Below are 230,686 nucleotides of genomic sequence, written 5' to 3' on the forward strand. Positions count from 1 at the left end.
CAGAAAAAAGTCCAGCGCCAGTTGCTGGAGAATGCGGGGGGCATCATCTTTTCTGCCATCGTCATGATGGTCATGTATGTGCTGCTGCTCAAGCGCATCGTGCTCGACCCCGTGGCCCGCCTCACCGCGCTGACGGGCGCCATCCGCGCCGACCGGGACTACTCCCGCCGCGCCCCTGTGCGCCGGCTGGATGAAATCGGCTGCCTGTCCATGAGCGTCAATGCCATGCTCTCGGAAATCGAGGCCAGGGATATCACACTGCAAACCCACGCCCGGCAACTTGAGGAGCAGGTGGCCCAACGCACTGTGGCCCTGACGGACGCCAACACCCGCCTGCAGGCCAGTGTGGCTGCCCTGGAGCAGGCCGACAGCGCCAAGCGCGAGTTCCTGGCCAACATGAGCCACGAAATCCGCACCCCCATGAACGCCATCATCGGCATGAGCGATCTGCTCACCGGCACCGGGCTTACCTCCCGCCAGCGGGAGTATGTGCACTCCCTGCGCTCCTCAGCCCAGTCCCTGCTGGGGCTTCTGAACGACATCCTCGACTTTTCCAAGATCGAGGCAGGGATGCTGACCATTGAGCAGGCGCCCTTCCACTTGCGCGGCCTGCTGGATGACCTGGCGGACCTGTTCCGTGACCGCGTGGCGCATTCCAATGTGGAATTCGTCATTGATGTGCCGCTGGCCACCCCGGCCATGCTGGTGGGAGATGCCTTGCGCCTCAGGCAGGTCCTGACCAATCTGCTTTCCAACGCCTTCAAGTTCACCCAGAAGGGCGAAGTGCGCCTCACCGTGCGCTCGCAACCCCTGTTGGGCAACAAGGCCCAGCTGACCTTCATGGTGTCGGACACCGGCATTGGCATCGACCCCGCCAAGGTGGGCAGTCTCTTTGAGGCCTTTACCCAGGCGGACGGCTCCACCCAGCGCAAATACGGTGGCACAGGCCTGGGGCTGGCCATCTGCCGCAAGCTGGTGCAGCTCCTGGGCGGGGAGGATATCCGGGTGCAGACCTCGCCCGGCCAGGGGGCGACGTTTGCCTTTGATCTCACCCTGCCCCTGAGCCAGCAGGAAGTGTTGAACGCCTGGCATCTGCCCCAGTCCATGCAGGGCATGCGCGTGCTGCTGGTGGAAGACAACCCCCACAGCGCGCTGATGGTCGAGCGCATGCTTTCGCACCTGGGCATGCAGTCCGTCACCGTGGGCAGCGGCGAAGAGGCCCTGGAGCGCCTGCGCCCTGCCGGGCAGGACCGCCCTCCTGACCACTTCGGGGCCATCATCGTGGACTGGAAACTGCCCGGCATGGATGGCATCGAGACCATCCATCGCCTGCGGACCATCCCGGGCCTGCGCGATATCCCAGTGGTCATGGTCAGCGCCTTTGGCCGGGACCGGGAGGTCCGGCAGGCTCGCGAAGCCGGGGTGAACGGCTTTCTGTTCAAGCCGGTCAAGCAGTCCTCTCTCTACGAAACCCTGCTCTCCTTTTTTGGCGATGCCGAGCTGTACCCCTCCCGCACGCCATCCCAGCCCTTCGCGCCACCGCTTCCTGGCCGGGTGGTGCTGCTGGCAGAGGACAACCCCACCAACCAGCAGGTGGCCGTGGAGATGCTGGAACGGCTTGGCGCGCGGGTGGACGTGGCGGCCAATGGGCTGGAGGCTGTGCAAAGGGTGCAGGCCTACCACTATGACGCCGTGCTCATGGATGTGCAGATGCCCGTCATGGACGGCTACAGTGCCACCACGGCCATCCGGGAGTATCTGGCCGGAGCCCCCCTGCCCATCATCGCCATGACCGCCCACGCCATGCAGGGAGACCGGGAAAAATGCCTGGCCGCCGGGATGGATGACTACGTCACCAAACCTATCGATCAGGCCAGACTGGCCGATGTGCTGCACCGTTGGCTGCCATCGGATGACACGGCTGCCGCCTGGCCGGGAAATCTCCCGCCTGGCAGTTCCCCGCCGGACCGGGGAATGCCGGACGCCCGCCGGACCAGCCCTGCCGGCGCTGGAGAGGCACTGCCGCCACCAGCAGTTGGCACAGCCAGCCAGGTGGCCCCCACATTGTCTGACGATGGCCCGGCGCTGCCGGATCTGCCCGGTATTCAGTGCCAGGACGCGCTGGAGCGTCTGCAGTGCGGCTTGCAGGACTGGTTGCGCATGCTGCAGAATTTCTTTGCGGATAATGCCACCCTGCCCGCCACCCTGCGGGAGATGACAGACACCGCCTCACGCAGTGCCATGGCCGACATCGGACACTCCCTGGCAGGCGCGACCGGCAGCCTGGGCCTCACCTCCCTGGCCAAGGCCGCAAAAACCCTGGAGCACAGCGCGGAAGAAAAACCGCCGGCCAGTCCCGTGCAGGCGGACCTCGCGCTGGCCGGGCCGGTGGAGGACGTGCTGCAGGCTTTCGACGTTGCCAGGGAATCCTTCACCATCCTGCACGCCCGCCACGGCGCCAGCCCGGCCGCGCCAGTCCAGCCCCCAGCGCCATCCGAGTGCCCGCGCACGACACTCTGTTCCCTGGAAGACGCCGGACGCATGTGCCAGGCCCTGGAGGCCCTGGTGGAGGCAACCCTGGCCTTCGATCCCATCCGCGCCGCCGCAGCCATGGAGCGCATGCCCCATCTGGAGCTGGAAACCGGGCTCCGCTCACGTCTGCAGGCGCTTGGCAGGCATGTTGCTGCCTATGATTTTGACGCAGCCCGACAGCTCGCAACCGGCCTGCTGCAGGAGTTGCGCCCTGTGTCGCAACTTCAGCACGCCACGCCGGATTAACCGCAGGACAACACGGCCATGGAAGATCTTTCCCAATGCAGACTGCTGTTGGTGGACGACACCAAGACCAACATCGACCTGCTTGTGGCTGCGCTCATGGGAGAATACACGCTCTCCGTGGCCCTCAACGGGCCAAGCGCTCTGAACATTGCCAAAAAGCTCACCCCTGACCTCATCCTGCTGGACGTGATGATGCCGGAGATGGACGGCTTCACCGTCTGCCAGCAGCTCAAGGCCGATACAGCCACCAGCGATATCCCGGTGATCTTCCTCACGGCCATGGATGATCCGGACATGAAGACCCGCGGCTTTCAGTTCGGCGCGGTGGATTATATCACCAAGCCGTTTCACGCAGCCGAGGTCAAGGCGCGGGTACGCAACCACCTCTCCCTGCTGCTGGCCCGCCGCGCGCTTTCCCGGCAGAATTCCGAGCTGGAGCACCGCGTGCGGGAACGCACCAGGGAGCTGGAGCACAACTACCGCGATACCCTGCTCCGTCTGGGCATGGCCGCGGAATACCGGGATAACGACACGGGCCAGCACATCCGGCGCATCCGGGAGTTCACGTCCCTGCTGGCGCGCAAAAGCGGCTGCTCGCCCAAGGAAGCCGAGGACATGGGCCTGGCCGCCACCATGCATGACATCGGCAAGATCGGCATCCCGGACGCCATCCTCCTCAAACCGGGCAAACTTGATGCAGCAGAGTGGAAAATCATGCAAACCCACTCCCGCATCGGCGCGGACATTCTGGCCAGCAGCAACTCCCCGTTGCTGAACCTGTCGCCCACCATTGCCCTGACCCACCATGAACGCTGGGACGGTACGGGCTACCCGCAGGGACTGGCCGGCGAGTCCATCCCCCTGGCCGGGCGCATCGTGGGCCTGGTGGACGTGTTCGACGCGCTCACCTCGAACCGCCCCTACAAAGCAGCCTGGAGCGTGACCGAGGCAGCAGCCGCCATCCGCAAGGAACGCGGTTCCCACTTTGACCCGGCCCTGGTGGATCTGTTTGTGGAGCATTTCCAGGAAGTGCTGGAAATTTTCGAGCGCCTGCGCGAAGGCGCGCCGGAGAACGGTTGCCGGGGAGTGGACTGCGAACTGCTTGATGCATTCCGCGCCCGCATGAACTCCGAAGACGCCTGATCCCCCCTGGAACGCACCCGGAGGTTACGACGGCCTGCGGGAACGGACCCGTTGCAACACCTCCGCAAAAAGCTCCCAATCCACGGGCTTGGCGATGTAGTCGTCCATCCCCGCGTCCAGGAACCGCTCCCGGTCTCCCAACATGGCGTATGCGGTCATGGCGATGATCGGAATACGGGTTTTTTCGCCCAGCCCCGGATGCTGGCGGATGGCTTTGGTGGCCGCCAGGCCATTCATCACCGGCATCTGGATGTCCATGAGCACCACGTCGAACTCGTGCGCCTCCACCATGCGCACGGCCTGCGCGCCATCGGGCACTTCCATCACCTCGTACCCCATGCGCTCCAGCATCATCCTGGTGGCCATGCGGTTCACCTCGTCGTCCTCCACCAGCAGAAAGCGCAGCCGCCCCGCCCCCTGCCGCCCCAGCCGCAATGGCCCGGCAGGGGATAGTGCGGCTGCTGGCAGCATGGTTTCCTGCGGCGTGGCTCCAGGTGTGTCCAGTGGTGTGTCCAGTGGTGTGTCCAGTGGTGTGTCCAGTGGTGTGTCCAGTGGCGTGACCGCAATCAGCGGCACGCTCAAATAGGCCGTGGTGCCCACGCCCTTCTCGCTTTCCAGGGCCAGCTCCCCCCCCAGCAGGCGCACCAGCTTGCGCGCAATGGACAAGCCCAGCCCCGCCCCCTGGAATCTGCGCGAGTATGAGCCCTCCCCCTGCACAAAGGGCTCGAAAATCACCTTGAACTGCGCATCGCTGATGCCAATGCCCGTATCCCGCACCATGAACAGAAGCCGGAGTCGTTCCTCCCTGGCGTAGGGCAGGAGGGAGACATCCAGCCGGACCCAGCCCTGGTCCGTAAACTTCATGGCATTGCCCACCAGATTGATGAGGATCTGCATCAAATGCGGCTCATCCCCCAGCAGCACCGCGGGGATGCGTGGGTCAAAGGTGCATTCGAAGTGGATGGATTTCTCCCTGGCTGCGGGACCAAACAAATCCTGCAGGGCCTCCTGCATGTTGACCACGCTGAATTCCGTTACCGTCAGCTGCTCCTTGCCGGCCTCAATGCGCGAGAGGTCCAGCAGATCGGCCAGCAACCGCAGCAGCCGCCGGGCGGCCTTGAGTGCGGCGCTCTGGTACTGCCGCTGCTCCTGCGTCAGCGAGGTGGTGGCCAGCAGCTGCAGCATGCCCATGACGCCATTGAGCGGGGTGCGAATCTCATGACTCATGTTGGCCAGAAACTGACTTTTGGCCAGGTTCGCCGCCTCTGCAGCTTCCTTGGCATGCCGCAGCTCCAACTCCGCAAGCTTGCGGTCGGTGATGTCCTGCATGGCCCCGCGCACCAGGATGCACCGCCCATCCTCGAATACCGGTGCGCCGATGGTCCGCACCCATTTGCGGGCCCCTTTGTCCGAATGGAGCTCCAGTTCCAGGTCATACGTTCTGCCATGGCTGACCGCCTCGCGTATTGCGTTATTGATGCGCGCCAGGTGCTCCCCCTGATAGCAGGACAAGCCCAGTTCCATGTTTGGAGCAAGGGCCGGGTCCAGATCGTGGATGTGGGCCACTTCCTCGGTCCAGAAGCCCTGGCCGGTGGCCGGGTCGAACTCCCACCCGCCCAGCCTGGCCATGCGGCCCATCTCTGCCAGCATGTTTTCCTGCCGGCGCAAGGTCCGCTCGGTGCGCTTGATGGCCGTAATGTCCTCGCTGAAGATGACCACCCCACCCACCTCGGCGGCGGTTTTGTACCAGGGACGCACTTCCCAGCGCAGCCACTGCGTACGGCCCCCCTGGCGCTCGAACGCATCCTCATTGGAGCGGATCACCTCGCCGGCCATGGCGCGGCGGTGCACCTCCTTCCAGCGGGCCGGCATCTCGGGAAAGATTTCGTAATGGCTTTTGCCGATGATGGGAGTATCACCCAGGCCGTAATCCGCCAGCCACCGGTCGCTCACGGCCAGATAGCGCATCTGCGTATCAAACAGGGCAATGGCCGCCGGCGCATGCTGCCGGAACAGCCGCAGCACGTTTTCCTGCTCGTGCAGGGCGGCCTCGGCCCGTTTGCGCTCGGTGATGTCCGTGACAATGGCCGAACGACCCACCACCTGCCCCCGGCTGTCCCGCAAGGGTGTGAAGGACGCCAGAATGTCGATACGTTCGCCGGTTTTGGTCTGGCGCACGGTTTCGTAATGGCGGATCCGCTCTCCCCGGCTCAGGCGCGCCACCACCTCCCTGTCGGCTTCCTGGATATCCGGCGGGATGAGCCGATTGATGGATTGGCCGAGCATTTCCTCGGCCGTGTAGCCAAACATCCGCTCCGCGCCAGGGTTCCAGGAGGTGACGATTCCCTCCTGCGTGGCGCCCACGATGGCGTCATCCGTGGTGGTCACAATCTCCATCATGCGCGCCTGGGCCTCACGGGCCTTGAACACCTCTTCAATCACCGCCTCCACGCGGGCCAGGAGTTCGCCCATGGAGAAGGGCTTGGTCAGAATGTCGCGCACCCCCTCGCGCAGCAGGCGTTCGCGCAGGGAGTCGTCCCCTCGGGCGGTCAGCATGAGCACGGGCACGTTGGCCGTGTCCTGATGCTGGCGCAGGCGCCGGACCATTTCGTCGCCAGCCAGGCCTGGCATCATCAGGTCGGAAATGATGAAGTCCGGCCGGAGCTCCAGCGCCATGGCCAGCCCCTGCTCGCCGTCCAGGGCCGAGGCCACCCGGCAGCGTCCTTCCAGGGCCGAGACGAGAAAAGCGTTCATGTCCCGGTTGTCTTCCACCACCAGGGCCAGGGGCGCATCCGCCGGCGGCACTGCCCTGGCCTGGCCGATAGCCGGCGCGGGCGCCAACTCCGACGGGGTGTTTGGCAACCAGCAGTCAAGATCCTGGGGGTGCGCGGAAGAGGGCGCTGCACAGGGCGTTCCCGGAGGGGCGGCCAGCGGGAGCGTCACCCGGAACAGCGCCCCGCCACCCGCCGGTTCCAGCAACCGGACATCGCCGCCATGCAATCTGGCAAATTCCCTGACAATGGCCAGGCCCAACCCCGTGCCGCCCTGCCGGCGGTCCGCCGGATCCAAATGCTGCCGGAATGGCTCAAACACGGCCTCGCGCAGAGTCTCGGGCACGCCGGGGCCGTTGTCCTGCACCGTGATCACGACCATGGCCTCTTCCTGCTCCAGACGGAGCGCCACCGTCCCGCCTTCGGGAGTGAATTTGAAGGCGTTGGACAGCAGATTCAGCAGGATGCGCTCCACTTTCTCCGCATCCACCTGCGCTGGCAGATATTCCGGAGAATGCACGGAAAAGACGAGCTGCCGCCCCTCGGCGTACGATTCGAAATGCGCGGCCAGCAGCCGGATCATCTCGGCCAGATCCTGCTGTGAATACCGCAAGGACATCTCCATGGCTTCCAGCTTGGAGACGTCCAGCAGATCGGTGACATGCCGCTGCAACAGCCGGGCGTTGCGCTCCACCAGCCTGAGCGCCCGCCGTGTGGCGGGGTCCAGCGCGTTCGAGGCCAGACAGGCCCGGACCGGCCCCAGGATGAGCGTGAGCGGCGTGCGCAGCTCATGGCTCACGGTGGCGAAGAAATGCGTCTTGAGGGAATCCAGCTCTTTGGACTGTTCATAGAGCCGGGAAATGACTTCGTTGGCTTTGCGGCTCTCCTCCAGCGCCAGAGCCTGGGCCTGCCGGGCCTTGTCCAGCCGATCCTGAAAGCTGGAAAGCACACACCCCATGGCGGCAAACAGCAAGGCGGAATACAGGCTGGACAGGTTCTCCAGCCGGAAGGATCCTTCCTCCGGCACAAAGTAATAGAGGCACAGCAAAATCGAGGTGGCTGTGGCTCCCAGCCCGCCCCAGAGCCCGCCTATGCGGGCGCTGATCAACACGGATGGATAGAACAACAGCCAGGCGAAAGGGCGCAGCTGGTCCCATACCAACGACTGGATCACCCCGGTCAGCACAGGCAATACCAGCATAGCAGCAAGCTGCTTGCCCAGGCCGATATTCGCCCTCGCCATATCCGTGTGCCCTCCCCCTGCAATGAACACGTCAAGCGCTGCCCCAGGCAATCCCCCTCAGACTGCAATAAAGGCAATACCCTGCATAGGCTCTGCAGAATACGTTATCTTTCCCTACTTGACCCGTCAACAGTTGATGGAATCATATTCTGGCCACCGCCAGAAACGTTGCGTGCAGCCCCACCACCAGCACCAGAAACAGCCGCCTCACCCAGGCGCCGGACAGGCCAGCATACCGGTATTCCATGGCCTCATGCCGGCAACCGGCAACGCAATCCCCGCACAGCGTGCAGGAAAGCCCGGGCCGGCCCTGGGCAATATCCAGGGGGGTGAGCGCGCCGTACCGGCAATGCCGGGCGCATCGGCCGCAGCGGGTGCAGTCCGCCGTCATGCGCACGCGCCAGGGGGTCAGGCGGCCCAGCAGATTGCCCACCAGCCCCATGGGGCAGACCGCCGTGCAGTGTACCATGCTTCCCAGCCGGGAGGACACCGCCAGCATGATCCCCACCCCGAACAACCCAAACCCGGCCGCCGCCCAGATGGCCCTTCCCCCTGGCACGCCCAAGGCCCGCAAGCCCAGCGCCCCACCCACCGTGAGGGCCAGGGCCAGACTCCGGCCCAGCCAGATCCAGCGGCCGGCGTTGCCCCGCGGGGCGCGTTGCCGGCGCGTGGCCAGATCGTCCCAGGCGCCAACATAACACAGATGGCTGCACCAGGCCGGCCCCACCAAGGCCACCGTGGCCAGAAAAAGCATGAGCATGAACAGCCCCTCGCCCCTGAAGAGCGGGCCGCCCAGAATCAGTGCCGGCACGGGCAGGTGCAGCGCGCCGGTCATCAAAAATGTGGTCCAGCCGGCCAGCCCCAGGAGCAACTGCCCGAAAAACACCGCTGAAAAGCCCGCCCAGAGCCAGGGCCGCGCGGCCTTGTGCCGTGCCGGATCAGCCAGCACCCCGGCCAGCCACCCGGCATAGCCGGCCATGGCCGCGAGCTGCGCCCAGCCCCAGCCAGGGAAAAACCGATCCACCAGCAGAACCGGGAACGGTGCCTTGGCCCTGGCGATGGCCAGCAGCACGGCCGTCAGCAAGGCTGCCCCGGCATGCAGGAACGCCGCCCCCTGCCCCTGCGCGTACCGCCGGCGTCCGGCCGGGCTGTGCAGCAGCGCCACCGCCAGGATCGACACAAATGTCACCCCGGCCATGATGGCCGCCAGCCGCTCCCACGGCCCGCCCATATGCAGGCGCAGGGCCACAAGCTGCGTCCCCGTCTGCGCCTGGACCACGGCGCTCCAGCCCAGCACCGCCGTGAGCACCCATCGCGCCCAGGCCCGCCGGCTCCAGGCCGGAACAAGGCACGCAAGCAGCGCCAGCGTCAGGCCGATCTCACCCATTCTGAGCGCATGCGCCGCAAACAACACCAGGGCCAGGGACGCGAGAAGAGGGATGATGGTCTGCATGGAGGGAGCATACACCCTGAACGGCAGCAGGTCTTTGATGTGCATCAACCCCCTGCCTCTGGCATCTCCCGAAAAACGCGCCTGACCCGGCTTCCTGTTTTTTCGTTCCCATGGCATGATTCCTGGCCACGCCAGCGCAAGGAGTCCGCATGCCCATCACCCAGCATCCCGGCATCTGCCGCAACTGCCACGGCGGCTGCGCCGTGACCCTGCACGTGCAGGGCGGACGTCTGCTGCGCGTCACGCCGCGCAAGGACTCGCCCTTCAACTGCGGCCGCATGTGCATCAAGGGCGTGGCCACGCCGGAGCTGGTGCATCACCCGGACCGCTTGCGCAGCCCCCTGCGCCGTATCGGACCGCGCGGCTCCGGGGTGTACGAACCCATCTCCTGGGACGAGGCCCTGGACGAAACCGCCGCCCGTCTGACGGCTTTGCGCGCCGCGCACGGCCCCGAGGCCCTGGCTGTGGCCCAGGGCACGGGCCGATACTACTATTTGCACGTCATGCGCTTTGCCAACAGCTTCGGCACACCCAACTGGTTCGAACCGGGCCTGGCCAACTGCTTCATTCCGCGCATCACCGTGTCCAACCTGACCTATGGCGGCTTTGTCACCGGGGACTATTATGGGGACATCCCGCCCCGGACCATCCTCTTCTGGGGGCACAATCCGTTGGTATCCGGGCCGGATGGGGAACTTTCCTTCCCCGTGGAGCGGGCCCTTGCCCAAGGAGCGTACGGGATTGCCGTGGATCCGCGCCGTTCGGAGACGGCCCGGCGCTGCCAGCTCTGGCTGCCCATCCACCCTGGCACCGACGCCGCCCTGGCCCTGGCCATGTGCCGGGAGATCATCGAGGCAAACATCTACGACGCTGACTTCGTGGCCCAGTGGACCCAGGGCTTCGACGCCCTGCGCGAACGCGTGGCTCCCTGCACCCTGGCCTGGGCCGAGCGGACCTGCGGCGTGCCCGCGGCGGACATCCGCGCTGCAGCCCACCGCTACGCCACGGCCAAACCCGGCATCCTCGACTGGGGCGTGGCCCTGGAGCAGACCCCGCACACCCTGCAGACCGTCCGGGCCATCGCCTGCCTGCGCGGGCTGACAGGCAATCTGGATACCCCCGGCGCGGACATCCTGGGCCTGCGGCTTATCAAACCCTACCCCGTCCGCAAGCAGGATCTCCCCGAAGGCGCGCTGGACAAACGCCTGGGAGCCAAGCAGTTCAGACTGTTGGGTGGCTTTCATGCCTTCATGCCCTCGGCCCACATCCCGGCCGTGGTCTCGGCCATGGAAACGGGAGAGCCCTACCCTGTGCGCGGCATGCTCATGATTGGCACCAACCCCCTGACCACCATCGCCAATCCACGCCGTCTGCGCCAGGCCATGCTCGGGCTGGACACGATCATTTCGGTGGAACTGTTCATGACCCCCTCCGCCGCCCTGGCCGACATCATCCTGCCCGGGGCCATGTGGCCGGAAATCGACCAGCTGGTGGAGCTGCCGTTTGTGGCCGGCAATGCCGTCTTTGCCCAGCGCCGGGCATTGCAGATCCCGGACTGCCGGCAGGTGGAGCAGATTCTCATCGATCTGGCCCGTCGCCTGGATCTTCCTGGCGCGGAAGAGGAGTTGGAATGCCTCTTTGACCAGCAACTTGCGCCAACCGGCCTCAGTTTTGAGGCCCTGGCCCGGCAATTCGCCCTGCGGCCGCCCTTCCTCTATGAGAAATATAAGGAAAAAGGGTTCCGCACCCGCTCGCGCAAGGTGGAATTTTCCTGCCAGACCCTGGCCCGCCTGGGCTATGACCCTCTGCCCTTCCCCGCCGAACCGCCGGAGAGCCCGGCTTCCCGGCCCGATCTGGCCGCCGGGTTCCCCTACCGGCTCATCACCGGCGCGCGCCGGCGGGAGTTTTTCTGCAGCGAGCAGCGTCAGTCCCCGCTGCTGCGGGGCCGGCGGCCGCATCCGCAGGCCGAACTGCATCCCGAGATCGCCTCCCGCGAAGGCATCGCCGACGGGGACTGGATCGAGGTCTGCTCCCCGCGGGGTACTGCCCGGTTCAAGGCCAAAGTCACGCCTGATATCCGTTCGGACGTGGTCAGCGTGGACCACGGCTGGTGGTTCCCCGAGCGCACCGAACCGGACCGCGGCGTCTTCGAAAGCAACGCCAACTGCCTGACCAGCGATGCCCCGCCCTACGATCCGGCCTTCGGCTCCTACCAGCTGCGCGGCCTGCTTTGCGCCGTGCGCCCGGCGAAAAACACCCCGGCAGCCCCCTGAACACCTTCAGTCCGGCTTAATTTTTCTTCAGCTTCATTTTCCCTTGGAATCATACTCTATTTCCCCTCCAATGCTGTTTGAGGAGCCGTCATTTTTTTCCCAGGCCCTTGCACCAACGCCCAAGGTATGGTGAGTAGAAAACGCTGTCCTGCGGCATCCGTCCGGGCCTTCGATACCGGGCGGGTTGGGGAGGCAAGACGCAAGCAAGGGAGGTGGGACCATGCTTGGCCGGGTGTACCAAGGCTTGGGGGTTTCGGGCGAAGGCGGACGGTGGCGGACTCATGCGATACGCTGGCTGCCCATTGCGGGAATCTTGCTGGGAGTGCTGGCGCTGAGCGCCTGTGGCGCCATGCAGCGGCACCACGCCTTGCGACAGCAACGCAATAATGTTGCTGCCGGGACAGCAGGTTCCGCGGGCGCGGCGGCGTCCAGCCCTCTGCTCGCCTCCAGTCTGGCCCCCATCAAGGATGCCGATCTCGACGGCATCGCCGACACCATGGACCGTTGCCCCAACACCCCCAAGGGCCTGGCCGTGGACAGCCAGGGCTGCACCGTGCCGGTGTTCATCAAACTTACCTTCCAGTACGGTGACAACGAAACCACCCTGCCTGCCGCGGGCGAAGAGCGTCTGGCGGCCATTGCCGAACTGCTGCGCAGCAACCCGGACGCCCGCCTGCGGGTGGATGCCCATACTGACAACCGTGGCACTGACGAAAGCAATCTGGCCCTGTCCCAAGCACGGGCCCAGGCCATCCGGGAGGTACTGGAAGGCACCTACCGTGTCCCCGCCGGCCGCATCGTGGCCGAGGGACACGGCGCGTTCCAGCCGCTGGTCTCCAATGCCGCGCCCCAGGGGCAGGCCCGCAACCGCCGGGCGGAACTCGTCCTGACCGGCTCCTGGCACGCCTATGCCGGCGATGACCTGCCCGGCAGCATGCTGGCCCTGAAGTTCTCCGCCAACGGCGATGTGCTCACCCCGCAATCGCGCAAGTCCCTGGAGGCCATCGGCCGGTATCTGCGCAAGCATCCCGACGTCCAGGCCCGAGTTACGGCCAGACACGGCGACGAGGCCTCCCGGGCCGGGGCGCCCGCGCAACGCCTGGGCAAGCCCCAAGGCCAGGATCCTGTCCAGGCCCGCGCGGAAACCATCCAGGCCTATCTGGCCAGGCTCTACGGCGTGCCTCGCGATCAGCTGGCGGTGGAGTTTCTTGATCTGCCAGCCACCGCCACGCCCCGTACCCCCGCCGCATCCGTGCCAGCCGTAACTGGAACAGCAGCGACTGGGGCCTCCGCTTCGCCTGGCTCGCCGGCGTTCAAGGCCATCTGCTTCGAGACCTTGCAAACCGATGTGCAAGCCAATGTCCAGGCTGGCGGGCAGGCTGGGGCGCCCGGCGGCAACGAGGCTCTCAAGGCCATGGATTCCCTGGGGCGGATGCTTTCCGCCTCGCCGCATTTGCGCTGCATCCTGGCCGGCCACACCGATGACGTTGGCCCCGAAGAAGCCAACCTGCGCATCGCCCGCGAACGGGCCGAGAGCGTGCGCCAATACCTGCTCACCCATTATCAGCTTGCACCGGAACAACTGGAAGTACGCGCTTTTGGTGAATCCTCACCCCTGGCTTCCAACGAGACGGAAGAAGGCCGCCGCCAGAACCGGCGGGTGGAGTTTCAGGTGCTTGGCGGGCAGCCGGCGGCGGCGGAATAGTTCGAAAAAGAGATGGGCCGCAGGGGAGGAACACCTGCGGCCCAGAAGCACCTTTGGGGAAGGGGGAGCGGCAGAGAAGGATTCGTTTTTCCTGGATCCTCCTCTCGCTTCCTGGCAGGGTATGCGACGCGCTGGTGCGCACAGCCCTGTTTTCAACGGGCTGTTAAAAGATCTGCTTCAGCAGTTCCTCTTCACGGCGCGGGCTCTGGGCTCCAGGGGCACCGGGGGTCGTGTCATCGTAGCCGTTCTCGCGGCCGTAGAGCTCGTCATAGTACATGGCGGTTTCGGCGTCGTAGCTGGCGCCGCCGTGCTCCTGCCCGGCAATGAAGGCCAGATCGTACGTGCGGCCTGAGTGCTCGCCAACATCATACACCGTGCGGGTGACGATGCCTTCGGGCACAGGAAAGTCCTGGACGGGATAGTCCTCTTCCACCTGCTTGCGATAGTCGATCCAGATGGGCAGGGCCGCGGCCGCGCCGGTTTCCTGCTTGCCCATGGGCGAAAAGTCGTCATAGCCCACGTACACCCCGCTCACCAGATAGGGCGCGAAGCCCATGAACCAGGCGTCGCGCTCTTCGTTGGTGGTGCCGGTCTTGCCGGCCAGGGGACGGTTGAGCACGCGGGCCTTGGTGGCCGTGCCGCGCAGCACCACATGCTTGAGCATGCTGGCCATGATAAAGGCGTTTTGGGGGGAGATGGCCTGGTGGCCCTGGGGTTCATACACCTTGAGCTGCTTGCCCTGGTTGTCGGCCAGGGAGGTCACGAGCCGCGGCGTGGAGAGGGTGCCGTTGTTGGCAAAGGCGGTGTAGGCCTGGACGAGATTGAGGGGCGTGACCACCTGCGAGCCCAGCGCCACGGAGAGATAGGCCGGGAACTCTCCCAGGCCCAGGTCCCGGGCCCGGGCCACGACCTTGTCCATGCCGATGCGGTCAGCCACCTGGATGGTCACCAGATTGCGCGAAAGGGCCAGACCGGTGGTCAGCAGCGTGGGACCATAGAATTTATTGGAATAATTCTTGGGTTCCCAGAGTTTTTTGGAGCCGGCGTCCCAGATGGAGATGGGCCGGTCGTACAGCACCGTGGCCGGCGTGAAGCCGTTGTCCATGGCGGCGGAGTAGACGATGGGCTTGAAGCTGGAACCGGGCTGGCGCTGGGCCTGGGTGGCCCGGTTGAAGGAGCTTTCGTGAAAGTCATACCCGCCCACCAGGGCCACCACATCGCCCTGCTTGGGTTCAATGGACACCAGCGCGCCCTGGATCTTCACATTGGGCTGCAGGGTGCAGGCCACGCGGGGCACGGTGGGATCAATGAACTGCTCCGGCGCATCCAGGCTGACCCAGACTACATCCCCGGCCACAAGGGGCCGGTTCTTGCGCACCCAGGTGGTGGACGCCGCGGGGATGAATCCCTTCTTGGCGCCCAGCTGCACTTCTGCGCCCTCGGGCGAGACGCGGGTGATCAGGGCCTGGACATGCCCCTGGGGGATGCGCCCTGCGGGCAGGGCGCCGTCGCCGGCCAGAAATTCCTTGTACTGGTCCTGGGCGAGGTTTTTGATGGGGCCTTTCCAGCCGGCGCGGCGGGTGGCGCTTTCCAGGCCCCTGCGCAGGGCATCCTCGGCGGCCGTCTGGTGCTGCATGTCCATGCTGGTGAAGACCTGCAACCCCAGGGTATAGAGCGCCTCCTCGCCGGTGGCGTTGGTATCGAAGCCCAGGCCCTTCACGGTTTCGGGAGTCAGGTCGGCAATGAGCTTGCGGCGAACCTCTTCCAGGTAATACGCGCCGCGGCCAAAGGTAGGGTCTTCCATGGACTTGTAGTCCAGGGGCGCGGCCAGGGCGGCGTCGTAGTCGGCCTGGGAGATCCAGGCCAGCTCCAGCATGCGGCCCAGGACATACTGCTGCCGCTCCTTGGCCACCTTGGGATCATGGTAGGGATTGTAGGTGGTGGGGGCTTTGGGCAGGCCGGCCAGGAGCGCGCCTTCGGCCAGGGTCAGGTCGGTGACGTGCTTGCTGAAGTACACGCGCGCCGCAGCTTCCACGCCATACGCCCCGGCGCCCAGGAAGATGTCATTCAGATAGATACTGAGGATTTCATTCTTGCTCAGCCGGCGCTCCAGGCGGTAGGAGAGAATGGCCTCCTTGGCCTTGCGGATGTAGCTTTTTTGCGAGGTAAGCAGCAGCCGCTTGACCACCTGCTGAGTGATGGTGGACGCCCCCTGGACGATCCCCCCGGCGGCGACGTTCTTGCTGAAGGCCCGGAAGATGGCCTGCAGGTCAATGCCCTCATGCTCGTAAAAGGACGAATCCTCTGCCGCCAGGAAGGCGTTGACCACGTGCTGTGGAATCTGGGAAAGGGGCGCCAGGAAACGTTTTTCCCTGCCGAACATGCCCATGAGCTCGCCGTCGCGGGCGTAGACCATGGTCACCAGGGCAGGCTGGTAGTTCATGACCTTGTCGAACTCGGGCAGGCGAGTCTGCCGGCTCAGATCCATGGCCTGCTGGTGGGCCTGGGCCGGAGACGCTTGCGGAAGGGCCGGGGACGGTGTCTGCAAGGCCGCAGGCGGTCCGGCCTGCTGGGCGCGCGCCTCCCGCGGGGGCACAGCGCTCGTCAGCACGGCCAGAAGCAGCGCAACGGGCAAAAAGAGCGTGAAGTGCATGCCGGGCCTGGTGCTCCCTGATGCTAGCGGATGTTGAAGGTGAAGAGCCCGAGCAACTCGGAAATCTTCTTGATGGGATTGATCTTGGCCATGGTCAGCGGCTGCTTGAGGGTCACGTCCATGGAAAAACCGGCCGGGTTCTGCAGGTAGCGCAGGAGAGCTTGCAAGGACGAGACCGCTGCCGCATCCTGCTTCTGGCTGGCCAGGGCCACTTCTTCCTGCAGCCAGTCCTCCACATAGCGCAGCAGCTCCTTTTCCTCCTCGCCGGCGGCCAGGAGCACGCCGCGCAGGATGGTCTTGTCCTTGTATTCCACAGACAAAGACTTCAACGTCAACTCGTCAAAGCGCTGCTGCTTCAGCCCTTCCACGGAAAAATTCTCCAGGGCAAAGGCCATGCGGAAGGAGCCGCCCTCGGCAATGTCCACATCAAATTCCGATACAGTCAACCGGTTGGCCTCGGGCTCGTAGCGGTAGTCCACGGCCATGTCCACCACAATGGCCGGCAGCCCCAGTTCCTGGGCTGCTGGCAGATTCTCCTGAAAATTCCTGGCATCCACGGGGATGGTCAGGTCCTGCATTTCCAGGGTCAGGTAATGCGGCGGCTTGGTGTGTTTGCGGTCCACATTCCTGACCACCAGAGAGCCGATGGTGGCGTGGCGGCCGTCCTTGAGCTGAATGGCCACATCAGCCAGGGTCACGGACTGGCGCAGCAAATTGACGTGCAGGTCGCGGTACTGGACGCGGGCCGTGTCGCCGGCGCGGCGCAGCACATCCTGCAGCTTCTGATCCACCAGCCGGTCGGCGGCGATCTGCGCGGCAAAATACCCGCCGCCCAGGAGCACGGCCAGGACGACGCCGAGAATCGCAAACAGGCGTTTTTTCATGAGTTGGTCTGCATGGTGAAGGAATAAGGTGCGCACGAGGAAGGGATGCCTTCCGACATCTTACAGGATAGACCAGATTCCGCGGCGGCGCAATCAGCATTTTGCCGGCCGGATGGCGGAAACCAAGGCCCTGCAGGCCTCAGTAGTCGTGCTTCCACTGCAGGCCCACGCCCTCCTGGCCACGATCGTCCACGGTGCCGTGGAGCATCAGGTCGTTGGTGATGTCCACCTCCACGGCAATCTCATTGCTCTGCTCGCCCACGGGCTGGCGCACATCCAGACGCATGGAGTTCCAGGCCCGGTCCAGGAATTTGCTGGCGGCCGAGGGTTCGCCGCCCTCGCCGTCCCCGCTGTCCTTGCTTCCCTTGCCAAACGTCAGTCCGGGCAGCAGCTCGTCGTTGCTGCCCAGCATGTCCCAGGTGCCGGAACTGGTCAGCAGCATGCGGCCGGCCTTGGCCAGCTGCAGGGCCTGCAGGGCCGAGAGATTCTGCATCTCGCGGCCAAAAAGGATGCGCGAGAGCACCTCTTCCCGCGGCAGGACCGGGTCCGAACTCAGGGTCAGGTCCAGGGTGTCCGCATGGCCTTGCAGCTTGAGGATACCCGTCACATCGCCGGCGTCGGTGGTGGCTTCCACAGACACCAGCGGATCCGGCGGCCAGTCCCCGCCAAAGCCCACCTCGCCCTTGGACAGGGTGAAACGCTTGCCCAGAAAATCCACCCCCCCACGCGAGACGGCCACCACGCCCGTAAGCATGGGTTGTGCCGCCTGGCCGGCGATGGTCAGGTCGCCGTTCCACTGCGATTCCAGGCCAAGCCCGTGAATACGCAGGGAATTGGGGATAAGGATGCGGATATCCAGTTCCATGGGCCAGGCCGAACCGGCGTTTTTGGTCCGGCGGGCCTTCTGCACCTGGGCGACCGAGGCGTTGCCGTGCACGATGTCCAACTGATCCACCGGGGCCACGTCCGGGGGCAGGCGCGTGGGCAGAGTCACGGTGGCTGGCTTGATGGTCAGCACGCCGGCGGCCTTGCCGCCCTTGCCTGCGCCGCTCAGCCGGCCACCCACGGCCACGTCGCCGCTGACCTTGCCCGTACCCAGCTTGTGCCGCGCCGGGGTGAAGTCCTTGAAGGCGAATTTGCCCTCAAAGGGCATGTCGCCATCCAGCCGCAAGGAGCCCGTGGCCAGCAGCCGGCCGCCGGAACGGTCGCGGATATCCAAAGATGTCAAGGTAATGGCCGTATTACTGCCGCGGACATCCATGGTCACGGGGTCGAGCACTGTGCCCGTGCCCAGGGCCTCCACAAAGCCTTGTTCGAGTTTGATCCCGCCGCGTACCTGCGGGTTGGCCGGTGAGCCGGACACGGCCAGATCCAGGGTGAGCAGGCCCCTGCAGCGCGCATCAAAATGCTCCAGCATGGTGGAGAAGCGGGCCAGATTCACCCCGCCCGTGAGTGCGGCGTTCATGGCACCATCCTTGGGCGAGAAGGCAAACGGCTCAAGGGTGAAGGTGGCCGGCAGGCTGGCCGTGAGCGTCACAGGCTGGCCGCTGCCCTTGCCGCTTCCTTCCAGTCCGGTGATGCGGAGGGTGGCCTTGAGGCCGTCGCGCACCGCGGTGGCGTCCACATCCAGGCCCAGGGCCGGCAGCTCGGCCAGCAAGGGGTCACCGGCCATGCGCAGGCCCGTGCCGGTGGCGGCCAGGGTCACCTTGGGATTGCCCGGCGAGCCGGCAAGGCCGACCTTGGCCTGTACCTGTCCGCGAAGCCCCTTGAACCCTTCGGCCTCGTTCAGGCCCGGCAACTCGGCCAGACGGGCCAGATCCAGGGCGGCCACGGCGACTTCGCCATTCAGTTTGTCGGGGGATTTGACCAGGGAGGCCGTCAGTCGGGTCGGGCCGGCCTGCAGGGAAAGGCCCTTGACCTCCAGGGACTCGCCGCGCTGGCTGACCTTGAGCGGCGCCAGGAGTTTGGCCGGCAGGCCGGCATAGGCCGCATTCAGACGAGAAAGGGTCAGGTCCAGGCCGGACTGGCTGCCCTGCAGCAGGGTCACGTCCCCGGCCAGATCAGCCGAGACGGCCGCGCCGCCCACGTCACCATCCTTGGCCGCCACGGTGAAGGCGATCTTCCCGCCATCCCCCCTGGCCGTGACCGTGGCCGAGCCCACCCTGGCCCCGCCGGCCTGCAGTGCCGAGACCTGCAGGGAGAGCGAGCCCTGGGGCGCCTGGAGCACATTCCTGAGGGAGCCGGCCAGCCTGAGCCGGCCCAGGGAAAGATCCGCAGCCTGCAGCCTGCTGGAATCAAGCGTCAGTTCCACATCCTGCCGGCCGTGTGCGGCGGACAGGTTCGTTGAAAGCTGGAGATTGCCCGCCAGGGACTGCCCCAGGGTCTTGCCCAGGGGCGCAAGGTCCGTGACGCCGCCCTTGAGGGAGCCGTTAACCAGGGTGTTGGCCAGGTCCACATCCAGGGAACCGGCCAGGGAGGCACCGGGCCCGCGCAGGGCCAGATCCTGCAGCTGCAGGGCCTGACCAGTCAGACGATACCGCGTGGCCAGGGCGAAATCACCCTGCTCGCCGGACAGGGCCAGGGAAACCGAGCCCGCCGGCGCGGCGAACTGCGGGTCCCCGCCCTGCATGTCTGCACGCAGCACGACCTTTTTCAGGGCCATGGCCGGCGCGGAAAGGTGGCGGGCTTCCAGGGCCAGGGAGGCTGTGGGCGCGGCCAGGGCGCCGGTGGCGTTGAGGTCGAGCACACATTCCCCGCGCAGGGGCTGCCCGGCCCAGGGGGCCCAGGGCTCCAGGGGCGCAAGATCCGGCACGTGCATCCGCATCCCGGCGTTGAGCGTGCCGGCGGCCAGATCCACGCCGCCGGCAGCCTCCAGCCCGATACCCGTGCCGGCGAAGGCCAGGGAATCCAGGTCGATGGTCTGATTCCGCATCCTGGCGGCCAGGGTCAGGGTGGGCGATGCGCCCAGGAGCCTGGCTGCAGGCTCCAGATCAGGCCCCCGGGCAGCCAGGGCCTGCAGGCCAAGGGTCGCGTTGAGGGCGATATCCTGCCGGGCCAGATCCCCCGTGGCCCTGGCGCTGAGCACGACATTGCCGGCCAGGGGCAGTTCGGGCAGGCGTTCGCGCAGGCTCAGGCCCTCCAGCCCCAGGGCCAGATCCATCCTGCCGGCCGGGTTGATGGGGCCCGAGGCCGAGAGCACGGTGGTCCCGTCGCGCACGGCGAACGTGCGCACCTGCATGCCGCCGCCAGGGTCGGCCTCCACCTGCCATTCCGCATCAAGATCCGGGCCGATGTTCGCGGGCACTCCTTCAAGACGCAGGCCCGTGGCGTTGCAATACCCCACGGCCAGCACGCCGGTGAAGGGGCTGTCCAGCGGGGCCAGGGGGGCCAGCTGCGTATTGATATTCAGGGCCTCCACTTCCAGGCCCGGCGCGGAGGCCTGCTTCAGCTGGCTGTAGAGGGTCAGCACCGGTCTGGTTGGCGTGCCCGAAAGCTGCACGGCGGCGTAGAACTCCCCGGCCAGCACCTGCCCGGCCACCAGCCCCAGGGGGGCGAGGTCACGCGCGGCCACGGTGGTGTCCAGGGCCAGGGAATCGCTGGTCAGATTGCCATCGCTGCGCAGGGTCACGGGGCCGGCGTCCAGGAACAATTCATGGATCCTGATGCGGCTCAGGTCCGAGGCCGCCTCCACAGATGCCGTCAGCTGCACGGCCTTGCCCAGGGTGCGGATGGCCGCTCGGGCCTGTGCCGGGGCATCGGCAGGCAGGAGATGTTCCAGGGGAAGCACGGTCAGGGTCAGATTGGCCCGGGCGTCTTGATCCTGACGCTCGGGGACGGCCAGACGGACCTCGCCTTCCAGGAGCGTTTCCTGATCAGCCGAGGCGGCCAGGACGCCGCGCCAGTCCTGTAACGGCCCTTCGCCAGTCAGGGCTCCGCCCAGGGCCATGTGGCCGGGAAGGCTGACCAGGGAGGCCACCAGTCCGCCCGGCGCCTCCTGCAGGCGGGCGTCCAGCCCCAGGGTCCAGGCGGCGAGGTCTGCCGTGGCCTGCAGGTTCAGGGTGGAATTATGGCCGTCGATGCGCGGAATATCCAGCCGGGCGGTCACACGATCGCCGTCGCTGGTGGCCTCGCCAAGGACGCGAAATGCCGCGGCCTGGCCCAGCACGGTCTCGCCAAACTCCAGCCGCTCCACCTGCAGGGAATCCAGGAAGATTTCCGGAAGCGAGAGCCGTGGCAGGGGCCACAGGGGCGAGGGCGGCTCCTCCGATGCCTCGGCTTTGAGTTCGGGCGGCGGGAGATGGTCCAGACGAATCCGCTCGGCAGAGACCGCGGCCACGCGGACCCGATTGCGCAACAGAGCCAGAGGGCTCCAGTCCAGGGAGAGCCCGTCGATCTCCAGCCAGGGGCCTTTGGCATCGGACAGGGCAAAACGCTCCAGCCGCAGGGTGAAGGGCAGCCGGCCGGAGAGGCCGCGGACCTCGGCCGTGCCGTTCTCGCTGGCCAGGGTGGTCGCCAGGAGCGAGGCCAGCTGCCGGTGCACGGGCGAGGTCTGCAATGCCAGCAGCACCAGGAGCGCGAAGACCACCGGCGTGGCGGTCAGGCCGCCCAGCAGCCAGAACATTTGCCGACGAGTGATACGCATGGCCATGCTCAGAACGCCTGCCCGACGCTGACGTACACCTGGAAGGTATCGTCGCTGCTGCGGGGGTCAAAGGGGAAGGCCACATCCAGACGCAGGGGGCCAATGGGCGTGGCATAGCGCAGGCCCAGGCCGCCGGCCCAGAGCAGGCCGTCGTTCAGGTCGTCCCAGGAATCAAATACATTGCCGCCGTCGACAAAGGGCACAAACCCGAGCTCCTCGGTAATGCGCAGGCGCATTTCCATCGAAACTTCAGTCAGATAACTGCCCCCCAAGGGATTGTCGCCGCGCATGGGCCCGGCAGTCTGGTACTTGTAGCCGCGCACGGAACCGCCGCCGCCGGTGTAATAGCGCAGCACCGGGGGCAGTTCCTCGCCGGGCAGGCCCAGGTAGCCGCCCAGGGTGCCCCGGCCGGCCAGGATGAGCCGTGGTTTTTCCAGCAGCATCAAAAAGCCGCGGGCCTGGCCTTCCAGCTTCAGGAAGGCATCACTGCTCATGGTGGATTCGCCCACGCTGTAGAACGGCTCGGCCAGAAAGCTCGCCAGCACGCCGCGGGTGGGGTCCAGCACAGAGTCCCGCGAATCGAAGGAAAGGGTCATGGGCGCGGAAACCAGCGAATATTTCAGTTCGTCCTGCTCGGGCCGGGCCTCGTCGCGCAGCACGTCAGCCTCGCGAAAGGCCAGCCCGGCCGCGGCCTTCCAGCGCGGACTCAGCTGTCGCTCCACCATGGCCTTGGCCGTCAGGCTGTCGGCTTCATAGGCGGAGGTGTCTTCGGTTTTGACTTCCAGGGAGGTGCGCAGGGCCTGATCCGGCCGCAGGAATTTGGGTTTGTCAAACTCGACCACGGCCTTGGATTCCAGCAAGGCCGCCTCCAGGGTGATGGCCACCCGCTCCCCCGCGCCCATGAGGTTGCGGTGCTCCCAGCCCAGGGAGATGCTCGGGCCCACGTCGGTCTTGTAGGCCGCGCCGGCCTTGATGGTCCGGTGTTTGCGCTCGCCCAGGGTGACGATGATGTCCACGGAGCCGTCCGCGTTGGGCGTGTCTGCCGGCAGCGCTCCGACAGCGCCGAAGAGGTTCAGCCGGGCCAGACGGGTTTCCAGTTCCCGCAGGAGGTCGTGGTTGTACGGGTCGCCGGGCTTCCAGAGGGGTTCGTCCTCCAGAAAGGAGGTCTTGACCGTGGTCAGCCCCTCAAAGCGGGTGGCTCCGAAGGTGGCCTTGGGTCCGGCGGTGAGGGAATAGACCACCCGCACCGTGGGGGCCTCGGTGGAAGCCATGACCAGGGGTTTGGCCGCCGTGGCGTAGGGGTAGCCGGTGCGTTTGAGGTGCGCGACCAGCTTGCCCTGCACATCCAGCACGGCCTTGGCCTGGAACGGGCCGCCCACGGCCAGCCCCAGCTCGGCAAAGGGCGGGAAGGCGCTGGTCGCGTTCGTGCCTGCCAAATTGGCGGGCTGGTCGGCCAGCTCCACCTCGGCCTTGGTGAGGATATACACCGGCCCCGGCGCGATCTGAAAACGCAGCACGGGCGGCTGGGCCTCGGCCAGCACAGTCACTTCCACGGTGGCGTTCAGATGCCCGCGGGCGATGAGGGCCTTTTTGAAGGTCTCGGCGTCATCCTCGCCGCGCTTGCGCAGCAGGCCCTGGGAGGCCACGGGCGAGTTCTTCTGGGTTTCGGTCTGGGACAGGGAAGTCAGGAACTGAGCCAGTTCCGGGCCCACGCCCTCCAGCTGCACGGCATAGCGGGTTATGGCCGGGGCGTCTTCCGGATCAATGGCCTTGCCAGCCTGCTGCGCACCAGTGTCGATGAGGTCGGCAGACAAGGCCGGCGAGGCTCCGCACAGCATGCAGCCTGCGAAAATCATGACCAGAATTCGTGCAACCGCAATGGCTGGCAGTGTGCGCATAGGCGAATTCCCGATTTCAGTAGTGCGAATTGTTCTTTTCAACCGTCCTTTTTGTGGCGTTTTTGTCCAAGGGGGTCAAGAAAATATTCCGCAAAAGTCGTGAAACCGTCTGTCGGCCAGCATCCCCGTCAGGAGCGGGACCAAACCGCGATCAGGCCGTCCGCCCGGGGAGCAGGGCCAGCCAGCGGGCGACGAGTTCCTTGCAGAACCGCTCGCTGGCATCGGCCAAGGCCGGCAATTCCGCGGCCAGGGTGTCAAAGTAGGCGGCATCAAACACATTTTTATACCGCGCATAGGTCCCCTCCCGGCCCTCGCGGAGCACGGCGGCCCAGGCGGCCACGGTCACGGCGTCCACCTCCAGATGGAACTGAAAGCCGTAGGAAACCTTGCCGACGCGGAAGGCCTGATTGACGCACCCCTCCCCCCGGATCAGCAGCTCGCCGCCGGGCGGGAGGTCAAAGGAGTCCTGATGGAACTCCATGAGCCGTGGCAGAGTCAGCCCTTGCCCGACCAGGGGATCGCCCTCCCCGGCTGGCGTCACGGCATGCTGGAGGAAGCCGAATTCCAGGCTGTCCATGGTGTAGCAGCGCGCGCCATGGGCCCGGGCCAGCAGCTGGGCGCCCAGGCACACGCCCATTACGGGCCGGGCCTGGGCGTCGAACTCCCGCATCAGCCGCATCAGGGGCTGAAAATGCGGGCAGTCGGCGTCGTCCCAGGCATGCTGCGGGCCGCCAAAGGCGACCATGGCGTCAAAGCCCTCCGGCGTTTCGGGCAGGGGCTCGCCTTCGAAGGTCCGGACCTTGTGCAGCCGGCAGCCCTGCTGCTCCAGATGGGTCAGCATCACCCCGCCCAGGGAGTGCGGCCCATGCTGGACAATGAGGATGTTCCGGCCCGTGCTGCCGCCCTTGCTGGCAGAGCCGGGCGCGGGGCGCAGATCAACCGTGGCTTCGTAATATGGCGTGCCATTGCCCACCCGGCTGACCATATCTTTGATGAGCCGGTTCAGGTCGTGCCCGGCCCGGATCCAGCCGCCGCGCTCGGCCACCAGGATATCGGAACGCATGCCAGGGACAATCCGCAGTCTGGCCCGGGCCGCGCCGAAGGGGCTTGTGACCAGCACGGGCTGGCCATTTCCCAGACCGCGGGCGGCGGCCACCTCGGCGCTGCATTGGACCTCGGGCAGGGGCTCGTGGTCAGCCATGGTCCGCTCGGAGCAGATGTGGCGGTGCGGGGCGATGGTCAGCAGACGCAGGGGATAGTCTGGATCCACTGGGGCTTGCGGCGGCAGGAGCGCGGGATCCATTTCCTCAATGAGCCGGAACCGGCCCGAGGGTGTGGGAAAGACGCCATCGGCAAAGGGCACCATGGGCGCGTTCAGGCGGAAGGCCCCCTGCCGGAGCTGCTCCAGGGAACAGCCCTGGCCGGTGATGGGGGTGCAGATCGTCTCCAGCCAGTCGCGCTCACTGCGGCAAAATTGATCTGCAAAATCAAAGCGTTTGGCCAACTCGTAAAACATGCGGAATTCTGATTTGCACTGCCCCACGGGCGCGATGGCCGGGGTGACGGGACCGACGTAATTGTGCCCATAACTGGCGGTGACATCTTCTTCTTCCAGAAAGGTTGTGGCCGGGAGGAACACATGGGCCAGGGCGGCGGTGTCGTCCAGAAAGTGCCCGGAATAGACCACGAATTCCGTCGTGCGGAAGGCCTCGGCCACCTTGTCCGAACGTGGCGCGGTGCAGACGGGATTGGCCGCGGTGACGTAAATCATGCGCACCGGTGGATTTGTGGCGGCGAGGATCTCCTCGCCCACCCTGGGCATGAGCAGGGTCCGGCGCGGGGGGCGGATGGAGTCGCCCCAGTAGAAGGGATCGTAGGGGCCGTATTCCTCAAAGCCCTGGCTGACGCCACCGCCAGCCACGCCGATGTTGCCGCTCACCGCGCCCAGGGCGTCGATGGCCCGGATGGCCAGATGGGCCTGCTCGTGACGGTGCAGGCCCCAGCCAAGGAGGATGGACGTGGGTTTCTGGGTCATGAGGGTTTCGGCCAGATAATCGGCCTCGGCCACACTGACGCCGGCCCGGGCGCAGAGTTCCTCCACGCTCCAGCGGCGCACCAGCTGCAGGTACCCCTCCAGGCCCTCGGCATGCTGCTCCAGAAACGTCCGATCCTCCAGCCCGGCGTCCAGGATGCGCCGGGCCAGGGCCAGGGCCAGGAAGGCGTCGGCGCCGGGCCGGGGGGCGATGTGCCGGGTGACGGCGGCGGCGGTCCTGGTGGGCGCGGGGTCGATGAGGATCACCCGACCGCCACGGCCCATGATCTCCCGGGCGATGGGCATGAGGCTGATGTTCGTGCTCACGGGGTTGCGGGCCCAGAGGATCATGGAGGCGCTGTGGTAATGATCCAGCGGATCATGGGACACACGCTCGCCATAGTCCAGATTCTGGGAGGCCTGGCCCGTGCCGCCGCAGAGCGTGCCGCGCAGAAAGGTCACTCCACCAAAGAGATTGAAAAAATATCTGTTGAGCAGCTTCAGGGCCGTGCGCTCGCCAAAACCCTGATAATACAGGATGGATTCATGGCCGGACTCGTCGCGGTATCGGCGCAGGCGTTCGGCGATGAGATCCAGGGCCGTGTCCCAGCTGACGAGCTCCCAGCGGTCCCCACGCCGGAGCATGGGCCGGGTGACCCGCTCGGGACTGTAGACCCGGCTGACGTACCGCGAGGTCTTGTGGCAGGCCTTGCCCCTGGTCAGCGGGTGGGCCGGGTCCCCGCTCAGGCGCACGAGACGGCCCTCCTCCACGGTGGCCAGCAGTCCGCAGGTATTGGGGCAGTCTCTGGTGCAGCTGGTGGTGACGATGTGTGTGCGCATGCAAATCACTCCTCCGGGCTGTTGGCCGCCCCGCCTTCAGTCGTGGCCCGCAGCAGGGCCAGACAACCGCCCTGGCAGCGCCGCATGAATTCCTGGCACCCCGCGCAACCCGTCGGGGCCTGGCCGGTGCGTAGGGGGCGCACGGCCTGGGCAAAGTGGCGCATGAGGGCCGGGGCATCGGGAAAGGCGGTCACGTCCGGCACCTGCACATCCTGCATGGGCAGGCAGTAGGAGGCGGACAAATCCGGATGCACGTCCATGGACGGGTGGCAGATGCCCCTGAACTTCATGGAGACCTGTTCCAGATAGCGCCGGTCCTCGGGGTCCAGGTCGCACAGACGGACGCTGCAATCAAGCCCCGTGCGCACACCCCGGGCCTCGCAGGCCCGGACAAAAGCCACCACCTCCCGCAGCAAAGCCCTGGCAGCTTCGGGCCGGCAGAATTCGTTACTCCCGCCGGCCGCGGGACGGGAGATGTCGTAGCGCACGGCCGTGACGCCATACCGCTCGATACCTTCCAGCAGATACTCCCAGTCGCACTGCTGAGGGGAAAAATTCTTGGAAAAGGTAATCCGCGCCCCCACATCCTGCAATTCGGCCAGGGATTCATGCAGGGCCTGCTGCTGGCTGCGGGAATAGCCGGCCGGATCATTGTAATTGATCACAAAGTTGGACACCCGCGGGACAAGGCGGGGGATGAGCCGGCGGGCCTGCTCGCGGGAAAGCAGCCCATTGCTGAAGAGCACGGCGGCGATGCCGGCGTCGGTGGTGGCCTCGATCATCTCCGCCAGGCGAGGATGCAGGGTAGGCTCCCCGCCCAGAAAAGCCACGGCCGGCACCCCGGCCCGGCTGGCCCAGTCCAGAAACGCTCCGAACGCCTGGGCGCTCATGTGTTCGGGATGCTGCGCCGCCAGGGGGCGGGCAAAGCAGTATGGGCAGGCGAGATTGCAACGATAGGTAACAAAGAGATTGATCATGCCCGGCGCCTCTGCCCCTGTCCCCTAGGCGTTCGCGGGCGCAAGGCGCAGCCCCGTGTGTGCGTCAAAAGCCAGCAGTCCTTCCGGGTGCAGCAGGGCCACACCCGTCACGCTGCCCACAGCCAGGCCACGGCGGGCCAGCAGCGCCGTTTCCACCAGCAGCCGCAGCTCGGCTGTCCCGTTGCGCACGGTGAGCACGGACTTGAGCCCCAGGGGTTCCACGTCCGCCACCTCGCCGCGGATGGGCGCGGTTTCGGGGTCCGCCGGCGTGGCGGCTTCCGGCCGCAGGCCCAGCTCAAAGTCCACCTGGGCCTTGCCAAAAGCATCCCGGAAACACCGGGGCGCCGGGATGACCCCGCCGGCAACCTCCACCACGGCAGACTGCGGCAGATACCGCGCCGGCAGGCAGTTGATCTGCGGCGCGCCCACGAACTGCGCGGCCTCCTTGTCCACGGGCAGGTCGTACAGCACCTGCGGGGGGGCAGTCTGCACTACCCGGCCCTGGCGCAACAGGGCCACGGTATCCGCAATGGCCAGGGCCTCGGTATAATCCGGGGTGGCCATCAGGAAGGTCGCTCCGCCGTGGCGCTGCAGCCGCCGCAACTCGGCCCGCAGCTCGATGCGCAGCATGGCGTCCAGGCTGGAGAGCGGCTCATCCAGCAGAAACAGCCGCGGCGTGCGGATCAACGCCCGGCCCAGGGCAATGCGCTGGCGCTCCCCGCCGCTCATGGTCTTGGGCAGACGATCCAGGATGTGTAGCACCTTCAGCGTCTTGGCCAGGGCTTCGACCTTTTCCCTGATACTCTCGGACTTCTCCCCGCGAATCTTCAAGGGGCTGGCCATGTTCTGGTAGCCGGTCTTGTTCGGGTACAGGGCCAGATTGTCGAAGATCATGGCCACATCCCGGTCCTTGGGTTCCCAGCCCTGCATGTCCCGCCCGGCCAGGAGCACGCGGCCGGCGTCGGGCTGGTCCAGGCCGGCGATGAGGCGCAAGGTGGTGGTCTTGCCCGCGCCGGCCGGGCCCAGAAGCACGGTGAAGGAGCCCTCGGGCACGTGCAGGCTCACATCGGCCAGAGCCTGCACGCTGCGGAAGGATTTGTGCACGCCGTCCAGGGCAAGCACGGGCGGGCACTGGCAGGCGCCGGACGGGGAATCGGTCAATGCGGACATGTCAGAACAGCTCCATGCGGTGGCTGGTATCGTTGCTGAAGAAGACCAGGGAGGCGGGATCAAAGGCCAGCGTCACCGGCGCGCCCTCCTCGGGCCGGCCCTGGGAAGGGACGATGGCCTTCACGGTCACACCGGCCACCCCCACCGTGAGCACCACCTCCGGCCCGCGCGGCTCGGCCAGCTGCACCCTGCCAGCCAGGGTGATCCGGTCCTGCCCGGGCTGGCTCGTCATGGCAGCCGCATCGACTACCTGCAGCGTTTCCGGCCTGAGACCCAGGGTGATGCTGCGCGGCAGGCGCACCTCCGGCACCGGCGCGGGCAGGTCCAGCTCGAAGTGCCCAAGCGCAAAGCGCAATCCCCCGCCCTGCCGCAGCAGATCCCCGCGCAGCAGATTCATGGGCGGCGAGCCCAAAAACCCGGCCACAAAGAGATGGTCCGGCGTGTCGTAAATGGTGGTGGTTTTTTCCACCTGCAGAATCCTGCCCGCGCGCATGACGGCGATGCGGTCCGCCAGGGACAGGGCCTCGATCTGGTCATGCGTCACATAAATGATGGTCAGGCCGATTTCCTGCTGCAGGCGCCGGAGTTCCCGGCGCATGGCCAGGCGGGCGGCATATTCCAGGTTGGAGAGGGGCTCGTCCAGGAGCAGCAGGGCCGGCCGGGTGGCCAGGGTGCGGCCGATGGCCACGCGCTGCAGCTCGGAGCCGCCCATGTCCCGCACCGGGGCGTCGAGCTTGTCGGTCATGTCCAGCAGCTCGGCCACCTCCCGCACGGTCTTGTCGATCTCACTCTTGGATTGTTTGCGGATCTCCAGGCCAAAGGCCAGATTCTTGCGCACGGTCATGGAGGTGAACACCGCATAATCCTGAAAGACCATGCCCACATTGCGCTTGCCGGCCGGCACGCCGACGATGGAGCGGCCATCGATCTGGATATCGCCCGAGGACGGTTCCTCCAGGCCCACAATCATGTTCAGGGTGGTGGACTTGCCGCAGCCCGAGGGGCCAAGTAGGGCCAGCGTCTCCCCGGGGGCCACGGCCAGATCGATGCCGTCCACGGCCGGGACATCGCCGCCCTCATATTCCTTTTTGAGGGCCACCAGTTCCAGTTTGGGCTTGCTCATTGCTTGATCGCTCCAAAGGTCATGCCCCGGGCCAGATGGGACTGAATCAAATAGCCAAAGAGCATCAGCGGCACCATGGCCAGCACGGCCAGGGCGGCCTGCACGCCGTAGAGCGTTCCGGCCGTGGCCGTGACATAGCGGGCCAGCTGCACGGGGATGGTGCTGATCTCCGTGTAGGAAAGCACCAGGGAGAACATGAATTCCGACCAGTTGAGAATGAAGATGAACAGGGTGGTGGAAAAGATCCCGCCCTTGATAAGCGGGATGGTCACGGTCAGGTGGGCCATAAGCCGGGAGCGGCCGTCAATCATGGCCGCCTCTTCCACTTCCCGCGGCAGATCCTCCACAAAGCTTTTGAGCATCCAGGTGGAAAAAGGCAGCGTGGCTGCGGCGTAAATGGCAATCAATCCCGTATAGCTGTCCGTCAGCCCCACATTGGAAAAAATGATCACAAAGGGCACGGCAATGGCCGCCGGCGGGAACATGCGGCCGGAGAGGATGATCAGCGGCGTGGCCTTGCTGCCATTGCCATACCGGGTGATGCCGATGGCTGAGAGCAGCCCAATGCCCACGGAGAGCACCGTGGCGATGATGGAAGCCCGCACCGACCCCCAGACGGCCTTGGTGGCCGGCTGGCTGACCCCGCCCACGCCGTAGGCCCGCAGGGCTTCGGGGTCGAACAGGGTCAGGAAATTCACGTGGGTGGGCTCGGCCGGGATCCAGATGGCCGGCGAGGCGTTCCAGTCCGTAGGCGGCTTGATGGCCGTCATGACGATCCAGAAGACCGGAAAGAGTGTCAGCGCCAGGGCCGCGCCCATGACCAGGGCCAGCAGCGGGGAGAGTTTCTTGCCCTGCATCAGCGTCCCCCTTTCAAGAGCTGGTCGCGCACCGGGGCCAGCAGCAGATGAATGAGCACCAGGCAGCCCAGGAGCACCAGAAAGGCCGCCGCTGCGCCATAGGCCAGCTGAAAATCGTTGAAGGCCAGCTTGTAGATATACAGGCTGATGGTTTCCGTGGCCGAGCCCGGGCCGCCGCGGGTGAGCATGTACACTTCATCGAACAACTTGATGATTTCCATGGTCCGGATGACGAAGGCCACCACGATGACCGGTTTGAGCATGGGCATGACCACCCGCCAGAAAACCTGCCGGGGAGACGCCCCCAGGATGACCGCCGCGCGCACCGGGTTCTCGGGCACGGCGTTCAGGCCGGACAGCAGGATGAGGAAAAAGAGCGGCGTCCAGTGCCAGACCTCGGTGATGATGACCGCCAGCACGGCCAGGGGCGCGTTGCGGAACCATTCCGGGCTCGACCCCGCGCCGAAAAGAAGTTCAATAATCTGATTGATGGGGCCATTGGACTGAAAGAGCATCCAGAAGGTGTAGCCCACCACCACAGGCAGGATCATCATAGGCGACAAAAACGCGGAAAACAGCAGGGACTTGCCCCGGAACTCCCGCAAAAACAGCACGGCCAGGGCCAGCCCCAGGGAGAACTCCAGCCCCAGGCACACGGCCGAGATGCACAGGGTTCGCAGCACGGCGTACACGAAGCGCGTGTCGTAGACGATGAGTTCGCTGTAGTTGTCCAGGCCCACGAAGCTGGCATCAAAAAAGGAGCTGCGCGTGGGCGACCAGTCCGTAAAGCTCATGTACAGGGCCACCAGCAACGGCGTCACCAGCACTGCCATGGAGACGATGGTCCCCGGCAGGGTCAGCAGCCTGACCACCGCTCCCCGGCTCAGGCCGCCTGGGCGCGGCCCTGGGGTACCGCCTGTCACCTGTATTGTATTCTCAGCCACATGCAACTCCTGCCCTGTTTTTCGATGTCGCCCAGTACGGCCCAATGTGTCCCCCCGTCAAAAGTCTTTGGGGAGGGGGCCATGTTCGGCAGGGGGAACCCCTTTCTCCAGAAAGAGGTTCCCCCGATTGCCGTTTCTTACGTCCCTAGCTCCACTTGTCCGCGCCGCTGGCCTTGCGGATGGGCTCGGCCAGGTTCTTGGCCAGGGCCAGCCAGGACTTCTTGACCTTGTCCTTGCCGATGCGGCGGGTGATGCGTTCGAAGGCCTTGGCGGCGTCGTCCAGGGCTTCCTTGGGCTTTTTGTCGCCGGTCATGCAGGCATGAACCTGCTTGTCCAGGGCGTCCTGGTATTCGAAGCCACCGGGAATGCAGAAGTCCGGCACGGTGTTGACCATATTGTCGTACAGAGTCTGCAGGTATTCGGGCGAGTAGGTGTCGATGAGCCGCTGGGTGGGCTTGAGCATGTGGTTGATGCGGTAGGGGTCCGAGTAGCCGCCGAGGTAGGGGATGGCGTCCGCGCCGATGGTGGGGGAGGTCATCCACTGGGCGTAGGCGTAGGCCAGTTCTGGGTTGGCGGAGTACCTGGAGACGGCGTAGCCATAGCCCCAGCAGAAGAGGCCGGCGTACAGCTTGGTGCCATCCTTGAGGATATCCGCGGGCATGACCGTGGCGGCGATCTTGCCGGTGGTGGCCGGGCCGGTGGAGGGGGCCTTGGAATACTTGAAGCCCGAGGGCCAGACGATGTTCATGAAGCCTTCGCCACGGCCAAAGGCGTTGTAGTTGGAGGACCAGGTGAAGCTGAAGGCGTCCGGATGGAGGAACTTGTTCATCTTCAGCATGTCTTCCAGGGCGGCCACGCCTTCGTCGGAATTGAAGGTCGGGTTCATGTCGCCATCAAAGTACAGCCGGCCCTTGGAGACGAGGCGCTGCATGAACATCCACTTGACGTAATACGGCGAGCGGTATTCCAGGCTGCCGTAGAACTTGTTGTCGGGATCATGCATGAATTCAGCGAGATTGTAATACTCGCCCCAGGTGGAGGGCACGGCCAGGGGGTAGCCGTACTTGTCGGCAAAGGCCTTCTGCTTGTCGGGATTCTTCAGGTAGTCGTCGCGGCAGAGCAGCGTGATCTGGTCGCCGTCGTTGAGCAGACCGGCCACGCGGCCGTTGTACAGCTGGGCGTGGTGGCTGGCGGGGAAGACCACGCCCCATTCCTTGTGGAACAGGTCGGGCTGGTGTTTTTCGGTCCAGTCGGTCAGGTCGTAGATGACGCCGGAGTCGATCCAGTCCGGGTAGCTCATGGCCGTGGGCATCATGACGTCGTAGCGACCGGTCTTGGCCACGGCTTCCTGCATGCCCTTGGTGTGCACCACCTCATCTGGTTCTTCGATGAATTCCAGGGTGATGCCCAGCTCGTTCTTCCATTTGTCCACATAGGGCGTCATGTTGCCGATGGAGCCGGTGGGGATGAGCAGGGTCAGGGTCTTCTTGGTCGCCTTGGCCGCGGCGGCCTTGGCCAGTTCCCAGGCGCGTTCCTCGGCGCCGACAATCTGGGCAAAGGCCTTGCTGGCGCCCAGGGAGGAGAGGCTCACGCTGTTGGCCACGGCGGCGGCCACGCCAAGCACGGCCATCTTTTTCAGAAAGCTGCGCCGATCCATGCCTCCGGCATCGAATTCGGCACACAGGGATTCAATCTGCGCTCTGTTGGACTGCATGCTGCACCTCTTGCACTGTCTCGTTGTATCGGTTGCGGACGGGCGGGACTGTTGTGGCGTTGAAAAACGTTCTGACCATCACTGGGATGGCCTGGGGTGCTAGAGTTGGTAGCGCTGATACTCGCCCTGGCAGGGGTTGCCGACGCAGAGATCCAGCCAGCCGGCCGCCGGATCCATGACCACGGCGAAGACCGTGTGAAAAGCCGTGATGTCGGCCTCGCCCTCAAAGCCATGGGCGCAGATGCAGCGCGGGTGATTGACGTGATTGCGGCTCAGTTCCTTGAGCAGATCCGGGGTCAGCGCGCCGCGGTGCCGGTTCAGGAAATCCTGAGCCACCTGCCGGCGGACCATGGACCCGCCGTGGCTGAGCCAGTTGGCCGTCTCAAAGCGGCGCATGTGCTGGCTGAGGTAATGGTTGGTGTGGGCGATGGAGCCGTCAATCTCCAAGAGCTCATAGGCCGAAGCCGAGACTTCGGCGCAAAAGGCCACGCCCATGCCGGCCAGCTGGTAGTTCATGCCCGTGGCCCGGGGGGAGAAGACCACCGCGCCCAGGGCATCGCCAATGCGCCGGGCGGCCAGGGCGCGGCGCATGATGCAGGGATAGAGCACGCCGGGCCGGGCGTCCGTGGCCACGACCTTGTTGATGACTGCGGCTACCCCGGCAGAGTTGACGCCGTTCAGTCCGAGGATGCCGGCAAAGGTCACCACCAGCTGGGCCGGGGCAGGAGTTGCGCCAGGAGCTGCGTCGGAATCGGGTTGAATGCGCAGCAGCACCACGAACTTTTCGTAGTAGCGCTCCATGTCGTAGGTCTGGCCGAGCAGGGCCTGCCCGCCAGCAGCGGCAGCGGCGGTCACGTTGTAGGTGGTGCAGCCCCAGAGGGCATCGGGCAGGGCCTTGCCGCCCAAGCCGGGCGCGCGCAGGTCTTCCAGCTCCAGGAAGGCATTGAGATACAGGATATCCGCAAAGGGCAAGCCCGCGCCATCGGCAATGCCCTGCATCTCTTCCACAAGCTCGGGGCACCACTTCTGCAAAAAGCCCACATTGCGCAGGCAATACCCTGTCAGCTGGCTGTGTTCGGCCTTGAGCAGACTGTTGTTGGCCTGATGGACCTGAATGACCGACTCCACGAACTCATGAATCAGACCGCGGCAGGTTTCTCCATGAATACGTCCGCGTTCGTAAGGCGTGCCGGAAAGTTCCAGGACGTGAGGCATAAGGGAAATGTTTGCTGCCATGCACCGCCCCGCCTAGATCAGTTCCATGTAGTAATCCCATTCCCAGGGATCCACACGGTTGTTGAAGGATGGAGTACCGTAGTCCGGAAACTGGGCCTTGGCTGTTTCCACTTCGAACTTCTTGACGGCCAGCACCAGCTTGACGAATTCAGGATCAAGCACCGCATGCAAGGCCGTATCCTGCTCGAATTCCTGGATAGCTTCTTCCAGGCTGTGGGGCAGCACGGGCACGTCGTCGCGGGTGTAGGCAATGTCCAGGATCGGGTCCGGCAGGGGCGGGTCGGACTGCAGCCCTTCCAGCCCGGCGGCCAGGGTGCTCACGGCCATGAGATAGGGGTTGGCCCCGGCGCAGGCCAGGCGGTTTTCAAAGTGCGTGCTCTGGCCGCGGCATCCCTTCAGCCGGATACCCACGGTGCGATTCTCCATGCCCCAGGTGGCACTGTGCGGGGCAAAGGAGTTGATGCGGTAGCGTTTGTAGCAATTGATGGTCGGCGCGGTGAACACGGTATTGGCCCGGGCGTGCTTGAGCAGGCCGGCCAGGAACCGGCGGGCCAGATCGGTCAGGCCACAAGCGCCGTCGGGATCATTGAACACGTTCAACCCGGTCTTCTTGTCGATGAGGCTGACGTGAAAGTGCGAGCCCGAGCCGCTGGAGTTGATGAAGGGCTTGGTCATCCAGGTGGCCAGGTAGCCGTGCTGGAGAGAGATTTCCTTGGCCCCCATCTTGAAGAGCATGGCCGTGTCCGCGGCGGGCAGGCCGTCCTTGTAATAGAGGTTGATTTCCTGCTGCCCCGGCCCGTGCTCGGAGTTCTGGGTGATGATCCGCACCCCGGCCTGCTCCATCTTGCGCATCAGGTCGTAGGTGTAGGCCATGTCAAAATTGTTCTTGAGGGTGACGAAGATGGGCTGGCCGCCGTAGGCCGGCTCACGGGTTTCCTTGTTGAGCACGTAGAATTCGAACTCGTAGCCCAGGCGGCAGATGTAGCCCAGGTCGTCATAGGCCTGGAGGAGCTTCTTGAGCAGCAGCCGGGGCGAGGCCATGGCCGGCGTGCCGTCGTACCAGTAGGGGTCCACGATGATGTTGGCCGTGTTGGGAGCCCAGGGCAACACCGTGAAGGTGGAGAGATCCGGCACGGTGCAGTGGTCGGCAAAGGCCACTTCCTCGGCATAGCCCGTGCCCGAGGGGACCATGGACTGAATGTCCAACCCCAGCAGGCCGCCATAGAAGTTCAGGCCATTGTCCACATAGTCCATGAAGCTGTTGAGGGGCACGGTCTTGCTGCGGGAGACGCCGTAAAGATCGGCCTGCTCGAACCGGATGAACTGGATATCGTGGTCGCGGATGGTTTTCTTGATGCTGTCGAGCTGCGTGGTCCGTTCCTGAAACATGGTCATGCCTTCACCCTTTCTGCCGCGGCGGCCCGCGGGCGGGACTGGTGCCGTTTAACAAAATTGCGGAGTTGCCCATGGAATAACAAGAGGCGTGCCAGCGAAGACCATGCTCAAAATTTCTCGTAATCATAGATAGATATGCCATGACTCTCCGATGCTATGACCAGAAAATACCACGTCGATTTTGTTTCAATTCTTATAATCGAGAATCACCTACAAGAATTTTGCGGCTGCGACTCAGGGGATTTCTAAAATCATCTGTTTTTACAGTATGATATATTTTCTGCTTTGATTTGCCATTTTCCCGGTTCCAGGCTAGAGCAAGGTTGCCGAGGTGACATAATTGCAACAAAAGTCGCCAACCTGCGTACGCCGCAGCCGTTGCCCCGGCCGGGATGCCTATGCCCTGCAGCCTCATCCGGTTTGCCCAGCGGTGCTCCAGTCCCATGGCCGCTTTTGACGCGGCCGACCGCCTGGCTTTCGCCAATCCGGCCTTTGACGCCACCTTTCTCGGTGGTGATGCCGACGCCCTGGGCCGTAGCCTGGGCGACCTCGGCCTGCCCCCGTCCCTGGCCTCGGACCTGGCCCTGCACCTGCAGTTTGCGCGCGAGAGCCTGCAGGAGCAGGGCTTTATCTGGGATCCCTGCCCGGACTGGTACCTGGACGCCGGCCAGCAGCCTTTCCGCTGCCGCTGCATCCCCCCAGACCCCGGCCAGCCCAGCGCTGACGAGCGCATGGTGCTGGTGGAATTCCGCGAAGTGCCCGACGCAGAACGACTCAAGAAAGCACTCCTGGCCGAACGCCAGGTGCGCCGCGAAGCCGAACGGCTGAAAGAGCGCGGGCGGGAGCTTTTTTACAATGTCTTCGATGAGGTCCCCATCTTCGTGTACATGCAGCGCCGCGACTACACCGTGGCCTACGCCAATCGCAAAACCCGCGACCTGTACGGCCCCACGGAAGGCCGGCTGTGCTACGAGGTCTTCAGCGGCCGGACCACGCCCTGCCCGGTCTGCCCCACCTTCCGGGTCTTCGAGACCGGCAGGACCGAGAGCTGGCAGTTCACCGACCGCCAGGGCCGGACCTTCCACGTGTATGACTATCCCTTTGAGGATGAGCACGGCCGGCCCCTGGTCATGGAGCTGGGCATTGACGTCACGGAACTCAAGCGGGTGGAGCGCGAGCTGTATCAGGCCCAGAAGATGCGGGCCATCGGCGTGCTGGCCGGCGGCATCGCCCACGACCTGAACAACAACCTCGTACCCATCATCTTCAATATTGACTATGCCTTGGGCAAGGCCGCCGACGAGCAGGCCCGCGCGCCTCTGGCCGAGGCTCTGCGCGCGGCCTACCGGGCCGCGGATCTGGTGGAACAGGTTCTGGAATTCAGCCGGCGGCAAAACGTCAGCCGGGAGCCCCTGCGGCTGGGGCCGCTGCTCCGGGAGCATCTGGCCCTGTTCCGGGCCTCATTGGGTGAGGATATCCGACTGGATGTGCATTGCATGGAGCAGGATGACTGTGTCCTGGCCAACCCGGCCCAGGTGCAGCAGCTGCTCTACAATCTGTGCCGCAACGCCGTGCAGGCCATGCCCGATGGCGGCCGCCTGGGCGTGCGCCTGCTGGCCAGCCGGGTCCGGCCCGACTCCTCCCACACCCCGCCCGGCCTGGAGCCGGGAGAGTACGTCGTCCTGCGCGTCGAAGATACAGGCCAGGGCATCGAAGCCGACAGGCTGGAGCGGATCTTCGAACCCTTCTACACCACCAAAAAGACCGCCGGTGGCACGGGCATGGGGCTGGCTGTGGTTCACTCCATCGTCACGCATGCCGGTGGGGGCATTGCTGTGCGCAGCCGCCCGGGCCTGGGCACGGTGTTTGACGTCTACCTGCCCCGCTGCGATGCGCCGGCGGCCGGTGCCATCGTCAACGCCGCCGCTCCCCAGACCGACGTGGGCGGAGCCACCGTCCTGGCCACGCGCCCAGGCCACCCAAGAGACCGCGGCCATCCCCCCGACGCCCCGCGCCTGTTGCTGGTGGACGACGACCAGTCCGCTCTGCTGGCCATGGAGCGGGTACTGCGCGAGGCCGGCTTCCGCGTGGTCACCGCCGGCAGCGGCTCGGAAGGCCTGCACCTGTTCCGCAACGCCCCGGCCGGTTTCGCCCTGGTCCTGGCCGATCACTTCATGCCCGACATGAACGGCCTGGATATGGCCGCCCGCATGCTGGACCTGGACGGCGCCGCCAGCATCGTCATGTGCACCGGGCACGTGGAGCCGGATCTGGAGCGCCGGGCCGCGGCTGCCGGCGTGGTTGGCTTTCTGATGAAGCCCATGACCCCGCGCACCCTCATCGACTGCGTGACCCGTCACTGCCGTCACTGCCGCTGAACGGGAGAACATGCATGGCCACGGTCCTGATCATCGATGATGACGACTTCATCCGCGCCAGCCTGGCCCGCTGTTTTGCGGATCTCGGCCACGAGACGCTCCTGGCCCCCACCCTGCGCGAGGGCCTGAGCCTGGCCCGCAGCGGGGTGGACGTCATTTACCTCGATCTCGGCCTGCCCGACGGCGACGGCAAACAAGCCATCGACCAGCTGGCCGCCACGCCCTCGACCCCGGAAATCATCGTCATCACCGGCCTGGGCGACAACTACGGCGCCCGCGAGGCCCTGGCCTGCGGAGCCTGGGACTACCTGCGCAAGCCGGCCTCGCCCCATGTGGTCAAGGCCTCCCTCTCCAGCGCCCTGCACTACCGCGCCTCCCGTCTGCAGGCCACCCGGCAAGAGGACACCCCGCGAACCTTCAACGCCTGCGGCATCCTTGGCGAATCCCCGCCCATGGTCCGGGTCAAGCAACTCCTGGGCCGCGCCGCGCAGAGCGAGGCCAATGTGCTCATCTGCGGCGAAACCGGCGTGGGCAAGGAGCTGGCCGCCAAGGCCGTGCATGCCAACAGCCCCCGCAGCGGCGGGCCGTTCGTGGTGGTGGATTGCTCCAACATCTCAAAACAATTGGTAGAAAGTCAGCTGTATGGCCATGTCCGCGGCTCCTTTACCGGAGCCCACGCCGACCACCCCGGCTTGGTGGCCGCCGCCCACGGCGGCGTGCTCTTTCTGGATGAGGTGGGCGAACTGCCCCTGGGCCTGCAGAAATCCTTCCTGCGCGTGCTGCAGGAGCGGCGCTACCGGCCCGTGGGCTCCACGCGGGAGCAAGTCAGCGACTTCCGTCTGGTGGCGGCCACCAACCGGGATCTGGAGGCCATGACCGCCCAGGGGTTGTTTCGCGGGGATCTGCTCTTTCGCCTGCGGACCATGGAGGTCACCCTGCCGGCCCTGCGCGAGCGCGGCGAGGATCTGACCCTCCTGGCCCGGCACTTTGCGGCCAAGGCCTGCTCCCGCTACGGGCTGGCGCAAAAATCCCTCTCCCCGCAGCTCCTGCGCGCCTTGCGCGAGTACGGCTGGCCGGGCAATGTTCGCGAGCTGGGCAACGTACTGGAAGCCACGGTCATTGAGGCTGGAGCCGATCCCGTACTGTACCCAAAACACCTGCCGCATCTGGTGCGGCTCTCTTCCCTGACCGAAAACGAGGCGGACGCAGAGGCCGAACGGCCCGTTCGCGCCGTGCCAGGCGCCGTGCCAGGCGCTCTGCCCTCCTATGAGGCCTTCAAGCTGGAGCAGGACCGGGTGTACTTTCGGCAGCTCCTTGACGCCGCCGGCCGGGACATGCGCCGGGCCAGCCAGCTTTCCGGCCTGAGCGTGCCCAGCATCTACCGCCGGCTCAACCAGATCGGCCTGCCCACGCCGGGCAAGCACCGGGACTGACCCCGGGGCCAGGAGAATCAGGCTGCAAAGGTCGTCAACACCAGCCAGGACATGTACGCAACATAGCAGCACAACAGCACAAAGCCTTCCGGCCGGGTGATGGCCCCGGGCCGGCGCAGGCCGTACCCCAGAAAAAAGAGCGAGATGGTCAGCCCGGCCATGACCGGCATGTCCCGCCACAACACATCGCGGGTGACCTCCATGGGATGAATGCTGCCGGCAATGCCCACCACCACCAGGGTGTTGAACAGATTGGAGCCGATGATGTTGCCCAGGGCGATGTCGTCCTCCCCCTTGCGCGCCGCTGCCACGGACGAAGCCAGTTCCGGCAGGGAGGTGCCCAGGGCCACGATGGTCAGGCCAATGATCAGATCGCTCACCCCGAAGGCCTGGGCAATCTCCACAGCCCCCCAGACGAGCATCCGCGAGCTGACGAGCAGCAGGACCAGCCCCACGGCCACCCACAGCAGCGCCCGTTTCAGGGGCATGGGCTCGCCGGCGAACTCCTGCTCCATGTCGGTTTCCAGGGTGTCGGCCTCCTCCACTGCCCCAGCCCCGTTGGCGCAGCGCTCGCGCAGGCCCTGGCGGATGGTCCAGACCATCAGCCCGGCAAACACCAGCAACAGCATGGTGGCGTCCAGGCGGGAAAGCCAGCCGCCCGCCAGTTGCAGGATGGCCAGAATCGTCACCCCGGTCAGGATGGGCAGTTCCTTGCGCAGAATTTGCGATTGCACGGCAATGGGTTGGATCATGGCCGTGATGCCGATAATGCAGGCGATGTTGGTGATGTTGGAGCCATAGGCATTGCCGAGGGCAATGCCGGGCGAGCCCTGCCAGGACGCCAGGGCCGAAACGACCATCTCCGGTGCAGACGTGCCGAATCCAACAATAACCATGCCGATGAGCAGGGGCGGCATGCCGAAATGCCGGGCCGAGGCCGCAGATCCATCCACAAACTTATCCGCGCTCCAGACCAGCAGCCCCAGGCCGCAGACCATCGCCAACAACGCCAGGACCATGATCACGTCTCCAGGTGCGGCGTGCCGCACCGATGCTTTCAGGGAATTGTTCGAAAAATCAACAGGACGGCTATGCAGTGCCACGGGCGGCAGGGCTTGTCAAAGCGGGCCTGCAACAAAAGGCGGCGGGCAGGAGCCTGCTCCCGTCCGCCGCCGCAAGATCACTCATTTCGCAGAGTGCGTTAGTAGATCATTTCCTCTTCCTTGATCTGGAAGCTGAACTTCTTGAACACCCAGGCCTGGTAGGCAATGACCGCCGGGACCATCACCAGGGCCACGCCCAGCATGATGGACAGGGTCAGGGTGCTGGAGGCGGCGTTGTGAATGGTCACGGCATGTTCCACGCCAATGCTCGAAGGCAGCAGCGCCGGGTAGATGCCGGCCACGCCAAAAGCCGTGGTGCCGAAGATGGTCAGGCCGGAAAAGGCCCAGCTTTGCCACAGGTTGCGCTTGCCCAGGGCCACGCGGGTCACCACCAGGCTGGCCACGGGCAGGATGAGCAGCACCATCAGGTACGGGTATTTCAGGTAGTTGGCATACAGATCCGTGGCCAGGGCCGAGGCGGCCAGGAAAATCACCGCCAGCAGCACCAGGGCGGGCCAGATTTCCTCGGCCGTGCGGATGGCCCGCTGCCGCATCTCGTCGGGGGCCTTGATGGCCAGCCACACCGCGCCATGGTAGCAGAAGGCAGCCACAAAGAGCAGCCCGCCAGCCAGGGCGTACGGGTTCAACAGGCCGAAGAAGGTGCCCTGGCTCACGCCATCCTTCAGGGGCAGGCCCATGAAGATATTCGAGAAGGCCACGCCCAGGAGCAGCGCCGGCAGAAAGCTGCCGGCCACATGAAACACGTCCATGAGTTTCTTCAGGGCCGGGCTTTCGCTGATGTGCCGCAGCTCAAAGGTCACGCCCCGGAAAATCAGGGCAAAGAGCAGCAGATACAGCGGGGTGTACAGCTGCGAGAACATCACCGCATACGCGCCGGGGAAGGCCGCAAAGGTTACCCCGCCGGCGGTGATCAGCCAGACTTCGTTGCCGTCCCAGAAGGGGCCCTGGGCGTTATACATGATGCGTCGGTCAGTCTCGTTCTTGGCCAGGAAGGGCATGAGCGTGCCGATGCCGAAATCGAAGCCGTCCAGCACAAAGTACACGCCCCACAACACGCCCCAGAGGATGAACCAGATGGTCTCCAACATGGCTTATGTCTCCTTAGGCGGCTTTGGGTTCAGGGGTGCTGGCCTTTTCCGGACCCTTCACCGCGTACTTGCGCAGCAGGAAGAAGTCGATGGCCCCGAGCAGGGAATACACCAGGAAGAACGCTCCCAGGGAGACAGCCACCTGGCTTGCGCTTACGCCCACGGAATGGGCTTCTTCCGTGCGCATCAGCCCCCAGACGATCCAGGGCTGCCGGCCAATTTCCGCCACGGCCCAGCCGAATTCCAGCGCCAGATACGGCAGCGGAATGGCATACACCAGCACGCGCAGGAGCAGCCGCTTGCTTTCAATCTTGTTGCGCCACAGCCAGGCCAGACCGCCCAGGATGATGAACAGCGTGCCCAGGCCGACCATGGCCCGGAAGCTCAGGAAGGTCAACGTCACGGGCGGGCGGTCTTCCTTGGGGAATTCCTTCAGGCCCTTGACCTCGGCCATGGGGTCGTTGAAGGCCAGGATGGAAAGCACATAGGGAATCTTGATGAATTCAATGAGGTTGCGCTCATTTTTTTCATCGGGAACCACCAGCAGGGACATGCCGGCCGGCTTTTCCGTTTCCCAGAGCGATTCCATGGCCGCCAGCTTGGTGGGCTGCAGCCGGGCCACCTGATTGCCGTGATGGTGCCCCTGCACAGCCACGACCAGGGCGAACACGATGCCGAACAGTGCACCCAGCCGGAAGGATTTCTTGAAGAAATCCGTTTCATTATTCCGCAGCAGATGCCATGCGGAAATGCCCATCACAAAAAAGCCGGCGAGCATCCAGGAGCCGGAGACGGTATGGAAGAACTGGCTCCACCCGAAACCATTGGTGACGACCTCGAAGAAGTTGTCCAGCTCCGCCCGACCGTTGCGGATTACGTAGCCCACGGGATTCTGCATGAAGCCGTTGGCCAGGAGGATCCACAAGGCCGAGGTGTTGGTGGCAATGGCCACGATCCAGATGGCCGCATTGTGCATTTTCTTGGACAGGCGGTCCCAGCCGAAAACCCAGACCGCGATGAAGGTGGATTCCAGGAAGAACGCCACCGTGGCTTCCACAGCCAGGAGCGAGCCAAAGATATCGCCCACAAAGGTGGAGTACGTGGCCCAGTTGGTGCCAAACTGGAACTCCAGGGTGATGCCGGTCACCACGCCCAGGGCAAAGTTGATCAAAAACAGCCGGCCCCAGAACTTGGCCATGCGTTTGTAGGTTTCGTCGCCGGAGCGAACGTACTTCGTCTCCATAATGGCGACCAGGATGGACAGCCCCAGCGTGAGCGGGACAAACAAGAAGTGAAAAAATGACGCAACGGCAAATTGCCATCGCGACAACAACAAGGCGTCCATGGGAAACTCCTTGCGGTGTGTTAAAAGGTCATATAGTTGTGTATATCAACCAGACTATTTTCATCTGGCTTGATTGCCATTCGCCTCGTTTCCTTGAGGCTGCCATTTTTTTATAGGAGACTGAAAAAAATGCAACAAGAAGGGCAGGTTTACAGGATTTTTTTGTGCCCATCCTCTTCCGAAGCCAGCTATTCCATTAACATCCCATGAATTTTTTGCAACCAGCCGCCAATAAGATCCTCGCGGGGTAACGGTGCCGGCACCGTGCGCCCGCCATGCCCTCCGGTGCGGTAAGGTTCGCAACGGGTGCGTTGTCCTTCGGTCACAAAGAGGCTAGTGAAGAGACTGCACCGTTAGTCCAAGGAGAAAGGCATGCTTTGTCGTGTGTTCGTCGTGCTGTCCCTGGCCCTCTGCCTGGCCGCCTCTGCCATTGTCCCGGCCGCGGCCCAGCACCTGCTGCCTGCGGACGGGTTCAATAAGGTTCCCTGGGGCGCGCGTCTGGATCAGAAGGAAGGCTTTCATGCGCTGGTCGCCGACGGGCCCGTGGCCATTTATGCCCAGGAGCAGAACAGCTACACCTTTGGCGGCTTCGGTGTGGTGAAAATATACTATGCGGCCAAGGACGGCGTGTTTTTTGCCGCCTTCATGCCCATGCGCAACGAGGAGATGTACCGCCAGGTGTTCAACAGCCTGCGCCTGGAATTCGGCCAGCCAGAGCGCGAGGGCGACACCACCTTCGAAACCGCCCGCTGGACCCGCAACGGTATCCAGGCCATTCTTCAACATAGTAAAATCAATAATAGTTCACAGCTTTGCTATGTTTCGCAGGCATATGGCGATGCCGAGGTCCTGCAGCGGGCCCAGACGCTGTTCGGGACCATCAACACCTCGACCCTGGAACGCGATAGCTGGAACAACCCCAAACGGTTTGACCTGGACCTCTTCATCAAGAAGTAATCCTCATGCTCCTGCGCTGGAAGCTGTTCATCCTCCTGCTTTTCTTTGCCGCGGCCCCCATGCTGGCCGGCCGGCTCTACAACGCCAGCGCCTTCATGGAAATGCGCGGCGACCTTGTACGCCAGACCAACGCCACACTGGTGGAACGCGCCAGACAGGCTGTGTCCATGCAGGTGCTGGACCATGCCCGCCATGTCCGCCTGCAGGAGGAACTGCTTGAACTGGCCGTGCAGATGCAGGCCACCGGCCTGGCCTGGGGTGAGAACGACAGCACCGTCGCACCCGGCGCATCAGCCCGCAATGCCCCTGCACACCGCATGCGCGGCCCGGGTGGGATGCTCCTCAGGCCCGGGATGTTGTATCACCCGCCCGGGGCGGCGCCCTCGCCCGCAAACGGGCGTGACGAGAATGCCTCGCGTCTGGAGCCGGTCTTCGAGGCCGTGGCTGCCCGCTTTGGGGAACGCTTGTTGTGGCAGGCGGCCTGTCTGCCCGGCGCCAGTTTTGTGGTCTTTCCCCCGCCGGCCAATGCCCATGACGACAGCGCCCTGCTGGCCTTGCTGAACACCCTGCCAGCCAGCGACCAGCCGTTCTGGTCCGATCCCTTTGTGGATCCGCGCACCGGGCAGCTGGCCCTGGCTGTCTCCATGGGCAACGCCACGGCCGGGTTTGCCGTCTGCGCCGTGAACGGCCCCACCCTGTTGCACGGCGGCGGGCATCTGGACAATCTGTCCCCGCGTCTGGAAACCATGCTGGTGCGGCCTGCGGCCGAAGGCCAGGGCATTACCGTGCTGGCAGTGCAGGATCGGGCCGCGCCCTCTGCCGTTATCGCCGATGGCCCTGCCGGCGGCTGGAGGCAGCGTACCAAGGTGCTTGATGGTGCCGGGTTGCTGGAGGATATCCAGGCCGAACGCGCAGGCACGGCCATTTTGCAGCATGGTGACGAACCAGACGCCCCTGCCCTGCTCTGGGCCTATGCCCCCCTGGGGCGCGAGCGGCTCAGCCTGCTGGCCAGCCTGCCCCTGGATGATGTCACGTCCGAGACCAAGGCCCTGAAAGCGTTCATCGATCATCGTCTGGCAGACTTGCGCACCTTCAGCGCCAGTTCGTACGCCTTGCTTATGGTGCTGGCCTTTTTCTGCTCCCTGATCGTTTCCCGGCGCATGCAACTGCGGGTGGTGCGCCTGCTGCAGGGTTTTGCGCAGGTGGCGCAAGGCAACTTCGGCGTCCGTCTGGATGTCCGCTCCCGGGACGAGCTCGGCCAGCTGGCCCGGTCCTTCAACGCCATGGTCCCGGCCCTGGAAGAGCGCCTGCAGATCATGGAAGCCCTGGACCTGGCCCACACCATGCAGCAACGCCTGCTGCCGCTCACTCCCCCCAATGTGCCAGGGCTGGAGCTGGCCGGCGCCTGCCTGTACTGCGAGGCCACGGGCGGCGACTTTTATGATTATCTGACGCCTTCTGGCCGGGCTCTTGATGTGGTGGTGGGCGATGTGAGCGGCCATGGCCTCTCCGCCGCCCTGCTCATGGCCACCACCCGGGCCTGCCTGCGTCAGCGGGCCGCTCTGCGCTCCATGTGCTGCGGCGAGGTCCGGCTGGCCTGCAACGTGAACGACGTCAACCGCCAGTTGTGCCGCGATTTGTCTTTGTCCGGCAATTTCGTCACCCTGGCGTGCCTGCGCATCGTTCCCCGCACCGGGGAGATGACTTGGATCCGCGCCGGCCACGACCCTGCCCTGCTCTATGATCCTGTATCCGGCGCCATGGCCGAACTTTGCGGCGCAGGCATTCCCCTGGGCGTGGAAGAAAGCTGGCGGTACGAGGAACAGACCATGCAACTGCCCGTGGGACACATCCTGGCCATCGGCACCGATGGGATCTGGGAGGCCCAGAACCCGGCCGGCGAACGATATGGCAAGGCCCGCTTCCGCGAGGCCTTCCAGCGGCTGGCCACCTCCGCGGCGAGCCTGCAGCACGTGCTCGACGGCCTCCTGCTGGATCTGGAGGTCTTCCGCCAGGGAGCGCGGCAGGAGGACGATGTGACCTTGGTCCTGCTGCGTCGCAAGTCTCTGGACCTTGCAGGCCTGGGCCCAGAGCCTGATCCGGAACCGGAACCGGATTGCCCTGATCATCCCGACAACACCACATGCTCCGGAGGATGCGTTTCGTGACCGCGCCTGCTTCCCGTCTGGCGGCCCTGTTTTCCACTCTCGACGTTGGCCGGCTCACGCCTGACGCCCCCCTGGCCGGGCGCTGCACCTGGCGGATTGGAGGACCGGCCGATCTGCTGGTGGAGCCGGCCAGCACGGCCCAGCTCTCCAGGGCTCTGCGCACCTGCGCCGAGCATGGCCTGCCCTGTGTGGTCATCGGCGAGGGGTCCAACCTGCTTTTTGACGATGCCGGCCTGCGCGGCGTGGTCATCCGCCTGGGCCCGGCCTTTGCCGGCTTGCGTATCGAAGGAACCCGCGTCATGGCCGACGCCGGGGTGCAGGTGGCCGATCTCGCCTGGGCCGCCCAACGCGAAGGGCTGGCCGGCCTGGAGCACATCGTCGGTATCCCCGGTGCGCTGGGCGGGCTCATCGCCATGAACGGCGGCAGCCGCCGCCAGGCCATCGGCGATGTCATCGTCAGCGTCACGGCCATGACCCGCACCGGCGAGCCCCTGGACTTCCCCTGCGCGGCCTGCGGGTTTGGCTACCGGACCAGCATCTTTCAACAGAATGCCTGCATCGTCACCGGCGCGGTGCTGGAGCTGCCTTCAGCCGACCCCGCGGTCATCAAGGCCGCCATGGACGCCGATCTGGCCGAGCGGGAGGCCAAGTTCCCCCTGGATCTGCCCAGCTGCGGCTCGGTCTTTAAAAATTCCGACGCCATGTACGCGGCCTATGGCCCGCCAGGAAAGGTCATTGAAGACACGCAGCTCAAGGGACTGACGGTGGGCAACTGTCAGGTTTCCCACAAGCACGCCAATTTTTTCGTCAACCTTGGGGGATCCACCTCGAAGGACATGCTGGCCCTCATTCATGAGGTCCGAAGGCAGGTGCTCGAACGCACCGGCCTGCCCTTTGAATGCGAAGTCCGCTACGTCTCGCCCCAGGGGCGTATCATGCCTGCCCATGAAGCCGCTGCCCTCGCTGCGGACCACTGAGCACGCCGCAGCAGGCAGCATGCTCCCTGCCTGAAGAGAAAAACGCGCGGCGCCCGGCGGAACAGTATGACCGTTCCGCCGGGCGCCGTTTTGTTCATTTCGGGCGTTGCCCGCTAGCTGCCCACCATACCGCGCTGCGGCGGCGTTCAGCAAATCTCGTCGTACATCATCCGGTCTTTGTACTCGGCCTTTTTGCCCTTGTTCCACTGGCTCACGGGCCGGTAGTAGCCCACGATGCGGGTGAAGACCTCAGCCTCCTCGCCGCATACGGGGCAGGCGTGGTGCTCGCCGCGGATGTAGCCATGTTCCTTGCACACCGAGAAGGTGGGGGTGATGGAGAGGTAAGGAATCTTCGTTTCAGAGAAGGCCTTGACGATGAAGCGCTGCAAGGCCTTGGTATCGGCCACGGCCTCGCCAAGGAAGGTGTGGAACACCGTGCCTCCGGTGTAGAGGGGCTGCAGCTTGTTCTGGTGTTCCAGGGCAAAGACCACGTCTTCGGTCAGGCCCACGGGCAGGGTGGTGGAGTTGGTGTAGTACGGCGTACCGTTGCCCGAGGCCTGGATTTCCGAGTACAGGCCCTTGTCGATCTTGGCCAGACGGTAGCTGGTGCCTTCGGCCGGGGTGGCTTCCAGGTTGTACAGGTTGCCGGTGGTTTCCTGGTAGCCCACGGTCAGCTCGCGAAGATGATTGAGCACGCGCTGCATCAGGCGGATGCCGGCGTCGGTCTCAATGCCTTTGCCCAGCAGGTTCATGCAGGCCTCATGCCCGCCCACCAGCCCGATGGTGGAAAAGTGGCCGGCGTAGCCGTTCTTGAGGTAGCGGCGCGTCCAGGGGAAGAGGCCCTTGTCCAGGTTGTTCTGGATCAGCTTGCGTTTGAACTCCAGGGCGTCCCGGGCCAGGCCGGCGTATTCCGAGAGCAGGTCCAGAAAATCTTCCTCCCCCTGAGCCAGATAGGCCAGCTTGGGCAGGTTGAGCGTCACCACGCCGATGGAGCCGGTCAGGTCGCCGGCGCCAAAGAGCCCGCCGGTCTTCTTGCGCAGCTCGCGCAGGTCCATCTGCAGACGGCAACACATGGACCGCACGTCTTCGGGGTTCAGGTCCGAGGAGATGAAGTTCTGGAAGTACGGCGCACCGTACTTGGCCGTGAGCTGCAGCAGCATCTCGCCCAGGTCGCTTTCCCAGGGGAAGTCCTTGGTGATGTTGTACGTGGGGATGGGAAAGGAGAAGATGCGGCCGTGGTAGTCGCCCTCGTTCATCACTTCCAGGAAGGCGCGGTTGATCATGTCCATTTCGACGCGGTAGTCGCCGTAGGGGGTGTCGGTGATCTGGCCGCCGATGATGGCCCCTTCCCTGGCGATGTGCGAGGGGGGCACGAGGTCGAAGGACAGGTTGGTGAAGGGCGACTGGCCGCCCCAGCGCGAAGTGGTGTTCAGGTTGAACACAAACTTCTGCATGGCCTGCTTGACCTGGGTGTAGGAAAGGCCATCGTGCCGGATGAAGGGCGCGAGGTAGGTATCCACGTTGTTGAAGGCCTGGGCGCCGGCCCATTCGTTCTGCAGCGTCCCCAGGAAGTTGACCATCTGCCCGAGAATGGAGTCGAAGTGCCGGGCCGGGCCGGCGGAGGAACGGCCGTCCAGGTTGAAGCCTTCCAGCAGCAGATCCCGGAGGCTCCAGCCTGCGCAGTAGCCAGCCAGGCCGAAGGAGAGGTCGTGGATATGGAAGTAGCCGTGGTTGTGGGCGTCGCGCACTTCCTCGGGGTATTTTTCCAGGGAATACCGGGCCTGGATGGTGCCGGAGAGGTGCAGCATGAGCCCCTGGAAGCTGTGGCTCATGTTCGCGTTTTCATTGACGCGCCAGTCGGCCTTGTCCAGGTAGTTGTCGATGGTCTCGGCCACGTCGAGATAGGCGGCCTTGTGCTCGCGCAGTTCCCGGCGCTTTTCCCGGTACAGAATGTACTTCCTGGCCACAGTGAAGAGCCGGCTCTCCATGAGCACCTGCTCGACGGTATCCTGCACCAGCTCCTGCGCGGCGACGTCATGGTCTTCGAGCCTGGCTTCCACCTTGCGCGCCAGCCGCTTGGACAGCAGGGGGTCCTTGACGCCGCTGGCGTTCAGGGCCTTGAGGATTGCGGTGGCGATGCGGTCAAACGACCACGTTTCCAGACAGCCGTCTCGCTTGCAGATCTGTGCGGGCATACTGCTTCGGCTCCTTGTACGGTTGCAGCGTCAATGCATGTCCCGCCGGCAGCTGTCGGCGGGTATCCTCGATATCCTCGGGGGTCAGCAGCGGCACCGTGGTGCAGCGGAAGGCAAAAACCCCGGGCATGCGCGAGGCCATGGCAAACAGGTATTTGAGGTTCCAGGCCGCAGTGGCGGTTTCCACACACGCGCCGGTCAATTCCGGATACAGCCGCCACGGCCCTTTGACGTCCACCGCCACGGCGGCAATCAGACGTTTTTCCAGCAGGGACTCGACCACGTCCGGCAACATGCCGTTGGTGTCCAGCTTGACCGGCAGGCCCAGGGCGGCAATATCCCCAAGCACGACCTCCAGGCCGGGAACGCAGCTGGCCTCACCGCCGCTGACCACCACGCCGTCCAGCCAGCGGGCGCGGGCCTTCAGAAACCTGAGCACCTCGGCACGATCCAGGGAGGGGACCGAGCCGGGCGCCCAGGCAATGCGCGCATTATGACAGGTGGGGCAGGCCAGGTTGCAGCCCCCGAAAAAAAGCACGCAGCTGTTGCGGCCCGGCCAGTCGCAAAAACTGAGCCGTTCCATCCCCTTGAGCTGCTCCCATCCGGAGGCGGGAGCAGGGGTGCATACGGGCGCTGCAACGCGTTGGACGCACGAAGCGCCGGACGCGCACAAGGAACGGGATGTGGCGACGGACATGGCACACCTGAAGAGGCCCAGGCTAAAGTCAAGAGTTAGTTTAGAGAATTTCGCAAAGTGATTGAGAGGCAGTCTACTGTTACTCTTGTGTAATGTACAGGCTTGCTCTGCAGAAAAATTGGTTGAATTTTGTATCCATATGCAACCGCAGTAGAAATTTTTCAGTTCTCGCATTTTGGCTGCATTGGGTCTTTTTGTTCCATGTGTCACGAAGCATACGTTCCGCGAGAATTCCAATCCCACAGTTACGAACAGCTGTGAAATTCTCGCAAAATTTTTCAAAATATCATGCTTTTGCGTTGTTGAAAGTTTTTCCGCAGGCTTTGATTGCGCAATGTTCTTGTGGAATAGTCCGAAGGCATCTTTTTCTGCCCTGCGCAGCCTCTGCCGGTCTGTTGCCTGACCGGCAGAGGCAAAAAAAGACGTCCCCCTTGCGGAGGACGTCCTGCAGTGTAGCGATCAGACAGAGACGGCGGCGGCCGTCTGCGTTATTCAAAAATCTTGTCGATTTTCTGCTTCAGCGTTTCTGCCGTGAAAGGCTTGACGATGTAGTTGGACACCTTGGCCTGCACCGCCTCGATGACGTTTTCCTGCTGCGCTTCCGCAGTAACCATAAGGAACGGCAGGTCATGAAACTCTTCGCTGGCGCGGACCTTGCGCAGGAGCTCGATGCCGGTCATGTTCGGCATGTTCCAGTCGGAAATGATGAAATCAATTCCGCCCTTGTTGAGTGTTTCCCAGGCGTTCGCGCCGTCGTCGGCTTCTTCGATATTGTTGAAGCCCAGTTGCCGCAGGATATTCTTGACGATGCGGCGCATGGTGGAAAAGTCGTCCACAACGAGGATGCGCATGGTGGTATCGGCTGGCATTGTGCTCTCTCCCTGCTCTCAATAACTTTAGGTGTGCAGCAGCCTTGCAATTGTGGACTGCAATGCTTGCATTGTAAAGGGCTTTTTGAGGAATTCGTCCACACCGGCCTGCATGGCCTGCTCGCGCTGGGACACAGTGGACTCCGTGGTGGCCATGACAACCGGAATGCGTTTGAACGCCAGCTTGGCCCGCAGCTGCCGGACAAAGGCCACACCATCCATTACCGGCATGTTCATGTCCACAATGAGACACTGGATGCCCTCTGCATCTGACTCCAAAATATCCAAGGCATGCCGGCCATGTTCGGCCACCAGCACTTCCATTCCCAGCCCGGCGCCCACGCCAAGGTAGAAGCTGCGCATGGCTGCGGAATCGTCTATGGCCAGCAGCTTCACGCCGGTGCCGGCTGCGGGCAGGGCGTCCCGCCGTATTGACAGGCGGGCCAGGGCATCTCTGGCCCCTTGGTCACCCTGATTCTCCTGATCCCCCTGGCCGGCCAGAGTCTGCAGGCAGGCCATGTGCCGGGCCAGGGCGTCTGCCGTGCCTTCATTGAGCAGATATTCCACCAGCAATCCCCGGAGTTCCGGGTTCTGATGCATGGCCAGAAGCAACTCCGGCGCGGAGGCTGCCGCCAGGGCGCGGATCATGCGGCTCTGCCGAAGCGGCGCGGCAACCAGCACCGCAGCCAGAAACCGCTCGGCCAGGGCCGGGGAGAACTGCCCCTCAATGGCATGCACCAGGGCAATACAGCCAGCAGGGTCAGCCTCCGCCTCCCAGGCGCTCAGCAGGTGCATCTTGCCGGCCAGAGAAGGCATGCGGCCCAGGGCCTCGTAGGCTGCAAAGCGTTGCGTGGGCGAGGCAAGCCGGCCGGCTTCCAGGCTGTCAAGGATGGCGTTCACGCCGCGCTTGTGGGCGATGCGGCCCAGCAGATTGGCAGCCATGATGGTCAGATCGGCGTCCGCATCGTTTTCCAGGGCAGCGATGAGCTGCGGCAGGGCGCGCTCGCCCTGGGCGGCCAGGGCATCGTGCACCAGCCGGCGGGCCGTGGCGTTCGGGTGGCGCATGTGGCCGGCCAGCACCTCCAGGGCGCCCGGGCAGTGGGCCATGGCCAGATCGCCCAGCGCATCCAGGGCATTCCACAGTGGCGCCTCGCACATCAAATCCGAACAGCATTGTCCGGCCACAACGGAGCGCTCCAAGAGCGCCGCCAGGCCGGGCAGGCTTTCACAGTCCTGCAGGGCTCCGAGCATGCTCAGGCAGACCCCGGCAATGAGCGGTTCAGGATGGTCCAGATGCAACCGGAACACCGGCAGCGCCCCTGCAGCGCGCAAGGCGTCCAGATCCAGCTGCGCCAGGGCCGTGAGCACTTCGAGCAGCACATCCGTTTGCCGGGCGTTTTCCCTGGCCAGCGCAACCAAGTCGGCCAGGGCCTGCGCGGCGTCGGGAGATTGCATGTTCAGGGAGGCGGCGGCATGCACGGCGGCCCGCTGCACCTGGGGATTGTCGTGCCCCAGGGCGCGGGATATCCACACAGGGTGCGCCAAAAACAGGGTCCGCAGCACCCCGCGCGCCATGGCGTCCACGGCGGCATCGCCAAGTGGAGTGGCGGCAAGCTCCAGCAACGCCGGAGCGTCCTGCTCATCCAGACGGAGATTCGCCTCCATGAGCAGACGCATCTGTTCGGCAAAGCCGAGAGTTCTGAGAGCGTCGAGACTGGCCATGGCAAAGGTCCCCAGGAATGGCTCACACCGCGTGGCTATTCAAACACGAATTCCACGTAAAATGGCCCGTGATCCGTTTCAAAAGGAATACACACGACAGGCTGCGAGGTGATGTGGGTGATGGTGTGGTTGTCGCCCATGATGACGGATGGCGTGGAGCCGTGAAAATTCAGCCCCATCTCCGCCAGCGAGGCTCGTGCCTGCCCGGAAATCATATTGGTGACCTCGCCCACGGCGTCCTTGGCATCCTGCACGATGTCCTGCACATCGTCCCCCAGCATGGCCTTGACCACAGCCACGGCGCACTTCTTGGTGAACGAGACGGAAATGCTGCCATTCTTGGCCCCGGTGAAGCCCACGATGGCCGACACGTCGCCCTGCGCGGTGCGGTCCTTCTTGACAAATGGCTTCCCTGGCTTGGGTTCTATCATGGCCATGGTGGAAAGCACGCTGATGGTCGCCTTGACAAACGGCTTTGCAATTTCCACCCCGGTGGACTGTGTCATGACACGCAGCTCCTTGTCCCAATGTCTTGTTGCGGCCTTGCGCTCTTGCGGGCGGCGCGTCTTGGCCCTCCCGGACCCTCGCCAGGACGCGCAAGGCCCCCCCTGGGCCTCCCTTCCTTGACGGCGCACAGACGCCAACGAACGTATGGGCATGCATATCCAGATGTCGCATCGCTGTCCAGTCCATCACCCCGCACCTTCAATTTGTCACATGAAAACACACCTCCCCGACGGCGCAAATTTGTTCTTGACGATCTCAGTCCCAGTTTCGCATACAGATGCAAGCGTGGATATGCGAGGGATTTCCCGTATGCCTTCAACCTCTCAGGCCGCCTGAGGCAGCAATACACACCATGCAGGCCAATATACAGGACGGCAACGTCACCCAGCATGTCATCCTCATCGTGGATGACGAACCTATCAACCTCAAGTTGTTGGGAACGCATCTGCGCAAGCGCGGATACGTGGTGGTGGAGGCAGACAGCGGCCGGGCAGCCTTGGAAATTGCCAAAACCGGCCCTGACCTCATCCTCCTCGATATCATGATGCCCGGCCTCGATGGCCTGGAAACCTGCAAACTGCTCAAGGAAGATCCGGCCGTTCGGGATATTCCCGTCATCTTTCTGTCTGCCCTGAGCGATGTGGAAGTGAAAACCAAAGGCTTTGAAGCCGGCGGGGTGGATTACGTTTCCAAGCCCTTCGACTCCCGCGAGCTCATGGCCCGAGTGACCACGCAACTGACCCTGCGCCGCCAGGAACGCCAGCTGCGAGCCTACGCCAATGCCCTGGAAGGCGAAGTGCAGGAACGTTCCGAGCAGCTGGACCAGACCCGGCAGTCGCTGGAAAAATCCGAACTGCTGTACCGGACGCTCTTCGAAAGCACCGGCACCGCCCTGGCCGTCCTTGATGAGGCCGGCCGGGTCAAAGTGTTCAATCATGAGTTCGTGGTGATCACCGGTCACCCGCAAGACCGGCTGGCCGACAATTTTTCCGCCTTCTCCATCGTGCACCCGGACGACCTTGAACGAGTGCGGAACAACCACCACCTGCGCCGTCAGGACCCGGCGCTGGCGCCGCAACGTTATGAGTTCAGGCTCCAGCGCGCCAATGGGGAGCTCCGCTTCGTGGCCCTGGCCGTGAGCATGATCCCCAATACAGCGGACAGCGTCATCTCCCTGCTCGATATTACCGACCGCAAGCGCGCCGAAGAGCAGGTGCTGTACCACGCCCTGCACGATACCCTCACCGACCTGCCCAACCGGGCCCTGCTCCTGGATGCGCTCGGTAAGGAGCTGGAACGCGCCAGGACGGATCCGTACCACAAATTCTGCGTGCTGCTTCTGGACCTGGACCGCTTCAACATGATCAACGAAAGCCTGGGGCACACCATCGGGGACGACCTCCTCGTGGCTCTGGCCGCACGGCTGACCGGCTCACTGGAAGTGATGCACGCCGGCAAATTCCTGGTGGCCCGGCTGGGGGGCGATGAATTCGCCATCCTGCTTTCCGAACTCCCGCATTTTGATGATGCCGCGCGCATTGCAGACCACTTGCTGGGCACGGTGCGCATCCCCTTCGCCCTTTCCGGCCAGGAACTGGTGACCACAGCCAGCATCGGCATCGCCGGCAGCCACATTGCCTATGACAAGGCCGAGGTCATCCTGCGTGATGCAGACACGGCCCTGCACCGCGCCAAGCTGCGCGGCAAGGCCCGCTACGAGGTGTTTGATCAGGAAATGCACCTGAAGGCCCGCCAGCTCATGCAGCTGGTGACCGACCTGCGTCTGGCCATCCGCAACCGCGAGTTTGTGGTCCACTATCAGCCCATCGTGTCCCTGAAGTCCGGCAAGGTCCGCGGCTTTGAAGCGCTCATCCGCTGGATGCATCCCGAGCGCGGCATGGTCAGCCCCGGCGAGTTCATTCCCGTGGCCGAGGAGTCCGGGCTTATCGTGCCCATCGGCCAGTGGGTGCTCCGGGAAGCCTGCGCCACCATGAGCCGGATGGGATGCGAGCTTTCCGCGCACAACGGTGGCGAGCCCCTGTGTCTGATGCTCTCCGTCAATCTCTCGGGCAAACAGTTCGGCCAGGAAGACATCTTTGACCAGGTCAAACGCGTCCTGGACGAAACGCAGTTCCCCCCGCACTGCCTGAAGCTGGAAATTACCGAAAGTGTGGTCATGGAGAACGCCCAGACCGCCATTGCCCTGCTGCAGCGGCTCAAGACCCTGGAAGTGCAGATCTCCATCGACGACTTCGGCACCGGCTACTCCTCCCTTTCCTACCTGCAGCGCTTCCCCGTGGATATGCTCAAGATTGACCGCTCCTTCGTCAGCCGCATGTCCCAGGGCAGCGAAAACATGGAAATCGCCCGCACCATCGTGGCCCTGGCCCACAGCCTGGACATGAAAGTGGTGGCCGAGGGCGTGGAAACCTTCGAGCAGGCCCAGCTCCTGCGCCAGCTCGGCTGCGAATACTGCCAGGGCTATTACTTTGCAAGGCCCATGGATCTTGAATCGTTGGAGAAACAGGGGTTGTTCCTGAAGACGTTCAACCTGGACACCCCCCTGGAATAAGCGCATGCGACTGGCCTGCTGGAACGTGAACGGCATCCGCGCCGCCTGGGGCAAAGGATTTGGGGAATGGCTCTCTGCCTCCACGGCGGACATCATCTGCCTGCAGGAAACCAAGGTCCACCCTGACCAGCTGGGCGAAGCCGAACGCCAGCCCCCGGGCTGGTGGAGCGCCTGGCACTGGGCAACCAAAAAGAAAGGCTACTCCGGGGTTGCCTGCTTTGCCAGAACACCACCCCTCCACTGGTCCATGGATCTGGCCAACGAGCTGTTCCACGGAGAGGGCCGCTGCCTGCACCTTGAGTACCCCGCCTTTCACCTCCTGAATATCTATTTTCCCAATGGCCAGATGAACCAGGAGCGCCTGGACTACAAGATGGGCTACTACGACGCCTTTCTGGACCACGCCCAGACCCTGCGCAAGACCAAACCGGTCATCGTTTGCGGCGACTTCAACACCGCCCATACCGAGCTCGACATTGCCCGGCCCAAGGAAAACGAAAAGACCTCCGGCTTCCTGCCCATTGAACGCGCCTGGATGGACCGTTTCGAGGCCGCCGGCTATGTGGACACCTTCCGCCACCTCCATCCCGGCGAAAAGGACCACTACACCTGGTGGAGCTTCCGGGCCAATGCCCGGGCACGCAATGTGGGCTGGCGCATCGATTACTTTTATGTTTCCTCCGAGTTGACCGACGCCATTGAAGACGCCTGGATCGAACCCGACATCATGGGCTCGGACCACTGCCCCATCGGCCTGGAGATCAATCTTTCCCTGGCGTAATACGCTTGAGACGGCCAGAGTATTGCGATTTGATTGCGATTCCTGCCTGATCGCATTGCGATCCTAAACGCAACCTGCATTGCGATTCCCCCGCGATTCCTGCTGCATTGACATCTCCCGCGTCCTGCATGAATGTCGGGGCGTTTGTGTTTCGGACACGCAGCCTGCCCCCTCCATGCTGATGCGGACAGGCCGCTGCCACGGAGGTATCCATGCCCACCCCGCCGACGTACACCCTTGAGGCCGCTGCCACTGCCAACGCACTGCTGGCGCCGGCTGCCGGCGTCAGACCCCGCCGCACTCCCAAAACCGCCGCCTGGGCCGACTGGTTGCAGATGTGTACCGGCGCGCTGCTCATCGTCTTCATGTGGTCCCACATGCTGCTTGTTTCCAGCGTCTTGCTGGGCGCGTCCGTCATGAACAGCCTGGCCGGGTTCTTCGAGGCCACTGGCCTGGCCCAGCTGGGCGGACCCTGCATCGGCCTGCTCTTTTTGCTGCATTTTGTCCTGGCGGCCCGGCGCATTCCCTTCCGTCAGGCCGAGCAGCGCGCTGTGATCGAACATGCCCGGCTGCTCAAACATACCGACACCTGGCTGTGGCTGGTGCAGGTGGCTTCCGCGCTGGCGGTGCTGGTGCTGGGCTGCATCCACATGTGGACCGTGCTGGCCGATCTGCCCATTACCGCAGCCAAAAGCGCCGCCCGCGTGCAGCAATGGCCCTGGACCCTGCTCTACCTCGTGCTGTTGCCCATGGTGGAACTGCACGTGTCCATTGGCTTCTACCGCATCGGCGTCAAATGGGGGTTCATCTCCCGAGCCCGCCGTCCCCTGGGCCTGAAGGCGGAAAAGCTGCTTACCGCGGTCTTCCTGGCCATTGGCATCCTCACTCTCATCCGCTTCCTGACGCTGAGCGCGGCATAAAGGACCGGCCATGCAGACTATTTATACCGACGTGCTCTGTCTTGGCGCAGGCCTGGCCGGGGAACGCGCCGCCGTGGAGGCGGCCCAGGCAGGCTTGGGCGTCATTTGCATTTCCCTGGTGCCGGCCCGGCGTTCGCATTCGGTCTGCGCCCAGGGGGGGATGCAGGCCGCCCTGGGCAATTGCGCCATGGGCGCCGGCGACAGCCCGGACATCCATTTTGAAGACACGGTCAAGGGCTCGGACTGGGGCTGCGATCAGGAAGTCGCCCGTCTTTTTGCGAACACTGCCCCCGTGGAGATGCGGCGACTGGCCCACTGGGGCGTGCCCTGGAATCGCGTCGTCCCCGGGGTGCACGTGTATTACAAGGGTGGCAAGCCATTCAAGAAGCAGGAAAAAAAGGAGAACGAGGGGCTGATCAACGCCCGCGCCTTCGGCGGCACCGCCAAATGGCGCACCTGCTTCGCCTCCGACGGCGCCGGCCACAGCGTGCTCTACACCATGGACAACCGCGCCGCCCAGCTCGGCGTGGCCGTCCATGACCGCATGGAAGCCCTCTCCCTCATCCACGACGGCCACACCTGCCTGGGCGCGGTAGTCCGCTCCCTGCGCACGGGCGAGCTGACGGCCTATCTGGCCAAGGCCACCCTCATCGCCACGGGCGGCTTCGGCCGCATCTACCGGCACTCCACCAACGCCGTCATCAACGACGGCGGCGGCCATATCGCCGCCCTGGATACCGGCATCGTCCCCCTGGGGAACATGGAGGCCGTGCAGTTCCACCCCACCGGCATCGTGCCCACGGATATTCTGGTGACCGAAGGCTGCCGCGGCGATGGCGGCACCCTCCTGGACGTGAACGAAGAGCGCTTCATGCAGATTTACGAGCCCGAAAAGGCCGAACTGGCCTCCCGGGACGTGGTCTCGCGCTGGATGACCCACCACATCCGCCAGGGCAAGGGCGTGCCCGGCCCCTATGGCGACCATCTCTGGCTGGACATCCGCCACCTGGGCGAAAAGCACATCCGCACCAAACTGCGGGAGGTGGACGAGATCTGCCAGTCCTTCCTGGGCATCGATCCCGTCCGCCAGCTCATCCCCGTCCGCCCCACCCAGCACTATTCCATGGGCGGCGTGCGCACGGATAAGACCGGCGCGGCCTATGGGCTCAAGGGCCTGTTCAGCGCCGGAGAATCCGCCTGCTGGGACATGCACGGCTTCAACCGTCTGGGCGGCAACTCCCTGGCCGAGACCGTGGTGGCCGGGGGCATTGTGGGCAAGACCATGGTGGAATACGCCCTGGGCGCGGATGTGGCCTTCCGTTCCGGTCTGGTGGCCGACGCCGTGGCCCGGGATCAGGCCCGCATTGATGCATTGCGGCAGGGCCTCTCGGGCACGGAGAATGTGTATGACGTTCGGGAAGCCATGTTCGACGTGCTGGAAGAAGCCGCGGGCATCTACCGCAATGGCAAGGACCTGGAAACCGGCGTGGCCCGGCTGCAGGAGATTCATCTTCGCGCCCGTCGTCTCAAACTGCGTTCCGGCGGTCTGGGGGCAAGCCCGGAGATGGCCCTGGCCCTGCGGCTGCCCGGCATGGTCCGCCTGGCCCTCTGCGTGACCTACGGCGCGCTCAAGCGCACGGAATCCCGCGGCTCCCACACCCGCGAGGACTTCCCCGAACGCAACGACCGCGACTGGCTCAACAGAACCCTGGCCACCTGGCCCAACCCCTGGCCGGATTATGCCGAACTGCCGACCCTGCAGTACGAGCCGGCGTCCCCGGTCTGGCACCTGCCTCCTGGCGACCGCGGCTATGGCGGCGGTTCAATCATCCCCGCCGCAACCCCCACTGCCGGCACGGGCGAGTAAGGAATCCCCATGGCCAGAAACCTGACCTTTCACATCTTCCGCCACAATCCTGCGGACCCTGCCTCCACGCCGCACCTGGAAACCTTCGTGCTCAACGAAACTGCGGCCATGACCCTCTTCATCGCCCTCAACCGCATCCGGGAGGAGCACGACCCCGGCCTGCAGTTCGATTTCTGCTGTCGCGCTGGCGTCTGTGGTTCCTGCGCCATGGTCATCAATGGCCGCCCGGGTCTGGCCTGCCACACCAAAACCCGCGACCTCCCCGAGCACATCACCCTGCTACCCCTGCCTTTTTTCAAGCTGGTTGGCGACTTGAGCGTGGATACCGGTGTCTGGTTCCGGGACATGTACCAGCGCGTGGAAAGCTGGATCCACACCAGCAAGGAATTTGATCCCGGCAAAAGAGAATCCCGCATGGCCAACAGCACCGCCGAGGCCATCTATGAGCTGGACCGTTGCATCGAGTGCGGCTGCTGCATTGCCGCCTGCGGCACGGCCCGCATGCGCGAGGACTTCCTGGGAGCTGCCGCGCTGAACCGCGTGGCCCGCTTCCGCCTGGACCCCCGCGATGAACGCAAGGATGCCGACTACTTCCACCTCATCGGTGACGATACGGGCATCTTCGGCTGCATGGGGCTGCTGGCCTGCGAGGACGTCTGCCCCAAGCACCTGCCCTTGCAGGATCAGCTGGCCGCCCTGCGCCGCAAGATGGCCGGCACGGCCCTGAAGCGCTCGCTGCCTTTTTTCCGGGACGTGAAGAAGGCGAAAAAGAAGTAGTCCCAAGCCGCGGCGCCGCTTTGCGCAGGAGCCGCCGTGCTGGCGGGCGCCCTTACAGCTCCCCGAATTCAGAAGCCCGGAGGGTCACGCCCAGGGCCTGGGCGCGTTGGGTGAATTCATGCACCAGTGCTTCCAGCTCCTGGCGCTGGGACTCGGTATGCAGGCAGTGCAGGGTCAGCAGACGGCGGCTGGGCGTGTGCGCATGCGCGGCCGGGTCCAGCAGCGGTGCGAGCACATCCATGGCCTCCCGGGCCGAGGCGAAACGCGCGGCCGGATCCTTCATGGTGCAGCGCAGGATGAACTCACGCAGGGGAGGCGGCAGGTCGGGCGCCAGTCCCGTTGGCCCGCACGGGTCTGGAAACGGCTGCGAGAGGTGTTGTTCCTCTATTTCGATGATATCCTCCGCCTCAAAGGGCAGCCGCCCCGTGACCAGCTCATAGGCCGTGCACCCCAGGGCGTAAAAATCCGTGCGCGGATCCAGCGCGCCTCCCAGAATCTGCTCGGGCGCCATGTAGGCCGCCGTGCCCTCAAAGCAGCGGTCATCCAGGCCGGTGATGCAGGCCAGGCCAAAGTCCAGGATCTTCAGCGGGCCACAGAAGGGCAGAAACACATTGGCCGGCTTGATGTCTCGATGGATGATCCCGTGGCTGTGGGCATAGTCCAGGCCCTGACAGATCTGAAAGAGAATATCCGCCGCCTGCAGCGGGCGCAGCCGCCCCTGACGGCGCAGCTCCTCCTTCAAGGACCGGCCCTCCAGGCGCTCCATGATGATGAAAATGGTCCGGCAGCGCTCCTCGATATCGTAGATGCGCACAATATTTGGATGATTGAGCCTGGCGATTACCTGGGCCTCGCGGCGGAAGGTGGCCGCGAAGTCCGGCTCCATGGCCAGCGTGTGCTTGAGCATCTTGATGGCCACGGGCAGGCCGAGGATGTCATGCACGCCGGCGTACACCAGGGCGTAGCCGCCCTGGCCCAGCTTGCTTTGGATGCGGTAGCGGCCCACCACACGATCTGCGGCATGCAGGGCGCTTTCCAGACGGTGAGTGAGCAGCTCCGTGAGAAACTGCCGCAATTCCGGGGCAGTGGCCGCCATGGTCTCGAAGTCGCGGGCCTGGAGCTCCCAGGCAATCACGGCATCCTCGGCGGTGACCGTGGCGCTGCGACGGTCACCGGTCAGGGCAGCCATCTCCCCGACCACTTCGCCGGGGCCCAGGCGGGCTTCCTCGTATTGGCGGCCGTCCTTCTCCACCAACACCTTGCAGACTCCGGACTGGATGATGAAAAGCGAGTTGCCTGCCTCGGCCTGCTCCATGAGCCGTGCACCAATATCGAACTGACGCTGTCGCAGCAGGGCCAGCACGGGCGGCAGTTCTTCCACCTCCAGAATCGAGAGGAATGGTGCGCGCAGCAGGGCATCCAAATCCTTGCGCAACACCGCCTGCCCGGGAGACAGGACGGTTTCCGCCGGCGATGTTTCCACCAGCCGGAACAAGCCGCTCACGCCATGGGGGACCGCCTTGGCCCGAATCCGCCGCCAGACCGTCACCAGGGGGCCTGCCGCGGTGCGAATCAGGCAATCCAGCGCCGCACCAGTCTCCAGGCACGGGTGATCGCCAAGCACAGGATCAAGCGGCAGGGCCAGGATGTCATGCGGCCAGAGCGTGCCGAAGAGCCGCACCGGGCGGTCCTGGCAGGAGGTCACCACCACCAGCGACGGCGCCACGGCGTGTTCTTCCCGCCGCCTGCGTTCGCGTCGGCCGGGCCGGGGGAGGGTCAGGGTTTTGGATACATCGTGTGCCATTTTTGGAAGATGGCACGAGCGCGGCCAGAGGGCAAGAGGGGGACGACCTTACCGAGCATTTGCGGCAGCATATCATGGCAAGGTACATTCTTTGCATGAAAATGAATCAGGAAGAGGCCTGGAAGATTTTTCCCACGGCCCTTTCCGGATCTTGGCGGCACCTGCCCCCTGCCCTGCTGCCGAGATGCGCCGGCCCGGATTGCCCCCGGGCCGGCGTTTTTGCTCGTGTTGCGTCCTCACACGGTGTCCATACAGGAAAGACACAGCACTAGGCGCTCAACCAGTCGAGCAGCCACAGGCTGCCCAGCCCCACGAGAATCACCACCAGGATATTGCGTGATTTCCAGGCCGCCAGCACCGCCAGCGCGCCAGCCAGGAGTCGCGTCCATGAGGAAATCCCGAGCACATTCTCGCCATGCAGGAGAAACATCGGGGTGACCAGGGCCGTGAGCGCTGCCGGGGGGATGAACCGCAACCCCCGTCGCAGCCCATCGGGCATTTCCCAACGACCTTCAAGGAAAAAGAAACAGAAACGCTGCACAAAGGCCCCAAGCGCCAGCAGCAGGCTGGCAATCCAGAAATCCGGGGCGTTCATCATGGCTTCACCGTCCTTTGCGGTGGGACGATTTCATGTGGCGTGACTCCGCCACCATGCCGGCCACTATGCCAATGCCTGCCCCGGCCATCAGTCCGAGCCCCTTGGGCATCCAGTCCAGCAGCAAGGCCGACACCCCGGCCACCAGGGCGGCAATTTTCGCCGGACGGTCCCGCAGGGTCGGCGCGATCAGGGCCATGAAGGTCACCGGCACGGCAAAGTCCAGGGAAAGCGACTTCGGGATCACGGCGCCAAGGGCAATGCCCAGGGCATTGCCGAGCAGCCACACCACATACAGCAGCACCGAGGCCCCCATGGTAAAGCCCATGCGGTGCAGCCGGGAATCCCGCGAAAAACGCATCAGGGAAATGGCGTAGGACTGATCGGTCATGAAAAAACCCACCAGGACGCGGTGCCACATGGGCGCGCGGGCAAACTCCGGCGCCAGCGAGGCGGAATACATCACCAGCCGCAAGTTCACCGTGAGCCCGGCAACCAGCGCCAGGATCATGGAGGCCCCGCTGTTCAGCAAGTCGACCACCACCAGCTGGGACGCCCCGGCAAAGGCCAGGGCGCTGGAAGCCATGATGCCCCAGGGATCAGCTCCGGCGGCTCCGGCCAGCACGGCAAAGGTGACCCCAAAGGGCAACACCCCCAACAACACCGGCGCAATGGCCCGAAACCCCTCCCCAACGCCTGCCCAGGCAGAGCCCGCCACAACGGATGCATGCATACTGCAACACTCCTTGCAAAACAAAACGGCAGGAGGAGTCCTGCTCCCCCTGCCGCATTCAGGCATATGCCTACTGGCTATGATCCGGCAAGACTGCGCAACCTGCCTGCCAGACTGGAGAGCCGTTGCAGCATGTCATCCGATGCCTGCAAATCGGCCACATTGGCCGTATTGATGGCATGCACGTCGGCAATGGCCCTGGTGATTTGCTCGCTGGCTGCGGACTGCTGCTCAGCCGCGGCAGCGATGGCCTGCACCTGATCCGTGGTTTCCACCACGCGCTGCACGATGACCTTGAGCGCCTCGCCGGACTTGTTGGCCAGGGTGGTGGCTGCTTCCACGGCGTCGGAGGCGGTATCCACCACGGCGGCATTGGTTCTGGCGCCTTCCTGAATGGCGCGGATGGCATTGCCCACTTCCTTGGTGGCGGTCATGGTTTTTTCCGCCAGCTTGCGGACCTCGTCGGCCACCACGGCAAAGCCGCGGCCAGCGTCCCCGGCCCGCGCCGCCTCAATGGCCGCGTTCAGGGCCAGCAGGTTGGTCTGGTCGGCAATGTCCGAAATGACGTTCATGATCTGCCCAATGTTCTCGGCGCGTTTGGCCAGTTCTCCCATGTTCTCCTTGAGCGCCACCGCCTGGTTGCGCACAGCGGCGATAGCCTGGACAGACTGCTCCACCACCTCTTCGCCTTCTTCGGCCTTGGCCTTGGCCCCGCCGGCCTGCTCCGCGGCGTGGGAGGCGTTCTGGGCCACTTCGAGCACTGTCGCGTTCATTTCTTCCATGGCCGTGGCCGTTTCTTGCACGCGGTGCGACTGACGGCCGGAGTTGGCATTCATCTGGCCAAAGCGGGTCAGCATGTCGTCCGTGGCCTCAACAATCTGCTCGGAGGCCCGCTGCAGCTCCATATTCACCTGCGCCAGGTGCTGCATTTGCTGCTGAACCTCGTTTTCCTTGGTTACCAGCTTGGTCACGTTGCGGGCCACTTCCACGTAGCCGACCACCTTGCCGTAGCAGTCTTTCAGCACGTCGCCGGTGGGCTGAATCCAGTGGGGTTCGGCATCGGTACCGATGTTCAGAATCTCGGCCTGCCAGAAGCCCCGCCGCTGCTTGGCGTGGGCAATGGGGCAGTCCGGCGTATTGCAGACCTTGGTCTTGAACCGGCTGGCGCAGGTGCTGCCCCGCAACTCCTGCATGGAGCACTTCAGGAGCTTGGCAGTGGCGTCGTTGGCCATGAGGATGTTGTAGTGATCGTCCACGGCAAAGATGGGGTCCGGCACGGCGTTGATGAGGTTCTTGTACCCTTCCACGTCGCACAGGGTTTCCTCAATCTTGGCCATGAGCCGGTTGAACCAGGTGGCAAGCAGGCCCACCTCGTCATTCTGGGTGTTCTCCACCCGGGATTTGAGATCGGCCTTGTCTTCCGCGATATCTTGAATCTTCTGCCGAATGAGGGAGATGGGCCGCACCACGAACCGGCCGACAAAGAAAAAGACGTACACCACCGGAATGACCAGCAGGGCGATGAGGATGCCCAGGAGCGTTTGGGTGGACTGACTGATGATGCTGTTTTGTGCTGCAACGTCAAGAAGATAGAGCATGACGCCAACCTGCGCGCCATTGTAGTCGGACACTGGGAAGGCCGCCACGGCCAGATTGCCCGCCACCTCCATGGCCACTTCCCGCTTTCCGGCATCCAGCAGCGCCACCGAGGGGGTGAAGCTGTCCCCTAGGGCCCCTTCCGAGGAAACGCGGACGTACTTGCCATCCAGCACCGGATGCTTTTGGGGATCGTTCAGCACGGTGGCCACGGAGAGCTTGTCAGCGTTCATATACAGCTGCACGGCTTCGGCAGCGCTGGACACGGACTTTTTGAACACCTGCTCAAACTCGGCCAGTACTTCCACGCTGCCCAGCTTTTTGCCGGAGGCGTCCAGCACGGGCGTGACCCCGCGAATGGCAAAACCGCCGCGGCCAAGCTCAATGCCCTTGACTGGCTTGCCGTCCCTGATCACGTCCAGGACGGTGGGACGGAAGCTGGTCAGGTCATCCGAGACGTCTTCCCATTTGTCGTTACGTTTCAACTGTTTTTCGCGCCAAAGCCGGACCAGGCTGCGGGCGTTGGGCAGGTGGTAATGCAGCTGGAGCTTCTGGCCCGTGGCCGCGGCATAGCCAGTCAGCACCGGCTTGAGGCTCGCCCGGAGCAGCTCCCGCGCCTGCTGCGATTGCGGGCTGTTCTCGTCTCCAATGTTGCCCGTGGCGGCCAGGGCATAGGCCTCGGCCACCTGGGGCAGGGCGCTGGTCATGGCGGCCATTTCCAGGGCCATCTGCGCGCTGGAGGCAATGGCAGACTCCACCTCGCGCGCTTTGGCCTGCATGGATTGCTGTAAATTCTTCTGGTTGAGGGCCTGCAACTGATGGCTGATCAGCCAATAGCAGACCAGACCCAGCACCGCGGTCAGTGCCGCAAGGGGCAAGCCAATCTTTGCACGAATTCCCATCCCATCCCCCATTCAACGAAATGTTGCGGTCTTCCCAGCTGCAGTCGGACAACGTTCTATAATCCAACAAATTTTTTATGCAACAAGAATACCTACAATGTGTCCATTTTCACAAGCTTTGGCATATACTTCCCCACAACCCCCACAAGTTCCGTTTGTGCTGCCATGACCTCTTGGATATTCTTATATGCCACGGGCGCTTCATCCAGTCCACCACCGAGCAGCATCACACCGTTATCTTCGAGAATCCTGCGCAACTGGTGCCAATTGGCTCGCCTTTGCGCTTCGGAACGGCTCATGCGCCGACCGGCACCATGTGAAGCAGAGCACAAAGATCGTGTTTCCCCCTTGCCCTGCACCACAAATGCTGGCGCAACCATGGATCCCGGTATCACGCCCATCACCCCCGCGCCCGCCGGCGTGGCCCCCTTGCGGTGCACCACAGCCCGGCGCCCGGCCACCTGCTCAATCCAGGCAAAATTGTGATGGTTCTCCACCGTGGCCAGGGCTTCAAGCCTCAGCGCACCAAGGATTCGGCCGTGAATAAGCTCGTGATTGGCCTCGCTGTACCGGCCCATCAGCTCCATGGCCGCCCAATATTCCTGGCCTTCGGCACTTCCCAGCGCAAAGCCGGCCAGCTGGCGCAAATTTCGTGGCAACTCCGGATGCATGGCCATGGCCAGGGCGGAATACTGTTTGGCCACCGCCCCGCCCGCCCCCCGGCTGCCGCTGTGGGAGAGCAGGGCCACATAATGCCCCTGGGGCAGGCCCTCCCAGCCTGCGAGTACGTGCAGATCCCCGAATTCCACAAAATGATTCCCCGAACCGCTGGTGCCCAGCTGTTCCACCGCCTTCTTGCGTTGGGCCTTGAGCACGGGTGAGAAACCCCAATCCGCATCCAGCACCGGGTGTTCCAGGTGTGGGCGATGCACTCCGCCAACGCCAAAGCAGGTTTCCGCCTCCAGCACGCGGGCCAGATGTTCGCGATGTTGCCGCAGCCAGGCCGGGGGCAGATCGAGCACGGTGAGTTTCATCCGGCAGCCGATGTCCATGCCCACGGCATACGGAATGACCATGTTATCCACGGCCAGCACCCCGCCAATGGGCAGCCCGTAGCCGGTGTGCGCATCCGGCATGAGCGCCCCGGCCACGGCCGCGGGCAGCCACAGGGCGTTTTCCATCTGGGCGATGGCCCCGGAGTCATCAATACCGGGCTCGCAGGAAGGAAAATGGACGTAGGGAGCCGGAGCCTCCCGGGGGACAAATGCGGCCGCTGCAGTACCGCCGGGCAAAGTGACCGGGGCCTGGCCTATGGAGAGCTGTTTCTTCCGGGCGGGCCGATGCGCTGCCTTTCCGGTGCGGCGTTTGGCAGCCATGCGCCTATTCCCAGTCACCCTTGAGTTCGCAACTGCCCTGACTGCGCCAGCCGCTGTCCTGCACCATCACCCGGTCCCGGCCCTGACATTTGCCGGCATAGAGCGCAGCGTCCGCCGCACAGAGGAGTTCCCCGGGCGTCTCCACGTAAACAGCGTCCAGGCCGGCCACCCCAAGGGTCACTTTGCAGGAAAGCATCGCCCCGGTGGGCAGCTGAATCGGCTGACTGCGGACAGCCTCGCGCAGGCGCTCCGCCAGGATGCGGCCCTGCTCGGCATCGGATCCGGGCAGCAGGATGGCGAATTCCTCCCCGCCAATGCGGGCCGCCACCTCTCCCTTTCGCACCAGACGCTTCATCCGGGCCGCCACCTCGCGCAGCACCACGTCGCCGGCGGGATGCCCGTACACGTCATTGACCTGTTTGAAGTGATCCAGATCGGAAAGCACCAGGGTCAGGGGCGAGCCCCGCCGCCGGGCCAGGGCGAATTCCTGCTCAAAACGCTCGTGGAACAGCCTGCGATTGTACAGCCGGGTCAGGGGGTCGTGGATGGATTGGTGCTCGAAGCGCTCTTCGTTGCAGCCAATGAGATAACTGAATCCACCAAAGGCGGCCATGGTTCCCACAGCCATGTAACTGAACAGCCAGAAGGCATAATGCGGTTCCGCCAGTCGCCACATGTCCTGCACGGTGCATAGCACCGCCCATCCCACAGGCGCGCACGCCCCAAGGAGCATCCCTTCGACAAGGCGGCGATGCCGGTGGGCAAGGGCCATGCGTGCTCCTGGAGCTTGCTGATGACAAATCTGGCGGGTTTTGTGCTGATTACCTCATTTTTTATAAAATTACAATGTCTTGTTACTCAGGCATCAGCCGCTGCGCGTCTTCAAGGTGCGCACCCCGAACGGCATTGCGGCCAACGCGTTTGGCTTCATAGAGCATTTTGTCTGCACAGGCGAACAGCCGTTCCGGATCCTGGGCTGCCAAATCTGTTTCCGGACCAAGCACGCTCAGGCCCAGGCTGGCGGTCACCATGCCATGGGGAGATCCCGCATGCGGCAACCCCATGGCCTCCACCTCATACCGCAAGGATTCCGCCACAATCATGCCTCCTTGCAGATCCGTATTGGGCAGCACGATGGCGAATTCCTCCCCGCCGTAGCGGGCCACGGAGTCCATTGGACGCCGCAGGGAGCAGGCCAGGGTGGTGGCCACGCGACGCAGGCAGTCATCCCCGGCGAGATGCCCGTACAGATCATTGTAGGCTTTGAACAGGTCCACATCGACGAGGATGAGGGCCAGCGGCGACCCTTCGCGCTGCGCCCGGCGGAATTCCCGCGTGAAAATCTCGTCGAACCGCCGCCGGTTGGGAATGCCCGTCAGGCCGTCCTGGGTGGAGAGATCCTCCAGCACATCGCGGTGGCGCTTGAGTTCCAGGTGCGTGCGCACCCGGGCACGCACGATGGGCAGGCTGAAGGGTTTGGAAATGTAATCCACAGCCCCCAGCTCCAGGCCCCGCTGTTCGTGCTCCTCTTCACCCTTCACGGTGATGAAGACCACAGGTATGTGCCGGGTGCGCGAGGAGGCCTTGAGCCTGCCCAGCACCTCGTACCCGTTCATCCCGGGCAGGATGATATCCAGCAGGATGAGATCCGGCGCTGCCTCGGCAGTTGCGAGTTCCAGGGCGGACTCCCCATCCTCCGCGTATACAATGTCGTATTCATGCCGCAGCGCTTCGCCGAGGATGGAACGGTTCATGGCCACATCATCAACGATAAGCACCCGCTGGCGGGAGCATGTCTGCTGCATGCAATTGGTCTCCTTGCTCGCGTTGGGGGGGGTAATACTCCCCTAACGCTGGCCTGCCACACCGAATGCCGCATCATATGTCCTTAAGATGACAGATGTGTGACACTGTGATTTTCCTGCGCAGGGCTTGTCAAATGCGGCAAGAGGCTTCATGGTGCCGGGAAATTACCCCGCCGCCCTGCAGCGGCGCGACGGATCCCCTTGGCAGGAAGCAGCAACATGGGCGCACTGGATACCGTGATCATTTTTGACCTGCAACAGGTCCTTTCGGAAGTGCTGAGTCTGTTCAGGGGGCACGCCGAGGCCAGGGATGTCCACCTGCTGATGGACATTGCCCCCGAGCTGCCCCCCACGCTGTGTGGCAACCCCCTGGCCTTGAAGCAGGTGCTCCTGCACGGCATCAACCACGCCCTGCAGCATACCCGCGGCGGGGAGTTGCGGTTGGAAGCCACCCTGGCCAGAGCAGACGCCGAGGAAATCGTCCTGCAGCTCCAGGCCGTGGTTTCCGGCGGTGAAACCGCTGACCAGGGCTGGGCCCGGATGGCCGCCATCGCGCGTGGAGAAGACAGCCCGGCCGGCAGCCCGGGGAATTTCTCCGGCCTGGATGTGTGCCGCCGGCTGGCTGCCGGGCTGGGCAGCCCGCTGGAGGTGGAACAGCTTGCGCCTGCCTCCTGGTGCCTGCGGTTTGCTGCGCGCATGGCTCCTGATCCGGCCGGCGCCGACCTGGCCATGCCACCCGCCGGAGCGAACGCCACCTCCTCTTCCCGACTCGCCGGCCTGCGGGCCCTGGTGGCAGACGCCAACAGAGTCAGCCGCGAACAGCTGTGCGGGCACCTCGTCAGCCTGGGACTGACCTGCATGGACGTGGCCGATGGCAATGAGGCGACCGCCCTGCTGCGCGGCAACCTGGATTTTGCCCTTGCGTTTCTTGATGTCCAACTGCCAGGGCAGGACGGGATTGATGTCTACAAGGGCATGCGCAAGGTCCGTCAGCCCGAGGTCCCCACGGTGCTTACCGCGGCGTATTTCACCGGCCGGGAACGCCGCAAGGCTGAACAGGCCGGCATCCGCGCCCTGCTGGAAAAGCCTGTCTCCCTGGAGCAGTTAGCCGAAACCATAACAGAACTTCTTGCACTGGACAGCCCGGCGGCGGCCTCCTCGCCGGCAGCCGGACTTTCTGAGCAACAGGAATTGTTGCGCGGCGCGCGGCTGCTTGTGGTGGACGACAACATCTTGAATCGGGATCTGGCCCGCGAAATGCTCGAAGGCTTCGAATTGCAGGTGGACACAGCCGCCAATGGCCATGATGCCGTGGCGGCCGTGCGCACGCAGCCGTATGACCTCATCTTTATGGACGTGCAAATGCCCAGGATGGATGGCTATGCCGCCACCCGGGTCATCCGCAGCCTGCCCGGCCGGCAGGATGCCACCATCATCGCCATCACGGCCAACGCCAGCACCGAGCATGTCCGCGCCTGCCTTGACGCCGGCATGGACGATTATCTCGGCAAGCCGTTTCATCGGCAAGGCCTGCTGGACAGCATTGTCAAGTGGCTGCGCCGGCGCGGGGAGCGCGTTCAGGCGGAGGGTCTTCCCACCCGTGCGGCAGGCGCTGCCCCGCTGCAGGCCGAAATTCCGCCCCGCCCCCCCCTCCCCGACACCCTTCCGGGTATTGACTTGTCTGACGGGCTGGCCCGATTTGATGGCGATGCGGCCATGCTCCGTAGGTTTCTCCTTGAATTTTATGAGGAATTCGACGACTACGACTCGGAGATCCTGCTTGCCGCGGCCATGCAGGAGTACGACCGCGCCGCCATGCTGGCCCACACCCTGGCCGGGGCGGCGGCCAACGTCTCGGCACGCGGGCTGCAAGCCCGGGCCAGGGACTTGCAGTCAGCCCTGCGCGGCCAGACGTTGCGTATCAAGCCGCAATGGGACGCCCTGCGCGATGAGCTGGCGCACGTCTGCCAGGGACTGGCCGGGTGCGGCTCCAGCTGACCAGCCGGACCGGGGCGCAGCCGTTGGGGGAGCGCTTTTTGGGGCACGTAGCCTTTATTGCGACAGGCTGGTATGAACCTCCCACAGGAGGACCTTCCATGCTCACGCTATCCACTGTTCCCTGCCGCCTGATGCGGCGGATTGTACTCGCAAGCAGCCTTGCCGCCCTGCTGCTCGCGGCAATGCCGATGATCCCGTCCACTGCCTGGGCCGGGCAGGCCCGCAAAACAGGCGCCCTGGTGCATGTGCCAGCGTATTCGCACATTTACCAGGGGTCCAGGAACAAGCCGTTTTTGCTGACGGTGATCCTCACTGTGCGCAATGTGGATCCCTCGCACCCTGTCACCATCGAATCCATCCAGTACTTTGATGGCGAGGGCAAGCATCTTGAAGCCTTCGACGTCACCGCCAAAGCCCTTGGCCCCCTGGCGGCCACGGAAGTGATTATCGACGAGTCCGACAAGCGTGGCGGTGCGGGCGCGGGGTTTCTGGTCCGCTGGAAGTCAGACAAGGCCGTCGCTCCCCCGCTGGTGGAAACCGTGATGATCTCCACCACCGGCGGGCAGGGCATTTCCTTCGTGTGCCGGGGCGAAGAGGTGCCGGAATAGCGCCGGCGGAACCCGCCCTTCCCGCGGGCAGGCTTCCCTGCCCTTATGACGCTGGAAACACCGGCAGATTTCAGGGAGATGGCCCTCGTGCCGCGTCCTCAATTAGGAAGTTTCAGCCCCGGCCAGATCCAGCACGTAACGCAGCATGGCTTTCTGGGAATCGTCCTGCAGGGTGTCCATCAGGCTGGCGCCCAGGGTGGCCAGGGCCTTGCACCGGGCCCTGGCAGCCTGGTCTTCGGTCGCACGGCGCAAAAACGGATGCTGGTTCGGGTCCACGCAGACAAGCAGCCGGCACACCACCTTGGAGCCAGACGCCGGGTCCGCCGCCAGGAACATGGCCTTCATGTGCAGGCCGTGCAGGACGGGATCCACCAGCTCTTCCAGCGCCACCAGGGAATCGTCCTTGTGGAACAGCCGCTCGTTTTCTTTGAGCAGGGCCTCGGCCACCGCCGGCGAGGCCACTTCGGAAAGAGACACGCCCGGCGCGCTGCCCGGGGTAAAGCGGTACAATCTGGCCGCACGGTCATTGCAATGCAGGACCACGCCTTCGCTATCCACCAGCAGCACGCCAAAGGCCCCATTCTCCAGCACGGCGCGCATGAAGCTCTCATGCCGCCGGCTTTCCTCCTGCGCCTGTTGCAGGGCCAGCATGTGCCGGGCCAGCTCCTTGTGCATCAGATCCAAGTCCTGGCTATGGCGGGCCGCCACAGCCTCCAGGGCCTGGCCGCGCTCCTGCAGGGCCAGCTCGGAGAGCTCCAGGGTGGCCACATGCTCGCTCAGCTGCCGGTTCATTTCGCGAATGCGTGCGTACAAGGCAAAGCTTTCCAGGGTTTGCGCACAGCCATGGAAAATGATGGAAAGCAGGCAATAGGACGGGTCCAGAATGTCATCGCGCTCCTGACCCAAAATGCCGATGAACACCCCGCGTGTTCTTGAAACCGTGGAAAGGGAATGCAGAAGCAGCGTCTGGCCGCCGTCCTCGGTGTTCAGCAGGACCGGCTTGGCCCGCTGGAGCACCCAGGCCAGGGTATGGTCGCCAATGAGCCGCTCCAGCTCGGTCTCAAACCAGCGTCGCTGGGCCACCGGCTCGTGAAACGCCAGCCGCAAGTCTCCATCCTGTTCATCCACCAGGAAAAAGGCAAAGCTGGAGAGGCGCACCAGGGTGCGCAGCTTCATGGCTGTTTCCAGAAGAATGGGCAGCGGAGAGTCCAGCCGGTTCAGGCTGACCGTAAAGCTCCCCAAGGCCCCGGCCATTTCCAGGGCATTCAGAGCGGCGCGCTTTTCGTTGATCAACCGACGAATGACCTCTTCCGGGTCACGCGGGGGCTGCGAGCCACTGGGCGGAATACGGCTATCATCCATCATGAGAATTCAGCCGCCTAGACGAAAAACATGCGCATGATATCGCCAAGTTGTCGATCCACCTGCTTTGCCGCAGTGGCCACCACGCCCGGGGTGATCTCCAGCGCCTCCCAGGCTCTGGCTTCCAGGCTTGGCACAAAGGGATTGCCACTGGCGCCAATATCCAACGCCAGGGTGATGCAATCCGCGACATTGACAAAGGAGGCTTCCAAAATGTTTTCTGATTTGAGCGGCGTGTGATGATTGGCGATCATCCGTTCCAAATCAACAGGAAAATGCCAGGATCGCAGTAGCTTGCTGGCCACCTGTCCATGGTCGAAGCCAAAGACCCGGCGTTCGGCCCGCCACAAGGGCATGCCCTCCACCCGGGCCAGGGCCAGGGCATAGCGCATGTGGTCCTGACGCTCCTTGATGAGCACCAGCCGGCCAATATCGTGCAACAGCCCGGCAACAAAGAAACGCTCTTCCGACAGCCCCGGCTTCCGGCCGGCCAGGGCCCGGGCAAAGAGCCCGCAGGCCACGCTGTGCTCCCAGAAGCGGCGCATGTCCACGCCCTGGGTGCGCAGGCTTTCGAATTCCCGCACCACGGTCACGCCGTGGGCCAGGGTGGTCAGCTCGTTGGAGCCGAGCAGGGTCACAGCGCGGGGAATGGAATCGATGCGCCCGGGGAACCCGTAAAAGGGGCTGTTGACCAGCTTGAGCAGCCGGGCGGACAGACTGACATCCTTGCTGACCACCTCGGCAATATGCATGGCCGAGCTGCGGGGGTTCTGCAACACTTCGACGATGCGGTGATAGATGTCCGGCAGGGTACAGAGCTTGGCATGCCGGGCCACCAGACCGTCAATAGAGGTGTTTGCCTCTGCGAGATGCTGATTTTTTTCTAAAAAGAGTTCGTCTTCCTGGGTGTCCGGGATGGCGGGCGGGTCGCGCTCCTCCTCCAGCACCTGACGGGACAACGACAAGAGCGCCAGCTGATACAGCTCCTGCATGACGGGATGCCCGCGGTTGCTCAGGCGGAACCGCCGGGCCAGCCACTCCTCGCACTCCTGTAACACCAGGGGATCAATCTGCGAGATGGCAGCCCCCATGACCACATTGCGCTGCACACCCTCCACATCCGCTTCAGGCACCCCCCATATGGTCATGATGCGGATATGCTTTGGCTCCAACAACGTGCCCTTGCCCAGCAAAAAACGCCCATTGGGAGCGTACAAGTCGCTCCTGAGCACCATAGTTGGCTGCAAGTCACACGTATTAATCACACCCACGCCAACGCGCCTCCTTTAGAAAGCAAGGCCAACGCATTCCGGTGCAGAGCACATTTTCTGCCATTTCCCCCAATGCACTCTCGGTAATCATTCAGACAAAAACGTAGCGCAACAATACGATTTATGCAACAATTTTATAACAACACAGCTCAACTCCGGTCACACATCCGTCGCATTTCGCAATACTGCTGTGGTGCATCTTCTTGCGAAAGCTGACAGTTTTTTGACCTGCAGCATGGTCTTGATCTGCCAATCACCATCATGTTGCCACTACAAAGCCACTGTTGCAAATTTGGTTGCCACAGCTCTGCTGCTGTTTCCTTGCGACTGTAACATGCGCTGCTGCAGCCGTCCAACCTTTCAGCCCTTCGGACCGCTCCCCACTTCACAGACCGATGCCCTTTCTCTTTTGCGCGCCCCAGCAGGGCGTCCTACTGCGCCTGCCTGCAGACGATGCTGCACAACGTCCCGCCGAGCCGGTCATGCGTGGTCATGACCACGCGCACCTTCTGCCCGGGCTTCCCGTCCGCGTGCTGCACGGTGCAGTCCATCAAGAGTTTCTCGCCTTCTTTCTTTTCCTGGCATTCCCAGAAAAACGAATCCCCGGTCGTGGTGCAGCGCGTGCTGAGAAAGACGCTGGCCGCACCCTTGCCGGCCGGCCGGACCTGCACGGGGGAGGATTCGCACGGCACCGTGAACCCCTGGGCGTGTGCCGCTGGTCCGTCGGTCCACATGGCGAGGCCACAGGCAAACAGAAACCCTGCAAGAAATACCCGGCGTACCAATCGACAACGCAGGCGACCAACCATGGGGATTCCTCCTTATGGGTGCATAGTAGTGCGCCCTGGCTCCCGAGGCAAGCGGGCAGCAGGAATGCGGCCTGTGACGTTCAGTTGCAATGGGTTACTTCTTGCGCCCTGACTGCCAACACGCTATGCTGTGGGCTACAAAATCTCGAAGGGCCTGCGCCACGTTGCGCCCAAGGATTTCCGCCATGCATCCCTGCAACAGGGCTACAGCTCCATTAAGTCTTGCCTTTATAGACGATGCACTGCTCGCTGAGCTGCTCGCCTCTCTTGGCGCTGTCACTGGCAGCGAGTGGACTCTGGAGGATGCCACTGAGGCGCCCGCCTCGCCGCTTCCGGGTGTTGCCGTGGATATTCCTGTGGATGGCGAGGTTCCCTGCCGGCTGTTTTGCCAGGCCGAGTCTCTTTCTGCAGCGCATCTGGCCCTGGCCCGCAGCATCGCCGGGCTCATCGCCACCGGCTTTGAGCAGCGGCTGGCCTGCGCCAGGGAACAGCTGCACCGCATCGCCACCGAGGCCGCGCTCTCTGATCATGGCCGCAGGCTGATGCTGCTGGTGGATTCCTTGCCCCTGCTCATCCATGCCCACGACAAAGACGGCCGCTACGTCTTCTGGAACAAGGAGTGTGAACGGGTCATCGGCTTCACGGCCGAGCAAATGCTCAGCGGCGACTTTCCCGGCGTGTCCTGGATGTATTCCACCTACCCGGATCCCCTGGAAAAGTACCAGGAGGTGCACGATTCCGGCAGCGACTACCGGGACAAGGAACTCCTGCTGCGCTGTGCGGACGGCACCGAGCGGACCTTTGCCTGGACGAACATCTCCCGGCAGTGCCCCATCCCCGGCTGGGACGGCTGGGAAGTCGGCGTGGACATTACCAATCGCATCAAGGCGGACCGCGAATTGCAGGACCAGCTCCGGTTTATGGAAGCCCTGGTCCAGGCCGTGCCGTTTCCGTTGTACATCAAGGACGCCTCATTGCAGTATCTCAACTGCAACCAGGCCTTTGCCGATTTTATCGGCCGACCCATCACCCAGATTATCGGACGCAGCGCCCACGCCATCCTGGACCCGGAGACTGCGGAGGAAATCGACCGGCACGATCACAGCGTCCTGGCCACCGGCTGCAGCCAGCACTGGGAAGGCCGCATCATGCACGCAGATGGGGACACCCGGGATCTGGTCATCGAAAAGGCTGCCTTCCGCGGCAACGACAACCAGCCCCGCGGGCTGATCTGCATGTTCACGGACATCACCCAGCACAAGCGGCACCAGCGCCAGCTGGAGCGCGCCAAGCAGCAGGCCGAGCAGGCCAGCCTGGCCAAAACCCGTTTTCTGGCCAACATCAGCCACGAGCTGCGCACTCCCCTCAACGGCATCATGGGCGCCACCGAGCTGCTCCTGGCCGAGGATCTGACCCCGGACCAGCAGGAACTCCTGGGCATGGTCCGCAGTTCCACCACCAACCTGCTGCGCATTTTGAACGACATTCTCGACCTCTCCAGCCTGGACGAAGGCCGCCTCCCCATCACGGCCCTGCCGTGCAACCTGCGCCGGGCACTGGAATCGCTCTTCAAGCTTTTTGGCGTGCAGGCGCAGTGGAAGCACCTGCAGTTCTCCTGGCTCATTGAGGAAAACGTGCCCTCCGAAGTGGTGCTGGACATGCAGCGCCTGCAGCAGGCCCTTTCCAACATCTTTTGGAATGCGCTCAAGTTTACGGAATCCGGGGAGATTTCCATCCGGGTCCACTGTGCGCAAGAGGCCTTCCCAGAGCTGGACCCGGCCACCACCGTCCCCTTGCGCATCGAAGTCCGCGACAGTGGCATTGGCATCTCCCCAGCCAAGCAGGAACATATCTTCGAATCCTTCGCGCTGGCCGAAAGCGTGATGACCAAAAAACTTGGCGGCGCGGGCCTGGGGCTGGCCATCTCCCACAAACTGCTGACCCTCATGGGCGGCCGCCTGTGGGTGGAAAGCGAGGAAGGCCGCGGCTCCACCTTCTATCTGGATCTGCCCATCACCCTTCCCTGAGCGCTGCCCTTGTGGTACGCTTGCCACAGCAGTATCCGATTCCTCATCCCTCTCATCTTTCAGGAGCAGCACATGCCCCAGGCCGTTTACACATCAAACGCTTTTCTCACCGTCAAGGAGTTCCTCCTGGACATGGGTGTCTCCATTGTGCAGGAAGATCCTGCCGAACAACTCTTTGTCGTGGACAAGGAAGAAGACGGCATCAAGCACATGATTATCGACTGCGAAGATGACATCCTGGTCATCGAGCAGGCCATCATGCCCTATGCCGGCTGCACGCCCGCCTGCTGCACCCGCCTGCTGCAGATGAACCGGGAACTGCTGCACGGCGCCTTCTGCCTGGACGCAGCCTCAAACACCCTGCTGTATCGCGATACGCTGCAGCTGGCCTCTTTGGATCGAAACGAGCTGGAAGCGAGCGTTCAGTCGCTCTCCCTGGCTCTGGCCGAGTTCTCCGCCGAACTGTTGTCTTTCATCAAGGCCTGATCGGCCGTCCAGCATCCGTTCAGGATCTGCAAGGAGTACGAATCCATGTCCATTTTCCGCCGCTTGTTCAAGGTCGGCCAGTCCGAGGCCCACGCTGTGGTGGACCGCCTGGAAGACCCCATCAAGATGACCGAGCAAGGCATTCGCGACCTCAAACAGGACCTGCAGCAGGCCATGCAGAGTCTGGCCGAGGTCAAGGCGTTGGCCCTGCGCACCCGTCGCGAGGCTGACGAGGCCGCCCTGCGCGCCGCGGATTACGAAAAAAAGGCCATTCTCCTCCTGCAGCGCATGCAGGCCGGCGCCATCCCCCAGGCCGAGGCCGAGCGGCTGGCCGCCCAGGCCCTGCAGGAAAAGGAAACCCACGCCGCCGAAGCCGTGCGTCTGGCCCACGAGGCCGGACGCCATGAGCAGATGGCCGGGCAGCTGCAGGCCAATGTGAATAAAATCAAGGGTCAGGTGCAGAGCTACGAAAACGATCTGCGCACCCTGAAGGCCCGCGCCACCACCGCTCAGGCCACCAAAAAAATCAACCAGCAGCTCGCCCGCATCGACACCTCCGGCACCATCTCCATGCTCGAAAAGATGAAGCAGAAGGTGGAGCAGGACGAAGCCCTGGCCGAAGCCTACGGCGACATGGCTCACCTGGACAAACACGTGGACGACGAAATCAATGCCGCCCTGGCCGGAACCAATCCCACCATTGTCCAGAGCCTGGACGACCTCAAACGCAAGATGGGCATGCTGCCGCCGCCCCAAAAGGAACTTCCTTCTGCCTAAAGGAATCGCATGAGCCTCTTCTCCCGCATCCTCGGCACCTTGGGAGGCAATTCGGGCCGCAACCGCGCCCCCGCCCGGACCGACTTGACCCTCAAGGACCTCCTCCCCGGCGACCTCGTGGATCACGATCTGGCCACCTGGAAGGTCAGGGCCGTGAATTGCTACGACTTCAAGGACTTCCGTACCCGAGAATGGCAGCTGGAATCCGGCGCCGGCCTGCGCTACCTGGAACTGGAAGAAGACGACGAGCCTTATTGGTCCCTCTCGCAGACCTTCCCCTTCCAGGCCCTGGGCCAGGCCCAGTGCGAGCGCGTCCGCGCCAGCATCCGCGATTCCGGGGACCCTCCCGACACCCTCACTCACGAAGGCCGCACCTACCGCCTCGAAGACATGGCCGGCGGCCATTACTTCAAAGACTGCGTCGGCACGGCACAGCCTTTCCTCCAGTGGCACTATGTGGCCGATAACGGCGAGGGATTCCTGTGCATTGAGCAGTGGGGAGAGGACGACTTCGAAGCCTGCACCGGCCACGAGGTCCACGCCTGGCAGTTCACCAATCTGCTGCCGGGAACAACGGGAGAATGAGAAGAGAAGAGAAAAACATGAACCAGGGGGGATAATCCCCCCTGCCCCCCCTGTGCCTTCGTTGGGCGGGACTCGAAAAGGAACCTTGACAGAAGGCCGCAAAGGAGGGCATTAATTTCTTTTTCATTTTTTCCCTTCCGAGAAGCCGATGAACTCCTCGCGTCAATACGGCTACCTGGATCTGATCACCGGGCTGTTCGTGGCCCTGCTGCTCATTTCCAATGTGGCCTCCACCAAGATTGTGGTCCTTGGTCCCTTCACCTTTGACGGCGGCACCCTGCTCTTCCCGCTGACCTATATCTTTGGAGACGTGCTCACCGAAGTGTACGGCTACGCCCGCAGCCGCCGCGTCATCTGGACCGGCTTCTTCTCCCTGTTCCTGCTCTCCGGCCTGCTCACCGTGGTGCAGCTGCTGCCGGCGGCCTCGGACTGGGGGAATCAGGCGGCGTATGAAGCCATCCTCGGCCAGGCGCCGCGCATCGTCATTGCCAGCTTCATCGCCTACTTCGCCGGCGGCTTCGTGAATGCCTACCTCATGGCCCGGATGAAGATCTGGACCGCCGGCCGCCAGCTCTGGCTGCGGACCATCGGCTCCACCGTGGCTGGCGAGGGCGCGGACACGGCCCTCTTCTGCCTCATCGCCTTCTGGGGCGTGCTGCCCACGGATCTGCTCTGGGCAGTCATCATTTCCAATTACGTCTTCAAGGTCGCCGTGGAAGTGCTCTTCACGCCGCTGACGTACCGCATCGTCGCCTTCCTCAAGCGCGCCGAAAATGAAGACGTCTACGACCGCGATACCGACTTCAACCCCTTCATCCTGAAAAATTAACGACACAGGGCGGCGCGTTCGTGAACGCGCCGCCCTTCTTACTTTGCCGTCTGCCCCCAACCCGAGGGGGCGCGGGGGAACTCAATGCCCCCGCATCTCTCTTGCTTTTTTTTCTTCTCTTTCTTCCCTCAGTACATCATCCAGGCCCCGCGGCTGTAGTAATGCTGCAGGACTGGCTTCATGCGGTCGTTGGGTTCGATGTCGGCCATGGCCCTGGGATCCAGGAGCTGCTTGTCCAGGCTGGCCATGGAGAGCATGGCCTCGCGGTTCAGGAGCTGGGTGGGCAGGGCGTCAAAATCCAGGGAGAGCACGCGGCGTTTGAGGGTCGTCTCGTCGGTTTCCGCGCTGCGCTGGGCAAGGACGAAGCCCCACTCACCCAGGCTGGGCACCTGATTGCGGTACGGCAGCACGGCCAGACCAGCAGTGCGCATGGTCTTGACGATGCAACGGTAGGCGTCCGGCGCAAAGATGGGGCTGGTGGCCTGGGTCACCAGGGTCCCGCCCGGCGTCAGGCGTTCCATGGCCAGCTGATAGAAGGCCACGTCATAACAGTGCATCAGGTCCATGGAGTCGGGGTCAGGCAAATCGACGATGATCACGTCCCAGGAGGCCCCGGCCTGCTGCAAAAAGGTCGCGGCGTCGCCATGGGTGATGCGCACCCGCGGATCGCGCAGGGAATCCCTGTTCACCGCCCGCAGGACCGGATGCTCGCTGGCCAGGCGGGTCATGGCCGGATCCAGATCGCACAGGGTGATTTCGGCAACATTCGGATGCAGCAGGGCCTCACGCACGGCCAGCCCGTCCCCTCCGCCAAGGATCAGAACCCGTAACGAGTCGTGCATGGAGCCGCCCAGCAGCAAGGCCGGATGCACCAGGGGTTCGTGGTAGCGCTTCTCATCAAAGGTGGAGAACTGCAGCTGGCCGTTGAGAAACAGCCAATAATGTTGTTTGTTCTGGGTCAGGACAATCTTCTGGTAGGCCGTCTGTTCGGCGTAGATCACGGGATCCTTATAGCGGGCCTGCTCACCGTGCAGGACCACGCCGTCCACGTGGCCGGCCATGAGCGCCAACCCCAGCCCCGCGGCAAGGAAGGCCAGGCGCGCCGGGCCGGGATGGTCCAGCAGGCGGCCGAACTTCCAGAGGAACATCCCCGCCACCAGCCAGTTGACTGTGCCCAGGGCCAGGGGGGTCCAGGCCAGGCCCAGATAAGGCAGGCCGATGAAGGCGAACAGCAGACCGCCGAGGAGTGCGCCGTAATAGTCATTCTCCATCACGCCGGAGATATTGGCGCGCAGCACCTCGTAGGTTTCGTTGGCCCGGGTGGCCAGGGGGATTTCCAGCCCGATGAGCAGGCCCACGCTCATGCCCAGGCCGTAAATCACGAGGTTAAGATGCTCCGTCCACGGCGCCAGCCCGTAGGCCAGGATGGGTGCGCCGGCGCACAGCAGGGACAGGGCGCACTCCACAAAGATGAAGGCGTCCAGCACGTTGGATTCAATGCGCCGGGACAGCCGGCTGCCCAGACCCATGGCAAAGAGCATCAGGCTCATGACCATGGTCCATTGCAGCACGGCGTTGCCCAAAAGGTACGTGGCCAGGGTGGAAAGCACGTACTCGGCCACGATGCCGGCCAGCCCCGTGGCAAAGATGCACCACTTGAGCACGCGGCTGGCGTCCGGCCGGCGCAGCATGTCCAGTATGCGCGAGGGCCGCGAAGGGATCAGGAACACCAGCTGATGAAGGCCGCGGCGGCGATGTAGGCAAAGGCTTCGGTATAGGCCGCGCCCATGTTCGGCGTCTCCTGCCCCGTCAGCTCATGGCTCAGGCAATGTCCGGGAACAAGGACCTTGTCCGCCAGCCAGCGTACGGCCGGCAGCATGCCAAGCCCGATGATGGCGTAAGCCAGATAGTGCGGCAGGCTCTCGCCCCAGGAGACGAAATCCTCTTCCGCAGCCAGACCGATAACCATGCCCATGCCGATGAGCGCCCCGGCAGCGGCCACGCCCACGGCGGCGTTGTCCCGCTCCATCTCCCTGCTGACGCTGTAGGGCGTGATCCACTCGTACACCCAGCTGGCCAGCACCAGCAGGGCCTGCCCCAGGGCCCAGAAGATGATGGCCGAGAACATCCCGCCGCCTTCGCCCTGCAGGCTGCCAAAGAGGATGAAGCCCGAGGCGGTCATGGCCGCTCCGGCCACGGCGCCGGCGCCCTGGTTGCGGTCGCGCAGGATTTCCTCGCTGGCCCGGAAGCCGCGCAGGATAAAGAAATCGCAGGCGTACCAGGAGATGTTCAGCAGCACCACGCCCAGCACACCGTACACGAGAATGTCCCACAGGTCGCGCCAGAGGCCATGGCTGGGGCCCACCAGCGCGCCGCCAATGGCCAGGGTCAGCCCGGCGTAATAGCCCACCACGCTCAGGGCCATGGCCGGGTTGTCCTTGACGAACAGCTCCTCGGGCAGGCTGAATTCCGTGTGGATGAGGTCATGCACCCACTTGCCGGCGTAAAACAGCAGGAAGGAGGTCAAAATATAGACCAGACTGGTCAGCAGGCCGTCCAACAGTTCCAGAATCATCCATATCCTCCTATTTTCCCGGCGAGGCGCCGCGGCTGCGCACGCCCACGTTGCTGCGGCCCATGCGCTGTTCCACTCGGTTTGAGAAGGTGGAATCCTTGGCAGCCTCCTGCTTCATGCGCCGGCTGAAGAAGTCGTCGCGTGAGGTGGTGGACGTGGAGGGCCGGGAGCGGGAGGAAGACGGCGGCGGGGGAGGCGGCACCCTGCCGCTATGGCGGTAGCCGTCGTAGTCGTTGCGGGAGAGCATGCCGCCCATGGCCAGACCCATCAGATCGCTCAGCAGGCGGTACTGGCCGTAGAACTGCCAGAAGCTGTTGCCGGAACTGTCCTTCTGCCAGGTGCCATAGGCCGGATCGCCCACGTGCTGAAAGCCAGGAGGCGCCGCCGTGGCATTGCGCACCCCATCGTCATAGCTGAGGATGGTCATGCCCTTGAGGGGCGCGAGCTTGTCGTATTCCGCCCTGTCCACCTCGAACCAGTCGGTCAGGCCGATATTGCCGTCGCGCTCAATGCCATATTGCACGGCATAGGAGGAGAAGAAGGTGCCCTCCTCGCGGGCATCGGCCACCAGGATGGAATATTTGGGGGTGCCGGACATGGCCTGTTCCACCACGGCCAGGGAGGACAAGCCATCTGGCGGAGTGGTGGATCCGGAACACCCGGCCAGCCCGCCTGTGAGCAGCAGGGCGCAGAGCGTCAGAGCCAACAGGCGCGCACGCAATGGCGGGGGCGATGGATACGTGTGCATGCCTTCCGCATAGCACGCCCCGGCCGGTTTGCAAACCCGGCCAGGGCAGTGTGCTCGACTTGATGCAACGTGGCCGCCCAGGCGGCGTCTGCGTTATTGGCCTGGCACGTCGTGGGCGAAGTAGTAGAAGTCCACGCGGGCGTTTTTGCGCGTGGCGTTGTCTGCGGTTTCCGGCACCAGGGGTCTGTTGTCACTATAGGCCGAGGCGACGAGGCGTTGCGGATCCACCCCGCCCTGCTGGCTCAGAAAATCCGTGCAGGTGGCGGCCCGGGCGGCGGAAAGCTCCCAGTGCGAGGCAAAGGGTGCGGAGGGTTCGGTCTTGCTCGCGTGGCCCCGCACGGCCAGGGAAATGTTGTGTGAACGCAAAAAGGTGGCAATGCGCTCCAGGGTCTGCCGGGCCAGGGGGGTGAGCCGCGTGGCGCCGTCCTCAAACAGGGCCGGAGCATCCACATGCAGATACACCCCGGCATCATCCGAGGAAATGCCGCTGACCTTCTGCAGTTCCGGGTCCTGTTCCACCAGTTCCTTGATCCCCAGAGCCACCTGGACCATGGGCAGGTTCTTGGCTGCGGCCGCTGCCGCTGTTTCGCTGCCAGAGGTCAGGGCCGCGCCACCCTTGCCATCTTCCACCCATTTGGGCCGCTCCCCGCGAAACACGGAGGAGATCTGTTCCTTTTGGTTGGCATTCAAGGCCAGCAGCAGCCACATCAGCAGAAACAGGGCCATCATGGCGGTGACAAAATCGGCATAGGCCACCTTCCAGCTGCCGCCGTGGTGGCCGTGCCCCCCTTTTTTGACACGCTTGATGAGGATGAGCGAGGATGGTTTACTTGGGGACACGCTTGCACGCCTCCTCCATTTCTTCCATGGAAGGGCGGCACCCGCCGGGCAGGCCCCGGCGGGTGGCTTCGGCCACCAGGAACGGTGGCAGGTCTTCGGCCACAGCCAGCATGCCCTGCTTGATGGCCGCCAGCAGGGCTCCCTGCTGCTCGGCCTGATGCTCCAGGTTCGTGGCGATAGGTCCCACGAAGCCATAGCACAGGAGCACGCCCAGGAAGGTACCCAGCAGGGCCGCGCCAATGGAGTGCCCCAGCACTTCCGGTGGCTCGTTGAGCTTGCCCATGGTCAGCACGATACCGAGCACCGCAGCCACAATGCCCAGACCGGGCAGGGAATCCGCCACCTTGGTGACCGCGGAAGAAGGGACTTTTTCGTGGTGGGACTGGGTTTCCACATCCACATCCATGAACCCGTCAAACACGTGAAACGGCAAGGCTCCGGCCAGGAGCACTTTGAAATTGTCCGCAATGAAGTCACGCACTTCATGATTCTTGGCCACAAAATCGTATTTGCCGAACAGGGCCGAGCTCTCCGGCTTGGCCACCAGCGGCTCCACAGCCACCATCCCACCGCGCTTGGCCGTGCTGGCCAGTTCAAACATGCAGGTGAGAATATCCAGGCCGTCGTTTTTGGACGGCTCCCTGGCAGTGAGCACCCTGATGGCCCCCTTGATGGTGCCAAAGAGCACGGACTTGGGCGAGGAAATGACAAACGCACCCACAGCCGCACCACCAATAATCAAAATTTCAATGGGTTGGATGAGAATGTGCAGGGTTCCGCCCTCAAGCAGAAACCCGCCGATGACGCAGCCCAGAACAATAATCGCGCCAATGATGGCAAACATCGCTACTGATCCCCCGATGTTTGAGAACGTTGTGTGGTCGCTGTGACAAAAATGCTGATCCGCCGATTTCTGGCATCCTCCGGCACGTTCGGCAAGAGCGGCTTGGTGTCCGCCAGGCCCGAGACCCGCATACGCCGTTTCTGATCCAGCCCGTGTTCCACCATCTGCCGGCGTACAAAAATGCGTCAGCTCCCTGTTCATGAACACGGAGCGACGAGGCAATGTAAAGCCCTGTTCCAGGATCAAGCCAATGCTGCAGGCGGTGGGCGGGCCATGCGGGAGAAACCCTGCGCCGTGACGGCAAAGATCCCCCTGTATGGCGGTGTTGTTGTCAGTGCGAGCGAATCTGGCAGGCTGCCTGGTGCCCAGAGCAACGCCGAGCGCGAGCCCCGGTCCTCACGGTCCACATCGGGTAGAACATGGGTTTGCCATTGCTGCAATGTCTGCGGCAGGGCATCCGCGCAGGCAGCTCCGGCTGGCGGTCGTTCACTTGGGCAAAGTTGGCCCCGCGGGGGAAACCTTGCGCCGTCTTCTGCAATACCATGCGTGGAAACCTCGCAAAACTGCAGCACATCCCCATTGCCGAAGCCAGGGTGTCCTTTCTCGATGGCGCATACGACCCCGATCAGGCCGAGGAGAACCGCCACTACGTTTCGCGCAAGTGCCTGCATGATGCGGCCGTATCACAAGGCCAGTCTCCTTGGAAGAGTGCCCGGAGGGGCAGCGGCAGGCAGGGTGCCTTGCGGTCATTTCCGGACCACTTCCCGGGCGGCGACAATTTTGTTATCCAAATAAACAATATTGTCAATTTTTGACTTGTATTCTGCTTGCTTCCCGGGGGTGGCCGTTGCTAACTGCCTGGAACTGGGCACCGTCCAGGGTTGACCGGACCTGATAACCCCACTGGCGGCATTTTTGCATTGCCCTTAGCCTCCGGCGGCTTCATGCAAGCCCCACTGAACGCAACTCGGCAGCAGACACGCCCTGCACGCCGGATAACCGAAGCTAAAGAGGATTCTATGAGCGGCATCCAGGCTCGTCTGAACGCAATCTCGGCCATTATCAATTACAAGCCGTCCAGCGCTCCGCTGAACTTCAGCGAAACCAAGCCCACGGAAATGTACGGGTGCAACGTGTTCAGCGACAAGGTGATGCGCGAACGCCTGCCCAAGAACGTGTACAAATCCCTGAAAAAGACCATCGAGCATGGCGTCAAGCTGGACGCCACCGTGGCCGACGCCGTGGCCAATGCCATGAAGGATTGGGCCATCGAGCGTGGCGCCACCCACTTCACCCATGTGTTCTACCCCCTGACCGGCCTGACTGCCGAAAAGCACGACGCCTTCCTGGTGCCCGACGGCAAGGGTGGCGCCATTGCCGAATTCAGCGGCAAGCTGCTCATCCAGGGCGAGCCTGACGCCTCCAGCTTCCCCTCCGGCGGCCTGCGCACCACCTTCGAAGCCCGCGGCTACACGGCCTGGGACGTGACCAGCCCCGCGTTCATCCTGGAAAATCCCAACGGCACCTTCCTGTGCATTCCCACCGCGTTCGTCTCCTGGACCGGTGAAGCCCTGGACAAGAAGACCCCGCTGCTGCGCTCCCTGCAGGCCCTGAACACCCAGGCCCAGCGCGTGCTGAAGCTGTTCGGCACCCAGACCAAGATGCCTGTGACCTGCTTTGCTGGTCCTGAACAGGAATACTTCCTCATCGACCGCAATTTCGTCTTCAACCGCCCCGACCTGCTCATCGCCGGCCGCTCCCTCTTTGGTGCGCCCCCGGCCAAGGGCCAGGAATTCGAAGACCAGTACTTCGGCGTCATTCCCCGCCGCGTCCTGGCTTTCATGATGGAAGTGGAACGCGAACTGTTCAAGCTGGGCATCCCGGTCAAGACCCGCCATAATGAAGTAGCCCCCAGCCAGTTCGAAATCGCCCCCATTTACGAACAGGGCAACCTGGCCACTGACCACAACCAGATGGTCATGACCACCCTGCGCAGCGTGGCCAAGCGCTACGGCATGGTCTGCCTGCTGCACGAAAAGCCCTTTGCCGGCATCAACGGCTCCGGGAAGCACCTGAACTACTCCATCGGCAACGCCGAACTGGGCAGCCTCTTCGATCCAGGCGACACCCCGCATGAAAACGCCCAGTTCCTGGTCTTCTGCGCCGCCGCCATCCGCGCCGTGCACAAGTTCGGCGCCATGCTCCGCGCCACTGTGGCCTCCGCGTCCAACGACCATCGCCTGGGCGCCAACGAAGCCCCGCCGGCCATCATGTCCGTGTACCTGGGCGAACAGCTGGCCGACGTGTTTGAACAGATCAAGAAGGGCGCGCTGACCGGCTCCAAGAAGAAGGACGCCATGCACGTGGGCGTGGACACCCTGCCCCCCCTGCCCATGGACGCCGGCGACCGCAACCGCACCTCCCCCTTTGCCTTCACCGGCAACCGCTTCGAGTTCCGCGCCGTGGGCTCCTCCATGTCCATCGCCGGCTCCCAGGTGGCCCTGAACGCCATGATGGCCGACTCCCTGGACTACATTGCCACGGAACTGGAAAAGGCCATCGGCGGCGACTCCAAGAAGCTCAACAGCGCCGTGCAGGCCCTGCTCCAGCAGATCATGAAGGATCACGACGCCGTGGTCTTCAACGGTAACGGCTACTCCGAAGAATGGCACGCCGAAGCCGAAAAGCGCGGCCTGCCCAACCTGCGCACCACCCCGGATGCCCTGCCCGAATTCACCAAGCCTGAAGTGGTGGAACTCTTCGGCAAGTACAACATCCTTTCTGCCGCGGAGCTGGCCTCCCGTCAGGAAATCTACCTGGAACAGTACTGCAAGACCATCGCCACCGAAGCCAATCTCATGGTCCGCATGGCCAAGACGGTGATTTACCCCGCCGCCATGCGTTACCAGGGCGAGCTGGCCTCTGCCTGCGCCAACAACAAGGCCTCCGGCGTCGTGTGCGCTGCCAGCCCGGTGCTCAAGGAAGTGTCCGACCTCCTGATCACCCTCACCGAAAAGACCGCGGCCCTCGAAAAGATCCTGGCCCATGAGAATGGCGATACCCTCAGCCATGCCAAGTTCTTCTGCGACAAGGCCCTGCCGGCCATGGGCGAAGTCCGCGCTGCTGCCGACGCCCTCGAAGCCCTGGTGGCCGACGATCTCTGGGCCCTGCCCAGCTACCAGGAAATGCTGTTCATCCGCTAACAGCACTGCCTGGCACCTGCCTTCCGAACGCCGCTCCTCACGGGGCGGCGTTTTTTTTGGCCCTGACCTGGCGGTAATTTCTAATGCCTATTTGTTGACTTTGATTTTCATTATCGTTATTCGCAGTCTCATCGTGAGGGAAATCTTTGTTGCTTCAGATCTACAATGAGGGATATCATGGACAAACCAAAGAGTGATTTCGCGGAAATCGAACGATTACGCGCGGCAGGCTTTACGTATCAGATTGTTCAACGTTGTTGCGCTGTTGGTCTGTTTGATGCCTTGGCGCAGACCCCTCGCAATGCTGAGGAACTTGCGCAGCAGCATTCCTGGCAACCAGCCCCCACCCAGGGTCTGCTGGAGCTTCTTGCCGCGGCCGATCTGCTGGCATTTCAGGATGGGCGCTATACGGTGGCGCAGGTGGCCAGGGAGCATCTCACCCTGGACGCTCCCTTTTCCCAGCGAAAAGCCATGGCTCTGCAGCACCGTTTCGACAGCCATGTGCTGCAGCATTTTGAAACCTTGCTGCGTGGAGAGCGCCCGGCCCGCTCGCATACCGATGAAGGCTGGTCCAGCGAGGATGGCATGGAAGGCACGCTGCAGTTCGCCAGACTCGGCGCACTGCAGGATGTGACCGCGTTTGTGGCAGGCTTGCCGGAATTCCCGACCATGCGCCTGAGTTGCGATATTGGCGGCAACCATGGCGAGTACTCCCTGGCCCTGCTGGAGCGCAACCCGGCATTGCGTGCGGAACTCTTTGATCTGCCGGACGTTGCCGCCATGGCCGCTGCGCGCATCGCGAGGCGTGGCTTTTCGGACCGCATGGAGGCCATTGCGTGCGACATCCGCACCACGCCCCTCCCCACGGACCGGTACGATCTGGTCCTCGCCTCGCATGTCTTGTACGCATTCATGCCGAATCTGGCTGATCTTTTGCAGCAAATCCATGCGGCGTTGCGGCCTGGCGGCTGGTTCGTGGCACACCATTTGTCCCTGGAAGGCGGTTTGCCGCAATCGTCCGCAACGGTGCTGGAATTCACCACCCGCATGGCCGGCTATGCCACGCACTTCATTGATCCCGCACTGTTGTGCCTTCAGTTGCACGAGGCAGGCTTCAGCGGCATGACCATCCAGCCCGCAGGGCCGCATGAATGTGGCCGCATTGTTGCCGGCCGACGGGCATGATCCCACGCCAGCGCCACGTTCTGGCGGATACCAGGCCTGGGGAAGCATGGGCCGAGAAACATTGCTGAAAGAAAACCGGGCCGGGGATGGCGTCCCATGCAGCCACCCCCGGCGGGAATGCGTGATGCCTACCCTGCCATGCGCAGCCCCGCGGGCCTCTGCTGCAGCGGTTCGCTGGTCTTCACGGTGCCATCCAGACCCAGCACCGTGACGGCGACCGGGCCGGCATAGCCGGAGATGCGCACGGCCTCTTCCACCAGACCGGCCAAGCCGGCGCAGCATGGCACTTCCATGCGCAGCACGGTCACGGACGCCGGTTGGGCCTGTTGCAGAATGGACGCCAGTTTGTGCAGATAGCTTGCCGCAGGGCCGAACTTGGGGCAGCCCAGCGTCAGCACCTTGCCTTTGAGGTGCGTGCCGTGAAAATCGCCGGCCGCGCCAGGGGCGCAATCCGCAGCCACCAGCAAATCCGCTCCCTGGAGGAACGGCGCCTCGGGCCGGACCAGCTCCAGCTTGATGGGCCAATGGGTCAGGGCCGAGGGCTGGGGCACGGACTGAGCTACGGGTTGACCTGTGGGCTGGCAACCCGGCGCCTTCGCGGCAGCAGGCACGGCAGCCGGCGCTGGAGCGAACGTCCGTTCCATGCTGCCCGGGCAACCGCAAGGCATGCGCGGCACCGCGGCTGGCGCGGCAGCCTGTTCCAGGGCCTTGATGCGTTCGTGCACGGCGTCTTCATTGAATTCGTCAGCTTCGCGCTCCACGATGGTCAATGCGCCGGTGGGGCAATGGCCAAGGCACGCGCCCAGGCCGTCGCAATACACTTCCGCCACCAGCTTGGCCTTGCCGTCTATGATTTGCAACGCCGCCTCGGCGCAGCCGGGCACGCAGGCGCCGCAGCCGTTGCAGAGCGATTCGTCTATTTGAATGATCTTTCTCGTCGGTTTCATGATCCGCCTCCTGGTCTTCTTCGTCACCCATGGTCTTGGTATGCGCAGAAGATAGACCGTCCTGCGCGGGCCGGCGTTGACGCACATCAAAAAGATGGATTTTTTTGTGATTTGCGAGCTAGGCGAAAAATGACTAGGAACACGGAAACCACCTTGCTGTTGAGGAGTGACAATGTCCAGCGCTTCCTATCCTGACCAGACTGAGCAATTTTTGCAGGAATTACCCGAGATTCAGCCCGGGCAGGCCTTTCGTTTCGCCTGCCATCCCAACGTCCCCTGCTTCAACGCCTGCTGCAGCGACCTGACCTTGATGCTCACGCCCTATGACGTGCTCATGCTGCGTCGTGAACTGCGGATGCCCAGTCAGACGTTTTTGCAAGAGCACGCCAGCACGGGCAGCCATCCGCAGACCGGCTTTCCCCTGGTGTTCATGACCATGCTGGAAGATGCACGCAAAAGCTGCCCCTTTGTGCGCCCGGAAGGCTGCAGCGTGTACAACGCCCGGCCCGGCGCCTGCCGCGCCTATCCCCTTGGCCGCGCCTCCCGCATTGAGGACGGGCAGGTCAAGGAGCGCTACTTTCTGGTGCAGGAAGAGCATTGCCAGGGTTTCAATCAGGACAGGCACTGGACGCCCTCGGCCTGGTATGCTGACCAGCAACTCCTTATTTATAATGATGAAAATGACCGTTACATGGCCCTCATGGCCCGCCAGCGCCAGACCGGTCGCCTTCTGGACCGCAAGCGCAGCGCCATGGCCCTCATGGCCCTTTACCAGCCGGACCAGTTCCAGCAGTTCATTCGCAGCGCCGGCCTGCTCGGCAAGCTGGATCTTTCGCCCGAGCGCCAGGCCATGATACTGTCCGACGAATACGCCACCATTGACTTTGCCTATCATTGGCTGGAGTTCTTGTTATACGGCAGCAGCGAGCATTTGCGGCCCAGGTCGGCCTGAAGGCAGGCACCTGCGCCCCATCACGCACTCTAGCATTCCGGAGGCCTTTCATGGATCGATCCCACCCCAAAATCTACTCGCCCGAGCAACTGGCTGAGATTCTGGAAACCCGGCGCAGCTGCGGCAAGATCGTCTTCACCAATGGCTGCTTTGATCTGTTGCACCCGGGGCACGCCACGCTGCTGACCCAGGCCCGGACCTTGGGCGACGTGCTGGTGGTGGGCGTGAATTCGGATGCCTCGGTCCGCGTGCTGGCCAAGGGGCCCGCCCGGCCGGTGAATTCCCTGGCTGACCGCATGTTCATGCTCGCCCATCTGGAGATGGTAGATTACGTAACCTGGTTCGAAGCCGCCACGCCATATGATCTGATCAGCCAGCTGCAGCCGGATATCCTGGTCAAGGGTGGGGACTGGCCGCTGGAGGCCATCGTCGGGCGCGACGTGGTGGAGGCGCGCGGAGGCAAGGCCATGTCCCTGCCTTTGGTGGAAGGGGTGTCCACCACAGCCATCATCGAACGCATCAGGAAGGGCCAATCCGCCTGATCGGCCTTCTGAGGATCAACCGTGCCTGCCCAGCCGCCTCCCCGGTGGATCCTGCATGTGGATATGGACGCTTTTTTTGCGTCCGTGGAGATCCTGGATAATCCCGCGTTGACCGGCCTGCCGGTGATCATCGGCGGAGAGGATCGCGGCGTGGTCAGCGCGGCCTCGTATGTGGCAAGGAAATTCGGTGTGCGCTCCGGCATGCCTTCCGCCCAGGCCCGCAAGCTCTGCCCGCATGGCGTGTTCCTGCGCGGCCGGCATGCGCGTTATGGCGAAGTCTCCCGTCTGGCCATGGCGGCCCTGGCGCACTTTTCCCCCATCATGGAACAGGCCTCGGTGGATGAGGCCTATCTGGACATGACCGGCCTTGAGTCCCTCTTCGGCCCCCCGGATGCTATTGGCAGGCAGATCAAAATCGCCGTCCGCGAAGCCACGGGCGGCTTGACCTGCTCTGTTGGCTTGGCCCCGGTGAAGTTTCTGGCCAAGATCGCCTCGGACTGGAACAAGCCGGACGGCCTGTTTATCCTGCACGCGCACGAAGTGGAGGCCTTTCTCCTCCCCCTGCCGCTGGGAAAAATTCCAGGCATTGGCGGAAAAAGCGAGGCTCGGCTTCGGCAGCTTGGATTGCGCACCGTGGGGGATTTGCGGCGGCTTTCCCCTGCGTTTTTTGTGCGGGAATTCGGCAAGTGGGGCGAGGCCCTGTGGCAGCGCGCCCACGGGATTGATCCGCGGGAACTGGTGCCTCACTGGGATGCCAAGAGTGAAGGCGCAGAGGTGACCCTGGACCACGACACCGTGGACCGGGATTTTCTCAAACAACAGTTGTACATCCAATGCCAACGGGTCGGCCGCCGGCTGCGGAAGGACGGCCGCAGCGCCCGCACCCTGACCCTCAAACTCAAGGACCACGACTTCAGAAGTCTGACCCGCAGCCGGACCGTGGATCCGCCTGTGGCCAGCACCGAGGGCATCTTCGAGGTGGCGGCTGATCTGCTGGACAAGGAGCCGCTGGTTCGGCCAATCCGGCTCATTGGCGTCTCGGCCAGCGGCTTTCTGGCGCCGCCACGGCAGCTGCCGCTCTTCGAAGATCCCCAGGAACGGCTGGAACAACGAAGACAGGAGCTGGACAGAACCCTCGACTCCATCGAGGAGCGATTCGGTCGCGGTGCGGTGACCCGCGGGCGGGGGCTGATAAAGGGCTCGGGAGAGACCTCAAGCGGGAATTGAGCCAGGGGAGCGGCGCGCCTGAGATGCCCGCCACACAAAAAATGAGCCGCCGGGAGAACCCCGGCGGCGAGTGGAGAAGGACTGCTCTGAGGAGTAAAATCTGCTGAGGTTTCGGGATAGAACTACTTGCCGGTTATCCGGCGGAACGAGGTGGCAGGTAGCCGCCTTGTGCGGCTCAGATCGCGTTGTCCTCGTTCACTCTAGTCTGTCGCGTTTTAGGGGACAATGTCCCAGGCGACCCGTTGGGCAACTCCGCTTGCCGTGTGTACGATGTTTTTCATTATTTCTTCGTACCCTCCGTTGCAGGTGCCGTTCATTGCCTCACACTAGCTAGTAGGCATCCCCGCTCCCTTGTAAAGGGGGGGAGCCAAAAAAAGTTACCGGGGTTCTGCAGGGATAAAACCCGCTGGTCGATGCTGGTATTTTGCCAGACGTTCTGCCGTGCGTTGCTGCTCCCTGGCCGACAACCGTCGTTTGCGCAACAGCACAGCCATGGCGTCCACGGCTCTCGGGGTTCGGCGCACCGTTTCTTCGGAAAGGCCCTGTTCCAGCAGAGACTGCCCCAGTTCACTATACCGCCAGTCCAGCCGCTCCAGGGCAAACCGCGCCTCAGTCCACCCCAGGTACCAATGCCAGTCGGTCACGTAGAGCCAGCTGTGTTCGTTAAATGCCCGCATGTGCGATGGATCCTGCCACGCGCCATACGACAGGTCATACGGCACCACCACATCCAGCACCCCGCCTTCCTGAAGCAGGGAAAGGCAGTTGGCGTAAAACACGTCCAGCTGCGGCAGGTGCTCCAACAAATCATGCGCCACGATGCGTTCGGCACAGCCGGGGGGCAGGCAGATGTTCCCGAAGCGCGACGTGGAAAAAACCGTCTCGACTGTCGCAGGAAACGGCCTGGCCAGATCGGCCACAATATCCGGCTGCCAGAACGGATTGATGTCCACATTCAGCCAGCGTTCCCGAAACAATTTGCCGCTGCCAAAGTTCATGGTCCAGCCGGAGCGAGGCATGGCGTGTTCTTCCTGCATTTGCCCAGGTTATCAGCCCATTCAGCAGGGCACAAGCAGTAGTCCGCCACCGTGCATGGCGCCTCTTGCAGAGTTGGGGGCATTCGGGCACCATACGAGGATGAGCGAATATCTGGATGGCATCGCTGAAGGCAGCTCTGTGGGCATCGTCGAGCGGCAGTATTTCCATGTTCCTTCCAGCGCCCTGCCCTTTCCTCTGGAGAGCGGCCAGCAGCTCGCCGAGGTGACCCTGGCCTACGAAACCTACGGCGCCCTCTCCCCGCAGCGCGAAAATGCCGTGCTCATCTGTCACGCTCTGACCGGCGACGCCCACGTGGCCGGCTATCACGATCCCGCCGCCGGGGGCAGCGGCAAACCCGGTTGGTGGGAACTCATGGTCGGCCCGGGCAAGCCCATCGACACCGACCGCTATTTCGTCATCTGTTCCAATGTCCTGGGCAGCTGCATGGGCTCCACCGGCCCGGCCAGTCCCAAACCCGACGGCACCGGACTGTATGGCCTGGAGTTTCCCGTGGTGACCATCGGGGACATGGTCCGGGCCCAGCACGCGCTGATGACGCACCTGGGCGTGCCGCGCCTGCTGGCCGTCATCGGTGGCTCCATGGGCGGCATGCAGGTGCTGGACTGGGCCTGCCGGTATCCGGAGCTGGTCTACGCCGCCATCCCCCTGGCCACCACGGCCCGCCATTCGGCCCTGAACATCGCCTTTCACGAAGTGGCCCGTCAGGCCATCATGGCCGATCCCAACTGGAACCGCGGCCGCTACACGCCCGACGCCAAGCCCGGCACCGGCCTGGCCGTGGCGCGCATGATCGGCCACATCACCTATCTTTCCGATGAAGCCATGCGCCGCAAGTTCGGCCGCCGGCTCCAGAACCGCGACGCCTTCAGCTTCGATTTCGACCTGGATCTGCCGGACTTTCAGGTGGAAAGCTACCTGCGCTACCAGGGCCGAAAATTTGTGGAACGTTTCGACGCCAACTCTTTTTTGTACATCACCAAGGCGGCGGACTACTTCGACCTGGCCACCCAGCACGGCGACGGCTCCCTGGCCGGAGCCATGAGCAAGGCCCGGGCGCGCTTTCTCGTGCTGAGCTTTTCCTCGGACTGGCTGTATCCCACCTACCGCTCCCGCGAGCTGGTGCAGGCCATGAAAAAGGCCGGCCGGGACGTCAGTTTCATGGAGATCGAGGCGGATTTCGGCCACGATGCCTTTTTGCTCAAGGATGACCGGCTGAGCGCACTCATCGCCAATTTTCTGGACCATTCCCACGCCAAGCTGCGCATGGAACGCGAGGCCGACCTGGGAGGGCGCCCCCATGCGCTTTGATCTGCAACAGATTGCCAGCTGGATTCCCGAAGGCGCCAGCGTGCTGGACCTTGGCTGCGGCTCGGGGGAACTGTTGTCCCACCTGCAAACGGAAAAAAGCGTGCGGGGCCAGGGGATTGAGCATGGGGAAGACAAGGTCGCCCAGTGCATCGGCCGGGGCCTGAGCGTGATTCAGGGCGACATCAATACGGAAATCCTCGACTACCCGGACCAGCGCTTCGACGTGGTTGTCCTCTCGCAAACCCTGCAGCAGGTGTACAAGCCGGCCCGGCTGATCAAGGAAATGCTCCGGGTGGGCCGGCAGGGCGTGGTCAGCTTCCCCAACTTCAGCCACTGGCGCATCCGGGTGCAGCTGCTCTTCACGGGCCAGGCCCCCCGCACCAGCGAACTGCCTTATGAATGGTGGAACACGCCGAACATCCGCGTCATCACCCTCAAAGACTTCCGCATGTTCTGCAAGGCCCACGACCTGCCAATCCTGGAAGAAGCCGCCATCGACACCGACTACCGCCAGCGCGAAGGCCATGTGCTCGCCAACTGGAAATCCTGGCGTGCCCGGTATGGCATCTTTCTCCTCGGCAGTCGCTGAGGATTCTTCGATGCTGCCCCTGCTGCCCCCGGGGGCAGCCCTTTTTAGTGGCACATTGCAGCCAGGACACACCGGATGCCCCCTCCGCTCCTGCGTGTGCGCGCTGGCGGGCAGAACGGCGCACTTTTTTTCACGGAGCCAAGGGTTTTTTACCCTGCACACCAATTGCGCCCGGGTCTGGAAGGCGTATATTCAGAATGCGGCCCTGTTCTTTGACTCCACCCCGGGGATCTCACACCACACCCCAGGGTTTGCCCCTATTCCGCCATATAACTACAAATTTTTGGTACTTCAAAATTTGTAGCTAAAGCCTCAAATTTTGATGCTGTCACCAAAGGGGCGACCTACAAAATTTGTAGCTTAAAATTTTAGCTTTTGATTTCAGCTGTTAAAAAAATCTCTGCGCCACTGACAGCTCTGGCACGGCGGTTGCTTTATCGGCAGCAACCGTGCGCAACACGGCAAGTTGAGAAGACCCTTTTCCACCATCTTGATATAGGAGTAAGACGATGCGTAACCAGCAAGGCTTCACCCTCATTGAAATCATCGCCGTCCTCGTCATCCTCGGCATCCTCGCCGCCGTGGCCATCCCCAAGTACAATGACCTGCAGGACACCGCCCGTCAGAAAGCCATGGACGGTGCCTATGCCGCTGCCAAATCCCAGATGACCATGGCCTTCTCCAAGGCTCTGCTCGACGCCAACGGTGTTGAATCCGCCATCACCTGGGCTGATGTCACCGGCTCCTGCGCCGACATCCAGGGCGACTACAATGGCCAGATCACCTGCACTGGCAACGGCGGCGGTATCTCTGTCACCATCGTCGACCCCAAGGACAGCTCTATCACCAAGACGTACCCTGCTGCTGACTTCGTCCTGGTTGCCCCGTAACCTTCCCCGGCATACGGACTCTTGGTCTACAAAGGGCTGCGGAATCTCCGCAGCCCTTTTTTTGCGTGCCTGTCTCTTCGCGCCGAAAGGACAGAGGGTGCCCGTTCCGCGTCTTCGCGCGGTGAGACGCGCCGGGCTCTCTTCCCTTCTCCGTTGATTTCAGTGTAATGTGCATGGTGAATCAACACAGGGAGGAAGGCCGGTGGGCAGGAACAGCAACATTCGAGTCAGGGAGCCGGGCGTCCGGAAGCCCGGGCACCCGACGGCGCTGCGACGGGTGGCTCCAGCGCTGGGGCTGATTGCAGCGCTGATACTGCTGGCGCTGGCTGTGCTTGGGTTGGGTGGCTGCGCCGGCCAGGGGCCTGCTGCCTCCGGCGGCGCACCGCGCGATACCAGTCCCGATTCCCGGGCGGCCCCTGCCCCGCAGTCCGTGCAAGTGCTGTTGGCCCTACCCCTGGGCAACGCCTATGCCACCTTTGCCAACCGGGTGGCCCTCGGCGCCCAGACCGCGGTGGCCCGTCTGGCCCGCAGCGGCGTGCGGGTGGATCTGCAGCTGGTGGACACGGCCCGGCCGGACTGGCTGAGCCAGGTCTCCGGCGCGCACCCGTCCGCTATCATCGGCGGCCCCATGCTGGCCCAGGATGTTCCGCTCATGCTCACCCTGCAGCCCCAGCGCGTCTTTTTCGCCATGCTGCCCGAGTTCCCGCCCGGGCTGCTGGTGGAAGGCCGGGACGCCTGGCGCTTCTTCACCAGCCCGGCGGACCACATTGAAACAGTGCTGACCGCGGCGCGGGATTCCTTTGGCATTCAGGATGTCGGCGTGCTCTACCCCCAGGAGGCCTTTGGCCAGCGGCGGGCGCAACTTTTTGACGAGATTGCCCGGTCCATGGGACTGCACGTCAAGGCGTCCACCAATTATGCGCCTGACGATCCGCTGCAGTGGAACAAACAGGTGGCCTCATTCCTGGAGCAGGGCTACGCAGCAACCACGCCCGGCTCCCGGCACCCTGGCATGGAGGCGGTGTTCCTGCCGGATGTGTGGTCCCAGGCGCAAATGCTGGCGCCGCTGTTTGGCTATTATCAGGAAGATCACATGTTGCTGCTGGGCTCTGCCCTGTGGGATCAGACCCTGGCCATGCGGCCCGAGGATGCGCAAGCCTTCCGGCTGGCCATTTTTCCCAGCGCCTGGTGGGACGCCAACCCCGCGCCGGAGGCCAGAGCCCTGGTGGCGGCCCTGGGGGGGGGCAAGGCAGACTACTGGCACGCCGTGGGCTATGACTTTGTCCGCTTTGCCAGCCACTTCGGGCCCATGCTCCCCGGGGTCAAGCCGGATCGGGATTTCCAGCAGATCAACCAACGGCTGCATGCCGCGCAGCAGATGCCCTGGAGCATGGCCCCCATCCGCTGGAATATTCGCGGCGTGGCCACGCAGCGGCTTTTCCTGTTTTCGCCCACGCCCTCAGGCCCCGAGCCTGCAAAACTTGAGGTGCTCAAGGCCCGCTTTGCCGAAGCCGCACGGAACTACCGCATCCGCATGAACGGCGCGCCGTGATGTTCCGTGCCCCGCTGGGGCTAGCGCTGCTGCAATGCGGCCATGATCTGTTTGAGGGCCGCGGCCTGGCTGCTTAACTGGGAGACGGCCTGATCGGCCTCGCGCATGCCTTGTGCGGTATCCTCGGAGATTTCGCTGACGTCTTCCATGGTCATGGACACAGCCTGCGACACCGTGGCCTGTTCCTGCCCAGCCTGGGCAATGTCCAGGACCTTGTTCGCCGTCTGGGACACGACAGCCACAATCTGCTCCAGGGTCTGCCCGGAGCTGGCTGCCAGGTGCGCCCCCTCTTCCACGGCCAACAGGGCATGGTGCGTGGCATCGCCCGTGCTGCGGGCGCTTTGCTGGATGGTCCGCACAGTCTGGTCCACTTCGCGGGTGGCGGCCATGGTTTTCTCGGCCAGTTTGCGCACTTCATCCGCCACCACGGCAAAACCGCGGCCCATGTCCCCGGCGCGGGCTGCTTCAATGGCCGCATTCAACGCCAGCAGGTTGGTCTGGTCGGCAATATCCTGAATCACGGTGATGATGCGGCCGATGTCCTGCGCCTGGGCACCCAGGGCGTTCATGGCCTGATCCAGGGTCTGCATCTGCCCCCGGATGCGGGTCATGGCCTCCACCGCCTCGCTTACGGTCCGGCGGCCCTCGTGGGCCTGGGTCTGGGCCTGGCTTGCGTCATCGGCCGCACCGGCGGCGTTGCGGGCCACTTCATTGCTCATGGACGCCATGCGGTCCAGCTGTTCGGCGGTTTCGGCAATGCGTTCGCGCTGATGCGCAGCTCCCTGCGAGGTGGCCCCCACCTGTTGGGAAAGCTGGACCGCGGCGTGGGCAATGGCGTCGGCAATGGTATTGGCCTGTTCGGCAGCGGTCAGGATGGTCTCGTTCTGATTGCGAATCTCCCGTTCCTGCTGCCTGATGGCCGTGAGATCATGGTAAATGGTGAAGGCGCCGATGAGTTTGCCATCCAAATCCTTGATGGGATTCGCATTCACCTGCAGCACCTTGCGATGCCCGCTTTTGGCCTGAATCTCCATCTCGCCCTGCAGGGTCCGGTCTTCCTCCATGGCCTGCACCGTGCGGATGCGCCGATGCGGGTCATTGTAAAAGAACACCCCGGCGTGCTGGCCGGAATAGCTGTCCGGTTCGCCTTGCTTTTCCAGAATATCGAGCAGCAGCTTGTTGGTGAAGGTGATGTTGCCTGCGGGATCAAGGGTCATGCAGGGCAGTGCGGCGGCAATGCCGGAGAGCACGCCCTGGGAAAAGCCGAGCCGGTCCTTGAGCCGGGCGACCATCTGCTCAATGGACCGCTGTACGCGCCCCAGCTCGCCGGGGTAAGCGCCCTCAAGCCGAGCGGAGAGGTCGCCTTCGGCCACCTGCGCGGCATAGACCTCGATGCGTTTCAGCGGCCGGACCACGGAATTGACCAATACCCAGACCACCAGCCCGGTCAGCAGGATGGCCGCGGCGGCGATGAGCAGCCCGGCATTGCGCAGGGTCACGTCCACGCCGTGGGTCATGTCCGATTCGGCAAGGCTGAAGCCGAAGGTCAGCTGCCAGGGCTCGTAATACCGCAGGAAGGCGACGCGAGGCTCTCCGGCTTCCTTGTACTCCACAAAACCGTCTTTGGTTTCCTTGAATCTCGACCAGTAGGCGGATGCCGCCAGGGAACCGCCTGCCCGTGACGGGTGACTCACCAGCTGGCCGTCCGCGTCGAACAGAAAGCTTTCGCCCTTGCCGCCGACATTCAGCGCCTGAATGGATTTTTCGAATTCCGGCGTGATGATGGGCCGGCTGGCCACCACCACGCCCAGGGTTTCCCCGTTGAAGCCAAGCAGCGGCGCATAGCCATTAAACAACAGGGCCCCGGCAATGGCTTCAACCTGATAGTAGCTTTCTCCCTTGGAGATGGCCTGCACCAAAGGGGAATCTTTGGAAATGATCCCACCCGCTCCGGGCTTGGATCCGGGCACTGTGCTGGACACGAGGACCAGGCCGCCGTCCAGGAACTGGTACAGGCTGACATGCCCGCCGACCACGTCGCGAATGGGACTGAGAATTTCCGCATTCCCCGTCAGGGTCACCGGTCCAAGATCAATGGAAGGCAATTCCACGGCCTGCTCGCGGCCATCCGCGTCCACAAGCCGCAGGGGATATGTATTCATCTTATTTAATGAAGGAAATCCCTTGGAATTCAGCTCGCGCAGCACAACGCCGGTATCTGTCCTGGCTTTTTCCTGCAGCAGCCGCTGTTGCATCTCCATCATGGATTCCACAGACTTGCCGAAGGAATGCAAGGAGGCACGCCCCAGCACCCCCAGCGAGTCACCAACCAGGGACTGGTTCATGGCCGTCATGGCCAGAATGACTACCGCCACCGTGGTCAGAATACCGCCGAGCAGTTTGGCTTTGAAGGAAACGCCGTGAAAACGGTGCATGACAACTCTTCCTTATTGGGTCAGCGCCTGCAGGAAGTGCAAAGGGCGCAATGACATCAATTAGGGAGATTGCCCATGCTTCGCGCCTTTTATGTGACGAAACAATGACGTTTCGTTGACACGCGCCCAGGGAGCGCGGCCGTCACACAAACGCCATGTGTCACAAGAAGTATTGTGATCATGCCACTCATAGCGAGTGTTGCTTGTGTGACGATTCCGTGAATGCTAGTTGCATGTAAACGTCTTACCGCGAGGTGCCCATGAAGCTGCATTGCCCTCGTTGCGAGTCCCTGCTGACGGTCCCTCCGGCTGCGCTGTCTGGTGCCGGCGCGTTTCGTTGTCCCCACTGCGCGACCGCACTGACGCGGGAAACGCCCGATGCCGCCCTGGTGGATTGCAGCTGCGGATTCCGCCGCGCGGTTGGATTGGAACACGCGCAGCGTAGCGCCGTGTGCCCTGTGTGCGGCAGGGTGGTGCAACTGGTGGCGTACAAGCTTCCCCGCACCGGGCCAACGCCGCCGTCACAGCCGGCGTCCGGCGAACGGCGCTGCACCGCGCGACACCAGGTGCGGGACCTGGCGGCCTATCTCGGCTGCCACGCAGGCGCCGTGCCTGTTCACAACATCAGCCCTGTTGGCATCTGCCTGGACCTTGATCAGAGTGAGGCCGAGCTCACGCAGGGGCAACTCCTTGTCCTGGAGTTGCTGTTTCGAAACGAATCACTCATGCGGCAGGTACGGGCCCGGGTGGTGCGTTGCGATTTTCTTTCCGCCGGCTGTATTTTTGTGCTGGATTCGGCAGACCAGAAGGCCAAGCTGCGCGAAGTGATCCGCGATTGTGTGACCAACCTGCGTCCCAGGGTGCGGGTTCAGGATCTTCTGCCGCCGTCATGAACAGCGCCAACGGCTACCGGAATCACTCCGGCGCGTTCCAGTGCCCGCAGTTGCTGCAGGAAAATCCCGGCACCTCCACGCTGCCATCACGGGCCTTGAAGCAATCCACCTCATTGGCATGGCTGCAGTTTTCGCAATACACCAGAGCCACATTGTGTTCGGGGTCGTATTCCACCTGTTCGCCCTTGAAGGGCAGGGTTTCGGTAAACGGCATGGCATCCTCCGGCGGTTACGCTGGTGAGCCCCGGACAGCCCGGGGAGTATTGCATTTCTAGCGCAGGACCGCGCCGGCCACAAGCCGGGGCGCGCAACTTTATGACCGGGCCAAGGTGAATACGGGAGCGCCATCTGTTCGGCATGGCCGAGGCGAAGGTTCCTCCCCGATGACGCAGGAGGGCAAGGTTCCGTGGTGACGAATTGTCTTGCATATGGCGGACTGCTGGCCAGGCTGCAGCGCAGCTTTGGGTTTGACAGGGTCGCTCCGGCGGTCATCGCCATTGCCACCTTTTCGGCCATTCATTGTCCCCAGCCGTTGCTGCCATTGCTGCAGCAGGCTTTTGGCCTGGAAAAAACCACTGCCTCCCTGGCCACCACGGCCACGCTGCTGCCGCTTGGCCTGGCCCCGCTGTTTTATGGGGTGCTCCTGCGGTCCTTTCCGGCACACCGTCTGCTGCTCTGGGGCATGGGTCTGCTGGCCGCAAGCACCGCGGCCCTGGGGCTGGCGCCCAGCTTCAGCGTCTTGCTGGTGCTGCGGGTGGTGCAGGGGCTCCTGGCTCCGGCCGTGCTCACCTCATTGATGACCCTGGTGGGCTCCAGCCTGCGCGGGCAGGAGCAGGACGTGATCTGCGAGCATTCCATCGGCCGGGCCATGGCCGTGTATGTGGCGGCCACCATTTTCGGGGGCTTCTTCGGACGGTTTCTGGCCGGCACCGTGGCGTCAGTCTGGGGGTGGCGCTGGGGATTGGCCGCGGTCTCGCTGTTGAGTGTCTGCGCCTGGCTGGTAGCGCTGGGCATTCCACGCAGCCAACGGGGAGGCTTCGCCAGACTGGAACTGACCGCCCTGCTGGAAGTGCTGCGGCTGCCGGGATTTCTGCGGCTTTACGCTTTTATTTTCGTGGAATTTTTCATCTTTACGGCCCTGCTCAACCTGTTGCCCTTCCGCATTGGGGCCATTGCCACCACGAGCGGGGGGGACTCGCCGTTTCGGGTGGCCGTGCTGTACGCCGGGTATCTTATCGGCATTTTCATTTCCCTGGCCGCCCCCTGGACGGTGGCGCGGCTTGGCGGGGAACACCGTGCCCTGTTCCTGGGAGGAACGATTCTCCTGGCCAGCGTGCCGATGTTCCTGGCGCCGTCTTATGCCGTGGCCTTTCTGGCCATGGTGGTCCTGTGCATCGGCATGTTTCAGGTGCATTCCGTATTGCCCGGCTGGCTGAACGAGCGGGGCTGCCAGCAGCGCAGCGTGGTGAACGGGTTGTACCTCTCCTTTTATTATGTGGGCGGGGCGGCAGGATCCTTGCTGCCTGCAGTGCTGTACCGGCATACGGACTGGACCTGGACCATCGCGGCCCTGGCGGGGATGCAGCTGGCCGGCCTGGCCTGCTGCCTCCCCGTTTCCCGCGGTCGCTAGCCAGAGAGGTGTCGGCCCGAACGTTATGGGGCTTGACCTGGAGGGATTCCTGCTATAATGAGATCACTCCGAACACTTCATCCCTGCATTCGGCATTTATCGACTGCCGGCGCTTCGCCGGCGGTTGATTTTTTTTATCCACCTGCAGGCATTTCGAGGCGCATCCATGAGCAGCATCCCCATTTCCAAAGAAGGCTTCAAACGGCTGGAGCAGGAGCTGGAACAACTCAAGTCCGAACGTCCTGCCGTGATCCAGGCCATCAAGGAAGCCCGCGAGGAAGGCGACCTGCGGGAAAACGCCGGCTACGACGCCGCCCGTGAACGCCAAGGCATGATGGAAGCCCGGATTCGGTACATTGAGGGCCGCATGGCCACGGCCAACGTCATCGACCTGAAAACTGTTTTCAGTGAAAAAGTGACCTTTGGGGCCACGGTGGAAATCGAGGACGTGGATACGGGCGATACCAAGGTGTACACCATCCTTGGCCCGGATGAAGCCGAACCCTCCAAGGGGTCCATCTCCATCCTCTCCCCCGTGGCCCAGGCGCTGATGGGCAAGGAGGAAGGCGACGAAGTGACTGTGGAAGCGCCCAAGGGGCGCATCCAATACGAAATCGTCACCATCAAATATCTCGGTGGCGCCCACGGGCTCAATTAGTCTGCATCCCTGAAGCAAGGCGCTGGAACCAACGTCTTGCTTCAGAGAGGACCGTCCAATGCCGGCGGTGCGCCTACCCGGGCGCGCTGCCGGCATCTCTGCACCCATTGTCCGTTGCGGATAATCCACTTCCGCCATCCGGCTCGCCGGAGCATGCCACCCTGCTCAAGATGGGGACGCGATGTCTTCGGGGATGCCGAAGGTGATGCAAAAATACACGGTAGTGCCCACGCGGGGCTCGCTTTCCACGGCAATGTTCCCGCCCATGCGCTGCACCAGATATTTGCACATGGCCAGCCCCAGGCCAGCGCCCTGGTAAGCCCGGGTCAGGCCGCTGCTGCCCTGGGTGAATGGTAAAAACAGCTGCGGCAACATGTCGTCCGGTATGCCGATCCCTGTATCCGTGACACTGAACAGCACGCGGCACTCCCCTGTGCTGCGCGGCGGCAACGGGTATGCTTCCACCGTCACCTGGCCGGCCTGGGTGAACTTCAAGGCGTTGCCCGCAATGCTGGTCAGCACCTGCTGCAGCCGCACCCCGTCTCCGAGCAGCACCTGCGGGATATCCTCCGCCAGGGTCACCCGGAACGCAATTCCTTTCTGCCGGGCCACGGGCATGAACAGGTCCTGCAGCCGCATCAGCTCCTCTTGCAGCGACAGCGGCGCGTGATGAATCTGCAGGGTGCCTGCTTCCACATAGGTCATGTCCAGAACGTCGGAGAGCAATCGTGTCAGCCGCTTGCAGGAGTGCAGCGCCACGTCAACCTGCTCGTGCTGCTCCCGGCTCAAAGGAGATCCCTGCAACAGCTGCAGCATGCCCATCACCCCGTTCAGCGGGGTACGAAATTCGTGGCTCATATTGGCCAGAAACTGTGATTTGACCCGGCTGGCTGCCTCTGCCGCCTCTTTGGCCTCCTGTAGCGCCTGTTCGCGGTGTTTGCGTTCGGTGCTATCCCGGATGATGGCCAGTACAAGTTTTTCACCTTGCACCACGGTGCCGCTGGCGCTCACTTCCACATCCAGCAGGAATCCATCCTTGCGCCGGTGCTGGGTCTCAAACATGGCTTTGGTCTGCTGCAGATCGCCGAAGCGCAGACGGATATCGGCTTCGGTCATGGTGGCTTCATAGTCCCAGGTGTACAGGCCCACCATTTCGTCCGGACCATAGCCGAGCATCTCCGCGAACTTTCGGTTCACCTCCACCAGCCTGTGTTCCTGGTTGATGATGGCAATACCGTCGTTGCTCTGGTCCATGAGCACTCTGCGGCGGTGAATCTCTGCGGCAAGGGCGTCTGCCTCGGAGGCCTCGGGGGCATCCTCCCTCGCAAGACGAGCGTGGCGGCGGGTAACCCATACGACCACACCGGCGCCCAGCAGCCCCCCGGCTGCGGCAGCCAGCACCAGCAAGGGGGCGATGACGCTGGCAACTCCCGGGAGCGCTGCATGCCCGGATGCCTGCACTCCGCTTGAGGCAGAGCACAGCCAGAGCACGTCTATGGCCGCCGTCAGACGCTGCATCCATCCTCCTTGCACACCAGGTCAGCGATGGCGCAATTCAACCTGCTCCGGCAGTATTCAGCAAAGCGTTCTTGGCTGTCTAGCAAAATAATGCGCCGGCAGGCCATGGCGGGCCTGCCGGCAGACTATGCCCGGTCGCCAGGGAGGCTCCGGGCTATGGCTGGGAGAAACACTGCACTGCAAACTCCCGCACCGTTTCCCGAACAAGCGTCAGGTGTGTGAACAGGCAGACATGCTCGCCGCCTGGGATGCCCTGCAGCATGGCCCGGGGCGCCTGCGTGGCCACCCGCTGCCCATGGCTGAAAGGGACCACCGTATCGGCCGTGCCATGGACTCCCAGAACCGGCACGGCCAGTCCCGCTACCGGGATATCCTCCATGGTGGCGAACGCGGCCGTGTCCCGGATGGTGCCGGGCAATCGATGGGGAAACTCGTGATAGATGCTGGCGAACAACTCCTGCAGCATGGCCCCGGCCTCGGGATCCGCCAGGGTGCGTTCCCGAACGGCGGCGTCGTGGATGGATTTCGAGGCAGTCTGGCCCGGATGGCGCCTGGCCCTGCGCCGCAGCAGCGCCGGCAAGCCAGGGACATGGGCCATGAGCCGGAACAGGGGCAACATGCGTCGGACCCTGGCCGGCGGTTCCAGGCGCCCAGTGCAAGCCGAAACCAGCACCACCCCTGCGCAACGTTCCGGGTGCTGCAGGGCAAACCCCAGAGCCGCCGGGCCGCCGGCAGAAACGGCCAGCACCAGCGCCCGCTCCAGCTGCAGCGCGTCCAGTACGGCGGCGCAGCAATCGCCCTGGATCAGATACTCCGGCTGTACGGCCCGCACGGCAGGCAAGGGCGTGCCGGGATAGCCAGGACGGGACACTGCCAGCACCCGCACCCCTTGCTCCCGGCAAAATGCCTCGCCAAGGGCCGCCCTGGTCAGCAGCCAGCTTTGATCCCAGCCCCCCATCCCGCCATGCAGGGCCAGCAGCACCGGCCCTGTTGCGGATTGAGGATTGCTGTCCAGCAGCGCCACCATGCCCCTTCGTGTGTGTATGCGAATGGGAGCCAGCCCCTGCACGACGCGTGACCGGGCCTTGCTCCCCTTGAGAGAACAATGCATGAAGATCCACCTCCTCACAGGCAGATGTGGAATACGGAGAGCCTGACGAACGATGCCGGGGTCAGGCCTGGCGGCGCAGGCCCAGATGGCGGATCAACGCCAGAGCCTCGGGCGGGGGGCGACGTTCCAGCCGTCGGTACACCCGGCAGTCCGGCGTTCGGGTGACGAGGTGGGAATCAAACAGCAGCCGCCGCAACAGGGCATGGTCGCCAAAACAGTGCAGGGACAGGAGCACCGCATTGAGCTGGGCCTCCGACATGGGCTGGCCTGCGGGCAGGGCGGCCCAGAGCGCCCACAGGCACAGCTGCTGGTGACTGGCCTTGCCGGGCCAGCGGGTCAGCCGGCCCTGGGCGTCAAAATGCCGGGCCACGCGGGCCACCTGCAGATGATCCACAGGCGCAGGGGAAGGGGGTGGCGAGGGCGGCTGCTCCAGCCAGCCCCTGGCCTCCTGCTGGGCTCGAAAATGCTGGAAGTTCTTGTATCCTGCCGAACGCACGAGCATGTTCAGGAGCTGGAGATGGCTTGGGGCATGCTCGCATTCGGCCAGGGCGCGGTTCAGATTCCGGGCCAGGGCCGAGACATCTTGCGTCTCAAAAGGAACGGGGATTCTGGACATCACTCATCCTCCTAGCGTGGGAACGCAGGGTCGTGCCGCTTCCGGGGAGGAATGTCGGTGGTCGCTGTCTTACGACGTGGCACAGGACAAGTGTGTGAGTCGATAAGGAAATGGCAGGTTTAGCACCCCCTTGCGGGGCAGCGACGCCTTGGTGAACTGCCGACCTGGAAACTATTTACATCGCCTGTGCGCATTAATCAACCTCTTCTATGCTGTGTGCTATTTCCATTTTCCTTCATATACTTCAACTAACTAATTTTCTTGTGAAATATTCTGCCAAAATCCATTTTTTTGGTGCCAAATATTGATAGAGCAGATGTAATCAGGCTTGCACTGTCCCGCAATGCGGTTATGTCTGGTGGGACATATGCTCCAAGATGCCATGCCTTGCGACGGTCAGCCGTCTCCCCCTCCCACACCGCCCAACGGGCAGTCGCTGACGTTGCGCCTGCGGTTGTGGCTGGAGAGCACCGATGGCGTTGGATTTGGGATTGGCCGGCTGCAGTTGTTGCAGGCGACGGAGCGTAGCGGCTCGCTCAAGGCGGCTGCCAAAGAGATGAGCATGTCCTACCGGGCTGCCTGGGGCAAAATCAAGCGCACGGAAGAAGTGCTGGGGTTCCCGTTGCTGGAAAAGCATGGCGGGGAAAAGTCCGGCTACCAGGTAACCCCCGCCGGAAGAGCCTTTCTGCAAGCTTACGTGGAGTGGTTCGCCGCCGTGGAAGCCTATGCCCAGGCCAAGGCCGAAGCCTTGTTCAAAGCGCCCATCATCCCGTACGGGCAGGCTGGATCGAGCCGGGGAAAAAGTGGCGGTGTTTAATTTAACATATGGGCATCAATGACATAATCATTGTCACGCCTCCTTGGACGTGGTAACCTATGGTGGGGTCGTATCATCTCCGCCACGAAAGGGATAAACCAAGGAGACGTTCATGCACATTCATCGCAGAGACTTCCTCAAGCTCGCCGGGGCCACGGTCGCGGCGAGCGGGCTGGCCAGTCTCGGCCAGCTTTCACTGGGGGTGAAGCCGGTTCACGCCTTCACCGCCACCCTGAAGATCCAGGGAGCGAAAGAGATTTACACCGTTTGCCCGTTCTGCTCGGTGAGCTGCGGGATTGTCGGCTATGTGAAGGACGGCCAGCTTGTTTCCACCGAAGGCGACGCCGACCATCCTGTGAACGCCGGCTCCCTGTGTGCCAAGGGCGCGGCCATGCTGACCATGACCACGTCCCACCACCGGCTGCAGAAGCCCATGTACCGGGCTCCCTTCTCCGACAAGTGGGAGGAAAAGGACTGGGACTGGACCCTCAAGCGCATCGCCCAGCTGGTCAAGGAAACCCGCGACCGCGACTTCATGGAGAAGAACGCCAAGGGCGAGACGGTCAACCGCTGCGAATCCATGATCTTCATGGGCACCTCGCACGCTGCCAACGAAGAATGCGCCATCATCCATCAAGCCACCCGCGGCCTGGGCATCGTGCATAACGACCACCAGGCCCGTATTTGACACAGCGCCTCAGTTGCGGCTCTGGCAGAGTCGCTCGGACGCGGTGCAATGACGAACCACTGGACTGACATTCAGAATGCAGACCAGATCCTGATCATCGGCTCCAACGCAGCGGAGCACCACCCCATCTCCTTCCGGTTCGTGATGGAAGCCAAGGCGCGCGGCGCCACGGTCATCCACGTCGACCCGAAATTCTCCCGCACCTCGGCGCGGTGTCATTACCATGCCCATCTGCGCTCCGGCACGGACATCGCCTTCATGGGCGGCATGGTCAATTACATCATCGAGAAGGAAAAGTACTTCAAGGAATACGTCCTGCAGTACACGGACGCCCCGGTCATCGTCGACAAGGACTATGACTTCAAGGACGGCATCTTCTCCGGATTCGACCCCAAAAAGCGCAGCTACGACCGCTCCAAGTGGCGCTACGACCTGGATGAAGCAAAGGTGCCCAAGCTGGACATGACCCTCAAGGACCCGCAGTGCGTCTTCCAGATCATGAAGAAGCACTACTCGCGCTACACTTTGAAGAACGTCTCCAGCGTCACCGGCATTCCCGAAGACATGCTGGAGAAGATCTACGCCTCGTTCTCCACCAGCGGCACGGCGGACAAGGCCGGCACCATCATGTACGCCCTGGGCTGGACCCAGCACACCGTGGGCGTGCAGAACATCCGGAGCTCCTGCCTGGTGCAGCTGCTCCTGGGCAACATCGGCATTGCCGGCGGCGGCATCAACGCCCTGCGCGGCGAACCTAACGTCCAGGGCTCCACGGACCATACCCTGCTCTATCACCTGCTGCCCGGCTACCACTCCATGCCGCGCTCCGACTGGGCCACCCTGGCCGACTACATGAAGGCCAACACCCCGGTCACCCACGATCCCAAGAGCGTGAACTGGTGGCAGCACCGGCCCAAGTACGTGGTCAGCCTGCTCAAGGCCTGGTTTGGCGAAAAGGGTACCAAGGAAAACGACTTCGGCTACAACTGGCTGCCCAAGCTTGATCCAGGCCAGGACTGCAGCTACCTCTACATCTTCGACCGCATTTACCACGGCAAGATCAAGGGTGGCTTCATCTTCGGCCTGAACCCCATGAACAGCGTGCCCAACACCAACAAGATCCGCAAGGGGTTGGACAATCTGGACTGGCTGGTGACCGCCGAACTGCACCACTCCGAAACCACGGACAACTGGCGCAGGCCCGGTGCGGATCCCAAGAAGATCAAGACCGAATGCTTCCTCCTGCCCTCGGCCCACCGCCTGGAAAAGCCCGGTTCCGTGACCAACTCCGGCCGCATGGCCCAGTGGCACTACCAAGTGGTCAAGCCCCAGGGCGAGGCCAAGAACTTCGGCGAAATGACCGTGGACATCTTCAATGAAGTCCGCAAGCTGTACAAGGAACAGGGCGGCAAGTTCCCCGAGCCCATCCTGAACATGGTCTGGCCCGAAACGTTCGACGCCGACCAGCTCGTGAAGGAAAACAACGGCTACTTCACCGTGGAATCCAAGGTGGGCGAAAAGACCTACCAGCCCGGCCAGATGGTCCCCGGCTTCCCCAACCTGAAGGACGACGGCTCCACCGCCTGCCGCAACTGGCTCTACTGCGGCAGCATCACCGAAGAAGCCGGCAACCTGATCAAGCGGCGCGACCTGAACCAGACCGACATGCAGGCCAAGATCGCCCTGTACCCCAACTGGGGCTACGCCTGGCCCATGAACCGCCGGATCATCTACAACCGCGCCTCCGTGGATCCCCAGGGCAAGCCCTGGAACCCGGACAAGGCGGTCATCGAATGGAAGGACGGCAAGTGGATTGGCGACGTGCCCGATGGCGGCTATCCTCCGTTTGCCGACGAAAAGGGCAAGCATCCCTTCATCATGACCACCCAGGGCCGCGGCGCCTTCTTCGGCCCCGGCCGCATGGACGGCCCCTGGCCCGAACACTACGAGCCGGTGGAAACACCCATCGACAAACACCCGTTCTCCAAGCAGCTCTCCAGCCCGGTCTACAAGTTCGTGGAAGGCAACCTGGATCCCATGGCCAAGCCCGCGGATCCCAAGTACCCCATCGTGCTGACCACCTACAGTCTGACTGAACACTGGTGCGGCGGCGGCGAAACCCGCAATATCCCCAACCTCTTGGAAACCGAACCGCAGCTCTATGTGGAAATGTCCCACGAGCTGGCCAAGGAAAAGGGCATCAAGAACGGGGACGGTGTCATCATCGAGAGCATCCGCGGCAAGGTCGAGGCCATCGCCATGGTCACCGTGCGCATGCGCCCCTTGAAGGTGAATGGCAAAACGCAGCACCTCATCGGCATGCCCTTCGCCTTCGGCTGGACCACTCCGGGCACCGGGGACTCCACAAACCGGCTGACGCCGAGCGTGGGCGACCCCAACACGTCCATTCCCGAGTTCAAGGCATGTTGCGTCAATGTGCGCAAGGCTGACAAACTGACGGAAATCGCGGTCTAGCACAGAAGGAGCACATCATGCCCAAGGCTATCCTCGTCGATACCTCCCGCTGCACCGCCTGTCGCGGTTGCCAGCTGGCTTGCAAGGAATGGCAGGGCCTGGAAGCGAACGCCACCAAGCAGCGCGGCACGCACCAGAACCCCCCGGATCTGAACCCCAACAACTACAAACTCGTCCGCTTCAGCGAACGCCTGGACGACCAGGGCCGCATCCGCTGGAACTTCTTCCCGGATCAGTGCCGTCACTGCGTGTTCCCGCCCTGCAAGGCCACGGCGGACATGAGTGTGGAAGACGCCATCATCCAGGACGAAGCCACCGGCGCTGTGGTCTTCACGGAAAAAACCAAGGAACTGAGCAAGGAAGACGCCGAGTCCGTGCGGGAATCCTGCCCGTACGATATCCCGCGGCGCAACGACGAAACCGGCCTGCTCACCAAGTGCACCATGTGCTTCGACCGGCTTTCCGCCGGCCTGATCCCCATGTGCGTCAAGAGCTGCCCCACGGGCACCATGAACTTTGGTGAACGCGAGGAAATGCTCAAGCTGGCCCAGGAACGCCTGGCCGCGGCCAAAAAGGACTTCCCCGAGGCCCGGCTGGCGGATCCCGATGACGTGAACGTCATCTTCCTGCTCATTGACGAACCCAAAAACTACCACACCCATGCCGTGGCAGAGGCCGAATCCCCGCGCATGGACCGCACTCGTTTCCTGGCCAAGACCACCAATCCCTTGCGCCGGGCGCTGCAGAACCTGATCTCGTAACCATTCCTTCAACAATCAACCCTCGTCCCGCCGCCGGGCCCCGCACACACCCATCCATACTGGGGCCCGGCGGCACCTTGCGAGACACCGTTCCCGTCCCTGCTCGCTATCCGGACGGCCAACAGAAAAAGGACACGCCATGCACGTACCCGGAGAACTCGCCCGCCAGCTGGAACGCCTGCGCACCCAACGCCCGTATCTGCAAACGGTGCTGCCCGGTCTGGAAGACGTGTGTGAAACCGCCGCCTCTGCGGCTGCGGAGTTTGCCGCGGCCATGCCGGAGCTGCCGTCCCGTCTGGTCACCCGGGATCCTGACCTGCCGCTGCTTGACGACGACGCCGTGCAGAACCTCGCCCCCTGGCTGCGCGAAAGCACCGAGCGCATGGCCGCTTCCGTGACCGCGCTGTACGGGACCGCAGCCGTGACGGAGTGGTTGTTGGGCGAATCCTCCCGTCCGGCCGAGGCCGCTCTGGCCATGCTGCATTTTGACGGCCCCTCGCTGGTGCGGATGGCCCAGGAAGCCGGCGTTCCGGTCAATCTGTTTGCCCTGGCCGTGCGCGACTGCGTCGCCCCGGTGTTCATGGCCCTGGGCACCCGCCTTGCCGCCATGCGCGCCCAGGAACTGCAGGGCAAGGGCTGGTGCCCGGTTTGCGGGCAAAACCCCTGCCTCGCCACCCTGGGCAAAGCAAATTTCGACACCTCGTTCCTGGCCTCCAGCGGTGGCCAGCGGGAGCTGCACTGCTCCTTGTGCGACACGTCCTGGCGCGTGCGCAAAGGGCTCTGCCCGGCCTGCGGCGTGGAGCACGGCAGTGAGGAACATCCCGAGGGCAAACGCATCCTCAACGTCGAAAATGTCCGGCGTGAACGGCTGGAATGGTGCAGCGCCTGCACCAGCTACATCCCCTGCCTGGACCTGCGTGAACTGGATACCCCGCCGGCCACGCCTGTCGCCCTGTTCAGCCTGATGCATCTTGATGTCGCGGCCCAGGAACAGGGCCTGACGCCAGTCACCCCGACGTTGTTCAATATGCTGGCCCGGATGGAACACGACAAGCCCACTGAGAGCCTGGCCCATGAAACCTTGTCCTGAGGGTGCCCCGACCATCCCTGAGGATCCCGCGGCCTCCTGTGCATCCCGGATGGCGGTGGATGCCGCATGCCCTGAGCGTAGCTCTGTATCGCCGGGCCGCAGCTCTGTGACTCCGGGCCGCCCTGGGCAACAGCTGCCCGTGGGCAAGGTGTATGCCCCGGCCAACCAGCACCGGCCTGAGTTCGTCATCCTGGAAGACATGGTGGCCGCCGAAGCCTGCCTGGAAATCGAGGTGGATGGCGTGTTGCGCGGCAGCACCATGCGCACGCCCGGCCGGCAGGAGACGGATCTGGATCTGGTGCTTGGCTTTTGCTTTTCGGAAGGCCTGATCCGCAGGCGTCAAGATGTCATTGCCTACGCCTTTCAGGAACAGGACGAGTTCTTCACCCGCTGCCGTGTGGAGCTGACGCATGGGGCGCGGGATTCCCTGCTCCTGCGGCAAGCCCCGCGCAGGGAAGACTCCCTGCGCCCCCTGGGGCTGGCGGTGGGATCGCCCCCCTGTTGCATCCTCATGCCCGGCCCGCCTGTCCCGGCCACCCGGTTCGCGCCGGAAACGCTCTTTACCGCCAAGGCCAACATGGAGCTGCGGCAGGGCCTCTTCAAGGCCACCGGCGCCACCCATTGCAGCGCCCTCTTTGACCAGGATGGCGATATCCTGGCCTTTGCCGAGGACATCGGCCGGCACAACGCCCTGGACAAGGCCATCGGCATGGCCCTGCGGCAGGAAACCCTGCGCCATGCCCGCGGCGTGGTCATGTCCTCGCGGCTTTCCTACGAACTGGTTCGCAAAACGGCCATGGCCGGCCTGCCCATGCTGGCTGGTATCTCCAACGCCTCTTCCATGGCTGTGCATCTGGCCCGGCGCTGGGGCCTGACCCTGGTGGGCCGCCTGCGCCCGCCGCGCATGAACATTTACGCCCACCCGGGGCGCATCGAACTGCCTGAGGGGTAATGCTGAGCTGATGCCCCTGAGCTGATGCCCCTGAGCTGATGCCCCTGAGCTGATGGCTGTTGACCGAAGCCAACCTCGGCCACCCGCCACCCAGCCGATACCCCCACCAGGACAACGGCTTCTGCAACACACACACCCCGGCGCAGAGACGCCTTCAGATTCCTTCCGCCGGCCCTTCCGCCATATTGCCTGTTGATTCCACAGGATGCTCCTGCCGCACACTTCTGGGCGTGGCCCCCGCGCTGCGCCCGCTGAAGCACGCCAGCCTTCGCCAATCGGCCTGCGGCCACAGCATCAGATCAATTCACGCACCGGAAAAGATGAATTCGCTTGACGCTCCGCATCCGCCTGCTATAAATGGCCACCTCGCTTGGTAATGGTTTTCATTTTCACTTTCATCTTGTGCGTGGAAGCAGCCGGATCCGAGCCCCATGGGGTGCGTTCCCAAGGCTGCAGCGTGAGCGCCGGCCTGCAGGCAGATGGGCCAGGATCGGCGGATCGCGTGGAGAAACACTGTATCCTGAAGAGGTTGTTCAATGGCTAGGATTCGACAGATTGCAGGTTGTGCGATGGCGCTCGTTCTGTTGGCCGCAACCGCCGCCCATGCGCATGACATGTGGCTCGAAAAACGCGGCACCAAGGTGGAATTGTTCTACGGCCACCCCGGCAAGACAGATCCCTACCCCGTTTCCCGCATCACCGCCATGAAGGGCATTACGGAAAACGGGTGGGCAGTCACCCTGCCTCCTGTGGAGCACAAAGGCACTGCCCATGCCCTCCTGAACGACAACTTCTCCATGCTCACCGTCGAGTTTGACAACAAGTACTGGTATAATACCAAGGAAGATGGCTGGCGGAATTTCCTCATTCCGCAGGAAATCCGCGGCACCATCATTGAGGAAGGCGAATCCTACAAGCTGGCGAAGGAAATCGTCACCTGGCAGCCATTCATGGCCAAGCCCATCGGCCAGCGCGCGGAAATCGTCCCGCTCAAGGATCCCTCCACCTTGAAGGAAGGAGACATCCTTCCCGTCATGCTCTGCTTTGAAGGCAAGCCCATGCCCGCCAAGGGGGCCAGAATCTCCACTTCCGCAAAACATGATGTGGAGGATCCGGAACTCATCAGCCCCGCAAATCCCGAGCTGATCGAGGTGAAGGTCGGCCCTGCAGGCCGCCAAATGATCATCGGCAAATATGAGCGCGCAGTCAGCGAAACCCGCAAAGTCTGGTTTGCCTTCTCCCTGACCTTCACCACCCAGAAGTAGAAACACTGCACGATCTGGCTGCCGGCAGGCCATGCCGGCAGCCTTTTGACCCATCTGGAGCACAGCACATGGCAGTGAAGAAATCCCTGATGTTGTTCGGCGGCCTCCTGGGATGCGCCTTTTTCCTGGCCGCAACGCTCGCGCAAGGGCCAGCCCCGGCCCATGCCCACAGCGCCCTCTGCGCCTGTGTGGACAACGGCAATGGCACCATCACCTGCGAAGGCGGATTTTCCGACGGCGCCTCCGCCACGGGAGTGCGGGTCTTTGTGCGCGACAACAGCGACACCACCCTGCATCGCGGCGAAATGGACGCCCTCAGCACCTTCACGTTCCCCAAGCCGGAGGGTGAATACACCGTGATCTTCGACGCCGGCCCCGGACACCAAGTGGAGGTGCAGAGCCGATCCATCACCCCGTAACGACACGTCGATCGCCGTGTCTGCGTGACGCCCCGTCGCGCAGGCACGGCCCGGGAACGTCGGCAGCCCCGGCGCCCGGCTAAAAGGTGAACACCTTTGCTTCCGCAGCCAGATCGATCAGTGTCACCCCCGTACTGATGCGGAACCCTTGCGGCAGATCGTCCTCGCCGATCAGCCGCGCCTCGGCGCAGGGCTTGCACACCAGGATCGGCACCTGCTTTTCCTGCAGCAGGCGAAGATACGGCAGGCACTCGTCGCCCGTAGGGGCCTTGACGCGCTCCACCAGGCCCAGATGGCAGAGCTGCACGGCGTCGTCCACCAGAAACACCGTGACCTCATGCCCCTTTTCGGCAGCGATTTTGGCGAACTGGAAGCACCGGACGCATCGGGTGGGGTCTTCCGCCCCTCGGCTCAGCACGAACAGAAAGCGGGCCATGCCATACTCCTTGTTTTGATTCCTGCAACAAATCAGGCTGTTGCCCTATAATCACCTAGTAAAATGAATCCAAATGGTCAAGGCGTTTCGGTGGTCTTTCTCAGTTGACAGTTGCTCAAATTTCGGGCAATGAACTTCTTTCTTGGGCAATTAGCTCAGTTGGATAGAGCGTTGGCCTCCGGAGCCAAAGGCCACAGGTTCGAATCCTGTATTGCCCACCATATTTCAGCAGGTTACAGACTCGCTCTGTAACCTGCTTTTCTTTTGATCCATATCGATTAGTGACGGCGCTGCGCCCTCACCCCCAGCTCGCCGCGCTGCTGCACGCGGGTCCTGGAATCGTCCGCCCAGGCCGCGCCCGGGTCAGGCACAGCTACACCATTCCCATCATGTGCAGACGCACGGCCAGACGCATGCACGTTCTCCTTGCAGGTAATCGAATGTATTATTGAAGCGACTCACCGTGTTCGGATGGCTGAGGCGCCGGACTCTTCCTGCTCGTCCACGGCCCGGCATGGCGGCGTCAGCCCGGCATCGGCCAGCAGACGGCGCAACACGGCCACACGCGACCTGGGCCGGCAACGCCTGCCGGGGCACCGCGCACGCGGTTGCCCGTTTCTTGACGAGAGGTCCGGGCCGGCTTACACGAAGCGCTTACCAATTCCGCCCGGGAACCGCCGAGGAGAGTGCCGTGCCGCAGCGCCCGCTTCTGACCCGAACCGAATATGCGCTTCGCGCCCAGGTCATGAAAGCCCTGGGGCATCCCACGCGGCTGTTCATGGTGGATGAGCTCTCCCGCGGGGAACGCTGCGTGGCCGAACTGACGGAAATGGTCGGCGCAGACATGTCCACGGTGTCCAAGCACCTGACGGTGCTCAAAGACGCCGGCCTGGTGGCGGATGACAAACGCGGGGTGCAGGTGTTCTACCGGCTGAAAACCCCGTGCGTGATCACCTTCTTCGAGTGCATCGACGCCGTGCTCCGGGCCCGGTGATCCGCTTGGCGAATCGCAGTCCGTTACGCTGATCCCTCTGCTCCTCTCTCCAGGCCACTTCCAGGCCATATTGAAGCCAGGCTTGGGCACGCGCGCTGCTTGCCAGGGCGCCGCCCGCCCCTGCTGCGCGGGCTTGGGCCGGCTCCGCCCCGTCGCGCACTTCCAGCCAAACCCCAGCGCGAACCTGATCGTACGCACCAACATCACAATTTCCGTTGACAGGAGATTGCCTCTTGGCTAGTCTCCACATTAGTTCAATACATAAAACTTAGTTCAATACAATGAACCAACAATAAAGGCAGACCATGCGGCACCACGGGGAATCCACAGCCAAGGCACTGCGACTGGCAGTTTGGCCATATGCCTTGCAGGCATCGCTTGCTTGCCACTCTCTTTTTTGTTCTGTATATTGAACTCAGTTCAAAACACAGAACAAGGAGTCTGCTTCATGGATGATCCGAAACACACAGACCAAGTGCCGGCCCTTGCCCGGGCGCTCGCCATTCTGGACTTCGTCGGGCACAAGCCCGGCGCCACCTTCACCCTCATCCACACCGGGCTGGGGTTGCCCAAGAGCAGCGTGCACATGCTGCTCAAGACCCTGGTGGCGCAGGGCATTCTGCGCATTTCCACCGATGGCGGGTACACCCTGGGGCTGCGGCTCTTCGAGCTCGGCGCCCTGGCGGTCAGCCGGCTGGATGTGCGCAAGGAGGCCCTCCCCCTGATGCAGCGTCTGGTGGAAAAAGTCCAGCTCACCTGCCACCTGGGTATCCTGGAGGGAATGGAAAGCGTCTATCTGGCCAAGGTGGAATGCAAACAGGCCGTCATCGTCAACTCCTGGGAAGGCAAACGCGTTTCCCTGAGCACCTCGGCCCTGGGAAAAAGCCTGTTGCTGGGCGCCACCCCGCAGTTGTTCGAGGAGATTGTCCAGGCCATGCCCCTGACCATCCGCACCCCAAATTCCATTTCCAGCCGCGAGGCCTTTGCGGCCCATCTTCAGGAAGCGCGGCGCAAGGGCTGGACCATTGACGATGAAGAGGACGTGCCCGGCATTCGCTGTGTGGGCGCGCCGGTCTTCGGGCTGGAGGGGCAGCCGGTTTCCCTGAGCGTGTCCGGCCCCACCAACCAGGTGCCCTATCACAGACTGGAGGAACTCGCTGCCAGCGTCATGGAGACAGCCCGGCAGCTTTCGCATCTTTTCGGCGTGCGCAGCGCCCCACAGGGGGGCGCATGATGCATTGCCCTGGCCTTTTGCTCACCGCACGACCCACGCGCGGGAGGTGAGCCGAACCTTCAGGCATAGTCAGGAGTACGGTCATGTTCGTCTTGGAAGGCATCTACCCCGCCATGCTCACGCCCTTCACCGAGGAGGGGCGCATCAACGAGCCGGTGCTGCGCGACATCGTGGAATTTCAGATCACCAACGGGCTCGACGGGCTCTTTCCCGTCAGCTCCTGCGGCGAGGCCATCCACCTCTCTTTTGCTGAGAAATGCCAGCTGATGGAGATTGTGGTAGATCAGGCCAGGGGCCGTGTGCCGGTGACACCCGGCGTGCCGGCCACCACGGCGGACGAATCCATCCGCCTGGCCAGACACGCCAAGGCCGTGGGGTGCGCGGCGGTGGTTGCTTCCGCACCGTATTATTACAAGGCCTCCATGCCCATGCTGGAGCGTTTTTTCGAGCGTGTGGCCACGGAAGGCGGCATGCCCGTCATCCTGTACAATATTCCGCTGTTTTCCCAGCCGTTGCCCTACGACGTGGTGGCCCGGCTTTCCCGGCTGCCCAATGTGGTGGGCATGAAGGACTCCAGCGGCAGCATCGTCGATTTTCTGCACTTCAAGAACAGCGCCGAGGAAGCCGGCGGGGAAGTCTCCATGCTCACGGGCCGCGAGGAGGGGCTGCTGGCCTGCCTGCACATGGGCGGCCGCGGCTGCATGACCGCCACCTCCGGGATCCTGCCTGAGATCATGACCGGCATTTACGCGGCGTTCAAGGCTGGCGAATACGCCAAGGCCAAAGCGCTGCAGGAAAGCATTCTCGCCCCCATCCGCAGCATGATGTTCGGCATGCCCTTCCCCATCGGCTTCAAGCTGGGGATGGAGGTGCGCGGCTTCCCCATGGGCGCGCCCCGGGTGGACATCGGCAAGGAAGAAGCCGGCAAACTGACTGCATGCAAGGAGCGGCTGACGCAAGTGCTGCGCCCGCTCGTGAATACTTAAGCTAGGGTCGGCATCAGCCGGGCGAAGCGTGTGCGCCCGGCTGACGCCCTTGGTCTCGCCCCGTCAGCACTGTGAAGGAGCAGTTCATGAAAGCGATCAAGATTCTCGCCGTTGCCGTCTGCATGCTCATGTTCTCGTTGGGTTCGGCCCAGGCAGCCAAGACCATCAAGGTCGGCCACGCCACGCCTGTCACCGACGCCATGCACCTCTCCTGGATGTTCTTCAAGGAGAAGGTGGAAGCCCGCACCGGCGGCAGCCTGCAGGTGGAAATCTACCACAGCGGCGCCCTGGGCAACGACCGGGAGCTGGCCGAGGCCGTGCTTCTGGGGGAAGTGACCTGCACGTCCGTCTCCAGCTCGCCCCTGGCCGCCTTTGTGCCGGATCTGTTCATCCTTGACGTGCCCTTCAGCTTCACCTCGCGCGAGTCGGTGTGGAAGGCGCTGGACGGCCCTCTTGGCCAGGCCCTGGACAAGAAAATGGAGCAAAAAGGCATCGTCAACCTGGGCTTCTGGGAAAACGGCTTCCGCAACATCACCAACAACAAGCGGCCCATCCGCACCCCCAAGGATCTGGAAGGCCTGAAGCTGCGGACCATGGAAAACCCCATCCACATGGCCGCCTGGAAGGCCCTGGGCGCCAACCCCACGCCCATGTCTTTTGGCGAGGTCTTCACTGCCCTGCAGCAGGGCACCGTGGATGGCCAGGAAAACCCCTACGCCCTGATTTACAACAGCAAGTTCTACGAAGCGCAGAAATACATCTCTGACACCCGCCACATCTTCACCGCCTATGTTCCCATGATGAACAAGGAATTCCTGGACGATCTGACCGACGCCGAACGCACGGCCGTGCTCGAAACCGCCAAGGAAATGCGCGACTACCAGCGCAAGATTGCCGTGGAGCTGGATGAGAAATCCCGCCAGGGCATTCTGGCCAGCGGCATCGAAGCCGCCGACCTGACGGACGAAGAGCGCCTGGCCTTCCGTGTGGCCACCGAACCTGCCCTGGCCATGGCCAGGGAACGCGTCTCCCCCGAAATCGTCGACCTGTATCGCAAGACCGTGCTCGGCCAGTAGCCGCCGCCGCTCTTCGACCTCTGCCTCGTTGCCTGGAATGCAGCGCCGGGTGTCGGGCAGCCCTTCAATCGTCGCCGGGCCGGGGGAGGTTTCTCCCGGCCCGGGTGGAGGATCGTATGCGTGCGCTCAAGTTTCTGGATGCCTACTTCGAAGAGATCATCGTCATCACCATGCTCAGCGGGATGACGTTCCTGGTGGGGCTGCAGGTGATCATGCGCTACGTGATGCAGAACTCGCTCTCCTGGTCCGAGGAACTGTCACGGTACATGTTCATCTGGCTCGTGAACATCGGGATCAGCTACGGGGTGCGGACCAAGCGGCACATCAGCGTTGATGTGCTGAACACCATCCTCCCCCGGAACAAAGCCGCGTACCTGTCGATTATCGCCGATCTGCTGTTCCTGTGCTTCGCGCTCATCGTCATCTTCAATGGCGCGGATGTGGCCCAGCGGATCATGAAAACCGGGCAGGCCTCGCCAGCCCTGGAAATCCCCATGTGCTTCGTCTATGGCGCGCTGCCCGTCGGCTTCAGTCTCGTGTGCATCCGGCTGGTGCAGTCCATGGTCATCAAAATTGGCCTGATTCGTCAGGGCAAGTTTGATGCCGTACAATAACCAGGCAGACTGACGGGAGTATCCATGACCTCGCTTATTCTCTTTGCCGCCCTTGTCGTCTGCCTGTTCCTGCGCGTGCCCATCGGCATTTCCCTGGGCCTGTCCGCCGTGGCGGCCATCGCGCACTCCAACATCGTCAGCTTCCGGTACCTGGCCCAGAGCATGACCACCTCGCTGGACTCCTTTCCGCTCATGGCCGTGCCGTTCTTCATTCTGGCCGGGGAACTCATGGGCACGGGGGGCATCTCCCGGCGCCTGCTTGGCGCGGCCAACGCCTTCGTGGGCCGCATGACCGGCGGCATGGCCCTGGTGACCGTGCTGGGGTGCATGTTCTTTGCCGCCATTTCCGGCTCCGGCCCGGCCACGGTGGCGGCCATCGGCGGCATCGTGGTGCCGGAAATGCTCCGCCAGGGGTACGACCGGCGCTTCACCTGCGGGCTCATCGCCACGGCCGGGGCCATCGGCGTCATCATCCCGCCAAGCATCCCCATGGTTATTTACGCCGTGGCGGTGAACAAATCCATCACGGACATGTTCATCGGCGGCGTGTTCCCGGGACTGCTCATCGGCGGCCTGCTCATGGCCTGGGCCTGGTTCTATTCCCGCAAAAAAGGCTACCGCTACGACCACGACGCCGTGCCCCTGCGCCAGCGTCTGGCCGTGATCTGGGAAGCCAAATGGGCGCTGCTGGTCCCGGTGGTCATCCTGGGCGGGATCTACAGCGGCGTGTTCACCCCCACGGAGGCCGCGGCCGTGGCGGTCATTTACGGCTTTGTGGTCGGCATGTTCGTCTACAAGGACCTGCACTGGAAGACACTGCCCAAGATCTTTGCCGACAGTGCCCTGACCACCTCCACGGTGCTGGTCATCATCGGCACGGCCACGGTCTTTGGCCGCATCCTGACCCTCAACCGCGTGCCCGACCTGCTGGCCCAAAGCATCGCCAGCTTCTCCCACGTGCCGCTGGTGGTCATCCTGCTGATCATGCTGCTGCTGCTCTTTGTGGGCTGCATCATGGAAACCCTGGCCGCCATCATCATCCTGGCGCCCATTCTGCTGCCCGTGGCCGAGGCCGTGGGCATCGACCCCATCCACTTCGGCATCATGATGGTCGTGAACCTGGCCATCGGCTTCATCACCCCGCCCCTGGGGGTCAACCTCTTCGTCACCTGCGGCATCGGCAAGATATCGTTGGATGAAATGTCCAAGGCCATCATCCCGTGGATCATCGTCATGCTGGTGTCCCTGGCGCTGGTCGTCACCATCCCGGACATCTCCCTGTTCCTGGTGCATCTGCTGAATGCACGATAACGCCTTACCCTCCTGAGGTACTCGTCATGAAAAAACTCGTTGTGCTCGACGGGCATCACTATCCCGAAGGGGCCTATGCGGAAGTGGACGCCCTGTGCAAGGCCAAGGGCATCGCCTTTGCCGTGCTCGACTGCAAAAATCCCGAAGAAGTGGTCCAAAAGGCCCAGGACGCCGACGCCTGCCTGTGCATCTACGTCAAGCTGGACCACAGCGTACTCTCCAGGCTGCCCAGGATGCGCATGGTCGTGCGCTGCGGCATCGGCGTGGACAACCTCGTCCTGCCCGACCACACCGCTCTGGGCATTTACGCCTGCAACGTACCCGACTATGGCATCGAGGAAGTGGCCATCCACGCCCTGGGCCAGATCCTGACCCTGGAGCGCAAGATCGTCTTCTACAACAGCCGCGTGCACGCTGGCGTCTGGAACGAGGACGAAGGCTACACCATGCGCCGCGTCTCCCACCGGACCCTGGGCTTTCTGGGTTTTGGGCGCATTGCCCGCAAGCTGGCCGAATACGCCACGGTCCTGGGCTACACCCTCATCGCCTATGATCCCTTCCTGCCGGCGGAATTCTTCGAAAAGACCGGGGCCAGACGAGTGGAACTGGACACTCTCTTCCGCGAGTCGGACGTCATCTCCGTGCATGCGCCGGCCACGCCCGAAACCATCCACGTCATCAACGACGCCAACCTGGCCAAGGCCAGGGACGGCCTGTTCATCGTGAACACCGCCCGCGGCACGCTGGTGGACACCGCCGCCGTGATCCGGGCCCTGGAAAGCGGCAAGCTTGGCGGCATTGCCCTGGACGTGCTGGAAGAGGAACCGCCTCGCGAACTCTGCAGCCAGCTCTTCGGACGGGACAACGTCATCCTCTCCCCGCACATCGCCTACCGCTCCCTGGAGTCCTTCGCCGCCCTCAAACGCATGGCCGGCGAAACAGCCGTCCACTTCCTCAGCGGCGGCGAGCCGTACAATGTGGTCAATCGCGAAGTCATCGGCCACGCCAAACCCTAGACATAGACAACCTGATTAGCCCTGCGCATTCCCACCCGTGGTGCGCCTTTCGCCCGGGGATAATCCAGTTACTAGATAACATTAAGCCAAGGGATTTTCGTCATCATGGACAGAAGCATCCTGAAAAAGAAGCTGCACGAAGGGCCTGCCTTTGGCACTTTTATCAACCTGCCTGCTGCGTGCGTACCTGAGATTCTGGCCTATTCCGGGCTGGATTTCGGCATCATCGATCTGGAGCACGCCGGGTTCAGCGACGAGCTGGTGGAGGCCATGCTGCGCAGCGGGGACATTCACAACCTGCCGCTGATCATCCGCCCCCGGGAACTGAACCGGGCCTATGTGCTGCGGGCGCTGGACCAGGGCGCCTGCGGGGTGGAAATTCCGCAGATCGACACCGTGGCCGAGGTGGAGCAGGCCGTGAGCTACACCAAGTACCCGCCCCGCGGGGTGCGCGGGGTGGCCGGCGTGCGGGCCACGGGCTATGGCGCCAACTTCTTTGGGTATCTGAATTCGGCCAATGACGATCTGATGACCATTGTGCATTGCGAGACCAAGGCCTTCCTGGACATCCTGCCCGAGGCCGTCAAGGTGCCGGGGTTGGACAGCATCTTCCTGGGACCATTCGATCTCTCGGTGTCCCTGGGCTATCCCGGCCAGCTGGACCATCCGGTGGTCAAGGACGCCATCGCCTACTTTGCGGATGTCTGCAACAAGGCCGGCATGATCACCGGCACGTACGTGCGCGATGTGGACGACGCCAAACTGCGCATTTCCCAGGGGTTCCGGTTTATTGCCTATGCGGTGGACATCACCGTGCTGGGCGAGAAGTACAAGGCTTTCCGGGCTGCCGTGTAGGGAGGGCGTTGCTGGCCGTTGCTTGCGGATCGGCGACTTCCAGAGACGATTTCAGGGGACGACTTCGGGGACGCTCCATCAACCCCCGCTGCCCACCGTCGTGCCCACTGGCGTTCCTGCCGTCGTCCCTGCCGTTGACCCTGCCGTTGTCCTGGGGGGTCGCCGAATCCAGCGCCGCATGTTCCTCCATGCCTGCGGCGCCAGTCAGAACGAGAGGCGTGCCTGCCGCGCCTCTCGTTTTGCAGCGCGCGCTTCGGCGGCAGCATGCAGCAGGGGCTGCCCGCGCCGCATGCTGTGGCTGGGGGTTTCCTCTTGCAGGGGCAGCAGCATCACGGCGCCCAGACCGCCTTCGGGCTGATTGTGCAGGGTGATCCGCCCGCCATGCCGTTCGCAGACCAGGCGGGCAATGGCCAGGCCCAGGCCGGCCTCCCCGCGCAAGCCACCGCCTTGCTGGAAGGGTCGAAAGACGCGCTCCAGCATGTCTGGCGGCAGGCCAGGGCCTTGATCCACCACTTCCAGTCTGGCCATGAGCCTGGCCATGGATTTGGCCGTGGGTTTTCCCATGGGCCGGCCCTCGCCGCCGCCCGCAGCCTGCCCGGCCGGGGCGGTGGAGGCGGTCGTGGCGTCTGGGGGCTCCACCGTCAACTGCATCAGCACCTGGGTAAAGGGCGGGGTGTGACGCAGGGCGTTGCTCAGGATATTGCGGACCATGCTGGCCAGCTGGGCCTCATTGCCCAGGATCACGCCATCACCGGTGGCGGCGAAGACCACGCGCTTGCCATCCGCGCCCAGGCGGGCGTTGACGTCATGCGTCACCTGCTGGAGCAGCCGGCCCAGGGCCAGGGGTTTTTTCTCGCACTCGTTCCACTCCTCCCGCACGCAGCCCATGAGTTGTTCGGTAATGCCGCTGAGCTGGCCGGAGTCGGCCTTGATGCGTTCCAGGAGCTGCATGGCCCGTTCGGGACTGGTATTGCCCGCCAGTTCCACAGCCAGGGCCAGGCGGGTCAGGGAGGCGCTCATGTTGTGGGCCAGTTCCGTGAGCATGTAGCGCTGCTCGGCCTGCTTGTCGGCCAGGGTGGTCACGGCACGGTTGAAATCCTTGGCCAGATCGGCATAGGGGGTTTCCGGGGTGGCAAAGGCCGGATCCAGCCGGGCGGCAAAATCACCCTGGGCCAGACGGCGCATGGCCGAACTGAGCTCCTGCGAGGCCCGGCCGGACAGCCGGGTGACGCGACAGAGCGCATAATACAGGGCCATGGCCAGCAGGGCACCGAGGACGATATACGTCAAATGCCTGGGCTGACGCACGAGGAACAGCGGCGGCGCGGTGCGGTGCAGCGCCAGGGCGTACAACTCGCCTTCCGGACTGCGAAAGGCCAGACATTCCAGCACGGGCGGGGCCATGGGCGGCGGAGGAAGCAGGCCGGAGGCCGCGTCGTCAAAGGCGTACCCATTCGCCTGCAGGGCTGTCATGGCCACGGCGGCAAGTTCCGGGCCGGGCGCATCCCCGGCCAGCAGTTCTCCCTGGCTGTCCAACAATGCATACAGCAGGCCGCGTTTGCGCTGTTCATTCAGGTAGTCTTCCAGCTGGGCGAGTTCTTCCTCATCGCGCCATTCCAGAAGCAGCCGGCCCACGCTTTCGAGCACGGCGCTGCGCTGGGCGGAACGGTCTTCCAGTTCAAGCGTCCGCTGACCGGTATGACGGTCCACGATGGCCGAGACCAGGCTGCCGCCCAGGGTCAGCAACAGAAACACCAGAAGTCGCAGCATCCAGAGGCGCATCATAGTCCCTCCGCAGCCGGTTCGCAGGATGATGGGGGGGTGGCCGCCGGGTCGGGGCCGCAATCCACATAAATATAGCCGGCTCCGCGGATGGTGGCGATGCGCGTCTCCATCCTGGACGAAGGGCCAAGCTTGCGGCGCAGGTTGCTGATGTGCACGTCGATACTGCGGTCAAACGGCGAGAGCTCCCGGTTCAGGGCATAGGAGGAAATGCGCTCGCGACTGACGAGATTGCCGGCAGATTCCAGCAACAATTCCAGGATGTGAAACTCCACATTGGTCAGCTGCACGGGATGGCCGCTCACCTGCACGGTTCTGGCGCGGGTGCTGAGGGTCACATCCCCCACAACATGGTCGCTCTCCGTCTGGGCCGGCAAGTTTTGCCGCATGCGACTGCGGCGGATAAGCGCCCGGGCCCTGGCCAGCAGTTCCCGCGGATTGAAGGGCTTGGCCATGTAGTCATCCGCGCCCATTTCCAGGCCCACCACCTTGTCCACGGTGTCGCCGCGGCCAGTGAGCATGAGCAGTGGCGTGGCCGTGATGTGGCGCAGCTCGGCCAGCAGCTCAAAGCCGCTTTTGTCCGGCAGGCCCACATCCAGCAGAATGAGGTCCCAGGTTTCGTCGCGGATGGCCTGCATGCCCTCCTCGCCCGTGTGGCGGGAGGTGGCGGACATGCCCTCGCCATGGAAGTATTCTTCCACCATGGCGCAGAGTTCCGTGTCATCATCGATGAGCAGTATGCCGTACATTTGGTCTTCCCCAACGCTGCAGTAATTGCCAGTCCCCCTCCCACAGGAATGCTGCAAGCAATGTTAACGCCAATAACAAACTGTGAACACTAAGATTTGTTAAGCACATTTTCCCTGCGCTTAAGCATTCTTCCTGCGCGCTGAATACAATCCGGCACCGCTCACGCACCAGCAGGGCCATGGGAAGAAGCTGCCCCCCGGCAGTTCGTTCCAACCCCTTAAAGACACAGATACCCACTGCGGGCCATCCCAGTGAGCAAGGAGCGGTACCATGGCCAAGACCTCATCCCTTCGCGCCGCGCGCTCGAATGCTTCTTCCTCCGCACCGGATCTGCATGCCTGCCTGGCTGGTGATGAGCGGGCCTGGTCCCAGCTGCTGGGAGCCTACGGGCCGCTGATTCGCAAGGCTGTGCGCTGGACCCTGCGCAACCACCCGGCAAAATTTGCCGGCCCCGAACTGGAAGCCGAGCAGGACGACATCTTTCAGGACATCTGCTTCCGCCTGGTGCGCAGCGAATACAAACTCCTGCGCACCTATGACCCTACCCGCGGCTCCTTTGCCACCTGGCTGTGCGTGGTGGCCCGCAGCGCGGCCCTGGACCATCTGCGCAACCGCCAGGCCGTGGTGCAGATGAGCGTGGAAGAGATGGAAGCCCTCATGGAGCCCTGCGAGGACCGCAAGGACGCCGGCTGGCTCCTGACCCTGCCCGGTGGGCTGCTCTCTCCGCGCCAACAATACGTGCTGCACCTGCTCTTTGAACAAGACGCCACCACGCAGGAAGTGGCCGCGCTCATGGACGTGCACCCCCAGACGGTGCGCAGCCTGCGCAACAGCGCCCTCACCCGCCTGCGCTGGCACTTCTACGGCAATAATCCTGACGCATCCTCTGCCACATTGCCGCGCCAAGAAGTGCAAAGACGATGCAAAGCCATGTAAATTTACAGCAACACACCGGAATATAGGTATTTATTTCAAAGGACGAAAATGCAGGGTTCTTCCCGAAACGTTCGAAAGAGGGGGGGAAGGCCAGCAGGAAGGCCTTGAAACAGGCGAACTACCGCCAACATTCAAGGAGGAGTGTCATGAGTCTCGTCATCAACCACAACCTTATGGCAGCCAATGTCGCCCGCAACCTGAACACCGCGTATGGCAACCTGTCCACGTCCACGGAACGACTGTCCTCGGGCCTGCGCATCAACAGCGCCTCCGACGACGCCGCCGGGCTGGCCATCCGCGAACTCATGCGGGCAGACATCACGTCCCTCAACCAGGGGGTGCGCAACGCCAATGACGGCATCTCCCTCATCCAGACTGCCGACGGCGCCCTGGGCGTCATCGACGAAAAGCTCATCCGGATGAAGGAACTTGCCGAACAGGCCGCCACCGGCACCTACAACTCCGACCAGCGCCTGATCATCGACTCCGAATATCAGGCCATGGCCTCGGAAATCACGCGTATTGCCAACGCCACGGACTTTAACGGCATCTACCTGCTCAACGGCAACCTCTCCGGCTCCACCCACGACGGCAGCGGCCTGACCTCCACCGGCAAGCTGAAGGTCCACTTCGGCACCTCCAACGACTCGGCCGAGGACTACTACTACATCCAGATTGGCACGGCCACGGCCGCGGCCCTGGGTGTGGGCATGGCCGCCGGCGACTCCGTCTCCACCCAGGAACAGGCCCAGCTGGCCCTGGACCGCATCAACGCGGCCATCATCTCCAAGGACAACATCCGCGCCAACCTCGGCGCCCTGCAAAACCGGCTGGAAAACACCATCAGCAACCTGGAAATCCAGGCCGAAAACCTGCAGGCCGCGGAATCGCGCATCTCCGACGTGGACGTCTCCCTCGAAATGACCGAGTTCGTCCGCCAGCAGGTGCTCACCCAGTCCGCCGTGGCCATGCTCTCCCAGGCCAACTCCCTGCCGCAGATGGCCATGCAGCTCATCGGCGGTTAGCCCAGCCCCCGCCCCACACGCCAGCAGACGCGCCCTCCTCCGGGAGGGCGCGTTTTTTTGGCGGCTCCCTGCAGTCCAGAGCAACTGTCCGGATCTGCAGCCCATGTTAGAACGGGGCGTCCCGATCTGCTCGGAGCGCCCCGTTCTGCTGTCTTGCCCATGGGGCAGGACTCGCTCACGACACCGAAGGCAGGCTGTCCAGCTGGGTTTCCAGGCCTTCGCTAATGTCTTCGTACTCACCCAGGAGCGCCTCCAGGGAGGCGTATTTTTCGATGAGGTACTGTTCTTTGCGTTCCAGGCGGGCTTCTTCGCGTTCGATGGCTTCCAGGTTGTTGTCGATGATTTCCTGGTAGCTGTCCTCAATGATTTGCAGGGTGCCGTTGTCGGCGGTGGTGTAGGACGAGAGCTGATCCAAGGTCTGGTTGATCTTGCCCTGGCGGATGTACACGGTGCCGGTGTAGGTGCCGTCCTCGTGCATGTTGGCGTCCACAGCCAGGCCGGTGGCGTCGCCGGTAACGCTGGTGATCGCCCAGCCGTCCACACTGGCTTCCTGCCCGCCGATGGTGGCGCTGACAATCTGGCCGCCGGAAACCGTGTACTCCACATCATACGCCCCAGGCTTGGTGATGCCGGCCACCGAGGAATTGAAGCCCACGGTGGCGTCATAGGAAACGCCGTCGTTCTCTGCAGAAAAAAGCCGGGCCACGGCGTCGGGGTCGGCGTCCAGGGCGGATTCCAACTCGTCGTAATCAATGACCAGATTGCCGAACGACGTGGAGTTTTCATCCACATCCGTGGTGATGCCGATGGCGGCCAGCAGGGTGTATGTATCCCCTTCGGCCGTCTTGTTGCTGGAAACGAAGCCCAGGCCCGAGGAGGCCAGAATATCCTGCAGGGCCTGCTCGATGATGTCCATGCCATAGTTGCCGCGCACGGCATAGTCGGTTCCGGAGCTGTCGTCGTCATCCTCGGTCACGCTCACCGAGGTGTCGGTGTCTGTTTCATCCAGGGCCCGGATGGCGTCGCGGATGGCATTGGTCTGCGTGATGAAACTCTCGATATTGGCGATGACAGCCTCGGTATCCGTGGCCACGGAGATGGTGACGGTCTCCCCGTCCGAATCGTCCAGCAGGGTGAAGCTCAGGCCATCCACCACATCGCTGATGGTGTTGGTATCGCGTTCAATCCACTTTCCGGCGGTGGAGGGGTAGCCGTCCACCTTGATTTTGGCGTTCTGGGCGGTCTGGGTGTGCTCAAAATCCGCGGCGGCCAAGCCAGTGATGGCGTTGGCGCTGTCGGACGGGTCCACGATGGTCACGGCGTTGTCCGCGCCCAGGTCCAGGCCGCGCAGCTGCAGATGGATCTCGTCTCCGTCATTGATGAGACTGGCCCGGACGGAATTGCCCATTTTGGTGTTGTTATTGATGAGGGAGACGAACCCCTCCACCGTGGTGCCGGCCGGGACATCAATTTCCATGGTCTCGTCGCCGTATTGGATGGCAAAGGTGGCGTCGGTGGTGGTGACCACGTCGTCGGTGCTGGTCCAGCCTGTGGTGGTGGTCCAGACATCGTTTTTGGCCACCTGGCCCACCTCAATGGTGTGGGAGCCTTCCAGGGCATCCGAGCCTGCGGACGCGGAGACCACGGACGTGTTCGAGGAGGTGGCGGTTTTGACCAGAAACTCGCTTTCCGTATCAATGGAGCTCAGGAAGGTCTGGTACTCCGTCAGCGCAGTGCTGATGGCCTGGACCTGTTCCAGCTTGGCGCTCCACATCTCATCCCAGGCTTCCATCTGGTTCAGACGGTAGCTTTCCACGGCCATGGTGGCTTCGATAACCGAATCGAAGTCCGTGCCGCTGCCAAGCCCGGTGAAAGTGATGGAGCCGGACCAATATTCCGTCATGGCGCCTGCCTCCTTACAGATAATCGAGCAGGCTCATCTGCATGATCCTGCTGCTGCTTGAAAGTACGGCCTCATAGGCATATTCGGCCTTGGCCAGATCCACAGCCAGCTGGACCGTATCCGCATCCTCAATGCCGGAGAGGTTGGTCTCTGCGGCAGCGTACAGGGTATCGATGCTGACACGGCAATACTCCACACGGGACTCGCGGCCGCCCACACCGCCCAGGGCCACGGTGAGCCGCTCCTGGGCCAGTTCCAGCTGCTCCAGGCATTCGCCCAGCCCGTCCTGATTGTTGGTTTCCAGGTAACCGATCATCGCGCCCACGGTTTCCAGCAGGTTTTCCTCCTCAGGCTCGGCGGCCACCAGCTCGTCGGAGCCCGCGGGGGTGTACAGCCCGCCAAAGATGTCTTTGCCGATGTTGTTGATCTGCACGGTGCTGGTGGGGCCGATTTCCAGGTTGATGGCCCCGTTTTCCGGCTGGATGGTGAACTGGTCGCCGCTGTAGACGTCGGAGCCGCCATCGGGCTCCAGGGTCACATGGCCGCCGGGCACGGTGAACGTGCCGTCTGTGGTGGTGTGGCCGGTGCTCCAGGTGGCGCCGCCGTCCGCGCTGTAGGAGTATTCCAGGGGGCCCGGGAGGGTGCCGTCGCTGTCCACGCGGACCACGACCTTGGAGGAGAAATCCCCTTCCGCCGTGGCCGAGACAGGCGAATTACCGGCGTGTCTCACGGCCACTTCGTCCGTGGTGTTGCCCTGGTAGATGGCCGCGGGCCGCAGCCAGACGGCGGTACCGTCGGCCGAACCGGCTTCGTCCGTGGCCACGACCGTGGAGCCGGCAGCCATCTCAGCGCGAACGCCGCCGCAGTCCAGGGTGGTCTCGCCGGCGGCCAGGGTGGCTTCGGTCCAGGTGTCGCCGCCATCGGTGGTGTAGCGGTAGTGCAGTTCATCCGTGCCCACGGTGCCGGAATCGATGAACTCCACATACGTGGTGTCACTGGCGCTGCCGGTCACTGCCCCAATTTCCAGGGAACCGCCCTCACCATCAGCCACGGTGGCGGCCAGGCCCATTTCGTAAGCCGTGCCATCCACCCTGGAGCCGGCGAAGATGGAATCGCCAGCGTATTCGCTGTTGGCAATGCCCACCAGCTGCTCCATGAGCTGGCGGGCCTCCTCGGCCATCATCTCTCGCTGGTCGTCCGTATACGTGCCGGTGGAGCCCTGGGTGCAGATCTCCTTGAGCCGGGTGACCACCTCGCTGGCCAGGCGCAATTCATCGTCGGCCTGGGTCAGCCAGCCCTCGGCGGTGTCCAGGTTTTCCTGGTACTGCTCCAGCTCGCTCATGGTGCTGCGCAGGTCCAAGGCTCGGGACATGCCGGCGGGGTCATCCGAAGGGCGATTGAGCTTTTTCTGGGTGGCGGTCTGCTCGTTCAGCCGGGCGACATCCGACAGCCGGCTGTTCATGTTCGTGATGGCATTGCTGTAAATCATGTTGAAGGTCACGCGCATGGCACACCTCACGATTTGAGCGACATGACCACGTCGAACAGTTCGTTGGCCGTGGTGATGAGCTGACTGGCGGCCTCATAGGCCTGCTGGTATCTGGTCAGGTTGGCCAGTTCCTCGTCCATGCTCACGCCGGCCACTTCCTGCTGGCGTTCGTCCAGGTCCGCGGCCAGGGTATAGGCCTGGGTGTAATTGCGGGCCGCGACGTCTGTATCCGCGCCGGCCTTGCCGGCCAGGCCGTGGAGGTGCTCGGAGAGGGTCTGGGAGGTGTTGTTGTACAGGCTGTCCAGGCTGACGTCTTTTTCCGCCAGGGCGGCCAGAGCCAGGGCGTTGGAGTTGTCCCCGGAGCTGACCTCGCCGGATGCGTCCACCATGGCGGCGTTGATGTGGTCCGAATCCGCCAGAATGCGGGCGTCCACAGCCATGGATTCCACGTCCTGGCCGGCATAGTAGGTGTTAAGCCCCAGGGCGGCGCACAGGCCGCTGCTGTCGCCGGCGAATTCGAATTCCACGCCGTCCTCGGCGGTCAACTTGAGCTGGCCATCCTGGATGGTGGCAGTCATCTGGCCGGCATAGGAAGTGTTGATGGCCGTGGCCACGTCTTCCAGGGAATGGACCGAGGGATCGAAGTTGGCCGTGCCGGGAGGGACAATGGAGGAAAAATCCAGGGACTGCACGCCCAGGGCCTCGCCGGTGTCTTCATCGTAAAAGGCGAAGGCCAGGCTGCCGGCCTGCATGTGGTCGGCATAGGGCAGGGAGCTTTCGCCCAGGGGTTCGGTGGTGTTTTCCACGGCATAGCTGCCCGTGGTGGCGGAGTAATGCTCCAGCCCCGCGCCCTGGCTGTGCTGGTAGTTCACCTCCCAGATGAGTTCATGGGCAATGGCGTCCAGTTCTTCCTGATACGCCAGGAGGTTCTGGTCCCTGGTGGTGATGAGCCCGGCCATGGAGCCGCCGGAGAGGCGGTTGTTGCTGGCTGAGCTTTCCAAGGGTGTGATGTTCACCTTGCCGCCGGTGGTGCTGTACCAATACAGGCCGGACTTGGGCATGACATCGAAGCTGTCGCCCTCCGCCAGATCCGTGGTGGCGGCGGCGTAGGGGTTGTCGGCCTGGCCGAAGTAGATCTCCAGGCCGGCCACTTCCACGCGGTCGTCATAGCCGCCAGCGGTGAACTCCATGACATTGCCGTCCTCATCCGTAACCCAGGTGGCTCCGCCGTCCAGGGAAACGCGGAAGGTGGCAGCCGTGGCCGAACCGTCCGCCGGGCCGGAAGAAGTGAACTCGACCAGCAGTTCCTCGGCGCTGTCGCCCGTGTAGTAGAGCTTGCCATCGAAGGTGGAGCCGGTGCTCAGGTCTGTGGTGACCTGCGGGCCTTCCCAGGCGATTTTGTAAGCGTGATCGTCCTGGACCAGGGTTTGCCCACTGGTGGTGAGCACGGTGTACTGGTTGCCGTCCTCGATGACCTTCACGTCCATGAGGCTGGAGAGCTCGCGCACGGCCACGTCGCGCTGGTCCTGCAGATCCAGGTCGTTGGGATTGGCGACGATGCCGGCGTTGAGCGCGGCAATCTGCTCCATCAGCTGGTTGGCCTCGTCCACACTCTGCTCCACCTCGGACTCCAGCGTGTCCACGGTGTCTTGCAGGGCGTTGTCCAGGGTGACCATGCTGTCGATGAGGGTTTCGGAATAATTGACCAGTTCCTCGCGCACGGCGGCGTTGTTGGCGTCCTCCTGCAGGGCGGTCAAGCTGTCCCAGAAGGTGTCCAGGGCGGTGGAGACGCCGTAGTCGTCTGTTTCGCCGAAGTAGGTTTCCACATTGTACAGGGTGGAGGCCTGGGCTTCGTAATACGCTGCCGAAGAGTTGGCCCGGATGTAGCTGGATTCGAGCAGGGAATCGTAGTTGCGGCGGATTTCATCCACCTCTGCGCCGGTGCCCAGGGTCAGCCCGCCGCTCATGGTGATGGACTTGCTGGTGACGTAGCTGACGCTGCGGCGGGAGTAGCCTTCGGTATCCACGTTGGCGATGTTTTCCCCGGTGACGGAGATGCCCACCAGGGCATTCATCATCGCCTTGGTGCCGGTGTACAGGAGTGCATTGATCATGACTGCCTCCGGTTACCGCTTGAGGTTGATGGCTTCCTGCAGCAGGGAGTCCACGGTGGTGATGACTTTGGAGTTGGCCTGATAACCACGCTGGAAGCGGATGAGGTCCACCATCTCCCCGGAGTAGTCCACATTGGACATTTCCAGGGTGTTGGAGGCGATGGCGCCCATGGTGGAGGTATTGGCCAGGCCGATGGCCGGGTCGCCGGATTCCCGGCTGGCGGCATACAGGTTGCCTCCCTGGGCCACCAGCCCCTGGGAGTTGGTAAAGTCCGCCAGACCGATGGCGTACAGCTCCATGGTCTGGCCGTTGGTGAAGGTGCCCACGAGCACGCCGTTGGAGTCGATTTCGATGGAGGAAAGATAGCCGGCCTTGTAGCCGTTCTGGCTCTGGCTCAGGGTGGCGTTGTCCGTGCTGTAGGCCGTGGTGGTGTTGGAATCGTAAACCGGGCTGGTGAAGGTGAAGAGGTTGTCCTTGTCTGTGCCGATGGACGAGGCGTCGGTGATGGTGGTGTCCCAGGAGGTGGTGGCCGTGGAATCGTGCATGCCGAAGTTGAAGGCAATGTTCACGGCATCGGTGTCGGTGGTGACGTTGGCATCGTCCGCACCGGAGAAGTTGGCGGTAAAGACGGGGTAGCCGTCGTCATTGATTTCCGCGGGCGTCCAGTTGGTCAGATCCTTCAAGTCCCCGGAAGAGGAGGAGTTGAGGGTAAAGGCGGTCATGCCGATGAGCTCGCCGGCGGAGTCGAAGCTCAGGGTGCCGCTCATGAGCAGGCCGGCGCTGGTGGTTTCGGAGAGGGTCTGGCCGTCGATGGTGCGGCCGTCCTCGTCAGGGGCACAGGTGATGATGTATTCCCAGACCTGGCCACCGTCGGAGGTACTGCTGGTGGTGTTGTCCTCGACGGGGTCAAAGTAGATGGTCAGCTCATGGGCGGTGCCGGCCTCGTCATACACCGTCATGGTGGTCTGATAGGTATAGCTGTTTTCGCCAATGGGCGGATCCTGGGTGCCGTCCCATTCCTGCAGCAGGGCGAAGTAGGGGTCTGTGGTGCTGGTGGATTTGTCGGTGCTTTCCTTGTCCAGGGTCACCAGCAGGGAGGCCAGGGTGGTGGCCTGCGGCGGGGACTGCACGGAGCCGATCTGAATGTCCGTGAGGTCGCCGACGATTTCCACATTGGTGTTTGTGGTGGCCTCGGCGTCCACGGCCCAGCCCTGCACGCGCAGGCCCGCGGCAGTGACGAGGTAGCCGTCATCATCAAAGGTGAAGTTGCCGGCGCGGGTGTAGTATGTTTCTCCGCTGATGGGATCTTCGACGATGAAGTAGCCGTTGCCGGAGATGGCCAGGTCCGTGACTGACGTTGTGGTTTCGAAGGAGCCCTGGGAGAAGTCGTTGTAAATGGTGGAGACCACGGCCCCGTGCCCCACCTGATCCGGCCCGTTGGCTGTGTTCAGGGAGGAATAGAACAGATCCTCGAACTGAATGGTGGAGGCCTTGAAACCCACGGTGTTGGAGTTGGCCAGGTTGTCCCCCACCACGGAGAGGGCCTGCCCGTGCACGGAAAGGCCCGTGATGCCGGTATACATGGCGCCGGTAAGCGTGCTCATGTGCTGCTCCTGGTGTACGCCGGGCTAGGCGTTGGTATTCGAGGTTGGGGAGGAAACGTCCGTGACGGCCAGAATGTCCACGGTGCGGCCGTCATCCAGCACAAACACGGTGCTGCCATTGACCGTGGACAGGCCCACCACCGTGCCTTCGACCTCGGTGGAGACGGAGTAGTATTCGCCATCGGTATCCTGGGCGAGAATCTCCACAGTGTAGGTGCCGTCCGGGGCGATGGAGCCGTCGGAGGTGGTGCCGTCCCAGGTGAAGGTATGGTCGCCTTCGGACAGGCCGGTCAGGGAGACGGTATCCACGAGCTCGCCGTCGGAGTCGTAGATGTAGGCCGAGGCGTTGGCGTAGTCGTTGTCCAGGGAGTAGCCGATGGAGGTGATGCCATCATCGCCCTTGGTGATGGTGTCGCCCGAGGCTTTGACTTCCATGCCGATGAAGCCCACGGCGCTGTTGACCAGGGAGGCATTGAGCACGCTGGACATGGTCTCCAGGCTCTCGTTCATGGCCACGAGCTGCTCCAGCTGGGAAAAGGAGGCCAGCTCGCTGAGCATTTCCGTATCTTCCATGGGGTTCAGAGGGTCCTGATATTCCAGCTGGGCGATGAGCAGGGTCAGAAAATCGGTACTGCCCAGGTCACTGGACGAAGAGCTGCTCGACGAGTCCGTGGAGGCATAGATGGACGAGGCGGAAGTGATGTCTACCAACATGTTATTGCTCCTGTGCTTCTTCTTGAATGCTTTTGAGCATCATGCGCAGGTCAATCAAATCTGCTCTGCATTCTCTGCACGATGCCATGTGCGCTTCAACAGCTTTCCTTGCTTTTGCCGGGAGTTTTTTGTCGAGGTATGCAGCAAGAGTATTGTGCCCTGGGCAGCAGTAGCTTGACCGTGCAAGCCCTTCATGCATACTGCCTCCCCACAGCTTGAACTCTGTATCAATGATATACTTCTCAACACGTATTCTCATTGTGCATCTCCTTTGCACAAATATACGGGTCGAAGTTGGTGAAACATCCATTAACCGTCACATAAGAAATATTGCATTGTGGGGAGCTGTCTTCAGCGAAGGCGGGGCGGGGTAAAGAAACATGAAGTCATGGCCGATAAGCCCAAAGGGCTCCTTTAGGCCTAAAGAAAACAGGCGTGTTGACTTTTGGCGGGTGGAACGCGATGCTTGCGAAATGAGGGGCGTGAGCGAGCCCCGGCGGGAGAGACCGTGCGGCTGACCGAAACCGACCTGCTCCAAAGCCTGGAACATCCGGACCTGGCCGCCGTGCGCCAGCTCTTCGGCCTGCGGACCTATCCCAAAGGCGCGCTGGTCTTCTCGCCCAGGGACCCGTCAAACCTGCTGTTCATCGTCAAAAACGGACACGCGCGGGTCTACCTGGCCTATCGGGACAAGGAATTCACCATGGCCATCCTCGATGCCGGGGATGTCTACGCCTCCCACACCAGGGCCTACGTGCAGGCCCTGGACGACCTGGAACTGCTCGTGGCCCCCGTGGCCGAGGTCCGGCGCGTCCTGCACGCCACCCCACAGCTGACCATGGCCATGATCCGCGTGCTGGGCGATCTGCTGGCCCACGCCTTCTCCGTCATCGATACCCTGGCCTTCAAGGACGTCCGCCGCCGGCTCATCGAATTCCTGGTCTACGAGGCCCGCCGCCTGCCCCATTGCAAGGAATGCCGGGCCTGCGGCGGCTGCGAGGACGGCCACATGGTCTCCCTGGGCCTGAACACCGAACAGATGGCCACCATCATCGGCTCCTCCCGCCAGACCGTCTCCTCGCTGATCAACGCCCTGGCCAAAGACGGCGTGGTCCAGCTCAAGGGCCGCGGCGTCATCTGCATCCCGGATATCGCGGTGCTTGAGGCGCAGGCGCCGGAGTAGGGAAGAAAGAACCGGGGGGACACCTTTCTTTAAGAAAGGTGTCCCCCCGGACCCCCCTTCCAAAGATATTTTAATTAGTTATTATGTGGTGTTAACCGTTTCATTGCAGAATAATAGCCCCCCCGATCATTACATTTCCGTCCGAATTGGTAGACTGTCAGGCAGCCGACAGACGCAGGCCCGGGCAAGGGCTATGCTCTGTCCATGAAGATCGAGCTGCCCCCCTCCCGCCTCCAGCGGCTGATCCAGGCCGGCTTCGGACTGGCCACCCTGTGGATTGGCTGGCAATTCGCCCGGTTCTGCGCCTGGACCGTGGCCGCTGACGACGTTCTCGTCAGCCGGCCCGCCGGCGTGGAAGGCTTTCTGCCCATCAGCGCCCTGCTCGGCCTCAAGCACCTGCTGGCCACCGGGCAGTACGATCCCGTGCACCCCGCCGGCCTGACCATCCTGCTCTTCGCCCTGGCCACGGCCCTGTTCCTGCGCAAGGGTTTTTGCGGCTATGTCTGCCCGGTGGGGCTTGTTTCCAATCTGCTTGAAAAGACAGGAACACACCTGGGCGGCGGCAGGCTGGCCCGCGGCTGGGCCAATGCCGTGCTGCGCTGGCTCAAGTATCCGGGGCTGATGTTCTTTCTGTTGACCATCGGCCTGAACATGCGCGGGCCGGCGGTGCAGGCCTTTCTGTTCAGCGAATACAACCTGACTGCCGATGCGAGGATGCTGCTTTTTTTCCAGCACCCCTCCACCCTGGCCCTGGCCGTGCTGGGCGGGCTGACGGGGCTGAGTCTGCTCATCCGCAACCCCTGGTGCCGCTGGCTCTGCCCCTATGGCGCATTGCTGGGCGTGCTGGCCTGGCTGGGCTCCTGGCTGGGCGCGCCGGCCATAAGCAGAAACGCCGGGCACTGCATTGACTGCGGTCGCTGCCAGCGGGCCTGCCCGGCGGCCATCGCCGTGCAGCGGAAGGAACTCGTCCGCTCGCCGGAGTGTGTAGGCTGTACCCGCTGCGTGGACGCCTGCCCCATGCCCGGGACCCTGCATATCCAGCTGGCCGGACAGCCCGTGCCCTGGAAAACCCTGGGCCTGGGCACGGCCGGGCTGTTCCTGGCGGTCTGGCTGCTGGCCCTGGGGCTGGGCGGCTGGAACAATGCCCTGTCCCCGGTCATGCTCAAGGCCCAGTACACCAGAGCCCTGGCCGGTCGCCCCACCGTACAAGATTCACCGGCCGCCCCCCGAGCCGGACAACCGTGAGGAGGAACGGATCATGTTGAAAAACGCTGCGCCCTACGACCTGACCATGTGGGACGATGCCGCCCGGATGATTGAAAAGGCTCGCGAGGACCAGGTGACCACGGTCTGGGACCGCCTGGAGGACCAGACCCCGCACTGCAAGTTCTGCGAACAGGGCCTGACCTGCAACAAGTGCGTCATGGGTCCCTGCCGCATCAATCCCAAGGGTCCCAAGAAGACCCATGGCGTCTGTGGCGCTGATGGCGACCTGACCGTGGCCCGCAACTTCGGCCGCTTTGTGGCCGCCGGCGCGGCCTCGCACTCGGACCATGGCCGCGATTTGCTGGAAGCCCTGGCCGCCGTGGGCGCGGGCGAAAGCGGCAACTACACCATCCGCGACGAGGCCAAGCTGGCCCGCATCTGCGAGGAGCTGGGCATCCAGACGGAGGGCCTGAGCGTCCAGCAGCAGGCCAAGGCCCTGGCAGATCTGTTCTATGAGGACTTCGGCTGCCGCTCCGAGCACCTCTCCTTCACCTGCCGCGTGCCCGAGAAGCGCAAGGCCATCTGGGAAAAATTCCGCGGCACCCCCCGCGGCATCGACCGCGAACCTGTGGAAATGCTTCACCGCACCCACATGGGCGTGGACTGCGACCCCGTCTCCATCTGCCTGCATGCCGGCCGCACGGCCCTGGCCGATGGTTGGGGCGGATCCATGATTGCCACGGAAGTCTCGGACATTCTCTTCGGCACGCCCAAGCCCGCGGCCTCGGCCGTGAACCTTGGCGTGCTCAAGGCCGATCAGGTCAACATCCTGGTTCACGGCCACAGCCCCATCGTGTCAGAAATGATTCTCGCCGCCGCCCGCGAGCCGGCCATGCTGGAAAAGGCCGCCGCCGTGGGAGCCAAGGGCATCAACATCGCCGGCCTGTGCTGCACGGGCAACGAGGTCCTCATGCGTCAGGGCGTGCCCATGGCCGGCAACCATCTGATGACCGAGCTGGCCATCGTCACCGGTGCGGTGGAGATGGTCATCGCGGACTATCAGTGCATCATGCCCAGTCTGGTGGATGTGGCCCACTGCTACCACACCCGCTTCGTCTCCACGTCCGACAAGGCCCGCTTCCCCAAGGCCGTGCATCTTGAATTCACCGTGCACAACGCCCGGGAAAAGGCCCGTGAGGCCGTGGAAATGGCCATCGCCGCCTTTGCCAATCGCGACCCCAGCCGGGTGGAGATTCCCGGCGAGCCCGTGGCCATCATGACCGGCTTTTCCAACGAGGCCATCCTGGGCGCCTGCGGCGGCACGCCGGACCTGCTCTTCAAGGCCCTGCAGCTGGGGCAAATACGCGGCGTGGTGGGCATTGTGGGCTGTAACAACCCCAAGCTCAAGCACGACCATGTCCACGTCCATCTGGCCAAGGAGCTGATTCAGCGGGATATCCTGGTGGTGGTCACAGGCTGCGCCACCGTGGCCATGGGCAAGGCCGGGCTGATGGGCCCCGGCGCGACGGAACACGCCGGCCAGGGGCTGGCCACGGTCTGCAACGCGTTGGGCATCCCGCCGGTGTTGCACGTGGGCAGCTGCGTGGACAACTCGCGCATTCTGCATCTGTGCGCCGTGCTGGCCAATTACGCCGGCGTGGACATCGGCGACCTGCCCGTGGCTGCCAGCGCGCCGGAATGGTACTCTGAAAAAGCCGCCACCATCGGGCTGTACGCCGTGGCCAGCGGCATCCTGACCCACCTGGGCCTGCCCCCGAACATCCTGGGCAGCGAGATGATCACCGACCTGGCCCTGAACGGCCTGGAAGCCGTCTATGGCGCCACCTTCTGCGTGGAGCCCGACCCCCTCAAGGCCGCCGATGTCATCGAACAGCGCATTCACAGCAAACGCCTGGCCCTGGGCTGGTGCGACCGGTACCATTGCGACGTGATTTCCTAACAGGCAGGGGAAACCCTTTTTCACAGGGTTTCCCCTCTCGCCTCCGCCTTTCTTTCTCATAAGGAGCCCGTCATGAAGATCGCCATTGCCGGCAAGGGCGGCGTGGGCAAGACCACGCTGTGCGCGTGGCTGGGGGATGCCCTGGCCCGCCAGGGCAAGGACGTGCTGCTGGTGGACGCGGACACGGCCCTCAGCCTGGGCCAGGCCTGCGGACTTGCCCCGGACCAGTTACCTATCCCACTGATTTTGCGCGAAGATCTGGTGCGTGAGCGCATCGGTAGCGGCATGCTCAGCCTGACGCCGGAGGTCTCGGACCTGCCGGATTTGTTGAGCGTGGAGCTGCCGGTGCAGGGACTTGCGGCAGAGGCTGGCCAGGAAGCGACAGCCGGCGCAGGCCGCAAGCGGCTGCTGGTCATGGGTTCCGTGGCCGGGGCCGGCGGCGGCTGCGCCTGTGCGGCCAACGCCCTGCTCAAGGCCCTGTTGGCCCATCTGGTGGTGCAGGAAAATGTCTGGGTGCTGGTGGATCTGGAAGCCGGGGTGGAGCATCTGGGTCGCGGCACCGTGGCCGATGTGGACGGGCTGGTGGTGGTCAGCGAGCCGAGCATGCGTTCGCTGGAAACCGCAGCCCATGTCGGAATCCTGGCCGCGGAATTGGGGTTGACCCGTCAGGTGCTGGCGCTGAACCGCTGCAGCATGGCCTTTGCGCTTTCCTCGCTCCCTGCGGTACCCGGCCTGCCCAGGCACGCCGTGGCCATGCCCGTGCATCACCAGCTGGCCCAGCGTCAGCTGCATGACGCCAGCGTCCTTGGCCTGGCTGGCATTGCGGAACTGGATGCGCGTTGCGGACGCATTCTGGAGCTGCTGCAGGCGCCGTACGTGTAGGGCCTGCCGGCGCCTGGCCAGAGCTTGCACGGAGCCTGCTGGACAGTCGTTCCCCTTCTGACATAGGGAAGGGGCATGTCCAACTCCCCGCGCACGCTGGTGATCAACTGCACCCGCTTCGGCGACCTGCTCCAGACGCAGCCCCTGGCCAGCGGTCTGGCCCTGCAGGGCCACAAGGTGGGCATCGTCTGTCTGGAAAACTTTCTGGGCGCGGCGCGGCTATTGCGGGATGTGGACTACGTGGTCCCGGTGCCGGGGGCTGGCGCTCTGGCCGCCCTGGACCGCAGCTGGCCGGACGCCGTGGCGCAGTTGTGGCGGTTTCGCAAGGCCGTGGCCTCGGACTTTGCGCCGGACGTGGTCCTGAACCTCACGGCCTCCCTGCCTTCGCGGCTCATGTCCCGTTTTTTGAGTCTGGCGCAGGAATCCGCCCTTTCGGAACAGGGTTTTTGCCTGGACAGCTGGGGCTTCTCGCGCACGGATCATCCCTGGGTGGCCTTTCTGCTGGCCTCCACCCGGCGGCGCGGCTGCAGCCCCTTTAATCTGGTGGATAGCTTCTGGAAATCCGCCGGCCTGCCGGATATTCCCCGGCCCAACCGGCTGCAGCCTCCGGACGAGGCGGCGCTGCAGGCCGTGGCGCCGCTGTTCGACAAAGCGACATCTAAAAGCCCAACAGGGTATGTCGGCCTCCAGCTGGGCGCCAGCGACGACCGCCGGCGCTGGCCCATAGGGGAATTCGCCACCCTGGCCCGGCTGCTCTGGCAACGGCACGGGCTGGTCCCGGTGGTCCTGGGCAGTCCGGCCGAAGCACCCCTGGCCCAGCGGTTCCTGGAGGCCTGTCACGCCGGCAGTGTCGAAAGCCCGCCCGTTGTCGTGGCCACGGGCAAGACCTCCCTGCCCGAACTGGCCGCGGTGCTGACCCGTCTGCGGCTTCTCGTGACCAATGACACCGGCACCATGCACCTGGCCGCCGGCCTGGGCGTGGACATCGCCTCCATTTTCCTGATTACCGCCCAGCCCTGGGATACCGGCCCTTACCGCGCCGGCAGCCTGAGCCTGGAGCCCGACGTGCCCTGCCACCCCTGCGCCTATGGCACGGTCTGCCCCAGGGATCATCTCTGCCGGCGGGCCATCACCGGGGTCATGCTGGCCGAGGCCGTGGGACGTTTTCTGGCCGAGGCCGCCTGGAGCGCCGGCCCCTTCCCCGGGGCGCGGGCCTGGCGTTCCCGGGTGGATCTGGAGGAAGGCGGCTTCATGACGCTGGATTCCCTTTCCGGGCATGAAGAGGCCGACCGTACCCGCTGGATCCGGCTGCAACGCCGGATGTATCGTCGCTTTCTTGACGGCCTCCCCCTGGACGGAGCCGGCAAACCTGTCCACCTGTCGGCCGAAGCCGCCGCCCGCGTGCAGGGGGAAATCCGGGATTCCCTGGGGCTGCTGACCCTGCTGGAAGGCCAGCTGCAGGCCCTTGTCCGCGCCCCCATGAGCCCTCTCAAACGCAAGTTTCTGGCCACCTGGGAGCGGCTGCAGGCCCTTTGGGAACAGAGCATGTATTTCAATGTCCTCGGGTACATGTTTGCCAACGCCGGGCAGGAGCTCGGCGCGGATCTGCAGGCCGTGGCCAGCCTCCTGGCCGGGTACAAAACCCTGCTGGCCGCCTGGAACGACCAGCTCGCTGCCGGCGCCACCCCTCAGTGAGTCTCTTCTTGGCATGATCCTTGAATCATCGCGGCGCAGGCAGGGTTTGCCCAACTTTTTGCGCACCGATGCAACGGAGAATTGCCATGATCACCATAGACGGCCGCACCATTGATCGTTCCCTGAACGCCTTCGCCAACCTCGAAGAGCTGCTCGTCAGCCTGAGCACCGACAGCAGCATGGACAACCGCATCATCACCGATGTGCGGGTGGACGGCGAAGCCTTCAGCGAGATCTACCCCCATCAGGCGGAAGACATCGAAACCAGCGACATCAAGAGCGTGGAGATCGTCAGCGTGTCCGTGCAGCAGATGGCTGCGGACATCACTCACGAGCTGTACACCGTCATCCGGCTGATGAACGGAGGCAGCAAGAACGTGGCCGATCTGTTCCGCCGCGCCGACGACGCCGCCGCCCTGGAAATGCTGCAGGATCTGCTGGACGTAACCCGCGACTTCCTGGGCATGATCGGCGTGCTGCGCAACGAATTCTCCATGGCCCCGCATCCCGATTTTGAACAGCTTTCCAGCGAATTCAGCAGCCTGTTCTCCGAAATGGGCGATGTGATGGAAAACGAGGACTGGATCCTCCTGGCTGACCTGCTGGAATACGAATTCAATCCGGCCACGGAAAAGTGGAAGCAGATCATCGCCACCCTGCGCGAAGAAATCGGCAAGGAACTCGCGTAGATTCTGCGGCAAGACTGGCTGGCGCATTTTCGTGAATCAGGATTCTGAGGGGGATCTTTGTGAACACGCCCACTGCCCTGTTGGACAAGGCCCTGGCCCTGGCCGAGGAAGAAATGGTCATGCTGCGCGAAGGCGATGTGGACGCGGCGCAACGAAACGCCTCGGAACGCATCGCCCTGACCGAGCAGGCCTGGACGCTCGGCATGGATGACTCCCGCCCCGAGCGGATTGACCCGGCCCGGCTGGTGCAACTGCAGCAAAAGCTGCTGCAGTTGCAGAGCATCCAGGGCCGCCTGACCACGGAAGCCCGCCGGCTGCATGCCACGATCAAGGAAGATCTGCTGCGTTCCCGCCAGGAAGGCGCACGGCACGCTGCCTATGGCAAGGCCCTGCGGCCCGTCTCTTCCGTCGCGGCCTCCAACCGCTTCATCAGCAAACGCAGCTGACCTCCACGCTGCTGGACTCTCGCCGCCAATTGCGGCAGTAGCAAAGGGACGTGCCTTCACGTCCCTTTTGCATTGTGCGGCGATCCGGTTATGACTTCCGCCCCCCACATCCAGCCTGTCTGGACCATCCCCCCCGCACTGGACCAGATGCGGCTCGATCTTGCCCTGGCCGCCCTGACCGGGCTGGGACGGCGCGGCACGCACCGTCTGCTGGAGCGTCACCGCGTGCTGCTGGACGGGCGCACCGCGCACAAGGGGCAGCTCGTGCGCGCCGGGCAGCGCCTCGAACTCTGCCCTGAGCTGACAGCCGACAGCCCGGCCGGACCGCAGCCATTGGCCGTCGCCATTGTCACCCGCACGGCAGACTATGCCGCCCTGGCCAAGCCTTCGGGCCTGCACACGGCCGCCCTGGCCGGCGCTGCCGAGGCGGACAGCCTGGAACGCCGGCTGCCGGCCCTGTTTCCCGACGAGACGCCCCAGCTCTGCAACCGGCTGGACCGCGAGACTTCCGGGCTGGTCCTGGCAGCCTTTTCCTCTGCCGCGCGAGAGGCCTACCGCGCCTTTGAGGACGCCGGACAGGTGGACAAGCGCTACCTGGCCGTGGTCCACGGCACCGTGCCCGGACCGCTCCGGCTGGACAAGGCTCTGGATGTCTCCCGCCGGGCCAAAACCCGGGTGGAAAATTTTTCCGCCGCCGACCCCCTGCGTGTGACCAGCGTGACCCCCCTGCGAGTGCTGGCATCCGGGAAAACCCTGGTGGACTGTCGGATCCGCAAAGGAGCGCGGCACCAGATCCGGGCCCATCTGGCCGCCGCGGGGCATCCCATTCTCGGCGATACCCTCTATGGCCATGGCGAGGCCGGACGCTTGCTGCTGCATCATGCTTGTCTTGTGTTTCCAGGATTTTCCGCCGCGCTTGATGCAGAATTCAACACTGTTTAACGCCTTCCGAACTATTATTCCCGCACCTTGTGCCAGGGGCGGTTTTGCTCTACTGTCCTCGCCTCGCGTATGGCCTTTTTGTCTCGCAGGCAGCCTGCCTCGCCAGCTCCGGCGGGGAGGAATGCCTTGTCCGGAGCGTTCATGACTACGGAATTGCCACCAGCCCGCACCCTTGGGCAGCTGATCAAAGACCCCACGCTGCACATCGTGTTCAGCGTCACCATCATGATGGTCATGGGCGTCACCAGCATTGCGCCTGCCTTTCCGCGCATTATCGAGGCCTTCCACTTGCCGGCCACCTCCGTCGGCCTGCTGCTGACCTGGTTCACCGTGCCTGGCGTGGTGCTCACGCCGGTAATGGGCATCCTGGCCGACCGCTACGGCCGGCGGGCCGTGCTTGTGCCCTCCCTGGCCCTCTTCGGCCTGGCCGGCGTGGCCTGCTCCATGGCCGACACCTTTGAGACCCTGTGCCTGCTGCGCTTTTTCCAGGGCGTGGGCGCGGCGGCCCTGGGCGCTCTGAATATCACCATCATCAGCGACGCCTTCGAGGGTCGGGAGCGCATCATGGCCCTGGGGCTCAACGCCTCGGTGCTCTCGGTCAGCGTGTCCAGCTATCCCATTCTGGGCGGGCTGCTGACGCAGCTGCACTGGCGGCTGCCCTTCCTGCTGCCCGCGGCGGCGTTGCCCGTGGCCTGGTGGGTCTGGCGCAAGCTGCGCCAGCACGCCCAGCCCGAAAGCATGGAGGTAAAGGCCTACTTCAAGAGCGCCTGGGCTGCCATCCAGGGCCGGGAGGTGCTGACGGTCTTCACGGTCACAGCCTGCACCTTCGTGCTCATCTACGGGCCGTTCCTGAGCTTCATCCCCGTGCACCTGGGGCACGATCTGCAGGCCGAACCGTGGATGATCGGCGTGCTCATGTCCTCCGCAGCCATGCTCACGGTCCTTTTCACCACGCAGATCGGCCGCATCTCGGCGCGCATCGGCGTGTCCAACTGCATCAAGATCGCCTTTCTCGTCTATGCCCTGGCCAATGCGCTGTTCCTGGTCGTGCCCTCGCTGTGGTGGTACCTGGCGCCAATCATGTGTTACGGCATGGCCCAGGGGCTCAACCTGCCCAGCACCCAGGCCCTGATTGCCGAATACGCCCCGCCAAGCAACCGCGGCGGATTCATGGCCATGAACGGCATGCTCCTGCGCATCGGGCAAACCATCGGGCCTCTGCTCTTTGGCGGATTTTTTCACCTGGGCGGGATGCGCGCGGTGTTCCTGGGCGGGGTGGCCGTGGCCCTGAGCATGTTCTATATTGTCCAGAAAAACTTCTCCCGCAACGCAGCCTGATCCAGGACTTTGTTAGCGTCTTTCCAAACCATCCGTTTTGACTTACAGTACCGCGGACCCGACTTCCAGCCGGGTCCGTTTTCTCTTTCATCCACCCGTTTTCTTTTGTCAAAGAGGACTCCAGCCCATGTCCATGTCGTCTTCTGCGTCCAGCAACAGCACCCAGCCCGGCGAATCCGCCCTGCCCGTTCTGCCGCCCGTCCCCGAAGCGCTGCCTGAGCCCGCGCTTGCGCCCAACGCCCAGACGGTGCTGGCCAAGCGCTATCAGCGCAAGAACCTGCAGGGTGAGATCATCGAAAGCCCGCGGGAGCTGTTCTGGCGCGTGGCTGCGGCCGTGGCCGAGGCGGAACGGGCGTATCCGGCTTCGCCCTGGACGCCCGGCGCCCTGGCCGAAGCCTTTTACATGGCCATGACGCAGTTCGATTTCCTGCCCAACTCCCCCACGCTGATGAACGCCGGGGCCGTGCTGGGCCAGCTGGCGGCCTGCTTCGTGCTGCCCGTGGGCGATTCCATTGACGACATCTTTGACGCCGTGAAGCACGCCGCGCTCATACACAAATCCGGCGGCGGCACCGGGTTTTCCTTTTCCCGGCTGCGACCCAAGAACAGCCGCGTAGGCTCCACGGGCGGCGTGGCCTCGGGCCCCCTCTCTTTTCTGCGGATCTTCAACACCGCCACGGAGCAGATCAAGCAGGGCGGCACCCGCCGCGGGGCCAACATGGGCATCCTGCGCGTGGACCATCCGGACATCCTGGAGTTCATCGCCGCCAAGGAGAAGGAAGGCGAGCTGAACAATTTCAACCTCTCCGTGGCCCTGACCGAAGCCTTCATGCAGGCCGTGGAAAAGGATGCGGAATACAATCTGGTGGAACCGCACACCGGGCAGACCGTCCAGCAGCTCAAGGCCAGGGAGGTCTTTGAACTGCTGGTGACCAAGGCCTGGGCCAGCGGGGATCCGGGCATCATCTTCCTGGACCGCATCAACCGGGACAACCCCACCCCGGACCAGGGCGAGATCGAATCCACCAATCCTTGCGGCGAGCAGCCGCTCCTGCCGTACGAAGCCTGCAACCTGGGCTCCATCAACCTTTCCCGTTTTTATCTGCCCGGGGATGTCTCTCCCAGCGGGGTGCATGGCAGCATCGACTGGGACCGCCTGCGTGAGATCGTCCACCTGGCCGTGCGTTTTCTGGATAACGTCATCGACATCTCCCGCTACCCCCTGGACCAGATCACCGAAACCGTGCGCCGCAACCGCAAGATCGGTCTGGGCGTGATGGGCTTTGCCGACCTGCTCTTCCAGCTGCGCATCGCCTACAACTCTGTGGAAGCCCTGGATCTGGGCGAGCGGATTATGGAGTTCATCAGCGATGAATCCAAAGCCGCTTCCAAACAACTGGCTGCCGAGCGCGGGCCGTTCCCGGCTTTTGCCACGTCCGTGTTCCCGGCGCTCAAGGAAGGCCCCTACCGCAACGCCACCACCACCACCATTGCCCCCACGGGCACGCTCTCCATCCTGGCGGCCTGCTCCTCGGGCATTGAGCCGCTCTTTGCCCTGGCCTTTACCCGCAATGTGCTGGATGGCGCCAAATTGACGGAATCCAACCCCTTCTTTGAAGACGCCCTGCGTGAAAGCGGGCACCATTCCCCGGCCCTGATGGAAGAAGTGGCCAGCAAGGGCACGGTGCACCACATGCGCCACCTGCCAGACTGGATCCGTCGCGTATTCGTCACGTCCCATGACATTTCAGGGGAATACCACCTGAAGATGCAGGCCGCCTTCCAGCGCTTCACGGACAATGCCGTCTCCAAGACCGTGAACCTGCCCAATGCCGCCAGCAAGGACGATGTGCGCCAGATTTACACCATGGCCTATACCATGGGCTGCAAGGGTGTGACTGTATATCGCGATGGCTGCAAGCAGGTGCAGGTGCTCTGCACTGGCGAACAAGGCCAGGATCAGGCGGTGCAGGAGCTTGCCGGCAAGCCTCGCAAGGTCAAGCAGCGGCCGGAAGTCATTTACGGGTTTACCCACAAGATCAACACCGGCCTGGGCATCCTGTATCTGACGGTGAACGAGATTGACGGCAGGCCGTTTGAGGTGTTCGCCACCATCGGCAAGTCCGGCCGGTCCATCACGGCCAAGGCCGAGGCCATCGGGCGGCTGGTGTCCCTGGCCCTGCGCTCGGGGGTGGAGCCGGCGGAAATCGTCAATCAGCTCAAGGGGATTGGTGGAGAGCATCCGGTGTTCCGCAAGAAGGGCATGATCCAGTCCATCCCGGATGCCGTGGCCTGGGTGTTCGAAACGCATTACATGAAAGGCGGCACCGCCAGGCCTGCCGGAGAAACCAACGGCCTGGCCACACCCACCTGCCCCGAATGCGGTGGGGATCTGGTGTATCAGGAAGGTTGTTTCTGCTGCCAGGAATGCGCCTATACCAAGTGCGGGTAACCGCCACGCTACTCCAGCGGGGCAGCTTCCGGCCAGGAGGCTGCCCCGTGACGCATGGCGGCTTGACCTGTGACCAAATGTCGCGCACAGTTGGGCGGGTTCCTTTTTTTCGCATTGCATGCAGAAACGCCGCACACACGCCACCATGCCCATCATCGACTTGCAGCACATCTCCTTCAACTTCGGGTCTTACTGGGCCGTGAAGGATGTCTCGTTTACGCTGGATAAAGGGGACTTCCTGTACGTCACCGGCCCTTCCGGCGCGGGCAAGACCTCGCTGTTGCGGCTGCTTTTCGGCGCACTGCCTGTGGCCCGGGGCCGGGCAGAGGTGGCCGGCGTGACCCTGAACACCCTCTCACCCGCCACCCTGCCCTTGCTGCGGCGGCAGGTGAGTTTTGTGTATCAGGACTTCAAAATCATGCACCACCGCACCGTGGCCCAGAATGTGGCCCTGGCCCTGCAGGTGCGCATGATGCCCAGGGACCAGATCGAGCGTCGGGTGCGGGCCGTGCTGCGCAGCCTGCAGCTGGAAAGCAAGGCCGACATGCTCTGCAGCGAGCTCTCCGGCGGGGAGCAGCAGCGCGTGGCCGTGGCCCGGGCCATTGTGGTCAACCCGCAGGTGATCATGGCCGACGAGCCCACAGGCAACCTGGACCCTGAGCTTTCCTTGCGGCTCATGGAAATATTTTCGCATTTCAATGCGTTTGGGGCCACCGTCATTCTGGCCACCCACAGCCCGGAGCTGCTGCGCCATCAGCCGCGGGCCAAGCGGATCAAACTTTCCTTCGGCAAAATCGTGGCTGCCAACTGGCCGGGCTGCGTGGTGCATCCGGAGTAGCGCAGACGGTGCGCGGGCGGAGCGCCGGAGCAGCACAGGACGCCGGCGGCAGGCAGGAGCGAGGCATGATCGACGTGTTTTTGCAGCTCATCGTCAAGGGGGTCCGGGACCTGCGGACCAACCCCTGGGCTCAGGGCATGACCTTTGCCGCCGTGGTGCTGATCGCCCTGCTGGGCGGCATGTTCCTGCTGGTGCTGCACAATCTGGATCAGGAACTGCTGCGCGTGCGCGGGGACGTGCTCTTTCAGCTCTATTGGAAGGCCGACGCGCCCATGGAGCAGGTGCAGACCCAGTGGAATGATCTCAAGACCCTGCCCGGCATTCAGGATATCGTCACCTTCACTCCTGATCAGGCCTTGAAGGATTTGTCCGGCCGCCTGGGCAAGGAGGTGGATCTGCGCTTCATCAAGAACAAAAACCCCCTGCCCCCCACGGCGCTGTTGTCCTTCTCCCGCAATGACAGTCTGGATGCTCAAGAAAACGCCGGCCAGGGCTGGATTGAGGAAACCAAACAATACCTTGAGCAGCTCCCCGGCGTGGACGCCGTGCGCTACAATCCCATGCGCACGGAACTGGTCCGGGCCTGGGGCACGCTTTCCGACCGGGTGATCATTCCCCTGATTTGTTTTTTGCTCCTGGTACTGGGGCTGGTGGTGGGCAACACCATCAAGCTTTCCCTGCTGACCCGGGCCGAGGAGATTGAGATCATGCGCATCGTGGGTGCGCGGGAATGGTACATCCGCCTGCCCTTTGTGGCCGGCGGCGCGGCCCAGGGCCTGCTGGGCAGCATCACCGCCCTGTTTTTGCTCAAGATCATGCAACTGCTGCTCAAGAATGTTTTCAATTTTCCGCCGCTGTTCTTTCAGTTTTCGTACCTGCCGTTTTCCTACATGGCCATGCTGACCCTGACGCTTTCCGCCGTGGGGCTTCTTGGCAGCTGGCTGGCGGTTCGCCGCACCAATTCATTCTAGGTTTTTCGAAGGAGAACCCATGCGCAGCCATCGCATGACCAAGGGTCTGGAGCGCGCGCCGCATCGCTCGCTGCTCTATGCCCTGGGCCTGACCCGTGAAGAGATTGAACGTCCCCTGGTGGGCGTGGTCAACGCCGCCAACGAAATCGTCCCCGGGCATCTGCACCTGGATACCATTGCCCAGGCCGTCAAGGCCGGCATCCGCATGGCCGGGGGCACGCCCATCGAGTTCCCGAACATCGCCGTGTGCGACGGGCTGGCCATGCACCACGAAGGCATGCGCATGAGCCTGCCCAGCCGGGAAATGACCGCGGACTCCATTGAGCTCATGGCCACGGCGCATCCCTTTGACGCCCTGGTGTTCATCCCCAACTGCGACAAGGTCGTGCCCGGCATGCTCATGGCCATGCTGCGGCTCAATCTGCCTTCCATCGTGGTCAGCGGCGGGCCCATGTTCGCCGGCCAGACCCGGACCAAGGCCTCGGCGGACCTGATTACCGTGTTCGAAGCCGTGGGCAAGGTCAAACGTGGGCAGATGAACGACGACGAACTGGCCGATCTGGAGTCCAGCGCCTGCCCCGGCTGTGGTTCCTGCTCCGGCATGTTCACCGCCAATTCCATGAACTGCCTCACCGAGGCCATCGGCCTGGGACTGCCCGGCAACGGCACCATCCCAGCCACCACGGCAGCGCGCATCCGGCTGGCCAAAAAGGCCGGCATGCAGGTGATGGAGCTTTTTACCAAGAACATCCGCCCGCGGGATATCGTCACTGACAAATCCGTGGCCAACGCCGTGGCCTGCGACATGGCCCTGGGCTGCTCCACCAACACCGTCCTGCACCTGCCGGCCATTTTCCGCGAGGCCGGCCTGCCCCTGACCCTGAGCGTGTTCAATGATGTCAGCCGCAAGACGCCCAACCTGTGCAAGCTCTCCCCGGCTGGCAATCATTACATCCAGGACCTGCACGCCGCCGGCGGCATCCCGGCCGTGATCAGCGAGCTTTCCAAAAAGGGCCTGATCCACCTGGATGTGCTCACGGCCACAGGCAAGACCCTGGGCGAGAACCTGATGGAGCTGAAGGCCGAGAATCTCGACCCGCAGGTCATCCGGCCCATTGAGTCGCCCTATTCCCAGGAAGGCGGCATTGCCATCCTGTACGGCTCCCTGGCGCCGGACGGCTGCGCCGTGAAGCAGAGCGCCGTGGCCGAGGAGATGCGCGTGCATACCGGCCCGGCCCGGGTCTTTGATTCCGAGGACGAGAGCGTGCAGGCTATCCTGGGCGGCAAGATCAAACCCGGCGACGTCATTGTCATCCGCTATGAAGGCCCTCGCGGCGGCCCTGGCATGCGCGAGATGCTCACCCCCACTTCCACCCTGGTGGGCATGGGTCTGGGCAGCGAGGTGGCGCTGGTCACCGACGGCCGCTTCAGCGGTGGTACCCGCGGCGCGGCCATCGGCCATGTGTCGCCGGAAGCGGCCTCTGGCGGTCCCATCGGTCTGGTGCAGGAGGGCGATCTGATCAGCATTGACATGCCCAACCGCAGCATCAACCTGCTGGTGGACGAGGCGACCCTGGACGCCCGCCGCGCCACCTGGAACCCCCTGGAAAAACCGCTGGACTCCCCGTTCCTGCGACGCTACCGGGCGCGGGTCTCCTCTGCCGCCCAGGGCGCCGTCCTGGATTAATCGCATGATCCCGCAGCCGGCGGCCCCCTGCCGCCGGCTGCCTGTGCCACCGCCATGCAAGCAACCGTGTCCCAATGGCAGCACTGGTTTTCCTCGCCACGAGGGCAGTTTTTTCATGCCCGGCAGCTGCAGCTGTTGGAGCGCATGCTTGCCGCCTGGCCCCGGCGCGGACGCAGTCTGGTGGAGATCGGCTGCGGGCCTGGCGTTTTTTTGGATGTCTTCTGGCAGGCCGGGTTCGATGTCTCCGGCGTGGATGCCCAGCCGGCCATGCTGGCTGCGGCCCGGGAGCGCCTGGGCGATCGCGTGGAGCTGCATCAGGCGGCCTACGATCACTTGCCCTTTGCTGACCGGGAATTTGATTTCGTGGTCTTTTCCGCCGCCTCCCCAAGCCGGGAGCATCTGGCCGAAGCCGTCCGCATCGCCTCCCGCGGGGTGCTTGTCATGAGCTGCAATGCCCTCTCCTTCGCGGGCATGGCCAGGCATCTTCCGACTGCGGCCTCCACCTTTCCTCCCACGGCGCCGGCGTGCGGCCTGACGCTGCTGCGCCGGCTGCGCGGGTTGGGCAAGGGGCGCCTTGCCCAGCGGGCCGTGCTGCTCGGGCCGCCCATCAGCTGGGTGGAGCGCGCGCCCTGGAATATGCTCAACTCCTGGCCCTGCCTGCTGCCGTTTGGGGCGTGGCAGGTGATTCGCCTGGATCTGGATCCCTTTGTCGGCATGACGCCGCTGGTGCAGCGGGCCAAGGACAAGCTCGCGCCCGTCCTGCGCACTTCCTCCTGCGCCACCTTTTCCCACAAGACGCCCGCCGCCCGGGATTCCACGCCGCATGGCTTTTGACATGCGCGGCCAGCTGGGCTATTCGGATGCTCTTTCATTGCATTTTCTCTTTGGATATCCACCATGCAGCCACTGACCAAGATCAAAGGGTTCGCTGACCTCTTCGAACCCGAAAGCCTCGTGTTTCGCCATCTGGAAGAAACGGCCCGGGCCGTTTTTGCCCGCCACGGCTTCCAGGAACTGCGCACGCCCATTCTGGAGCGCACGGAACTCTTTCAGCGTTCCATCGGGGAAGAGACGGACGTGGTCCAGAAGGAAATGTACACCTTCCCGGACCGCAAGGACCGTTCCCTGACCCTGCGCCCCGAAGCCACGGCCGGCGTCATGCGTGCGTTTATCGAATCCGGCCTGCATACGCGCGAGCCCGTGTCCCGCCTGTTCACCATTGGCCCCATGTTCCGCTACGAGCGGCCGCAAAAGGGCCGCATGCGGCAATTCCATCAGATCAACGTGGAATGCCTCGGGCTGGACGCGCCCTGGGTGGACGCCGAAATCATCACCATGCTCTGGCGGTTTCTGCAGGCCCTGGAGCTGCCGACGCTTTCCCTGGAAGTGAACTCCCTGGGCTGTCCGGACTGTCGGCCGGCCTACATGCAGGCCCTGCGGGACTTCCTGGCCAACACCCCGGACGCGGACCTGTGCGAGGACTGCGCCCGGCGGCGGCACAAGAACCCGCTGCGACTGCTGGACTGCAAATCGACCGGCTGCAAAGCCGTCATGGAACACGCGCCCAAAATTGCCGACCATGGCTGCCCGGCCTGCCGCGAGCACTTTGCCACGGTGCTGGAGCTGCTGCGCGGTGTGGGCATTGCGCCGGTGGTCAACCATCGGCTGGTCCGCGGGCTGGATTACTACACCCGGACCACCTTTGAGGTCGTCTCTGGCGATATCGGCGCCCAGGCGGCCGTGGCTGGCGGCGGCCGGTATGACGGGCTGATCAAACAGCTCGGCGGCCCTGACCTACCCGGCATTGGCTTTGCCTGCGGCATGGAGCGGCTGGCGCTGCTGGCCAAGGCTCCGGCCAAGGCACGCCCGGCCTTCTGCCTGATCCTGCCCGACGCCAGCGCCCTGCCCCGGGCCTTTGAGCTGGCCAGCACCCTGCGCGATGCCGGCCTGCCCGGCGACATGGGCGAACCCGGCAAAAGCTTCAAGAGCCAGATGCGTGCGGCCAATCGCATTGCCGCCCGCTTTGCCCTGATCCTTGGCCCCGATGAACTGGCGCAGGGGCTGGTCCAGTGCAAGAACCTCGACGACGGCACGCAGACTCCCCTTTCCCTGGACGACATCCCGGCGCTTGCCCGGCACCTTACCGCATAAGGCGGCACAGAATCATGGACGAACAGCAGCTTACTTCCACCGCGACTTCCACCACCGGGGCCGCTCCCATCCAGGAGCAACACCGTCAGCACATCCAGCCCCTGGGCGACTGGGTCCGCTCGCACAAGAACAACGGCCTGCGCAAGGCCGACTCCGGCACCACCGTGACCCTCATGGGCTGGGTGCAGTTCCGGCGCGACCACGGCGGGCTGATCTTCATTGATCTGCGGGACCGTTACGGCCTGACCCAGGTGGTCTTCGAGCCGGACACCGCCCCCGAGGCTCACGAACGCGCGCATATCCTGCGTACGGAATACGTCCTGGCCATCCGCGGCACCGTCCGTCCCCGCCCCGAGGGCATGGTCAATCCCAATCTGGATACCGGCGAGATTGAAGTGGTGGTATCGGACTGGAAGCTGCTGAACACCTCCCGTACCCCGCCGTTTCTCATTGAGGATCGGGTGGATGTGGCCGACGCCCTGCGTCTGCAGCATCGGTATCTGGATTTGCGCCGGCCTTCCGTGGGGCGCAACCTGGTGCTGCGTTCCGTGGCGGCCAAGGCCGTGCGCGACTACCTGTGCGACGACGGCTTCCTGGAAATCGAAACCCCGGTCCTGACCAAGTCCACCCCTGAGGGCGCTCGGGACTTCCTGGTTCCCTCCCGCCTGAACCAGGGCCAGTTCTTCGCCCTGCCGCAGTCGCCCCAGCTGTTCAAACAGCTGCTGATGATGTCCGGCATGGACCGTTATTTTCAGATCGTCAAATGCTTCCGCGATGAAGACCTGCGCGCCGACCGCCAGCCCGAGTTCACCCAGATCGATATCGAAATGAGCTTTGTGAACGAAGAGATGGTCATGGGCATGGCCGAGGGGCTCATCGCCTCCATCTTCAAGCGCACCCTGGGTGTGGACATTCCCCTGCCCATGCCGCGCATGACCTATGATGACGCCATGGACAAGTACGGCCTGGACAAGCCGGACCTGCGCTTTGACCTGCCCCTGACCGACGTGACCGGGGTGGTGCGCAACTCGCAGTTCAAGGTCTTTGCCCAGGCGGCCCTGGTCAAGGGCCTGCGCGTGCCCGGCGGCGAGTCCATGACCCGCAAGGAAATCGACGACCTGACCGAGTTCGTGAAGATCTACGGCGCCAAGGGGCTGGCCTGGATCAAGGTGCGCGAGAACGAGTGGCAGTCGCCCTTTGCCAAGTTCCTCTCCGACGAGGAACGCGCCGGCCTGGCCAGCGCCCTGAACATGCAGGTGGGGGATCTGGTCTTCTTCCAGGCAGGCGATGCCGATATGGTCAACACCGCCCTGGGTCAGCTGCGCAACCGGCTGGGCGACATGCTCGGCCTCATTGATCCGGATGCGTTTGCCTTCACCTGGGTGACGGACTTCCCGCTCTTCGAGTTCGACCCGGAAGAAAAGCGCTACGTGGCCCGGCACCATCCCTTCACCTCGGTGCAGGACGCCTCCGCCGCCACCATGACCAGCGAACCGGCCACGGCCAAGGCCCGCGCCTATGACATGGTCCTGAACGGCTACGAGATTGGCGGCGGCTCCATCCGCAACCATACCCGGCCCATGCAGGAAGCCATGTTTACCGCCCTGGGCTTTACCCCGGAGCAGGCTGAAGAGGAATTCGGCTTTCTGCTGGAGGCCCTGGACCACGGCGCGCCTCCCCATGGCGGCATCGCCTTTGGCCTGGACCGCATCGTCATGCTGCTGTGCAAGGCGCCGTCCATCCGCGACGTGATTGCCTTCCCCAAAACGCAAAAGGGCACCTGCCCCATGACCGAGGCGCCCTCTGCCGTTTCGGCCCGGCAGCTGCGCGATCTGGGCCTCAAACTGCGCGAATCCGCCAAGGCCTAGGCCCATGTGGCTGGTGTTTTCTACTCTGCAACTTGCTTCCCTGACAAACCGTGGTTAGCTAGGACGGCATGGAAACAGATACTCCGATTCTTCCCCCCCTGGACGGCAATGTGCTGCCCCTGTGCACCTGGCCGGATCCCGTATTGGGCGGCGAGTGCCGGACCATTGGAGAAATCACGCCCGAACTGCGCGATCTGGCCCGGGACATGGTGGCCACCATGTATGCCAGCCAGGGCATCGGCCTGGCTGCGCCGCAGGTCGGGCATGGCATCCGGCTGATTGTGGTGGATGTGTCCGGCCCTGACCGCCGGGAACAGCTTATTACCCTGGTCAATCCGGTCATCGAGCAGGCCGAAGGCTGTGTGGACAGCGATGAAGGCTGCCTTTCCCTGCCGCAGTTCAGAGCCAATGTGGAACGCGCGGAAACTGTTCGGGTGACCGGCCAGGATCTGGAAGGAAATCCGGTCACCATTGATGCCGATGGCATCCTGGCCATTTGCCTGCAGCATGAAATAGACCATCTGCGCGGCGTGGTCCTGCTCGACAAGGTCGGCCGGCTCAAACGCAGCATGTACGAACGCAAAATCGCCAAACGCAACCGGCGGGCTTAGTGTTGCGTCCTCTAAAGTGATCCATACAGAATAGACGCAACACTGGGCCGCTGGCGCAGCGGCCCCGGAGCAGCATGCTCCGTGAGTCAGCCGAAATCCGCACATTTCGGCTGACGATCTTCCACGAAATCTGGTGACATTCTTATCGCCTTATTTCGTAGACATCACACTAGCAGAAGGGGAACGGTGCACATGCCAGACAATTCTGCCACGCCGCTGCGGATCGTGTTCATGGGCACGCCCGGCTTTGCGGCCACGGTGCTGGAAGCCTTGCTTGGCTGGCCCGGTGGCGAGGTGGTTGGCGTGTTCACCCAGCCCGACCGCCCGGCGGGCCGCGGCGGCAAGCTGCGGCCACCGGAAGTGAAGCAGCTGGCCCTGGCGCGCGGGGTGCCGGTGTTTCAACCCGTGTCGCTCAAGGGCGAGGAGAACCTGCGCCTGTTCACGGATCTGCAGCCTGATGTGGCTGTGGTTGCCGCATACGGCCTGATTCTGCCCCAGGCCGTGCTGGACGCCCCCAGGCACGGCTGCCTGAACGTGCATGCCTCCCTGCTGCCCAAGTATCGCGGCGCGGCCCCAATCCAACGGGCCATTCTGGATGGCGAGCATGCCACGGGCATTACCATCATGCAGATGGACGCCGGTCTGGACACTGGCGATATCTGCATCCAGCAGACGCTGGTCATCGGCTACCACGACACCGCGGCAACCATTCATGACGAGCTGGCTGTCATGGGCGGGAACCTGATCGTCAAGGCGCTGGACCGGGTGTGCGCCGGCACCCTGCCCCGTATTCCGCAAAGCACCGATCGCGCCACGTACGCCGCCAAGCTGCGCAAGGAAGAGGGGTTGATCGACTGGAGCCAGCCTGCGCTTGCCGTGCATAACCGCATCCGGGCCATGCACCCCTGGCCGGGAGCCTACACGTTCTGGAAGCCAGCCGAGCAGGATACCGCCGCGCCGGTTCGACTGTCCCTCACGCCTGGCATCATTGGTGAGCCGTTGGTTGCCCCCGTTGCGCCCGGCACCGTGCTTGGGCTTTCGGACGACCAACTCGCTGTGGCCTGTGCGGACAGCGCGTATCTGCTGCCCAGCCTGTGCCCGGCCGGCCGCTGTTCCATGGATGCCCGCGCCTTCATCAATGGCTACCTCTCCCGCTCCACTGGCGACGCTGTGATTCTTGGCGCGGCCTGATTCGTGCCGTCCGGGTTTGCTTCTTTCCCACGTTGCCGTATAGGAAGGCAGGAGCCTTTCTGCATCAGTATGGCAACGGCCACCAGCAGGCATCAGACGCGTCATGCAACTGCACCCCGATACTGACACTGCCGCTCGCAAACGCCTGTTTCTGGGGTTGATCACCGGCACCAGCCTGCTGGTGATCACCTGTCTGGCGCTGTTGTGGATTGTTCCTTCCATCGGCCTGGCCAACATTCACGCTGCGTTGCCCTATCTTGCCGGTACCGTTACCCTGGGCCTGATTGTCCTGGTGGTCCTGGGCTGGCTTTCCCTGGTATTGCACATCATGCTGCGGCGGCCGGTGTTTTTGTCGCGCAAGCTGCGTGGCCTTACCATCAAGTTCATGCTGCCGCTGATGAGTGTGCTCGGCATGGTATTGGGCATTTCCAAGGAACGGGTCCGCAATTCATTCATCAAGGTCAATAACGAGCTGGTGGCGCAACAACTGACGCGGCTGCCGCCGGATCGGATTTTGTTGCTGCTGCCGCATTGCCTGCAGGCCAGCGACTGTTCCCGCCGGCTGACCTACTCCCTGCGAAACTGCCGCCGTTGCGGACGCTGCCCCATCTGCAGCCTGCTGGAGTTGTCGGAGGCCTTCGGGGTGCGCATGGCCATTGCCACGGGCGGGACCATTGCCCGGCGGATTGTGGTACAGACCAGGCCGAAGCTGATTGTTGCCGTGGCTTGTGAGCGCGATCTTGCCAGCGGCATTCAGGACGCCTACCCCATTCCTGTCTATGGCGTGCTCAATGAACGCCCCTGCGGCCCCTGCCTGGATACCCGCGTGGACATCAACACCGTGCGCGCGGTGCTGCAGCAGGTGGTAGCTCCGGACTGTGCGCCCCCGGCATCAGACATTGCAAGGAGCGCATGAGCATGCCCACACCCGCTTCCCTTTCGCACGCGGTTCCCGAAGCGCGGCGATGCGCCCTGCGCGTGCTGGCCGAGGTGCTGGACCAGCAACGGCCATTGCAGGAATCCCTGGATGTCGCGTTGGCGTCCACCCCGGTCTTGAAAACGTCCTCCAGAGATCGCGCCCTGGCCACGAATCTGTCCTATGGCACCCTGCGACATCTGGGGCGACTTGCGTCGATTCTAGGCCGGTTTCTGCGCAAACCAGGCAATGTGCCCCCGGCCGGACTCAGAATACTCCAGGTCGCGGCCTTTGAACTGTTGTTTCTGCACCGCATTCCCTCCTACGCCACCCTGAATTGGGCCGTGAACGCCATGAAGGCGCAGGCCGGCCCCCAGCTGGCCGGCCTGGCTAACGCCGTGCTGCGCAAGGTGGCAGAGATCGGCCCTGCGCATCAGGATCTCGCAGCCTATCGCAAGGGGAACAGCTCGACGGATGCCGCTGCCGCATACTACAGCCTTCCTCCATGGATGGTCACGCTGCTGCAGCGCGAATTCGGTCGCGAGCAGGCCGCGCAGTACATGGAAGCGTTTCTGGCCGAGCCGCCGCTTGGCCTGCGGCTTAACCGGCAGCACCCTGGGCACGAAGCCGTGTTTGCTTCCATTGCCTCCATGCATGCCTGTTTGCACGCGCAGCTGCCGTGGGTCATGCTGCAGCCAGATCATGACCTTGACGTGCAGGCCCTCCTGGAAAAGGGCATGGCCAGCCGGCAGAGCGTGGCCAGCCAGGCGGCGTTGGCGGCATTGCAGCCGCAAACGTGGACCACCCCGGTCTGGGACGCCTGCGCCGGGCATGGCGGCAAAACGCTGTGGCTGGTGGAAGCGGGCATGGCCCCGGTCTGGGCTTCGGACATCCATGGCGGCCGGCTGCGCGGCATTCGCGAGGATGCTGCCCGCCTGGGACTGACGGCTCCGCCCGTGCTGGCTCTGTCGGCCTCGGGACCGTCGCCGTTTCGGGAGCCGCCCCGAACCATCCTGCTGGACGCGCCGTGCACCGGGTTTGGGGTCATGGCCAGGAGGCCGGATATCAAGTGGCATCGGCGGGCGGAGGATGTGGAAACCCTGGCCAGGATTCAGCATCAGTTACTGGCGCAATGCTGGGCGCTGCTGCCTTCTGGCGGCAGGCTGGCCTACATTACCTGCACCCTGACGCATGCGGAAAACGAAGGGCAGATAGAGCGGTTGTTGCGTGAGCAGCCCGGCGCGAAGGAACTGATCCGCTACGCCACGCCCCCCACCTCGCTGGCCCGGGAGTTCTTTTTTGGCAGTCTGCTGGAAAAATCCTGAGTGCCGGGAAACGCGCCTTGCCGCAACAGGCCGCGGATATTTCGAGCAGCGTTCTTATTTCGAGCGGCTGTGTTTTGCGGATTCCAACTGCACCCGTTCCACGATTTTCTGGTAGTATTCCACGTCCCCATCCAGCTGCACCGGGCGGTTGCGGCGCATGTTGATGCGCGTCACCAGGCATTGCAGCTTGTTGATTTGCTTGTAGCGCTCCTGTTCGTCCTGACAGTGCGAAAGCATCTCTGCCAGCGAGCAGGCCTCTTTTTCCAGCTCCAGTTCCGGTGGGCACATGCCGGCGTTTTTAAGAATCTTCCAGGCCATGCGGTTTTCCGGCGGGACAAGGGAATCGTCTTCCAGCTGCATGGGCTGCCCCTTGCCCGGCAGCTCCGCAAAGCCACCGTCTTCGTAGGCAGCGCGGATGCGTTCCTCGGCAATGGTCTGGAAGATCGCCCAGCCCTCGTTCATGGTGCCTCCCCGGGGGTTGACGCCGCCTGCAGCTGCGGGCGCATGGTTTCCAGAAATCCGGAGAGCGTTGCCAGGGCATCCTGCATAGCCAGACTGGCCGCCTCAGCCGCCGCCCCAGGGGTGCGGCCTGCGCTGCGCCCGGTCGCATGCACTGGAAGCCGCGCCAGCAGCGGCCCCTTCTCCCTGCCCCAGAGTTCGACAAGCACCGAGAGATGCATCACCACGGCATCCTCTTGCAGCTCCACGCTAAAATCCTCGATGCGCCCGCCCAGCACGGCAATATGCCCGGCCCGGGGACGATACGGCCAGAGCACGCTCCATGAGGCGTTGCACGCCAACTGATCCAGCACGGCCTGGGTGAACACCTTGCGGGGCGTGTCTTCCCAAAACCAGGTGGTGGCACTGCGCAGGGCGCCATCTTCCCGGATGGCCACGGCCCGTCGCTCCAAGGCAGCCGGGGCCTCAAAGGGCTGCACGGCCACGATCAGCGCATCCGCCCGTTTGACCGCGGCCTGCTCGCAGCCGGCGTGCACCAGAAGCGAGCGCTCCACCGGCCCGGGGCCAAGGCAGCCGGCAAGGCAGAGCGCGGCAACCCCGAGGATTCCTGGCGCGAGACGTCGCCCAGTCTGCGCGATTACCCGCCTCATTGCCTTGGCTCCGGAAAGGCCCGGGGGCTGCGCAGCAGCTGCCAAGGCCGGTCTTTCACATCCTGGGTGAGCATGGTCAGCTCCTCTGAAAGCAGCTGGACCTGATCCAGCACCTGGGCCAGCTGCTCTTGATTATACCCGAGATCGGTCTGCACCTGGGTCGCCAGGGCGCCATACCGGGCACTCAGGTCGCGCACCTGGGTCCGCAATTCTGTGGTGGTGTTGGAGAAATCGGCCTGGGCTGCCTGCACGGAAAGGGTGACCTGCTCCAGCGTGGCCGACCCATGCCGCAGGGTTTCCTTGGCCTGCGCCCCCACGCCGTCCATTTCCCGTTGCAAGGTGGCGACGGTTTGCTGGGCACTCTCCACCAGGGCTTCCAGATCGGCCAGGGTGTTGGTGACGTTGCTGATGTTTTCGGGGGTCAGCAGCAGTTCCACTCCGGCGGCGATACGCTCCAGCTTGGGCCGCAAGGTGGTGACCAATTCGCCAATCATGGCCCCGACCTCGGCAAACCCCACGGAGCGTTTGGAGGCGATGCGCGATCCCGGAGCGAGCACCTCGCCGGCGTTGCCTTCCAGGGTCAGCAGGACGTAGTAATCGCCCACCAGCCCTTTCTGGCTGATACTGGCCACGCAATTGGAGTAAATGGGCAGCTGATCCCTGACCCCGATGTCCACCTGCACATACGACGGGTCTTCCAGGTACGGGCCAATCCTGACCACCCGTCCGATATTCATGCCATCCAGCTTGACGGGCTGGCCGACATTCAAATCCCGGACGGTATCAAACAGGATCGAGTACTGGGTCAGCCGCTCCCAGAATCGAAAGCCCCCCAGGGCCACGATGAACGTTCCCAACACCAGCAGGCCGAGCAAAATGGTGGCCACGGCGCGGATGGTATCCGCGGTACTGCGCTCCTTGGGTTTCATCGTCCTCCCTCGCCTCTGCGTGGCATCATGCTCCCCCAAAAATCAGCACCATCAGAATTCAAACACAGGCTGCACACGTTCCGCGGGTTGCCGGGCCAGAAACTGCCGCAAAAAGGCATCCTCCGACGCTTTCAACGCATCCAGTGACCCTTGAAACACCAGCCGGCCGGCATGCAGGGCCACCACATGCTGCGCAATGGTGAACATGCTGTCCAGATCATGGGTCACCACCACGATGGTCATATTGAAGGTTTCATGCAACTCCAGAATCAACTGATCCAACGAGGCGGCGGTGATGGGATCCAGCCCTGCGGAGGGTTCATCGCACAGCAGTATTCGCGGATCCAATACCAATGCCCGCGCCAACCCGGCCCGTTTTCGCATGCCCCCGGAGAGCTGGTTGGGATAGTAGTCCAGAAACCGTTCCAGGCCAACAAGGCTCAGCTTGATGCGCACCACGGTCTCAATGGTTTCCTCATCCAGCTCCGTATGCTCCCGCAAGGGCATGGCCACGTTCTCGCCCAGGGTCATCGAGCCAAGCAGGGCGCCGTTCTGAAAGAGCACGCCCATTTCTGCACGCATGGCGTGCCCGGCTATTTCGTCCAGATCGAAAATGTTCTGACCATCAATGCTGATGGTGCCCCGGATGGGATCATTGAGGCCAAGGATATGCCGCAGCAGCGTGGATTTTCCATCACCTGAGCCCCCCAGAATGACCGTGATTTTTCCCGCAGGGATGGTGAGATCGGCCTCTCGAAGCACTTCATGCCCCGGCCAGCCGATGGTCAGATTCCTGATGATGATTTCCGGGGCGCGGGGTACAGTTCGCATGGGTTACCGATACATATAATTGAGCGCGGTAAAATACAGGTCCAGCAGAATGATGATAAAAATGGACTGGACCACAGCCTTGGTCGTTCGCAGGCCGACATCCGCCGCGCCGGCAAAAGCCATGAACCCCTGCCAGCAGCAGACGATGGTGATGGTCATGCCAAAGCCGACGCTCTTGACCACCCCGGAGAAGAAATCGCGCAGGGTCAGGAAATTCGCCGTCTGGTTGAAGTAGTCTGCCGCGCGCAGGCCCAACGCCATGTCCGAGAAGATCCCGGCACACAGGATGCCCACGAAATCTGCCCAGACGGTGAGCACAGGCATCATGATCAGCATGGCGATGAGCTTTGGCCAGACGAGAAAGCGCACCGGATCGACGCCCATGACGTGAAGGGCGTCAATCTCTTCGGAAATCTTCATGGTGGCAATTTCTGCAGTAAAGGCCGCCCCGGAACGCCCCGTGGCGATGACCGCAGTCAGCAGCGGGCCAAGCTCGGTGGTGATGATCACCCCCACGAGGTTGGCCACATAGCTTGTTGCCCCAAAGCGTTCCAGCTGCGCCGCGGACTGCAGGGCGAGGATGATTCCCACGCACGCGGCAATGACGGAGACGATGGGGATGGAGCCTGTCCCCACTGCAACCAGATGCCGCCAGATTTGCCAGCGGTAAAAATCCCGGCTCTTCCGACGCCCCCCCAGTGCACAGGCGTAAATGGAGTTAATCAGCCACACCAGCGTGGCAAACTCACCCTGCATGCCCACCCTCTCTTTTCGAGCGCTTCATGCCCACCCGGCAGTGCCTGTTTCCCGTGAAACAATCACCTTATCCTTTTTCTTCTGAAAGCCATGGCGAGATGTGCGGCTCTGGCAAACGAAGGATTGCCCGTTGCAGCTCTTCTTGCGAGCACGCAGCAGCGCCAACCTCGCCAACCACCACCCCGGCCGCGTAGTTGGCCAGCACGGCCGAATCCTTGAAAGGCAAGCCCGCGGCCAGGGCGGTTGCCAGCACAGCGATGACTGTATCCCCTGCGCCTGTCACATCATACACCCGCCGCGCCACTGTGGGGATGTGCAGCACCTCGCCTGGTGATTCGAACAGGGCCATACCGTTGGGGCCCAGGGTGATCAACAGATGCTCGCATTTGCATTTTTTGAAGATCGCCAATCCGCCAAGAAGAATATCATGCCGGGAGCCAAATTCGTGCATGCCGGAGGCCTGCCGGGCTTCTGACGTATTGGGTGTGATGCAGAAGGCGTTCTGGTACAGGGCAAAATTCTTAATTTTGGGATCCACCAGCACCTTGGGTGGCTTGGCCTGCGCAGCGCAAAGCGCGCGGAACCGCTCCAGAAAGGCCGCGTTGATCACCCCTTTGCCATAATCAGAGATGACGACCACTTCGTGCTGCGGGAGAACTTCCTCAAGTGTTTCCATCAGCAGGTCCAGGGCCGCCGAATCAACACTGCCTTCGAACTCCTTGTCCACCCGCAGCATTTGCTGATTCTGGGCCAGCATGCGTGTCTTGATGGTGGTCGGCCGATCTTCCGCGCGGATGATGGTTGCCTCCACGCGTTCGTGCCGTATCAACGCGTCCAGATTCTGGGCATTGTCATCGTCACCGCTTACACTGACGAGATACGGATTTCCGCCGAGGCGCAGGATATTGGTGGCCACGTTGCCGGCGCCCCCGAGCATCAGGTGCTCCGAGGATACCTTGAGCACTGGCACAGGGGCCTCAGGAGAGATCCGATTGACCGTGCCCACCAGATAATGGTCCAGCATGGTATCGCCCACCACCAGCACTCTGGCGCCGGACAGGGCACCCACCATGTCCGCCAGCCGGGATTGCATGGAACCGGTCGTCGTCACGTCAGGCCTCCTGCGTCTGCGTGTCTTCCAGCCCAAGCTGCTGCGCCAGGGCCCGGAGCTCCTCTGCGGTAGCATACGAGAGCACGATTTGCCCTTTCTCCGCACTGCCGCGGACAGCCACCTTGCAGGCAAAATTCAGTTTGAGCCGGTCGTGCAGGTGCACCAGGGCTGCATCGCGCTCCCGCGTTGCTTTTGAGGGCGTGCGGCGAACCGGGCGCAGGTCGCCCTGCCCTTCAGGCCAGCTGCCATGCTCCTTGAACCAGGCGACCAGCGCTTCAACTTCCCGAACGGACAGCTCCTCCTGCATGATGCGCTCGACCAGTTCCTGCTGTGCCGAGGTGTCCTCCAGGCCCAGCAGGGACCGCCCGTGCCCGGCGGAAAGCGAACCCGTTCGCACCAAGATCTGAATGGAATCTGGCAATTGCAGCAGCCGCAAGGCGTTTGCCACTGCGGGCCGGCTTTTGCCGACCTTGCGCGCCAGGGCCTCCTGGCTTAACTGGAGACGATCCTGCAACTGCTGAAACCCGAGCGCCTCGTCCAGGGGGTTCAAATCTTCCCGCTGGAGGTTTTCGATAATGGCGATTATGAGGCTGGTATCATCGTCAATGAGTTTGACCTGGGCAGGAATGTGCGTTTTGCCGGCGAGCTGTGAGGCCCGAAGCCGACGTTCCCCTGCCACCAGTTCGTATGGTTTTTCCGCGCCGGCCGGCGATTTGCGCACCAGAATGGGCTGAATGACCCCCTGCGTGGCAATGGAATCTGCCAGCTCGCGAAGCGAAGCGGCCGGGAAATCGCGCCGGGGCTGGTTGGGGTTGGGCGCAATGGAATCCACAGCCAGCTGGCGCACTTCGCCGCTGTCCCCAGCGCTGTCGGAGGTGCTGCGCAACAGAGCGTCCAGCCCTTTGCCGAGACCACGTTGCAAAGCTGCCATACTTCCTTCTCCTTGACAAAATGACTTCACCACGTATTGAGCAATATTTCAACGAGTTTCCACAGGAGATCGACTTATGGAACTGCCCCCGGTGCTGACACTGCGCGATACCAAGGACGAAGCCTACGGCACAGTCATTCGCCAGGATGTGTGGGAGCGCATCAAGCGTGAAGTGCTGCCCATGATTCATGCCATCACCGAGCCGGAAGAGCCGGAACCGGCTGAGCCGCTGAAGGACTGGGAGACCTTGTTGCAATATTGGGACTTTGCCTATCCGCCGGATCGTGTGGTCACCTGCGGGAACTGCGGCGTGGCCACAGACGACTGGATGGCCGACGAGCCCAGAAAATTCAAACTCAAGGCCGCCACGTTCTCCGGACTGGTAAACTTCGAGTGCCTGCATTGCCGGGCCCGGATCCTCAAGCGACACTTCAAGGACAAGTACAAATTCGAATTCAAGCCGTTCGCCGAGCGCCGCACTGCCATCTGAGGTTCGCCCCCGGAAAAGGGTGGGGACGAATTCCCGTACCGGCGCACGCCGTTTCCCGCGCTGTCTGCGTACTGCATCGGTACGCGCCGGAACGGGGACGTGTGCGAGCGAAGAACCTGGGCGCGTTTCGAAGTCTGGGAACCCCTCGCCCTGCCCTCCAGGACGAACCAGCCTGCCCTGCCCTGCCATCGGCAAACCTAGGCTGGTTTGCGGAGGGCCACTTCCTTGGCCAGGCTCAGGTACGCCTCCGCCCCTTTGGACTTGATGTCATAGGAAAGAATTGTCTTCCCATAGCTGGGGGCCTCGGACAAGCGGACATTCCGGGGGACAATGGTTTCGAAGAGCTTGTCCGGAAAGCACTTGCGGACCTCGTTTTTCACCTGCCGGGACAGTCTGTTCCGCACATCGTACATGGTCAGCAGCACCCCCACGATCTCCAGGACCGGGTTGAGTCTGGCCCTGACCTGTTCGTAGGTTTGCAGCAGATTGACGATCCCTTCCAGGGCGAAATACTCGCACTGCAGCGGAACAAGCAATTCCCTCGCCGCGCACAGGGCGTTGAGCGTCAGCAGTCCAAGGGAGGGGGGGCAGTCGATGATGATGAAATCAAAGGCATCTTCCACCACTTTGACAACATCTTTGAGGTAATACTCCCGCCCCATTTTATCGATGAGCTCGATTTCCGCCCCCACGAGATCCTTGCAGGAGGGCAGACACCAGACAAAGGGCGAGGTGGTCTCATGAATGGCCTGCGCAGCCCGGGCAGGGTCGAAGAACACAGAATAGAGAGTTTCTGAATCCGGCTCCACTTCCACACCCAATCCGCTGGTGGCATTTGCCTGCGGGTCGCAATCTATGACCAACACCCGCCGTTCCATAACAGCCAGGGACGCAGCCAGGTTAATGGATGTGGTGGTCTTCCCCACCCCGCCTTTTTGGTTGGCGACAACAATAACTCTGGCCACTGGCTACCTGCCTTGAAAAGCGTCTTCAGCGTGTTTCACGGGAAACGTCGCCCTGCACTACTTGGAAAAAAGAAGATGGCAATTGTTCCTGGTTTCATCCAGAGAATCGACAAGCATAATCGCATCCGTCACCTGATTTTTTTTGACAGCATGCGCCAGCTGCTCCACCATATGCACAAAATCCAGGCATTCTTCCATCCATTCATCTGCCGCAATAGCCTGCATTTTTTGCGTATACCGCACAAAGACGTTGATATCGTCTTTTCCCGGAAGCTCGCCATTGCTGGCAGAGGTCTTGATCCTGGCAAAACAGGCCTCCATTTCCTGCTTTAATGCCTTGAATTGCATCGAATGTTCTCCATGAGTAAGTGTGGGGGTGGTTTAAAAAGGTCTACTAAATTGCCGCAGGGACTGTAAAGAGCGCCGTCCGCTAGCGCCCGTAAAATTCGATGTACCAGCGAACAAATTCCGCGATGCCATCAGAAAGTTGTGTGGAAGGCCGAAAGCCCACTGCAGATTCCAGTTCCGCTATATCCGCATAAGTCGCCCGCACGTCGCCCGGCTGAAGTGGCAAGAATTCCTTCCTGGCCTCGATGCCCAACGTCTCTTCAAGGGTTTTAATGAAATCCATCAGACTGACGGAATTGTTGTTCCCGATGTTGAAAATACGGTATGGGCCGGGGCTGGTGCCAGGATCAGGCTGTTGGCCGTTCCATTCGCGGTTTGGCTGCGCAGGCTGGGCCACAACGCGAACCACGCCTTCGATGATGTCGTCAATGTACGTAAAATCCCGCTGCATCTGTCCCTGGTTGAATACCTTGATGGCCTCGCCGGCAAGCATGGCCTTGGTGAACAGGAACAGCGCCATATCCGGCCGGCCCCAGGGGCCGTACACGGTGAAGAAACGAAGCCCGGTGGTGGAGATGCCATACAGATGGCTGTACACATGGGCCATCAATTCATTTGACTTTTTGGAAGCCGCGTACAAACTGACGGGATGGTCCACATTATCATGGACGCTAAAGGGCATGGCCGTATTCAAGCCATACACAGAACTGGAAGATGCGTAGACGAAGTGTTCCACGGGAAACTTTCGGCAGCACTCCAGCAAATTGTGGAACCCGACAATATTCGAGGAAATATACGCTTCCGGGTTCTCAAGACTATACCGCACGCCGGCCTGGGCCGCCAGATTGACCACATGCGTGATCTTGGCCTCCGCAAAAATTGCTCTCACTGCGGGGGCATCCGCCAAATCAACCCGGTGAAACGAAAATGTGGCGTGCCGGCCCAGCCTGGCCAGACGCGCTTCCTTAAGGGTGACGTCATAGTAATCGTTCATGACGTCTATGCCGATCACGTCCACCCCGCGCGAGGCATAGTGCTCGCACAAATGGTAGCCAATGAAGCCGGCTGCGCCAGTGATACAAATCCGCATGAAAACCTCTATTCGTTGGGTCGCTCAAGGGGTACGACCATTATGCAACGCGACTCACCTCGTCAAGCGGAGGCTGGCCTGCCGGGCTGAAGCCTACTGCCCTACCGACCGCCGCCGCGAAGCGGGCCGTGCTCGCGAAGGGTGGCGCAAAGAGAGGCGAATGACGGCGCTGCCATGTTGGTAGCCGTATCAAGATCAGGAAGAAAGAGAAAGAGCCCTGTGCGATATCGCAGCACAGTTTGCTCCGGCGCCAGCGGGGTGGCCAGTTCCCGGGACAACACCGCCTTGCAGTCTTCCCCAAAGCAACAGACGATCTTGCTGCCAAACAAGCGCAAGCCCCGCCAGAACAGGCGAATATTGATGGCATATCGCCCCGCTTCAGGAACCGCCAGGGGCCAGAAGGCCACTGAACCAGCCGGCCATGCCAGCGCCTGCAGGACGTTGCGCAGCACCATGCGCCGGCCGGGGTGCGGGTCGCCCAGCAGATCACGGCCAAGGCTGAAATAGGTCCACACCATGTGCGGAGGCGGCATGTCCGCCGAACGGCTGGAGCTGACTTTTTGCCAGCAGCGGTCCCAGGGTGACGGAAAGCCTTCGGCGGAGAGCAAAAGAGAATTATTTGACGGAACTGCGGCAGACCTTCCCGAAGCGGTCTGCTGCAGCTTCACGGTATCCGGTGCGCCGGGTGGGTGAGCCATGGCAGAAACAGGAGCACCCTGGCCCGCCGGGCGAGGCGTCACCGCGCCCGCTGATGGCTGCGTCTGCAGGGGGGGAACTGGCGGGGAGAGATGCGCCACGACGGCATCAGGAGATTCGCACAAAAGATGCGTCAGTCCTGATTCCAGCCAAAAATGGCCAATGCCAGAAACCGCTATGCGCTGCGATGCAACTCCGGCAACAACCAATCCACCAACCTCCAGGCCACTTCGGGTTTGGGCAATACGGGCCACTGCTCTGCCCTGCCCTGTCGATCGATGACATAAACTGCATTGGTGGAGGAAGCAAACCCGGATTCAGAGACTCCAATCCGGTTGGCGACCAGGGCATCGGCATTCTTCCGTTCCAGTTTGGACTGCGCTTGCTCCATGATATCATCGGTTTCGGCCGCGAATCCAACCAGAATCTGCCCATCCCGTTTTTGCTGGCCCATGCTGGCAAGAATATCGGGGTTGCGTGAGAATTCGATGGAAAATGGCGCGGAGGGTGCGGATTCTTTCTTGAATTTGTGCCGGCCGTGGGGCGCCGGCGCAAAATCGGCAACAGCGGCAGAGCAAATGGTCAGTTGTGCCATGGGAAAAACCGACATGGCTGCCTCATGCATTTCCGTCGCAGCGGTAACATCATACCGCACCACTCCTGGAGGCAGCGCGGGAACTCCCGGCCCGCACACGGCATGCACCGTTGCGCCGCGCAGCCAGGCCGCCGTGACCAGACTGGAGCCCATCAACCCTGTGGAAGGATTGCTCCAGAACCGGGCCGGGTCGAAAAACTCACGCGTGGGGCCAAGAGTCACAAGGACATTCACGCCCTGCATGTCTTGTGGGGTCAACGCCCGCAACCCTTGCAGGAAAATATCTTCCACCTTGCAAAGTCGCCCCTTGCCTTCGTCCCCGCAGGCCGTGCCGCCATCGTCGGGTTCGATGCAAATGCAGCCACGATCTTTCAGGGTTTGCCAATTGGCCTGGGTGGCCGGCGCAGACCACATGGCCGGGTTCATGGCCGGAGCCAGCACCAGGGGCCCATTGAACGCCAGAGCCTGACAGGACAGGATTTCATCGGCCATGCCATGCGCCAGCCTGGCCAACGTGGTGGCGCTGGCTGGCGCAATGACCATGGCATGCGCATTATGCAGCGGGTGCAGGTGCCCAAACTCGTCCGGTGCGCGCGGATCATCAAAAAGCGATGTGAACACCACCCCCGCGCCCAGGGATTGCACGGCCAGGGGGGTCATGAACTTGCAGGCCGCCTCGGTCATGGTGGCAGTTACCGCCACATCACACTTACGCCAAGCCCGGAGTACATCCAGCAACTTATACCCGGCAACACTGCCGCACATGCCAAGATGCAGCCGCTTGCCCAAAAAGACCGGAGGAGCCAGTTTTTCCAGCATGCAACCCCCCTAATTGGTGAGGGTAACGCCTTGAGAGACAGCACTGCCCGGAGCGCCGGACGGGACATAGCCCGTGTCGCCAATGGAGCCGGATTGCGGCAGCACCCAGATTTCCAAACCGGTCTTCAACGTGCCGTCAGTAATGATGATTACGGCGTACTTGCCCGGCTTTTCAAAGAGCAGTATGGATCGATTGCTCTTGATGGCGCTGCGCATGGCCCAGCCATCCTTGACCATGGTGTTGATGTAATAATTCCGCAGGGAGTTGGCTTCCACCTTGCCGGAAAAGGCCATCACCCCGGTGCGGGTGGTGGGCGTTTCCAGAATAAAGCTGTCGGAAAGCTGCAGCTTCATTTCCTGGGGTACGGCAACATCATTGAAGTCATAGTAATTTTCCGCAGGCGGGGGCGGTGGAGCCGCGGTGCCGGACGAAGCGCCGGAAGGACTGCTGGACTCGGAGCCCTGCGTCAACGAACAGCCTCCCGCTGCCAAGGCCAAAACAACCATCAATCCAACCAACCGTTTTTTCATGAAACACCTTTCCTCGCAGCCTATTCCTGCGGCATCGTTATGGGCGTGCGCACAGCGTACCCGGGCGTTGTAGGGATGCCCCGCGGTGCGGGGCTGCTGGCCTCCTGAGTGCCAGCCCATCGCACCTCGCCCGGCATGCATCGCGAGGAAGCGATGATAACGCTGCGAAAACGCACGGCCCATGAGACAGGTCTCTCCTCGAATCCAATTTGAGAATATCTAAACAATATTCAGAAAATTTCCAAGCCGTATTTTGTAAAAATATCTTACTGAAAATTCACAACACCAAACACTACAACACTGCAGGAACCTCCCATTGTCCCAGCACATGCTTGAAACAGACCTTCACGCTGCCGCAGCCGAAGATCCGTTGCGGTTAAGTGCCTACGATTTTTTTCTGCCTGAGGCGTCCATCGCTCAATACCCCCCGGCGTCCAGGGAGCAGGCGCGCCTGCTGGTGTGTAACCGGGCCGGCTCTTCCCTGGCGCATCATTCCATCTTGCATCTTCCGGACTTGTTGCCGCCAGAGAGTATCCTGGTGGTCAACAACAGCAAAGTGGCCCGCGCCAGGCTGCACGGCGCCAAGGAGACCGGTGGCAGGGTGGAATGTCTGTTGCTGACGCCGCTCCCTCTGCTGGAGCAGGAGGCGGCTGTGGATAAGGGGGGATGGAAAACGGCGCAGGCTTCTGCCCTTCTCCGGGCGGCCAAGCGGCCAAGGGCCGGGCAGCTCGTGCGCTTTTCCGAGAACCTCACAGCCGAAATGCTCCAGGAAGGCGAATTCGGCATGGCGGATGTACTGCTGCGTTGGCAGGGAGCGCTGGAGGATATTCTGGAGCAAATAGGCGAGCTGCCCCTCCCGCCGTACCTGGAGCGCGCTGCCGAAGCGACAGACCAGGAGCGCTATCAGACCATCTACGCCCGGAATGACAAACTGGGCAGCGTGGCCGCGCCAACCGCCGGCCTGCACATGACTCCGGCCATCCGCCAGGCCTGCCTGGACAAAGGAATGACCTGGGTGGAAGCCACCCTGCACGTAGGCTACGGCACCTTCAGCCCCGTGCGGGTGGACAACATCTCCGCGCACGCCATGCACCATGAGTTTGTGGAATTGTCTGCCGATGCCGCAGGGGTCATTGCCCGAGCCAAGCGGGAGGGCCGCCCCATCGTGGCCATTGGCACCACCAGCTGCCGGATTCTGGAAGGTGTGTGGCAGGCTTGCGGGGAATTGCGCGGCCATGCAGGATGGACGAATATTTTTTTGTATCCTGGCAAGGAGTTGCGTGTGGTCGATCATATGATCACCAACTTCCATTTACCCAGATCCACGCTGTTTATGCTCGTCTGTGCCATGGCCGGGACCAGCTTCATGAAGCAGGCCTATGCCGAAGCAATTGCAGCAGGATATAGATTCTATTCCTACGGCGACGCCATGTGCATTTTATAACTACCGCGGGCCGGCTTTGCCTTCGTGGCGTTTTGATGTACAGAGCAGGTCCACGGCCGCATCGGCCGACACCGGAAACCCCCAGCAGGAAAATTCCATGCATCAAGTGCTGATCAACGAGGAGCGCTGCAAAGGCTGCCTGTTGTGCACCGTCGCTTGTCCGAAGGACGTGCTGGCCCAGTCCGCCCGGTTCAACCAGCAGGGCTACAAGGTGGTGGAGGTCGCCCGCCAGGACGATTGCACCGCCTGCGCGGCCTGCGCCCGCATCTGCCCCGATTTCGCCATCCGGGTCTTTCGCATGAAATCGAAAAAATCCACGCCGGCGGGAGGGGAACAGGCATGAGCGAAGCACGCAAGTTTCTCAAAGGCAACGAGGCCGTGGCCTATGGCGCCCTGGCTGCCGGCTGCCGTTGCTACTTCGGCTACCCCATCACCCCGCAAAACGATATTCCGGAGCTGATGTCTTCGGAAATTGTCAAGGCTGGCGGGCAGTTCGTCCAGGCTGAAAGCGAAGTCGGTGCGGCCAACATGCTGCTCGGCGCGGCGGCCTGCGGCGTGCGGGCCTTCACGTCTTCCTCCAGCCCGGGCGTCTCCCTCATGCAGGAAGCCATCTCCTACATGGCCGGCTCAGAATTGCCCGGCGTGATTGTGAACATGGTCCGCGGCGGTCCTGGCCTGGGCGATATCGGCTCCTCCCAGGGCGATTACTTTCAGGCCGTCAAAGGCGGCGGGCACGGCGACTACCGGTGCTACGTCCTCGCCCCGGCCACCTGCCAGGAAGCCTATGACCACATGATCGAAGCCTTTGACGTCGCCTATACCTGGCGCGTGCCGGTCATGGTCCTGGGCGATGCCATTCTGGGCCAGATGAAAGAACCCGTCACCCCCTGGACGCCAACGCTCGACGAAACCCAGGGTCAGGACTGGCGGCTGGATGGCGCCAAGGGGCGCCCCGAGCGGCTGCTCAAGTCCCTGTTCCTGGATGACGGCGCCCTGGCCGGGCACAACATCAAGCTGCAGGAGCGCTACAAGGCCATGCAGCCCCTGGCCCGGCTGGAAACCGTGGATACGGACGACGCCGACCTGGTCATCGTGGCCTTCGGCACCATCGGCCGCATCGCCCGGAGTGCCGCCAGCCTGCTCCGCAAACAGGGACACAAAGTGGGCGTGGCCCGGCCGGTGACGCTTTATCCATTCCCCATCGCCCAGCTGCAGGCCCTGGCCGTGCCGGGCCGCCGGTTCCTGACCATCGAGCAGAACTGCGGCCAGATGGTGGAGGATGTGCGCCTGGCCCTGGCCGGCAAGGCCGAAGTGGCCTTCCACGGCCACATGCCCGGCAACCTGCCCAATCCGGACGACTTCATCCAGCCCATTCTGGACGCTTTGGCCGCCAAGGCCTAGCGCACGCACGGGAGCGACATCATGACGATTCTCGACCCTGCCGCCCTCGTTCAGGAGGGCTATACCGAAGTGGCCCCGCTGCCCAAGGTGCTGGCAGACCGGCCCATGCATTACTGCCCCGGCTGCCATCACGGCATTGCCCATCGTCTGGTGGCCGAGGTGCTTGAAGAACTCGGGGTGGTGGACAACACCATTTGTGTGTCGTCCATCGGGTGCTCGGTGTTCATCTACAATTACATGCATCTGGACACCATCGAAGCCCCCCATGGCCGCGCTGCCGCCGTGGCCACGGGCGTCAAGCGGGCCCGGCCGGACAACTTCGTCTTCACCTACCAGGGCGATGGCGACCTGGCCTCCATCGGCCTGGCCGAGTCCATGCACTGCGCCAACCGCGGGGAAAAACTGGCCATCGTGTTCGTCAACAACACGGTGTACGGCATGACGGGCGGCCAGATGGCCCCCACCACCCTGCCCGGCCAGAAGACCACCACCAGCCCCGCCGGCCGCTGCGCCTCCACCGAAGGCCTCCCCCTGCGCATGGCCGAGATCATGGCCGGGCTGGGCGGCGTGGCTTACAGCGCCCGCGTGGCCACCACCTCCCTCAAGCGCATCATCGAGGCCAAAAAGGCCATCAAGGCGGCCTTCAAGTGCCAGCTGGATGGCCGGGGCTTCGGCTTTGTGGAGCTGCTTTCGGCCTGTCCGACCAACTGGCGCATGACGCCCCTGCAAGCCAACGAGCGGGTGGAAAAGGAAATGATCCCCTACTTCCCCCTGGGTGTGTTCAAGGACGACGCCCACGACCCTGCCTGCAGCCTGCCGGGAGGTGATGCCTAATGGCCCTGTATCTCGACGCCATCATCGCCGGCTTCGGCGGCCAGGGCGTGATGCTCATCGGCAACCTCCTGGCCTACGCCGGCATGGAGGCTGGCTACCACGTCACCTACATTCCGGTCTATGGGCCGGAAATGCGCGGCGGCACGGCCAACTGCACCGTCGTGGTCAGCGACGAGCCCATTGGCTCGCCCATTATCAAGCGCCCCTTGAGCTGCATCATCATGAACCTGCCCTCTCTGCACAAGTTCCAGCCCACGGTGCAAGACAAGGGCGTGGTGGTGATCAATTCCTCCCTGGTGGATCCAACCCTGGGCGACGCAGCCCGACTGCGCATCGTGCCCGTGCCGGCCAACGAAATCGCGGACAGCCTGGGCAATGTGCGCATGGCCAACATGGTGGCCCTGGGCGCCTGGCTGCGGGCCACGGAGGCCATTTCCCTGGATACTGTCCAGAAGGCGCTGCCCAACGTCATTGCCGCGCATTACGCCAAGCTCATCCCGGCCAATGCCGAGGCCCTGGCCAAGGGCTGGGAAACAGCGGACGCGGCCCTGGCAACTGCCTGAGGCCGGCTCCCAGAACATCAACCAAACAAGACGTTCCGACGTGACGACGCCCACGCCACTGCAGCGCTTTCCCACTCCCTTGCCGGATTCGCCGGCCCTGCTGCTTGGCATCATCGGCCAACCCCTGGGCCATTCGCTCAGCCCTGTGTTGCACAATTGGGCTCTGGGCGAGGCAGGAGTCTCCGGGGTCTATTGCCGCTGGGAGCTTGCGCCGGAACGTTTGCCGGATCTGATCACGGCCGTGCGCACCCTGCCTGTGCACGGCCTTTCCGTGACCATTCCGCACAAGGAAGCGGTCATGCCGTTTCTGGACACCCTGACGCCATTTGCCCAACAGGTGGGCGCCGTGAATACGCTCTTCTGGCAGGACGGCCAACTCTGGGGCGACAATACCGATGTGGAAGGCTTTCTGACACCACTGCGCGACCAGCCGTTGCCCGAAACCGCACTGGTCCTCGGTGCTGGCGGCGTGGCCCGGGCGGCACTGGCCGGGCTCAAGGCTCTGGGCGTGCCGGATATCGGCATCACCAACCGCAATCCGGAACGCGCCCGGTCGCTGGCTGAAAAGTTTCACGTGAAACTGATCCACTGGGAAGACCGTACCCGGTTTGGCGCTTCCCTGCTGGTCAATGCCACGCCCCTGGGCATGGCTGGGGAGCGCAAGGACCTTTCGCCCTGGCCGGATCTTGCCGAAACAGAAAATGCCTGGACCGGTGTACGCACGGCGTATGATCTGGTGTACAATCCCCTCAGAACAAAGTTTCTGCTGGACGCCAGAACCGCCGGCGCCAGGGCGGTTGAGGGGTTGGGCATGTTCCTTGGTCAGGCCCAGTGCCAGTTTTTCCGCTGGACGGGTGCGCATTTTCCCTGGGAACCGGCCCGGCAGCTGCTGCTGGAGGCCCTGCGCGAGAAGAGCTGAGCGCTACGCGTCGAGTATCCGCTCCACCCGCCCGCCCGGCCCCACCACATACGCCCGATGTCGCCAGCGCATTACCCGGGACCGGGCAGACTGCACAACACACCAGCTGGCCAGGGGCAGGGTCATGGCGCCGGCGCACAACCAGGGCACCAGCGCGGGCCGCTCTGGCAACAACGTGGCGAGCTGCCGCAGGACGAGCAGCAACAGCACCACCGCACTCGTCGCTGGCAGCCCCCAGGCCACCGGTACCAAGCCGGCCGGAAATCCCACGGCAGCAGCCGTGATGGCCAGGAACAGACCGGAGAGCGCAAACAGCCCTACCCCAATGCCCAGCCAGGTGCCGAACATGATGAATCGGGGATAGGCCAGCTGTCGGGTGAGCCAGGCGCACCAGCCGGAAACTGATTGCGCCAGGGGCGTGACCAGACAGGCCGCCGGGGCGAAGGCTGGATGCTCGCCGCGGGCAGCAAGCCTTCCAGCCAGGGACACATCGTCTACTACATTGGTGCCCCACAACGCCGCCACCTGCAGGTCGTCAAAGGCGGCTCTGGTCATGGCCAGGGCGCCCCCCCAGGGTTGCCGCACCCCGGGAATCGCCTGCAGGGCATGCAGCGCGAGGACCACAAGCGCCTGACCAAGGGTTCCAGGCCGCGCATCGTGGGGCAGGACCACATGATACCCGGTGGCCACGCGAGCCTTTTGGCACAGCAGCGGCTCCAACAGGGCGGCCAGAAAATTGGGTTGCGCCAGGTGGGAGGCATCGCAAAAGGCGAACAGCTGCACCTCGTCCGGCACGGTGGCCAGGGCCGCCAGCTGGTTATGCGTCTTCTGGCCACACCGCACGGCGTCGCCAGCCAGCACGTGGCGTACGTGGGCATGAGTTGCGGCAAGCTGCCGGGCTACAGCCGTGGCAGGATCGGCTTCCTGTTGGGTAACCAGAATGACTTCATGACCGGGATATTCCTGTCGCACCAAGGTCTGCAACGCAGCATCCATTGTAGCAGAAGCGCCAGTCATGGGGATGATCAACACTGCACGCGGAGGGCGCCGCATGGGCCAGCCCGGCCGGTGTCGCACAGCAGCGGCGGGATGCCCCGCCAACACCACCCGGCGGCCCAGTCCCCATAACATCACAGGCACGGCCAGAAACAGAAAACATGTCAATATCCAGACAATCATGCGCGCCTCCTGGCCGCTGTGGGTATGCCATTCCTGGCCGGAAGACAAGTTATCCGCTGTTGGTCCAACTCTTGCTAAGGGAGAAAACGGGATTATGTGTTTTGACAAGCCTTGAATCTGGAGCAGAACTGTGGCGCCATTTCGGTTTTCTCTGCAACGCGTGCTGGACATCCGCCAGCAGCAGGAAGAGCAGGCGCGACTGGAAATGGCGCAGGCGCAAGCCAGGTACCAGAAGCAGGTTGCCGTGACCGAAGCGGCGCGCAGCAAGCTGGCATTCCACAAAGACTACTGGCTGCAGCGATGCAAACAAGGTGTCAACAAGGACGATTTCTGGCTGAACCAGATGTATACGTTCAGCCTGGAACGTGACGTGCAAGCAGCGGAATCGGTCATGCTGCAGCTCGCCAAGGAGCTCAACGCCAAACGGCGAGCACTGGTGGAGCGGGCCAAGGCCGTCAAGCTACTAGAAAAATTGAAACTGCGGCAGGGTATTCGCCATGCGGAAGAAGAACAGATCCAGGAACGCAAGCAACTCGATGAAACGGCGACCATTCGCTTCAAGCATGCGGATCTCTAAAGTCATCCATTTGCTGCTCCTGGCCATCATGATCAAGACGGCCGTGCTGGGTACCATGCTCATTCCCGACCTGCCCTGCTCTCAGCAGGAACAGACCCATTCCGGCATCCGCGCTGCCATCACGCGTGAATTCCTGAATCCTGCCTATGCCCAGCAGCCGGCCGAAGCAGCCCAGCAGCCGGCAGACACCCTGGCCAGCCTCAAGGAACGCCGGGAAGAGCTGGAACGCCGGGAAATGGCCCTGAAGACCCTGGAGCAGGAGCTGGACGCCAAGCTGGCCAAACTGCAGGAAACGCAGGGGCGCATCGAACAGATGCTCACCGAGGCCAAGGAGACCCGCGACGCAAAGCTGCGCCATCTGATCGACGTCTATACCAACATGAAGGCCAAGCAGGCCGCGGCGGTTATCGAAACCCTGAATGAGGACATCGCCGTCAAAATTCTGGCGGGCATGCGCGGCAGACAGGCTGGCGAAATCCTGACTTTTGTCGGGGCGGAAAAAGCGGCCAAGCTCTCTGAACAGTTGACCAGAATGCAGGTCCCGTTCTAACAGCTACGCGGCATGGAACAGGCATCCCGGAGACTCAAACTGACGCTGGCCTACAAAGGCACCCGCTACCAGGGCTGGCAGCTGCAGGCTCAGGAACTGCACGGCAAGGCCCAGCGCACCGTCCAGGGTGTGGTGGAAGACGCGGTACGGACGATCTGTGAACAGCACATCCGCGTCCATGGCTCCAGCCGCACGGACTCCGGCGTGCATGCCCTGGGGCAGGTCTGCCACCTGGACATCCCGGAACACAAGCAACGTGTGGACTGGCAACTGGCCCTGAACGGGCTCTTGCCCAAGGACGTGCAGGTGGTACGGGCGGAATGGGCCGCCCCGGATTTTCATGCCCGGTTTGATGCCGTCTCCAAGCGCTACGCCTACCGGTTCTGGCATTCCCGGCGCTTTGTGCTCCCGCAACGCAGGCCGTATGTGTGGATGACAGGAGAAGTGGACCTGGATCGCATGGACCAGGCCGCCAGACATTTTGTAGGAGAGCATGACTTTGCCGCCTTCTGCAATGCCGGCAGCGCAGTCAAAGGCACTGTTCGCACGATAACCAGACTTGAACGCGTTTCCAGCGGCGCCGAGCATGCGCTGGAAAGCGTCTGGCACATCGAGGCCTCGGGCTTTCTCAAGCAAATGGTGCGCAACATCATGGGATGCCTGCGGGATATCGGCCTCAAACGCCTTTCGCCAGACGCCGTGCCCGAGATTCTGGCCAGCCGCGAACGCATGAATGCGCCCTGTTGCGCCCAGGCCCAGGGGTTGACCCTGGAAGAAATCTTCTTCCGCCCTGCCCTCAGCTCGTCTCGTCCAGCAGCGAGCCCGCAGCCTTCAGAATCAGATTGAGCAGTGCATCTTCCTCGGACAAGGTTGGCGTCTGGCGCCGGGCCTCCACAGCCTGATCCAGCAATTCGGATTGCGCCTTGAGCTGGTCTGCCTGATACGTCAGGCTGGTCTGGCGGGAGTTGTACCGGTCACTGAGGCTGGTGATGCTGGAGGACAGGCTGGTCAGCAGGGACAATTGCGTGGCTCGGTCGGGACCATTGGCCAGAGAGGCGCCAGACAACGCAGAAAAATCAGAGCTTTTCACCGCGGTGAACTGGACGTTGAATCCACCGTTCTTGAACGCCTGAATATACACATTGCCATTGGCATCTATTTGCGAGGTGTCCCACTTGGAGTTATCGAGCAGGGAAATGCCATTATAACTTGTATTTGTAATATAGCCGAGAATCTTGGCCTTCAAGTCGTTGTAGTTGCCCTGCACCGTGGCGTCCGAGCCGTTGAGCTTCCCGCTGTTAATATCCGCAATAATCTGTTGCATCTCTTCCAAAGAGCTCTGAATCCCATCCACGCCTGTCTTGGCAATGCCCACCATGGAGGCAGCCTCGGCGACGTTTTTGGAATTCTGCATGGTGGTGCGGGCATCGGCCCGCAAGGAGCCGGTGATGGCTTCGTCGTACGGATTGGTCAACGGCTGGACCTGCTGCGAGGAAAGCACCATCTGCCGGAGGGATTTGCCGACGCTGCCGCCATAAAAAAGCATGTTCGTCAGCAGATCCTGCTCCAGCAGCTGCTGCGACGTATCATACACAAGGTACTGCTCCACCTTGGAAATGGCCATGGCAGACCCCCCGAACCGTTAGAAATGGGCTGTACGGTGCCTATCGGCACAGCACGCGGGAATCTTTAGGCAGAAAATTTTGATTGCGGAAACAATTCCTCTTCCCTTCTGTCCAGGAATGTGTATACTGGTGATTGCTCAGCGTGATTGAACACGAGCCCCTCTCTCGACGCCTCCCACTCGTCGGGCCGGCGTGACACCGCCGCGACAGAATCCTCGTCTTCAGAGTCCGTTCATCGCCTGCCGCCCAAGCGGCGCGCTGCCCGTGATCACGCCGGCGGCGCTCTCTCTTCTCCAATCGTAGGAGCTTTTTGTGAATTTTGAAGCATTTGCGCTGCACGCGCAAATCATGGCCGGCGTGCGCGATGCCGGCTACGTCTCGGCCACGCCCATTCAGGCTCAGGCCATCCCTGCCCTGCTTGAAGGGCGCGATGTTATCGGCCTGGCCCAGACGGGCACGGGCAAGACCGCAGCCTTTGTGCTGCCCCTGTTGCACCGCATGCTGGAAGCCGGCGTGCGCAAGGACGGCCCCGTCCGGACCCTGGTGCTGGCCCCCACCCGCGAACTGGCCGTCCAGATTCATCAGGATATCCAGACCCTGGGTCGCCACACCGGCTTTCGCAGCGCCACAGTTATCGGCGGCGTGGGCCAGTTCGGTCAGGTCAAAGCCCTGCGCCGGGCCAGCATCTGCGTGGCCTGCCCCGGCCGGCTGCTGGATCTTCTGGACCAGCGCGTGGCAGATCTCTCCCACGTGAACACCCTGGTCCTGGACGAGGCCGATACCATGCTGGACATGGGCTTTCTCCCGGCCATCAAGAACATCCTGGCCCGGCTGCCCCAGGAGCGCCAGACCCTGCTCTTCTCCGCCACCATGCCCTCGCAGATCCGTTCCCTGGCCGAAGGCATGATGGAAAACCCGCATGTGGTCAAAGTCTCCAACACCGCACCGGCGGCCAGCGTGTCCCACACCGTGTACCCCGTGGAAGATGGCCACAAGCACGCCGTGCTGGAAGCCATGCTCACCCACCCGGATGCGGAAAGCGTCATCGTCTTTACCCGGACCAAGCACCGCGCCAAATCCCTGGCGCTGAAGCTGGGCGGCAAGGGCCTGACCGTCATCGCCCTGCAGGGCAACATGTCCCAGAACAAGCGCCAGGAGGCCATGTCCGGCTTCAAGAGCGGCAAGTACCGCGTCCTGGTGGCCACAGACATCGCCGCCCGCGGCATTGACTGTCAGCGTGTCAGCCATGTCATCAACTTTGATCCGCCGGACACTGCCGAGGCGTACACCCACCGCATTGGCCGCACCGGCCGCGCCGAACGTTCCGGCATGGCCGTGACCCTGATGACCCAGAGCGACCGCCGCCAGATGAAGGACATCGAGCGCGCCCTGGGCTGCCGCATCGAACGCGGACACTTCCCGCACTGCGACTGCGTCGTGGAAAACGCGCCGCGACAGTCTGCACAGGCTGCGCAGTCTGCACAGACCGCACAGCCGGCGGAGTGTTTCGACGAACGCGGCGCCCGCAGGGAACGGTTCGAGCGTCCTGATCGGGCCTCGGACCGGCCTCGTGAGCAGCAGCGCCGCAACGGCGGACGCAATGGCTCCCATGCCAGCCCCTCTGCCGGACAGACCGCCAATAGTGAACAGCGCGAGCAGCGCCCCGGCCAGGCTCGCCCGAGCCGTCAGACCCAGGGCCGTGGGAATCAGCAGGGCCAGGGCAATCGCCAAGGACAACCGGGCCGGCAAGGCCAGGGCAATCGCCGTCCCGGCGGCCGCCCCGCACATGCCACCTCGGCTCAGTAACGCAGTTCATTTCCCTGAAATAATACCATAACGAAAGGGGAGTCGCCATGACTGGCGGCTCCCCTTTTTTTGTTTCACGTGGAATCCTGGTCTGCAACGCACTGCCGCTACTGCCACGCCACCGGCACCCGCACCACCTGTTTGGCCTTGTTGGTGAAGAGCAGGTAGCCGTGCTCGCGGCCGTAGTGGTACAAATCGCGGGTCAGGGCCACGTCCTTGATGCAGTATTCCTCAATCAGATCCAGACGATCTTCCTTCCACCAGGCCAGGGCCTGCAGGCCATCGGCGCTCTTTTCCGCGCCCAGGGTGGCCTGGGCCAGGGTATCGAGCTTGAGCCGGTAGCCCAGGCGCTGCTGCACCACCTCCAGCATGTCCAGGGTCGGCAGGGTGTGCAATGGATAGTCGGCAAAAGGCTGCAGCACCGTGTAGTCAAAGCGCTTCAGGTTGTAGCCGATGACCAGATCCAGAGCCCGCAGGCGCTCAAACAGCTCGGGCAGCTCCTCCTGGGTGAAGCTGTGGAACTGATCGTCCAGGCTGTCATACAGCACGGCCACAGATACACCCATTTTGGCGATATGCTTCCAGCCGCCGACGTCTTCGGAACCGAGGCGGGTTTCCACATCCAGCACGCCGTACCGGGCAGGAGCTGCACACATGGGGGCTTCCTTGGGGATTTCAGATGTCGAGGAGGTCGCAATGGCGGTGGGGGCCAGGCTGGGGCCGGGCATGTCCGCCGGCGGCGGCGCGCCATGGATCAGCCGCTCCAACAAAAACAGGGCCGCGTGCTTGTCGATGGGCCGGTTGCCGGAGCCGCATTTGGGCGAATGCACGCAGGAAGGGCAGCCCGTCTCGCAGGGACAGCCGGCTATGGCCTCCAGTGTGCGGGTAAAGAGCGTCTCTGCCTCGGCAAAGGCCTGGCGTGAAAGCCCCACCCCGCCGGGCGCGGCGTCGTAAATGAACACCGCCGGCAACCCCACCTGGGGATGCATGGGCGTGGAGATGCCGCCCAGGTCGTTGCGGTCAGTCATCACCAGCAGGGGCAGCATGCCGATGGCCGCATGCTCCAGGGCGTGAATGCCACCCATGAAATGCAGAAATCGGCCCTCGGCCTCCTGCTGCAGGGCCATGGGAATCTCGAACCAGATTCCTTCTGTCTCGAACAACAAAGGCGGCAGATCCAGGGGCACGATGGTCAGGAGTTTTTGCCCATGGACACTGCGCTTCTCATAGCCCGAGACGCTTTCCGTGACCTTGAGCCGGCCCAGGAACATGCGCGTGCCAAAGACCGTGGCCTGGGCGTGAACCTGCAGGATTTCCGTGGTCTTGCTGCCTCGGGTGCGGGTGAAGTAATCTACCTTCCTGGGCGCGGCTATGATCTGCCGGCCGGCCACATCCAGGTGCGTGACCACGAAACTCTGGCCGCGATGCAGATACACCGCGCCCTGGTGGGTTTCCTTGAAGGCCCGGTGCTCATCCACATGGCCTATGATCGTGCCTGTTTCGGCCATTTCAATGGTGTAGTTCCCGCCGGCCCCGCGCAGGTCGATTTCCCGGTGCGGATTCTTGCGCGGCGAGTGCAGGCGGGAGCCGTCCTTGGAGCGCAGCAGCCTGCCGGTGGCTTCCAGACGTCTGGCTTCCGCGGCCACTTCGGGATCGGCCAGCCAGGGCTCGCCGTCTTCCAGTGGCAGTTCCACGGCCGCACACTCCAGATGGCGGCCCAGGATGACCGGATTGTGCGGATTGAGCACGGCCGCCTCGGGCGGTCTGGAGAAAAAAGCCTCGGGATGACGCATGAAGTATTGGTCCAGGGCGTCTTCCTGAGCCACGAGGACCACCACGCTCTCCTGCCGGGCCCGGCCCACGCGGCCGCCGCGCTGCAGGGTCTGCATCACCGTGCCGGGGTAGCCGGCCAGGATGCAGCAATCCAGCCCGCCGATGTCGATACCCAGCTCCAGGGCCGAGGTGGATATCACCGCCAGCAACTCGCCCGAGGCCATGCGGGCCTCTATGTCCCGGCGTTCTTCCGCCAGAAAGCCGGCCCGGTAGGCACTGATGCGGCCCTTGTACTTGCCGGCCCGTTGCTGGACCCACAGGCTCAGCAGCTCGGTCATCTTGCGGGACTGGGAATAGACGATGGTCCGCAGCCCGCGATGCAGGGCCGCCTGCAGCAGCTGGATGACGGCCTGGGTGGCGCCGTCCAGGGGATTCAGAAAAAGCATGTGGCGCAGCCCCTGGGGCGCGCCGGATTCCAGCACCGCGGCGGGCTCAATGCCTGTCAGCTGCGTGGCCAGCTCCACGGGATTGGCCACCGTGGCCGAGCAGAAACAAAAGGAAGGGGCCGCGCCATAGCGGCTGCAGACCCGTCGCAAGCGCCGGAACACCTGGGCCATGTGCGAGCCCATCACCCCGCGGTAGGTATGCACCTCGTCCACCACCACATACTTGAGGGAAGCCAGGAAGGCGGCCCACTTGTCATGGTACGGCAGAAAGGAAAGATGCAGCATTTCCGGGTTGGAGAGCAGCACCCGGGGCGGGTCATCGCGCAGTTTCTTGCGGAAATGGGCGGAGGTGTCGCCGTCGTAGATGGCTGCGGTGGGGCGGGCCTCCTTGGGCCAGTGTTCCGTGAGGCCGCGAAAGGTCTTCAGCTGGTCCTGGGCCAGGGCCTTGAGGGGAAAGAGATAGAGGGCCCGGGCGTCTGAGTCGGTCAGGCAGGCTTCGAGTACAGGCAGGTTGTAGGTGTAGGTCTTGCCCGAAGCTGTGGGCGTGGCCACCACCACATGCCGCCCCATGCGCAGGGTGTCCGTGGCCAGGGCTTGATGGCTGAAGAGCGCCTCCACCCCACGCCGGGCCAGAACCTCCTGCACGGCTCTGGGCCAGGGGCGGACCGTGGCCGCGGTGACGGCCTCCCGCTCCGGAAACACCTTGTGGCAGACCACCTGCGGCCCCAGCCTGGGCGAGGCCTTGAGCTTCTCCACATAGTCCCGCACGGCGTCAGCCGGGTCGGGAAAAAGCGCATCCGCTCCAGAAGACTGCGGAAGCGGGGACGTCTCTGCTGCCATGATTTCCTGTTACACCGTGGTGGAAATCTTGTACTTTTTCAGCTTGTACTGCATCAGGCTCTTGGAGATGCCCAGGGCGTCCGAGGCCTTGGTCTGCACAAAGTCATTGCGGATGAGCGCCCGGCGGATGAGCGCGGCCTCGATCTTTTCCAGGGTATCAGCCAGGTCCAGGCGCGCGGGGAGCAAATCCACGGCGCTTTTGAACTGGCTTTCCTCGTCCTTGAGTTCCGGCGGAAGATCTTCCACGCCCACGGTCTCGCCCGTGGCCAGGACCATGCAGCGCTCCACCACGTTTTCCAGCTGGCGGATGTTGCCCGGCCACTCGTAGGCGCTCAGGTACTCCATGGTGTCCGGGGTGACGGCCTTGACCGGCATCCTGTTGAACTCAGCATATTTTTTGATGAAATGCGCCACCAGCAGGGGGATATCCTCCCGGCGCTCCCGCAGGGGGGGCAGGTGGATCTGGACCACGTTCAGGCGATAGTAGAGGTCCTCGCGGAAGGTGCCCTGTTTGACCGATTCCAGCAGATCCTTGTTGGTGGCGGCCACGATGCGGATATCCACCTCGATGGGTTCCGAGCCGCCTACGCGCTCGAAGGTCCGCTCCTGGAGTACCCGGAGCAGTTTGACCTGGGTCTCCAGGGAGAGTTCCCCGATCTCGTCCAGAAAGAGCGTGCCCGTGTCCGCCAGCTCAAAACGGCCGCGTTTGCGGGCCACGGCGCCGGTGAAGGAGCCCTTTTCATGCCCGAAGAGTTCGCTTTCCAGCACGCCGGGGTTGAGGGCCATGCAGTTGACGGAGATGAACGGGTTCTTCTGCCGTGGCGAGGAGAAATGAATGGCCTTGGCCACCAGCTCCTTGCCGGTGCCGGATTCGCCGGTGATGAGCACCGTGGAGCGCGAAGGGGCGGCCCGGTCCACCATGGCCAGCACGTCGCGCATGGGTTTGGAGCGGCCGATGATCTGATGCAGGCCGTAGCGTTCCTCCAAGGATTCCTGGAGAATGCGATACTGCCGCTGGGCCGCGCTCATCTTCATGGCCTTGGAGACCGAGAGCAGCAGCTCCTCGTTGGAAAAGGGCTTGGTGATGTAGTCGAAGGCCCCGATTTTCATGGCCTCCACGGCGCCTTCGATGGAGCCGAAGGCGGTCATGATCATCACCGGGATGTGGGGATGATTTTTTTTGGCGTGCTCCAGCACATCCTGGCCGGTCATCTTGGGCATTTTCATGTCCGTGATGATCACGTCCACGTCAGACTCATCCAGGTAGGCCAGGGCGGTTTCCGGGTCCGACAGCGCGGTCACGGAATAGCCGGCGTCGGAAAGCATGGCTTCCAGCACCAGCAGGTAGTTGGGCTCGTCATCCAGGCACAGAATGTTCGTCGACATAAGACTCCAGGCGTTCAGAATCAGGCCGCAGGCGCCTCAGGATCCGGCCGGCAGCCGGACAATGGCGCGGGCGCCCCCTTCCGGGGCGTTTTCCAGCTTCAGCTGGCCGCCATGGCTTTGGAAGATGCCGTTGGTGATGGCCAGCCCCAGGCCGGTGCCATGGTCCTTGGTGGTGAAGAACGGATCCAGCAGCTTGTCCATGATGCCCGGATCAATGCCCGGGCCGCTGTCCTGGATCACAATTTCCAGCGCGTCGCCCTGGCGCTGGCCAGCCACGGTGATGGTTCCCGGACCGTTCATGGCCTGCAGGCTGTTGGAAACGATGTTGTAGAAGGCGCGATACAGCAGGTCCTTGTCGCCAGCCAGGTGCAGGCCGTCGTCGATGGCCCGGTCCACCCGGACCTCGTTCTTGCGGCATTCATGTTCCAGAAAGACCAGCACCTGGTCAAGCACAGAAGCCAGATCCACAGGCTCCTGCTTGGGCGCCTTGGGCCGGGCGTAATCCAGAAAATCACTGACAATCTGGGAAAGCCGTTTGGATTCGTCGTAAATGGCCTTGAGAATGCGGCCGTGCAGGCTGTTCTCGTCGCCCTGTTTTTTGAGCAGCAACTCGGCAGAACTGCGGATGATGCCCAGGGGGTTGCGGATCTCGTGGGCAATGGAAGCCACCATGCGGCCCATGCTGGCCAGCTTTTCGTTCTGGTGCAGTTCGCGCTCCAGGCGCTGTTTTTCCGAAAGCCGCTGGGCGTTGATCTTGTCCACCCGGCGGATGAGCATGAGCAACACCAGGAACAACAGCAGGGAAATACCCAGGGAATTTAGGATGATAATCCACTGAAAGCGGATGACTGTCTTGTAGACGCCGGAAATATCCTGGTAAATCTCCAGCACGCCGACCAGCGTCCCGTTGTGCACGTCGTCATCCAGATCCGTCAGATCAGAGGCCACACGGAGGGGGTAGGTCATCTTCATGACCATCTGCCCGGCCTTGGGCGCCACCAGCCAGGGCGACCAGAAGGGCACATCCTCGCGCTGGCCCACGGCAAAGATCGGCTCGCCGCGGTCGGCCACGCGTTTCACATCCGGAGTCATCAAATCCTGCCGGCCGACGTTCTCACGCTCGGTGCTGTAGGAGACGTAGCCATCCAGGTCGTAAATGCGCAGCTCCAGCATGTTCAGGCCATGGATGGTGGAGTTGATGACACTCTCCAGCCGCTCGTACTGGGCCTTTTCCCGCAACTCCACCCGGCCGAAGCCCACCAGGGTGGGCAGAATGAAGCGGCGATAGATCTGGTGGTTCAGATTCTGGGCCAGCAGCAGGCCAAAATCCTGCTGCTTGGCCAGGAGCGTCTGCCGGGCCTGATTGGCGATGACGATGGCCAGCACCAGCCCGGCCAGAAAGGTCACAGCCAGGGAGGTCCAGATAAGATATTTGGCGACGCTGTAAGAAGCAGTGGACGCATCCTGCCCCACAGCAGCCCCGGGGCCGGGTGCAACCTTGGAAAGCGGAGCGCGGCTCCCGTGTTCGGAAGCCGCGCCAGAGGAATGTTGAGTGTCTGACATGGAATGGGGGGTATACAATGAGGGCGCGTGCACTGCCTGCGGCTAGGCGGCGCCCAGACCCCTGGCCACGGCGTCCAGCGCCGTGCGCAGGGTGGCTTCATCCAGGGCGTAGGAAATGCGCACGCAACGCGGCGCGCCAAAGGCCTCGCCTGGCACCAGGGCCACGCCGGCCTCTTCCATCAACCGGTTGCACAGGGAAACGGAATCCGGCGAACGGCCGTCATAATACTTGGAAACGTCAGGAAAAGCGTAGAATGCCCCGGCAGGGATGGGGCAGACCACGCCTTTCCAGGAGCTGATAATGTCCATGACCATGTTGCGCCGCTGTTCAAAGGCCGCGCGCATGGCCTCCACCTCGTCCCAGGGCCCGGTCAGGGCCGCCAGCGCGGCCTTCTGGACAATGGAACACACGTTGGAAGTGGACTGGCTCTGGACCATGTCCATGGCTTCGATGATATCCGGATGCGCCACCAGCCAGCCCATCCGCCAGCCGGTCATGGCAAAGCTCTTGGCCAGGCCGTTGGTGATGGAGATCAGCTCGGGGTGGCTGCTGAACCACTTGGCGCACGAGGCCGGCTTGTAGGGCGAGAAGACCAGCTGGTCGTAAATCTCATCCGAAATGATCAGAATGCCCTTTTCGATGCAGGTTTCTACCAGCAGATCCAGTTCGGCCTGGGTGTAGGTGGCGCCGGTGGGGTTGGAGGGCGAGTTGAGCACCAGGCAGCGCGTCCTGGGGCCGGTGTGGCGCATGATATCCGCAGGATTGATCTTGTAGTCATGCTCGGCCAGGGTGTCCACAATCACCGGCACGCCGCCAGCCAGGGCCACCATGTCCGGATAGCTGACCCAGTACGGTGCAGGGATGAGCACTTCGTCCCCCGGATCGAGCACGCACTGGAAGTAGTTGAACAGGGCCTGTTTGCCGCCGTTGGTGACCACCACCTGCTTGCCCGGCACCTCAACGTCATAGAACTTTTTGTAGTAGGCGCCCACGGCCGCGCGCAATTCAGGAATGCCGGCCACCTGGGTATAGCGGGTGAAGTTCTGGTCGATGGCGGCCTTGGCGGCCTCCCGGACATGGGCGGGGGTGTTGAAGTCCGGCTCGCCCACGGAGAGGCTGATGATCTTCTTGCCTTGAGCCTTGAGGGCCATGGCCTTGGCGCTGACGGCCAACGTGGCGGACGGCTTGACGACCTGAAGACGCTCTGCGAGACGCATTGGATCAATCCTTGTGTGGTAGGTGGAAAAAATCCTGTGGCCCGGACAAGGATAATCAAAAAGCATGGCACCGTAAATGTCGAACATTGTCTCTCCCCTGCTCCCCCTGCCTTCCGGCTCCCGCATCGTGACCCTCATCCGTCGGGAAAAGCGGTTTCTTGTGCTGGTGCATGACGGCGAAACCGAATTCTGGGTCCACACCAACAACTCCGGCAGCATGGTCGGGCTGGTGCGGGCCGGGCGGCGGGCGGTCATCTCCCCTGCCCCCTCGCCCAAACGCAAGCTGCCATGGACCCTGGAGATGCTCGAAACGCCGGCCGGCTGGGTCGGCGTCAACACCCTGACTCCCAACCGCCTGCTGGCCAGGGCCTTTCACGCCGGGGTGCTGCAGCAGTTCGCCGCCCTGGAGGGCTACACCCTGCTGCGGCCCGAGGCGCCCTGCGGGGAAAGCCGCATTGACGCGCTGCTGATGGGACCGGACGCCCCGCCCTTGTGGGTGGAGGCCAAGAACGTGACACTGGTGGAAGACGAGGTGGCCGCCTTTCCGGACGCCGTGACCACCCGCGGCCGCGGGCATCTGGAAGTGCTCATAGACCGGGTGGCCCGAGGCGAACGCGCCGCGGTGTTCTGCTGCATCCAGCGGCCGGACGGGCGTTGCTTTGGCCCGGCAGAGTACATTGATCCGGCCTTTGCGGAAACCTTCTGGATGGCGGTGGCGGCAGGGGTGGAAATCTGGCCTGTGCGGGCCGCGGTCTCACCGCAGGGAATCGGGCTTGACACGCGGCTGCCCCTTGCGGAACCGACGGGTTCCAGGCAAACATGAGCGCATGGAACACGCTGCAATTTCCCCGCATCGCGCCGGCATGGCCGCCCTCATCGGGCCGCCCAATGTGGGCAAATCGACCCTGCTCAACGCCATCATTGGCGAGAAGCTGGCCATCGTCACCCCCAAACCTCAGACCACACGCACGCAGATTACCGGCATCCATACCGTTCCGGGCCTGCAGATCGTGTTTTTCGATACGCCGGGCATCCACCAGCGCAAGGGCCGGCTGAACAAGGCGCTCCTGCAGGCGGCCTGGCAGAGCCTGCACGAGGCCGACGTGGCCGTGGCCTGCCTGGACGCGGCCAAGGCCGTGAAGGCGGACGGGCTCGCGCCGCAGGTGGCGCAGATCAAGGGCCCGCTGCTGTCCTCGGGCCTGCCGCTGCTGGTGGTGCTGAACAAGGTGGACCTGGTCAAGGACAAGGGCCGGCTCCTGCCGCTCTTGGAAGAAGCCGCCGCGCTGTTTCCAGAAGCTGAGATCATTCCCGTCTCCGCCGTGCGCAAGACCAACCTGGACCGGCTGCTGGAGCGCATTGCCGCGCACCTGCCGGAATCCGAGCCCTTGTTTCCCGAGGATCAGATCTCCACGGCCCAGGTCCGCTTTCTGGCGGCGGAAATCGTGCGGGAGAAGCTGTTTCTGCAGCTCCGGCAGGAAGTGCCTTATGGCGTGGCCGTGGATATCGAACAGTGGGAAGAAGATCCCGCCACGGGCTTCACGCGCATCAGCGCCGTGATCTATCTGGCGCGCGAGGCGCACAAGGGCATGGTCATCGGCCGCCAGGGGCAGACTCTCAAGGAAATCGGCATGCTGGCCCGTGAGGAAATCCAGGAACTGCTGGAGGCCAAGGTGCACCTGGAACTGTTTGTGAAGGTCAAGGAAGACTGGACCGAAAACCCCACCATGCTCCGGGAGCTCGGCTACCAGCAGTAACGTCCCGTATTGCGGGTGCCATGCATGCTGTAACAAGCCAGTTCGCGCATCGGTACAGTCGGACCGAACGCCGAGGCGCGTCGTAATCCGGCTGTTCGCCGCAGCAACCAAGGACAGTCCATGCAATACGACTTCATTGCCGGCAATGTTGCGTCCATCCGCCGGGAACTTGACGCGGCCTGCATCGCAGCAGGCCGCGATCCGGCAGAGGTGACGCTGGTAGCCGTCTCCAAGTTTCATCCCGCCGCCGCAGTGGCCCAGGCCGCCGCAGCCGGCTGCACTGCATTTGGCGAGAATTATCTGCAGGAATTCCAGGAAAAGCAGGCCGCTTTGGCCCATTTGTCCATCCAGTGGCATTTTACCGGGCACCTGCAAAGCCGCAAGGCCAGGGACGCTGCAGGACGTTTTGCGCTGATCCACGCCGTGGACTCTGTAAAACTGGCAACCTTATTGCATAAGCATGCCCAGGAATTGGGCCTGCTGCAGCCTGTGCTCTTGCAGGTGAATGTGGGGCGCGAGGTGCAAAAGCACGGCCTGGCCCCGGAAGACGTGGAATCCGTGGCCCGGCAGGTACAGGCCCTGGAAGACACGGCCCATGGCGGTATCAGGCTGGACGGCCTGATGTGTCTGCCGCCCTGGCTGGATGATCCGGAAGCAGTGCGGCCCTTTTTTGCCCAGCTGCGCACCTGCCGCGACCGCGTGCAGAACGCCCTGGGCCGCGCCCTGCCGCAGTTGTCCATGGGCATGACGCATGATTTTGTCCAGGCTGTGGCCGAGGGGGCCACCCTGGTGCGCATCGGTACCGCAATTTTCGGGGAACGCCCCGGCACGAAGACGACGTAAGGGAAGGAGTTTCGGCCATGGATCTGGCCTCATTCATCGGGATGGTCCTCTCATTCGGTCTGGTGGTCTCGGCGATCATGACCGCCGGGTCCCTCATGACCTTCATCGACATCCCGTCCGTGCTTATCGTGGCCGGGGGCACCGTCGGCGCCGTGCTCATCAATTACCCGCTCAAGACCGTGACCACGGTCATGGGGGTGGCTAGGCACGCCTTCTTCACCAAGCCCAAGTCCCCGGCGGATGTCATCGCCCAGTTCATGGAGTACGCCAACCGCGCCCGGCGCGAAGGCATCCTCTCCCTGGAGCCGATCATCAAGGAAATTGATGACATCTTCCTGCGCAAGGGCCTGCAGCTCACCGTGGACGGGCTGGAGCCCCAGGCCATTCAGGAAATCCTGGAAACCGAAATCTCCTACCTGGAAGAACGCCACGAAAGCGGCGCGGAAATCATGGGCGCCTTCGGCTCGTTTGCGCCGGCCATGGGCATGATCGGCACCGTTATCGGCCTGATCATGATGCTGCAGAACATGAGTGACCCGTCCACCATCGGCCCGTCCATGGCAGTGGCGCTCATCACCACCTTTTACGGCGCCATTCTCTCGAACCTGGTGTTCCTGCCCATTGCCGGCAAGCTCAAGCACCGGTCCAAGGAGGAAGTGCTGGTCCGCGCCATGATCATGGAAGGGATTCTGGCCATTTCCAAGGGCGAGAACCCCCGGATCATCGAAGAAAAGCTCACCAGCTACATCGCGCCCAAGATGCGGCCGCAGCCCGCATAGGGAAAGGGAGCACCTGCGGTGGCCAAGCGCGAAAAAAAGGAGAAGCCAGCCGGGGGGATTCCGGCCTGGATGATCACCTTCACCGATTTGATGACGCTGCTGCTGACGTTCTTCGTGCTGCTGGTGAGCATGGCCACCCTGGACGAACAACGCAAGCTGGTCACCCTGGGTTCGGTATACGGGCAGTTTGGTCTGGGCGAACAAGGCATTGACGCCCGGGCCACCAAGGACGCCAAAAAAACCGTGGAGCCCGGCCCCATGGAAGATGTGCCCTCCCTGGAGCAAATGAAGGACATGCTCTGGGAAGACATGAAAGATGACCTGAACTTCCGGTCCAACAAATTTATCGAAGTGCTTTCCCTGACGGCCGATGTGCTCTTTGAGCCCGGCAGCACGGAGCTCACGGAACGCGGCAGAAAAGTCATCGACCGTATCCTGCCCGTCCTGCTGCGTATCGAGCAACCGCTGCTGCTGGCCGCGCACACTTCCCTGGGCCGGGAGGAAATTGCCGACTACACCATCTCCGCCAATGCCTCGGCCCTGGATTTTTCCTGGGACCTCTCCCTGGAGCGCGGACTGAGCATGTACCGGTACCTGCTTTCCCGTGGCATGAGCTCGGATAAATTATATATGGAGGCCTTTGGGCAGTTCCGGCCCATCTACTCCAACCAGACCGCCCAGGGGCGCCGCATGAACCGCCGGGTGGACATTGTTCTGGACAAGCGCAACGCCAGCTGGAACCGCGTGCTGGCCACGCCCACCGCAGAAGGCAGAAGCTCCGGCGCCCTGCGTGGCGTGTTCGAATTCAAGGACTTCCGCTTTGAAATCCGCAACCCCATCGAGCGGAACGGCCAACAGGGCGAGGGGAACTGACCATGCCTCCCCGCAAAAAAAAGAAATCCGGCGGTGGTAACGAAGGCTCCTGGCTGGTGACCTTTGCCGACCTGACCACCCTGCTCCTGACCTTCTTTGTGTTGCTGCTGACCATGAGCTCCATGGACAACTCCATCATCACCAGGGTCAACCTGTATTCCAACACCATCGGGCACTTGACGCAACGCGGTGCAGGCAAGGTGCCGCAGCGAATCCAACTGATTGTCACCCTGCTGGAAGAGCCCATGTCCATCATGGACAAACCGAATCGATTCAAGGATCTGCTCTTCCCGCACGACATTCTCCCGCCCGAGATTGACAGAAGCACGCTGCTGGAGAACATTGCGGTATTGCAACGCCCTGAAGGGATAGCCCTGGTGCTCAGCGACGGGCTGCTCTTCCGGCCGGGCGAGGCCCAGCTTACGCCCCCACTGCAGGCCGTGGTGAACCATATCGGCGAAGTGCTCATGTACATGGATGCCCCGGTCAATGTGGCAGGGCATACCGGCCCCCTGGACAAGAACGCGGACGATCAGTACGCCTTGTCCAAACAGCGTGCTGAAGCCGTACTGCAAGTGTTGTTGGAACGTAAAATGCATAACTCTAGGTTCTCAGTGTCATGTTACGGACAGGACCGGCCGCAGGACGCCCCAAAAACCACTGCGGACGACCCGACCGGCATGCTGGGCCGGAGCCGGGTTGAAATTCTCGTCAAAACCACGCCGTTCTTCCGCGGCTACTAGCGACAAGGAGAGGCGCACGTGCCAGACTTTGATGAAGAACAGCCGAAGAAAAAAGGCGGAAAGCTCAAGTGGATTATCATTCTGGTGCTGCTGCTGGTGCTGGGCGGCGGGGGGTACTTTGCCTACACAAAATTCTTTGCCCCCCAAGGCAGCACCACGGACGCGCCGGCGCAGCAGGCAGAAGGTCAATCCGCCCCGACGGAAGCCCCTCCCGGAGACACGCAGGTGGTCACCCTGCCCACGTTCCTGGTCAATCTGGCTGATCCCCTGGGCCGGCGCTATCTTAAAATGACCTTGGACGTGGAAGTGACCAACAAGCAGGCGGCCGAGGAGTTGAACAAGCAAACGCCCAAAATCCGCGATGCCATCATCCTGCTGCTCTCCAGCAAAACCTATGCTGACTTGTCCACCTTCGAGAGCAAGCTGGTGCTGAAAAAGGAAATCGTGGAGCGCCTGAACCTGATTCTGGGTGGCGCGAAAGTGCGCAACGTGTACTTCACGGACATGGTGATTCAGTAATCCGGCCCCAGCGTTGACGCTGCGGCGATTCACCTCAACATGACAGTATTTCCGCGTGTACATCGACGCGGCGAAAGAGCGGAGCATTTCCCATGAGTGACGACATGGATCAGGACAAATTGGCCGAAGAATGGGCCGCGGCCCTTGCCGACCAGGACGACACCGGCCTTGATGACGACCCCATGGATGTGCTGTCCGGCGCCAAAGGCGGCGCCAGCGACGACGCCCTGGCCGAAGAGTGGGCCCGCGCCCTGGCCGAGGACGAAGGGGACAAGGTCAAGAAAGGTCGCGATCAGGACCGGCTCTCCCGGCAAGCCAGAAAGGCGGACTTCAAGGATTTGACGGAAGAAGCCAAAAGCCCGCGCGTGGACAGCTCCCGCCGGGAACTGGACTTCATCCTCGACATTCCCTTGGATGTTTCGGCCGAACTGGGCCGTACCCGCCTGCTGATCAACGAACTCCTGCAGCTGGGCCAGGGCTCCGTGGTGGAGCTGAACAAACTGGCTGGCGAACCGCTGGAAATCTACGTCAACGGTAAACTGGTGGCCCGCGGCGAAGCGGTGGTCATCAACGAAAAATTCGGTGTCCGCCTCACGGACATCATCAGCCCCATTGAGCGGGTCAAGCAGCTGGGATAGCAGCCCGCTGCCACGCGAGCTGCGCCGGCGCTTCCCGCCAATAACCCGGGGCTGGCACCGTGCGTCCGCAACGAGGCGGAGGGAAGGGATGTTGCTGCCTGCGCGGTCTTCCTTCCCTCCGCCTTGTTCCATCTTCTCCAAAACACGCCAGGGGTGGCGTCTTGACCGGGACCGCCGCTGGTGGCACCGTGCAGACACGCCGCACCAGCTGTCAGGCTTCGGCATCCGCGTGCGGTGGTGTGTCCCCTCAATCAATTCCGGATGGCTGTCTCATGCGCAAGATGGATGTTCCAGGCAACCGTGGCGTATGGCGTTGCATTTCAAGCGGCATGGTGTTGCACTGGCGGCGACCCGCCCTGTGCGGCGCGCTGCTGCTGCACTTGCTGATGCCGGGCGTGGCGCTGGCCCAAGAGCAGCCGCAGCTGCTGGTGGCCGACGGCGATGTGGCCGCCGCGCTGGCCGAGTCCAATCTGACCGCCCCCCTCCAGCACTCCCGGGATTCCGGAAATGCTGAGGACCCCGACGCCGCCCAACAGGTGTCTCCCCCCGCCACACCGGCCGGGAATCAACCCGAAGCACCCGGACGCGCCAATAATTCGACGCCTCAGCCGTTGACCGACGCGGCCACGCCGGCCGGGGCAGCTGTCGAAGAATCCACCCCCCTTGCGCCGGCTCCTGCCACAGCCACCCCGGACCACAACGCCTCCACCTTGGTCGAAATGAAAGGCGCAGCCGAAAAACCCGGCGAGCTGAATATGCCGACCATCGGTTGGAATAGTTATTTCAAGGCCTTGGGAGGATTGTGCCTCATCCTGGCCCTGGTGTTCGGCGGCTTGTACGCCATCCGCAAGATCGTGCCACGCGCCGGACTGGGCGGGCAAAAAGGCCGGCAGCTGGTCCTGGAAAGCGCGCTTTCCCTGGGGCCCCGCAAATCCGTCATGGTGGTCCGCTTCTTGAATAAGCAGCTTGTGCTCGGGGTGACCGATACCCGAATCACCTGCCTGCACATTCAGGAAGACGACCATGCACCAGACGAATCAGATACCTCTCCACGAAACGCCGCAGCATCCCCGCTGCACCACGGGCAACGCGGCGAGCCCCAGGCGGAAGCGCCGGACAACGTGCTCCGCAGCTTTGCCGACCGCCTCAAGGAGCATCTCTAGCCTCCTCCGCAGGGTTCACCGGGGTCCGGGGCTGGCCATCGGTCAGCCTGTGATGGCTTTGATGCTCCTGGGAGCGCTGCTGGGCGCGCTCCTGGCCTTTGCCCCGGCAGCCCACGCCCAGCCATCCACCAACTTTTCCTTTCCCGAGCTGTCCATGACGCTCTCGGGCGGGGAAAGCGAGCCGGAAAAGGTCTCCACCACCCTGGAGATTCTCTTCCTGCTCACCGTGCTTTCACTGGCCCCGGCCATCGTACTCACAGTGACGAGCTTCACGCGCATCATCATCGTGTTCTCGTTCGTGCGCCAGGCCATGGGCACACAACAGCTGCCCCCCACACAGGTGCTGACCAGCCTGGCCATCTTCATGACCGTGATCATCATGATGCCCACGGGCAAGGCCATCAACGACCAGGCCCTGCAGCCCTATCTGGAAGAACGCATCGGCTTTCGCGATGCCCTGACCAAGGCCGAACAGCCCCTGAGGGAGTTCCTGTTCAAGCACACCCGCGAGCAGGATCTCTCCATCTTCTATTCCATCGCCAAGATAGACCGGCCCCAGAACAAGGAATCCGTGCCCACGATGATGCTCGCCGCGGCGTACATCATCAGCGAAATCAAGACCGGCTTCATCATCGGCTTCCTCATCTATATCCCCTTCCTCATTCTGGATATGGTCGTCTCCTCCATTCTGCTGGCCATGGGGATGATGATGCTGCCGCCGGTGATGGTTTCCATGCCCTTCAAACTGCTGCTGTTCGTGATGATAGACGGCTGGGGGCTCCTGACCTCCTCGCTGGTGAACAGCTTCCTCAACGTCTGACCGCGCAGACAGGAGAACACCCATGACTCCCGATTTCGTCATCGGCTTTGCCAGAGGCGCCATTGAACTGACCCTGGAAATGGCCCTGCCCATCCTGCTGGTCAGCCTCGTGGTGGGCGTGGTGGTGTCCGTGCTGCAGGCGGCCACGCAGATTCAGGAGCAGACCCTGAGCTTCATCCCCAAGATCGTCTCCATCTTTGTCGCCTTCGTCATCGCCTTCCCGTGGTTGCTGGAAAAAATCACCAGCTATGCCACCGAGGTCTTTGTCAACATTCCCACCTACATCCGCTGAGTCTGGCGCATGGCGGCCGCGGCCAGGGCCATGGCCGCAGCCTGGGCCACGTTCAGCGAATCCGACTCCCTGGGCAGGGGAATCCACACCGAGGCCTCGCAGGCCTTGGCCACACCAGGGCGCACGCCCCTGTCCTCCCCGCCCAGCACAAAGCAGAGGGGAAAGCGCAAGGGCAGCTCCCACAGGCTCACGGCCGGCGTATCGTCCGGCGCGCCGTCCTTGGGGCGTCGCAGGGCCAGGCACTGCCAGCCGGCAGCCTCGGCCTGCTCCAGGGTGCGGGACAGGTTGGTGACCCTGGCAATGGGCAGCTTGTGCAACGCGCCCGCAGCGGCGCGCGCCGCGCCAGCGCCCAGGTGCGCGGCATTGTGCTTGGGCATGATGATGCCGCCCGCCCCCAGGGCCCAGGCCGAGCGCACCATGGTGCCCACGTTCTGCGTATCCTGCACCTGATCCAGCATCAGCACCACGGGCAGGGGGGCATCGAGGGCCTGCGTCAGCAGGGTGACGCCATCGAGATATGCCGCAGCAGAGACTCTGGCGGCCACACCCTGCTTGCCGGCCGGGCCGAGATTCTCGAACCAGTTCGCCTCGCGCCACTGGGTGCGCACGCCGGCCGCGTGGCAGGCGTCCATGATCTCGCGGAACTGTTTGCTGGGTCTTCCCTTCAGCAACAGGACCTGCTCCACCCGTGAAGCATCAGCCACAAGCTGTTCCAGGACCGCTTTTTTGCCCACAAGCCAGTCTTGCTGCTGTTCGTTTGCACGGTCTTTTGCGTGAAATTTCTCTGGTTGTCTCGGGCTGTTGGAGCTGCCATTCTCGTTCATGCGTGGGTTCCGCCTTGCGCTGAAGTGCATTGATCTCTTGCGTTTTCTCTAGAATTTTATTAAAGAATAAACTTCTTTACAATAGTTTTTCATATTGCTAGTACAATAGTGCCCTCACACTCTGTGTGTGCCGGTATTACTGTGTTGCATCTGTGGTTCTGCTCCAGGGTGGATCCGGTGTTGGATGTGTTTCATCAACTTCCCTCCGGGCCAGACGGCGCAGCAGCTGCACCGCAGTGGCAGCATACGGCCTCGGAGTGTTATCTGGACACCGCAGGGAGCGAGCCACATGCATCATTCACCGTGCCAAGGCAAGGAAAAGCTCAGGGTGGGGCCGGCGTTTGTCCGATCCCGACACCGTTGCGCACCATCCCTGGCGTTCCGCATCGCCTGCATCGCCTGTCTGGCCCTGCTGAGCGCCTGCGCCGGCACCCAGCCCCAGCCGCCAGCCATGAGCCCCTTGAGCGTCGAATATCTGGACAACCTCGACGCCGTCATCACCGAATCCGGCCCCATTAACGTGGATGGGGTGGAACTGTCGGACCAGGAAAAAACCGCGCTGAACACGCCGCTCTCCCTGCGCTGGGAACTGAACGACTTTGCCCGCGAGGCCATCAAGCGCGAATTCGTGCATCTGCACTATAAAAACAAAGCCAACGTGAGCGTCTGGCTGCAGCGCTCCGAGCGCTACATCGGCTATGCCAAGCGCGTGTTCCGCGCCCAGGGGCTGCCCGAGGATTTGGCCTATCTGCCCTACATCGAAAGCGGCTACAACCCCATTGCCTGCTCCCCAGCCGGGGCCATGGGAGTCTGGCAGTTCATGCCCGAGACCGGCAAGCGCCACGGACTGGCCTGCACCACGTACATAGACGAACGCCGCAACCCCTGGAAGGCCACCTTTGCCGCGGCCAATTACCTGAAAAAACTGCATGAGCAGTTCAAGGATTGGTCCCTGGCCCTGGCGGCCTACAACGCCGGCGAGGGCAAGATCGGTCGCGCCTGCGCGGCCACGGGCGCCACCAACTTTTTCCAGCTGGCCCTCCGCAACGACTCCCTGCCACCGGACATGCAGCTCAAACCCGAGACGCTGCAGTATGTGCCCCGCTTCATCGCCATGCTCAAGATTGCCAACAACCTGCAGGCCCTGGGGTATCAGCCCGTGGTGGAGCAGGTGGGTGCGGAGCCGCAACGGCACACCATTCCGCCGAATCTGGATCTGAAAGCCCTGGCTGACAACGTGGGCATGGACTGGGAGACCTTCCGCAGCCACAACCCACATTATCGCATCCCCATCAGCCCGCCGGGTCAGGAGTGCCACATCTACCTGCCCCAGGGCCTGGAAGGCCGGCTGCAGGCCTATCTGCAGCGCCCGGTAATGGCCACCTCCAAGGCCAAGGCCGCCGCGCTGGCCGAGGCCCAGGGCAGCAGCGGCATCGGCAAGTCCCAGGGCAAGTCTTCCTGGCATGTTGTGGAAAAGGGTGACACCTTCCCCAAAATTGCCGCCAAATACAACGTGCCGCTGGACCAGCTGATGAAGATCAACAAACAGCGTTCCAAGGATCTCAAAAAGGGCGAACTGATTGCCCTGCCCTCCTCTCGGGACGCCAGGGAACCCGCTGCGCCAGCCAAACAGCTCGCCCAATCGCAGCCCCCGTCTGGCCCGTCTGGACAGTCTGGGCCGACGGCGAAATCGCCCGCAAGTGCACCCGCAACATCATATGTCGTCCAGACCGGGGACACCCTCTTCTCGCTGACCAAAAAATTCAACGTGCCCATGGACGCCCTGCTCAAGGCCAACGGGCTGAGCGAACCCGGCGCCCTGCGCGCGGGCATGACCCTGAATCTGCCAGGCAATGCCCCGGCCGCCGAAAAGCAGGTGGCCCAGAGCAAGCCTGCGGATAACGCCCCCGCCAAGCCGGCCAAGGCCGCTGCCGACGCCAAACCCAATGGCAAAAAGACCATCTACAAGGTCGCCCAGGGTGACACGATCTGGTCCATTGCCCGCAAGTTCCAGGTCTCGCCATTTGATCTGCTGACCTGGAACAACATGAACAAGGACTCGGCCCTCAAGCCCGGCGACAAACTCGCCGTCTACGTGGCGTCGAACTGAGGCAGCAGGGCTGCGGCCAACACGATCATACCGTTTGGGGAAGGGGAGCTTGAGGGGGGAATCCTGTTTTATTACAAGGATTCACCCCCTCGCTCAGTCTCCAATCCGAAGCTGCTTCCAATCCAGGACCAGATGCAGCAGGGTCCGGGTGGCAAAGCCCGTGGCGCCGGCCGGGCTGTCTGGTGCGCCCTTGCTCTTGAAGGCCGGCCCGGCAATGTCCAGATGTACCCAGGGCACCCCCTCCGGGGCAAACTGCTTGAGAAAGAGCGCCGCAATGGCGGAGCCGCCCATGCGCGTGCCGGCATTCTTCATGTCCGCCACCTCGCTCTTGAGTTCCTCGAAATACAGATCCCACAGGGGCATGGGCCACAGCAGATCGCCCACGGGCATGGCCATGCGCTGCAGGGCCGCGGCCAGGAGCGGATGATTGCCGTAAATGGCTGCCACATGATCGCCCAGGGCCACCACGGCCGCGCCGGTGAGGGTGGCCAGGTCGATGATTGCCTGGGGCTGATAGCGTCCGGCATAGGCCAGGGCATCGCAGAGCAGGAGGCGGCCTTCGGCATCGGTATTGATGATCTCCACCGTCTTGCCGGCCAGGGTTTTGACCACATCTCCCGGACGCACGGCCAGTGGGCCGGGCATGTTGTCCGTGGCCGGCAGAATGGCCACCACACGCTGGGTGGCTTTGAGCTCGCCCATGGCCTTGAGACAGCCCAGGATGGCCGCTGCGCCGGCCATATCGCTCTTCATCAGCTCCATGCCCAGGGCCGGCTTGAGGGAGATGCCGCCTGTGTCAAAGGTCACGCCCTTGCCCACCAGCACCAGCGGCGGGTTGGCTGCGGCCTCGCTCTTGCGCAGGCCGTGGGTGTCCAGCACCAGCAGCCGGGCATGGTCCGGATTAGCCTGAAACACGGCAGCAAAGGCGCCCATGCCCATCTCCAGCACCTCGCCGGCGGTGTAGACTTCCAGGGCATAGCCGTATTGCGTGGCGATGCTGCGGGCTATGTCTTCCAGATAAGCCGGCGTGGCCAGGTTGGCCGGTGTGTTCACCAGATCACGGGCCAGATACACCCCGGCGCCACCGGCCAGGCCTCGGGCCAGGGCCTTTTGCAGCGGGCTGCCCGGTCCGGGTTGCGGATCATCCACCACCAGCTTGATGTCCGGGGCGGGATGCCTGGGGGCCGGCTTGGTCTTGAGCGCGGAGTATTCATACAATCCGCCCAGCGCTCCAGCCACGGCCTCTTCCACCAGCACAGGCACATCCGCATCCAGCATTCCGGCCAGGGCCTCCAGGCAGGCCATGGGCAGAAGCATGGTTTCGGCCTTCAGCTCCCGGCATCGGGCTGCTGCCGCACCAATGGCCTTGCGCCATAACACAAGCCCGTTCCAGGGGGTCAGGCTTTCCTTGCTCAGTGCGGAGGCTTCCCCCAGACCGACCACCACCACCCGTTCCGCGCTGGCGGCGCCGGGCTCCGTCGGTCCATACAACAGGGACACGCCAAGAGCCTCGCCGCTGATGTCGTCCCAGGCCGGATGCTCCCAGAGCCAGGGCAATAGCGGGATGAGCGCCGGACCGCCGCACAGCCGTTCCGGGTCGCGGCGTTTGGCATCCTGTTGCAGTACAAACACCACATGCACGTCACCGGCGTGGCGGGGTTGAATCGGGGCAAAGGAAATATCCATGCGTTCTCCTTTCGACAGACTGTCCGAGCCTTGAGCCTTACCGCGGCCGCAGGGCGAAGACAATATCTTTCCCACTCCTGCGTCATTCCCTCAAGTTTGCCGGCCGGCTGCCGATGGTATTCCACAAGAGGTGCACGACCATGGAACTGAACGCCATCGCTGGCGGCACGTCCGCCTTCGCCATTGCCGGGTATTCTACAGGCTCCACCTTTGGGTCGCTGTCCATCAAGACTCCTTCCAACAGCAGTTCGGCAGAGCTGGGCAATACCTTTGGCCAGGCCGTAGTGCTCCAGCTGCAAAGCGGACTGAGCAAGGACGAAGGCCTGGCTTCCTCCCTGGCCGATGCCCTGGGCGGCTCCATGGATTATCTGCGCAACGAATTCGGCGATGCAACAGCCCAGGCCGCCATGGCCATGGTCGCCAAGCGGCTGGATGATGCAGGCCAGATCTCGGAAGAGGATATCAGCAAGGGCCTGCTTGACGCCGTGCGGCTGGTGGACGGCACCTATGGTTTTGCCGCCGGCGACAACGTGATGCGCCAGTTCAACGGCGATCTCAACGACGCCCTGAACGCCTATTTCGACAATGGGCTGCAGGAGCGCTTCTTCGCCTCTTCCTCCATGGCTGCAGATGGCAGCAGCGCGCCTTCGGGCATTGTCCTTGCCGACTTCATGCCTGCAGCGGAGGGCGATGCGGCCGACGCAGCCGTATCTCCCATGGCGTCCTTGCTGGATGCCCTGCAGGATGATCTGAATAGCACCCTGGAAAAAGCGGACGAACAGGCCGCAGCTGCCGATCCCTCCCAGCTGGAACTGCAGCAGGGCCTCTTGCAGTATGATCTGATGGCCCTTGGTGGCCAACCCGCCGGCAGCTTTGGGACCACCGGTCTGGATCTGCGCATTTGATACGCTGCCTTGCAGGCATCCGCTTGCGGCCCCGCCGCTTTGGGTCTATGTTCCGGGAAAACCGGGGGTCACGCCATGGCAGTGGATGCCAGCCTTGAGACGCGGCAATATCTGACGTTTGTGCTGGAAGGGGAACTCTTTGCCCTGACCATCTCTTCCGTGCGCGAGGTGCTGGAATACACCACCATCACCCGCATTCCGCGCACGTCCGAATACATGCGCGGCATCATCAACGTGCGCGGCAGCGCCGTGCCGGTCCTGGACCTGAACCTGAAGTTCGGCCGCAAGGCCACGGTGCCCACCATCACCACCAGCATCATCATTGTGGAAGTGAATCTGGAAGGCGAGCTGACCACCATCGGCGCACTGGCTGATTCGGTGGAGGAAGTCTTTGAACTCAATGACGAACAAATCGCGCCGCCACCGCGCATGGGTTCCAGCATCAAGGCGGAATTCATCCAGGGCATGGGCCGGCATGATGAAAAATTCATCATGATCCTGGATGCGGATAAGATTTTCTCCATCGACGAAATTGCCGCCCTGCAATAGCAGGCGCTTTTTCACACCAAAATGGTCTTATTTTTCGAACTCGTGGGCGCGCTGGCCGGCCTGCTGACCACCACGGCCTTTCTGCCCCAGGCGCTCAAGACGTGGCGCAGCAAATCCGTGCGGGATATTTCCCTGGCCAGTTATGTCTGTCTGGTGAGTGGGGTGAGTCTCTGGCTGTGCTACGGGCTCCTGCTTGAGGCTTGGCCCATCATCGTTGCCAATGGCGCGGCGCTGCTGCTGCAGGGATCCATTCTCTGGATGAAAATTCGCTACGGCCGCGCTGAAGCCACGGAGTAACCGGCGGCCTGCTGCGAAGTGGCGACGCCAGCCGGGGCCTGGGCGCTCATGGCGTCCTTGAGCATATCCAGGTGTGCGGCAACAACCTTCTTAAATTCTTTCATATACTTGGCCGGCAGTGACCCACCCTTGATGTTCACCAGATTGGTGGGGTTGATCCAGTTGCCGTCCTTCTTCATGCGGAAGTCCAGGTGTGGCCCGGTGGCAATACCCGTGGCGCCCACATAGCCGATCACCTCGCCCTGTCGCACCCGGGCCCCCTTTTTCAGCCCGTTGGCAAAGCGGGAAAGGTGCAGGTACATGCTTTCGTAGCCGGATTGGTGCTTGAGCTTGATGTAGTTGCCCGCGCCGTTGCCCCAGCCGTTGAAATCCACCACGCCATCGGCCACGGCCATGACCGGCGTGCCCTTGGGTGCGCCATAATCCACAGCCGGATGCGGCCGGACAATGCCCAGCACGGGATGTTTGCGGGCCATGGAAAAGCCGGAGGTGACGCGGGTAAACGCCAGCGGCGCCTTCAAAAAGGACTTTTTGAGGGAATTGCCCTCGGCGTCGTAATATTCGGCCTTTCCAGTCTCATCGTGAAAGAGAAAGCCATAGAATGACTTGCCACTGTTGACAAACTGGGCGGCCAGCACATCGCTGTAACCCACCAGGGCACTGTCCAGAAATCGTTTTTTGATGAGCACGCGGAAGCTGTCGCCCTCGCGGATGTCCCGCAGGAAGTCCACATCGCAGGAGAATATTTCCGCCAGCCGCACGGCAATCTCAGGCTTTTCTCCCATGCGTTCCACAGCGCCAAACAGGCTGGACCGGATTTCCCCGACCAGAGCCTCTGTCTTGACGTCATACACAAGGGGAACATGGCCGGCGACGAACTCATCCCCCTTGCGCTCCACAATGAGCAGGCCCTTGTCATCCTCTTCATACACAAACTGCTGCAACGAGCCAGCCACAGTGGTGATGCGATACGTCTTGCCCACACGCAGGGAAGCGACATTGAACTGCCCCTTGCAGGCACTGGTGAATTTTTCCAATTCTCCAGGAACGATATATGGATCCAACAGGCTGGAGAGGGTATCCCCGGCGTTGACCATGTCTTCAATGATGCATGGGGCGTTGGGATCGGCCGGGGACTGCGCCGAATGCGCCAGCCTGGCCGTGGTGTTTTCGCCCAGTTGCTGCTCGATTTCATGCCCCTGGGGCGGCGCAGGGCAGGCAGCGCCTCCGGCCGGTTCGTCCGTTTCCCCAAATTGCAGGGCCTGAGGATCATTCAGAGACAAATGCGCACCGTGCGGCGGCTCGGGTTCAGGCAGGGTGACCACCTCGCCTTCCGCAAACGGCTCGTGAATGGGATCCTCAAACAGCGAAAACATAGAAATGGTGGGCAACGGCACACCGTAAAACAGGACAAAGGCCAGACAGGCCACCAATCCAAGACGTTTCTTCCCCCGCATGGGCCTGGATGCATCGTGCCTGGAACTGCCCAGCCGCCTGTTGCGCGGGCGCGGCTTGCGTACAATTCCCAGGTGCGGCGAACGTCTCAGCAATGGTGTCCTCCTGCTGCGATTGGATTTGAATTCCAGGACGGCGCCGGCAGGACGCCCCACGGCGGCTCCCCATATGACTATGAAAACGAATCGCATTTGTCCAGATTCGCAGATCCATTTTACATTTTTTTTAGAGTGTGGAGACCCTGTGGAATCTGTGGATAAATGAATTTTTTAACGTAATAATTCCAGCGTGTTGTTCTCTTGGCACCAGTTTTTCAATCTGGTATATGACTGCCTTGCTTCGCTGGCCGCGCCGGCCAGGGCGCCTGGCCTTGCCCCGTGCGATTCGTGTCTGCAACCCATCCAAACCTGGTCGGACTGTAGTGAAGAGTTCCCTGCGTCAGCACCTGTCCCAGCGCTGCCCCGAACATGAGTTGCGGCAATGGTTTGACCCATTGCGCCTCATGGCGGACGAGGACGAGAAACGCCTGGTGGTGACCTTTCCGCACAGCTTTTTTGCAGACTGGTTCCGTGGCACGGTGCAGGACCGTTTTGAGGAGGCCGTCTCCCAGTTTCTGGAACCCGGCTACACCATCACCTATGAAATCGGCCACTCCAACGGCAGCCAGCCCGGGCCGGCTGCCAGCCCTGCGGCCACCAAGATGGACTTCCCCTTTGGGCGCGAGTTCACCTTTGAAACCTTCATCAGCAACAAGAAGAATTACTTCCCCGTGGCGTCGGCCAAGTCCGTGGCCAAAAGCCAGGACGCAACCTACAACCCGTTCTGCATTTGCGGCGAGTCCGGCTCGGGCAAAACGCACCTGATGCGGGCCATGGCCAACGAGGTCAGCAAGACCTGCGAAAAGCAGCGGATTTTTTTCGGCTCCATGGAAGACTTTGCCGGGCTGGTAACCAAGATACGCCGGGAGGGGGCCGCCCTTCCCCGGCAGGCCATGCAGCAGTATCAGTTCCTGTTTGTGGACGATTTCCACCGCCTGCGCGAGGATTTTACCCTGCAGGAAGAGCTGATCCAGATTTTCGACAGCTTCCACGAAACCCGCCGCCAGATGGTCTTCTGCTCGCCGGAAAAAATCACCGCCTGCGACTACCTGCTGCCTTCCCTCAAATCGCGCATGGAATGGGGTCTGGTGGTGCTGCTGGCCCGACAGGATGTGGACATCCGCGCCCGCTACATCCAGCGCATGTGCGATGCCAAAAAAATACGCCTGAGCAAGGAGCAGATGCTCACCCTGGCCCAGCGTTTCGAGAGCTTTCGCTACCTGCAGGGCATCATGCTCAAGCTCTTTGCCTTCAAGGAGCTTGTGCACAGGGACATTCAGGATGAGGACTTTGCGCGCATTCTCGAGTATACCGAAAACCGGCCCGAGGGCAGGCTCTCCGCCGAGGAGATCCAGGCCCGCGTGGCCGAACACTTCGGGCTGACCATGCAGGATCTGGTGAGCGACCGCCGGCAGCAAAACGTGGTCTTCGCCAGGCAGGTGGCCATGTTCCTGTGCCGGGAGCTCACCGGCGTGTCGTATCCCGGCCTGGGCCGTCTCTTCGGGGGCAAGGACCACTCCACCGCCATGTACGCTGTGCGCAAGGTGGCCAAACTCCAGAAGGATAACAAAGACATCCGAGCGCTTGTCGCTCAGTTGAAGAAAAAATGTTCGTAACCGGTTCCTTCAGGCACCGTCGGGCGGACACGAACATTGCCCGTGTGCCTTTGTTCCTGACGACACACTTGGCGTGTTCGTATTTTACTGAATAAATCACGCCTGTTATGGCGATTGGTGACAAAGCTTCAGGCCATACAAATACCATCAGGGAGATCTAGATGAGAATTAAATGCTTCAAGGACGACATCATTGATGGCCTGCAGAAAGCCGCCGGGATCATCCCTTCCAAAACCGGCGCAGCCTATCTGCGCACCATCTGGATCAAGGCTGAAGACGCCACGGTGACCATCTACGCCACCGATACCAGCCTTGAGTTCACCGGCAGTTATACGGCCGAAGTCCTTGCTCCCGGCCTGGCCGGCGTGCAGGGCAAGGCCTTTGTGGACCTCGTGCGCAAACTCCCCGCCGGTCCCTTGCAGCTGAGCCTGGATGGCGAAGGCAAAACCCTCTCCATCGAACAGGGCTCCCGCAAGTACAAACTGCCCACCAACGATGCCCAGTGGTTCCAGAACTACACCCCATACCCGGCTGATGGTTCCGTTCCCTGGGCCGGGGACTTCCTCCAGGAGCTCCTGGACCGCGTGGCCTTCTGCATCAGCGATGAAGACACCATGGAAGCCATCGCCTGCCTGTGTCTCAAAAAGGCCCCGCCCAAGCCTGCCCAGACTCCGGAAGAAGAACCGGAACAGGTGGTGGAGATCTGCGGGCTGAACGGCCATCAGTTCGCCATGGTCCGCTTCCGCAACGACGACATCTTCTCCCTCATCCCGGATGAGGGCCTGCTCCTGCACCGCAAATACGTCCAGGAACTGCGCAAATGGCTGGCGGCCGACGCCTTTGAGCTGGCCATCGAAGACCGTCGCCTCTTCTGCCAGTCCGGCGATGGCTCCGAAACCTTCAGCATGCCCATCGCCAGCTATCAGTACCCGGATTATTACAATTTCCTCTCCCGGCTCGCCGGGGAGAATACCTCCAGACTCAAGGTAAACCGCCAGGATCTAGCCGAATGTCTGGACCGCCTCTCCATCTTCAATACCGAAACCAACCGCTGCGCCTTCTTCCACTTTACCGGTGAACGCGAGCTCATGCTCACCGCCCAGGGCCAGGAAATCGGCTCGGCCACGGAAACGCTGGAAGTGGAATACGAGGGCGCGCTCAAGAAAATTGCGTTCCCCACCAAGGGGCTCCTGGAGATTCTCTCGCACTTCACCTCCAAGGAGCTGACCTTCACCCTTACCGGCGCCGAAGGCCCCTGTGGCGTGATCGGCGTTGAGGATCCCGAGTACACGGTGATCATCATGCCCATGAAAATCGTGGAAGAGACGTACTACAGCGAGGAAGAGGTTCGTTAAATGACGGATTCGCGCACTCTCGGAAACAGCGAGCCCCTGGCCCAGCCTGGTGGCAACCCCACGGGCCAGAAAGGCTACACCGCAGATTCCATTACTGTGCTGGAAGGCCTCTCGGCCGTCCGCAAACGCCCGGCCATGTACATCGGCTCCACCGACGTGCGGGGCCTGCATCACCTGGTCTGGGAAGTGGTGGACAACGCCGTGGACGAAGCCATGGCCGGCTGGTGCACCACCATCGGCGTCAAGGTGCATGTGGACAACTCCATCACCGTCTCGGACAATGGCCGCGGAATTCCTGTGGATATCCATCCCAAGGAAAAGCGGCCGGCGGTGGAAGTGGTCATGACCGTGCTGCACGCCGGCGGCAAGTTCGACAACGATGCTTACAAGGTGTCCGGCGGCCTGCACGGCGTGGGCGTGAGCGTGGTCAACGCGCTGTCGGAGTACCTGGAAGTCTGGGTCCGCCGCGACGGCAAGCGCCATCATCAGCGCTACGAACGCGGCCGCCCTGTGACCGAACTGACCTGCGAGGGCGACACTCCCAAGCGTGGCACCACGGTCAAGTTCAAGCCCGATGAAGAAATCTTCGAGGTGATGGAATTCAACTTCGAAACGCTCAAAAAGCGCTTCGAGGAACTGGCCTACCTGAACCGTGGCCTGCAGATCGAGCTGGCGGACGAACGCAGCGGCGAAAAGGCCACCTTCCGCTTTGACGGCGGGGTCAAGCAGTTTGTCAAGGATCTGAACGCCGGGGACATGGGCGTGCACGCCCTGATTCATGGCGAGGGCGAGGCCGAGCACATCACTGTGGAATTCGCCCTGCAATACAATGCCGGGTACAAGGAAAACGTGCTCACCTTTGCCAACAATATCCGCACCAAGGAAGGCGGCACGCATTTGGTGGGGTTCAAGACGGCGCTGACCCGGGCCATCAACACCTACATCAAAAACTCCGACATCTCCAAAAAACTCAAGCAGACCATCAGCGGGGACGACGTCAAGGAAGGCCTCACCGCCGTGGTCAGCGTCAAGGTGCCACATCCGCAGTTCGAAGGGCAGACCAAGACCAAGCTGGGCAACAGCGAGGTGGCCGGTCTGGTCGCCTCCCTGGTCTACGACCGCCTGAGCGTGTTCTTTGAGGAAAACCCCAAGGACGCCAAGCTCATTGTGGAAAAGGTGGTCGATTCGGCCCGGGCCCGCGAGGCCGCCCGGCAGGCCCGCGATCTCGTTCGCCGTAAGGGTGCGCTTTCGGATAACTCCCTGCCCGGCAAGCTCTGGGATTGCCAGGCCAAGGACCCTAGCGAAAGCGAACTGTATATCGTGGAAGGCGACTCCGCCGGCGGCTCGGCCAAGGGCGGGCGCGATCCCAAGTTCCAGGCCATCCTGCCCCTGCGCGGCAAAGTGCTCAACGTGGAGCGCACCCGCTTTGACCGCATGCTGGCCAACAAGGAAATCCGCACCCTGATCCAGGCCCTGGGCGCGGGCATTGGCGATGAGGACATGGACCTCGCCAAGCTGCGCTACCACAAGATCATCATCATGACCGACGCCGACGTGGACGGCGCGCACATCCGCACGCTGCTCCTGACCTTCTTCTTCCGCCAGTACGCCGAGCTCATCGAAAAAGGGTATCTGTACATCGCCCAGCCACCACTTTATCTGATCAAAAAAGGCAAAACGGAAAAATACATCAAGGATGACGAAGGAATGCAGGCCTACTTGATGGACCGTCTGGCCACGGAACTGGTCATTGCCGGCGAGAACGGCGTGGAGTTCGCCGGGGCCAGCTCCATCGACCTGCTCCAGCAGATTCGTGTCATCAAGCAAAAGGCCGACGAAGCCGAGGGTATGGCCATCCACCTGCCCCTGTTCATGGCCCTGTTGGGCTTTCAGGAGCGCATTCTGGCTGCCTCATTCCAGGATCTCCAGCAGGATGAGGAGAGCCAGGAGAACATCACCCAACACCCCCTGCATGCGCACCTGGCGGCCCTGGGATTTGCCCTGCGGCTCATCGATGAAACCGACGACGTGGAAACCCGGCATTATCTCCAGGTGACGGACCAGAATGGCCACGCCACGCGCATCGGCCTGGAATTCTTCGGCACACGCATGTACCGCGCCGCCCACGAGACCTACTGGGACCTGCGGACCCGCACCGGCGGCACGCAGTTCACCCTGCGCCGGCGCGATCAGGATGCCGAACAGGCCCGGCCTGTGGAGAACATGTTCCTTCTGCTGGCCGAAGTGTTCCAGGAAGCCCGCAAGGGCCTGGGCATCAAGCGCTTCAAGGGCCTGGGCGAAATGAACGCCGAGGAACTCTGGGCCACCACCATGAATCCGGAAAACCGCACCCTCTTGCAGGTGAGCGTGGAGGATGCCGAGTCTGCGGACGAGATCTTTTCCGACCTCATGGGCGAAAAGGTCGAGCCGCGCCGGCAGTTCATCGAACGCAATGCCCTGCTGGTGACGGAACTGGACATCTAAACTCTAGGCAATACAAGGCTTTCCCGTGAGTGAATTCGGCATTCAGCCCATCAGTATTGAGCAAGAGATCAAGAAATCCTATCTTGAATACTCGCTAAGCGTCATTATCGGCCGGGCCATCCCGGATGTGCGCGACGGCCTCAAACCCGTGCATCGTCGCATCCTGTTCGGCATGCACGAGCTTTCCAACACCTGGAACCGCCCGCATCTGAAATCCGCGCGTGTGGTTGGCGATGTCATGGGTAAATACCACCCCCATGGCGACGCGGCCATCTACGACGCCCTGGTGCGCATGGCCCAGCCCTTCTCCATGCGCGACGTCCTGGTGGACGGGCAGGGGAACTTCGGTTCCATCGACGGCGACGCCCCGGCGGCCCAGCGGTACACCGAAGTGCGCATGGCCAAGCTGGCTGGCGAAATGCTGGCCGACCTGGACAAGGAAACCGTCGACTTCCGCCCCAACTACGACGATTCCGAAAAAGAGCCCGTGGTGCTGCCGGCCAAGGTGCCTAATCTGCTCCTGAACGGCTCCTCGGGCATTGCCGTGGGCATGGCCACCAACATCCCGCCCCACAACCTGGGCGAGTTGTGCGACGGCGTGCTGCATCTTCTGGACAATCCCGAATGCAGCATTGTGGAGCTCATGCAGTTCATCAAAGGGCCGGACTTCCCCACCGCCGGTCAGGTCTTCGCCGGCCAGGGCCTCTATGACGCTTACGCCACCGGCCGCGGCTCAGTGCGCGTGCGCGGGGTCATCAGCCAGGAAGAACGCAAAAAGGGCTTTGAATCCTTGGTAATTACCGAGCTGCCCTTTGCCGTGAACAAAACCTCGCTGGTGGAAAAAATCGCCTCGCTGGTCAATGACAAGAAAATTGAAGGTGTCAGCGACCTGCGCGACGAGTCCAACCGCAAGGGCATCCGCGTGGTGCTTGATCTCAAAAAAGGCGCCATGGCCGAGATCATCATCAACGCGCTCTTCAAATACACGCCCCTGGAATCCAGCTTTGGCGTGAACATGCTGGCCGTGGTGGACAACCGCCCCAGGCTGCTGAATCTGAAGGAAGTACTGCAACACTTCCTCTCCCACCGGCGCGAGGTGGTTATCCGCCGCACCCGGTACGAACTGCGCAAGGCCGAAGAGCGGGCCCATATCCTGGAAGGCCTGCGTATCGCCATCGCCAACATTGACGAAATCGTCGAACTCATCAAAACCAGCGGCAGCCCGGCCGAGGCCAAAAGCCGGCTCATCGACCGCTTCATCCTCTCCGAAGTGCAGGCCCAGGCCATCCTGGCCATGCAGCTGCAGCGCCTGACCGGCCTGGAAGTGGAAAAGATCGAGGCTGAATACAGGGAACTCCAGGAGCGCATCGCCTACCTGAAGAGCATTCTGGAAAGCAGCGAAGTGCTCAAGGGCGTCATCCGCGATGAAATCACGGAAGTCAGATCACTCTATGCCACGGAGCGCAAGAGCGAGATCCTGCCTGATGACCTGAGCGACTTTGTCATCGAGGATCTGATCCCGGACGATGAAGTCATCCTGACGCTTTCCCGCCGGGGTTATATCAAGCGTACCACCCTGGACAACTACCGGGTCCAGGGCCGGGGCGGCAAGGGCGTGGCCGCAGTGCAGACCAGTGACGGCGACTTTATCCACACCTTCTGCGCCACCTCCAACCACCAGACGTTGCTGCTCTTTTCCAACAAGGGACGCATGTACTCCGTCAAGGTGCATCAGATTCCCGAAGGCAGCCGCACGGCCAAGGGCATGCACATCGCCAACCTGCTGCCCCTGGAGCGCGAAGAGTGGATCGCCACGGCCCTGACCATGCGCGAGTTCGCCGAACACCGCTCCCTGCTCTTCGTCACCCGCAAGGGCGTGGTCAAGCGTTCGGAGGCCGTGCTGTACTCCAACGTCCGCCGGGCCGGGATCATCGCCCTTAACCTGCGCGATGATGACGAGCTGATCATGGTTCGTGAAGTTGGCGACGCCGACGAATGCGTGCTGACCACCCAGAAAGGCCTAGCCATCCGCTTCCCGGTCAACGAAGTCCGCCTCATGGGCCGGGCCAGCGCCGGCGTGAAAGGCGTGACCCTGGCCAGCGCGGACAACGTGGTGGCCGGCGTTATCCTCAAGTCCGGCAATGGCGTGCAGGAGATTCTCTCCATCTCCAGCAACGGCTATGGCAAGCGGACCCTCATTGAGCACTACCGCCTGCAGTCCCGCGGGGGCAAGGGCGTCATCAACATGAAGGTCACCTCCAAAACCGGCGACGTCATCGGCGCCATGCCAGTGACGGAAAGCGATGAGCTCATCCTGCTGACCACAGCCAACAAGGCCATCCGCACCTCGGTGCGGGAAATCAGCCTCGTGGGCCGAGCCACCCAGGGCGTGCGCATCGTGCGCATGGACGAGAAGGACAGCGTGGCGGCCTTTGATCTGGTCCGCGAATCCCTTAACGACGCCTGCCAGGTGTAACGCAATGCGTGCGTGGTCCATGCGCTTTGCAGCCCTGGCCTTTCTGGCCGTTCTGACCCTTGCCACAGCCTGCGGCAAGGAGAACAAGGAACGCACCCAGGCCATCTTCCATCTGGTGAATGCCCGGATTCATTATATCAAGGGCGACTATTCAGGTGCAGAACAGCAGTACGAACGTTATCTGCACCTGGCGCCGGATGGGGAATTCAGCTGGGAAGCCTGGAACCGCCGGGTCTACATCTGGCTTTCCGTAAACAACAACAGCACCCAGGCCGCGGAATTGCTCAAGGAAATGGCCGTGGAGTATTCGGATACGCCGGAGCGGATGCCCACCATCCTGTTTCAGCTGGCCACTGCCTATGAAACTGCTGCGGACCTGGAGAATTCCCTGGGCGCGTGGAATGCCTTCCTGGATCTGGAAGGGCAGGATTCGCAGAATGCCACCATGGCCTATCTGCATATTGCGCATCTGGAACAGGAACGCCGGGGATATGAGCAGGCGCTGCAGGCCTTGAGCAAATGTCTGGCCCTGGTGCCGCCGCAAACAGAGGCCGGAAACAAGGACGTACGGCTGCAGCGGCATACCTGTATCTACGAGCAGGCCCGTACCAGACTCATGCAGCTGCGCATTGACGAGGCCCGTGACCTGCTGGAAGGGTTGATTCTGGAGCCAGGCATCGACAAGGAACTCAACGCCACCGTCGGCTATGTGCTGGCGGACATCTACCGCACCCAGAACAACCCGGACAAGGCCATGGTCCTGCTTAAGGCCATCCAGGAGTGGTACCCCAATCCCGTGGTGGTCAGGAACCGGCTGGAAAAGATCGAACAGTCAAAAAAAGCCCCGCCCGTGCAATAACAACGTCCGCCCAACGTCCGCCCGGGAAACAGGCATCAGCGCCTGTTTCCCGGGCGGTTCCCGCACAACTGGCCTTACACAATCAATGCTCTTGCCTTACCGCAGCCTGGCAATCAGCTCCCGGGCCACCTTTTCGCCGGAAAGCAGCATGCCGCCGAAGATGGGGCCCATGCGGTAGGAGCCGTGGGTGGCATTGGCGGCCATGCCGGCCACCCACATGCCGGGGAAGACTTCCCGCGTGTTCAGCACGGTGTCGATCTCTGCCCGGCCGGCCCACATGGACTTTTCCCCCATCACGCCACCGGACTCGGTATCCAGCTGTACATCGTTCTTGCGCACCAGGGTCCGCAGCACTTCCATGTCGTGCCCTGTGGCTTCGATGACAGCCTTGCAGCCGATGGTCACAGGATCCACGTGCAGGCCGGCAATTTCCACGGGCGAGGAATTGATGACCAGCCCGGTCACGCGGGCCTTGGGGCCTTCGCCGCGCAGCATCACGTCTTCCACGCTCATGCAGTTGAAGATCTTGGCCCCGGCCAGGCAGGCCTTGGAGGCCAGGGTGGAAGCCACACTCACGGCGTCAGCCACAAAGCAGCCGGGTTCGGCCTCGGTCAGGGGCACGCCGGCCTCGTCCAGCACATGACGGCTTTCCTCTTGCACCACCAGCATGTTCCAGGTCATGCCGCCGCCCCAGACCCCACCGCCCAGGGAGAGCTTGCGCTCGAAGAGCGAGACGTTCAGGCCGGCCTCGGCCAGTTTCCAGGCTGCGGTCAGGCCGGATGGCCCGCCGCCGACAATGGCCACATCGCACTGTGTGGCCGACAGGAACTTGTCGAAATAGGCCCGGGCGATGACCCGGGTGGTGGCGATTTCGTCAAACGGAAGCAGGGTGGGAAGCGTGGACGCAACGTCAGTAGACATGATACTCTCCAGGGTTGCGACACGGCGCCCCGGAGTGTTCATGCCTGCCAGGTCTGGTGGGGGCGGGGTGCGGGATGCACTGGCGCGCCGCTGCAGGGCCATGGCAGCTTCCGAATTCCCTCCGGCGGTCCGAACCGCGTCAGGTTCCATGGGTATGATCTCAGCCCGCCACGATGATGGCGGGCACCCCAATCGGATATGAAAGACTGGTAGCCTGTTTGACAAAACAACGCAAGGGCCGGGAAAAGCATCCGTTCAAAACAGATCAAAGCCAGACTTTACAGCGAAGGGCAGAGGTCTTATCGATCGGGAAAACGCGGCATGAACGGCCAGCGGGGGCACCGTGATGTTGACAGCCTTGATAGTGGATGACGAACGGCCGGCCAGAGACGAGCTGGCTTATCTGCTGTCTGCGCATCCGGACGTGATGGCCAGGGAGGCGGCCTCGGCCGAAGAGGCCCTGACGCGCATCGAGGAAATCACCCCGGATGTGGTCTTCCAGGACATCATGATGCCCGGCGATGACGGCTTTCACGTGCTGGCCGTGGCCTCGGCCCTGCCGCGGCCACCGCTTTTTGTGTTTGTGACGGCCTTTGACCAGCACGCCATCCGCGCCTTTGAGCACAACGCCGTGGATTATCTGCTTAAACCTGTGGCGCCGGAGCGTCTGGCCCGCTGCCTGGACCGGGTCCGCCAGCGGCTGGGGGTCAGCCAGGAACAGGCCTCGGATCAGGAAGCTGGCGGCATGCAGGGCATTCTGGACATCCTGCGCCAGCGCATGGGGGATTCCAGACCCCTGGAGCGTCTGGCCGTGGTGCAGAACGGCCGCATCGCCCTCATTCCCACCCGGCAAGTCAGTTTCATTGAAGCCGAAGAACGCCGGCTGGTGGCCATGACCGACGCCGGCAAGCTGGCCTGCCACGGGCCGCAGAGCCTGTGCAAGCTGGAAGAACGTCTGACCGGCTTGCCCTTTTTCCGGTCCAGCCGGGCCGTGCTGCTGAATCTGGAGCGCATTGCCGAGTTCACGCCCTGGTTCAATGGCAAGTATCAGGTGGTGATGGACGATCCCGAACGGTCGGAACTGGTTGTCAGCCGCAACAGGGTGCGCGAATTCAGGCTGCGCCTGGGCGTGTAAGGAACGCAGATGTTGGAAATGCCCCCGCACATTCCGGAGTTGTTCGTCACCTTGTCCCAGCGGTTCGGCCTGCTGCTGGCCGGCGGTCTGGCCGTGGTGATGCTGGCGCCGTTGGAAAAACTGCACTCGCGGCTGGAACGCCGCTGGCCCGGCATGAGTGGGACAGGCTGGTGGAATCCCGGCCGGCTGGTGTCCGCGGCGCTGCTCTCGATTATCTTCGGAATGTTCACTATTCTGGGCACCTACAACGGCAACCTGGTGTTTCAGTCGTTTGCCAATCTGCGGGCCATGGGGGCCATTTCCGCGGGGCTCTTTGGCGGGCCGGTGGTGGGCGCGCTGGTGGGGCTCATTGCCGGCGGGCATCGGTACCTGATCGATATCGGCGGGTTCAGCGCCTTTCCCTGCGCCCTGGCCACACTGGTGGAAGGCGTGGGGGCCGGCCTGTTCGCCCTGCGCTATCCCACCCTGCGCATGGACTGGCGCGCGGCACTGGGGCTGTGCATGGTGGGCGAAACCCTGCACATGGGCCTGGTGCTGGCCCTGGCCCGGCCCTTTGCCGATGCACTGGATCTCGTCCGGGTCATCGGCTTTCCCATGATCTGTATCAACTCCCTGGGTGCGGCGCTCATCATCCAGGCCCTGCGGCTGCAGCTGCACCTGCGCGACGTGCGCGACTCAGCCCAGGCCCGCACGCTGCTTTCCATCGCCAACCAGACCGTGGGCCATCTGCGCCGGGGGCTGACGCCGGAATCCGCCGCAGCCACAGCGGCCATCATCAAGCAGGAAACCGGCGCGGCGGCCGTGGCCGTGACAGACCTGGACACCGTGCTGGCCCACCTGGGCGATGGCGCAGACCACCACTGCGCCGGCCAGCCCGTGCTGACGGACGCCACCCGCTCGGCCATCCGTCACGGCACTCCGCTGTTTTTGACCGAGCAGGATGATATCGGCTGCCATCACCCGGGTTGCACGCTGCACAGCGCCATCATTGTCCCGCTCTTCAAGGGGGACCGCATTCTGGGCTGCCTCAAACTCTACGGCGCGCGCACGCGACCGCTGAACAACACGCTTTTCGAGGTGGCCAAGGGGCTGGCCAATCTCTTTTCCACCCAGATTGAGCTGGAGGATATCGGCGTCAAGAACCAGCTCCTGGCCCATGCGGAAGTCCGGCGGCTGCAGGCCCAGATCAACCCGCATTTTCTGTTCAACTCCCTGAATACCGTGGCCTCCTTCTGCCGGACCAATCCGGCGCAGGCCAGGGAGCTGATCCTGGATCTCTCCAACTACATGCGTCGCAATCTGGACTCCAGCCGCGGGCTCATCCCCCTGCGCGAGGAGCTGGAGCAGGTGCGCTGCTATCTGATGATCGAGCAGGCCCGCTTTGGCGAGCGCATCCGGGCGGAATTCGAGATTGAACCGGACCTGGAAGACTGGCCCGTGCCGCCGTTGCTCATTCAGCCCCTGGTGGAGAACAGCGTGCGCCACGGCATCCTGCAGCGCACGCAGGGCGGCGCCATTCGTCTCATGGCCCGCAAGGACGCCGAGGATCATCTCTACGTCCAGGTGGAGGACGACGGCGACGGCATGTCCACCGAAACCCAGCGCTCCATCCTCAAGGCCGACGGCCCCGAGTCCCTGAATGAAGGTGTGGGCGCGCGCAACTGCAACCAGCGGCTGGTCCAGCTCTTCGGCCCCTCTTACGCCATGCGCATCCAGAGTGCGCCAGGGCAGGGCACACGCATCCAGTTCCGCATCCCCCGCCTGGCCGCCGCCTGATTCTTCCTGCCAGGGCAGGGCAAGCCAGGCCGCATGTGCTGCATTTCACGCAGCAGACATGACAGCTCATCCACAAAAAATGACGTCTCGCGCATGGCGGGGTTGTGACAACCCTGGCCGCGTGGTTTGGTGTGATCATAACACACCGCCATCCACGCAGTTGCCGGCCAGGATGGCATAGAATCAGGAGAGCAGCCATGCCATCGGTGATGTACTTTTTCTTGAGCGTCGTGGCCCTGGTGGGCGGGTACGCGGTTTACAGCAAGGTGATCGAACGCATGTTCGGCGCGGACAACTGCAAGGACACGCCAGCCTGCACCATGGCTGACGGCGTGGACTTCGTGAAGATGAAGCCCTGGAAAATCTTCATGATCCAGTTGCTGAACATTGCCGGCCTGGGGCCGGTCTTCGGCCCCATCCTTGGCGCGCTGTATGGCCCCTGGGCGCTGGTGTGGATTGTGCTCGGCTCCATCTTCGCCGGCGGCGTGCACGACTACTTCTCCGGCATGCTCTCCGTGCGCCATGATGGCAAGTCCATCCCCGACGTGGTGGGCTCGAACCTGGGCAACGGCTTCAAACATTTCATGCGCTATTTCTCGGTCATCCTGCTGCTGCTAGTGGGCGTGGTTTTCGTCACCGGCCCAGCCAAGCTGCTGGAAAGCATGACCGGCATCAACCTGCTGACCCTGGTCATCATCATTTTCGGCTACTACTTCCTGGCCACCATTCTGCCCATCGACAAGATCATCGGCCGCATCTATCCCATCTTCGCGCTCATCCTGATCATCATGGCCGTGGGCCTGACCGGGGCGATGATTGTGGGCGGCTACGAGTTCTATCCTTCAGCGCACTTTGTGAACCAGCACCCCACTGGTCTGCCTCTGTGGCCGCTGATGTTCATCACCATTGCCTGCGGAGCCATCTCCGGCTTCCATGCCACCCAGTCCCCCATGATGGCCCGCTGCGTGCCGGATGAGAACTGCGGCCGGCCCATCTTCTATGGCGCCATGATTGCCGAAGGCATCATCGCCCTGATCTGGGCCACCCTGGGCATGAGCTTCTACCAGACCCCCGAGGCCCTCAACGCCGCCATCACCGCCGGCGGCCCCGGCAAGGTGGTCAACGACGTCTCCATGACCCTCATGGGCCCCGTGGGCGGCATTCTGGCCGTGCTGGGCGTCATCGTGCTGCCCATCACCTCCGGGGACACGGCCTTCCGCTCCGCCCGCCTGACCATAGCGGATATCTTCAATTATTCCCAAAAGGACAAGATCAACCGCCTGCTGGTGGCCGTGCCGCTGTTTGTGATTGGCGCGGCGCTTTCCCAGGTGAACTTCGACATCATCTGGCGTTACTTTGGCTGGGCCAACCAGACCCTGGCCACGGTGGTGCTCTGGACTGGCGCGGCATATCTCGTCCGTCGCGGCCAGTGGCATTGGCTGGCCACCCTGCCGGCCACGTTCATGACCTGCGTGACCATCACCTATCTGTGCTACGCCAAGATCGGCTTCAACCTGCCCATGGACATCTCCACCGGGGTGGGCATTGCCGTGGCGCTTGGCTCGCTGGTGTGGTTCCTGACCCAGCGCAAGCAGTTTGCGGCGCAGCCTGTGACCTAAGGCCGCCTGCACACCGTGCCTGAAAAAAGGGACCCCGGCAGATGCCGGGGTCCCTTTTCATTGTTCGAGGAAAAGCAGGAGGCAGTGCTTACAGGATGGGCAGATACTTGTCGATTTCGAACTCGGAGACGTGGGTCCGGTAGGCGTCCCATTCCTTCATCTTGTTGGCCACCAGCTGGGCGTGCAGGTGGTCGCCCAGCACTTCCTTCATCAGATCGGACTGCTTGAGATTGGTGGCGGCTTCGTAGAGGGAGCCGGGCAGGCTGGTGATGCCGTGCTTGGAGAGATCTTCCTCTTCCATGTGGAAAATGTTCTCTTCCACCGGGCTGGGCAGCTTGTAGCCTTCCTCGATGCCCTTGAGGCCGGCGGCGAGCATGACGGCAAAGCAGAGGTAGGGGTTGGCGGCCGGGTCCGGGCAGCGCAGTTCAATGCGCGTGGCCGCTTCCTTGCCGGGCTTGTACATGGGCACGCGGATGAGGGAGGAGCGGTTGCGGTTGGCCCAGGCGATGTACACGGGGGCCTCGTAGCCCGGCACCAGGCGTTTGTAGCTGTTGACCCACTGGTTGGTCACGCAGACGAATTCCGGCGCATGGCGCAGCAGGCCGGCAATGTAGGCCTTGCAGTCCCCGGAAAGATTGAACTCGGCGCCGGCATCAAAGAAGGCGTTGCGGCCGTTCTTGAACAGGCTCTGGTGCACGTGCATGCCAGAGCCGTTTTCGCCAAACAGGGGTTTGGGCATGAAGGTGGCGTAGCAGCCGTGTTTTCTGGCCACTTCCTTGACCACCACGCGGTAGGTCACGGCCGTATCGGCCATGGCCAGGGCTTCCTTGTACCGCAGGTCTATTTCGTGCTGCGAGGGCGCCACCTCGTGGTGGGAGTATTCCACGGGAATGCCCATGGCCTGGAGATTGAAGATGATATCGCGCCGGACGTCATTGGCCAGATCCAGGGGCGGGGCGTCGAAGTAGCCGCCCTGATCCAGTATTTCAGGGTATTTGGGTGAGGCAAAGAGGAAGAACTCCAGCTCCGGCCCCACATAATAGGTGTAGCCCTTGGCTGCGGCCTTTTCCAGGATGCGCTTGAGCACGTAGCGGCTGTCAGCTTCGTAGGGCTTGCCATCGGGGGTTTTGATATCGCAAAACACGCGGGCCACTGGCCGGTCTGTGGGGCGCCAGGAGACGATCTGGAAGGTGGCGGGATCGGGCCAGGCCACCATGTCCGATTCCTCAATGCGGGTGAAGCCCAGGATGGAGGAGCCGTCGAAGCCCATGCCTTCCTCAAAGGCCGCTTCCAGTTCGTTGGGGGTGATCTGGAAGCTCTTGAGCATGCCCAGAATGTCCACAAACCAGAATTGCACAAAGCTGATGTTGTGTTCCTTGACGGCCTTGAGCACGTCGTCCGCGTTCTTGCAATTGAAAACCGGGATGCTGTCCATGTGGTCCTCCCTCACGCTGGTTGGATCGAGGTATGTTCGTCGGTGTCGGCGAATATGCAGGGTGTAGCACGAGTTGTCTTCGGGAGCCAAGGGGGCCATAGTGCGCCAGGGCGGGAAGGGTGCTGATCTGCCAACAATGTCATATTATATTGGGGAAAATCACATGATGGAAAAGAGTGGTTATGCTGCCGCCTGATCCAGATGCCCTGCGTGCGGCGGCCCTGGGGACGCTGGAGCGCGTCTTCGGCTACCACAGTTTTGTGGGCCTGCAGGGGCCGGTGGTGGAGCATGTGCTGGCCGGTGGCGACGCCGTTGTGCTCATGCCCACGGGCGGGGGCAAGTCTGTCTGTTATCAGCTGCCGTCCCTGGTCCGGCCGGGGATGGGGCTGGTGGTCTCGCCCCTCATCGCCCTCATGCAGGACCAGGTGGCCAGCCTGCGGCAGATGGGCGTGCAGGCCGCCAGCCTGACCTCGGCCCAGCCTGCCGAAGAGGCCCGCCAGACCATGGAGGATCTGCGGGCTGGCCGGCTGGAGCTGCTCTACGTGGCTCCGGAACGGCTGATGCAGCCCTGGTTTCAGGATCAGCTGCAGCGGATCCCCCTGGCCTGCATCGCCATCGATGAGGCCCACTGCGTTTCCCAGTGGGGGCACAATTTCCGGCCCGAATACCTGCAGCTGGCCTGTCTTAAACAACTTTTCCCCGGCGTGCCCCGTCTGGCCCTCACGGCCACGGCCGACGCGCCCACCCGGCAGGACATCCTCACCCGCCTGGAGCTGGACGCGGCAACAGTGTTCGTCGCCAGCTTCGACCGGCCGAACATCACCTACTTCGTCTCCCTTCGTGACCATGCCGAGCGGACCCTCATTGAGCGCATCCGCACCCGCTACCGCGGCCAGAGCGGCATCGTCTACCGCATGTCCCGCAAAAAGGTGGAGGACACGGCCCGTAAGCTGAATGAAGCCGACATTCCGGCCCTGGCCTACCATGCCGGCATGCCGGCCGGAGAACGAGCCCGGGCGCAGGAGCGTTTCATGCGCGAGGACGGCGTGGTCATGGTGGCCACGGTGGCCTTTGGCATGGGCGTGGACAAACCGGACGTGCGCTTCGTGGCCCATCTGGACCCCCCCATGAGCCTGGAAGCCTACCACCAGGAAACCGGCCGTGCCGGCCGCGACGGCCAGCCCGCCGAGGCCTGGATGGTTTACGGCCTGGAAGACATGGTCCGCCTGGGGCAGATGCTGGACAATGATTCGCCGCCCGAAGGTATCCCGCCCGAACAGCACGAACGCTTCCGACGCATTCAGCACGCCAAGCTTTCGGCCTTGTTCGGTTTTTGTGAAACCACGGGCTGCCGGCGACAGGCGCTGCTGCGGTATTTTGGCGAGAACCTGCCCGAACCCTGTGGCGCCTGCGATACCTGCCTGCACCCGCCGCAGACCATGGACGCCACGGTGCCGGCCCAGAAGGCGCTTTCCTGCGTCTTTCGCGCCGGTGGCCGGGGTGGGGCAGGGCTGTTGGTGGACGTGCTGACCGGTGTGGCCAGCAAGGCCGTGCAGGCCTGGGGCTTTCAGGAACTTTCCACCTTCGGGATCGGCGAGGAGCTGAGCAAGGCCCAGTGGACGTCACTGTACCGCCAACTCCTGGCCGCGGGCTACCTGCGCGCCACGCACAGCGAACGGGGCTTCACCAACCTGCAGTTGACGGATTCCAGCTGGGACATCCTCAAGGGCCGCACCAGCTTTGCCATGCGCTGCGACGAGGCCAGGGCCGCAAGGCGTGGCCGCTCCCGCACCGAACGTCTGGCCGCCGCCGCCTCGCCCGAAGCCGAAGCGCTCTTCGAGGCCCTGCGCGCACGCCGCCGCCAGTTTGCCGACGCGCAGGATGTTCCGGCCTACATCATCTTTCCCGATATCACGCTGTGGGAAATGGTCGCGCTGCTGCCGAAGACCGAGGCGGAATTCGCCGCCGTGCGCGGTGTGGGCGCGAACAAGGCCGCCAGATATGCCCAGGCCTTCCTGGAAATCATCCGCGAGCACCAGGGCCAGGGTGGGCCGCCTGCAAAGGGGCTGTCCCCCGCGCCGGTTTCCCCGCTGTTGCGGCCTCTGGAAGGCGTGCCCGGGGCGAAAGAGCTGTTCGGGGGGCTGGACCGCCTGCGCGAGGCCATCACCGGCAAATACGGCGAGGATCCCGGCTCCCTGTGGAGTGAAGAAACCTTGGTGGAACTGGCCCTGCATCGGCCGCGCACCCTGGCCGGGCTGGCCCTGGTCAAAGGCATCCGCCCCTTGGCCGCCCTGCTGCACGGGCCGGCCGTGCTGGAAGCCATCGCCGAATTCGATGGGCGTCAGGGCCGGCCGGTGGACGTGCAGAGCCTGGAAGAGGCGTTTCCTGATCGGGTCAGCAAACTGCAGGCCGAGGCACTGCCCGTCTCGGCAGTGGCCTCGCTGGAGCAGTTCCGCCAGCTGGGCGAGGCGGAGGCCGTGGCCGAGGCGCGGGGGCTGGCCGTGTCCACCGTGTATGCGCATCTGCTTCTGGCCGTCATGGCCGGGGAGTTGCCGGTCGAGGCCGCGGCAGGGGTGTCGCCGGCGCAATGGACGGCGCTAGAGGGGCGCTTCAAGGAAATCGCCGCCAAGGGCTTCTGGCGCCACGCACCGTATCTGCAGGGGTATCAGGCCGTGCTGGGCGAGGGGACGCGCAAGGAGCGACTGTATTTCATCCACAATGCGTTGCAGCACATCGCATGGCGGAAGGCCCAGGACGAGTCCAGGAACCAATAACAGTTATTCCAGCGGATAAACGCAAAAAAGGGAGCCGGACAGGCTCCCTTTATGTTGCGATTCTGTTGCGATCTGATTGCGATCAGGCGTACTGGGCAATGCCATTGCCAAAGGACCAGTTTTCCTTCTTCACCTCGGTCAGGCCGATCATGATGTCCTGGGGCGAGATGCCCAGGGCGGCGCTGGCGCGTTCGGCAATGGTCTTGTACAGGGCCTGCTTGAGTTCCAGCGCCCGGCCCTCGTTGAGGGTGATGTGGATGATCATCAGCTTGTCGCTGTATTGGATTCCCAGGTATTCCGGGGTGCAAAGGAAGTTCTCTTTGCTGAACTCGCGGATGGTCTGGAAGCGGTCCAGAGGCGGGATGTTGATGGTTTCCACCATGGCCTGATGGACAATATCGCCCAGGGTCTTGCGATATTCGGCGGAAGTGCCTTCCAGCATGGAAATTTGGACGAAGGGCATGCGGCCTCCTTGAAAGATGGGTGCGGATTCCCGAAACTAGCGTGAAGCAGGGGGGAAAGTCCAGGCGCAGCGCATGCGGCTCGCGGAAGCCGGGGCTGCACACGACAGCGCCGCAGGGGGCTGCGGCGCTGGAGAGAGGCTATCAGGGGCGGGTGGCTCAGCCTTCTTCCCCGCCTTCCCCACTCCCGCCGATTTCCCGGGTGTAGCGGCAGCCCTTGTTGGGGCAGGCGATGTGTTCGCCCTTGGCCTTGGTGGTCTTGCGCACCAGCACCGGGGAGTCGCAGAGCGGGCAGGGTTCGGGGATGGGCCAGTCCCAGAGGGCGAAATCGCATTTGGGGAAGGTGTTGCAGGAGTAGAACACCTTGCCGCGTTTGGAGCTTTTTTCCACCAGTTCCCCGGTGCAGCCCTCGCGGGGGCAGCGCACGCCGGTGCTGAAGGGCTCGGCATGCTTGCACTTGGGGTAGTTGGAACAGGCGATGAACCGGCTGCCGGTGCGGGACTTCTTGAGCACCAGATCGTGCCCGCAGTCCGGGCAGGTGCCCACCTTCTGCAGCTGCACGGGGGCGGCCTCCACCACGGTGATCTGCCCGTTTTCATCACGGGTGAAGTTCTTGGTGTTGGAGCAGTCCGGGTAGCCGGTGCAGGCCAGAAATGGCCCGGCCTTGCCGAATTTCACCACCATGGGCTTGCCGCACAGTTCGCAGGTAAGCCCGGTTTCCAGCCCGGCCTTCACACTCTGCATCTGCTTTTCGGCGTCCTTGAGGGTGGCGTAGAAGCCGCCGGTGAACTGCCTGAGCAGGTCCACCCAGTTGGCGTCGCCGTCGGCCACCTGATCCAGACGCTCCTCCATGCCGGCGGTGAAGTCCACGTCCATAAGCTCTTTGAAATGCTCGGCCAAGAGGTCGCTCACGGTCTCGCCAAGATCCGTGGGGGCGAAGAGTTTCTTATCCAGGCGGCAGTAGTCGCGGTCGAGCAGGGTGGAGATGATGGCGGCGTAGGTGGAGGGCCGGCCAATGCCCTTTTCTTCCAGCTCGCGGACCAGCGAGGCTTCGGAAAAGCGCGGCGGCGGCTGGGTGAACTTCTGCTCGCCATTGAGCTTGACCAGGGCCAGGGCCTGACCGGACTCCAGCTTGGGCAACTCCTGGGAGGCGGCGTCGGCCTCGCGGGTCACGGCCAGAAAGCCGGGGAAGAGCAGCCGCTCGCCCTTGGCCTTCCATTCGGTGTTGGCCGCCGTGGTCAGCACGGTGGTGTCCCAGAAGCGGGCCGCGGCCATCTGCGAAGCCACAAAGCGTTCCCAGATGAGCTTGTACAAATGATACTGGTCGCTGGGCAGTTCGCCCTTGAGGGAGTCCGGCCGGATGCTCACGTCAACGGGGCGGATGGCTTCGTGGGCGTCCTGGGCGCTGCCTTTGGTTTTGAAGTAGCGGGGCTGGGGCGGGTAGTAGTCCTGCCCGTAAGCGGCGGTGATGAACTCGCGGGCCGCGGTGCGGGCGTCGTCACTGATGCGCACGCTGTCGGTACGCATGTAGGTGATGAGCGCCATGGTGCCGCGCTCGCCCAGGTCCACGCCCTCGTACAGCCGCTGGGCCGTGCCCATGGTCTTTTTGGCCGGATAGCCCAGCCGCTGGTTGGCGGCCTGCTGCAGGGTGGAGGTGATGAAGGGCGGTGGTGGCGTGCGGGAACGCTCTTTCTCCGTGACGTCGGACACCACAAAGCTGGCGGCCTTGACGGTTTTTTCCAGGGCCTTGGCCTCGTCCTTGGAGCCGATCTTGGCCTTCTTGCCACCGATTTTGGTCAGCTCGGCGATGAACTGGGGCGCGTCAGGAGTTTGACCCGTGGCCAGCAGGGCCTTGAAGACCCAGTACTCCTCGGGCACGAAAGCCCGGCGTTCCTTTTCCCGGTCCACCACCAGCCGCAGGGCCACGCTCTGGACCCGGCCGGCGGAAATGCCACGCTTGACCTTGTTCCACAGCAGCGGGGAAATCTTGTAGCCCACCAGCCGGTCCAAAATGCGCCGGGCCTGTTGGGATTCAAAAAGTTTGGTATTGATTTCGCGTGGATGCTCCAGGGCTTCCTTGACGGCACGCGGGGTGATCTCGTTGAACTGGATGCGCTGGATGTTCGTGTTCTTGCCCTTGATGAGCTCGGCCACGTGATAGGCGATTGCCTCGCCCTCGCGGTCCGGGTCGGGGGCCAGATAGACCTGACGGGACTTGGCGGCCTGGCTTTTCAGCTTGGCCACGACTTTCTCTTTCCCTTCAATGACCTCATATTCAGGGAGAAAGTCCTTGCCTTCATCCACGCCCAGGCGGCGGGAGGGCAGGTCGCGCACATGGCCGACACTGGCCTCCACCTCATAGTTGGAACCCAGGAACTTCTTGATGGTCTTCACCTTGGCCGGTGATTCCACGATGATCAAATCTTTAGCCATGGGCAGGTAGATACGCACAGCCAACACCCTTGGCAAGGGAAGGCTCGCCCTGGTTCCCGGGCCGCACAGTGTTCCTGCAGAGAGTATATGGATGTATCCTCCTTTTATAACACTATTCTTGCTTCCATGGCGTATTCGTTGCTTACTGTGTGCGGAGTCTGCCGGATTATGGGCGAAACGAGGTCTGCGCTGGGGAGGTTCCAGCAAAGCCGCGTGCCCGGACGCCTGAGGCGTGGCGGAGGTGATACCTCATCCGGCTGTATTGACACATGTTTTATTGATTTGGAGGGACGAGTCATGATCCAGAACCTCGCCGCGCTGATGCAGACGAGAACCGGGTCCGCCGGAAATTCGGCGGATGACGCAGGCCTGCGCCGTCGGGTCACTGACGCTGTCTTCTCCAGCGGAGCCCAGAAGTCCTGGGCCGAAAACCAGGCCAGCCGCCAGGGCCTCAATTTTGCCGACAAACTCTTCGGCTACAGCCAGGCCACCACAACCTCCTCAGCCAAGGGCGACGTCATCGACGCCATCAAATCCCCCTCCACCCGGCTGGATCGCAAGGCCCTGACTGTGGTGGCCCAGCTGCAGGAAGAAGTGGGCGATAACAAATTTGCCGTACGCCGCACCGTGCAACGGCCGGACAGTGCGGAACAGCACCCGCCCAAGACGCATATTTCCAGTATTCCCAGGGATGACGCTCCCGCGCCCGCGTCCAGACGCAGCCGGACGCAAAAGCCCGAGCCCGCGCAACAGGCGGCCGGAGCCGGCGATGCCGCTGCCCCCGCCAATCCCCCAACTGCGGACAAGCCCCTGCAGTCGGCCACAGGGGCGGTGCGCGGGGCCATCCAGCGCTCGTATCGCAGCTCCCCCAGCTACGAGGCCCTGGCGCGTGAGCATCGGGAATTGTTGCAACAGAAGATTCAGGGACTGCAGGAAGAAAGCTTTCTGGAAGGCACGGAGGAGGAACAGGAGATCGGCGGGCTGGCCGCACGCTTCGAGTCCGGTCCTGAAGGCATCGCCGCCATCGGCTATGACCGCGTGGGCGGCACCTCATACGGGAAGTATCAGCTTTCCTCGCGCGCCGGCACCATGAGCCGCTTTATCACCTACCTGCGGGAAGAAGAGCCGGAATGGGCCAACAAGCTTTCCGCCAGTGGCAGCGCCAACACCCGCGGCCGTCGCGGCGCCATGCCTGACGCCTGGCGCGAAATTGCCCAGGAGAATCCGGCCCGGTTTGAGGAGCTGCAGGACGACTTCATCATGAAGACCAACTACCACCCCGCCCGGCAGGCCATCCTGGAAGCCACCAAGGTCGATATCGGCGAGTGCTCCCCGGTGTTGCAGGATGTGTTGCATTCCACAGCCGTGCAGCACGGGCCCGGCGGCGCCTCGCGCATCTTCATCAATGCCTTGCAAAAGGTGGGCGCCACCAGTGAGAATGTGGCTGAGGAACAGCTCATCGAACGGGTCTACCAGTCGCGCAAACAGAATTTCGGCTCCTCGTCCTGGCGGGTGCGCCGGGCCGTGACCGCCCGGCTGAGCACGGAAATGGATCTGGCCATCGACCTGCTCAAGCAAGGGGCCATGGTGGCGGACAAGGATGCCTGATTCGGAACTGCCAGAATTTGCGGCAGAAACATACATGCGCCAGCTTTTGCCTGCCAACCTCAGAGGCTGACGATACGAAGATGCGCGTGCAGTGACGTTAAATTGGCAAGGCGTTAGCATATCCCGTATTGAAATATGCCATGCGGAAAATATTGCCGCATGATACCCGGGAGGTGCATGATGTCTGTTGATGGTGTTTCAGCTGGATACGCCACAGGTGCCGCTGCTCAGGCCGCACGAGTCCCAGGGAAGGCCACAGCGGATGCGGCAACGTTTGCAGCATTGCTCAACAGCGCCGTGTCGGAGTCTTGTCAATCTCCTGGCGATGCCGGGGAGTTGGCATCCCCGCAAGCTGCGTCCGGGTTTAATAGCATTATAAGCGGCTATGATATAACGAACATATCCAGAAACGAGTTGCAGGAAATGCTGGGCAGCCTCTACGCCAGTGGGCAGGTGGATTTGCAGACCGTGGCTTTTGGGACCTTTGATCCGTCCCTCGCACCGGGCTGGCAGGACGGAACATCGAGCGCCCACGGCTGGATTTCGAGCAGCAACCCGGATCAGAAATTCAACTTTTTGGCCATGGTTACAACACAGGCAGAGTACAACCGGGCCGAGGGCGACCCGCGGTTCCAGCAGGGATATGATCAGATGGTGACCTTTGCGGAACGGGTCCGCAGGGCCCAATCATAACAGATCCTGGTCAGGATAGCCGCAGGGTCCGTGGAGTCAGCCAGAATTCCCGCATGTTGGCTGACGATCCTCTTTTCGTGGGCATGACACTTAGGAAACGGCCCAGCGGTGGGCCAGGACGCGGACCTGCTCCGGAGGAATCTGCCAGCCTTTGACCGGCACCTGCTGGCCCTTCACCTCTTCGCGCTCCAGGGTCCGGGACCGGGCCTGCAGGGAGGTGAAGAAGGTCTCGTTGCGCTGGCTGAGCTCCCAGGCCACGATCTGGCTGAAGAGCACGCCGTCCACCTCGCATTGTTTCTCCAGGCGGGAGGCCAGGTTGATGGCATCTCCCACAAAGGAGAGCTCCAGCTCGTCTTCGCCAATGTTCAGGACCCAGATGCGGCCGGTGTCGATGCCTACCCGCGTTCCGGTGCGGATGACCTGATTCATGCGTTCAGCCAGCCCGCCGAAGATGACGTCTCCCAGGGCCACCATCTCCACCCCGAACCGGATGGCCCGCTCAAAGGCTTCCTCCTCGGGCTGGGGATAGTTGAAGACGGCCAGCACGGAGTCGCCAATGAACTTGTCCAGCACGCCGCCGTGCTCGCGCAACAGCTCCTTGGCGCGCTTGTAGTAGCGGTACAGGTGCTCGTTGAGCAGTTCCATATCCGCCAGCTTGACCAGGTGCGAAAAGTTCTTGATGTCCGTGAAAACGATGACGGCCTTGTCCAGACTCTG

General features: G+C 63.1%; 188 protein-coding genes, 1 tRNA gene and 1 riboswitch (2 of these 190 running past the window's edge). Of the genes, 108 read left to right on the forward strand and 81 right to left on the reverse strand.

The window, feature by feature from the left end; all coding sequences use genetic code 11:
• Together ACYQ00_RS05090 and ACYQ00_RS05095 are read left to right on the forward strand one after the other, a co-directional pair.
• Positions 1-2,778, forward strand: partial view of a response regulator gene (locus ACYQ00_RS05090; RefSeq protein ID WP_460031081.1) — the 3' portion only. 534 nt of this gene lie to the left of the window's left edge; the window shows 2,778 of its 3,312 coding nt (coding positions 535-3,312); its start codon lies beyond the left edge, outside the window; its stop codon occupies positions 2,776-2,778.
• Positions 2,779-2,796: 18 nt separating this feature from the next.
• Positions 2,797-3,921, forward strand: a complete 1,125-nt coding sequence (locus tag ACYQ00_RS05095; protein WP_460031082.1) for a response regulator — start codon at positions 2,797-2,799, stop codon at positions 3,919-3,921.
• 24 nt (positions 3,922-3,945) lie between these two features.
• Here the strand turns inward: ACYQ00_RS05095 and ACYQ00_RS05100 are convergent, their stop codons facing one another.
• Together ACYQ00_RS05100 and ACYQ00_RS05105 are read right to left on the reverse strand one after the other, a co-directional pair.
• Entirely contained in the window at positions 3,946-7,893 is a 3,948-nt protein-coding gene (locus tag ACYQ00_RS05100) for an ATP-binding protein (RefSeq protein WP_460031083.1), read from the reverse strand.
• Positions 7,894-8,077: 184 nt separating this feature from the next.
• A complete protein-coding gene (locus ACYQ00_RS05105; RefSeq protein ID WP_460031084.1) occupies positions 8,078-9,433 on the reverse strand; it encodes a 4Fe-4S binding protein in 1,356 nt (451 codons plus the stop codon).
• 104 nt (positions 9,434-9,537) lie between these two features.
• On the opposite strand from ACYQ00_RS05105, the gene ACYQ00_RS05110 reads away from it, so the two are divergent.
• Positions 9,538-11,661, forward strand: a complete 2,124-nt coding sequence (locus tag ACYQ00_RS05110) for a molybdopterin-containing oxidoreductase family protein (RefSeq protein ID WP_460031085.1) — start codon at positions 9,538-9,540, stop codon at positions 11,659-11,661.
• Between the two features lie 220 nt (positions 11,662-11,881).
• Positions 11,882-13,366, forward strand: a complete 1,485-nt coding sequence (locus ACYQ00_RS05115) for an OmpA family protein (protein WP_460031086.1) — start codon at positions 11,882-11,884, stop codon at positions 13,364-13,366.
• A 163-nt stretch (positions 13,367-13,529) separates the two neighbouring features.
• On the opposite strand, the gene ACYQ00_RS05120 is transcribed toward ACYQ00_RS05115, so the two are convergent.
• The 13 genes from ACYQ00_RS05120 to ACYQ00_RS05180 form a co-directional block, all read right to left on the reverse strand.
• Complete coding sequence (locus tag ACYQ00_RS05120) at positions 13,530-16,019, reverse strand: penicillin-binding protein 1A (protein ID WP_460031087.1); 2,490 nt, start codon at positions 16,017-16,019, stop codon at positions 13,530-13,532.
• A gap of 23 nt (positions 16,020-16,042) precedes the next feature.
• A complete protein-coding gene (locus tag ACYQ00_RS05125) occupies positions 16,043-16,903 on the reverse strand; it encodes a hypothetical protein (protein WP_460031088.1) in 861 nt (286 codons plus the stop codon).
• A gap of 139 nt (positions 16,904-17,042) precedes the next feature.
• On the reverse strand, positions 17,043-21,551 hold the full coding sequence (locus ACYQ00_RS05130) for a translocation/assembly module TamB domain-containing protein (protein WP_460031089.1): 4,509 nt from the start codon (positions 21,549-21,551) through the stop codon (positions 17,043-17,045).
• A 2-nt stretch (positions 21,552-21,553) separates the two neighbouring features.
• Complete coding sequence (locus ACYQ00_RS05135) at positions 21,554-23,443, reverse strand: autotransporter assembly complex protein TamA (protein WP_460031090.1); 1,890 nt, start codon at positions 23,441-23,443, stop codon at positions 21,554-21,556.
• 151 nt (positions 23,444-23,594) lie between these two features.
• The gene (locus tag ACYQ00_RS05140) at positions 23,595-26,315 is read right to left on the reverse strand and encodes a molybdopterin-dependent oxidoreductase (RefSeq protein ID WP_460031091.1); all 2,721 of its coding nucleotides are present in this window, start codon (positions 26,313-26,315) and stop codon (positions 23,595-23,597) included.
• A gap of 5 nt (positions 26,316-26,320) precedes the next feature.
• Positions 26,321-27,292, reverse strand: coding sequence for a radical SAM protein (locus tag ACYQ00_RS05145; RefSeq protein WP_460031092.1), 972 nt, complete (start codon positions 27,290-27,292; stop codon positions 26,321-26,323).
• Between the two features lie 24 nt (positions 27,293-27,316).
• Positions 27,317-28,462, reverse strand: a complete 1,146-nt coding sequence (locus tag ACYQ00_RS05150; protein ID WP_460031093.1) for an ABC transporter ATP-binding protein — start codon at positions 28,460-28,462, stop codon at positions 27,317-27,319.
• A 1-nt stretch (position 28,463) separates the two neighbouring features.
• A complete protein-coding gene (locus tag ACYQ00_RS05155) occupies positions 28,464-29,585 on the reverse strand; it encodes an ABC transporter ATP-binding protein (RefSeq protein WP_460031094.1) in 1,122 nt (373 codons plus the stop codon).
• On the reverse strand, positions 29,582-30,442 hold the full coding sequence (locus tag ACYQ00_RS05160) for a carbohydrate ABC transporter permease (RefSeq protein WP_460031095.1): 861 nt from the start codon (positions 30,440-30,442) through the stop codon (positions 29,582-29,584). The genes ACYQ00_RS05155 and ACYQ00_RS05160 overlap by 4 nt, the downstream gene beginning before the upstream one ends.
• A complete protein-coding gene (locus tag ACYQ00_RS05165) occupies positions 30,442-31,386 on the reverse strand; it encodes a carbohydrate ABC transporter permease (RefSeq protein WP_460031096.1) in 945 nt (314 codons plus the stop codon). The genes ACYQ00_RS05160 and ACYQ00_RS05165 overlap by 1 nt, the downstream gene beginning before the upstream one ends.
• Before the next feature lie 145 nt (positions 31,387-31,531).
• Positions 31,532-33,100, reverse strand: coding sequence for an extracellular solute-binding protein (locus tag ACYQ00_RS05170; protein ID WP_460031097.1), 1,569 nt, complete (start codon positions 33,098-33,100; stop codon positions 31,532-31,534).
• A gap of 99 nt (positions 33,101-33,199) precedes the next feature.
• A complete protein-coding gene (locus ACYQ00_RS05175) occupies positions 33,200-34,336 on the reverse strand; it encodes a C45 family autoproteolytic acyltransferase/hydrolase (protein ID WP_460031098.1) in 1,137 nt (378 codons plus the stop codon).
• A 12-nt stretch (positions 34,337-34,348) separates the two neighbouring features.
• Entirely contained in the window at positions 34,349-35,731 is a 1,383-nt protein-coding gene (locus tag ACYQ00_RS05180) for a glutamine synthetase family protein (RefSeq protein ID WP_460031099.1), read from the reverse strand.
• 443 nt (positions 35,732-36,174) lie between these two features.
• Between ACYQ00_RS05180 and ACYQ00_RS05185 the strand changes: the two genes are divergently transcribed.
• Together ACYQ00_RS05185 and ACYQ00_RS05190 are read left to right on the forward strand one after the other, a co-directional pair.
• On the forward strand, positions 36,175-38,109 hold the full coding sequence (locus tag ACYQ00_RS05185) for an ATP-binding protein (RefSeq protein WP_460031100.1): 1,935 nt from the start codon (positions 36,175-36,177) through the stop codon (positions 38,107-38,109).
• 14 nt (positions 38,110-38,123) lie between these two features.
• Complete coding sequence (locus ACYQ00_RS05190) at positions 38,124-39,542, forward strand: sigma-54-dependent transcriptional regulator (RefSeq protein ID WP_460031101.1); 1,419 nt, start codon at positions 38,124-38,126, stop codon at positions 39,540-39,542.
• Positions 39,543-39,559: 17 nt separating this feature from the next.
• Here ACYQ00_RS05190 and ACYQ00_RS05195 read toward each other — a convergent pair whose 3' ends face one another.
• The 3 genes from ACYQ00_RS05195 to ACYQ00_RS05205 form a co-directional block, all read right to left on the reverse strand.
• Entirely contained in the window at positions 39,560-40,561 is a 1,002-nt protein-coding gene (locus ACYQ00_RS05195; RefSeq protein WP_460031102.1) for a calcium/sodium antiporter, read from the reverse strand.
• Positions 40,562-40,743: 182 nt separating this feature from the next.
• A complete protein-coding gene (gene cydB, locus ACYQ00_RS05200) occupies positions 40,744-41,754 on the reverse strand; it encodes a cytochrome d ubiquinol oxidase subunit II (protein ID WP_460031103.1) in 1,011 nt (336 codons plus the stop codon).
• 13 nt (positions 41,755-41,767) lie between these two features.
• A complete protein-coding gene (locus ACYQ00_RS05205; protein WP_460031104.1) occupies positions 41,768-43,099 on the reverse strand; it encodes a cytochrome ubiquinol oxidase subunit I in 1,332 nt (443 codons plus the stop codon).
• A gap of 372 nt (positions 43,100-43,471) precedes the next feature.
• On the opposite strand from ACYQ00_RS05205, the gene ACYQ00_RS05210 reads away from it, so the two are divergent.
• Genes ACYQ00_RS05210 through murB form a run of 3 tightly spaced genes read left to right on the forward strand, consistent with a single transcriptional unit; the run spans position 43,472 to position 47,201 of the window.
• Positions 43,472-44,056, forward strand: a complete 585-nt coding sequence (locus tag ACYQ00_RS05210; RefSeq protein WP_460031105.1) for a hypothetical protein — start codon at positions 43,472-43,474, stop codon at positions 44,054-44,056.
• 5 nt (positions 44,057-44,061) lie between these two features.
• The gene (locus ACYQ00_RS05215; RefSeq protein ID WP_460031106.1) at positions 44,062-46,224 is read left to right on the forward strand and encodes a PP2C family protein-serine/threonine phosphatase; all 2,163 of its coding nucleotides are present in this window, start codon (positions 44,062-44,064) and stop codon (positions 46,222-46,224) included.
• Positions 46,221-47,201: a UDP-N-acetylmuramate dehydrogenase gene (gene murB / locus ACYQ00_RS05220; protein WP_460031107.1), complete on the forward strand. Its 981-nt coding sequence runs from the start codon at positions 46,221-46,223 to the stop codon at positions 47,199-47,201. The genes ACYQ00_RS05215 and murB overlap by 4 nt, the downstream gene beginning before the upstream one ends.
• Positions 47,202-47,347: 146 nt before the next feature.
• Here the strand turns inward: murB and ACYQ00_RS05225 are convergent, their stop codons facing one another.
• From ACYQ00_RS05225 to ACYQ00_RS05245, 5 genes are all read right to left on the reverse strand, one after another.
• The gene (locus ACYQ00_RS05225; protein ID WP_460031108.1) at positions 47,348-49,396 is read right to left on the reverse strand and encodes a ribonucleoside triphosphate reductase; all 2,049 of its coding nucleotides are present in this window, start codon (positions 49,394-49,396) and stop codon (positions 47,348-47,350) included.
• On the reverse strand, positions 49,344-49,979 hold the full coding sequence (locus tag ACYQ00_RS05230; RefSeq protein ID WP_460031109.1) for a radical SAM protein: 636 nt from the start codon (positions 49,977-49,979) through the stop codon (positions 49,344-49,346). Before ACYQ00_RS05230 ends, ACYQ00_RS05225 begins: the two co-directional genes overlap by 53 nt.
• Before the next feature lie 602 nt (positions 49,980-50,581).
• Positions 50,582-50,962: a chemotaxis response regulator CheY gene (locus tag ACYQ00_RS05235; RefSeq protein WP_460031110.1), complete on the reverse strand. Its 381-nt coding sequence runs from the start codon at positions 50,960-50,962 to the stop codon at positions 50,582-50,584.
• Positions 50,963-50,989: 27 nt separating this feature from the next.
• Entirely contained in the window at positions 50,990-52,684 is a 1,695-nt protein-coding gene (locus ACYQ00_RS05240; RefSeq protein WP_460031111.1) for a response regulator, read from the reverse strand.
• A gap of 35 nt (positions 52,685-52,719) precedes the next feature.
• Positions 52,720-53,190, reverse strand: coding sequence for a chemotaxis protein CheX (locus ACYQ00_RS05245; protein ID WP_460031112.1), 471 nt, complete (start codon positions 53,188-53,190; stop codon positions 52,720-52,722).
• 353 nt (positions 53,191-53,543) lie between these two features.
• On the opposite strand from ACYQ00_RS05245, the gene ACYQ00_RS05250 reads away from it, so the two are divergent.
• The 5 genes from ACYQ00_RS05250 (at position 53,544) to ACYQ00_RS05270 (ending at position 60,108) form a co-directional block, all read left to right on the forward strand.
• The gene (locus ACYQ00_RS05250) at positions 53,544-55,763 is read left to right on the forward strand and encodes a two-component system response regulator (protein WP_460031113.1); all 2,220 of its coding nucleotides are present in this window, start codon (positions 53,544-53,546) and stop codon (positions 55,761-55,763) included.
• Positions 55,764-55,767: 4 nt separating this feature from the next.
• Positions 55,768-56,544 (forward strand): exodeoxyribonuclease III, encoded by a 777-nt coding sequence (locus tag ACYQ00_RS05255; protein ID WP_460031114.1) that lies wholly within the window; start codon positions 55,768-55,770, stop codon positions 56,542-56,544.
• Positions 56,545-56,879: 335 nt separating this feature from the next.
• Positions 56,880-57,464: a succinate dehydrogenase/fumarate reductase transmembrane subunit gene (locus ACYQ00_RS05260; protein ID WP_460031330.1), complete on the forward strand. Its 585-nt coding sequence runs from the start codon at positions 56,880-56,882 to the stop codon at positions 57,462-57,464.
• 10 nt (positions 57,465-57,474) lie between these two features.
• Positions 57,475-59,331 (forward strand): fumarate reductase flavoprotein subunit, encoded by a 1,857-nt coding sequence (locus ACYQ00_RS05265; RefSeq protein WP_460031115.1) that lies wholly within the window; start codon positions 57,475-57,477, stop codon positions 59,329-59,331.
• Positions 59,332-59,340: 9 nt separating this feature from the next.
• Entirely contained in the window at positions 59,341-60,108 is a 768-nt protein-coding gene (locus tag ACYQ00_RS05270; RefSeq protein WP_460031116.1) for a fumarate reductase iron-sulfur subunit, read from the forward strand.
• Positions 60,109-60,160: 52 nt separating this feature from the next.
• Here ACYQ00_RS05270 and ACYQ00_RS05275 read toward each other — a convergent pair whose 3' ends face one another.
• From ACYQ00_RS05275 to ACYQ00_RS05305, 7 genes are all read right to left on the reverse strand, one after another.
• Positions 60,161-61,912, reverse strand: a complete 1,752-nt coding sequence (locus ACYQ00_RS05275; RefSeq protein WP_460031117.1) for a protein kinase domain-containing protein — start codon at positions 61,910-61,912, stop codon at positions 60,161-60,163.
• 268 nt (positions 61,913-62,180) lie between these two features.
• The gene (locus ACYQ00_RS05280; RefSeq protein WP_460031118.1) at positions 62,181-62,510 is read right to left on the reverse strand and encodes an AzlD domain-containing protein; all 330 of its coding nucleotides are present in this window, start codon (positions 62,508-62,510) and stop codon (positions 62,181-62,183) included.
• Between the two features lie 4 nt (positions 62,511-62,514).
• On the reverse strand, positions 62,515-63,240 hold the full coding sequence (locus tag ACYQ00_RS05285; RefSeq protein ID WP_460031119.1) for an AzlC family ABC transporter permease: 726 nt from the start codon (positions 63,238-63,240) through the stop codon (positions 62,515-62,517).
• A 77-nt stretch (positions 63,241-63,317) separates the two neighbouring features.
• Complete coding sequence (locus tag ACYQ00_RS05290; RefSeq protein ID WP_460031120.1) at positions 63,318-65,738, reverse strand: methyl-accepting chemotaxis protein; 2,421 nt, start codon at positions 65,736-65,738, stop codon at positions 63,318-63,320.
• A 92-nt stretch (positions 65,739-65,830) separates the two neighbouring features.
• Complete coding sequence (locus ACYQ00_RS05295) at positions 65,831-67,114, reverse strand: RtcB family protein (protein WP_460031121.1); 1,284 nt, start codon at positions 67,112-67,114, stop codon at positions 65,831-65,833.
• A gap of 4 nt (positions 67,115-67,118) precedes the next feature.
• On the reverse strand, positions 67,119-67,886 hold the full coding sequence (locus ACYQ00_RS05300; RefSeq protein WP_460031122.1) for a GGDEF domain-containing protein: 768 nt from the start codon (positions 67,884-67,886) through the stop codon (positions 67,119-67,121).
• An 82-nt stretch (positions 67,887-67,968) separates the two neighbouring features.
• Positions 67,969-68,919, reverse strand: a complete 951-nt coding sequence (locus tag ACYQ00_RS05305) for a diguanylate cyclase (RefSeq protein ID WP_460031123.1) — start codon at positions 68,917-68,919, stop codon at positions 67,969-67,971.
• Between the two features lie 219 nt (positions 68,920-69,138).
• Here ACYQ00_RS05305 and ACYQ00_RS05310 point away from each other — a divergent pair, with 219 nt between their 5' ends.
• Both ACYQ00_RS05310 and ACYQ00_RS05315 read left to right on the forward strand, forming a co-directional pair.
• Positions 69,139-70,917, forward strand: coding sequence for a response regulator (locus ACYQ00_RS05310; protein WP_460031124.1), 1,779 nt, complete (start codon positions 69,139-69,141; stop codon positions 70,915-70,917).
• Between the two features lie 98 nt (positions 70,918-71,015).
• Entirely contained in the window at positions 71,016-71,525 is a 510-nt protein-coding gene (locus ACYQ00_RS05315) for a DUF3124 domain-containing protein (protein WP_460031125.1), read from the forward strand.
• 102 nt (positions 71,526-71,627) lie between these two features.
• Here ACYQ00_RS05315 and ACYQ00_RS05320 read toward each other — a convergent pair whose 3' ends face one another.
• From ACYQ00_RS05320 to ACYQ00_RS05330, 3 genes are all read right to left on the reverse strand, one after another.
• Positions 71,628-72,890 carry a PAS domain-containing protein gene (locus ACYQ00_RS05320; RefSeq protein ID WP_460031126.1) on the reverse strand — a complete coding sequence of 421 codons (1,263 nt, stop codon included), beginning with the start codon at positions 72,888-72,890 and terminating at the stop codon, positions 71,628-71,630.
• 14 nt (positions 72,891-72,904) lie between these two features.
• Positions 72,905-74,104, reverse strand: coding sequence for an HDOD domain-containing protein (locus tag ACYQ00_RS05325; RefSeq protein WP_460031127.1), 1,200 nt, complete (start codon positions 74,102-74,104; stop codon positions 72,905-72,907).
• Between the two features lie 485 nt (positions 74,105-74,589).
• Complete coding sequence (locus tag ACYQ00_RS05330) at positions 74,590-74,967, reverse strand: hypothetical protein (RefSeq protein WP_460031128.1); 378 nt, start codon at positions 74,965-74,967, stop codon at positions 74,590-74,592.
• Positions 74,968-75,152: 185 nt separating this feature from the next.
• On the opposite strand from ACYQ00_RS05330, the gene ACYQ00_RS05335 reads away from it, so the two are divergent.
• The 5 genes from ACYQ00_RS05335 to ACYQ00_RS05355 all read left to right on the forward strand — a co-directional run bounded on the left by ACYQ00_RS05335 (position 75,153) and on the right by ACYQ00_RS05355 (position 79,671).
• Positions 75,153-76,994, forward strand: coding sequence for a PAS domain-containing sensor histidine kinase (locus ACYQ00_RS05335; protein WP_460031129.1), 1,842 nt, complete (start codon positions 75,153-75,155; stop codon positions 76,992-76,994).
• Between the two features lie 72 nt (positions 76,995-77,066).
• Entirely contained in the window at positions 77,067-77,480 is a 414-nt protein-coding gene (locus tag ACYQ00_RS05340; RefSeq protein ID WP_460031130.1) for a YbjN domain-containing protein, read from the forward strand.
• 45 nt (positions 77,481-77,525) lie between these two features.
• Positions 77,526-78,257: a PspA/IM30 family protein gene (locus ACYQ00_RS05345; RefSeq protein WP_460031131.1), complete on the forward strand. Its 732-nt coding sequence runs from the start codon at positions 77,526-77,528 to the stop codon at positions 78,255-78,257.
• Positions 78,258-78,266: 9 nt separating this feature from the next.
• On the forward strand, positions 78,267-78,842 hold the full coding sequence (locus tag ACYQ00_RS05350) for a DUF4178 domain-containing protein (RefSeq protein WP_460031132.1): 576 nt from the start codon (positions 78,267-78,269) through the stop codon (positions 78,840-78,842).
• A gap of 148 nt (positions 78,843-78,990) precedes the next feature.
• A complete protein-coding gene (locus ACYQ00_RS05355) occupies positions 78,991-79,671 on the forward strand; it encodes a queuosine precursor transporter (protein WP_460031133.1) in 681 nt (226 codons plus the stop codon).
• Positions 79,672-79,799: 128 nt separating this feature from the next.
• Here the strand turns inward: ACYQ00_RS05355 and ACYQ00_RS05360 are convergent, their stop codons facing one another.
• From ACYQ00_RS05360 to motA, 5 genes are all read right to left on the reverse strand, one after another.
• Positions 79,800-81,362: a polyamine aminopropyltransferase gene (locus ACYQ00_RS05360; protein ID WP_460031134.1), complete on the reverse strand. Its 1,563-nt coding sequence runs from the start codon at positions 81,360-81,362 to the stop codon at positions 79,800-79,802.
• Positions 81,363-81,391: 29 nt separating this feature from the next.
• On the reverse strand, positions 81,392-82,246 hold the full coding sequence (locus ACYQ00_RS05365; RefSeq protein ID WP_460031135.1) for a DUF350 domain-containing protein: 855 nt from the start codon (positions 82,244-82,246) through the stop codon (positions 81,392-81,394).
• 10 nt (positions 82,247-82,256) lie between these two features.
• Positions 82,257-82,994, reverse strand: coding sequence for a hypothetical protein (locus tag ACYQ00_RS05370; protein ID WP_460031136.1), 738 nt, complete (start codon positions 82,992-82,994; stop codon positions 82,257-82,259).
• A gap of 93 nt (positions 82,995-83,087) precedes the next feature.
• Entirely contained in the window at positions 83,088-83,834 is a 747-nt protein-coding gene (locus ACYQ00_RS05375; RefSeq protein ID WP_460031137.1) for a flagellar motor protein MotB, read from the reverse strand.
• On the reverse strand, positions 83,821-84,678 hold the full coding sequence (gene motA / locus ACYQ00_RS05380) for a flagellar motor stator protein MotA (protein WP_460031138.1): 858 nt from the start codon (positions 84,676-84,678) through the stop codon (positions 83,821-83,823). The genes ACYQ00_RS05375 and motA overlap by 14 nt, the downstream gene beginning before the upstream one ends.
• A gap of 1,019 nt (positions 84,679-85,697) precedes the next feature.
• Here motA and ACYQ00_RS05385 point away from each other — a divergent pair.
• Together ACYQ00_RS05385 and ACYQ00_RS05390 are read left to right on the forward strand one after the other, a co-directional pair.
• On the forward strand, positions 85,698-87,881 hold the full coding sequence (locus ACYQ00_RS05385) for a glutamine synthetase III family protein (RefSeq protein WP_460031139.1): 2,184 nt from the start codon (positions 85,698-85,700) through the stop codon (positions 87,879-87,881).
• Between the two features lie 177 nt (positions 87,882-88,058).
• Positions 88,059-89,066 (forward strand): methyltransferase, encoded by a 1,008-nt coding sequence (locus tag ACYQ00_RS05390; protein WP_460031140.1) that lies wholly within the window; start codon positions 88,059-88,061, stop codon positions 89,064-89,066.
• A 128-nt stretch (positions 89,067-89,194) separates the two neighbouring features.
• Here ACYQ00_RS05390 and ACYQ00_RS05395 read toward each other — a convergent pair whose 3' ends face one another.
• Positions 89,195-90,013, reverse strand: coding sequence for an ATP-binding protein (locus ACYQ00_RS05395; protein ID WP_460031141.1), 819 nt, complete (start codon positions 90,011-90,013; stop codon positions 89,195-89,197).
• Positions 90,014-90,185: 172 nt separating this feature from the next.
• Between ACYQ00_RS05395 and ACYQ00_RS05400 the strand changes: the two genes are divergently transcribed.
• From ACYQ00_RS05400 to dinB, 3 genes are read left to right on the forward strand one after another with little or no spacing between them, the layout of a single operon-like run.
• Entirely contained in the window at positions 90,186-90,965 is a 780-nt protein-coding gene (locus tag ACYQ00_RS05400) for a YkgJ family cysteine cluster protein (RefSeq protein WP_460031142.1), read from the forward strand.
• Positions 90,966-91,015: 50 nt separating this feature from the next.
• Positions 91,016-91,507 carry a D-glycero-beta-D-manno-heptose 1-phosphate adenylyltransferase gene (gene rfaE2 / locus ACYQ00_RS05405; RefSeq protein ID WP_460031143.1) on the forward strand — a complete coding sequence of 164 codons (492 nt, stop codon included), beginning with the start codon at positions 91,016-91,018 and terminating at the stop codon, positions 91,505-91,507.
• Between the two features lie 21 nt (positions 91,508-91,528).
• Complete coding sequence (gene dinB, locus ACYQ00_RS05410; RefSeq protein ID WP_460031144.1) at positions 91,529-92,734, forward strand: DNA polymerase IV; 1,206 nt, start codon at positions 91,529-91,531, stop codon at positions 92,732-92,734.
• Between the two features lie 377 nt (positions 92,735-93,111).
• Here the strand turns inward: dinB and ACYQ00_RS05415 are convergent, their stop codons facing one another.
• Entirely contained in the window at positions 93,112-93,753 is a 642-nt protein-coding gene (locus ACYQ00_RS05415; protein WP_460031145.1) for a class I SAM-dependent methyltransferase, read from the reverse strand.
• Between the two features lie 118 nt (positions 93,754-93,871).
• Between ACYQ00_RS05415 and metX the strand changes: the two genes are divergently transcribed.
• From metX to ACYQ00_RS05435, 4 genes are all read left to right on the forward strand, one after another.
• Entirely contained in the window at positions 93,872-95,101 is a 1,230-nt protein-coding gene (gene metX, locus ACYQ00_RS05420) for a homoserine O-acetyltransferase MetX (protein WP_460031146.1), read from the forward strand.
• The gene (metW, locus tag ACYQ00_RS05425; RefSeq protein ID WP_460031147.1) at positions 95,091-95,690 is read left to right on the forward strand and encodes a methionine biosynthesis protein MetW; all 600 of its coding nucleotides are present in this window, start codon (positions 95,091-95,093) and stop codon (positions 95,688-95,690) included. Before metX ends, metW begins: the two co-directional genes overlap by 11 nt.
• 509 nt (positions 95,691-96,199) lie before the next feature.
• A complete protein-coding gene (locus tag ACYQ00_RS05430) occupies positions 96,200-96,580 on the forward strand; it encodes a pilin (RefSeq protein ID WP_460031148.1) in 381 nt (126 codons plus the stop codon).
• A gap of 277 nt (positions 96,581-96,857) precedes the next feature.
• Positions 96,858-98,132, forward strand: coding sequence for a type 1 periplasmic-binding domain-containing protein (locus ACYQ00_RS05435; RefSeq protein WP_460031149.1), 1,275 nt, complete (start codon positions 96,858-96,860; stop codon positions 98,130-98,132).
• 20 nt (positions 98,133-98,152) lie between these two features.
• Here the strand turns inward: ACYQ00_RS05435 and ACYQ00_RS05440 are convergent, their stop codons facing one another.
• Positions 98,153-100,567 carry a methyl-accepting chemotaxis protein gene (locus ACYQ00_RS05440; RefSeq protein ID WP_460031150.1) on the reverse strand — a complete coding sequence of 805 codons (2,415 nt, stop codon included), beginning with the start codon at positions 100,565-100,567 and terminating at the stop codon, positions 98,153-98,155.
• Between the two features lie 260 nt (positions 100,568-100,827).
• Between ACYQ00_RS05440 and ACYQ00_RS05445 the strand changes: the two genes are divergently transcribed.
• Positions 100,828-101,460: a PilZ domain-containing protein gene (locus ACYQ00_RS05445; RefSeq protein WP_460031151.1), complete on the forward strand. Its 633-nt coding sequence runs from the start codon at positions 100,828-100,830 to the stop codon at positions 101,458-101,460.
• 22 nt (positions 101,461-101,482) lie between these two features.
• Here ACYQ00_RS05445 and ACYQ00_RS05450 read toward each other — a convergent pair whose 3' ends face one another.
• Positions 101,483-101,674, reverse strand: a complete 192-nt coding sequence (locus ACYQ00_RS05450; RefSeq protein ID WP_460031152.1) for a hypothetical protein — start codon at positions 101,672-101,674, stop codon at positions 101,483-101,485.
• A 195-nt stretch (positions 101,675-101,869) separates the two neighbouring features.
• Between ACYQ00_RS05450 and ACYQ00_RS05455 the strand changes: the two genes are divergently transcribed.
• The gene (locus tag ACYQ00_RS05455) at positions 101,870-103,090 is read left to right on the forward strand and encodes an MFS transporter (protein WP_460031153.1); all 1,221 of its coding nucleotides are present in this window, start codon (positions 101,870-101,872) and stop codon (positions 103,088-103,090) included.
• 166 nt (positions 103,091-103,256) lie between these two features.
• Complete coding sequence (gene greA / locus ACYQ00_RS05460) at positions 103,257-103,748, forward strand: transcription elongation factor GreA (protein WP_460031154.1); 492 nt, start codon at positions 103,257-103,259, stop codon at positions 103,746-103,748.
• A 165-nt stretch (positions 103,749-103,913) separates the two neighbouring features.
• Here the strand turns inward: greA and ACYQ00_RS05465 are convergent, their stop codons facing one another.
• The 3 genes from ACYQ00_RS05465 to ACYQ00_RS05475 form a co-directional block, all read right to left on the reverse strand.
• Positions 103,914-105,266 carry a PAS domain-containing sensor histidine kinase gene (locus tag ACYQ00_RS05465; protein WP_460031155.1) on the reverse strand — a complete coding sequence of 451 codons (1,353 nt, stop codon included), beginning with the start codon at positions 105,264-105,266 and terminating at the stop codon, positions 103,914-103,916.
• 154 nt (positions 105,267-105,420) lie between these two features.
• Positions 105,421-106,293, reverse strand: a complete 873-nt coding sequence (locus ACYQ00_RS05470; protein ID WP_460031156.1) for an alpha/beta fold hydrolase — start codon at positions 106,291-106,293, stop codon at positions 105,421-105,423.
• 145 nt (positions 106,294-106,438) lie between these two features.
• Positions 106,439-106,993, reverse strand: a complete 555-nt coding sequence (locus ACYQ00_RS05475; RefSeq protein ID WP_460031157.1) for a DUF2087 domain-containing protein — start codon at positions 106,991-106,993, stop codon at positions 106,439-106,441.
• Between the two features lie 367 nt (positions 106,994-107,360).
• Between ACYQ00_RS05475 and ACYQ00_RS05480 the strand changes: the two genes are divergently transcribed.
• The 7 genes from ACYQ00_RS05480 to ACYQ00_RS05510 all read left to right on the forward strand — a co-directional run bounded on the left by ACYQ00_RS05480 (position 107,361) and on the right by ACYQ00_RS05510 (position 115,460).
• Complete coding sequence (locus tag ACYQ00_RS05480) at positions 107,361-107,810, forward strand: winged helix-turn-helix domain-containing protein (protein ID WP_460031158.1); 450 nt, start codon at positions 107,361-107,363, stop codon at positions 107,808-107,810.
• Between the two features lie 112 nt (positions 107,811-107,922).
• The gene (gene fdnG, locus ACYQ00_RS05485; RefSeq protein WP_460031159.1) at positions 107,923-110,973 is read left to right on the forward strand and encodes a formate dehydrogenase-N subunit alpha; all 3,051 of its coding nucleotides are present in this window, start codon (positions 107,923-107,925) and stop codon (positions 110,971-110,973) included.
• Positions 110,974-110,990: 17 nt separating this feature from the next.
• Positions 110,991-111,734, forward strand: a complete 744-nt coding sequence (locus ACYQ00_RS05490; protein ID WP_460031160.1) for a 4Fe-4S dicluster domain-containing protein — start codon at positions 110,991-110,993, stop codon at positions 111,732-111,734.
• A gap of 139 nt (positions 111,735-111,873) precedes the next feature.
• A complete protein-coding gene (locus tag ACYQ00_RS05495) occupies positions 111,874-112,824 on the forward strand; it encodes a formate dehydrogenase accessory protein FdhE (protein ID WP_460031161.1) in 951 nt (316 codons plus the stop codon).
• A gap of 106 nt (positions 112,825-112,930) precedes the next feature.
• Positions 112,931-113,776 (forward strand): formate dehydrogenase accessory sulfurtransferase FdhD, encoded by an 846-nt coding sequence (locus tag ACYQ00_RS05500; protein WP_460031162.1) that lies wholly within the window; start codon positions 112,931-112,933, stop codon positions 113,774-113,776.
• A gap of 569 nt (positions 113,777-114,345) precedes the next feature.
• Positions 114,346-115,041, forward strand: a complete 696-nt coding sequence (locus tag ACYQ00_RS05505; protein WP_460031163.1) for a DUF4198 domain-containing protein — start codon at positions 114,346-114,348, stop codon at positions 115,039-115,041.
• Positions 115,042-115,109: 68 nt separating this feature from the next.
• Positions 115,110-115,460: a hypothetical protein gene (locus ACYQ00_RS05510; RefSeq protein WP_460031164.1), complete on the forward strand. Its 351-nt coding sequence runs from the start codon at positions 115,110-115,112 to the stop codon at positions 115,458-115,460.
• 79 nt (positions 115,461-115,539) lie between these two features.
• Here the strand turns inward: ACYQ00_RS05510 and ACYQ00_RS05515 are convergent, their stop codons facing one another.
• Positions 115,540-115,896 carry a DsrE family protein gene (locus ACYQ00_RS05515; RefSeq protein WP_460031165.1) on the reverse strand — a complete coding sequence of 119 codons (357 nt, stop codon included), beginning with the start codon at positions 115,894-115,896 and terminating at the stop codon, positions 115,540-115,542.
• A gap of 144 nt (positions 115,897-116,040) precedes the next feature.
• Between ACYQ00_RS05515 and ACYQ00_RS05520 the strand changes: the two genes are divergently transcribed.
• From ACYQ00_RS05520 to ACYQ00_RS05560, 9 genes are all read left to right on the forward strand, one after another.
• Positions 116,041-116,117: transfer RNA gene (locus tag ACYQ00_RS05520), tRNA-Arg, on the forward strand.
• Positions 116,118-116,641: 524 nt separating this feature from the next.
• Entirely contained in the window at positions 116,642-116,890 is a 249-nt protein-coding gene (locus ACYQ00_RS05525) for an ArsR/SmtB family transcription factor (RefSeq protein ID WP_460031331.1), read from the forward strand.
• 448 nt (positions 116,891-117,338) lie between these two features.
• Complete coding sequence (locus ACYQ00_RS05530; protein ID WP_460031166.1) at positions 117,339-118,124, forward strand: IclR family transcriptional regulator; 786 nt, start codon at positions 117,339-117,341, stop codon at positions 118,122-118,124.
• Positions 118,125-118,207: 83 nt separating this feature from the next.
• On the forward strand, positions 118,208-119,110 hold the full coding sequence (locus tag ACYQ00_RS05535) for a dihydrodipicolinate synthase family protein (protein ID WP_460031167.1): 903 nt from the start codon (positions 118,208-118,210) through the stop codon (positions 119,108-119,110).
• Between the two features lie 86 nt (positions 119,111-119,196).
• Positions 119,197-120,186, forward strand: coding sequence for a TRAP transporter substrate-binding protein (locus ACYQ00_RS05540; RefSeq protein WP_460031168.1), 990 nt, complete (start codon positions 119,197-119,199; stop codon positions 120,184-120,186).
• 116 nt (positions 120,187-120,302) lie between these two features.
• Positions 120,303-120,800 carry a TRAP transporter small permease gene (locus ACYQ00_RS05545; RefSeq protein ID WP_460031169.1) on the forward strand — a complete coding sequence of 166 codons (498 nt, stop codon included), beginning with the start codon at positions 120,303-120,305 and terminating at the stop codon, positions 120,798-120,800.
• 24 nt (positions 120,801-120,824) lie between these two features.
• On the forward strand, positions 120,825-122,111 hold the full coding sequence (locus ACYQ00_RS05550; protein WP_460031170.1) for a TRAP transporter large permease: 1,287 nt from the start codon (positions 120,825-120,827) through the stop codon (positions 122,109-122,111).
• A gap of 26 nt (positions 122,112-122,137) precedes the next feature.
• Entirely contained in the window at positions 122,138-123,127 is a 990-nt protein-coding gene (locus ACYQ00_RS05555) for a C-terminal binding protein (RefSeq protein ID WP_460031171.1), read from the forward strand.
• 105 nt (positions 123,128-123,232) lie between these two features.
• The gene (locus ACYQ00_RS05560; protein ID WP_460031172.1) at positions 123,233-123,982 is read left to right on the forward strand and encodes an HpcH/HpaI aldolase family protein; all 750 of its coding nucleotides are present in this window, start codon (positions 123,233-123,235) and stop codon (positions 123,980-123,982) included.
• A gap of 204 nt (positions 123,983-124,186) precedes the next feature.
• Here the strand turns inward: ACYQ00_RS05560 and ACYQ00_RS05565 are convergent, their stop codons facing one another.
• Complete coding sequence (locus tag ACYQ00_RS05565; RefSeq protein WP_460031173.1) at positions 124,187-125,767, reverse strand: sensor histidine kinase; 1,581 nt, start codon at positions 125,765-125,767, stop codon at positions 124,187-124,189.
• Positions 125,764-126,513, reverse strand: a complete 750-nt coding sequence (locus ACYQ00_RS05570; protein WP_460031174.1) for a response regulator transcription factor — start codon at positions 126,511-126,513, stop codon at positions 125,764-125,766. Before ACYQ00_RS05570 ends, ACYQ00_RS05565 begins: the two co-directional genes overlap by 4 nt.
• A 271-nt stretch (positions 126,514-126,784) precedes the next feature.
• Here ACYQ00_RS05570 and ACYQ00_RS05575 point away from each other — a divergent pair, with 271 nt between their 5' ends.
• The gene (locus tag ACYQ00_RS05575; RefSeq protein ID WP_460031175.1) at positions 126,785-127,450 is read left to right on the forward strand and encodes an RNA polymerase sigma factor; all 666 of its coding nucleotides are present in this window, start codon (positions 126,785-126,787) and stop codon (positions 127,448-127,450) included.
• 146 nt (positions 127,451-127,596) lie between these two features.
• Complete coding sequence (locus ACYQ00_RS05580) at positions 127,597-128,475, forward strand: flagellin N-terminal helical domain-containing protein (protein WP_460031176.1); 879 nt, start codon at positions 127,597-127,599, stop codon at positions 128,473-128,475.
• A gap of 175 nt (positions 128,476-128,650) precedes the next feature.
• Here the strand turns inward: ACYQ00_RS05580 and fliD are convergent, their stop codons facing one another.
• From fliD to ACYQ00_RS05610, 6 genes are read right to left on the reverse strand one after another with little or no spacing between them, the layout of a single operon-like run.
• Positions 128,651-130,378, reverse strand: coding sequence for a flagellar filament capping protein FliD (gene fliD, locus ACYQ00_RS05585; RefSeq protein ID WP_460031177.1), 1,728 nt, complete (start codon positions 130,376-130,378; stop codon positions 128,651-128,653).
• 13 nt (positions 130,379-130,391) lie between these two features.
• Positions 130,392-131,885 carry a flagellar hook-associated protein FlgL gene (gene flgL / locus ACYQ00_RS05590; RefSeq protein ID WP_460031178.1) on the reverse strand — a complete coding sequence of 498 codons (1,494 nt, stop codon included), beginning with the start codon at positions 131,883-131,885 and terminating at the stop codon, positions 130,392-130,394.
• A gap of 8 nt (positions 131,886-131,893) precedes the next feature.
• Positions 131,894-133,981: a flagellar hook-associated protein FlgK gene (gene flgK, locus ACYQ00_RS05595; RefSeq protein ID WP_460031179.1), complete on the reverse strand. Its 2,088-nt coding sequence runs from the start codon at positions 133,979-133,981 to the stop codon at positions 131,894-131,896.
• A gap of 12 nt (positions 133,982-133,993) precedes the next feature.
• Entirely contained in the window at positions 133,994-135,586 is a 1,593-nt protein-coding gene (locus ACYQ00_RS05600; protein WP_460031180.1) for a flagellar hook protein FlgE, read from the reverse strand.
• A 24-nt stretch (positions 135,587-135,610) separates the two neighbouring features.
• On the reverse strand, positions 135,611-136,300 hold the full coding sequence (locus ACYQ00_RS05605; RefSeq protein ID WP_460031181.1) for a flagellar hook assembly protein FlgD: 690 nt from the start codon (positions 136,298-136,300) through the stop codon (positions 135,611-135,613).
• Position 136,301: 1 nt separating this feature from the next.
• Positions 136,302-136,559, reverse strand: coding sequence for an anti-sigma factor family protein (locus ACYQ00_RS05610; protein WP_460031182.1), 258 nt, complete (start codon positions 136,557-136,559; stop codon positions 136,302-136,304).
• 249 nt (positions 136,560-136,808) lie between these two features.
• Here ACYQ00_RS05610 and ACYQ00_RS05615 point away from each other — a divergent pair, with 249 nt between their 5' ends.
• The 20 genes from ACYQ00_RS05615 to ACYQ00_RS05710 all read left to right on the forward strand — a co-directional run bounded on the left by ACYQ00_RS05615 (position 136,809) and on the right by ACYQ00_RS05710 (position 160,651).
• Entirely contained in the window at positions 136,809-137,483 is a 675-nt protein-coding gene (locus ACYQ00_RS05615) for a Crp/Fnr family transcriptional regulator (protein ID WP_460031183.1), read from the forward strand.
• 204 nt (positions 137,484-137,687) lie between these two features.
• Positions 137,688-138,728 carry a 4Fe-4S binding protein gene (locus tag ACYQ00_RS05620; protein WP_460031184.1) on the forward strand — a complete coding sequence of 347 codons (1,041 nt, stop codon included), beginning with the start codon at positions 137,688-137,690 and terminating at the stop codon, positions 138,726-138,728.
• Positions 138,729-138,741: 13 nt separating this feature from the next.
• A complete protein-coding gene (cooS, locus tag ACYQ00_RS05625; RefSeq protein ID WP_460031185.1) occupies positions 138,742-140,649 on the forward strand; it encodes an anaerobic carbon-monoxide dehydrogenase catalytic subunit in 1,908 nt (635 codons plus the stop codon).
• Between the two features lie 72 nt (positions 140,650-140,721).
• Positions 140,722-141,531, forward strand: a complete 810-nt coding sequence (locus tag ACYQ00_RS05630; protein WP_460031186.1) for a nucleotide-binding protein — start codon at positions 140,722-140,724, stop codon at positions 141,529-141,531.
• A 75-nt stretch (positions 141,532-141,606) separates the two neighbouring features.
• A complete protein-coding gene (locus ACYQ00_RS05635; RefSeq protein ID WP_460031187.1) occupies positions 141,607-143,226 on the forward strand; it encodes a glycosyltransferase family 9 protein in 1,620 nt (539 codons plus the stop codon).
• 86 nt (positions 143,227-143,312) lie between these two features.
• Complete coding sequence (locus ACYQ00_RS05640) at positions 143,313-143,915, forward strand: DUF8043 domain-containing protein (protein ID WP_460031188.1); 603 nt, start codon at positions 143,313-143,315, stop codon at positions 143,913-143,915.
• Positions 143,916-143,974: 59 nt separating this feature from the next.
• A complete protein-coding gene (locus tag ACYQ00_RS05645; RefSeq protein WP_460031189.1) occupies positions 143,975-144,361 on the forward strand; it encodes a hypothetical protein in 387 nt (128 codons plus the stop codon).
• 90 nt (positions 144,362-144,451) lie between these two features.
• A complete protein-coding gene (locus tag ACYQ00_RS05650; protein WP_460031190.1) occupies positions 144,452-145,303 on the forward strand; it encodes a pseudouridine synthase family protein in 852 nt (283 codons plus the stop codon).
• A 141-nt stretch (positions 145,304-145,444) separates the two neighbouring features.
• Positions 145,445-146,641, forward strand: a complete 1,197-nt coding sequence (locus tag ACYQ00_RS05655; protein ID WP_460031191.1) for an MFS transporter — start codon at positions 145,445-145,447, stop codon at positions 146,639-146,641.
• A 133-nt stretch (positions 146,642-146,774) separates the two neighbouring features.
• Positions 146,775-149,093: a vitamin B12-dependent ribonucleotide reductase gene (locus ACYQ00_RS05660; RefSeq protein WP_460031332.1), complete on the forward strand. Its 2,319-nt coding sequence runs from the start codon at positions 146,775-146,777 to the stop codon at positions 149,091-149,093.
• A gap of 151 nt (positions 149,094-149,244) precedes the next feature.
• Entirely contained in the window at positions 149,245-149,931 is a 687-nt protein-coding gene (locus ACYQ00_RS05665; RefSeq protein ID WP_460031333.1) for a cell division ATP-binding protein FtsE, read from the forward strand.
• Positions 149,932-149,996: 65 nt separating this feature from the next.
• A complete protein-coding gene (locus tag ACYQ00_RS05670) occupies positions 149,997-150,902 on the forward strand; it encodes a cell division protein FtsX (protein WP_460031192.1) in 906 nt (301 codons plus the stop codon).
• Between the two features lie 19 nt (positions 150,903-150,921).
• A complete protein-coding gene (ilvD, locus tag ACYQ00_RS05675; RefSeq protein ID WP_460031193.1) occupies positions 150,922-152,589 on the forward strand; it encodes a dihydroxy-acid dehydratase in 1,668 nt (555 codons plus the stop codon).
• Between the two features lie 66 nt (positions 152,590-152,655).
• The gene (locus tag ACYQ00_RS05680) at positions 152,656-153,423 is read left to right on the forward strand and encodes a class I SAM-dependent methyltransferase (protein ID WP_460031194.1); all 768 of its coding nucleotides are present in this window, start codon (positions 152,656-152,658) and stop codon (positions 153,421-153,423) included.
• 63 nt (positions 153,424-153,486) lie between these two features.
• Positions 153,487-154,740 (forward strand): histidine--tRNA ligase, encoded by a 1,254-nt coding sequence (hisS, locus tag ACYQ00_RS05685; protein WP_460031195.1) that lies wholly within the window; start codon positions 153,487-153,489, stop codon positions 154,738-154,740.
• 14 nt (positions 154,741-154,754) lie between these two features.
• Positions 154,755-156,608: an aspartate--tRNA ligase gene (gene aspS, locus ACYQ00_RS05690; RefSeq protein WP_460031196.1), complete on the forward strand. Its 1,854-nt coding sequence runs from the start codon at positions 154,755-154,757 to the stop codon at positions 156,606-156,608.
• Between the two features lie 68 nt (positions 156,609-156,676).
• Complete coding sequence (gene def / locus ACYQ00_RS05695) at positions 156,677-157,219, forward strand: peptide deformylase (RefSeq protein ID WP_460031197.1); 543 nt, start codon at positions 156,677-156,679, stop codon at positions 157,217-157,219.
• Positions 157,220-157,411: 192 nt separating this feature from the next.
• Positions 157,412-158,410, forward strand: coding sequence for a methionyl-tRNA formyltransferase (gene fmt, locus ACYQ00_RS05700; RefSeq protein WP_460031198.1), 999 nt, complete (start codon positions 157,412-157,414; stop codon positions 158,408-158,410).
• A gap of 103 nt (positions 158,411-158,513) precedes the next feature.
• Positions 158,514-159,326 (forward strand): DUF116 domain-containing protein, encoded by an 813-nt coding sequence (locus ACYQ00_RS05705; protein WP_460031199.1) that lies wholly within the window; start codon positions 158,514-158,516, stop codon positions 159,324-159,326.
• A 2-nt stretch (positions 159,327-159,328) separates the two neighbouring features.
• The gene (locus ACYQ00_RS05710) at positions 159,329-160,651 is read left to right on the forward strand and encodes an RsmB/NOP family class I SAM-dependent RNA methyltransferase (RefSeq protein WP_460031200.1); all 1,323 of its coding nucleotides are present in this window, start codon (positions 159,329-159,331) and stop codon (positions 160,649-160,651) included.
• A 54-nt stretch (positions 160,652-160,705) separates the two neighbouring features.
• Here the strand turns inward: ACYQ00_RS05710 and ACYQ00_RS05715 are convergent, their stop codons facing one another.
• From ACYQ00_RS05715 to ACYQ00_RS05745, 7 genes are all read right to left on the reverse strand, one after another.
• On the reverse strand, positions 160,706-161,113 hold the full coding sequence (locus ACYQ00_RS05715) for a DnaJ family domain-containing protein (RefSeq protein WP_460031201.1): 408 nt from the start codon (positions 161,111-161,113) through the stop codon (positions 160,706-160,708).
• Positions 161,110-161,760, reverse strand: coding sequence for a hypothetical protein (locus tag ACYQ00_RS05720; RefSeq protein ID WP_460031202.1), 651 nt, complete (start codon positions 161,758-161,760; stop codon positions 161,110-161,112). Before ACYQ00_RS05720 ends, ACYQ00_RS05715 begins: the two co-directional genes overlap by 4 nt.
• Complete coding sequence (locus ACYQ00_RS05725) at positions 161,757-162,689, reverse strand: MlaD family protein (protein ID WP_460031203.1); 933 nt, start codon at positions 162,687-162,689, stop codon at positions 161,757-161,759. Before ACYQ00_RS05725 ends, ACYQ00_RS05720 begins: the two co-directional genes overlap by 4 nt.
• A gap of 51 nt (positions 162,690-162,740) precedes the next feature.
• A complete protein-coding gene (locus tag ACYQ00_RS05730; RefSeq protein WP_460031204.1) occupies positions 162,741-163,520 on the reverse strand; it encodes an ABC transporter ATP-binding protein in 780 nt (259 codons plus the stop codon).
• Between the two features lie 3 nt (positions 163,521-163,523).
• Positions 163,524-164,276 carry an MlaE family ABC transporter permease gene (locus ACYQ00_RS05735; RefSeq protein WP_460031205.1) on the reverse strand — a complete coding sequence of 251 codons (753 nt, stop codon included), beginning with the start codon at positions 164,274-164,276 and terminating at the stop codon, positions 163,524-163,526.
• Between the two features lie 67 nt (positions 164,277-164,343).
• Positions 164,344-165,387: a D-glycero-beta-D-manno-heptose-7-phosphate kinase gene (gene rfaE1, locus ACYQ00_RS05740; RefSeq protein WP_460031206.1), complete on the reverse strand. Its 1,044-nt coding sequence runs from the start codon at positions 165,385-165,387 to the stop codon at positions 164,344-164,346.
• Between the two features lies 1 nt (position 165,388).
• Positions 165,389-166,318, reverse strand: coding sequence for a ParB/RepB/Spo0J family partition protein (locus ACYQ00_RS05745; RefSeq protein ID WP_460031207.1), 930 nt, complete (start codon positions 166,316-166,318; stop codon positions 165,389-165,391).
• A 76-nt stretch (positions 166,319-166,394) separates the two neighbouring features.
• Between ACYQ00_RS05745 and ACYQ00_RS05750 the strand changes: the two genes are divergently transcribed.
• On the forward strand, positions 166,395-166,808 hold the full coding sequence (locus ACYQ00_RS05750; RefSeq protein WP_460031208.1) for a hypothetical protein: 414 nt from the start codon (positions 166,395-166,397) through the stop codon (positions 166,806-166,808).
• A gap of 197 nt (positions 166,809-167,005) precedes the next feature.
• On the opposite strand, the gene ACYQ00_RS05755 is transcribed toward ACYQ00_RS05750, so the two are convergent.
• The 6 genes from ACYQ00_RS05755 to ACYQ00_RS05780 form a co-directional block, all read right to left on the reverse strand.
• A complete protein-coding gene (locus tag ACYQ00_RS05755; protein ID WP_460031209.1) occupies positions 167,006-167,773 on the reverse strand; it encodes a ParA family protein in 768 nt (255 codons plus the stop codon).
• A 57-nt stretch (positions 167,774-167,830) separates the two neighbouring features.
• Complete coding sequence (locus tag ACYQ00_RS05760; RefSeq protein ID WP_460031210.1) at positions 167,831-168,121, reverse strand: GAK system XXXCH domain-containing protein; 291 nt, start codon at positions 168,119-168,121, stop codon at positions 167,831-167,833.
• 82 nt (positions 168,122-168,203) lie between these two features.
• Positions 168,204-169,211 (reverse strand): NAD-dependent epimerase, encoded by a 1,008-nt coding sequence (locus tag ACYQ00_RS05765; protein WP_460031211.1) that lies wholly within the window; start codon positions 169,209-169,211, stop codon positions 168,204-168,206.
• A 101-nt stretch (positions 169,212-169,312) separates the two neighbouring features.
• Positions 169,313-169,879: a hypothetical protein gene (locus ACYQ00_RS05770; RefSeq protein ID WP_460031212.1), complete on the reverse strand. Its 567-nt coding sequence runs from the start codon at positions 169,877-169,879 to the stop codon at positions 169,313-169,315.
• Between the two features lie 203 nt (positions 169,880-170,082).
• The gene (gene coaBC, locus ACYQ00_RS05775) at positions 170,083-171,321 is read right to left on the reverse strand and encodes a bifunctional phosphopantothenoylcysteine decarboxylase/phosphopantothenate--cysteine ligase CoaBC (RefSeq protein WP_460031213.1); all 1,239 of its coding nucleotides are present in this window, start codon (positions 171,319-171,321) and stop codon (positions 170,083-170,085) included.
• A gap of 9 nt (positions 171,322-171,330) precedes the next feature.
• The gene (locus ACYQ00_RS05780; protein WP_460031214.1) at positions 171,331-171,792 is read right to left on the reverse strand and encodes a hypothetical protein; all 462 of its coding nucleotides are present in this window, start codon (positions 171,790-171,792) and stop codon (positions 171,331-171,333) included.
• Positions 171,793-172,180: 388 nt separating this feature from the next.
• On the opposite strand from ACYQ00_RS05780, the gene queA reads away from it, so the two are divergent.
• From queA to aroE, 6 genes are all read left to right on the forward strand, one after another.
• Positions 172,181-173,296, forward strand: a complete 1,116-nt coding sequence (queA, locus tag ACYQ00_RS05785) for a tRNA preQ1(34) S-adenosylmethionine ribosyltransferase-isomerase QueA (RefSeq protein WP_460031334.1) — start codon at positions 172,181-172,183, stop codon at positions 173,294-173,296.
• Between the two features lie 97 nt (positions 173,297-173,393).
• Positions 173,394-173,639 carry a 4Fe-4S dicluster domain-containing protein gene (locus ACYQ00_RS05790; protein ID WP_460031215.1) on the forward strand — a complete coding sequence of 82 codons (246 nt, stop codon included), beginning with the start codon at positions 173,394-173,396 and terminating at the stop codon, positions 173,637-173,639.
• Positions 173,636-174,697: a 3-methyl-2-oxobutanoate dehydrogenase subunit VorB gene (locus tag ACYQ00_RS05795; protein WP_460031216.1), complete on the forward strand. Its 1,062-nt coding sequence runs from the start codon at positions 173,636-173,638 to the stop codon at positions 174,695-174,697. Before ACYQ00_RS05790 ends, ACYQ00_RS05795 begins: the two co-directional genes overlap by 4 nt.
• 21 nt (positions 174,698-174,718) lie before the next feature.
• Positions 174,719-175,531 carry a thiamine pyrophosphate-dependent enzyme gene (locus ACYQ00_RS05800; RefSeq protein WP_460031217.1) on the forward strand — a complete coding sequence of 271 codons (813 nt, stop codon included), beginning with the start codon at positions 174,719-174,721 and terminating at the stop codon, positions 175,529-175,531.
• A complete protein-coding gene (locus ACYQ00_RS05805) occupies positions 175,531-176,094 on the forward strand; it encodes a 2-oxoacid:ferredoxin oxidoreductase subunit gamma family protein (RefSeq protein WP_460031218.1) in 564 nt (187 codons plus the stop codon). The genes ACYQ00_RS05800 and ACYQ00_RS05805 overlap by 1 nt, the downstream gene beginning before the upstream one ends.
• A gap of 40 nt (positions 176,095-176,134) precedes the next feature.
• Entirely contained in the window at positions 176,135-177,013 is an 879-nt protein-coding gene (gene aroE / locus ACYQ00_RS05810; RefSeq protein ID WP_460031219.1) for a shikimate dehydrogenase, read from the forward strand.
• 3 nt (positions 177,014-177,016) lie between these two features.
• Here aroE and ACYQ00_RS05815 read toward each other — a convergent pair whose 3' ends face one another.
• Positions 177,017-178,363 (reverse strand): glycosyltransferase family 2 protein, encoded by a 1,347-nt coding sequence (locus ACYQ00_RS05815; protein WP_460031220.1) that lies wholly within the window; start codon positions 178,361-178,363, stop codon positions 177,017-177,019.
• Between ACYQ00_RS05815 and fliJ the strand changes: the two genes are divergently transcribed.
• Genes fliJ through truA form a run of 3 tightly spaced genes read left to right on the forward strand, consistent with a single transcriptional unit; the run spans position 178,323 to position 180,165 of the window.
• Positions 178,323-178,769, forward strand: a complete 447-nt coding sequence (gene fliJ, locus ACYQ00_RS05820; protein ID WP_460031221.1) for a flagellar export protein FliJ — start codon at positions 178,323-178,325, stop codon at positions 178,767-178,769. The genes ACYQ00_RS05815 and fliJ overlap by 41 nt on opposite strands.
• Entirely contained in the window at positions 178,756-179,319 is a 564-nt protein-coding gene (locus ACYQ00_RS05825) for a MotE family protein (RefSeq protein ID WP_460031222.1), read from the forward strand. Before fliJ ends, ACYQ00_RS05825 begins: the two co-directional genes overlap by 14 nt.
• Positions 179,320-179,331: 12 nt before the next feature.
• Positions 179,332-180,165 carry a tRNA pseudouridine(38-40) synthase TruA gene (truA, locus tag ACYQ00_RS05830; protein ID WP_460031223.1) on the forward strand — a complete coding sequence of 278 codons (834 nt, stop codon included), beginning with the start codon at positions 179,332-179,334 and terminating at the stop codon, positions 180,163-180,165.
• On the opposite strand, the gene ACYQ00_RS05835 is transcribed toward truA, so the two are convergent.
• Positions 180,116-180,943 (reverse strand): flagellin N-terminal helical domain-containing protein, encoded by an 828-nt coding sequence (locus ACYQ00_RS05835; RefSeq protein WP_460031224.1) that lies wholly within the window; start codon positions 180,941-180,943, stop codon positions 180,116-180,118. The genes truA and ACYQ00_RS05835 overlap by 50 nt on opposite strands.
• A 313-nt stretch (positions 180,944-181,256) precedes the next feature.
• Here ACYQ00_RS05835 and ACYQ00_RS05840 point away from each other — a divergent pair, with 313 nt between their 5' ends.
• Positions 181,257-182,750 (forward strand): DEAD/DEAH box helicase, encoded by a 1,494-nt coding sequence (locus ACYQ00_RS05840; RefSeq protein WP_460031225.1) that lies wholly within the window; start codon positions 181,257-181,259, stop codon positions 182,748-182,750.
• Between the two features lie 107 nt (positions 182,751-182,857).
• On the opposite strand, the gene ACYQ00_RS05845 is transcribed toward ACYQ00_RS05840, so the two are convergent.
• The 4 genes from ACYQ00_RS05845 to ACYQ00_RS05860 are packed head-to-tail and all read right to left on the reverse strand — an operon-like array spanning position 182,858 to position 189,976.
• Positions 182,858-185,809, reverse strand: coding sequence for a DEAD/DEAH box helicase (locus tag ACYQ00_RS05845; protein ID WP_460031226.1), 2,952 nt, complete (start codon positions 185,807-185,809; stop codon positions 182,858-182,860).
• 9 nt (positions 185,810-185,818) lie between these two features.
• Positions 185,819-187,195, reverse strand: coding sequence for a sigma-54-dependent transcriptional regulator (locus tag ACYQ00_RS05850; RefSeq protein WP_460031227.1), 1,377 nt, complete (start codon positions 187,193-187,195; stop codon positions 185,819-185,821).
• Between the two features lie 36 nt (positions 187,196-187,231).
• A complete protein-coding gene (locus ACYQ00_RS05855; protein WP_460031228.1) occupies positions 187,232-188,758 on the reverse strand; it encodes an ATP-binding protein in 1,527 nt (508 codons plus the stop codon).
• Between the two features lie 42 nt (positions 188,759-188,800).
• Entirely contained in the window at positions 188,801-189,976 is a 1,176-nt protein-coding gene (locus ACYQ00_RS05860; RefSeq protein ID WP_460031229.1) for a pyridoxal phosphate-dependent aminotransferase, read from the reverse strand.
• A gap of 76 nt (positions 189,977-190,052) precedes the next feature.
• Between ACYQ00_RS05860 and sfsA the strand changes: the two genes are divergently transcribed.
• The 11 genes from sfsA (at position 190,053) to fliQ (ending at position 198,400) form a co-directional block, all read left to right on the forward strand.
• Complete coding sequence (gene sfsA / locus ACYQ00_RS05865; protein WP_460031230.1) at positions 190,053-190,799, forward strand: DNA/RNA nuclease SfsA; 747 nt, start codon at positions 190,053-190,055, stop codon at positions 190,797-190,799.
• A 4-nt stretch (positions 190,800-190,803) separates the two neighbouring features.
• Positions 190,804-191,730: a GTPase Era gene (gene era, locus ACYQ00_RS05870; protein WP_460031231.1), complete on the forward strand. Its 927-nt coding sequence runs from the start codon at positions 190,804-190,806 to the stop codon at positions 191,728-191,730.
• Positions 191,731-191,850: 120 nt separating this feature from the next.
• Positions 191,851-192,573, forward strand: coding sequence for a YggS family pyridoxal phosphate-dependent enzyme (locus tag ACYQ00_RS05875; RefSeq protein ID WP_460031232.1), 723 nt, complete (start codon positions 191,851-191,853; stop codon positions 192,571-192,573).
• 17 nt (positions 192,574-192,590) lie between these two features.
• A complete protein-coding gene (locus tag ACYQ00_RS05880; RefSeq protein WP_460031233.1) occupies positions 192,591-193,352 on the forward strand; it encodes a flagellar motor protein in 762 nt (253 codons plus the stop codon).
• A gap of 18 nt (positions 193,353-193,370) precedes the next feature.
• Positions 193,371-194,225: an OmpA/MotB family protein gene (locus ACYQ00_RS05885; protein WP_460031234.1), complete on the forward strand. Its 855-nt coding sequence runs from the start codon at positions 193,371-193,373 to the stop codon at positions 194,223-194,225.
• 2 nt (positions 194,226-194,227) lie between these two features.
• On the forward strand, positions 194,228-194,968 hold the full coding sequence (locus ACYQ00_RS05890) for an OmpA/MotB family protein (protein WP_460031235.1): 741 nt from the start codon (positions 194,228-194,230) through the stop codon (positions 194,966-194,968).
• Between the two features lie 18 nt (positions 194,969-194,986).
• Positions 194,987-195,487 (forward strand): flagellar basal body-associated FliL family protein, encoded by a 501-nt coding sequence (locus tag ACYQ00_RS05895; RefSeq protein ID WP_460031236.1) that lies wholly within the window; start codon positions 194,987-194,989, stop codon positions 195,485-195,487.
• A 92-nt stretch (positions 195,488-195,579) separates the two neighbouring features.
• The gene (fliN, locus tag ACYQ00_RS05900; protein ID WP_460031237.1) at positions 195,580-196,125 is read left to right on the forward strand and encodes a flagellar motor switch protein FliN; all 546 of its coding nucleotides are present in this window, start codon (positions 195,580-195,582) and stop codon (positions 196,123-196,125) included.
• A gap of 272 nt (positions 196,126-196,397) precedes the next feature.
• On the forward strand, positions 196,398-197,288 hold the full coding sequence (fliO, locus tag ACYQ00_RS05905; RefSeq protein WP_460031238.1) for a flagellar biosynthetic protein FliO: 891 nt from the start codon (positions 196,398-196,400) through the stop codon (positions 197,286-197,288).
• Positions 197,289-197,349: 61 nt separating this feature from the next.
• On the forward strand, positions 197,350-198,108 hold the full coding sequence (gene fliP / locus ACYQ00_RS05910) for a flagellar type III secretion system pore protein FliP (protein WP_460031335.1): 759 nt from the start codon (positions 197,350-197,352) through the stop codon (positions 198,106-198,108).
• A gap of 22 nt (positions 198,109-198,130) precedes the next feature.
• Positions 198,131-198,400: a flagellar biosynthesis protein FliQ gene (gene fliQ, locus ACYQ00_RS05915; RefSeq protein ID WP_460031239.1), complete on the forward strand. Its 270-nt coding sequence runs from the start codon at positions 198,131-198,133 to the stop codon at positions 198,398-198,400.
• Here fliQ and ACYQ00_RS05920 read toward each other — a convergent pair.
• Positions 198,388-199,254 (reverse strand): TrmH family RNA methyltransferase, encoded by an 867-nt coding sequence (locus ACYQ00_RS05920; protein ID WP_460031240.1) that lies wholly within the window; start codon positions 199,252-199,254, stop codon positions 198,388-198,390. The two genes, fliQ and ACYQ00_RS05920, sit on opposite strands and share 13 nt — an antisense overlap.
• A 259-nt stretch (positions 199,255-199,513) precedes the next feature.
• Between ACYQ00_RS05920 and ACYQ00_RS05925 the strand changes: the two genes are divergently transcribed.
• On the forward strand, positions 199,514-201,334 hold the full coding sequence (locus tag ACYQ00_RS05925) for a lytic transglycosylase domain-containing protein (RefSeq protein WP_460031241.1): 1,821 nt from the start codon (positions 199,514-199,516) through the stop codon (positions 201,332-201,334).
• 93 nt (positions 201,335-201,427) lie between these two features.
• Here the strand turns inward: ACYQ00_RS05925 and ACYQ00_RS05930 are convergent, their stop codons facing one another.
• Positions 201,428-203,020, reverse strand: a complete 1,593-nt coding sequence (locus tag ACYQ00_RS05930) for a leucyl aminopeptidase family protein (protein WP_460031242.1) — start codon at positions 203,018-203,020, stop codon at positions 201,428-201,430.
• Between the two features lie 140 nt (positions 203,021-203,160).
• Between ACYQ00_RS05930 and ACYQ00_RS05935 the strand changes: the two genes are divergently transcribed.
• The 3 genes from ACYQ00_RS05935 to ACYQ00_RS05945 all read left to right on the forward strand — a co-directional run bounded on the left by ACYQ00_RS05935 (position 203,161) and on the right by ACYQ00_RS05945 (position 204,771).
• Positions 203,161-203,925 (forward strand): hypothetical protein, encoded by a 765-nt coding sequence (locus ACYQ00_RS05935; RefSeq protein ID WP_460031243.1) that lies wholly within the window; start codon positions 203,161-203,163, stop codon positions 203,923-203,925.
• A 75-nt stretch (positions 203,926-204,000) separates the two neighbouring features.
• Positions 204,001-204,474 (forward strand): chemotaxis protein CheW, encoded by a 474-nt coding sequence (locus tag ACYQ00_RS05940; protein WP_460031244.1) that lies wholly within the window; start codon positions 204,001-204,003, stop codon positions 204,472-204,474.
• 21 nt (positions 204,475-204,495) lie between these two features.
• Positions 204,496-204,771: a SemiSWEET transporter gene (locus ACYQ00_RS05945; protein WP_460031245.1), complete on the forward strand. Its 276-nt coding sequence runs from the start codon at positions 204,496-204,498 to the stop codon at positions 204,769-204,771.
• Here ACYQ00_RS05945 and ACYQ00_RS05950 read toward each other — a convergent pair.
• Positions 204,744-206,228, reverse strand: coding sequence for a M23 family metallopeptidase (locus ACYQ00_RS05950; protein WP_460031246.1), 1,485 nt, complete (start codon positions 206,226-206,228; stop codon positions 204,744-204,746). The genes ACYQ00_RS05945 and ACYQ00_RS05950 overlap by 28 nt on opposite strands.
• A 419-nt stretch (positions 206,229-206,647) precedes the next feature.
• On the opposite strand from ACYQ00_RS05950, the gene ACYQ00_RS05955 reads away from it, so the two are divergent.
• From ACYQ00_RS05955 to ACYQ00_RS05975, 5 genes are all read left to right on the forward strand, one after another.
• Entirely contained in the window at positions 206,648-207,940 is a 1,293-nt protein-coding gene (locus ACYQ00_RS05955) for a DnaA ATPase domain-containing protein (protein ID WP_460031247.1), read from the forward strand.
• Between the two features lie 161 nt (positions 207,941-208,101).
• On the forward strand, positions 208,102-209,295 hold the full coding sequence (gene dnaN, locus ACYQ00_RS05960; RefSeq protein ID WP_460031248.1) for a DNA polymerase III subunit beta: 1,194 nt from the start codon (positions 208,102-208,104) through the stop codon (positions 209,293-209,295).
• Positions 209,296-211,779 (forward strand): DNA topoisomerase (ATP-hydrolyzing) subunit B, encoded by a 2,484-nt coding sequence (gene gyrB, locus ACYQ00_RS05965; protein WP_460031249.1) that lies wholly within the window; start codon positions 209,296-209,298, stop codon positions 211,777-211,779. It abuts the gene before it with no gap.
• Positions 211,780-211,804: 25 nt separating this feature from the next.
• Positions 211,805-214,255 carry a DNA gyrase subunit A gene (gyrA, locus tag ACYQ00_RS05970; RefSeq protein ID WP_460031250.1) on the forward strand — a complete coding sequence of 817 codons (2,451 nt, stop codon included), beginning with the start codon at positions 211,805-211,807 and terminating at the stop codon, positions 214,253-214,255.
• 4 nt (positions 214,256-214,259) lie between these two features.
• Entirely contained in the window at positions 214,260-215,114 is an 855-nt protein-coding gene (locus ACYQ00_RS05975; protein WP_460031251.1) for a tetratricopeptide repeat protein, read from the forward strand.
• 96 nt (positions 215,115-215,210) lie between these two features.
• Here the strand turns inward: ACYQ00_RS05975 and ACYQ00_RS05980 are convergent, their stop codons facing one another.
• Positions 215,211-216,035: a sulfide-dependent adenosine diphosphate thiazole synthase gene (locus ACYQ00_RS05980; protein WP_460031252.1), complete on the reverse strand. Its 825-nt coding sequence runs from the start codon at positions 216,033-216,035 to the stop codon at positions 215,211-215,213.
• A 98-nt stretch (positions 216,036-216,133) separates the two neighbouring features.
• A riboswitch (TPP riboswitch) is annotated at positions 216,134-216,236 on the reverse strand.
• Positions 216,237-216,378: 142 nt separating this feature from the next.
• On the opposite strand from ACYQ00_RS05980, the gene ACYQ00_RS05985 reads away from it, so the two are divergent.
• The 3 genes from ACYQ00_RS05985 to ACYQ00_RS05995 all read left to right on the forward strand — a co-directional run bounded on the left by ACYQ00_RS05985 (position 216,379) and on the right by ACYQ00_RS05995 (position 220,565).
• On the forward strand, positions 216,379-217,170 hold the full coding sequence (locus ACYQ00_RS05985; RefSeq protein WP_460031253.1) for a LytR/AlgR family response regulator transcription factor: 792 nt from the start codon (positions 216,379-216,381) through the stop codon (positions 217,168-217,170).
• Positions 217,171-217,179: 9 nt separating this feature from the next.
• Positions 217,180-218,946 carry a LytS/YhcK type 5TM receptor domain-containing protein gene (locus tag ACYQ00_RS05990; protein ID WP_460031254.1) on the forward strand — a complete coding sequence of 589 codons (1,767 nt, stop codon included), beginning with the start codon at positions 217,180-217,182 and terminating at the stop codon, positions 218,944-218,946.
• Positions 218,947-219,143: 197 nt separating this feature from the next.
• Entirely contained in the window at positions 219,144-220,565 is a 1,422-nt protein-coding gene (locus ACYQ00_RS05995; protein ID WP_460031255.1) for a carbon starvation CstA family protein, read from the forward strand.
• A gap of 88 nt (positions 220,566-220,653) precedes the next feature.
• On the opposite strand, the gene ACYQ00_RS06000 is transcribed toward ACYQ00_RS05995, so the two are convergent.
• Positions 220,654-222,000 carry a glutamine synthetase family protein gene (locus ACYQ00_RS06000; RefSeq protein ID WP_460031256.1) on the reverse strand — a complete coding sequence of 449 codons (1,347 nt, stop codon included), beginning with the start codon at positions 221,998-222,000 and terminating at the stop codon, positions 220,654-220,656.
• A 182-nt stretch (positions 222,001-222,182) separates the two neighbouring features.
• On the opposite strand from ACYQ00_RS06000, the gene recQ reads away from it, so the two are divergent.
• Positions 222,183-224,774 (forward strand): DNA helicase RecQ, encoded by a 2,592-nt coding sequence (recQ, locus tag ACYQ00_RS06005; RefSeq protein ID WP_460031257.1) that lies wholly within the window; start codon positions 222,183-222,185, stop codon positions 224,772-224,774.
• A gap of 82 nt (positions 224,775-224,856) precedes the next feature.
• Here the strand turns inward: recQ and ACYQ00_RS06010 are convergent, their stop codons facing one another.
• A complete protein-coding gene (locus ACYQ00_RS06010; protein ID WP_460031258.1) occupies positions 224,857-225,237 on the reverse strand; it encodes a tautomerase family protein in 381 nt (126 codons plus the stop codon).
• A 157-nt stretch (positions 225,238-225,394) separates the two neighbouring features.
• Positions 225,395-227,668, reverse strand: coding sequence for a type I DNA topoisomerase (gene topA, locus ACYQ00_RS06015; protein WP_460031336.1), 2,274 nt, complete (start codon positions 227,666-227,668; stop codon positions 225,395-225,397).
• A 297-nt stretch (positions 227,669-227,965) separates the two neighbouring features.
• On the opposite strand from topA, the gene ACYQ00_RS06020 reads away from it, so the two are divergent.
• Together ACYQ00_RS06020 and ACYQ00_RS06025 are read left to right on the forward strand one after the other, a co-directional pair.
• The gene (locus tag ACYQ00_RS06020) at positions 227,966-229,276 is read left to right on the forward strand and encodes a VgrG-related protein (RefSeq protein WP_460031259.1); all 1,311 of its coding nucleotides are present in this window, start codon (positions 227,966-227,968) and stop codon (positions 229,274-229,276) included.
• Between the two features lie 177 nt (positions 229,277-229,453).
• The gene (locus ACYQ00_RS06025; protein WP_460031260.1) at positions 229,454-229,969 is read left to right on the forward strand and encodes a hypothetical protein; all 516 of its coding nucleotides are present in this window, start codon (positions 229,454-229,456) and stop codon (positions 229,967-229,969) included.
• Between the two features lie 90 nt (positions 229,970-230,059).
• On the opposite strand, the gene ACYQ00_RS06030 is transcribed toward ACYQ00_RS06025, so the two are convergent.
• On the reverse strand, positions 230,060-230,686 hold the end of the coding sequence (locus tag ACYQ00_RS06030) for an adenylate/guanylate cyclase domain-containing protein (protein WP_460031261.1). The gene runs 639 nt beyond the window's last position; 627 of the gene's 1,266 nt are visible here — the last part of the coding sequence; its start codon lies beyond the right edge, outside the window; its stop codon occupies positions 230,060-230,062.

The organism is Megalodesulfovibrio paquesii (assembly GCF_054653055.1).

Bases quoted from the DNA above. Each gene is read 5' to 3' on its own strand.
- ACYQ00_RS05095 (WP_460031082.1), top strand. From the start codon at position 2,797: ATGGAAGATCTTTCCCAATGCAGACTGCTGTTGGTGGACGACACCAAG.
- ACYQ00_RS05100 (WP_460031083.1), bottom strand. From the start codon at position 7,893: ATGCTGGTATTGCCTGTGCTGACCGGGGTGATCCAGTCGTTGGTATGG.
- ACYQ00_RS05105 (WP_460031084.1), bottom strand. From the start codon at position 9,433: ATGCACATCAAAGACCTGCTGCCGTTCAGGGTGTATGCTCCCTCCATG.
- ACYQ00_RS05110 (WP_460031085.1), top strand. From the start codon at position 9,538: ATGCCCATCACCCAGCATCCCGGCATCTGCCGCAACTGCCACGGCGGC.
- ACYQ00_RS05115 (WP_460031086.1), top strand. From the start codon at position 11,882: ATGCTTGGCCGGGTGTACCAAGGCTTGGGGGTTTCGGGCGAAGGCGGA.
- ACYQ00_RS05120 (WP_460031087.1), bottom strand. From the start codon at position 16,019: ATGCACTTCACGCTCTTTTTGCCCGTTGCGCTGCTTCTGGCCGTGCTG.
- ACYQ00_RS05125 (WP_460031088.1), bottom strand. From the start codon at position 16,903: ATGAAAAAACGCCTGTTTGCGATTCTCGGCGTCGTCCTGGCCGTGCTC.
- ACYQ00_RS05130 (WP_460031089.1), bottom strand. From the start codon at position 21,551: ATGGCCATGCGTATCACTCGTCGGCAAATGTTCTGGCTGCTGGGCGGC.
- ACYQ00_RS05135 (WP_460031090.1), bottom strand. From the start codon at position 23,443: ATGCGCACACTGCCAGCCATTGCGGTTGCACGAATTCTGGTCATGATT.
- ACYQ00_RS05140 (WP_460031091.1), bottom strand. From the start codon at position 26,315: ATGCGCACACACATCGTCACCACCAGCTGCACCAGAGACTGCCCCAAT.
- ACYQ00_RS05145 (WP_460031092.1), bottom strand. From the start codon at position 27,292: ATGATCAATCTCTTTGTTACCTATCGTTGCAATCTCGCCTGCCCATAC.
- ACYQ00_RS05150 (WP_460031093.1), bottom strand. From the start codon at position 28,462: ATGTCCGCATTGACCGATTCCCCGTCCGGCGCCTGCCAGTGCCCGCCC.
- ACYQ00_RS05155 (WP_460031094.1), bottom strand. From the start codon at position 29,585: ATGAGCAAGCCCAAACTGGAACTGGTGGCCCTCAAAAAGGAATATGAG.
- ACYQ00_RS05160 (WP_460031095.1), bottom strand. From the start codon at position 30,442: ATGCAGGGCAAGAAACTCTCCCCGCTGCTGGCCCTGGTCATGGGCGCG.
- ACYQ00_RS05170 (WP_460031097.1), bottom strand. From the start codon at position 33,100: ATGCAGTCCAACAGAGCGCAGATTGAATCCCTGTGTGCCGAATTCGAT.
- ACYQ00_RS05175 (WP_460031098.1), bottom strand. From the start codon at position 34,336: ATGGCAGCAAACATTTCCCTTATGCCTCACGTCCTGGAACTTTCCGGC.
- ACYQ00_RS05180 (WP_460031099.1), bottom strand. From the start codon at position 35,731: ATGACCATGTTTCAGGAACGGACCACGCAGCTCGACAGCATCAAGAAA.
- ACYQ00_RS05185 (WP_460031100.1), top strand. From the start codon at position 36,175: ATGGCCGCTTTTGACGCGGCCGACCGCCTGGCTTTCGCCAATCCGGCC.
- ACYQ00_RS05190 (WP_460031101.1), top strand. From the start codon at position 38,124: ATGGCCACGGTCCTGATCATCGATGATGACGACTTCATCCGCGCCAGC.
- ACYQ00_RS05195 (WP_460031102.1), bottom strand. From the start codon at position 40,561: ATGGTCCTGGCGTTGTTGGCGATGGTCTGCGGCCTGGGGCTGCTGGTC.
- cydB (WP_460031103.1), bottom strand. From the start codon at position 41,754: ATGTTGGAGACCATCTGGTTCATCCTCTGGGGCGTGTTGTGGGGCGTG.
- ACYQ00_RS05205 (WP_460031104.1), bottom strand. From the start codon at position 43,099: ATGGACGCCTTGTTGTTGTCGCGATGGCAATTTGCCGTTGCGTCATTT.
- ACYQ00_RS05210 (WP_460031105.1), top strand. From the start codon at position 43,472: ATGCTTTGTCGTGTGTTCGTCGTGCTGTCCCTGGCCCTCTGCCTGGCC.
- ACYQ00_RS05215 (WP_460031106.1), top strand. From the start codon at position 44,062: ATGCTCCTGCGCTGGAAGCTGTTCATCCTCCTGCTTTTCTTTGCCGCG.
- ACYQ00_RS05225 (WP_460031108.1), bottom strand. From the start codon at position 49,396: ATGCCCGCACAGATCTGCAAGCGAGACGGCTGTCTGGAAACGTGGTCG.
- ACYQ00_RS05230 (WP_460031109.1), bottom strand. From the start codon at position 49,979: ATGGAACGGCTCAGTTTTTGCGACTGGCCGGGCCGCAACAGCTGCGTG.
- ACYQ00_RS05235 (WP_460031110.1), bottom strand. From the start codon at position 50,962: ATGCCAGCCGATACCACCATGCGCATCCTCGTTGTGGACGACTTTTCC.
- ACYQ00_RS05240 (WP_460031111.1), bottom strand. From the start codon at position 52,684: ATGGCCAGTCTCGACGCTCTCAGAACTCTCGGCTTTGCCGAACAGATG.
- ACYQ00_RS05245 (WP_460031112.1), bottom strand. From the start codon at position 53,190: ATGACACAGTCCACCGGGGTGGAAATTGCAAAGCCGTTTGTCAAGGCG.
- ACYQ00_RS05250 (WP_460031113.1), top strand. From the start codon at position 53,544: ATGCAGGCCAATATACAGGACGGCAACGTCACCCAGCATGTCATCCTC.
- ACYQ00_RS05255 (WP_460031114.1), top strand. From the start codon at position 55,768: ATGCGACTGGCCTGCTGGAACGTGAACGGCATCCGCGCCGCCTGGGGC.
- ACYQ00_RS05260 (WP_460031330.1), top strand. From the start codon at position 56,880: ATGTGTACCGGCGCGCTGCTCATCGTCTTCATGTGGTCCCACATGCTG.
- ACYQ00_RS05265 (WP_460031115.1), top strand. From the start codon at position 57,475: ATGCAGACTATTTATACCGACGTGCTCTGTCTTGGCGCAGGCCTGGCC.
- ACYQ00_RS05270 (WP_460031116.1), top strand. From the start codon at position 59,341: ATGGCCAGAAACCTGACCTTTCACATCTTCCGCCACAATCCTGCGGAC.
- ACYQ00_RS05275 (WP_460031117.1), bottom strand. From the start codon at position 61,912: ATGGCACACGATGTATCCAAAACCCTGACCCTCCCCCGGCCCGGCCGA.
- ACYQ00_RS05280 (WP_460031118.1), bottom strand. From the start codon at position 62,510: ATGATGAACGCCCCGGATTTCTGGATTGCCAGCCTGCTGCTGGCGCTT.
- ACYQ00_RS05285 (WP_460031119.1), bottom strand. From the start codon at position 63,240: ATGCATGCATCCGTTGTGGCGGGCTCTGCCTGGGCAGGCGTTGGGGAG.
- ACYQ00_RS05290 (WP_460031120.1), bottom strand. From the start codon at position 65,738: ATGGGAATTCGTGCAAAGATTGGCTTGCCCCTTGCGGCACTGACCGCG.
- ACYQ00_RS05295 (WP_460031121.1), bottom strand. From the start codon at position 67,114: ATGGCTGCCAAACGCCGCACCGGAAAGGCAGCGCATCGGCCCGCCCGG.
- ACYQ00_RS05300 (WP_460031122.1), bottom strand. From the start codon at position 67,886: ATGGCCCTTGCCCACCGGCATCGCCGCCTTGTCGAAGGGATGCTCCTT.
- ACYQ00_RS05305 (WP_460031123.1), bottom strand. From the start codon at position 68,919: ATGCAGCAGACATGCTCCCGCCAGCGGGTGCTTATCGTTGATGATGTG.
- ACYQ00_RS05310 (WP_460031124.1), top strand. From the start codon at position 69,139: ATGGGCGCACTGGATACCGTGATCATTTTTGACCTGCAACAGGTCCTT.
- ACYQ00_RS05315 (WP_460031125.1), top strand. From the start codon at position 71,016: ATGCTCACGCTATCCACTGTTCCCTGCCGCCTGATGCGGCGGATTGTA.
- ACYQ00_RS05320 (WP_460031126.1), bottom strand. From the start codon at position 72,890: ATGATGGATGATAGCCGTATTCCGCCCAGTGGCTCGCAGCCCCCGCGT.
- ACYQ00_RS05330 (WP_460031128.1), bottom strand. From the start codon at position 74,967: ATGGTTGGTCGCCTGCGTTGTCGATTGGTACGCCGGGTATTTCTTGCA.
- ACYQ00_RS05335 (WP_460031129.1), top strand. From the start codon at position 75,153: ATGCATCCCTGCAACAGGGCTACAGCTCCATTAAGTCTTGCCTTTATA.
- ACYQ00_RS05340 (WP_460031130.1), top strand. From the start codon at position 77,067: ATGCCCCAGGCCGTTTACACATCAAACGCTTTTCTCACCGTCAAGGAG.
- ACYQ00_RS05345 (WP_460031131.1), top strand. From the start codon at position 77,526: ATGTCCATTTTCCGCCGCTTGTTCAAGGTCGGCCAGTCCGAGGCCCAC.
- ACYQ00_RS05350 (WP_460031132.1), top strand. From the start codon at position 78,267: ATGAGCCTCTTCTCCCGCATCCTCGGCACCTTGGGAGGCAATTCGGGC.
- ACYQ00_RS05355 (WP_460031133.1), top strand. From the start codon at position 78,991: ATGAACTCCTCGCGTCAATACGGCTACCTGGATCTGATCACCGGGCTG.
- ACYQ00_RS05360 (WP_460031134.1), bottom strand. From the start codon at position 81,362: ATGCTGCGCCGGCCGGACGCCAGCCGCGTGCTCAAGTGGTGCATCTTT.
- ACYQ00_RS05365 (WP_460031135.1), bottom strand. From the start codon at position 82,246: ATGATTCTGGAACTGTTGGACGGCCTGCTGACCAGTCTGGTCTATATT.
- ACYQ00_RS05370 (WP_460031136.1), bottom strand. From the start codon at position 82,994: ATGCACACGTATCCATCGCCCCCGCCATTGCGTGCGCGCCTGTTGGCT.
- motA (WP_460031138.1), bottom strand. From the start codon at position 84,678: ATGTTTGCCATCATTGGCGCGATTATTGTTCTGGGCTGCGTCATCGGC.
- ACYQ00_RS05385 (WP_460031139.1), top strand. From the start codon at position 85,698: ATGAGCGGCATCCAGGCTCGTCTGAACGCAATCTCGGCCATTATCAAT.
- ACYQ00_RS05390 (WP_460031140.1), top strand. From the start codon at position 88,059: ATGGACAAACCAAAGAGTGATTTCGCGGAAATCGAACGATTACGCGCG.
- ACYQ00_RS05395 (WP_460031141.1), bottom strand. From the start codon at position 90,013: ATGAAACCGACGAGAAAGATCATTCAAATAGACGAATCGCTCTGCAAC.
- ACYQ00_RS05400 (WP_460031142.1), top strand. From the start codon at position 90,186: ATGTCCAGCGCTTCCTATCCTGACCAGACTGAGCAATTTTTGCAGGAA.
- rfaE2 (WP_460031143.1), top strand. From the start codon at position 91,016: ATGGATCGATCCCACCCCAAAATCTACTCGCCCGAGCAACTGGCTGAG.
- ACYQ00_RS05415 (WP_460031145.1), bottom strand. From the start codon at position 93,753: ATGCCTCGCTCCGGCTGGACCATGAACTTTGGCAGCGGCAAATTGTTT.
- metX (WP_460031146.1), top strand. From the start codon at position 93,872: ATGAGCGAATATCTGGATGGCATCGCTGAAGGCAGCTCTGTGGGCATC.
- metW (WP_460031147.1), top strand. From the start codon at position 95,091: ATGCGCTTTGATCTGCAACAGATTGCCAGCTGGATTCCCGAAGGCGCC.
- ACYQ00_RS05430 (WP_460031148.1), top strand. From the start codon at position 96,200: ATGCGTAACCAGCAAGGCTTCACCCTCATTGAAATCATCGCCGTCCTC.
- ACYQ00_RS05440 (WP_460031150.1), bottom strand. From the start codon at position 100,567: ATGCACCGTTTTCACGGCGTTTCCTTCAAAGCCAAACTGCTCGGCGGT.
- ACYQ00_RS05445 (WP_460031151.1), top strand. From the start codon at position 100,828: ATGAAGCTGCATTGCCCTCGTTGCGAGTCCCTGCTGACGGTCCCTCCG.
- ACYQ00_RS05450 (WP_460031152.1), bottom strand. From the start codon at position 101,674: ATGCCGTTTACCGAAACCCTGCCCTTCAAGGGCGAACAGGTGGAATAC.
- greA (WP_460031154.1), top strand. From the start codon at position 103,257: ATGAGCAGCATCCCCATTTCCAAAGAAGGCTTCAAACGGCTGGAGCAG.
- ACYQ00_RS05465 (WP_460031155.1), bottom strand. From the start codon at position 105,266: ATGCAGCGTCTGACGGCGGCCATAGACGTGCTCTGGCTGTGCTCTGCC.
- ACYQ00_RS05470 (WP_460031156.1), bottom strand. From the start codon at position 106,293: ATGGTGGCGCTGCTGGACAGCAATCCTCAATCCGCAACAGGGCCGGTG.
- ACYQ00_RS05475 (WP_460031157.1), bottom strand. From the start codon at position 106,993: ATGTCCAGAATCCCCGTTCCTTTTGAGACGCAAGATGTCTCGGCCCTG.
- ACYQ00_RS05480 (WP_460031158.1), top strand. From the start codon at position 107,361: ATGCTCCAAGATGCCATGCCTTGCGACGGTCAGCCGTCTCCCCCTCCC.
- ACYQ00_RS05490 (WP_460031160.1), top strand. From the start codon at position 110,991: ATGCCCAAGGCTATCCTCGTCGATACCTCCCGCTGCACCGCCTGTCGC.
- ACYQ00_RS05495 (WP_460031161.1), top strand. From the start codon at position 111,874: ATGCACGTACCCGGAGAACTCGCCCGCCAGCTGGAACGCCTGCGCACC.
- ACYQ00_RS05505 (WP_460031163.1), top strand. From the start codon at position 114,346: ATGGCGCTCGTTCTGTTGGCCGCAACCGCCGCCCATGCGCATGACATG.
- ACYQ00_RS05510 (WP_460031164.1), top strand. From the start codon at position 115,110: ATGGCAGTGAAGAAATCCCTGATGTTGTTCGGCGGCCTCCTGGGATGC.
- ACYQ00_RS05515 (WP_460031165.1), bottom strand. From the start codon at position 115,896: ATGGCCCGCTTTCTGTTCGTGCTGAGCCGAGGGGCGGAAGACCCCACC.
- ACYQ00_RS05525 (WP_460031331.1), top strand. From the start codon at position 116,642: ATGAAAGCCCTGGGGCATCCCACGCGGCTGTTCATGGTGGATGAGCTC.
- ACYQ00_RS05530 (WP_460031166.1), top strand. From the start codon at position 117,339: ATGGATGATCCGAAACACACAGACCAAGTGCCGGCCCTTGCCCGGGCG.
- ACYQ00_RS05535 (WP_460031167.1), top strand. From the start codon at position 118,208: ATGTTCGTCTTGGAAGGCATCTACCCCGCCATGCTCACGCCCTTCACC.
- ACYQ00_RS05540 (WP_460031168.1), top strand. From the start codon at position 119,197: ATGAAAGCGATCAAGATTCTCGCCGTTGCCGTCTGCATGCTCATGTTC.
- ACYQ00_RS05545 (WP_460031169.1), top strand. From the start codon at position 120,303: ATGCGTGCGCTCAAGTTTCTGGATGCCTACTTCGAAGAGATCATCGTC.
- ACYQ00_RS05550 (WP_460031170.1), top strand. From the start codon at position 120,825: ATGACCTCGCTTATTCTCTTTGCCGCCCTTGTCGTCTGCCTGTTCCTG.
- ACYQ00_RS05555 (WP_460031171.1), top strand. From the start codon at position 122,138: ATGAAAAAACTCGTTGTGCTCGACGGGCATCACTATCCCGAAGGGGCC.
- ACYQ00_RS05560 (WP_460031172.1), top strand. From the start codon at position 123,233: ATGGACAGAAGCATCCTGAAAAAGAAGCTGCACGAAGGGCCTGCCTTT.
- ACYQ00_RS05565 (WP_460031173.1), bottom strand. From the start codon at position 125,767: ATGATGCGCCTCTGGATGCTGCGACTTCTGGTGTTTCTGTTGCTGACC.
- ACYQ00_RS05570 (WP_460031174.1), bottom strand. From the start codon at position 126,513: ATGTACGGCATACTGCTCATCGATGATGACACGGAACTCTGCGCCATG.
- ACYQ00_RS05575 (WP_460031175.1), top strand. From the start codon at position 126,785: ATGGCCAAGACCTCATCCCTTCGCGCCGCGCGCTCGAATGCTTCTTCC.
- ACYQ00_RS05580 (WP_460031176.1), top strand. From the start codon at position 127,597: ATGAGTCTCGTCATCAACCACAACCTTATGGCAGCCAATGTCGCCCGC.
- fliD (WP_460031177.1), bottom strand. From the start codon at position 130,378: ATGACGGAATATTGGTCCGGCTCCATCACTTTCACCGGGCTTGGCAGC.
- flgL (WP_460031178.1), bottom strand. From the start codon at position 131,885: ATGCGCGTGACCTTCAACATGATTTACAGCAATGCCATCACGAACATG.
- flgK (WP_460031179.1), bottom strand. From the start codon at position 133,981: ATGATCAATGCACTCCTGTACACCGGCACCAAGGCGATGATGAATGCC.
- ACYQ00_RS05600 (WP_460031180.1), bottom strand. From the start codon at position 135,586: ATGAGCACGCTTACCGGCGCCATGTATACCGGCATCACGGGCCTTTCC.
- ACYQ00_RS05605 (WP_460031181.1), bottom strand. From the start codon at position 136,300: ATGTTGGTAGACATCACTTCCGCCTCGTCCATCTATGCCTCCACGGAC.
- ACYQ00_RS05610 (WP_460031182.1), bottom strand. From the start codon at position 136,559: ATGAGAATACGTGTTGAGAAGTATATCATTGATACAGAGTTCAAGCTG.
- ACYQ00_RS05620 (WP_460031184.1), top strand. From the start codon at position 137,688: ATGAAGATCGAGCTGCCCCCCTCCCGCCTCCAGCGGCTGATCCAGGCC.
- cooS (WP_460031185.1), top strand. From the start codon at position 138,742: ATGTTGAAAAACGCTGCGCCCTACGACCTGACCATGTGGGACGATGCC.
- ACYQ00_RS05630 (WP_460031186.1), top strand. From the start codon at position 140,722: ATGAAGATCGCCATTGCCGGCAAGGGCGGCGTGGGCAAGACCACGCTG.
- ACYQ00_RS05635 (WP_460031187.1), top strand. From the start codon at position 141,607: ATGTCCAACTCCCCGCGCACGCTGGTGATCAACTGCACCCGCTTCGGC.
- ACYQ00_RS05640 (WP_460031188.1), top strand. From the start codon at position 143,313: ATGATCACCATAGACGGCCGCACCATTGATCGTTCCCTGAACGCCTTC.
- ACYQ00_RS05650 (WP_460031190.1), top strand. From the start codon at position 144,452: ATGACTTCCGCCCCCCACATCCAGCCTGTCTGGACCATCCCCCCCGCA.
- ACYQ00_RS05655 (WP_460031191.1), top strand. From the start codon at position 145,445: ATGACTACGGAATTGCCACCAGCCCGCACCCTTGGGCAGCTGATCAAA.
- ACYQ00_RS05660 (WP_460031332.1), top strand. From the start codon at position 146,775: ATGTCGTCTTCTGCGTCCAGCAACAGCACCCAGCCCGGCGAATCCGCC.
- ACYQ00_RS05670 (WP_460031192.1), top strand. From the start codon at position 149,997: ATGATCGACGTGTTTTTGCAGCTCATCGTCAAGGGGGTCCGGGACCTG.
- ilvD (WP_460031193.1), top strand. From the start codon at position 150,922: ATGCGCAGCCATCGCATGACCAAGGGTCTGGAGCGCGCGCCGCATCGC.
- hisS (WP_460031195.1), top strand. From the start codon at position 153,487: ATGCAGCCACTGACCAAGATCAAAGGGTTCGCTGACCTCTTCGAACCC.
- aspS (WP_460031196.1), top strand. From the start codon at position 154,755: ATGGACGAACAGCAGCTTACTTCCACCGCGACTTCCACCACCGGGGCC.
- def (WP_460031197.1), top strand. From the start codon at position 156,677: ATGGAAACAGATACTCCGATTCTTCCCCCCCTGGACGGCAATGTGCTG.
- fmt (WP_460031198.1), top strand. From the start codon at position 157,412: ATGCCAGACAATTCTGCCACGCCGCTGCGGATCGTGTTCATGGGCACG.
- ACYQ00_RS05705 (WP_460031199.1), top strand. From the start codon at position 158,514: ATGCAACTGCACCCCGATACTGACACTGCCGCTCGCAAACGCCTGTTT.
- ACYQ00_RS05710 (WP_460031200.1), top strand. From the start codon at position 159,329: ATGCCCACACCCGCTTCCCTTTCGCACGCGGTTCCCGAAGCGCGGCGA.
- ACYQ00_RS05715 (WP_460031201.1), bottom strand. From the start codon at position 161,113: ATGAACGAGGGCTGGGCGATCTTCCAGACCATTGCCGAGGAACGCATC.
- ACYQ00_RS05720 (WP_460031202.1), bottom strand. From the start codon at position 161,760: ATGAGGCGGGTAATCGCGCAGACTGGGCGACGTCTCGCGCCAGGAATC.
- ACYQ00_RS05725 (WP_460031203.1), bottom strand. From the start codon at position 162,689: ATGAAACCCAAGGAGCGCAGTACCGCGGATACCATCCGCGCCGTGGCC.
- ACYQ00_RS05730 (WP_460031204.1), bottom strand. From the start codon at position 163,520: ATGCGAACTGTACCCCGCGCCCCGGAAATCATCATCAGGAATCTGACC.
- ACYQ00_RS05735 (WP_460031205.1), bottom strand. From the start codon at position 164,276: ATGCAGGGTGAGTTTGCCACGCTGGTGTGGCTGATTAACTCCATTTAC.
- ACYQ00_RS05745 (WP_460031207.1), bottom strand. From the start codon at position 166,318: ATGGCAGCTTTGCAACGTGGTCTCGGCAAAGGGCTGGACGCTCTGTTG.
- ACYQ00_RS05750 (WP_460031208.1), top strand. From the start codon at position 166,395: ATGGAACTGCCCCCGGTGCTGACACTGCGCGATACCAAGGACGAAGCC.
- ACYQ00_RS05760 (WP_460031210.1), bottom strand. From the start codon at position 168,121: ATGCAATTCAAGGCATTAAAGCAGGAAATGGAGGCCTGTTTTGCCAGG.
- ACYQ00_RS05765 (WP_460031211.1), bottom strand. From the start codon at position 169,211: ATGCGGATTTGTATCACTGGCGCAGCCGGCTTCATTGGCTACCATTTG.
- coaBC (WP_460031213.1), bottom strand. From the start codon at position 171,321: ATGCTGGAAAAACTGGCTCCTCCGGTCTTTTTGGGCAAGCGGCTGCAT.
- queA (WP_460031334.1), top strand. From the start codon at position 172,181: ATGCTTGAAACAGACCTTCACGCTGCCGCAGCCGAAGATCCGTTGCGG.
- ACYQ00_RS05790 (WP_460031215.1), top strand. From the start codon at position 173,394: ATGCATCAAGTGCTGATCAACGAGGAGCGCTGCAAAGGCTGCCTGTTG.
- ACYQ00_RS05795 (WP_460031216.1), top strand. From the start codon at position 173,636: ATGAGCGAAGCACGCAAGTTTCTCAAAGGCAACGAGGCCGTGGCCTAT.
- ACYQ00_RS05800 (WP_460031217.1), top strand. From the start codon at position 174,719: ATGACGATTCTCGACCCTGCCGCCCTCGTTCAGGAGGGCTATACCGAA.
- ACYQ00_RS05805 (WP_460031218.1), top strand. From the start codon at position 175,531: ATGGCCCTGTATCTCGACGCCATCATCGCCGGCTTCGGCGGCCAGGGC.
- ACYQ00_RS05815 (WP_460031220.1), bottom strand. From the start codon at position 178,363: ATGTCCAGCACGCGTTGCAGAGAAAACCGAAATGGCGCCACAGTTCTG.
- ACYQ00_RS05825 (WP_460031222.1), top strand. From the start codon at position 178,756: ATGCGGATCTCTAAAGTCATCCATTTGCTGCTCCTGGCCATCATGATC.
- truA (WP_460031223.1), top strand. From the start codon at position 179,332: ATGGAACAGGCATCCCGGAGACTCAAACTGACGCTGGCCTACAAAGGC.
- ACYQ00_RS05835 (WP_460031224.1), bottom strand. From the start codon at position 180,943: ATGGCCATTTCCAAGGTGGAGCAGTACCTTGTGTATGATACGTCGCAG.
- ACYQ00_RS05845 (WP_460031226.1), bottom strand. From the start codon at position 185,809: ATGGCAGCAGAGACGTCCCCGCTTCCGCAGTCTTCTGGAGCGGATGCG.
- ACYQ00_RS05850 (WP_460031227.1), bottom strand. From the start codon at position 187,195: ATGTCGACGAACATTCTGTGCCTGGATGACGAGCCCAACTACCTGCTG.
- ACYQ00_RS05855 (WP_460031228.1), bottom strand. From the start codon at position 188,758: ATGTCAGACACTCAACATTCCTCTGGCGCGGCTTCCGAACACGGGAGC.
- ACYQ00_RS05860 (WP_460031229.1), bottom strand. From the start codon at position 189,976: ATGCGTCTCGCAGAGCGTCTTCAGGTCGTCAAGCCGTCCGCCACGTTG.
- sfsA (WP_460031230.1), top strand. From the start codon at position 190,053: ATGTCGAACATTGTCTCTCCCCTGCTCCCCCTGCCTTCCGGCTCCCGC.
- era (WP_460031231.1), top strand. From the start codon at position 190,804: ATGGAACACGCTGCAATTTCCCCGCATCGCGCCGGCATGGCCGCCCTC.
- ACYQ00_RS05875 (WP_460031232.1), top strand. From the start codon at position 191,851: ATGCAATACGACTTCATTGCCGGCAATGTTGCGTCCATCCGCCGGGAA.
- ACYQ00_RS05880 (WP_460031233.1), top strand. From the start codon at position 192,591: ATGGATCTGGCCTCATTCATCGGGATGGTCCTCTCATTCGGTCTGGTG.
- ACYQ00_RS05890 (WP_460031235.1), top strand. From the start codon at position 194,228: ATGCCTCCCCGCAAAAAAAAGAAATCCGGCGGTGGTAACGAAGGCTCC.
- fliN (WP_460031237.1), top strand. From the start codon at position 195,580: ATGAGTGACGACATGGATCAGGACAAATTGGCCGAAGAATGGGCCGCG.
- fliO (WP_460031238.1), top strand. From the start codon at position 196,398: ATGCGCAAGATGGATGTTCCAGGCAACCGTGGCGTATGGCGTTGCATT.
- fliP (WP_460031335.1), top strand. From the start codon at position 197,350: ATGCTCCTGGGAGCGCTGCTGGGCGCGCTCCTGGCCTTTGCCCCGGCA.
- fliQ (WP_460031239.1), top strand. From the start codon at position 198,131: ATGACTCCCGATTTCGTCATCGGCTTTGCCAGAGGCGCCATTGAACTG.
- ACYQ00_RS05920 (WP_460031240.1), bottom strand. From the start codon at position 199,254: ATGCACTTCAGCGCAAGGCGGAACCCACGCATGAACGAGAATGGCAGC.
- ACYQ00_RS05925 (WP_460031241.1), top strand. From the start codon at position 199,514: ATGCATCATTCACCGTGCCAAGGCAAGGAAAAGCTCAGGGTGGGGCCG.
- ACYQ00_RS05930 (WP_460031242.1), bottom strand. From the start codon at position 203,020: ATGGATATTTCCTTTGCCCCGATTCAACCCCGCCACGCCGGTGACGTG.
- ACYQ00_RS05935 (WP_460031243.1), top strand. From the start codon at position 203,161: ATGGAACTGAACGCCATCGCTGGCGGCACGTCCGCCTTCGCCATTGCC.
- ACYQ00_RS05940 (WP_460031244.1), top strand. From the start codon at position 204,001: ATGGCAGTGGATGCCAGCCTTGAGACGCGGCAATATCTGACGTTTGTG.
- ACYQ00_RS05945 (WP_460031245.1), top strand. From the start codon at position 204,496: ATGGTCTTATTTTTCGAACTCGTGGGCGCGCTGGCCGGCCTGCTGACC.
- ACYQ00_RS05950 (WP_460031246.1), bottom strand. From the start codon at position 206,228: ATGCGGGGGAAGAAACGTCTTGGATTGGTGGCCTGTCTGGCCTTTGTC.
- dnaN (WP_460031248.1), top strand. From the start codon at position 208,102: ATGAGAATTAAATGCTTCAAGGACGACATCATTGATGGCCTGCAGAAA.
- gyrB (WP_460031249.1), top strand. From the start codon at position 209,296: ATGACGGATTCGCGCACTCTCGGAAACAGCGAGCCCCTGGCCCAGCCT.
- ACYQ00_RS05975 (WP_460031251.1), top strand. From the start codon at position 214,260: ATGCGTGCGTGGTCCATGCGCTTTGCAGCCCTGGCCTTTCTGGCCGTT.
- ACYQ00_RS05980 (WP_460031252.1), bottom strand. From the start codon at position 216,035: ATGTCTACTGACGTTGCGTCCACGCTTCCCACCCTGCTTCCGTTTGAC.
- ACYQ00_RS05990 (WP_460031254.1), top strand. From the start codon at position 217,180: ATGTTGGAAATGCCCCCGCACATTCCGGAGTTGTTCGTCACCTTGTCC.
- ACYQ00_RS05995 (WP_460031255.1), top strand. From the start codon at position 219,144: ATGCCATCGGTGATGTACTTTTTCTTGAGCGTCGTGGCCCTGGTGGGC.
- ACYQ00_RS06000 (WP_460031256.1), bottom strand. From the start codon at position 222,000: ATGGACAGCATCCCGGTTTTCAATTGCAAGAACGCGGACGACGTGCTC.
- recQ (WP_460031257.1), top strand. From the start codon at position 222,183: ATGCTGCCGCCTGATCCAGATGCCCTGCGTGCGGCGGCCCTGGGGACG.
- ACYQ00_RS06010 (WP_460031258.1), bottom strand. From the start codon at position 225,237: ATGCCCTTCGTCCAAATTTCCATGCTGGAAGGCACTTCCGCCGAATAT.
- topA (WP_460031336.1), bottom strand. From the start codon at position 227,668: ATGGCTAAAGATTTGATCATCGTGGAATCACCGGCCAAGGTGAAGACC.
- ACYQ00_RS06020 (WP_460031259.1), top strand. From the start codon at position 227,966: ATGATCCAGAACCTCGCCGCGCTGATGCAGACGAGAACCGGGTCCGCC.
- ACYQ00_RS06025 (WP_460031260.1), top strand. From the start codon at position 229,454: ATGATGTCTGTTGATGGTGTTTCAGCTGGATACGCCACAGGTGCCGCT.